The following is a 230686-nucleotide window of genomic DNA, read 5'->3' as shown; positions in this document are numbered from 1 at the left end:
CAAACGAGACTAAAGCTATAAGAAAGCATAGCTATAAGACGTTTTATTTTATTTTTTGAATTACTAGCATATATCCAAAGTCTATGAATAGTGATATTATTTTCTATAGAAGTGTGTTTAAACTGTCCTTTAAATGGTTTAAACACTTTGCCAGTAGGATAGTTAGGTAATGGTGTGATTACTGTAACATTATAACCTTGTTTTGTTAACCCATGAGCCATATGAGCCATACGGTTTGATGCTGCACCTGTTTCTGGTGGGAAATAACTGGTTATAATACAGATGGTTTTCATTATAAATCGAAGATTTCAACAAGATAATTACTAATACGTTTAGCTGCATGACCATCCCATAATTCGGGGATTTGTCCTTGTTTCCATGAGGCATTAAGCAGAAGGCTTAATGCCCTTTCAATTTTTTCCATATCGTTACCTACCAAAATATTTGTACCTATCTCACAAGTTTCTGGTCGTTCTGTATTTTCACGTAATGTAATGCAGGGTATGTTCATAACTGTAGTTTCTTCTGTGATACCCCCAGAATCTGTTAAAACACCCAAAGCATGTTTAACTAAAAAATTAAATTCTAAATATCCTAGTGGGCTAACATAGTGAAGGTTTGAGTACTTTAGATTAAGCCCTTCTAATATGTTTTTCGTTCTAGGGTGTACAGGGAAAATTATTGGATAATCTTTAGCTATTGTTGCTATTTTGTGAATTAATGATTTAAGCTGCTGCTCTTCATCGACATTGCTTGGCCTATGCAATGTCATAACTAAATATTTTCCTTTTTTAAGAGATAAATCTTGCCATATTTGAGGTTGTTTTAAGTGTACTTCGTGTTTTCTTAAGGTGTCTATCATAACATTACCTACATAGAAAATCTGATTTTCACGAACACCTTGTTTTAATAAGTTATTGTTGGCGTGTTGAGATGTCGTAAAAAAGTAATCGGTTAAACTATCGGTTACAATTCTATTAATTTCTTCGGGCATTTTCATATCACCAGAGCGAATTCCTGCTTCAACATGAGCAACTTTAATTCCTGCTTTTTTAGCCACAATAGTACAGGCCATGGTAGAGGTAACGTCGCCAACAACCATAACTAAATCGCAAGGATTGTCATGTAATTCATTTTCAAAGCCAATCATTATATTGGCAGTTTGTTCGGCCTGTGTCCCGCTTTTCACACCAAGATTTTTATCTGGAAAAGGAATGTTTAACTCTTCGAAAAATGTATCGCTAAGGTTTTTGTCATAATGTTGACCAGTATGTATTAAACGAAAGTTTATGTTAAAACCCTCAAGATGCTTTTGTTTTATAGCCTCGATAATAGGGGCAATTTTCATAAAATTTGGTCGTGCTCCAGCAACTATAGTAATGTTCATGATGTTTATAAATTAGATTCAATAATTTGAGGTTTCCCAGATTTGGTTGGAGCAATATAAGGGACTTTTTCAAAATAGATATTTAAACATTGTTGGGTTAATGTGTTTAGTTTTGTTTTAATCTCCTCTAAACAGGTGTCTTTAAAATTAGGCTCTGCGATATATTGAATTGTAATCGATTCTAAATTATTTTGAATAACCTTATACTGTTTAATCTCTTGATAATATTCTAAAACTCCTGTAAAACTATGCACATTAAGGGTAATGTTTTTGGTCGTTTTTATAATATCGGTTTCCCGTCCGACAACTTTTTGTAATAATGGATAGTTTAATTTTCGGTGTTTTGGATAATGTTCTTTAGGCAACTTAATGGCTAAATCCCCAAGCTTGTATCGTATTAATGGCATTGCTTTATTGGTTAGGCAAGTCACTAAAACATGTCCCATGTCACCATCTTTTACAGGATTTCCGTTATCATCAACAATTTCTAAAACTACATGAGGCGACATAATGTAATAATACTCCAAATCGTATTTACAGGCCATAAGTAAACCTTCGGCACAACCATATGTATCCACTATAGTTGTTGAGTTTCCAAAAGCTTGCTTAATATTGGTTGTATAATGATGAAATAATTTATCACCAAAACAGACAATCCCTAAAACATGAGGCTTCGATTTTAAATGATTTTTAGTCAATGCCAATTGATTAATAACAGAAGGATAACCCGCAATATAAACGCCCTTTTTTTTGCTAATGTTTTTTAGGATGTGTTTCAAATCTGTTTCAGAAACCCCAAAAGCTTTATTGTAATAACAGCGATAAAAAAAGTCTTTTAATTTCTTAAGCAATGAGCGTTTTTGTGAAATACCAAACTGCAGTAAATAATCTCCAAAATCATAACCACTCCATTGCCACCAATGCGTTTGTAAAGCTCGTAAATAAAAGGTATGTTCTTTTGTCATATAAGTAAACGATTGCACACCTGTACTTCCGCTACTATGATGTTTATCTAACGATGTAATATTAAAATCACTTGAAACCAAATCGTTTTTATGACTCCTTAAAATATCTTTTGTTAAAATAGGAAAGTCTGCAAGCGAGGAATACGATAATGATTTATAATAAGGCACCGTTTGCGTGGCGTGGTTTAAAATGTCGCGAAGATTTTTCTCTTGAATGCCTTTTAAATCCTCCTCAGACATACTGTCGTAAACACGCCATTGCTTTAAAAACTTAAGATAATGACCACCATAAAACACATTGCCAATAGGCAAAATCATGTGTTTAAGGAGCAATTTGTAAATAGTCATCGTATCTTTTTTCAAATCTAATTATTTTTTAAGCGTAAAAGCAATTATTTTTGCGGCAAACAACACAACTATGACAATTCTTATTTTAGGTTCTGGAGGAAGAGAACACACCTTTGCTTGGAAAACAGCCCAAAGCTCAAAATGTACTAAGCTTTATGTCGCACCAGGAAATTCGGGTACTGCTGCAATTGCAGAAAATGTAAACATTGGTGTAACCGATTTTCCAGCCATAAAGCAACTGGTTCTCGATAAGAACATCGACATGGTTGTTGTTGGCCCAGAAGATCCTTTGGTGCAAGGTATTCACGATATATTTTTAAATGATAATGCGCTAAAACACGTTGCTGTAATTGGGCCACAAAAAGCCGCTGCAGAATTAGAAGGAAGTAAGGAATTTGCAAAAGAATTTATGAGTCGTCATAATATACCAACGGCGGCATACCAAAGTTTTAATAAGGAGACTGTAGAAGAAGGCTATCAATTTTTAGAAACCTTAAACCCTCCTTACGTGTTAAAGGCTGATGGATTAGCCGCAGGGAAAGGTGTTTTAATTATAAACGACTTGGAAGACGCCAAAACCGAACTTAAAAATATGCTTGTTGATGCGAAGTTTGGAAACGCAAGTTCTAAAGTTGTTATAGAAGAGTTTTTGGATGGTATAGAGTTGAGCTGTTTTGTGCTAACCGATGGGAAAAACTATAAAATATTGCCCACAGCCAAAGATTACAAACGTATTGGAGAGGGCGACACAGGCCTAAATACTGGTGGAATGGGAGCCATTTCTCCAGTGCCATTTGCAACTAAAGACTTTCTTAATAAAATTGAAGAACGTATAGTAAAACCAACAGTTTTAGGGCTTCAGAAAGATAATTTACCGTATAAAGGGTTTATTTTTATTGGTTTGATAAAAGTTGGAGACGATCCAAAAGTTATTGAATATAATGTAAGAATGGGCGACCCTGAAACCGAAGTAGTTCTACCAAGACTAAAAAATGATATTCTAGACATTTTTCAAGCCATTGCAAATCAAACATTAAATACTATTGACATTGATATTGATGAGCGTGCTGCTACAACCGTTATGACAGTTTCTGGCGGATACCCAGAGGCTTACGAAAAAGGCAAAGAAATTACAGGATTGGAAAATGTTAAAGACTCCATACCATTTCACGCTGGAGCCATAGTAAAAGATGGCAAAATTATCACTTCAGGTGGGCGCGTTTTAGCAATGACAAGCTATGGGAAAACTTACGAAGAAGCACTAAAAAAATCTTATCAAAATATAGAAAAACTACATTTTGATAAGATGTATTATCGTAAAGATATTGGTTTCGACTTATAAGTATTTATGCGCTGTAATACTTTTATTTTCCTCGTTGTTGTCGTTGAACTTTTTCAACTGACCCATCCAATAAATAAAAGCTACAAAACCAATTAGCATAAAAAACCAGTTAAGGCCATTTGCTGCAAACCAATTGTCAAGTTCAAGTGCTCTTAAAGCGTCAAGTGGTGCAAATAATACATTTACAAAAAGGTCTTGAATGGCATAGAAAAAATCTTTCATTGTATATAATTTAAGGTGCTCTTTACGAGCGTAAAAGGTTTATCAATATATTTACAGAGCAAATATACGAACAATATCAATGATTTCAAGTTTTTTTAGCAAAGCAAAACCTATTCACTTTTTGGTTGTTAGTCTAATGCTATTAGCAGCTTTTGTATGGGCAAAAACAACGTTAGTTACGATTGAGCTAAATACCGTTTCAATTTTAAAACAAATTGGGTTGTTTGGGGTGTGTTTGTTTTCGGTATTTGTGTTCGATTTTGTAACTGGAAAAAACAACCTTACCAAGAAAAACAGCTATCGTATTCTGTTTTTTACGTTGTTTTTAATAATGATTCCACAATCATTTTTAAACTCTAAAATTCTTATAGCAAATCTTTTTGTGTTACTTGCCATGCGACGTATTATAAGCCTGCGATCTAAAAAAGAGTTAAAGAAAAAGCTCTTTGATGCCGCGTTTTGGATAGGATTGGCAACCTTACTTTATTTCTGGTCTTGCTTGTTTTTTGTGTTGATTTTTGCTGCACTGTTACTTTTTAAAATTGTAGATGTAAAAAACTGGATAATTCCTTTTTTAGGGATCTTAACTGTCGTCATTATTGCGGTGTGTATTCAAATTGTTTTAGGAAATGATTTAAACACCTATTTCAAACAGTTTAATTACAGCATAAGTCTTGACTTTACTAACCTAAACTCTAGGCAAATTATTATTTCAACAACCATTATTTTATCCTATTTTGTTTGGTCGTTATTCTATTACCTAAAAAATTTAAAAGCAAAATCTAAAAGCTACAAACCGTCTTATGTATTAGTGTTAATTGCTGTATTAATTGCTGCGGGAATTTTAGTGATTGCACCCGAAAAGTCTGGAGCTGAATTCATTTTTTTGTTTGCACCATTATCCATTATTTTAACAAATTACATTGAAATAGCTTCAGAAAAATGGTTTAAAGAAGTTCTTCTTTGGATATTAATTTTAACACCTTTTGCTAGTTTAGTGCTGTAATTTTTGCCCAAAAGCTAAATCGCCAGCATCACCTAAACCTGGAACGATATAGCCTTTTTCATTTAATGCTTCATCAACTGTGGCAATCCATAAATGAGTATTGGCATCAAAATGTTTTGAAACAAAATTAACTCCTTCTTGAGCGCCAATTACGCTAACCAAATGAATGTTTTTTGGTGTTCCAAAAGGTTTTAAAGCCTCGAAAGTAGAAACCATAGATTGTCCTGTTGCTAGCATGGGATCGGCTAGAATCAAGGTTTTGTTGTTCAAGTCTGGACATGCCAAATACTCGACAATAATTTCAAAACTTTCAGGGTTGTCTTTATGATGTCTGTAAGCCGAAATAAACGCATTTTCAGCACGATCAAAATAATTTAGTAATCCATTATGAAGGGGTACGCCAGCACGCAAAATGGAACACAACACAATATCATCACTAATAAGATGAGACTTTGCAGTGCCCAACGGTGTCGTGATTTTCTTTGGCGAAAAGTTAAGAGACTTGCTTAATTCATATCCCAAAATTTCTCCAGTACGTTCTATATTTCGGCGAAAACGCATCGCATCTTTTTGGATGTTTACATCGCGCATTTCAGTAATAAATGTGTTTAAAACGGAATTAGTATCAGCAAGGTTGTGTAGGTGCATATGTAATATGTTTATTTCGTAAACAGTTTTGTTAGATTCAAATCTCGATTATCGAGTAAAGTTAAGAAATACACCTATATTTGTACTTCAAAATTAAAAAGATATGTTTTCAGACAAAGCAAATCGCATCTTTCAAGAAGCGATAAATACGTACAAAATTAAAAATACTGTAGAGCAACCTTTTAATAACACTTACGATAAAAATGAGGATTTAATTGCTCATTTATTATACAGAAAATGTTGGATAGACACGGTACAGTGGGCTTACGAAGATATTATTAGAGATCCCAATATCGACCCAGTTGATGCCTTAGCACTAAAACGAAAAATTGATGCTTCTAATCAAGATAGAACAGATACAGTAGAGTTTATTGATAGTTATTTTTTAGATAAATATAAAGACGTTACCGTAAAGCCAGATGCTAAAATAAATTCCGAAAGCCCAGCTTGGGCCATAGATAGATTATCTATTTTAGCCTTGAAAATTTATCATATGAATGTAGAGGCAACTCGTGAAGATGCTTCTCAAGACCACCGAGACGCTTGCCAGAAAAAATTAGACGTGTTGCTTGAACAACGCGTAGATTTATCGACAGCTATCGACGATTTGCTTAACGATATTGCCAATGGCGATAAGTATATGAAAGTGTACAAACAAATGAAAATGTACAACGATGACGAGCTTAACCCTGTGCTTCGCGCTAGAAAGTAAAAACGTCCTGCGGAAGTAAGGACTCTCTTTAAGGAATAGATGTTAAAGCCCAGTCACATACTCGTCATCCGTCTCTCAGCAATGGGCGATGTAGCGATGACAGTTCCTGTGTTGAAGGCTTTTGCAAAACAATATCCCAATATAAAAGTAACCGTGCTTACGCGCGGTTTTTTTGCGCCTTTTTTTGAAGACATTCCTAATGTTACGGTTTATATTGCTGATTTAAAAGGGAAACATAAAGGTGTTTTAGGTCTTTGGAAACTATCCAAAGTACTTAAAACCCTACAAATTGACGCCATTGCAGATTTGCATAATGTCTTACGATCAAAAATCTTAAAAACGTTTCTATTCGGAATAAAAACCATTCAAATAGATAAAGGTCGCGCCGAGAAGAAAGCCTTGGTTTTAGGGGAAAATTTTCAGCAACTTAAAACAACCCATCAACGGTATGCCGATGTATTTAAAAACTTAGGGTTTCCTGTTAATTTATCAAATCCAGAATTTCCAGAGCGTGGGCAACTTTCTGAAGCTTCTAAGAAATTGCTCGGACAAGATCATTTACAATGGATTGGTGTGGCACCTTTTGCGGCTCATGAGAGTAAAATGTATCCGCTGGAAATGATGCAACAAGTGGTTAAAGCACTTTCAAAAACATATAAAGTCATTCTTTTTGGTAGCCAAGCCGAAGCCGAAATTTTAGAGTCTTGGTGCGATGATAAAAATATAGTTAATCTTGCCGGGCGATTGCTATTTAAAGAAGAATTAGATGTGATTTCTAATCTTGATGTCATGTTGTCTATGGATTCGGGTAACGCGCATTTAGCAGCTATGTTTGGTATAAAAACGGTTACCATTTGGGGTGTGACGCATCCGTATGCTGGTTTTGCACCATTTAACCAACCAAATGATTATTGTTTGCTAGCCGATAGAAAACAATACCCAAAAATACCAACCTCGGTTTATGGTAATAAATTCCCGGAGGGTTATGAAAATGCAGCAGGAAGTATTCCAGTTGAAAGGGTTGTAGATAAAATACAGTCCGTTATTACGGGTAGTAAAGCGACGACGTAATTCCAATAATAGAAGAAACACAGACTGTTACGTCATTTCATTCCTTGCTGTGTGATTAGTATGTCATTACGAGCGCAGCGAAGTAATCTCAATTAATTAATTTCAAAATGAGATTGCTTCACTCATACCTCGTTCGCAATGACGAGTAAAATACGTATTTTTAACTGTGCAAAAATCATATGTATATTTCTTAACGAACAAAAACAATACTGTTTTATACATTGGTGTAACATCCAATTTGTTAAAACGGGTTTATGAGCACAAAGCCAAAATAAGATATAAATACAATTGCGATAAGTTGGTTTATTATGAAGAGTTTAGTGATATTAACCAAGCTATAGCAAGAGAAAAACAATTGAAAGCGGGGAATAGAAATCGTAAAGAGGAATTAATAAAAAGCGAAAATCCAGAATGGAACGATTTGTCTGATGGCTGGTTGTTCTATTTTGATTAACGTCATTACGAGCGTAGCGAAGTAATCTTATTAATGTAATATACAGATTGCTTCAGCAATAATACCATTAAGAGCATAGTGACAAAGTCATCTCAACAATTTTTCGTTTTCGGTTTCAGTGTCTCTTTTTAAGAGATTCCTGCTTTTCAGGAATTCTATATATCATCATAATCTACGATAATCTTAGGTGTTTTTGGGTGTGATTGACAGGTTAGTACCAAGCCTTCGGCAACCTCATTATCGGTTAAAATATTGTTCTGGCGCATCTCGACTTCACCTTCTTTAAGTCGTGCCAAACAGCTACTACAAATGCCGCCTTGACAAGAATATGGTGCATCGAGATCTTCGGCTAATGCTGCTTCCAAAACCGATTTTTTGTTGTCCATTACAAAGGTGGTTTCTTCATCATCTAAAATAACGGTGACTTGAGTTTGTCCTTCAGGAATATCGGTTCCGTTAGAAGGCTCTGGAGTTGAGGCTTGGAACAGTTCAAATTTAATTTTGTCCTTGGCAACACCACTTTCTATTAGGACGTCGCTTACTGTGGTAATCATGCCTTCTGGACCACATAAATAGTAGGCGTCAACGTCGACGTCTTTTAAATGTTGTTTTATACTAAAATTGATAGAGCTTTTTTCAATACGTCCAAAAAGAGCGTTGTCTTCTTGCGTTTGACTAAACACTAATTGTAAAGAAAAACGCTCGCTATATTGCGATTGTAATGCGATTAATTCTTGCAAGAAAATAGCCTCTTCGGGGGTTTTGTTGCCATAAACCAGAACAGCTTTGCTATTAGGCTCTTCAGTTAAAAGGGTTTTTATAATACCAATAACAGGTGTAATGCCGCTACCAGCAGCAAATGTCATGATAGTTCTGTTAGCCGAAGCATTAGGCTCAAACGTAAAACGACCATTTGGTGGTGCAACATCTAGCGTATCGCCTTCTTGTAATTGTGTATTGGCATATTGCGAAAACGTCCCATTTTCAACGGCTTTTACAGCTACTTTAAGGTCGCCACTTTGCGGTGTTGAACAAATGGAATAATCACGACGGATTTCTTCCCCATTTAATATGGTTTTCAAGGTAATGTATTGTCCCGCTTTAAATTGAAATTCAGATTTTAAATGATCAGGAACTTCAAAAGCAATACTTACTGCTTTAGAAGTTTCTCTAATAATATGTTTTATAGTGAGTTTATGAAACGTTGCCATATAATTAATTTTTGGCAAAAATAAGGAAGCATTGACTTATACCGTTGAAATTAAGAAAAAAATAATACCTAAGTATTTTATACATAAGAATTTTAGGTATATTTGTGTTATGTCAAATTCAAAATTGTATAAAGGTAGTTTAACGACCATTATTTTAAGGCTTTTATCGGAGCACCCGAAAATGTATGGTTACGAAATCACCCAAAAAGTAAAGGAACTTACCGATGGTGAATTAAAAATTACTGAAGGCGCCCTATATCCAGCCTTGCATAAATTGGAAGCCGACGGTTTGCTAGACGTTGAGGTGCGACGTGTGGATAATAGATTGCGAAAATATTACAAACTCACTGAAAAAGGTACTAAGGAAACCGCAAGCAAGCTTAATGAATTGGAGCGTTATATCGAAACGATGCAAGTGTTGTTGAACCCAAAATGGACGACTTAAGAAGCCACATCATTTATTACAAAAACAAATACCAAAACGTATCGTGACCATTACCGAGCAACATATCGAACAGTTATACAAATTCACTAGGCAACACTATGTGGAATATTACGATTTACAAACCGAATTGGTAGACCATATGGCAAACGATATTGAAGCCATTTGGGATGAAAATCCGCATATAAGTTTTGAAGAAGCCCGGGATAAAGCCTTTAAGAAATTTGGCGTATTTGGTTTTATGGATGTGGTGGAAGCCCGAGAAAAAGCCATGCACAAAAAGTATTTTAAGCTGCTATTAAGCTATGCAAAAGATTGGTTTAGGTTACCGCAAGTTTTGTTGACCATCAGCTTGTTGCTTGGGTTTTATACGCTATTTAGAACAGAGCTAGGCGGGATTATTTTGGGAGTTTCCTTTATAGTATTCTTTGTTTTTTACCTTGTAGTTGGTGTTCATTTTGCTCTTAAGAGAAAACGCGATAAAAAAGAAAACAAAAAAGTATGGTTGTTTGAACAAATTATATTTTCGAATGTCATTTGGTGGGGAACTATTTATGCACCACAACTAATCAATATTTCAAAAGCTTTTGATACTTTAAGCTATTCTATGATTTGGTCGGCATTATATGCTATTTTAATCACTTTGGCTATTATTTACATTTATATTACAGCAATAATCATCCCTAAAAACGCACAAATACACTTAAAAGAAACTTATCCAGAGTACAATATGTAACAAATCATTACAAATGTGTACTAATGCAATAAACCATCCTTAAAAAATGACATTAAAGCACTTTCTCAACCTCGAATGGAAACAATATTTTAGGTCATCGTATTGGCAAAAAAGTATGGCGCTCAATATTCTTTTGGTATTTTTTGCTCTGTATTTTGTTGTGATGTTTTTGGCTTTGGGTGTGGCCTTATATCCTTTGTTGAAAGATCAGTTTCCAGATCAAGACCCACTAATTATTGTAAATAGCTATCTGTTTTACTGGATTATTGCCGATGTGTTGATGCGGTTTTTCTTTCAGAAGTTGCCCGTAATGAGTGTAAAACCTTTGCTAACCTTACCTGTAAAACGTAGCAAGGTGGTTAACTATGTCTTGGGGAAATCGGCGTTGTCATTTTTTAACTTCTTACCAATGTTTGCAATTATTCCGTTTGGTGTGATGTTGCTTATTAACGATTACCCAACGGTTTCGGTATTGGTTTGGATACTCACCTTATTGTGTATTACGCTTATTATTAATTTTCTGAATTTTATTCTGGAAAGCTTTTCGTCTGAAACCGAATTATCCTTTCTTCCCGTTATCGTATTGGCTGGCGGATTGTTTGCCTTGAATTACTTCAATATTATTTCGTTTACCGATTTAGTGTCAAGCGGGATAAATGGTATTTACAACAATCCCTTATTAATTGGCATTCCAATTTTGGTATTAATTGGGTTGTATATAATGAATTTTAAAATGCTTCGCCAAAAACTGTTCTTGGATAGTTCTTTAAAATCGAATGTAAAAGAAGTTAATTCTTCCAATCTGGAATGGACCAGAAAGTTTGGTGATTCAGCTCCGTTTATGCAATTGGATTTACGATTAATTTGGCGTAACAAACGCCCACGTTCATCAGTGTTTATTTTAGTTATTGGGTTGTTGTATGGCTTGTTTTTTTACCCCAATCCTATTTACGCCGATAAACCTTTTATGTATGGTTTTGTAGGCATTTTTGTCACGGGTATTTTCCTTATCAATTTTGGGCAATTTGTGCCCGCTTGGGATAGCGGATATTACAAAATGTTGATGAGCCAAAACATTCAGTACAAACAATATTTAAAGTCAAAATTCAACTTAATGGCCTTTAGTGTAGTCGTAATGTTTGTGTTGAGTATTCCTTATGTGTATTTTGGTTGGAATATTCTTTTAGCACATTTAGCAGCAGCTATTTACAACATTGGTATTAACACACACGTGATATTATGGGGCGGCTCTTTTAACAGAAAGAAAATAGACCTTAATCAACGTGCGGCATTTAATTATCAAGGAACAGGGGCTGTGCAATGGCTAATTGGTATTCCGCTTATGGTAGTTCCGTTAGCTATTTTTGGCGTGGTGTCTTGGTTGGCTAATTTTGAAATGGCATGTTTAGCTTTGGCTTTAATAGGGGTTGTAGGTATTGTATTTCACCAAAAATTAATGAAAACTATAGTCGGTAAATATCTGGCTTCAAAATATAAAATGATTGACGCTTTTAGTCAAGATTCTTAAAATGTAAACTTATGATTGCAACTTCTAATCTTTCAAAAACCTACGGTAGCAAAACCGTATTAAATATAGAACACTTAGATATTCCAAAAGGCCAAAGTTTTGGTTTGGTGGGCAACAATGGTGCTGGAAAAACCACGTATTTTAGCTTGTTGTTGGATTTAATAAAACCTACAACAGGTTACGTAAAAAACAGCAATATAAAAGTTAACGAAAGCGAAGACTGGAAACCGTTTACATCTGCTTTTATCGATGAAAGCTTTTTAATAGGGTATCTTACTCCAGAAGAGTATTTCTACTTTATTGGCGAGTTACGAGGACAAAACAAAGCCGATGTCGATACCTTTTTAACACAGTTTGAAGAACTCTTCAACGGTGAAATTTTAAATCAGAAAAAATATTTACGCGATTTAAGTAAAGGAAATCAAAAGAAAGCAGGTATTGTAGCGGCATTAATAGGAAATCCAGAAGTAGTGATTTTGGACGAACCCTTTGCCAATCTCGATCCTACAACGCAAATTCGTTTAAAAGGTCTTATAAAAGATTTGGCTGAAACTAAAGGTGTAACTGTGCTTGTTTCCAGTCACGATTTAATGCACGTTACCGAAGTTTGCGAACGTATTGTAGTCTTGGAAAAAGGCGAAGTTATTAAAGATATTACTACTAGTGAAGCTACTTTGAAAGAATTGGAAGCGCATTTCTCTGGTTCGGAAGTGGTTTAAAAACCGCCCTTTTTTTAGCTTAATCCAAAAAGATGCTTATTTTTACAGCTACACATAATATATGTAGCTGTTTTTAGTTATGTATGAACCAAATACAACCAACGTTGAAAACATCTTTTAGACTTATAGTAGTTCTGTTTAGCATCATGTTAGTCGTGAGTTCTTGTTCACGAAAAAAAGATCGTTTTTTAAGTCGAAATTATCATGCTGTCACAGCAGAATTTAACACCCTTTTTAATGGGTATAATGCGTTAGAGCAAGGTCGCCAATCGTTAAACGAGAGTTACGAAGACGACTATTGGGAAATTCTCCCTATAGAACGTATGCAGATTATGGAAGAAGTGATGCTTCCAGGTCAAAATAAAAACGAAAATTTCTCAAGAGCCGAAGAAAAAGCCATCAAAGCCGTACAAATGCACGGTATGAATATTAATGGAAAAGAAAAAAATCCGCAAATAGACGAAGCTTATTTATTATTAGGCAAAGCGCGATATTTCGATCAACGCTTTATTCCAGCATTAGAAGCGTTTAATTACATTCTTTACAGATACCCTTCAAGCGATAAAATTAACCAAGCCAAAGTATGGCGTGAAAAAACAAATATCCGTTTAGAAAATGAGGAGCTAGCCATAGAAAATTTAAAAGAACTTTTAGAAGAAGCAGACGCCATAGAAGGACAAGATTTAGCCGATGCAACATCTATGTTAGCACAAGCTTACATTAATACAAAATCTTTAGATAGCGCCATAACACAATTAGAAATAGCTGCTCAAAACACCAAAAGTCATGACGAGCGAGGTAGATACCGTTTTATACAAGGGCAATTATATAATGAATTAGGTAAAAAAGACAGCGCTAACTATACGTTTGATAAAATTATAGAGTTAAATAGACGAACACCACGTGTTTATCTTATTAATGCTCATATTCAAAAAGCAAAAAACTTTAATTATGACGATGGTAATAAATTAGAGTTTTTAGAACTACTAACAGACTTAGAAAAAAATAGAGAGAACAGACCATTTCTAGATAAAATTTATCATCAAATTGGCGAATACCATATGATTAATGGATCAGATTCGCTAGCATTAGCCAATTATAATAAATCGTTAAGAACCAACTCCAGAGATAAAAAGCTTAAAGCAAGAAATTATGAAATTTTAGGAGATTACGAGTTTGATCATGCCAATTATAAAATAGCAGGTGCTTATTATGATAGTACCATGCTAAACATGGAAAAAAATAAAAAGCCCTATCGAATTATAAAGCGTAAAAGAGATAACTTAGAAGATGTTATTTATTACGAAGATGTTGCAAAAGCTACAGATAGTGTTTTAACATTGGTTGCTATGAGCGACGATGAAAGGTTAGCATATTTTGAAGCCTATACAGCCAAGCTTAAAACACAAGCCGAAGAAGCAAAAGAAAAGCAAGAAAACGCTGAAAGACGACAAGGCTTAGCTACTGTAAATAATGATATTAAAGGAAAATCATCAAGAGGTATTACGCCTTCTGGTAAAGAATCCAGTTTTTATTTTTATAACTCAACTACTGTAGCTTACGGGAAAAATGAGTTTGTTAGAATTTGGGGCGATCGCCCTTTAGAAGACGATTGGCGTTGGTCCTCTAAAAGATCTACCAAAAACAATAATACAAATTTAGCCCAATTAGCAACAGCAGATACAGATTCGGAAACTTTCGATCCTAATTACTACATCGAGCAATTACCTCAAGATGATAAGGTAATAGACAGCATTGCTAAAGAACGAAACTTTGCATATTACCAACTAGGTGTTATTTATAAAGAGAAGTTTAAAGAATATCAATTATCAAAAGACAAATTTTTAAGCCTTTTAGATAATCATCCAGAGGAGAAGTTAATCTTACCTTCAAAATATAACCTATATAAAATATACGAGGTTTTAAACCAGCAAGACGAGGCATCTATAGCTAAAAACGATATCATTACTAATTACCCAGAATCGCGCTATGCTAAAATTCTTCTAAACCCTGAACAAGCAAATTTAAATGATGAAAATAGCCCAGAAAGTATTTATCAAAATTTGTATAAAGAATTAAGTAGTCAAAACTATCAATTTATAATTGATGAATGCGACGATAAAATTACCATGTTTCAAGGCGATCCTATGGTGCCAAAGTTCGAATTGCTAAAAGCTTTAGCTATAGGTAGGTTGAAAGGCTTTCAAGAATACTCAAAAGCAATTAACTATGTGGCATTAAATTATGCTAACACACCCGAAGGAATAGAAGCGCAAAATATTGTAGACCAAGTGTTGCCAGCACTTAAAGACGATACATTTACAGAAGCAGAAGACGAGAATAGTTTTAAAGTGGTTTATTATTTTAACAACCCTAAAGACGACGTTATTTCAAACTTTAAAACAGCTTTAGACGAACAAATAAAAGATGTTAAGGTGTTTAATTTAAAAACTTCGGCAGATCTTTATAATAGCAACACTAAATTTGTTGTTATTCATGGTCTAACTAGTTTTGATGGTGCCAATGGCTATGCCTTATCATTACAAGAGAAAAAAGAGAATAAAATTATACATCAATATTTTATTGTCTCTTCAACAAACTATAGAACGATTCAAATTCATAAAAATTTAGAAACCTATTTAGAGCTCCAAATAAATAATAATTAAAAAAACTTAACCATGTTTTCTGAAAAGCAAAAAGATAAAAACGGTCAATCAACAACATCAAGCCAAAACATTATAGCCAAAGGCACAAAACTGATAGGCGATTTTGTAAGTGAAGGCGATTTACGAATAGATGGTACTATTGAAGGAAATGTAAAAACCCCAGGAAAAGTTGTTGTGGGAAAAACAGGATTTGTAAAAGGAACACTTGAAGGAACCGATGCGCATTTTGAAGGAAAATTTTCAGGAAAACTATCGCTAGAAGGAACGTTAACGTTAAAAACATCGGCTTTTGTAGAAGGTGAAGTTGTCGTTGGTAAATTAGCTGTAGAACCTGGTGCCACGTTTAATGTAACATGCGCTATGAAAGGTGCTGTAAAGGAATTTAACCAAGGTGGGAAAAAAACCAAACAAGAACAATCAGCTTAAAAACTTAGCAACCTTATCTGGAATAGCTATTCAAATGGGTGTAACAATTTACCTATTTGTGTTATTAGGTAAATGGCTAGACACTAAATTTACACAAGGCAAGCTGTTCTTAATTATTTGCACATTACTTGGGGTAGCAGTATCATTATATGTTGTTTTAAAGCAAGTTAACAAGTTAAATGAATAACTTACAATTACTTAAATACATTTTTATAATTGCAATTACGGCTGTAATTGCTTTTTTTATACATACATACGTTTTAAAACAGTTGGAGTTGCCTGTTTATAATAACAAAATCGTGTTGTCATATATTATAAACACCATATTAGCTATAAGTATTTTACTCGCGCTATACTTTTTTAAACATAAATTTAAGCATCAATTAGGGTTTTTATTTATGGCGGGTAGCTTTTTAAAATTTACTTGTTTCTTCATTTTTTTTTACCCGTCGTTTAGAGCAGATGGCGATATTTCTAATTTAGAATTTACCTCATTTTTTGTGCCCTACGCAATATGTTTATTCACAGAAACTTTAGGCGGAATAAAACTCTTGAACAGTTTAGATTAGCCAAATTTTAAATAGGGGAAACAGCTTAAAAAAATAATGTGAATTTTTGTTTTTTGATTTTAAGAGAAAAGCATACCTTTGCACCGATTTTTAAGGATACAATTTTCATTTAACATGCAAAGAAAACCAGTTGTTAGTTTGCTATTCTTTTTTTTAATAGCTTTTTTACCGCTTAGTGTATTGGCTCAAGAAGATATGCATCTAAAAGAAATTGCCCCTGGTGTAGAGGGTGAACAAGGTGTTAAGGAAGAAATCAAGGAGTATATAGATCATCACCTTTTAGATTCTCACGATTTCAGTTTATTTTCTTATACAAAAGATAATGGAGAGCATGTTTATGTAGGTTTTCCATTGCCTGTAATTTTATGGGATGATGGCTTAAAAGTATTCTCTTCTTCAAAATTACATCATGGCGAAGCTGTTGCTGAAGCTGGTGGAAATTACTACAAAAGCTACCACAATAAGATTTACAGAACCAATGCCGAAGGCGATATTAATTTAGATGATCATCACCATCCAACAAATGTAAAGCCATTAGATTTTTCAATTACTAAAAACGTATTTACTATATTAATTGTAGGATTATTAATGCTTTGGATGTTTAGTTCTATGGCAAAATCTTACAAAAAAGGTGCGTTACCAAAAGGTATGGGTCGTTTCTTAGAGCCTATTGTGCTTTATATTCGTGACGATATTGCTATTCCAAATATAGGAAAGAAACATTACAAACGTTACATGAGTTTCTTGTTAACCATTTTCTTCTTTATTTGGATTATCAACTTATTAGGATTAACACCATTAGGTGTTAACGTAACAAACAACATAGCGGTAACATTTGCATTAGCTTTGTTAACGTTTTTAATTACAAATTTTACAGCCAACAAAAGTTATTGGGGGCATATTTTCTGGATGCCAGGTGTGCCAAAACTAATGCGTATTGTATTAGCGCCAATCGAGTTGTTGGGGATTTTTATTAAACCATTTTCATTATTAATACGTCTATACGCTAACATTACAGCAGGCCACATTGTATTAATGAGTATTATAGGTTTAATGTTCATATTTAAAAACTGGATAGGGAGTTCGCTATCCTTTGGTTTAGCCTTTGCGCTAGCCTTATTAGAATTGTTAGTAGCAGCGCTACAGGCTTATATCTTTACAATGCTATCGGCACTGTATTTTGGTCAAGCTGTAGAAGAGCACGACGATCACTAAAAAAGAATGTTTAATTTTTAATATATATATTATGACTATTCCAAACATTGTAGGAGCTGGTTTAATTGTAATCGGTGCTGGTTTAGGTATCGGTAGAATTGGTGGACAAGCTATGGAAGCTATCGCTCGCCAACCAGAAGCTTCTGGAAAAATCCAAACAGCTATGCTTATTGCAGCTGCACTTATTGAAGGTATTGGATTTGCTGCTTTATTTGCAGCGTAAAACAATTAACAACAGCTATAACGGTTGGTTGTAGCTGTTGTTTTAAAAAAGATTAATTAAGATTATAACTAGATATAAATGGACAAGTTAATTAATGAATTTTCGGTTGGATTGTTTTTTTGGCAATTACTCCTTTTTGTTGGGCTAGTATTATTGTTAAGAAAATTTGCTTGGAAACCTATTCTTGATTCTGTAGAGAAAAGAGAAAGCGGTATTGAAGATGCATTACAAGCAGCAGAAAATGCTAAGCTAGAAATGCAAAATCTTCAAGCAGACAACGAAAAGCTTTTAAACGAAGCACGTGCCGAGCGTGAAACAATGCTTAAAGAAGCTAGAGAGCTAAAAGCAAAAATGATTGCCGATGCAGAAGGCGATGCACAAGCTAAAGCCAACAAAATGATCGAGCAAGCACAAGCAGCTATCGAAAGTGAGAAAAAATCTGCTATGGCCGAGCTTAAAGGTCAAGTAGCAAGCCTATCTCTAGAAATTGCAGAAAAAGTTGTAAAAGACGAATTATCTAGCAAAGACAAGCAAATGGAGTTGGTAGAATCTATGTTAGGTGACGCTAAATTAAACTAATTATGGCAGGAGCAAGAGCAGCAATACGTTACGCAAAAGCAGTATTAGATTTGGCAAAAAGTCAAAACGCTGCTGAAGCTATTAATACAGATATGGTAACCATATCTCAAGCTATATCAGAGAGTCAAGAATTAAACGATTTTCTTCAAAACCCTGTAGTACGTTCTTCAGTAAAACAAGCTGCTTTAGCAGAAGTTTTTAAAGGCACTCAAGATCTTACAGGAAAGTTAGTAGAAACCTTAATGGAAAACAAGCGCATTGCCTTATTAGGCGATGTAGCTAAAAGTTATACCCAACTTTTTGCAGAATACCAAGGTAGTCAAACGGCTAAAGTAACGACTGCGGTTCCATTAACCAGCGACTTAGAAAGTAAAGTTCTAGAAAAAGTAAAAGAACTTACAGGTAAAGACGCTCAAATAGAAAATATTGTAGATGAAAGCATTTTAGGTGGTTTCATTTTACGTGTAGGCGACATTCAATATAACGCAAGTATCGCCAACAAATTAAACAGATTAAAAAGAGAATTTACATTAAATTAAAAACGGTTAGAATTAGATCTAACATCTAATATCTAACATCTAATATCTAAATAAAGATGGCAGAAGTTAAACCAGCTGAAATATCAGCAATCTTAAAACAACAACTATCAGGTTTTGAAGCAGGTGCTTCATTAGACGAAGTAGGAACAGTACTAACCGTAGGTGATGGTATTGCACGTGTTTACGGACTATCAAATGCACAATACGGCGAGTTGGTAGAGTTTGAAAGCGGCCTTGAAGGAATCGTTTTAAACCTAGAAGAAGATAACGTAGGTGTTGTATTATTAGGGCCTTCAAAAGAAATTAAAGAAGGCGCAACAGTAAAACGTACCACGCGTATTGCCTCTATTAATGTAGGTGAAGGTATTGTTGGACGTGTTGTTGATACATTAGGAAACCCAATAGATGGTAAAGGGCCTATTGAAGGTGAAACTTACGAAATGCCATTAGAGCGTAAAGCACCAGGTGTAATTTACCGTCAACCCGTAAACGAGCCATTACAAACAGGTATTAAATCTATCGATGCCATGATTCCTGTAGGTCGTGGACAACGTGAGTTGGTAATTGGCGACCGTCAAACTGGTAAAACAACAGTTTGTATCGATACCATCTTAAACCAAAAAGAATTTTACGATGCAGGTGAGCCTGTGTACTGTATATATGTTGCTGTAGGTCAAAAAGCATCTACGGTAGCCAACATTGCTAAAACCTTAGAAGATAAAGGGGCTTTAGCTTACACAACTATTGTTGCTGCAAACGCATCAGATCCAGCACCAATGCAAGTATATGCACCTTTCGCAGGAGCTGCAATTGGTGAGTATTTTAGAGATACTGGTCGTCCAGCATTAATTATTTACGATGATTTATCGAAACAAGCGGTAGCGTATCGTGAAGTATCGTTATTATTACGTCGTCCACCAGGACGTGAAGCGTATCCTGGAGACGTTTTCTACTTACACTCGCGTTTATTAGAGCGTTCGGCAAAAGTTATTGCTGATGATTCTATTGCAAAAGAAATGAACGATTTACCAGAATCGCTAAAACCTATTGTAAAAGGTGGTGGATCTTTAACGGCCTTACCTATTATTGAAACACAAGCGGGTGACGTATCTGCATATATTCCAACCAACGTAATTTCGATTACAGATGGTCAGATATTCTTAGAGTCGGATTTATTTAACTCTGGTGTGCGTCCAGCGATTAACGTAGGTATCTCGGTATCTCGTGTAGGTGGTTCGGCACAGATTAAATCAATGAAAAAAGTAGCAGGTACTTTAAAATTAGATCAAGCACAGTTCCGCGAATTAGAAGCGTTCGCTAAGTTTGGTTCAGATTTAGATGCTGCGACTCTTAACGTAATCGAAAAAGGAAAGCGTAACGTAGAGATCTTAAAGCAAGCGCAAAACGATCCGTTTACTGTAGAAGATCAGGTAGCTATTATCTATGTAGGTTCTAAAAACTTGTTAAGAGATGTTCCTGTAGATAAAGTAAAAGAATTTGAAAGAGATTTCTTAGAGTTCTTAAACGCTAAACACAGAGATGTTTTAGATACGCTTAAAGCAGGAAAATTAACCGATGAAGTTACAGATACATTAACCAATGTAGCTAAAGACTTATCGGCTAAATATAAAGCATAACAAAGATTTTAGTATTGAGTAGTGAGTGTTTTTGCTTACTACTGAATACTCAATACTAATTACTGAAATATGGCTAACTTAAAAGAAATACGTAACAGAATATCATCGGTATCTTCAACGATGCAGATTACTAGCGCTATGAAAATGGTGTCGGCTGCAAAGTTAAAGAAAGCCCAAGATGCTATTACTGCAATGCGTCCATATGCAGACAAATTAACCGAACTTTTACAGAGCTTGAGTGCCACTCTAGAAGGTGATTCTGGAAGTGATTTTGCTGAGCAACGCGAAGTAAACAAGGTTTTAATTGTAGCTATCACCTCCAATAGAGGACTTTGTGGTGCATTTAACGCAAACATTATTAAAGAAGTTACACGTTTAACCAACGAAACTTACGCTGGCAAAGATATATCGTTTGTAACCATAGGTAAAAAGGCAAACGATGCTTTAGCAAAAAAGCAAAATGTTATATCTAATGATAGTGATGTTTTTGACGACTTAACATTTGACAATGTTGCTAGTATAGCTCAAATGATCATGGATAAGTTTGTAACAGGCGAATTTGATAAAGTAGAAATAGTTTACAATAGCTTTAAAAATGCTGCAACGCAAATCGTAAAAACAGAGCAATTTTTACCAATTGTATCTGTTGAAAGCGATAAAAACGTAAACTTAGATTACATTTTTGAACCATCAAAAATTGAAATCGTAGAAACGTTGATTCCAAAATCGTTAAAAACACAATTGTTTAAAGCGATTAGAGATTCGTTTGCATCAGAACACGGTGCGCGTATGACGGCCATGCACAAAGCAACTGATAATGCAACGGAATTAAGAGATCAGTTAAAACTGACTTATAACAAAGCGCGTCAAGCTGCGATTACCAACGAAATACTTGAAATTGTTGGCGGAGCAGAAGCTTTAAATAACTAAAAAGTGTCATACTGACTTGTTTTCAGTATCTTATAATACAAAAGAAACCTCACCAAATCGGTGAGGTTTTTTTATGGCATTTATTTTGAATGATTACCTTTAAACTATAAATAAGTTTAAAATGAGAATAGCAGCATCAATATTCTACTTTATAGTAATTTTAGGATGTTCAAGTTCCAAACAACTTGAAACAAAACCGCCGTTTACTTTTGGCGATGTATATTACCAAGCTTGGGTAGCTGGAATACAAGAAGGCGGTTCGGGAGTAAATGTATATATACCCATTGAAGATAATCCTAAAAGCATAGTTTTAGATAGTATCTATTTTAGAAATCAAGCGGTTAAACTTAAAAAACAAATTGTAGATAAGACCATTTACATAGGTCGGTTTCAGTCGCAAAACAAGCAAGATTTGATAATGAGCAGCGACCTAAAGGACGAGTATGGAAACACCTTACCAAAACAGATAGTTAAACCACCTTTTCCATTAACTAAAAATGAATGTATTGTAAGTTATCAGGATAAAGGCAAAACGAAATACTACAAAATACAAGATCTTATTGAAAAACAGCCATTACATTATCCTGCTACACCACCAAATAAGGAATAATTCACATTGCAATTCCTTTTTTAAAGCCCTATATTTAGCGGAGTTAAAAACTAACGTTTGAGCGCATTTCAAAAACTTTTTAAACAAACATTTATTTATGGTTTAGCTACGGTTTTACCAAGAATGTTGAGTTTTTTATTGGTGCCACTGTACACAACAGACGGTGTTCTGTCATCAGTTGCGGAATATGGAAAAGTATCTGTTATTTTTTCCTATTTTGTCTTGTTTAATGTGATTTTAGCCTATGGTATGGAAACGGCTTTTTTTAGGTTCTTCAATAAGGAAGAAGACAAACAAAAGGTCATAAGCACTTCAGCCATATCATTGATAGTATCTTCTCTAGGCTTTTTTATTTTGGCGTTACTTTTTCAACATCAGATAGCATCTTTAACAGATATTGACGTTACGTACATTAAACTTGTTATTTGGATTTTATTACTCGATGCATTGGTGATTATTCCCTTTGCTTGGCTAAGAGCAACTCAGCAACCAATGCGATATGCTGTAATAAAAATATTAAATGTTGTAATAAGCTTGGGCTTGAACCTTTTCTTTTTATTAGCCTTAAAAAACTTAGCAAATGAAAAGCCTTTTTTTGAGAGTATTTACAAACCAAATTTTGAAATCAATTATATCTTTATTGCCAACCTTGTAGCAAGCGCTGTTACTTTGTTACTTATGTTATCGTTTTATACCAAAATAACATTTAAGTTTGACAAAGTACTTTGGAAGAAAATGATGCAATACGGAACACCTGTATTAATAGCTGGTATTGCATTTTCAGTAAATGAAACTTTTGATCGTATTTTATTGGATAAATTGTTACCAGAAAACATTGCCGAAACGGAAATAGGGATGTATTCTGCTTGCTATAAAATAGCAGTGTTTATGACGCTGTTTGCTACAGCTTATAGATTGGGTATAGAACCGTTCTTTTTTAGTCACGCCAAAACTACCAATCCACAAAAAAACTACGCGCGTATTTTAGAGTTTTTTGTTGCGATAGGAGCAGTTATTTTAATTGCTGTAGTAGTTTTTGCAGATTTCTTAAAGCCATTTATTGTAAGAAGCGAAGCTTATTGGGAGGCTATGTGGGTTGTACCAATCATTTTATTGGCTAATTTTTGCTTGGGTATTTACCATAATCTTTCCGTGTGGTATAAAATTACAGATAGAACTAAATTTGGAGCATATATTTCAGTTATTGGTGCAATAATAACACTAATAATAAATATATTGTTTATCAAGAGTTATGGTTACAAAGCATCGGCAATAGCAACGTTAATGGCTTATGCAACAATGATGCTTTTATCATTTTATTTTGGAAGAAAATACTATCCAATACCATACAATCTAAAAAAAATAGGGCTGTATTTGTTTCTGTCCATATTATTTTCTTTTATGAGTTTTTATCAATTTAGATATAATTACCTTATTGGTATTTCGCTCTTAATTGTATTTTTGGGTGTTGTTTTCTTATTGGAGAAAAACGATATCAAACAACTATTAAACAGAAAAAAATGACCATAAAAATCATCAATAGATCCAATCACGAATTACCACATTACGAAACCATAGCATCGGCAGGAATGGATTTGCGTGCAAGTCTGTCAGAACCTAGAACATTAAAACCCTTAGAACGTACGATTGTCGGAACAGGACTATTTATGGAGTTGCCGGTTGGTTACGAAGCTCAAGTACGACCACGTAGTGGTTTGGCTGCAAAAAAAGGCATTACCGTATTAAATGCTCCAGGAACTATCGATGCCGATTATCGTGGCGAAGTAGGTGTGATTTTAGTGAATTTATCCAATGAGGAATTCACTATTAATAATGGCGAACGCATTGCACAAATGGTCATAGCTAAACACGAACGCGCCGAATGGCAAGAAGTAACCGAGCTTACCGAAACTGATAGAGGCGAAGGCGGTTTTGGAAGTACAGGAACAAAATGATTAACGAGTTAAGATTTTTGATTTACGATATCAAGATTTTAAAAAATATTAAAGAAAAGTAAACCGTCTAACTTCTAATGTCTAGTAGCGAAGCGGTCTAACATCTAAAAAAACATGAAAATAATTGTACCAATGGCAGGTCGTGGTTCACGACTTCGCCCTCATACACTAACAGTTCCTAAACCATTAATTCCGGTGGCGGGCGAACCTATTGTACATCGTTTAGTAAAAGATATTGCCAAAATATTAAAACAACCCATTGAGGAAGTTGCTTTTGTACTTGGCGATCCCGCTTTTTTTGGAGACGATATCGTGAGTAGTCTGCAGGAATTAGGGAAAAGTCTGGGTGCAAAAACGTCAATTTATCGTCAAGATAAACCATTAGGAACAGGTCACGCCATTATGAGTGCCAAGCCCTCACTTTCGGGACCAGCTGTTGTAGCGTATGCCGATACACTAATTCGCGCCGATTTCGATTTAGATCCTCAAGCCGATGCTGTAATTTGGACCAAACGCGTTGAAAACCCTGAAGCATATGGTGTTGTTAATTTAAATAACAATAACGAAATTACCGAATTGGTTGAGAAACCAGAACAATTTATAAGCGATCAAGCGGTAATAGGAATTTATTATTTCAAGGATATAGGCGTTTTAAAAAACAAGCTTCAAGAGGTGTTAGATGAAAATATTATGCACGGTGGCGAATACCAAATTAATGATGGTATTAAACGTATGATGGCTGAAGGAAAAGTATTTAAAACAGGTACTGTTGATGAGTGGATGGATTGTGGTAATAAAACCGTAACGGTTGAAACCAACTCGAAAATGCTTCAGTTTTTAACTCAGGATGGAGAGAAACTAGTTAGCGATTCGGTGACGTTAAACAACTCTAAAATTATTCCACCTTGTTTTATTGGTGAAAATGTGGTGCTAAACAATACAACCGTAGGACCAAACGTTTCTATAGGAAACAACACTATTATCGAAAATTCAACCGTTAAAAATAGCTTAATTCAAAACCAAACTAGTATTAAAAATGCTAATTTAGATAACGCTATGATAGGTAATCATGTTACCTATAATGGCGAGTTTACATCAATAAGCATTGGCGATTATTCGGTTTTGGACTAAAATTCCTTCGTAGGCAGGAATCTCATTACAAGTTTGGAACAACTTTTGAAATCAATTTGTCATCCAGAGCGTTAGCGAAGACTCTAATATGAAATTAAAACAACACATAGTAAAACTCTTAATAGTACTATTCTTGGTGCCAGGTTTTACTATGGCGCAAGTCGATTTCAACAAAACACCAGACGACGATCTTGGCAATGTTGAAGACGAATTTCAGCAACATTTTTTCGAAGCCCTAAAACAAAAAGGTATCGAAAATTACGAGCGAGCGGTTGATGCTTTAAAAAAATGCCTAAATATAAAAAGTGATGTCGCTGTTGTCTATTATGAATTAGGTAAAAACTACAATAAGCTTAAAAATTTTGGTGCTGCAGAAGACGCTTTAAAAGAAGCAGTTTCCATGGATGAAGACAACGAATGGTACTTAGATGAGCTTTACGATGTTTACATTCAGCAAGAGGACTTTAAACGTGCTATTAAAACCGTAGAGCATTTGGTAGAATATCATCCAGATTACAAAGAAGATTTAGCAGCACTTTACGTGAGAACAGAAAATTATAAAGACGCTTTAAAACTGTTGGATGAGCTAGACGAAACCTATGGTGTTTCACCAAGTCGAGATATTTTGCGGAATCAGGTTTATAAGGCCACAGGGAAGAAAAAAGATCAAATTGAAAATCTGGAAGAACGTGTCGAGGATAATCCAGATGAAGAATCTAATTATTTGGCATTAATATTTCGTTACAGCGAAAACAATCAAAAAGAAGAAGCTTTCGAAACGGCCAAGAAACTCTTAGAAATTAAGCCTAATTCCGAGTTAGTTCATTTAGCACTATATAAATTTTATTTAGAGGATGGCGAGGCCGAAAAGGCTATAACATCGATGAAAGTCGTTTTAAAAAGCTTACAAATAAAACCGCAAGCAAAAGCTATGGTTTTAACCGATTTTGTAAAGTTTGTTAAAGACCACCCAGAATATGAAACCGATTTAGTAGAAGCAACTACTTTAGCACAAGAAGACGACCCAAAAAGCTATCAAGAAGTGGCGCAATATTTCTTACAAAAAGGAAATAAGGAAAAAGCCTTAGAATATTTTCAAAAGGCCTTAAATTTAGAAGGCAATAATTTTGGGGTATTACGTAATATTTTACTTCTGCAATTAGATTTAGAGCAATATGATGATGTCGTAAGCAAAAGTGAAAATGCATTAATAATGTACCCCTCACAACCTATTTTTTACCTAATAAATGGAGTGGCCTTAAATAAACAAGACAAATCGCACCAAGCCATAGATGTGTTAACTATGGGACTAGATTATATTATAGAAGACGATAAAATGTTGTCCGATTTTTACGTACAGTTAAGCATTGCACATACCAAATTAAATCATGCTTCAAAAGGAAAGATGTACCGTGAAAAGGCCCAAAAACTGAAACCTACAAATTAAATGAAGAAAACCCCTAACAAAATAATTACAGGTCTTTTACTGGTGTTGCTTATTACATGTTTTGGGTGTAAAACAAAACACGTTGTTACCGATGGGAATGTTAACCCAGACCTTTCGGAAAAATACGTTATTAAAGAGCATCTTAAAACAGCACCAAGTTTTAAAACATTACAAGCAAAAGTACGTATAAGTTATACCGAGGATAACAGTACGCAATCGCATACCGTAACATTTAGAATGTTAAAAGATGGCATTATTTGGTTAACAGCGCCATTAAATATCGTTAGAGCTAAAATAACACCAGAATCGGTTGGGTTTTATAACAAATTAGACAATACTTATTTTGAAGGCGACTTTAGCTATATTAGTGATATGTTGGGTACAGACGTTAATTTTGAAAAGGTACAAAACCTATTGCTTGGTCAGCCATTATTTGGGTTAGATAATGAGACACATAAGATGTCCATACATAATAATAATTATATGTTTCAGCCCAATGAACAATCTTCGCTTTTTGAGTTGTTCTATTTAATTAATGCCACTTTAAATATGGAATCGCAGCAGTTAGCACAAGCTAGTACACAGCGGTTTTTACAAATAGACTATTTGGAGTATCAAACCATAGAGAAGCAAACGTTTCCTAAAAACATAAAAGTAATTTCTTTAGAAGGAGATCAAGAAACTATAATAGAACTAGAGTTCAAATCGATATCTTTGAACCAAGATTTAAGATACCCTTTTAAAATTCCGAAAGGATATGATGAAATTGAGCTAGACTAATGACCGTTATCAACACAAAAACATACTTTATTTTTGCCTTGTTCCTACTTTTTAGCAGTACATTATCGTTCTCACAAAGTAAAAAGCAACAAGAGTTAGAAGCACGTCGTCAAGATTTACGAAGAGAAATACAACAAATAAACGACCTGCTATTTAAAAATAAAAACAAAAAGAAGTCGCAAACCACGTTAATAGAAGATGTTAATTACAAAATTAATGTTCGTAAAAACTTAATTAGTGTTACCAATCAGCAAGCTAATTTGTTAACTCGAGAAATTAATACCAATCAACAAAAAATAACCGAACTACGTGCCGAGCTTGAAACACTAAAAGACAATTATGCTAAAATGATTGTACATTCTTACAAAAGTAAAAGTGAACAAAGCAGAATTATGTTTTTATTGTCTTCTAACAACTTTAAACAAGCCTATAAACGCTTACAATATCTTAATCAATATACTAAATATCAACGCGAACAAGGGCAAGCCATAAAAACAAAAACAACCGAACTTCAAGAAATTAACAAGGATTTATTACGACAAAAGCAAGACAAACAAAAGTTAATTGAAGAAAATAGAGTTGCCCAACGCCAACTTGAACAAGAGCTATCGCAACATCAAGAGTTAATGGCTTCTATTAATCAAAATTTAAGCAAGTATAGCCAACAAATTAAGCAAAAAGAGCGTGAAGCAAGAGCTATAGATCGTGAGATTGAAAAGATTATCCGTGAGGCTATTGCAAAATCTAATAAAGCTGCTGGAAAGACTACTAAATCTACAAGTACGTTCTCGTTAACACCAGAGGACAAAGCTTTAGCTAGTAGTTTTGTGTCCAACAAAGGAAAACTACCTTGGCCAGTAGAAAAAGGTGTGGTTAAATTGCGTTATGGTAGGCAACCATCGCCTATTGTGCCAACCGTTATGATACAAAGTAATGGCGTACGTATAGCCACCGAAGAAAACGCCAAAGTACGTGCCGTTTACAAAGGGCGTGTTATGCGTGTACAAGCCATAAAACACGGTAATTTAACGGTTATGGTACAACACGGTAACTATATTACATCGTATACCAATTTATCTAAAGTTTTTGTAAAAACAGGCGATAACCTATCTACAAAGCAAGATATAGGCGAGGTATTTACCAACCCAGCCAATGGCGAAACCATTTTAAGGTTTAGTGTGTTTAAAGAAACCAAAACCCAAAACCCAGCCCATTGGATATATAGGATGTAAACGAAACCCTACTCAAACAAGGCTTTAAGCTCTGTAGCATCGTGAGCTTTCATTTTACCAGCAAGTACCAAGCTAAGTTGTTTACGGCGTAAAGCAGCGTCGTAACGGGCTTTTTCAAGTTCACTTTCAGGGGTAATTTCTGGAATAGCAACAGGACGCCCCGTTTCATCAACAGCAACAAAGGTATAAATAGCTTCGTTAGCTTTGGTACGTACACCAGACTCGCGATCTTCAATCCAAACATCTAAAAACACTTCCATAGAGGTTTTAAACGCGCGAGATACTTTAGCTTCAACAGTAACCACACTTCCTAAAGGCACAGCACGATTAAACGCCACATGGTTTACCGATGCGGTTACTACAATACGTCTGGAATGGCGTCTAGCAGCAATACTAGCGGCACGATCCATACGCGCTAATAATTCACCACCAAATAAGTTGTTTAAGGGGTTAGTTTCGCTTGGTAAAACCAAGTCGGTCATTGTGGTTTTAGATTGTTCCGGTGTTTTAGGTGCCATAACATTGTAACATTGAAAATGCAAAGGTAAGGCGAATTAAAAAGACACCGTATTAAATTTTAATTAAAATTAAAAAGGACGTTTAGTCTAAGGCTTTAACCAATAACCAAGCAGCAGTATTATGGTTGTTTTTAACCTCACGTAAAGCTTCTAAGGCTTCCAAACGATTCTCGTAGCTAGCATAAACTACTTCGTGTAAACCATAGCGGTTTTGACCAATTTTTCTTGCAGGATATCCAAGTGCTTTTAATTGCGATACTTTTTTATCGCTATTTTTTTCTACACGAAAAGCCCCAGCAATAATATGATAGTTACCCGTTTGCTTTTTTACGTTTAGCGTAACAGCAGGCAACGGATTATCGATAACAAATGTGGCTTCTTGGATTTTATTTTCTAACTGTTTGTTAGCTTCTTCTTGGGCTATTTGATTTTGAGTCTCTATTTGGTTAATGTAATAATTAGACCCTAAAAAACCACCCAAACCTAAAGCTATTACTGCAATAGCAGCATATTTTAAATAGGGTCTTGCTTGGCGTTTTTCGGGAGTAATTGTTAAAGGTACCGCTTGCTCAATAGCTTCAACCTCTTGTTTGTAAGCTTCGCGAGTAACGTTTTGAGATACAAATTGCGATAAGCCAAACGCATCGGTTAGATAATTAATATGATATGAAGGATCGAAAATAATATTACCTTCTTCATTTAATGTTAAATCGCCAATATTTTCAAAAGTGATAGTTTCACCTTCTACTAAATAAGCTTTAATAGCTTTAACATGCTTGTTAAGCTTTTTTACAGCAGACTCATAAGGAATTTTTTCAACTTCAGCAATATAACTGCTTAGCAAACCATCGTTATGTTGTAATTGCTCGTTAAATGATAACACTTTTTTGGGTGGATAAAAGGAGTTGGTAGTTTCGTGAACCTTAGCAGAAACACGAGTGGTTAAAAACGCCCCAAACCCAGGAATTGTCACGCAATCGTAACGGTATAATAAATCACTTATGTAAGAGTCTATGTGCATAAAACAAATGTATAAATTTTTGTTGTTGAATAAAAATCCGGCTTAACTATTTATTAACATCTTAAAATTTAGTTTCTTGTAGGTTGTAAATGAGAAAGATACTATGACAGAACAGCAGCTTATCTATACGTTAGCTTTACAACATATACCAAATATTGGTGATATTACGGCTAAAAAACTAATTCAACATTGTGGGTCTCCTGAAGCTGTTTTAACCGAAAAGAAGCAAAATCTATTAAAGATAGATGGTATTGGCACAAGTACGATTAGAGACGTTTTTGGCAAACATCATTTAAAAGCTGCCGAAGAGGAGCTAAAGTATATAAAGGATAATAACATTATGTGTCTTTATTTTTTAGACTCAGATTACCCCGAACGTTTAAAACACTGTATTGATGGTCCAATTTTACTCTTCCAAAGTGGCCACATAAACATTAAAAACCAACTGATATTAAGTGTTGTGGGCGCCAGAAAAATAACGGTTAATGGGATGGCTTTTTGTGAAAAACTAATTGAAGAGTTGGCGGTTTATAATCCTATTATTGTATCAGGGTTTGCTTATGGCACGGATATTACGGCGCAAAAAGCGGCTCTAAAACATAATTTGCAAACCATAGGATGTTTGGCACATGGACTTAATCAAATTTATCCTAAAACTCATAAAAAGTATGTGGCCGATGTTGAAAAACACGGAGGATTTTTTACCGATTTTTGGAGTACAGCTGTTTTTGACAGAAAGAACTTTTTAAAACGGAACCGAATTATAGCTGGATTAAGTGAGGCAACCGTTGTTATAGAATCGGCTGAAAAAGGTGGCAGCCTTGTTACAGCAGATATTGCCAATTCTTACAATCGTGACGTATTTGCTGCACCAGGACGAGTTACAGATAAAATGAGTGAAGGTTGTAATAACTTAATTAAATTTCAAAAAGCACATTTGTTATCTAATCCGTTGGATATTCCTTTAATGCTGAATTGGAAATTGGAAGACGACGCCAAACAACAACCTATACAAAAGCAATTGTTTGTTGAGTTGGGAGATGATGAAAAAAAGGTCTACAATTACCTAAAACAACACAATAAACAGCTTTTAGATGTGATCGCTCTCGAATGTAAAATTCCTATTTATAAAATGGCCAGCATTCTATTAAATATGGAGCTAAAAGGTGTTATTAGACCACTACCAGGAAAACAGTTTGAATTAATTTAATAGCCCACTTTTTCACGTACTCTTCCAATCACATTATTAGCAACAACTTTAGCTTTTTCGGCACCAACAGCAAGTGCTTTGTCAATTTCTTCAAGGTTGTTCATGTAATAATGAAACTTCTCACGAGGCTCGGCAAATTTTTCAATAATCAATTCAAAAAGAGCTTGTTTAGCATGCCCATAACCATAGCCGCCATTTTCGTAATTAGCTTTCATTTCTGCGGTTTGTTCTTTCGAAGCTAATAAACTGTAAATAGCAAAACAGTTACAGGTGTTCCAGTCTTTGGGATCTTCAAGAGGTGTACTATCAGTTTGAATAGACATAATTTGTTTACGTAGTTTTTTGTCATCCAAAAAGATATTGATAAAGTTGTTTCGGCTTTTACTCATTTTTTCACCATCGGTTCCAGGTACTAATTTGGTGTTTTCTTGAATTTTGGCTTCAGGCATAACAAAGGTGTCTCCCATTTTAGCATGAAAACGAGCGGCTACATCGCGTGTCATTTCAAGGTGTTGTAATTGGTCTTTTCCAACGGGAACAAACTTGGCATCGTAAGCTAAAATATCGGCAGCCATAAGCATTGGATACGTAAAAAGTCCGGTATTTACATCGGCTAATCTATCAGCTTTATCTTTAAAACTATGTGCCAAGGTTAAGCGTTGGTATGGAAAGAAGCAACTTAAGTACCAAGAGAGTTCGGTAACTTGAGGAATATCGCTTTGTCTGTAGAACACCGTTTTTTCAATATCTAATCCAAAAGCTAACCACGTTGCTGCAACAGCATAGGTGTTTTGCCTTAATTCTTCAGCATTTTTAATTTGGGTTAGAGTATGCATATTGGCAATAAATAAAAACGATTCGTTAGCGTCGTCGTTTGCTAATTCTATTGCTGGTAAAACAGCGCCTAAAATATTACCTAAATGTGGTATTCCTGTACTTTGTATTCCTGTAAGTATTCTTGCCATAGTACTTCCCGAGAAGCGGGAGTCTTGTTACGTTAAACTTGATTGTAAATAAGTAGCAAAAGTAGTTATATGTTATTAATAAAAAAAGCGATTCCTAAGAACCGCTTTATGTTTTAGTTTTAAAGAGTAAATTACTTTTTAAAGAGACCGGCAATGAATAAAATAATAATGGCACCAATGGCTCCAGTAATTACATCTCCAATGATACCATCGGAAATAGAAATTCCTAAAGCGCCAAAAGCCCAATTACCTACAATACCACCAATGATACCTAAAATGATATTCATTAAAACTCCAAAACCGCCACCTTTCATTAATTTTCCAGCTAACCAACCAGCAATGGCACCAATTGATAATGCATAAAGTAAACTCATAATAGTGTTTTTTAATGTTAGTATGTTTTAAATATAATCAATTTATAAATACTATTTTTGTTCGCGATGAAAGTATTTAAGTATCCTTTGTGGGTGTTATACCGTATCTGGTTTTATATTTTGGTAGCTTTACCAATTGTAGTGCTGTTTCCTGTTTTATTAATTTCTATATCTAAAGAAGCATGGTATCCGTTCTTTTTTAAGCTAGCTAGACTTTGGGCTAAATTTATTTTAATTGGCATGGGGTTTAGGTATAAAATTGACCGAGATCAAATACCAGAACATAAGAAAAGTTACATGTTCGTCGCTAACCACACATCAATGACAGATATTATGTTAATGTTGGTATCGGTTAAAAATCCGTTTGTTTTTGTAGGCAAACAAGAATTAGCAAAAATACCGTTGTTTGGTTTTTTTTATAAGCGTACTTGTATTTTAGTAGATAGAAGCTCTGAAAAAAGCAGAAAAGCTGTGTTTTTAAGAGCGCAAAGACGATTAAAACAGGGCTTGAGCATTTGTATTTTTCCTGAAGGCGGCGTTCCTGATGAAAATGTTGTGTTAGACGATTTTAAAGATGGTGCGTTTAGGTTGGCTATAAAACATCAAATTCCTGTTGTGCCTTTAACTTTTGCAGACAATAAAAAGCGGTTTTCCTACACATTTTTTAGTGGTAGTCCTGGAAAAATGCGCGTGAAAATTCACAAGTTTTTAAGCACAGAGGGATTAACCATTAAAGATACGAGAACTCTTAATCTGAAAGCAAGAAATATTATATTAAAACAACTAAAGGTATTTAATTAAAAAAAGCCACCTATGGCACTAAGTGACTTTTCTATATTATTGAAGGCACTTATAGTTACTTTCAATAATAATTTAGCTTAACCAACTAAAACCTAAAACTAAATCCTGAATACACGCCAATTATATATGGGTTAAAATTACCAGACGTGTTTTCGTATGCGTTGAATTGGTACTTAAATGTTGGCTCTAAATTAAATTTAAACGTATCGGTAAATTTATAATTAAAACCAAGTCCAAGATTACCACTAAAACTTAAGTCATTAATATTATTAGCTTTCCCAATTTGTGTTTTATAGCCATCAAATTCAGAGTAAATCTGATTGTCGTCTAAGAAAAACGTACTAACACCACCTATAACTTGTATTCCAAGCCTGCTTTCTAATAATTTGTATTCTACTTCTATAGGAATTTCAAAATAGCTCAATCGTTGACTAATAGCTGCATTGTAGTTTTGAGAGAATATTTCAGGAACATTAGAGGCCTGAATAGTATTAGAACTAATAGCAGCAATATTTTGGTTGTTAGATGATAAAGAAACATTTTTTAAGGGGGAAACTTGTTGGTTTCCTGCGCTTTCATACAAGATTACGCCATTGGTGTCGTAACTTAACTTTAATGAGTTTACACCTGTTCTAAGTGCCCATTTTTTATTCATGGCATAGCTAACATTAACACCGTAACTTGTATTAACTTCTCCTGTTTTAGAGTTTCCAACAAATTGTTCATCAATATGTGACCCATCGCCAAAAGAGTTGTAATAAACAGGGGCAATGTTAGCGCTAACTTGCCACCTGTTTGCTACGTTTTCTTCTTCATTATTTTGTTCGGCTTCTTTAGCCATGGCTATCGCTTTTTCTATAGCATTTCCTGTATGTATTATTAAGGTGTCTGTGGTTATTTTATTTTTAGGTATAGTTGTTTCTAAGTTAGGGCTTAAGTAACTTTCTATTTTTGTAATGCTATTTTTTGTTGTTGAAGAAGAAACGTTGCGCTCTTTCGAAGTTTTATAAGTGTTATTTTGTTTTAAAGAATTAGTATGGTTTCTTGTATTAACAGGTATTTGGTTTGTATTAGCTAATTGTGTTATCTTCTGAGTTTTATTAGTGTTCGTGCCTGTTTGACCCTCTGTGCTTTTAGTTATATTTTTTGTGTTAGAAACTGTATTGCCGGTTTTTGTTAATGCGTTATTAGAAGCTGTTTTTGAAGGCGTAGAAATAGAGTGCTCCGTTTTTATGTTTTGCTCTTGTGTTAACAGGTTTTCTTGCTTCCCATCTTTTTTAATTAATATATTTTTAGAAGTGTTGGAGTCAAGAGTTTCCTTATAGGAAGGCGAATTGCCTTCTCTTGTTTCTATATTAGTAGTACTCGTGTTAACAACAGCAGGTTTTTTTTCTTCCCTTTCGTTAAAATCCGATTGTAATAAACCACTAAGAGCAAGTATAAAAATTAAAATAGCTGCCACGCTAGAAAGTTTAAGCCAAAAAGGAATAGCTTTCGGCTTTTTATTATTTTCAGATTGATGAAGCTCATTTTGGATGTTTTCCCAAACATGTTTACCTGGTGAGGCTTCAAAATCTTTGAATTTTTCTTGAAAAATTCTGTCTATATGTTTTTTATCACTCATTTATTATAATGATTGTGAGTTTGTTTTTTCTAAATAATGCGTCACCTTTTCTTTTAAAATAGCTCTTGCTCTAGAAAGGTTAGATTTTGATGTTCCTGTTGAAATGGAAAGCATTTCAGAAATGTCTTTATGTGAAAACCCATCCAACACATAAAGGTTAAAAACCAGTCTATATCTATCGGGTAATTCTTGTACACATTCTAATAAGTAATCCAGTGGAATATCAATATCATCATTTATATCAACTTGATTACTTTCAATATTTTCTTCATCGATAATTTCAAAAACATCTTGTTTTCTATACCGTTGCAACGCTGTATTTATAGCAATGCGTTTTATCCAACCTTCAAAAGAGCCTTTACCTTTATATTGCGATATTTTTTTAAAAATAGTCACAAAGGTATCTTGCAGATTATCTTCTGCTTCAGCATAGTTTCTAGAATACTTTAAGCATATAGAAAACAGTGTTCTCGAAAAGAGATGGTAAAGTTCGCTTTGCGCTTTAGTATCATTATTACTACATTTTTGTATGAGTTTTTTTAAACCCAAATGAAAGAGTATTAATTTTTAAATTCATTCTACAACAGGTACTTCAACAATCATATATTCATCCTCGCCATTATCATCTTCACCTTGCCAAAACTTAAATATATACGAACCTGTTTCTGTTGGTTTAAAATTGAAAGAGGTTTCAAGTTCGGCATCAATAGTTTCGCAAGCATCGTTTTGAAATACTGTTGAAATTACAGCCACTGTTCTTTCGTTTTCAGATTTGGCGTAATAAATATCGTAAAACGCATGGCAATTTGTAGGACGAATGTAAGTTAGTTGAATGTCATAAACTTCGTTAAGTTCAAACTCATCCGGCACAACAGCCGATTCTACAGGCAAAATCTCATGATATGTTTCTGGAGAATCATCTTCTACAGAACATGAAAAAGCAAGTAAAATAAGTAATATTGCTAGGGTTTTCTTCATTATAAAAAATTAAATACAGTCTTTCCTTTAGTTTATAGATGTGAAAAGTGTAAAAAGGTTGCGTAGTAAAATAAAAAATCCCGAATTAACGGGATTTTTAAAGTTATTCTTTAGAAGCTTTTATTTCTTCTTTAATTTTTTCTTCAAGCTCTTCCATAAGTTCGGGGTTGTCTTTTATTAATGCTTTAACGGCATCTCGACCTTGCCCTAGTTTGGTGTCGCCGTAACTAAACCATGAGCCACTTTTTTTAACAACATTATAATCTACAGCAATGTCTAATATTTCACCAACTTTAGAAACACCTTCGCCATACATAATATCAAATTCGGCGGTTTTAAATGGTGGTGCTACTTTATTTTTAACAACCTTAACTCTAGTTTTATTACCGGAAACGTCACCATTACTGTCTTTTATTTGAGTGGAGCGTCTAATATCTAAACGTACCGAAGCATAAAATTTTAACGCGTTACCACCCGTGGTTGTTTCTGGGTTACCAAACATAACACCAATTTTTTCACGTAACTGATTAATGAAAACCATAGTACAATTGGTTTTGCTAATAGAAGCTGTAAGCTTTCTTAAAGCTTGAGACATTAGGCGGGCATGTAATCCCATTTTAGAGTCTCCCATTTCGCCTTCAATCTCGCTTTTTGGTGTTAAGGCTGCTACAGAGTCTACTACAATAATATCAATAGCGCCAGAGCGTACTAAATTATCAGCAATTTCAAGAGCTTGTTCACCATGGTCTGGTTGCGAAATAATTAAATTATCAATATCGACTCCTAATTTTTCGGCATAAAATCTATCAAAAGCATGTTCGGCATCAATAAAAGCAGCAATACCTCCAGCTTTTTGTGCTTCAGCAATAGCATGAAGCGTTAATGTGGTTTTACCAGAAGATTCTGGGCCATATATTTCTATAACACGACCTCTAGGGTAGCCACCTACACCTAAGGCTAAATCTAAACCTAAAGATCCTGTAGAAATTGCATCAACATCTACAATAGCTTGGTCGCTCATTTTCATTACGGTACCTTTTCCGTATGCTTTATCTAATTTATCTAAGGTAAGTTTTAAGGCTTTTAATTTGGCATCTTTTTCGTTACTCATTACTCGTCTTTTGCGTTAAATTATTCATGCTAAAATACGATAAGTTTTCATCTTTTCAATCTTACAACGCAACCTTTTTACACTTTCTGCATCTACTATATAAAATGGGGAAGATTTGCTATGAACACTGTATGGTGTGATTCCTTTTTTAAGGCTCGCACCATATTTTCCCTCTGATTAACGTTTAAAAATATTTTAATCGGATGCGATTTTTTAGAAAAATTATTAGAAATTCGATATTAGGCGTTTCAACGGTTATACTTATAAATAGCAGTTGTAAAGCCGATGGCGGTTAACTCGTTTGCTTTTTTGATTTAAGAAAAGAAATTAAAAAATTAATAACGAGTTAGTCTACTTAAAGCACTTTGTACTGTCTACAAAGTGCTTTTTGTTTGCAACAATAAAAAATACGTACCTTTGCCCCAAATAAAATAAAACCTTTAACCTTAAAACATTAGTATAGCATGCAACTGTACAATAACTTAAGCGCTAAAGAAAGAGCAAAACTTATTGAAGAAGCTGGTAAAGACCGCTTAACAATCTCTTTCTACAAGTACGCCAAAATTGGAAATCCAGAAATTTTTAGAAATCACATGTTCTTGGCTTGGGATGAACTTGAAGTCCTAGGAAGAATTTATGTTGCTAACGAAGGTATTAATGCACAATTATCTGTGCCAGCAGAAAACTTTAATGCCTTTAAAAACCACTTAGATACCATTACGTTTTTAGAAAACGTAAGATTAAATATTGCTGTAGAGCAAGATAATTTTTCATTTTTAAAATTAAAGGTAAAAGTGCGCTCAAAGATTTTAGCCGATGGTTTAAACGATGCTACTTTTGATGTAACCAATAAAGGCGAACACGTTAATGCAGAAAGATTTAACGAGCTAATTGAAGACCCGAACACGGTTTTAGTAGATATGCGTAATCACTATGAGACCGAAATAGGTCATTTTAAAAACGCTATAACACCAGATGTTGATACTTTTAGAGAATCTTTGCCCATTATAGAGGACGATTTAAAAGAGCATAAAGAAGATAAAAACTTAGTTATGTATTGTACTGGAGGAATCCGTTGTGAAAAAGCCAGTGCTTATTACAAACACCGTGGATTTAAAAATGTATTTCAATTAGAGGGTGGTATTATAAACTATGTACACCAAGTAAACGAGGAAGGTCTAGATAATAAGTTTATTGGTAAAAACTTTGTATTTGACGATCGTCGTGCCGAACGTATTTCAGACGATATTATTGCGCAATGTCACCAATGCGGAAAACCAGCCGACACCCATACAAACTGCGCTAACGAAGCCTGCCATTTATTATTCATTCAATGCGATGACTGTAAAGAAAAAATGGAAAATTGCTGCTCGTCAACCTGTCAAGAGATTATACAATTACCTTACGAAGAGCAAAAAGCCTTAAGAAGAGGGCAAGGTAATAGCAACGACATCTTTAAAAAAGGGCGCGCAGACTATTTACCGTATAAAAAAGACTTGAGGAATATTTTTGATACCTTGGGCAAAAATGCTTAAATGAATATATACAAGCTTTTACAGCTAAACAGAAAAATAAAAAGCCACAGAATTAAGTTTCTGGGGCTTTATCTGTTACATAAATTTAACAAACGCTATTTAGCGGTAAATTTAGACCCTGTAATGGCCTGTAACTTGCGTTGTAAAATGTGCTATTTTACCGATGCCGATTATGTGAAAACCCTAAAAGGCCAGTTTAAAGAAGAGGAACTGCAACGCGTAGCCAAGACTATTTTTAATCGGGCGCTAAAATTGCAAATAGGTTGCGGTACAGAACCCACATTATATAAAAAATTACCAGAATTGGTGGCTCTTGGAAAGCGTTACAACGTGCCATATATTTCGTTAACTACCAATGCTAATTTGTTAACCGAAGAAAAAATAGAAACCCTTTTAAAAGCTGGTTTAAACGAGTTTACTATTTCACTTCATGGTGTTACAAAAGCAAGCTATGAAGGGTTTATGAAAAAATCCAGTTACGAAAAATTTCATAATGCTTTTAAAGCGTTTGCCAAGCTAAAAGCACATTACAACTTTAAAGTGCGTATTAATTACACCTTTAACAAGGATAATTTTTACGAGCTCCAAGAGTTTTTTCAGCATTTTGATGGTAAGAGTTTCGATATCCTTCAAGTAAGACCTATACAAAAAATAGGAAATACTGAATATAACGACTTCGATTTGGAGTCTTTACGTACAGATTATCCAAAAATCATAAAACAAATACGACATAATTGTAAGAAGAATAATGTTACGTTATTAGCGTCAGATATTATTCCAAATAAAAACATATCCAACGATTCCAGCTTAATTTTCGACTATACATTTTGCTATGTATCACCTCAAAAATTTTGGAAAGAAGGCTTTAATTGGCAAACAGAGACGTTTAACCAATACTCTAAAAAAATAGGTTGGAGTAAAACCTTATTTTCAAACATTTTCAAATCAAAAACAGCATTAAAGTCGCGTAGCAACAGGCTTAATTACGAGGTTGAGTTTAATTAAAACAACAAAGTTTTATAGTCGCTGGAATAATCTTATCTTTACATATTAAATTAAACAGAATTATTAATTTTCTTCTGAAGGTGTTTTACTCACTTTTCAGAATCAATATATACACATTTTATGGGTTGTAACAGTTGTTCAACTGGAAAGGACGGTCAGCCGAAAGGATGCAAGAACAACGGAACTTGTGGAACGGATAGTTGTAATAAACTTACCGTTTTTGATTGGCTTTCTAACATGAACTTACCAAATGGAGAAGAGCCGTTTGATTGGGTAGAAGTTCGTTATAAGAACGGTAGAAAACACTACTATAAAAACACCGAAAACTTAACATTAAACATAGGCGATGTTGTTGCCACGCAAGCGCAATATGGCCATGATGTAGGTACAGTTACCTTAACAGGAGAGTTAGTTCGTGTTCAAATGAAACGAAAAAAAGTTCCTTTTAATGGCGATGAGGTACTTAAAATTTACAGAAAAGCCTCACAAAAAGATATTGATATTTGGGTGTCTGCAAGAGAAAAAGAAGAAAAAATGAAGGTTAAGGCGCGCCAATTTGCGATAGACTTAAACCTAAAAATGAAAATCTCAGATATTGAATATCAGGGCGACGCTAGCAAAGCTACGTTTTATTATACAGCCGAAGAACGTGTAGATTTTAGAGAGTTAATCAAGATTTTTGCCAGAGAGTTTAAAACAAGAATTGAAATGAAACAAGTAGGCTTCCGTCAAGAAGCCGCTCGTTTAGGAGGTATTGGATCTTGTGGTAGAGAGCTTTGTTGCTCAACTTGGTTAACCGATTTTCGTTCGGTAAGCACATCGGCAGCAAGATATCAGCAATTGTCCTTAAACCCACAAAAACTTGCTGGACAATGCGGAAAACTTAAATGTTGCTTAAATTATGAGCTAGATACTTACCTAGAAGCTATTAACGAGTTTCCTAAAACCGATATTAAACTAGAAACCCAAAAAGGACTTGCCGTTTGCCAGAAAACCGATATTTTTAAAGGTATTATGTGGTATGCTTACGAAGGTGAATGGGCAAACTGGTTTAAAATAACCAAGGATCAAGCAAAAGAGATTATAGCGCAAAACAAGAAAAATAAAAAAGTTGCAAGTTTAGAAGAATTTTCTGCCGATGTTGTTGAAGAAGAACATACTAAAACAAACTTTGAGAACGTTGTAGGGCAAGATAGTTTAACTAGGTTTGACAGTAAGAAACCCAAAAAACGCCGAAATAATAAACGCAGAAAAAGTAGAAACAAACGCCGAAAACCTCAAAACAAAAAAAACAATGAGAAATAGCCTTTTTCTATTTCTTATTTGCTGTACCATAATGTCTTGTAATAACGACATGGTTTATAGCGAATATAAGTCTTTGCAAAACCAAAAATGGCATAAAGACTCCATAGTTTCTTTTACAATACATCCACCAGACACCTTGCAACCGTATAACTTATATGTCAACTTAAGAAACACCCATAAGTACAGGTACAATAATCTATTTCTTATTGTTGAAATGAATTTTCCACATGGAAAAATAATAAAAGATACACTAGAGTATAAAATGGCAAAACCTAATGGTGAGTTGTTAGGAACAGGTTTTTCAAGTATTAAAGAAAATAAACTTTGGTATAAAGAACACGTTGTGTTTAAAGAAAATGGCGAATATCAAGTAAATATTCAACATGCTATGAGAGAAAACGGAAAAGTAAATGGTGTTGTAAATTTAGATGGCGTTACTGATGTCGGGTTTAGTGTTGAAAAACCAACAAGCAAATAAAAACAGGTATGGCAAAGAAAAAACAAGTTAAACAAGAGCAAGATTTTTCAAAATATGTAAGATGGTTTTGGATGCTTTTTTTAGGCGGACTTTTATTTGTTGCCTTATTATTTGTTTTGGCACGATTTGAAGTTTTTGGCGAAATGCCAGATCACACTGTTTTAGAAAACCCTAAAACAAACTTAGCTACCGAAATTATATCGGCAGATGGAAAAACACTAGGTAAATTTTACTTTAACGACAACAGAACACCTGTAGGTTACGACGATTTGCCACAGCATTTAGTAAATGCTTTAATCGCTACCGAAGACGCCCGTTACTACAGTCACTCAGGAATTGACGCTTGGGGAACTTTACGAGCAGTCGTAAAAATGGGAAGTGGCGGAGGTGCTAGTACTATCTCGCAACAATTAGCAAAACAATTATTTCATGGCGAAGGCTCAACCAATATAGCCGAAAGAATTACACAGAAAATTAAAGAGTGGATAATTGCTATTCGTTTAGAACGTCAATATACCAAAGAAGAAATTATTGCCATGTATTTTAATATTTATGATTTTGGTAATAATGCCGATGGTATTCGTTCGGCATCGCGTATTTATTTCAACAAAGAACCACGAGATTTAGATATTAAAGAATCGGCCATGTTGGTAGGGATGTTTAAAAATTCGTCGTTATATAATCCTAGACCACATAGAAATCCAGTTGGCACAAAAAACAGACGTAATGTGGTGTTAAGCCAAATGGAAAAATATGAGTTTATCGATGAAAAATTAAAAGATTCACTCCAAAAAACAGAATTAGATTTAAACTATTCACCAGAATCGCATCGTGAAGGCATTGCTACCTATTTTAGAGAATACTTACGCGATTTCATGAAGCAATGGATTGAAAATAACCGTAAGCCAGACGGCTCTAAATACGATCTTTATGGCGATGGACTAAAAGTCTATACCACAATAGACTCTCGTATGCAACAACACGCCGAAGAGGCCATACAAAAACACATGCCAAGGCTTCAAGCAGAGTTTGATCATCAAAACACACCTAAACGTAATGCAACAGCACCGTTTTTAGGACTTACAGAGTCTGAAATAAGTGGACTAATGAAGCGTTCTATGAAACAATCCGAGCGCTGGAGACACATGAAATACGATTTAGGTAAATCGGATAAAGAGATAGAAGCATCGTTCGATACACCAACACAAATGAATGTATTTTCTTGGAAGGGTGAAATAGATACTATTATGAAACCAATAGATTCTATGCGTTATTATAAATCGTTCTTACATCCAGGCATGATGAGTATGAACCCACAAACAGGACATGTTAAAGTTTGGGTTGGCGGTATGAATTATAAGCATTTTCAATACGACCATGTCAAGCAAGGAAGACGCCAAGTAGGATCTACATTTAAACCATTTGTTTACGCTACAGCCATAGACCAATTACATTTATCGCCTTGCGACGAATTGCCCAACACACAAATTACCATAGAAGCCGGTAAATATGGGAATACAAAACCATGGACACCAAAAAATGCGGGAGGTAAATATGGTGGTAACTTAACATTAAAAAACGCTCTGGCAAACTCGGTAAATACAATTACGGCTCGTTTAATGAACAAAGTAGGGCCACAACCTGTTATCGATCTTGTAAAAAAACTAGGTGTAGAAGCCGAAATACCTGTTGTACCATCTATAGCATTGGGTGCAGCAGACTTGAGTGTTTACGAAATGGTAGCAGCTTATGCCACATTTGCTAATGCAGGAGTATATAACGAACCTGTTATGGTAACACATATTGAAGATAAAAACGGTACCGTATTATACCAATTTAAACCAGAATCGCGCGATGTATTAAGTGCCGAAACCGCTTATGTAACTGTAAACCTAATGGAAGGTGTTACCCAAAGTGGTTCTGGACAACGATTAAGACACACTTGGGCTTCTAAAGTACCTGTTTACAAAGAAATCATTACAGGATACCCATACGAACTTTCCAATCCAATAGCAGGAAAAACAGGAACCACACAAAACCAAAGTGATGGTTGGTTTATGGGTATGGTGCCTAATCTGGTAACTGGTGTTTGGGTTGGTGCTGAAGACCGTGCAGCTCACTTTAGAACGATTACTTACGGGCAAGGAGCTTCTATGGCATTACCTATTTGGGGTATGTTTATGAAAAGCTGTTATGAAGACGACCAACTTAATGTCTCTAAAGCAGAATTTGAAAAACCAAAAGAGTTAACCATTAATGTTGATTGTGAGACTTACCAAGAAGCAGAAGAAAATACATTACCAGAAGAAAACATACCAGACGAGTTAGATTTTTAATTTGTAATTTTTTTGGTAGTTTAATTTGCGCTTATATAAGAAACAACTAATAATTTTAATAAAAGTCACAATCTTCATTTTTAAGACGTTTCTTACTTCTTTGCAAAGGTCCTTGTAAAAAGAACAAAAGTCATACAGATAAGTTTTCTTAGATCATATTAAATCTCCTCGTATTTTTGTATTTTACGAATTGAAAAAAATACGATTAAAAATGATAAATAAAACAGTATCCAACGTTGCAGAAGCTCTAGAAGGCGTCTCAAACGACATGACTTTTATGCTTGGTGGTTTTGGACTTTGTGGCATACCAGAAAACGCCATATCAGAGCTAGTAAAACGTAATATAACAGGACTTACCTGTATATCAAACAATGCAGGTGTAGACGATTTTGGCTTAGGGTTATTGCTTCAAAAACATCAAATTAAAAAAATGATTTCCTCTTATGTAGGTGAAAATGATGAATTTGAACGTCAAATGCTATCAGGCGAGTTAGATGTAGAGCTTGTTCCGCAAGGCACTTTAGCCGAAAGATGCAAAGCCGCTCAATCTGGTTTTCCGGCATTTTATACACCAGCAGGTTATGGTACCGAAGTAGCCGAAGGTAAAGAAACTCGTGAATTTAATGGCAAAATGTACGTTCTTGAAGAAGCTTTCAAAGCCGATTTTGCTTTTGTAAAAGCTTGGAAAGGAGATGAAGCAGGAAACCTTATTTTTAAAGGTACAGCACGAAATTTTAACCCTTGTATGTGTGGTGCTGCAACCATAACAGTTGCCGAGGTTGAAGAATTGGTTCCCGTAGGCGAACTTGACCCTAACCAAATCCATATCCCTGGAATTTTCGTGCAACGCATTTTCCAAGGAAACGATTATGAAAAACGTATAGAACAATTAACGGTAAGACAAAGACAATAATTATGGCACTAGATAAAAACGGAATAGCAAAACGTATTGCTAAAGAAGTAAAAGATGGCTTTTATGTCAATCTTGGAATAGGTATACCAACTTTGGTAGCCAATTTTGTGCGCGATGATATAGAAGTAGAGTTTCAAAGTGAAAATGGTGTTCTTGGTATGGGACCATTTCCTTTTGAAGGTGACGAAGATGCCGATTTAATAAACGCAGGAAAACAAACCATAACAGCATTACCAGGCGCTAGTTTTTTCGATTCGTCTATGAGTTTCTCTATGATTAGAGGAAAGCATGTAGATTTAACTATTCTTGGAGCTATGGAAGTAGCTGAAAATGGTGATATTGCTAATTGGAAAATTCCTGGAAAAATGGTGAAAGGTATGGGCGGCGCTATGGATCTTGTAGCTAGTGCAGAAAACATTATTGTTGCTATGATGCATACCAATAAACGTGGTGAATCCAAACTGCTTAAACGCTGTAGTTTACCTCTTACAGGGGTAGGCTGCGTCACTAAAATTGTAACTAATTTAGCGGTTATAGAAATAAAAGACAATGCATTCCATTTAATAGAACGAGCTCCAGGAGTTTCTGTAGAAGAGATACAAGCGGCTACCGAAGGCACACTTATTGTAAATGGCGATATCCCTGAAATGAAACTATAATAAGACCTATAATATATTAAAAAGCCACTTCATTGAAGCGGCTTTTTTGTAGGAAAAAGTTTATTTTTATATTTGAAATGTTAAAAAAATATGTATTTTGTCGATTTTTAATGCTTTTTAGCAGATTAAGTCGAAAAACTTTCACATATTAGTAATCCCAAATCAACCTAATTATACCAAATCTATCATAAACTTAAATTTATGATTTTTGCCCTAAATCTACCATGAATTTTTACTTATGAACCATGTTGCCCCAAATCTACCAAAACCTACTTTTTTTGAAAGCAAATTTTTTACGAGCATTCAAAATTCATTAAAATTTTTAAGAAACGTTTTTAAGTTAACTAGAAAAGTATTTATGCTATAATCCTTTTGGAATAGCATCAATTAGTTTTTTAGTATAATCTGTTTTAGGACTATTATAAATTGCATCGGCATCGCCAATGTCTTCTATCTTACCTTGATTCATAACAAGTAGTTGATTGGACATATATTTTACTACCGATAAATCGTGAGAAATAAAAATATAGGTGAAGTTATAATTTTCTTTTAGCTCATTTAATAAATTTAATACTTGTGCTTGAACAGAAATATCTAAAGCAGATACCGATTCGTCACAAATAATTAACTTAGGTTGTAGAGCAATTGTTCTTGCAATACCAACACGTTGGCGTTGTCCACCAGAAAATTCATGAGGATACTTATTAAAATCGCTTTTGGTAAGCCCAACACGGTCTAACAGCTCAATTACGCGTTGTTTTCTATCTTTGTAAGATGTTCCTATGTTATGTACTTCCATAGGCTCCATAATAGCTTTTCCTACAGGAATTCTTGGGTTTAAAGATGCAAATGGATCTTGAAAAATAATTTGTATATCCTTACGTAGTTTACGTTCTTCTTTTGGGGTTAAATTGGTAATATCTTGACCATTATATGTAATGCTTCCGCTGGTGGCTTTGTCAAGTAACAAAATGGCATTAGATAATGTAGATTTGCCACAACCAGACTCACCTACAAGCCCTAATGTTTCGCCTTCATAAACCTTAAAGCTTACATTGTTAACAGCCTTAAACCCTTCCTTTTTTGAAAACCAACCCGACTTTGAAAAATAGGTTTTTTCAAGATTAAATACTTCTAATAATGGTTGTTTACTATATAAAGAAGCCTGTTTTTTTTCGCGTTCTTCTTTGCTAATAATAGCTTTGTTTACGGTATTATTTAATACATCTTTAATGGTGGGTAACCGCTTAAACCGCACACGTAACGATGGTTTTGAAGCGATTAAAGCTTTAGTGTATTTGTGTTTAGGTGATTTAAAAATACTTGTTTTATCTCCTTGTTCTACAATGTTTCCTTTATACATAACCAAAACTCTATCGGCTATTTCAGAAACTAAAGACAAATCGTGAGAGATAAAAATAACACTCATTTTAGTGTCTTCTTGTAAACTTTTTAATAACTGAATAATGTCTTTCTGTACCGTAACATCTAGAGCTGTAGTAGGTTCGTCAGCAATTAATATCTTGGGTTTGCAGGCAATAGCCATAGCAATCATAACGCGTTGCTTTTGCCCACCAGAAATTTCATGTGGATACGCTGTATAAACCCGATTGGGCTTAGGTAATTTAACTTTACTAAATAACGATAAGGTTTCTTCTTTGGCTTCTTGCTGGGTTAAATTTGTGTGTTGTAGCAAGATTTCTTCAACCTGTTTACCACAGGTCATAGTTGGATTTAAAGAACTCATAGGTTCTTGAAAAATCATGGCAATATCATGCCCTCTTATATGTTGCAGCGCTTTATCAGATAATCCAATAAGCTCTTTATCTAAAAAGGTAATACGACCATTTGTGATTTTAGAAACTCTTTTTGGTAACAACCCCATTATAGCCAATGAAGAAATAGATTTACCAGACCCAGACTCTCCTACAATACCTAAAATTTCATTAGAAAAAAGTTGGTAAGATATACCATGAATAACTTCGTTCTCTTGTTTTTGCGAAGTAAACGAAATACTTACATTTTCTAAAGAGAGAATAGGGTTTAGGGTCATTTATTTTAAAAACTTAAATATGAATAATTTCGTTATCATGTAGTAGCTCATCACCCCGTAAACGCAATAAAATTTGTGCTACAGCTATGGTATCTTTTTCACAATATTGAACAATTCTATCAATATCTTGTTCTTCGTAATATACTTGATAGACTTCACTACCATCAATATCGTCTTTTGGTGATGGAATGCCTAAAACATTAGTTAATAATTTTAGCGATGTATAATTCTTATAGTCACCAAACTTCCAAAGTTCCAAGGTGTCGAGATGTGGAACTTCCCAGGGTTTCTTGCCAAATAAGTTCAATTTATAGGGCAATTCAATGTTATGGATAATCATGCGTCTGGCTATATAAGGAAAGTCGAATTCCTTTCCATTATGAGCACATAACAAATGTTTGGACTTGCTAAAATGAGATATTAAAAGGTTTTTAAAGTCCTTCAAAAGGTTAATCTCATCACCAAAAAACGACGTTACTCTAAAAGTTCTTACATCGTTTGTGATGTTGAAATATCCAACCGAAATACAAACTATTTTTCCAAACTCGGCCCAAATACCAGCACGTTCGTAAAACTCTTCGGCCGTATAATCGTCTTTACGTTGGTATTTCGATTTTGTTTCCCAAAGTTGTTGTTTAGTGTCATCTAAATCAGAAAATTGAGCCGTTTCAGGAACGGTTTCAATATCCAAAAATAATATGTTTTCTAAGTTGAGTTTAGAGAGCATCTCCTAACATTTTATAGGCTTCTTCAATATAGGTTGTAATATCTGGTGTAAATGTTGCTACAGCGTCGCCAGGGCCTTTGGAGTGACCTAAACGTACAATAATTACGTTGTCATTGGGTTCTACAATAACATATTGCCCAAGGTGACCACGCATCATAAAGAAGGATTTATCGCCCATATCACGTAACCACCAACCATAGCCATATTGTGGACTTTCTTTAAAACGTGGCGTAACAGATTTAGCTATAAATGCTGAATCCAATAATTGTTTACCGTTCCATTTGCCGTGATCTTTGTAGAGTTTGCCCATTCGTGCAAAATCCTTGGCATTACTAGCAATACAGCAATAAGCCTTTACCAAATCGTGCTCTTCGCTATCTAGCTGCCACAAAGCTTGGTTTTCGCTACCCATTGGTTTCCAGAAACTTTCGGAAAGGTATTTGTACAGGTTTTTCCCCGTGGCGCGCTCAATAACAATAGCTAGCATTTGTGTGTCGCCACTGGCATATTTAAAGGCTTGTCCTGGTTCGTTTACCACTTTTAACCCGGTCATTACTTTGGTTAAGTCATCATCAAAATAAGCTCTTGTGGTAATAGAAAATGGCGAATAGTAACGCTCGTCCCAATTGGTGCCTGAAGACATACTAGATAAATCGCCGACAGTTAATTTTGAAGCTTTTCCGTCGCAAAATTCAGGAATAAAATCGCAAACAGGTTGGTCAAGACTTTTAATATGACCTTCCATTATGGCTTTTCCTAACATGGCAGAGACATAACTCTTTGCCATAGAGAATGAATTGGATTTGGAATTTTCATTAAAACCATCATAATATTTTTCAAACCAAATACTATCATTTTTAATGATAACGTAGGCTATGGTGCCCAAATCGGTATTGGTTTGCTGTAATTTTTCGGTAGCTTTAGCTGAGTTGTAATCTTTATGATTTGGCCAAGGTTCTGGTGTGCCAACCTCAAGCGGTTTGTTGTCAAAATGCTTATAGTCTTCGAGGTAAGCTGTTGTATGACCATTTAAATAGATGGTTCTAACTGCTTTGATGAGATAATCGGTATCGGTTAGGTAAAGAATAACGATAAGTAATGCAAATAGGATAGCCACCCATTTTGCGAGTTTTTTAAGATATTTCATTCGGTTTTTAGTTTGAAAAAATTAAAGATAGTAAAAACTAAAATAATGTTTGTTGCTTGTATGGACTTTCGTGTTCTAGCAACCATTGTTTTCTGTAAAGTCCACCAGCGTAACCCGTTAAACTTCCATTGCTTCCAATAACACGATGGCAAGGAATTACAATCCAAATAGGGTTTTTACCATTGGCATTTGCAACAGCGCGAATGGCCTTTTCATCGCCTAATTGTCGCGATAATTCTAAATAAGAGGTCGTTTTTCCATAGGGAATTTCAGCTAAAGCCTTCCAAACTGTTTTTTGAAAATTGGTACCTTGTGGATTGAGTTTTAAAGTGAAGTTTTTCCGTTTGCCTTCAAAATATTCTTGTAGTTGGTATACACAATCCTGCAATATTTCTGGAATAATATCGGTTTCTTGTTCTTCGGAATTTAAAACAGTAATGGTGTTTATACCATAGTCATCACCAACAATTTTGGTATAACCTAATGGCGTATTGATGACGCAGGTTTCCATTAGTTTTCTGGCGTTTCGCCTTCATCGTCTATTAATCCCAGACGTTTGGCACGCGTTTCCCAACTGCGTCTAGCCAATAATTGTAAATCAGGAATGTTGTCACTTTCGTCCATGATTTCCATACCAAGAAGGGTTTCAATAACGTCTTCCATAGTTACCAAGCCACTAACCGAGCCATATTCATCAACAACCAATGCCATATGGTTTTTGCTTTCTACCAACTGCTCAAACAGTTTTGGAATAGGCATTGTACGGTTTATAATGATGATGTTTCGTTTAATTTCATTAAGTTTTTTATCGCCATTACCAAAGGCCATTTCCTTAAAAATTTCGTCTTTTAAAACGAGGCCAGAAATATTATCGGAATCATCTTTGTAAACAGGAATTCTAGAAAACCTAATGTTGGAGTTCTTCTTGAAAAACTCTTCGATGGTCATTAATTCATCTTCAATTTTCATAACCGTTCGTGGCGTCATGATATCCTTGGCCTGAACGTCCTTGAAAGTAAGCATATTCTTAATGACCTTACTTTCAGACTCTAAAAACACGCCTTTTTCTTCGGCTAAATCGGTCATTGCATGAAAATCTTCACGACTTAACACACTTCCGTGATGACCTTTACCGCCTATAAGTTTAGTGGTAAGCTGTAATAACCATAAAATCCCTGTGACACGAAGCGGCCAAATCATTATAGTTAAGGCTTTAGCCGTGAAATTAGATAATTGTTTCCAATAGGTCGCACCAATGGTTTTTGGGATAATTTCAGAAGCCACTAATATTAGGATTGTCATAATGGTAGAAACCACACCTACCATAATATCTTCGGTAAAAGTTACTCCAAAAACTTTGCGTGTAGCGGTTCCATAAAGTTCGGCGTAAGCTACTTTAGCTTGCACACCAACCAAAATAGCACCAACGGTGTGCGCAATGGTATTAAGTGTTAAAATGGCGATAAGTGGTTTGTCGACATCGGTTTTTAATTGCTTAAGCGTTTCTGCGTAAGCTTTGCCTTCTTTTTCCTTTAGGGAAATGAATGTTGGGGTAATGCTTAGTAAAACAGCTTCTAAAATGGAGCATAAAAACGAAAAGAAAATAGAAATAAGCGCGTAAAAAATGAGTAGACCCATTATTGTGTTTTAGTTTGATTAATGCGAAGTTACGAAATCAATTTTACAACGTCCTTAGCAAAATAACTTGCTATTATATCGGCTCCGGCACGTTTTATAGCGGTCATTTGCTCCATCATAACGGCATCGTGGTCTAACCACCCTTTTTCGGCAGCAGCCTTAAGCATTGCGTATTCGCCAGAGACTTGATATACAGCAACAGGAATATCGACAACGTTTTTAATATCGCGAACAATATCTAGATAGCACAAACCAGGTTTTACCATAACAATATCGGCACCTTCGGCAATATCGGTTTGGGTTTCTTTAATGGCTTCCAGACGGTTGGCAGGATCCATTTGATAGGTTTTTTTGTTTTTTGGAACGTCTTGAACGTCTACGGGCGCCGAATCCAAGGCATCTCGGAAAGGGCCATAGAAAGCCGAAGCATATTTAGCTGAATAACTCATAACACCTGTATTATGAAACCCTTCATCTTCTAGTAAGCTTCGCATTTCAAAAATGCGACCATCCATCATATCGCTTGGCGCTACAAAATCGGCACCAGCTTTGGCGTGACTTAAAGCCATTTCAGATAAAATAGCTGTTGTGTCGTCGTTTAAAATTTGACCATTAGCCACCACACCATCGTGACCAAAATTAGAGTAAGGATCCATGGCAACATCGGTCATTACCAACATTTCTGGACAAACATTTTTCACCGTTTTTATGGCGCGTTGCATTAATCCATTAGGGTTTAAGGCTTCGGTTCCAGAATTGTCTTTTAGGTTATCGGGCACTTTTACAAATAGTAACACCGATTTTATACCTAGTTTCCAGAGTTCTTTTACTTCATTTTCTAATAAATCTAAACTATATCTATAGTAATTGGGCATAGAAGCAATTTCTTCTTTTACGCCTTTACCATCAACAACAAAAAGTGGGACTAAAAAGTCGTTTGGTGTGATGATGGTTTCTCTTACCAGGCTTCTTATGGCACTGTTTTGTCTTAATCGTCTATGTCGTTGTAGTGGGTACATTTTCTATTTTTTTAAATGTCATTCTGAGTAAAACAAAGAATCTTTAACTTAAGAGATTCTTTACTACCTTCTGAATGACAAAGTTAAACCCAATTTTTAGGCTTTTTTAAAACTTTAATTAATTTTTCTTCGTCACTTCCCTGTTCAGGATGATGATCGTATTTCCATTGAACGTAAGGCGGTAAGCTCATTAGTATGCTTTCGATACGGCCATTGGTTTTTAGGCCAAACAAAGTGCCTTTGTCGTGCACCAAATTAAATTCTACATAGCGACCACGACGGATTTCTTGCCAATTTCTGTTGGCTTCAGTATATGGTAAATCTTTACGTTTTTCAACGATAGGTGTGTAGGCTTCTAAAAAGCTATCGCCTACTTCGGTAACAAAGTTGTACCAATCTTTCATTGAGAAATCGTCTTTGGCTTTACAGTAATCGAAAAATAATCCGCCGATACCTCGAGCTTCATTTCGGTGGGTGTTCCAAAAATACTCATCACAACGTTTTTTGTAAGTGGCGTGAAATTCTGGGTGATGTTTGTCACAAGCCATTTTGCAAATTTTATGAAAGTGTTTGGCGTCTTCTTCAAAAAGATAATAAGGTGTTAAATCTTGTCCACCACCAAACCACTGGTCGACAATCTCACCTTGTTGATTGTACATTTCAAAATAACGCCAATTGGCATGAACTGTTGGGACAAAAGGGTTTTTAGGATGAAGGACTAGGCTTAATCCGCAGGCAAAAAAATCGGCATCTTTTACACCAAAATAGGTTTGCATACTGTCGGGCAATTTTCCGTGAACGGCTGAAATATTTACACCGCCTTTTTCAAATACATTACCATTTTGAATAACACGTGTACGTCCGCCACCGCCTTCGGGACGTTCCCAAAGGTCTTCTTCAAAACGTGCCTTACCATCAATACTTTCTAATTTTGAAGTAATAGTGTCTTGTAAATCTTGTATGTATTGATAAAATGAATCTTTCATATCTATTTTTTGAATTTTAAAATAAGAAAACCAATAATAGCTGAAATTAACGATCCTATTAAGATGCCTATTTTAGCCGAATCGATATTTATGGGGTTGCCTACAAAGGCTAAACCTGCTATAAATATAGACATGGTGAATCCGATACCTGCTAAAAACGACACCCCAATAATGTGCCATATAGAAATATCATTGGGAATATTAATAAGTTTAATTTTTTGTGCTAAAACAACAAATAGAGTTATTCCAATACTTTTACCTAAAACCAAACTAACGACGATGGCTGTTACGAGATTAAATTCTAATGGAGCCGAGCTATTAATAATAACACCTGCGTTGGCAAAAGCAAAAACAGGAATTATAAAGTAGGCTACCCAATCGTGAAGGTTGTGTTCAATTTGTTGTAATGGCGATTGGTATTTGTAGGTCCAATCTTCTAAATCGTCTATTTGTTGAATTTGCTCTTTTGATAGAATGGGTTTATTTAAAATAGAAGCTTGTTTAATGTTATCGGTAATGCTTACTAAGGTGTTTATAAATTCTTGGGTGTTTATTTTTTGTCTAATAGGCACCGAAAAAGCTAATAATACTCCTGCTAATGTTGGGTGTATGCCAGACTTTAAAAACAGGATCCAAATGACAATGCCCAAAGAAATGGTGAAAAATTTTGAGTAAATGCCTTTATGAGATAAAAGGTATAAAAATACCAATAGTAATAAGGCAACACCTAAAAGAGTAAACTTTATTGAACTACTATAGAATATAGCAATAACCAAAACGGCTCCTAAATCATCTACAATAGCAAAAGCGGTTAAAAACACTTTTAAGCTTAACGGTATGCGTTTGCCTAATGCAGTAAGTATGGCAAGAGAGAAGGCAATATCGGTAGCCATAGGAATTCCCCATCCTTTTAAAGTTTCGGGGTTGTTGTTTATTAAAAAGAAGCAAAGTACTGGGATTACCATGCCGCCAAAAGCCCCAACTAAAGGAAACCCAATTTTTTTTGGCGAATTAAGTTCGCCAATGAGGAATTCACGTTTAATCTCTAAACCTATAAGGAAGAAAAAAATCGCCATTAATCCATCGTTTATCCATAAAATTAAAGGTTTGTTTAACTCAAACGCTTCGGTTGTAATCCCAACTTTGTAGTCCCAAAGTGCCGTGTAACTATCGGCAAAAGGCGAATTAGACCAAACTAGAGCTAAAACAGTAGCGGCGAGCAGTAAAAGTCCGCTAAAGCTTTCAATTTTTACGAATTTTTGAAATGGTGATAATAAAGATTTTTCTGTCATATATAAGGTAAATTAAACATCATTTTTTGCTTCATATAATTCCATATCCAACACGGCCTTTGCTGAAACATGTTCTTTTTTCAAGGTTTTAACCCATGTGAAACCAGAACGTTTGGCTACATTTATACTATCGGTATTGGTGTGGTGTATGATAACTTGAAGTTTTTCCAAGCCCAGTTTATTAAACGCATAATTTTTAGCTGCTTGTACGCTTTTACTCATCCAGCCATTCCCAGAGTATTTATTGCCAAGACAATAGGCAAATTCGCCTTGTTTGGTATTCCAATCCAGGTTTTTAAGAATAACCAAACCAGCAATATTATGGGTGCTTTTTTCTTTTATAGCAAAAGTGAATTCGGTTTTGTTTTTAAATGCTTCAGATTTATTTTTAATATAATTTTTTGAAGCATCTTCTGAAAGATTTTGTGCCAATGTTTTAGGTAAATACTGCTGAAAATGTCTTGCATTCCTAATCATTAACTGATTTAAGCTAAGCGCATCTTTTGATTTTAGGTTGTCTAAGTAAAAAGTTTCGTTGCTCAAATCCATTAGCGTTCAATGTTGTAATGGTTCTTTAATTGTAGTAAAGTAACTGTTTCTCTAGAAGCTGCAGTAACCGAAAGCGGTAACACTAAGATAAAACCTAGAATAGGAATTAATAAACACAACATAAAAACAATACCATTACCAATAGCACGACCACGGTTTTGTTTTACAAATTGAATACTTTCCTTATAATTAAAATGCCGCTCCAAGGTGTAATCCATATTACCAAAACCAGCATAATACGCTTGTACTAAAAACAATAATACAGACGACACAATACCAATAACTGGAATAAAACCAATAAGTAAAATAGGAATGGTCCAAAAGAGTTCTAAACCTAAGTTACGAAGGTTTATCTTAATACCACGCCAAAGTTGTTGACCAAAATTAGTATTACGACGTGTTTTATGTGTTGTTCCTAAAAAATGGGCTTCAATTTTTTCGGATACCGGGCTCATAAATGGTGCGGACAAAGCCATAACAATATGTTTATATAAGATGAGTCCAAGAGCAATAATCAATAACCCACCAATAACATTAGCAATTCTTGTAAATGTCTCTTTACCCCATTCCCAAATCCAGAGTTTTGAGATGAAAGAGCCAATATTATCAGATAACCCATAAGCAGAAACCCCAACAATAAGTGCTGTAACGATGCTTATTAAAATGGGCACGGCAAAGTATTTCCAGAGCTTCAACTTGGAGATTACCCCAAAAGCTCCTAAATATGCTTGTATGCCCCTTATAATGTTTTTAAGCATTGTATTCTTTAACAGCATCGATAAATGCTTGGGCGTTTTCCAATGGTATATTAGGTAAAATACCGTGACCTAAATTTACAATATATTTATCTTTCCCAAATGCGTCAATCATTTGATGAACCATTTTCTTGATTTCAGATGGTGGCGATAACAATCTAGAAGGATCAAAATTACCTTGTAACGTAATATTCCCGCCTGTTAAATATCGTGCATTCTTTGGTGAGCACGTCCAATCTATTCCCAATGCCGAAGCATTACTTTGTGCCATCTCGTTTAAGGCGAACCAACATCCTTTTCCAAAGGCAATTACAGGAGCCATATCTTTTAAAGCCTCTATAATTTGGTTGATATATTGCCACGAAAACTCTTGATAATCGGTTGGTGATAACATACCACCCCAAGAATCGAAAATTTGAACCACATCGCAACCTGCTTTTACTTTTTCTTTAAGATATGCAATAGTGGTATCGGTTATTTTTTGAAGCATTTGATGTGCTGCCACAGGATTGGTAAAACAAAATGCCTTGGCTTTATCAAACGTTTTGCTGCCTTGACCTTGAACACAATAACATAAAATAGTCCATGGCGAACCAGCAAAACCTATTAATGGAATGTCGTTATTAAGTAATTCCTTAGTGGCTTTAATGGCTTGGTATACATAATCCAATTCTACCGTTACATCGGGAACAATAACATTATCCACGTCTTTTTGTGTGCGAACAGGATTTGGCAAATACGGCCCAAAGTTAGGTTTCATTTCTACTTCAATATTCATAGCTTGTGGAATGACCAAAATGTCGCTAAACAAAATAGCAGCATCCATACCGTAACGTCTAATAGGTTGTACGGTAATTTCGCTAGCTAATTCTGGCGTGCGACAACGTGTAAAGAAGTCGTATTTGGCTTTTATTTCCATAAATTCTGGAAGGTAACGTCCTGCTTGGCGCATCATCCAAACAGGTGGGCGTTGCACGGTTTCACCTTTTAAAGCTCTTAAGAATAAATCGTTTTTTATCATAATGTCTTTGTATTTTACCTTGTTTATAAAGGCTTAAATGTAATGCGTTGTTATGTTATTTAGTAAGCTGTTTAACGACCGATTTCAAAACACTTTCAATAGTTGGTTTGTTTGCTATATGAATGTTTTCGGCAAACGGTTTTGCGGCTTTTGCTGTTGTTTTACCAATACAAAATATGGCTTTGTTTTTTAAAGAGTTATTTGCTGTAAAACTTTCAATACCACTTGGGCTAAAAAATAATACGGCGTCAAATGGTTTTGAAATAAGTTGTTTATTTAAAGCCGTTTTGTATACTTCAACTTCTTTAAAGCTAATGTTATTTTTGGTTAAAATATTTGGTAATTCGTCTCTTCTAATGTTGTTACAGAAAAACCAAAAATGCTCGTTTTTATGGTTTTTTACAATGAATTTAGCCAAATCTGTACCATAATTAGTCATTTTAGTTACATTTTGGCCATTTTCTTCTAAAAGAGCTTTTGTTTTTTCACCAACACAAAAGCAGTTTTTTATCACTACTTTTTTGTCTATTACCGCTTTTACAGCATTTTTACTAGTAATAATGGCGTTCTCAGCTATAATTTCATCATCAAAATCTAAAAAATCAATAGTAATAGCATTATAATCTATAACATTGATATTAGCTTTTGTGAGAACATTTTTTTGTTCTTGGGTTAATATTTTGGTTGAAAGTATGGTCATTTTACAATGCAGCTTTTATAGCTTTCATTAATTCATCCCCACCATTTTCCAAAATTTCTAGTGCGCAAGCTTCTCCAAAACCTTTGTATTTGGAGCGCGCCACGGATTTACTTACACTTAATTTTTTAGTTCCATCGAGAGCAAGTAACACGCCTTCAAATTGAATAGAGTCGCCATTAATTGTAGCCGACGCTCCAATTGGTGCTGTACAACCACCTTCTAAAACGCGTAAAAACTCACGTTCTATATGGGTGCAAATTTCGGTAGGTTGATGATTTAACTTTGAAATAGCTTTAGTTGAAAACGTATCATCCTGCAATGTTACAACAACCATAGCGCCTTGTGCTGGTGCTGGAATCATCCAATCCAGTTCGATGTGGTTTTCGGGGAGAATGGCGATGCGTTCTAATCCTGCTTTGGCAAAAATAGCAGCGTTCCAACTACTGTCTTCTAATTTTTGTAAACGTGTTATAACATTGCCTCGCAATCCTTCAACGGTATGATTAGGGTATTTGTTAAGCCATTGGGCTTTGCGTCTTAAACTTCCTGTTGCAATAGTTCCAACGGTGTTTAAAAAATCTACATCTTTATAAACTAAAATATCTTTGGTGTTTGCTCGCGGTAAAACGGCCGATTGCACAATGCCTTTAGGTAATGCTGTTGGGACATCTTTCATAGAATGTACAGCAATATCTACATCGCCATTAAGCATGGCGATGTCCAGAGTTTTGGTAAAAACACCTGTTATACCAAGCTCATAAAGTGGTTTGTCTAGAATAATGTCGCCTTGTGATTTTACAGGAACTAGTTTGGTGTTATATCCTAAATCTTCTAGTTTTCGTTGTACGGTTTTGGCTTGCCAAAGTGCTAATTTACTATCGCGTGTACCAATTCTTATGACTTTAGACATACTTAGTTTCTTCTAATTGAAACACTTTTTTTATGAGTTCTAGACTTTCATCAGTAGAGATGTCATCATCTTTTAAATGATGCGCAAAGTGATTAGTTATTTTTTGAATGATATTGTTGCTTATTAATTCAGCTTGTTCTTCGTTAAAATCAGAAAGTTTTTTCCGCTGAGTATCTAGTTCAGCAGTTTTAAAATCATTCAATTTAAGTTTTAAAGCTTTTATTGTTGGGGCAAACTTTCGGGTTTCTAGCCAACTGTTAAATTCTGCTTTAACCTCTTCAATAATGGCTTCGGCAACAGGAATATGCGTTTTACGGTCTTCTAGAGTTTTATCTGTAATTTGTGATAAATGGTCTAAATGAACCAACGTTACATTGTCTAGTTCAGAAACATTGTGGTCAACATTTTTAGGAATAGATAAATCCAAAACCAATAATGGTTTTTTGGATTGTATCAAGTATTTATCAACCGTAGGATTTTGCGCGCCTGTAGCAACAATTAAAATATCCGAACCATTAATTTCTTCCTGTAAATTGGCATAATCTTTAACCACAACATTAAATTTGCCAGCAACTTCTTCGGCTTTTGTTTTTGTGCGGTTTATTAAAGTAATATGTTCGTTTTTGGTGTGCTTTATTAGGTTTTCACAAGTGTTTCTGCCTATTTTCCCTGTACCAAATAGTAGGATGTTTTTATTAGTGATATCCGAAACATTGTTGAGAATATAATGAACAGAAGCAAACGAAACAGACGTGGCACCAGACGAAATATTTGTTTCGGTTTTTATACGCTTGCTAGCTTGAATTACAGCATTTACCAAACGCTCTAAGTAATTGTTAAGCAACCCTTCTTTTTTAGATTGTCTTGCCGCAGCCTTTAACTGACTTATAATTTCGAAATCACCTAAAATTTGACTATCTAAACCACCACCAACTTTAAAAATATGCGAAACTGCCTCGTTGCTTTTGTGAATATAAGCTACTTTTTGAAACTCCTCAACGGTGCCTTTGGTGTTGTCACAAAGTAATTTTATTAATTGAAAAGGGTGCTCTGCAAACCCATATAACTCAGTACGGTTACATGTTGAAGTTACAATAAGGCTAGAAATGTTATTGGCTTTGGCTTGAGTAAATAAAGCAGTTTTAGCATTTTCATCTAAGCTAAAATGACCGCGCGTTACGGCATCTGCTTTTTTGTAGCTTAATCCAATAGCATAAAATGTTTTGTGTTTTTTAGACTGCGGCATAAATAAATCAAAATACAAGTGACAAAAATATAAGGACGATGCAACAAAAAGTAACGCTAAAAGAACTTTTAATGTCGATAGTGGTTTTTTAGCGTTGTTTTTTTATAGAAACTGATAAATATCATATTTTTGCAGACATATCAAAGCTTTTGATGTTTCTAATTTAGAACAAGTCTAAATAATTATGTAGTGAAGTCTGATTTTAACCGTATGAAAAATGTCGCTAAAGGGTCGTTTTCCGAAGTGAAAATAGACGAAGATTTTATTGTGCTTACCTATCAAAATGAAAATGAGCTAGTTGAGGTTTTAGAGCGTGATATTGATAGTAGCTTTATACAGTTTCATTTTTGCTTAAAAGGGTCTTGTAAGTTTGTATTTAATCAAGGAAATTATGGTTTAAATATTGAAGATGAAAAATCGTTGTTATTGTATAATCCGCAACGGGATTTACCTATTCATATTAATAGCAACCCACATACTTGGCTAGTTTCAGTCTTAATTTCAATAAAAAAATTCCATAGCTTATTTTCGCAAGAAGCCGATTACATAACGTTTTTGAGCGATGATAATAAAGATAAAAAATATTATAAGGATGGGAAAATTACGCCATCAATGGCTATTGTGTTAACACAACTTATCCATTATAATCTTAATAGTTCTATAAAAAATCTTTATTTCAATGGCAAAGCATATGAGCTATTAAGTTTGTACTTTCACAGAAATGAAGAAGCCAATGTAGAACAATGCCCATTTTTGGTTGATGAAACCAATGTAATTAAAATACGAAAAGCCAAGGATATTATTATATCACGAATGGCTGAACCACCAACTTTGCAAGAATTGGCCGATGAAATCGGACTAAGTCTTAAAAAACTTAAAGAAGGGTTTAAAGAAATTTATGGTGACTCGGTATTTAGTTTTTTGTTTGACTATAAAATGGAGTATGCCAGAAAACTTTTGGAATCGGGAGATCACAATGTAAATGAAGTGGGCTTAAAAGTAGGTTACAGTACAGCAAGTCATTTTATTGCAGCATTTAAAAAGAAATATGGTACGACACCAAAAAAATATGTGATGTCGATATCTTAACTAAGAAAAATTAATGAAAAAAGGAATTTTACTCGTCAATCTGGGCTCGCCAGACAGTCCTAATCCAAAGGATGTAAAAACATATCTTGACGAATTTTTAATGGATCCGCGTGTTATTGATGTGCCATTTTGGTTACGTAGTTTTATTGTGCGCGGTATTGTTTTAAACACACGACCAAAAGCATCGGCCGCTGCTTATCAAAAGATTTGGTGGGAAGAAGGATCGCCGTTAATTGTTATTTCAGAGCGCTTACAGGAAAAAGTGCAACAACAAGTAGAAATGCCTGTTGGATTGGCTATGCGTTATGGAAGTATGACCATAAAAAAGGGCCTTCAAGATTTGGTTGATAAAGGTGTAGAAGAGGTGTTGCTTATTCCGTTGTATCCACAATTTGCTATGGCAACAACCGAAACAATTTTGGTATTGGCCAAAGACATAAGAAAAACAGATTTTCCTAATTTAAAAATCACCGATTTACCGGCGTTTTATAATAATCCAGATTATATAGAAGTCTTGTCAAATAGCATTTCAAGACATTTAAAAGGAAAAAACATAGATCACTTACTATTTTCTTATCATGGAGTTCCAGAGCGTCATATTAAAAAAAGCGATATTACGAAGTCGCATTGTAAAATAGATGGAAGCTGTTGTGTAACAGCATCAAAAGCACATCAATTTTGTTACCGTCATCAATGTTTTGAGGTAACGCGTTTGGTTGCTGAAAAACTTCAATTAGAAGAAGGAAAATATTCTACATCCTTTCAATCGCGCTTAGGGTTCGATCCGTGGTTACAACCATATACCGATAGAACCATCGAACGATTAGGAACTCAAAGCGTGAAAAATATGGCAGTTGTTACGCCAGCTTTTGTAAGTGATTGCCTGGAAACCTTAGAAGAAATTGCTATGGAAGGTGAAGAGATTTTTCACGAAGTTGGTGGCGAAAATTTCACGACAATACCTTGTTTAAACGACGATCAAGAGTGGGTAGATTTATTAGCCAAGTGGATTAACACGTGGGTAACCACAGAAACCGTGACCGTTTAATGGCGAAAGTAGCTTCGGAAGACTTAGGTACGAAACCCATAAGTAAATTATTGGTAAAACAAGCTGTTCCGGCGTCGATAGGTATTTTGGTAATGTCGCTGAATATCCTTGTCGATACTATTTTTGTTGGTAATTGGATTGGTTCTACAGCCATTGCAGCTATTAATGTCGTGCTGCCTGTGTCGTTTTTTATTGCTGCCCTTGGAATGAGTATTGGCGTTGGTGGATCGTCCATTATTTCTCGTGCTTTAGGAGCAGATAATAAAAGCAAAGCGTTAAAAACTTTTGGTAATCAAATTACTTTAACCCTTTTGTTTACGGTAACTTTAGTCGTTTTTGGGTTGTTGTACGTTGATGATATTATTCCTGCTTTTGGAGGTAAAGGAGCCATTTTCGAGCCTGCAAAAATTTACTACATCATTGTACTTTATGGTGTGCCTTTCTTGGCACTTTGTATGATGGGAAATACCGTTATACGTGCCGAAGGTAAACCAAAGTTTGCTATGTATGCCATGATGATTCCATCGGTTGGCAATCTTATTTTAGATTATGTGTTTATTAACGTTCTGGATTTGGGTATGTATGGTGCTGCTTGGGCAACCACAGGATCGTATATGTTGTGTTTGCTGTTTATTTTGTGGTTTTTCTTTTCGAAAAACTCCGAATTAAAACTAAGTTTTGCTCATTTAGGTTTAGATAAATTAATAGTTAAAGAAATAGGCTCATTAGGCTTTGTCACTTTAGCTAGACAAGCCGTTGTAAGTATCACCTATTTGTTTATGAACAACATTCTATTCAATTTAGGAGGCGAAACCTCGGTGACTGCTTATGCCATTGTTGGACGAATGTTAATGTTTGCTTTGTTTCCAGTTTTCGGAATCACCCAAGGCTTTTTGCCTATTGCAGGCTATAATTATGGTGCATCAAAATATAGTCGTGTGCGAGAAACCATTAATACAGCCATTAAATACGCGGTTATTTTGGCAACGGTCATTTTTATATTATTAATGCTATTTCCCGATGTCATTACACGTTTATTTACACACGATGCCGAAGTACTTAAAGAAACACCAAGTGCTATGCGTTGGGTGTTTGCAGCAACACCTATTATTGCTATTCAATTAATTGGCGCGGCGTATTTTCAGGCCATTGGTAAAGCGACGCCAGCTTTGCTGTTAACGTTAACACGGCAAGGGTTTTTCTTTATTCCGTTAATCTTGATTTTACCCAGTTTTTATGGTGAATTAGGCGTGTGGATGTCGTTCCCTATTGCCGATGTGTTGGCAACTATTGTTACGGCATATTTTTTAAACAGGGAAATACGAAAGACTTTAATTAAACCAATTTCAGAATAATTACCTTTAGCTTGTGGAATATTACAATTATATAAAAGCGTTACATTTAATTTTTGTTGTGACTTGGTTTGCAGGATTGTTCTACATTCCAAGACTTTTTGTATACCAAATAGAAGCTTTTCATAAGCCATCGCCAGAGAAAGACATTCTTGGCAAACAGCTAAAACTAATGGCAAAACGCTTGTGGAATATTATTACTTGGCCATCGGCTATTTTGGCAACTGTGTTTGCCGTATGGTTGTTAATTATACAACCAGTTTGGTTGCAACAACCTTGGATGCACGTTAAATTATTATTTGTTTTACTGCTTTTTGTGTATCACCTAAAAACGCATCAGTTTTATAAACAGTTACAACGTGATGAGGTAACAAAAACATCTAATTTCATGCGCTTGTGGAATGAAGGCGCCACGTTTATTCTATTTGCTGTGGTGTTTTTGGTCATTCTAAAAAATGCTATAAACTGGATTTTTGGCGTTGTTGGCATTGTGGTTTTAGGCGTATTATTAATGTTAGGGTTTAAAATCTATAAAAACATTAGGTCTAAAAATCCCAATGCATAAAATGAAGTGGCTTGATTATTGCTATATTTAGTTAACTAAATAAACGTATGCAGCTAAAAAAACTCTCTTTACGATTTAGGATTTTTATTGCGATGATTTTACTGGTGCTTGTCGCATCTATTTTGATTGCAGTAGTAACAATTCATCAATATAGAGAAGAAACAAAAGACTATCATCAAGAGCGATTAAATAGAAAAGAACGCGCCATAAAGCGTAATATAGATTTTGTTATACGTGAAACTACTTACGAAGTTACCACCGAAAAAATCCCCTTAATTTTTAAGGAAGAAATTTACGAAATTGCCGATGTTCACAATCTGCAGGTTAAATTATACGATTTAGATGGCGGACTTCTTATTTCTTCAAAAGCATCTATTTCACCAGATACTACAGCAACAAATTGCTTGGACGCCAATATTCTAAATCATTTATCGCAAACTTCAGAACGCCGCTATGTTGAAAAGAATTTTGAAGGAGGCCGGGTGTTTCAATCATCGTATTCATACATCACCGATCAAAAATTTAAACCGTTAGCGATTTTAAATTTACCATATTTAGAAGATGATGACTTTTTTACTAACGAGCTGAATGAGTTTTTAAAACGCTTAGCCTTAGCATATTTATTTATGTTATTTTTCGCCATAGTCTTGGCGTATTGGCTGTCCAAATACATAACCAAGTCTCTTAAGGCCATAAGTGAAAAAATGAAAGCCACACGCCTTGAAAAACGTAACGAGAAAATAGAAGTCGAATCCTCAAGTGAAGAAATTGAAAACTTGGTTAAGGCTTACAATAGTATGATAGACGAGCTTGAAGAAAGTGCTGTGAAATTAGCGACAAGTGAACGTGAACAAGCCTGGCGCGAAATGGCAAAACAAGTAGCTCACGAGATTAAAAATCCATTAACACCAATGCGATTAAGTGTGCAAAGTTTTCAACGTAAGTTTGATGTTAATGACCCTGATATTGATAAAAAAGTAGATGAATATTGTAAAACACTTATTCAACAAATAGATACCATGAGTTCGATAGCATCGGCATTTTCAAATTTTGCCAAAATGCCTGCGCAAAAAAATGAAATGCTAAATGTGGTCGAAATTACCAAGCTAGCCTTAGATATTTTTAGTGAAGATTATATCCATTTTACATCTGAAAAGGATGTTATTAATGCAAAATTAGATCGTACACAACTTATTCGCGTGGTTACAAACCTGGTAAAAAACGGCACGCAAGCTATTCCAGACGATAAAGAAAACAAGACCATTTTAGTAAATGTTTCCAAAGGAAACCAAGAGGTTATTATCACTATTTCGGATAATGGCGTAGGTATTTTAGAAGAAAACAAAGACAAAATATTCGAACCTAAGTTTACCACTAAGTCAAGTGGTATGGGGCTTGGTTTAGCAATGGTAAAGAACATTGTGGAAACTTATCAAGGAAGTATTACCTTTACCACAGAAAAAAATAAAGGAACCACGTTTAAGGTGGTTTTTCCAACCGAATAAATCAATAAAAATGAGTTATAACAACATTCTTTCAGAACAAAACAATGGTATTACAACCATAACCATTAATAGACCAAAAAAATTAAATGCGTTAAACAAAGCAACCATCCAAGAGCTTCACGAGGCTTTTAAAGCAGCCGATAATGATGCCAATACTAAGGTGATTATTATTACAGGAAGTGGCGAAAAAGCCTTCGTAGCAGGAGCAGACATTAGTGAGTTTGCCGACTTTAACGTGAATCAAGGTCAAGAATTGGCTGCTAAAGGTCAAGAATTGTTGTTTGATTTTGTGGCTAACCTAGGCACGCCAGTTATTGCAGCTTTAAATGGTTTTGCGCTTGGCGGTGGATTAGAACTGGCAATGGCCGCACATTTTAGAATTGCTAGTGACAATGCCAAAATGGGCTTGCCAGAAACCTCGCTTGGTGTAATTCCAGGCTATGGTGGTACACAACGTTTACCGCAACTTATTGGCAAGGGTCGCGCTATGGAATTGGTAATGACAGCTGGTATGATTGATGCCGATACGGCGCTAAATTACGGTTTAGTAAACCACGTGACAACTTTAGATGAGTTAATCCCTCTAGCTGAAAAACTAGCTGGAAAGATTATGCGAAACTCGTCTGTCGCTATTCGTTCGGCCATTAAAGCGGTTAATGCTAATTACGAAGATGGTGTGAATGGTTTTAATGTTGAGGTTGAAGAATTTGGAAACTGTTTTGGTACCGAAGATTTTAAGGAAGGTACCACAGCATTTTTAGAAAAACGTAAAGCCGATTTTCCAGGGAAATAACCTTATACTTGAAAATATAAGAGGCAGCCTAAAAAGCTGCCTTTTTTTGTTGAAAACTTGTTTCATTTTAACAATTTTTCGCGGGTTATTCTTTATAATTTTAAAGAAATATTCCCGTTTTATGTCTTCTTTAGAACAGCAAAAACCCATTATCAAAGGTCGTGGCGCACAAAAAAATGTGCGCAATCGTTTCTTTGAGTTAAGTCACGAGATGCGCGACGATTTTTTGGAGTTTTGTGCTAAGGAAGGTGAAGATGCCGATAAGAACAAAACAGTATATCTAGAAACCTTCCCTAAAACCATTGTCAACAAGGTGAAAAGCCCAGATGTTGGGATGACGTATTCTATGAATATGTATCAAGGTTGCGAACACGGTTGTATTTATTGTTACGCACGAAACTCTCACGAATATTGGGGTTATAGTGCTGGATTGGATTTTGAACGTCGCATTTTGGTCAAAAAAAATGCGCCAAAGTTACTGGAAGATCTTCTGAAAAAGAAAAGCTGGCAAGCCCAAACTATTGTTATGTCTGGTAACACCGATTGTTATCAACCGGCTGAGAAAACGTTTCAACTTACAAGACAATGTTTAAAAGTGTTTTTAAAGTATAAACACCCCGTAGCTATTATTACAAAAAATGCTTTGGTATTGCGTGATTTGGATCTTTTGAAAGCATTACATAAAGATGGTTTGGTGGCTGTTAATATTTCTATTACGTCATTATCAGAAGATACTAGGCGTATATTGGAGCCCAGAACGGCCACGATTAAAAAACGTTTGGAAACCGTTAGAACGCTTTCAGAAAATGGTATTCCCGTTAATGTAATGTTAGCACCCATTATCCCGTCGATTAATAGTCACGAAATATTGCCAATGGCAAATCAAGTATCAGAATCTGGTGCCTTATCCATTGCGCATACCATTGTGCGTCTGAATGGCGCTATTGGGGAGATTTTTTCCGATTGGATTAAAAAAACAATGCCAGATAGAGCCGAGAAAGTACTTCACCAAATTGAAAGTTGCCATGGCGGAACGCTTAACGATAGTCGTTACGGAACACGAATGCGTGGTGAAGGTAAAATTGCCGAGCAAATAAATATGCTAATACGATTGGCAAAACAAAAATACTTTAAAGACAAAATGATGCCTAGATTAAATACTCAGCTTCACGAGCAGTATAAAGAAGGCCAATTGAAATTATTTTAACTAACGTTCGCCATGCCATTCGCCATAAAACTGGTCCAAATAAGTTTCCATAAATTGATGACGTTGTTTGGCCAATTGCTTTCCAGTTTCAGTATTCATCAGGTCTTTTAAAAGCAGTAGTTTTTCGTAAAAATGATTTAGAGTTGGCGCTGTTGAAGCTTTGTATTCCTCTTTGTTCATATTAAGTTTGGGCGCAATATCTGGATCATAAAGTTTTCGGTTTTTATAACCACCATAATTAAAACACCTTGCAATACCAACAGCGCCAATAGCATCTAATCTATCGGCATCTTGAATAACGTTCAATTCAGGTGAGGTGAAGGTTTGTTCAAAATTACCACCTTTGTACGAAATGTTTTTAATGATATTCACAACGTGATCGATAACATCTAAATCTACATCCAATTTAAATAGAAACTCACGAGCAATTCTAGGACCAACATTTTCATCGCCATCGTGAAACTTGCTGTCAGCAATATCGTGCAGTAAGGCTCCTAAAGCCACCACAAAGACATCTGCATTTTCATTTTTTGCAATGCGTAAACTGTTGTTTAAAACCCGTTGCGTATGAAACCAATCGTGACCACCTTCGGCATTTTCAAGTTGTTGTTTTACAAAGATTTTTGTTTTATCTACGATTTCGTTTTGTGTCATACGATAACATCTTTTGTGATTTCAGTTTCCAAGTGTTTAATTAGTGTATTATAATCAAAATCACTCACTTTTACGGGTTGATGAACTTTAAACTTTAAATGCGCTCCCAATCCCATGGGGAGTTTTCCGTAGCGTAGCATTTTCCAAGAATTGTTAATGGTTATGGGAATTACCATAGCATTTGGAATACCTTCAAACAAAGTAATCAAACCTTTTTTCTGAAAAGGTTTTGGTAGGCCTGTTCGGCTTCGTGTGCCTTCAGGGAAAATGGTCGCCGCCCGGTTATTGGTTTTAATGTATTCGGCAAAGTTTTTAATGGTTTGAACGGCTTCTTTTGGTTTTTTTCTATCGATTAAAGCTGAGCCGCCATATTTTAAATTGAAAGATACACTTGGTATGCCTTTTCCTAATTCTTTTTTACTAATAAATTTGGGGTGGTGTTTGCGCATATACCAAATAATAGGGGGAATGTCGTACATACTTTGATGGTTAGCAACAATGATGATAGGTTGGTTTGCGTCTATCTTATAAGGGTTGTTAAAAGAATATCTAGTGCCTAAAATATTGGTACAGCGCATTAAAAAAAACTGTAGCCAATCGACACTTTTTTTATGGGCTTGATATCCAAACATGTTTAGACATAGCCATTGTATAGGGTGAAAAACAACAAGCGTTAGTCCAAAAAATATAAAGTAAATAACGGTTAGGGGGTAGGCCAAGAGTTTTGTCATTTTACAATTATTGTTTTGCACAAATTTAAAAATAAAAACAGCTTTGTTTTTGATAATCTTGTTAGGGAAAAATATTATTGAATTTGTATATTGTATCGATAAATAATCGACGTGCAGAAAAAAGAGCTATTATTCCTTTTATATTTATTTGTGTTTGTGTACACATCTGCACAAGAAATCCCGCCAATAAGCATCTTTCAACCCAAAACCTACAAAGCCGAAGCGCAAAATTGGGCGATAAGTCAAAGTCAAGATAAGTTTATTTATGTGGCTAACAATTCTGGGTTACTGGAGTTCAATGGTGCCAAATGGCAGTTATATCCCTCACCAAACGAGTCTATTGTTAGATCGGTTAAAGTTATTGGAGATAAAATATTTTCAGGATGTTATATGGAGTTTGGCTATTGGCAAAAAAACAATTTTGGCAATTTAGATTATACTTCATTATCAAACAAGATTGCTAGTAAACTTCTCGAAGATGAAGAGTTTTGGAACATTTTGAAAATCGACAAATGGGTGATTTTTCAATCACTTAGCAGGCTTTATGTTTATGATACTAAAGATAATAATATAGATATAATTGATTCAGAAACTAGACTCAATAAAGCCTTTAATGCCAATGAGACCATTTATTTTCAGGGTTTGGGTAAAGGGTTTTTTGAGGTTAACAATGGCAAGGCAAACTTGATTTCAGATCATGCTGTATTGAAAGAAAAAATAGTTGTTGACATCTTCTACATTGACTCAAAATTACTTTTTCTAACCCAGGACAATGGTTTTTATTGGCTTGACAACAACCAATTGAATAAATGGAATATTGCTGCTAACAAAGCTTTGGATTTAAAAAGTGTGTATAGTTGCAAGCGGTTAAAAGATGGTTCCTTTGTTTTAGGAACCATTTCCAATGGTGTTCTAATTGTTGATAAAAAAGGCGAAATACTATATGAAATCAACCAATTAAGCGGCTTAAGTAACAACACAGTATTAAGCGTTTTTGAAGATGATGAAAGTAATATTTGGTTAGGTTTGGATAACGGCCTAAACATGATTGACTTTGATTCTCCATTTAAAATCTATAATGATTATCAGGGTATTATAGGAACTACTTATGCTTCCATAGTTTTTAACGGCAACCTATATGTAGGGACTAACCAAGGACTATTTTATAAAAAGCAAAACACTAAAAGGTCTTTCAAGTTTATTGAAGGAACCAAAGGGCAAGTATGGAGTTTAAAAGAAATAGATAATACGCTTTTTTGTGGCCATCATAATGGCACTTATATTATAGAAGGGAGCACTTCAAAACTAATTTCACAAGAAAATGGTACTTGGGATTTCACTCCGTTAAATGATAATCTTATTTTGCAAGGTAACTATAGCGGTTTGTTTGTATTGGAAAAGCAGGATGATAATACCTGGTTTTTAAGAAATAAAATTAACGGTTTTAATATATCCTCCAAACATGTTCAATATGCTGGTGAGCGCTTGTTGTTTGTAAGCCACGAATACAAAGGCGTATTTAAAGTTGAGTTGGATGCGAATTTTATGAATGTCGTTCATTTTGGGAAAGCTCCTGGAGTAAGTAAAGGCGTAAATTCAAGCTTAGTAAAATTTAATGATACCATTTATTATGCTTATAAGTATGGGATTTTTAAGTACAACTCTAAACAAGATACCTTTGTTAAAGATGCCACTTTAAGTAGCATTTACAAAGATTTTGAGTATACATCTGGTAAGCTTATTGCAATTAAAGAGGATGATCAACTATGGGCTTTTGGTACAGATTATATTTATGCCATTTCCAAAGGCAGTTTTGATAACAACCCAAAAATTGAGAGTATTGTTTTTCCAAGCTCATTTGGAGACGAATTATCAGGTTACGAAAACATAAGCAAGATAAGTAAAAACAATTATTTAGTTGGTTCATCTTATGGTTATGTTGTGTTGGAAACCAATAAAATAGACGATTATCAGTATGCAATAAGCATAAATAAAATATCCAGTAAGGCAGCCAATGCCAACTATAGCTTATTAGATAAAATACAATCCCAAGACTTTAAGTATAAAAACAATTATTTTCATTTGGAATACAGCATTCCGTTGTTTAACACCTATTATCAACCCAAATACCAGTATAAACTAGAAGGCTTGCACAAAGATTGGTCCAATTGGTCAACAGAAACGTCACATAGCTTCGAAAATTTACCATCGGGAAATTATACTTTTAAAGTTAGGGCAAAAGTAGGGAATACGCTATCCTCCAACGAAGCTTCGTACAGCTTTAAGATAGAAAAGCCATTTTATAAAAGTAATGTGGCCATGTTTTTTTACCTGTTAGGGCTTCTGCTATTTAGTTTGCTAATGCACAACATATATAGATTTTATTATAGGAAAAAACAAAAAAAGCTACTAACAGAAGCAGCGCGTAAATTGGAATTAAAACAACTGGAAAACCAGCAACAAGCCATGCGCTTTAAGAACGAAAAGTTAGAGCAAGATATAGAGAACAAAAACCGTGAGTTGGCCATTTCTACTATGAGCTTAATTAAAAAGAACGAATTTCTTAATCTTATTAAAGGAGAATTAAACCAAGTCAAAGATGTAAAGGATGTAAAACCAGTTGTGCGTTTAGTAGACAAAAATTTGAACAACACAGACGACTGGAAGTTTTTTGAAGAAGCGTTTAACAATGCTGATAAGGATTTCTTAAAAAACCTAAAAGCAAAACACTCCAACTTAACTCCAAACGATTTAAAGTTGTGTGCCTACCTAAGACTTAACTTATCATCCAAAGAAATAGCTCCGCTACTAAACATTTCTGTAAAAAGCGTAGAGGTTAAACGCTACAGATTAAGAAAAAAAATGAATCTAGACCACGAATCTAGCTTAACCAATTACATTTTGGGCATATAATAAACCAAACAACATCCCACTTTACCTTAACATTACCTATACAATAGTCGCTTTTTTGATAAATCGTTAATCTAACGTAAACTTTTCATTATTCTTTCAAATACTCAATCTAAAGCATCATAAAGTGTGATATTCATAAATTTACCCCCTTTTTTTTGATATGTATGTTTTTTGTAAAGGTGTATTTTGAGAATTTAACATATATAAATGCTAGTTTTATAACTCATCAAAATATCTTCTTAACCAAAATACAAACCACTAATGAGAAAACACATATTCAAATACTTGCTTATAGCGTGTTCCTTTACAGTTTTTGCCCAATCTGATAACGTCTCGGTGCTCAACGATAACGATGGAGTAAAACTTATGGTAAATGGTGAAGCTTTTATGATTAATGGTATGAACTGGGACTATATTCCAATTGGCACTAATACAATAGATGCCAAGTTTTGGGAAAAATCTGACGATGTCATTAAAGCAGGTCTAGATACCGAAATGTCCTTGCTTAAAAACATGGGAGTAAATGTCATAAGACAGTATACGGGTGTGCCAGCAAGATGGATAAAATATATCTATGAGAAATATGGCATTTACACGATGCTTAACCACTCTTTTGGACGTTATGGCTTAACTATAGATGGCGTTTGGACGCCCATTACCATTTATGACGATCCCAAAACATCGCAACTTCTTTTAAGTGAAATAGAGATGTTGGTCAAAACGTATAAAGACACACCAGGCTTGTTAATGTATTTATTAGGAAACGAAAACAACTATGGTTTGTTTTGGCAAGGTGCCGAAACTGAGGACTTTCCAGATGATGAATCTCAAAAAGCATTTATAGGCGAGTCAAGAGGAAGACCAATGTACAAGTTAATGAACGATGCTGCCAAAAAAATGAAAGCCATGGATGCTAATCATCCAGTTGCTATCTGTAACGGAGATGTCTTGTTTATAGACATTATTGCAGAAGAATGCCCAGACATAGACATCTATGGGACCAATGTATATAGAGGTGTGTCGTTTACCGATATGTTTGATGTGGTCAAGGAAAAACTCAACAAACCATTAATGTTCACAGAATTTGGAGCCGATGCATTTAATGCCATAGAAAATCAAGAAGATCAAAAAGCACAAGCTTACTATATGCTTGGCAACTGGAAGGAAATTTATCAAAATGCCGCAGGTTTGGGCAGGGCAGAAAACTCCATTGGTGGCTTTACGTTTCAATTCAGCGATGGCTGGTGGAAGTATGGGTTTGATAAGCGTGAAAATGCCGATATTCACGATAACAATGCTTCTTGGGCAAATGGAGGCTACGACATAGACCTTGCTCCAGGCGAAAATAACATGAATGAAGAGTGGTTTGGTATTTGTGCAAAAGGGCCGACCAACGAAAGAGGCCTTTACGAATTATATCCAAGAGCAGCCTATTACGCCTTAAAGGAAGCACATAAGTTAAACCCTTATGATGACACTGTAACAGCCGGATTTGTGACCAACTATTTCAACAACATCCAAATTATGGATGCTGTATTAAGAGCGCGAGGTGATAAAGCAGCACTTGAAGCTAAAGAAACGGGCAAAATAAGGCTAAGTCAGTTGCAAGCTAAATTCACAACATTCAACACAGGTGGAAGTTTAATCACCACGCCCGAAAACGCCGACCCCAATGAAAATGTGTACCCAGACCAATTAGGGTTCGACCATATGCAATCGTATTTTGTGGGAGTGGAGGCCAACCCCACCCCAAACATGAGAGCCAATGTTGTGGTTAATTACATAGGTAGAGTGGCACAAAACCCAATAGATGAAATTTTTTATGAAAATAGAGCGCGAATAGTAACCCTTTCAACTAGCGAAGGTGAAGTTACCCTACAAGATAACAACAGGCTCAACATTTATCAAAGTGATTTTGAATGGAAATCCAAACATTTTGATTTAAGAGGATTTTACAGAACAGGGCACTACCACTGGCAGTACGAAGGCGATTTTTTCGGCCTTTATCCTGAAGCCAATTATGGCCCAAACCTAGATATTTATGGTGGTGAGATTTCAGGAGTAGAAGTAGATATGAAACGTGGCCTAGACGGCTTAAAAGCAGCTTTTGGACCTCAATTGTGGTGGGGTGCAAATCCAGCAATGCTTTTTAAGTACGGTCGAAAGTTTGGACATTTCAATGTTACAGGAATTTATCACAGAGACGTAGAAACAGACTTGAATTTTGATGATAACGGAAGACGAATCATTGATCAAAACCAAGCGCGAAGTGGTATAATACCACCTTGGCCAACCGAAAGAGCCACGCTTGCCATTGAAAGAGATTTTGGTAAAGTAGGCGTGACTGTTGGTGGTATTTGGGGAGGAAGTCCATTAAATGGTAGTGCTTTCCAAGATATTAAAAATGGAGTTGTTTATGAAGATAAAATAAAATCAAGCGATAATTGGGGAGGGAAAGCAAAAATCACTTATCAAGGAGGTCGATTCAATTGGTATGGTCAAGGTGCCATAATGGGATTGGTTGCCAATGGCGGTGCAGATGCTACACAAACCTTTACGGGATGGAGGCTTAAAGATACAGGAAGCGGTAACCAAACCAATATACTTTCTGGCTTTACCTATTCTTTTGGAGACATTCAAGTTGCACCCAACTTTTTATGGCAAAAACCATTGGTTGATCCAATGCCAAATGATGTTAATGCACCTGGTCGATTAAGAAATGTCATAGACGATCCGTTTGCGGTAAGATCAAACAGAGAAACTACAGCTGGAGAGCTTTTGCTAACCTACGATCCAACACCAGGAACTTGGATGTACCAATGGGACAATGACAGAGCTGAAGACGCAAAATTTGCCATGAACCTAGGGTTTGTTTACAGGCATCACCCAACAGCTATGGATGCTCACATAGGGTTTTTAGCTAACCGTACGTTTTTTGCGTTTACTAACTCTGTGCCAGCAGAAGACCTATGGGAAGTACATTCTAGAATGGTTTCCAAGGTCTCCCCAGATTTAGGGTTGATAGGAAATTTTTACTATGGAAATGGTCAAGGCAATGGTGATTCAGACAGAACAATTTACCGATTTGGTGGCGATGTAAGAGCCATATACAAGAAAATGAAGTTTCAAACACATTTAAAAATTAACGATTGGGGACCTTTTGACTATCATAGGGATTTCAACCTAACATTCCCAGTTCAATTTATGGCAGATATTTCTACTTCTCTTGGTAAACCAGATTGGTTTATATTACCAAATACCACTATAGGTTTGAGGTATACTTGGCGATCGTTAAATGAGTACTCTCCAAGATATGCGCCTTTGCAAGGCCCAGAATTTGGAGTGCCTCCACTAAGTCCAGTAGGGTTTCCTAATGGATCAGAATGGGAAATAAGAACCTACGTGCATATCAATATTGGAAAATAAAAAAATGGCAAAAATGAAAAATAGAACAGTAAATACACGAAACAGAGCACTTTTGCTTGGATTATTACTAGTCTTTGCGTTTGGTTGCGAAAGAGATCTTTCAGACGATGCGGTAGAAGCCAACTTTTCTACCTTAGGAGATGTGTTTCTGGATGCACCAGTTGGCTTAGGTACCGATTTTTATTTTCCCTACGGCGATTCAAATTTAGAAGTTATAAACTTTGAGGGCACAGAGGCTTACAGTGGCAACGCTTCACTTGAAATTAATGTTCCAAATGCCGACAATCCCGATGGAAATTACGCCGGCGGTATTTTTAGAATTGATGGTGCAGGCAGGGATCTCTCTGGCTATGATGCCTTAACCTTTTATGCCAAAGCTTCTCAAGGAATCATACTCGATCAAATTGGTTTTGGAGAAGATTTTATTGATAATGCTTATCAAGTAACACTTACTAATGTGAGTGTTGGAACAGCTTGGGAAAAATATGTAGTTCCAATTCCAGATCCTTCAAAATTGACAGAAGTAAGAGGCGTGTTTAGATATGCTACCGGAACGCAAAACACGGGAGGGTTTGGCTATACCATTTGGTTAGACGAAATAAAATTTGAAAAATTGGGAACGGTTGCACAACCAAGACCAAAAATATTGGAAGGTAATGATGTATCTGAGCAAACTTTTATCGGAGCATTGGCAAATGTTACAGGCTTATCCCAGACCTACAATCTAGGTACTGGAGAAGATGTAACGGTTGTTGCAGCACCTGCTTATTTTAATTTTCAATCTTCAAACCCAAGTACAGCCACAGTTTCAGAAGAGGGTACAGTCTCAGTAATTGGAAGTGGAATGACAACAATAACCGCTACTGTAGCAGGTGTTGATGCCGAAGGTTCATTAACCTTGGAGTCTTTGGGTAATTTCACAGCAGCTCCTGTTCCTACTGAAGACGAGTCGTTGGTAATATCCATATTTAGTGATGCTTATACCAATGTTCCAGTAGATTTTTATAATGGCTATTGGGAACCTTATCAAACTACAGAATCTGCCGATTTTACGGTAAATGGTGATAATGTACTCAACTATACAAACTTCAATTTTGTGGGAACTAGCTTTAGCAATCCTACTGTAAATGCTTCAGAAATGACTCACGTGCATTTCGATATTTTTGTTCCAGTTCTCGATGCTGGTGCACAACTAAAAATTACGCTAAGGGATTTTGGAGCTGATGGTGTAGATGGTGGTACAGATGATACCAATCAAGAATTCACACTTAACAGCAGCAATTTGGTTGATGGCGGTTGGGCAAGCATCGATATGCCCTTGTCTTTGGCAAACAAGGATAGCATGGGCCTTATTATTTATGAAAACTTAGGCACCAACTTAACCAATTTTTATGCAGACAATATCTATTTCTACCAAGTACCAACTTCGCCAACGGTTGCGGCACCAGATCCAACATTGGCAGCAGCAAATGTAATTTCGTTGTTTAGCGATGTGTATACAAATGTTACCGTAGATACTTGGCGTACCGATTGGTCTGCGGCAGCAACTATTTTGGATGATGTTGATGTTGATGGCAACCCAACAAAAAAATACACCAATTTAGGATTTGTAGGCGTAGAAACGGTAAGCACAACGGTTGATGCTTCTGCAATGACGCATTTTCATATGGATGTGTGGTCGCCAGACTTTACGTCTTTCAACATTAAGTTGGTAGATTTTGGAGCCGATAATGCCTTTGGTGGTGGCGATGATACTGAGCACGAAATCAGTATTAATGCTCTAGCTCAAGGCGAATGGGTAAGTTTAGATATACCATTGTCAGATTTCACCAATCTGACCTCAACTGCAAATATTGCCCAGTACATTTTTGTGGGACAACCTTATGAGGTTACAGATGTGTTTATCGATAACGTTTACTTTCACAATTAATACTTAAAACAACAACTTATGAAGTTTTTATCATACAAACATAATTTAGTATTGTTAAGCTTTTCAAGTCTAATAATTATGGGCTGCTCAACAGACGATACGCAAATAGTCACTACGATGGATAACTTGGTGATGGCTGATGAATTTGATGTCGATGGTGCTCCAGATGCCACACTGTGGAATTACGATATGGGGAACGGTTCAGAACAAGGCATACCAGGTTGGGGGAACAACGAGTTGCAGTATTACACAGATAGAACTGATAACATTGTAGTTGAAGATGGAATGCTGAAAATAACTGCACTAAGCGAATCTTACGAAGGTGCGTCTTACACTTCGGCAAGAATCAATACCAAAGATTTGTTTGAGCAAAAGTACGGTCGCTTCGAGGCTCGCATACAATTGCCTTGGGGTCAAGGTCTTTGGCCAGCATTTTGGCTGTTGGGAGCTAATTCTGATGAGGTCATCTGGCCTGCTTGTGGCGAGATAGACATTATGGAAAATCGTGGTAGCGAACCAACCATAGTTAATGGTACCATTCACGGCCCAGGCTATTCTGGAGGCGAATCTGTGACCAAGCTTTATGATTTGGTCAACGATAGGTTTGATACTGGATTTCACGTTTTTGGCATTGAATGGGACGAAAACTACATTAACTTTTATGTAGACGACGTGCTTTATAATCAATTAACACCAAATGATATTCCCGGCGACTGGATTTTTAACGACCAGCCTTTTTACATTATTATGAATGTGGCTGTTGGTGGCAATTATGGTGGCGTACCTAATGAAAACACGGTTTTTCCACAGCAAATGCTAGTAGATTACGTGCGAGTCTACAGTAAATAATACATTTAAAACACATAAAAACTATAATGAGGCAAAACAGAATTAAGCTGTTTTGCACAGAATTTTTCAACCATTAATCTAAAAGAGAATTACAGATTTTGATCGTAATGAAAGACATACAAGCCCTAAACAAAGAGATAAAACTCAAATCGGTTACCATAGGAAACGAGCAGTACTATAAAATTACCAACCATAATGAAATGCGACCTTTCTTTATGAGTATTGTGAGCGATTCCAACCATTGGATGTTCATTTCCAGTAATGGTGGTTTAACTGCTGGAAGAAAAGACTCTGAAAACGCACTATTTCCTTATTATACCGATGACAAGGTTACCGAGCTCAATGATGTTACGGGCAGTAAGTCCATATTTTGGGTAACCGTAGATAATCAAGCTCACCTATGGGAGCCTTTTTCTGACAGACAAGAAGGGCAGTACAACTATTCTAGAAACATTTACAAAAACAGATTTGGAAACAAACTCCTTTTTGAAGAAGTCAACCACGACTTGAACCTAACCTTTAGGTACCAATGGTGTTCTAGCAATCAATATGGTTTTGTACGTAAAAGCACACTTATTAACCATTCAGAGGCTGAGGTAAATGTGAAGTTGTTGGATGGTATTCAAAATATTATGCCCTATGGCGTAAACACCGATTTGCAAGCCATAAGAAGCAACTTGGTAGATGCCTATAAACGCAGCGAAATACAAAAGGAAACAGGCATCGGCATATACAGTTTAAGTGCCATAATTGTAGATAGAGCAGAACCTAGTGAAGCTTTAAAAGCAAACATGGTTTGGTCTTTGGGTATTAAAAACCCACAATATTTGGCCTCTTCATTGCAATTGGATGCGTTTAGAAACAATGCGTCGGTAAAAGAGGAAAATGACATCAAAGCCGAAAAAGGGGCTTACTTTTTGGTGAGTGAAATGAGTTTGCCTGCAGAATCCCAAAAACAATGGATGATTATCGCAAATGTTAACCAAACGATTTCAGCAATTTCGGCCATTGCACATAAAATAAAAAATAACGACAACTTAAAAACCCAAGTAAACAACGATATTCAATTAGGTACACAACGCCTTATGAATTTGGTTTCTGCATCTGACGGGTTTCAGCTATCAGCCGATAAACGTCGCAACACGCGTCATTACTCCAACACACTTTTCAACATTATGCGAGGTGGCATTTTTGATTTGAACTACCTAATTGAAAAGTGGGATTTTGATACCTATTTGGCAAAGGCCAATAAAAAAATACACAGAACTACCGAAAGCATTTTGGAAAAACTACCTGAGGTGTTCTCACTACAAAAACTCAAAGAGTTAGCTGTAAATAGTGATGACAAAAACTTTAGGCGTTTGGCAATGGAGTATATGCCACTCAAGTTTAGTCGTCGTCACGGCGATCCAAGCAGACCGTGGAACAAATTCTCAATTAACACTAGAAACGAAGATGATGGGTCGAAAATTTTGGACTATGAAGGCAACTGGCGTGATATTTTTCAAAACTGGGAAGCACTTGCGTATTCTTATCCCGAGTTTTTGGAGAGTATGATCCATAAGTTTTTAAACGCCACAACATTTGATGGGTACAATCCGTATCGGGTTACAAAGGATGGCTTTGATTGGGAGGTGATAGAAGAGCACGATCCTTGGTCGTACATTGGCTATTGGGGCGACCATCAAATTATTTATTTGCTCAAGTTTTTAGAAGCATTTCAAGACCATTATCCTAATATGTTGGACGATTATTTTACAAAAGATTTGTTTGTGTATGCCAACGTACCATATAAAATAAAGCCCTATCAAGAGATTGTTAAAGACCCAAAGGACACCATTGAGTTTGATTATGATTTAGATAAGCAAATACGTAAAAAACGTGACGAATTTGGTGCAGATGGTGCTTTGCTAAGAGACGAAAATTACTTTATCCATAAAGTAAATTTCCTTGAGAAAATATTGGCAACAACACTTGCTAAGTTATCCAATTTTATCCCAGAAGGTGGTATTTGGATGAATACCCAAAGACCAGAATGGAACGATGCCAACAACGCTCTTGTTGGTAACGGTGTATCAATGGTCACATTATACTATTTAAGACGTTTTTTTAAGTTTTTTGAACACATTTTGAAAACTTCAGAAACGCAGGATATTGAGCTGTCAAAAGAACTTTTGGAGTTTTTCAATCAAGTTAATTCGGTTTTAATAGCACATTCAAACGTGCTGTCGTCCAAAATTTCAGATGCCGATAGAAAGACAGTTACCGATGGTTTGGGCGAAGCTGGAAGCCAGTACAGAAGCAAAATTTACAATCATTCCTTTTCTGGCAGAAAAGAGACAATTTCGGTTTCCAAACTTACCGATTTTGTTGCGCTAACGCTGCAATACCTAGAACACTCCATCAAGGCCAATAAGCGAGCAGACAATATGTACCACGCCTATAACTTAATGACCATTGATAATAATGGCATTTCCATTTCTTATTTAGACGAAATGTTGGAAGGTCAAGTAGCAGCGTTAAGTTCAGGGTACCTTAAACCAAAAGAAAGTTTAGCTGTTTTGGACAGTATGAAAAACAGCAAATTATTTAGGCCAGATCAATACAGTTATTTGCTGTACCCAAACAAGGAATTGCCAAAATTCTTGGAGAAGAACACCATCCCAACCGAAAAAGTAGAAGCTTCAAAACTATTGACCAAACTCATTCACGATGGTAACACCAATGTGTTGGAACAGGATATTGATGGCAATTATCATTTTAACGGTAACTTCAACAATGCCAATAGCCTTAATAAAGCGCTAGATGCATTAGCCAACAAAGGATATCAAGATTTGGTGGCAGGAGAGCGTAAAGCTGTTTTGCAAACTTTTGAGGATGTTTTTAACCACAAGGCGTTTACAGGCAGGTCAGGAACATTCTACGGTTATGAAGGCTTGGGCTCTATTTACTGGCATATGGTTTCTAAGTTATTGCTCGCAGTACAAGAATGTTGTTTGCAAGCCATTAACTTAAAAGAGAGTGATGAAACCATTGGCAGATTATTGGAGCATTACTACGAAATTAACGAAGGCATAGGCGTGCATAAATCGCCAAAACTTTATGGTGCCTTTCCAACCGATCCGTATTCGCATACACCCTTGGGCAAAGGGGCACAACAACCTGGAATGACAGGTCAGGTAAAAGAAGATATCTTAAGCCGAATGGGAGAACTTGGAGTTGTTGTTGAAAATGGAAACATAACGTTCAATCCTGTTTTGTTAAGGGCTGATGAGTTTTTAAAAGACCCTAAAACCTTTGTGTTTGTGGATGTCAATCAAAACAAACAAGAACTTCAAGTGTATAGACACGAATTAGCATTTACCTATTGCCAAGTGCCAATTGTGTATGCAATAGCTTCCAAAAACAGTGTGGATATTACTTATAGCGATGGCAGGATGAGGTCACAAGACAATTTAACCTTGGGTTCAGAAATTAGCAAGGCACTATTCAACAGAACAGCCGAAGTTGCTCAAATAAAGGTTCACATTAAAAAGGACGTATTAAAATAACATAATGAAAACACTACGGTACATAACAGTAATAATGGCTTTTTTGCTAAGTGTTTTGTCCTGTAAAAAAGATAAAGAAACGCAATCACCAACCCAACCTACAAAACGTATGACTGCAAAAGAGATCCTAGGCAATCCAGACTATCAAGCTATTTCCTATGGAGGTTATCGTAAAACTTCTAGAGAATATCAGCCAACGGTAACACAGATAAAAGAAGATTTAAAAATTCTTAAAGCTTTAAACATTAAAGTGCTGAGAACTTACAACGTGCAATTGGCTCAGGCCTCAAACCTAATGAAAGCCATTACGCAGTTAAAAAAGGAAGATAAAACCTTTGAGATGTACGTAATGCTTGGTGCTTGGATAGATTGCAAAAATGCTTGGACCAATTTAGAGCCAGACCACTCTGTAGAGAGTGAAAAAAATGCTGACGAAATTAAGCGTGCAGTCGATTTGGCCAATCAATATCCAGATATCATAAAAATAATAGCCGTAGGTAACGAAGCTATGGTACGATGGGCAACCACTTATTATGTGCAACCCAACGTAATTTTAAAATGGGTTAACCATTTACAAAACCTAAAGAAAGAGGGTAAGCTGCCCAAAGATCTATGGGTTACCAGTTCAGACGATTTTGCGTCTTGGGGCGGAGGCGATAAGAGCTATCATAATAAAGATTTGGAACAACTCATTAAAGCTGTCGATTTTATATCGATGCATACCTACCCGTATCATAACACCCATTACAATCCACAATTTTGGGGAATTGACGACGAAGAAAAAACCCTTTCAAGCCAGCAAAAGATTGAAGCTGCGATGCAACGTGCCATTACGTTTGCCCAAAACCAATACCACAACGTTTCAAAGTATGTCCACAGTGTGGATTCTACAAAACAAATCCATATTGGCGAAACAGGATGGGCGTCGATTTCAAACGGCCATTATGGCTCAAATGGTTCAAAAGCAACAGACGAATACAAACAAGCGCTTTACTATCACAACATGCGAGATTGGACCAATAAGGAAGGGATTTCCTGTTTCTATTTTGAAGCTTTTGACGAGCCTTGGAAAGATGCCCAAAATGATAAAGGTTCGGAGAATCATTTTGGCTTGTTTACCGTAGATGGAAAAGCAAAATATGCGCTTTGGCAATCTGTTGATGATCATGTTTTTAAAGGCTTGTCTCGTGATGGAAAACCAATAGTAAAAACGTTTGATGGCAATACCGAAGAACTAATGAAAACGGTAGAAATGCCTGTTCAAAGAAAAAAATTAGCAACTCACTAAACCAATGTTTAAGAACGCTTACATACTAATTGCTGCAATAATTATGAGTGCTTGTTCAAAAGAAAAATCCCTCCAAATAGACGTTTTTGAAACAGCTTCAAACGGGAATAAATTAACGAGACTGACTACGTTTTCCGTTCAGGAAGACAAAAGCTCTATACAGCTAAATCCAGACAAAACGTTTCAAACCATTACAGGTTTTGGAGGTGCGTTTACTGAGTCTTCAGCGTATTTGTTGAACAAGCTGAGTAAAGACAATCGCAAAAAAATCATACAGGCTTATTTTGGTAAAGAAGGCGCCAATTATTCGTTATGCAGAACGCATATGAATTCTTGCGACTTTTCGCTAAGCCAATATTCTTATGCGCCAACCAAAGACAAGGCGCTTAAGGATTTTTCGGTCAAGGAAGATAAAGCAGATTTGATCCCAATGATAAAGGCGGCAATGCAAACTTCAGAAGACGGGTTTAAACTCTTTGCTTCGCCCTGGACCGCACCACCTTGGATGAAAGACAATAACCATTGGGTTGGCGGAAAGCTCTTGCCTGAATATTATGATACTTGGGCACTGTTTTTTTCAAAATATTTAGAGGCCTACAAAGCAGAAGGTATAGATATTTGGGGCTTTACGGTAGAAAACGAACCCCATGGTAATGGCAACAACTGGGAAAGTATGCATTTTACACCAGAGGAAATGACAGACTTTGTAGTTAACCATTTAGGGCCAAAACTGGAAACTGACGGTTATGGCGATAAGATTATTTTGGGTTACGACCAAAATAGAGCTGGCTTAAAAGAATGGGTAGATGTGATGTTTGCTACCGAGGAAAGCTCTAAATATTACGATGGGACAGCCATTCATTGGTACGAAAGCACTTTTGAAGTTTTTCCAGAAGATTTGCAATATGCACATAAAAAAGCACCCAACAAGTATCTTATTGAAACTGAAGGCTGCATCGATGCTGAAGTGCCACATTGGAAAGACGATGACTGGTATTGGAGCAAGGAAGCCACCGATTGGGGATGGGATTGGGCTGCTGAGGATGAAAAATATCTACACCCAAAATATGTTCCCGTACATCGCTATGCAAGAGATATTATTGGTTGCTTGAACAATTGGGTTGATGGTTGGGTAGATTGGAATATGGTTTTGGACAGGCAAGGTGGCCCCAACTGGTTCAAGAACTGGTGTGTAGCACCAGTGATTGTCGATCCCGAAAACGACGAGGTCTATTTTACGCCATTATATCATACTATGGTACATTTTAGTAAGTATATGAGACCAGGAGGCCAAGTTGTAGATGTCAAGCATACCGATGAAGAACTGCAAGTGGCAGCCGTTCAAAACCCAGATAATTCCATTGCCGTTGTGGTCTTTAACCCAACCGAACACCAAAAATCGTTCACGATCACTCTCGGCGAACTCTCAAAAGACATTTCAATTAACAAACAAGCCATACAAACACTAGTATTAACAAACTAAAAAAAATAATATGTCACATCAGAACACAGCCTCAAGAGATAAAGTGCCTATCGGACAAAAAGCGGCCTTTGGTGCTGGACATTTAATAAATAATCTAGTTCCTGGAATTTTAGGGGTTTTTGTGGTCATTCTTAAATCTGCCGATGGTTTTGGAATGGACACCGTGTTGGCAGGGCTTATTGTTGGAATTCCACGTTTGTTTGATGCTATAACCGATCCTGTTATGGGTTACGTTTCTGATAATACAAGTTCGAGATTTGGAAGACGTCGCCCCTATATTTTTATTGGCGCGATTTTTACTGGGATTATTTTTGTCATCCTGTGGCAAGTATATGACACTAATCCTGAAATGTATAATTTTTGGTATTTGTTAATTTTTTCAATCCTTTTGATTTTTGGAAACACCATTTTCTCCACACCACTCATTGCACTTGGCTATGAGATGACTTCCGATTATAACGAGCGTACCCGACTTATGAGCTTTGCTAACACCATTGGTCAAGTTGCTTGGATGTTGGTGCCATTTTTATATGTGCTTATACCAGATAAGAATATTTTTACCACTCAACCCGAAGGTGTGCGTACGGTAGCTTTAATTTCGGGTTTTGTGATTATTGCCCTAGGTATTTTGCCTGCCATATTTTGTAGAGGAATTGATGCTAGTAAAATGGAAGGTAGAGAGGATATTACCTTAAAAAGTGTTTTTAAAAGTATAGGTAAAATCTTTAAAGGCATAAAAATAGTTTTTAATAACAAGCCTTTTGTAAAACTATGCTTAGCTACTTTTTTGGTCTTTAATGGCTTTCAGATTGTTGCCGAATTTGGAGTGTTCATCATCAACTTTTATATGTTTGACGGCGATTGGGGAGCTTCAAAATGGTGGGTGGCACTTTTCCCTGCCGTTACTGCAGCTTACACTGCTTTTATTGCTATTCCTATTATCAATTGGATGGCCAATAAATTCGGAAAACGAAAGGCTTTCATCTACGCTACTGCCATTTCAATCGTAGGTTATATTTTAAAATGGTGGGGCTTCGATCCCGAAAATCACTATATGATTTTCTTGCCAATTCCACTAATGGCATTTGGTATGGGGTGCTTGTTTACCTTAATGATGAGTATGACAGCCGATGTTTGCGATTTAGATGAATTGGAAAACGGAATGCCACGTAAGGAAGGCACCTTTGGAGCCATTTACTGGTGGATGATAAAAGTGGGACAAGGTATTGCGCTTGTCTTTTCAGGAATAATATTAAAAGTCTTAGGCTACGACCCAACAGCTTCAACGCAAACGGCTGAAGCTCTGACGGGAATGCGAATTACAGATATTGCTTTACCTGCCTTAACAGCTGCCTTGGCCATTTGGGTTATGTGGAAATATACTTTAACCGAGGACCGCGCACGAGAAATTAAAGCTATCCTGGTCAAGAGAAGAGGAGAATTATAAACCATAAAAAGATTTACAAAGTAATGTCGTTACGAAACGAGAAATTTTTAGCACTAGCTTCTATGGATTATACCAATAAAAGCATAGAAGAACTAAGAGAGCTGTTTCATGGATTTTTGAATCAAGGTATGCACGGTTTGTGCTTTAGTCCTTATGAAGAAGGGCAAAAACCAGGAGACCAGCTATCAGAAAGCCAAATAAGAAGACGAATGGAAATTATTGCGCCTTATACCAAATGGGTGCGCTCATTCTCAACAACAGAAGGCAACGAACTCATACCGCAAATAGCAAAAGAATATGGCATTAAAACACTGGTTGGCGCTTGGCTTGGTGAGGATCCAAAAATCAATGAAAAGGAACTTTTGGGTTTAATCAATTTATGCAAAAGTGGTGCTGTAGATATTGCTGCTGTTGGTAATGAGGTAATGTATAGAGGCGATTTGACCGAAGATGAGCTATTGGATTTTATCTACAGAGCCAAAGCATCCATTAAAAACGTGCCAGTAGGTTATGTTGATGCTTATTACGAATTTACAGAGCGACCTGCTATTACCGAAGCCTGTGATGTGATTTTGGCCAATTGCTATCCATTTTGGGAAGGTTGTGACCAAGACTATTCGCTATTGTATATGAAAGATATGTACAACAGGGCTAAACGAGCCGCCAATGGTAAGAAAGTAATCATTTCTGAAACGGGCTGGCCTAATCAAGGTACTAATTTGGAAGGTGCCTTTCCATCAGAAGAGAACGCCATCAAGTATTTTATCAATGCTCAAAAATGGGCCAAGGAAGATGATATAGAAATGTTTTATTTCTCTTCTTTTGATGAGTCTTGGAAAGTGGGAACCGAAGGAGACGTTGGTGCGTTTTGGGGTATTTGGGACAAAAATGAGAATATGAAATTTAAAACACAAAAAGTCGATAATTCGGTACTGTAGAGCTATTAATTTTGTTAAAACCTTAAAAAATAAGGGTTTTTTATATGATTGTATAGTTTTTGTAGTGGTGTAAAATTGATTTTTTTGAGTTTCAATAAGTATTTTTACATGAACGGATTAGAATATAATAACTTTTTAAAACTAAATATTAATTTAAACCATATTAACAATGAAAAAAATTTTACTTATAGTGTTTACCCTTTCATCCGCAGTGATGTTTGGTCAATCTCTACCATTGGATTTTGAGGATGGTACTACATCTGCAAATTTTCAATTTGGAAGTCTGGGATATGCTAACATAGCAAACCCTGATATTTCAGGAATAAACACGTCATCACGGGTTTTGGAAGTCAATAAGCCAGATGCAGCAGACTGGTTTGCTGGTTTTGGATATGAAACCCCGGGCTCTGTTTTTATTGACTTAGCAAATGGAACAGCATTTACCATGAAGGTTTGGGCACCAATTGCCAATCAAAGTATTAGATTTCAAATACAAATAGGTCTTAATTCTGAACCAACTTATAATAGAGATGTTGTTATATCAACAGCAAATGTTTGGACAGAAGTAATCTTCGATTTTTCAAATCAGCCTGGGCTAACAGGAACTGAACAATACACAACTCTTGTGATACAGCCAAATTATGATCCAGCTTGCGAAGGTGCTAGTTGTACAACTGTTGGTGCAGGTAATGGTGGTATTTGGTACATTGATGATATTGTGCAAGTTGGTGCTCCAGAACCAACTTGTGACGATGGTGTACAAAATGGTGATGAAACGGGTGTAGATTGTGGTGGGCCAGATTGTGCACCTTGCCCAGAAAGTTGTGATGATGGCATCTTAAACAATGGAGAGGAGCAAGTCGATTGTGGGGGGCCTAATTGTGAGCCTTGCCCACCAGCCGATCCAACCGATGGTCCAGATAACAATGGTTCAACAGGTTCAGATTTTTACATTTATAGTGAACTTAGCGGTAACCCTAACTCATCAGACTTTTCAGGGTTTAATTTAGTGGATTTTGCAGGAAGTGTGACTATCTCACAGCCTGATTTAAATGGAGACATTGTACTTAAAGCAGAGAACTTAGACTACTTTGGTAGTGGATTTGGTGAAAGCTTTAACGCGACAGCTACTTACAGTTATGTACACTTAAATTATTATGCTACAACATCCACAGCTTGGAATTTTTCATTGGTAGACCAATCATTGAGCGCAACCATTTGTTGTGGAAACCCAGAAGAACCATTTTTCAGATTTGGCGTCGATGGACCTTTGGAAACGGGTCAGTGGGTTAGTGTGTTTATTCCGTTAGATCATTTTGCTAATTTTCCGGCTTTAGTTAGTGGGACTTGGGATGGTACGGATCTTATTCAGACTCTAGTAACTGGAAACGGAACTGTATTTATTGATAATATATTCTTCAGTACTACCAATGTGTTGAGTAATGATGAGTTTACTAGCATTGATTTTAAAGTATTCCCAAATCCAACCAAAGACAGTTGGAACGTGGTTTCAAACGCTATTGTGTCTGAGATACAAGTATTGGATGTCTTAGGCAAAAACATATTTACGTTAAAGCCCAATACTGCAATTAGCACGATAGATGCACAAGAACTGCCTAACGGTTTATATTTTGCAAAGATTACTACTGAAAAAGGTAGCGAAACTATTAGACTGGTAAAAAGCAATTAGAGATTTAGTCTAAAAAATATCCATAAAAAAAGGTCATTGATGAATTTCAATGACCTTTTTTAAATCGTTTTGTGTTTGCTTAACAATGATCGTTATAAGCATCAACAAGGTTTTCAGCAATCATTTCAGCTGGGCGCCCTTCAATATGATGACGCTCCAACATATGCACCAATTCACCGTTTTTAAACAACGCCATACTTGGCGAGCTTGGAGGGAATGGTATCATATACGCTCTTGCCTTATCTGTAGCATCTTTATCAACACCTGCAAAAACCGTTACTAAATGATCTGGTTTTTTAGCATTGTTTAAACTCATTTTAGCCCCTGGTCTAGCATTGGCAGCGGCACAACCACAAACCGAATTTACAACTACTAAAGTAGTTCCTTCTTTGGCTATGGCAGCATCTACAGCTTCTACTGTGTGTAATTCTTCAAAACCTACCTGAGTTAAGTCTTCACGCATTGGTTTTACTAATTCTGCTGGATACATATATTATGTGTTTTTAGAATTTTTATTTGTTTGTACAAAGATACCAATTGTGTAACAAACTCCATATCTGTTCTACAAACAAATAGTATATTTACCCATAAATAAAATTGATAGTTAATGAGTTTTACAAAATGGATTGGAGCTGCTTTAGGTTGGGCATTTGGTGGTCCTATTGGAGCCATTGTAGGTATGGCTTTAGGTGGTGTAATTGATGGAATGTCTAGTAGTGAAGCAAAAACGTTTAAAAGACAATACCAAACTAGAAGAACACAGTCGGGCGATTTTGAAGTGAGCCTTTTGGTGTTGGCATCTATTGTTATAAAAGCTGATGGCAAACCCGATCAACGTGAATTAGATTACGTGCGTCAACAATTTGCTGGAATGTACGGAAAAGAGCGTGCAAATCAAGCGTTTAAGTTGTTTAAAAGTATTAATAAGCAAGATATTTCGGCGAGACAAGTGTGTTTGCAAATCCGTCAAATGATGGATCACCCATCGCGCTTACAATTGCTTCATTTTTTATTTGGAATTGCCAAAGCCGATGGACATGTTAGTGATGCTGAGGTAAAACAAATTCAAACCATTTCAGGATATTTAGGTATAAGCCATAGAGATTTTGAAAGCATTAAAGCGATGTTTTATAACAGTAGCGACAATGCCTATAAAATTCTTGAAATCGATAAATCAGCTTCTGTTGATGAGATTAAAAAAGCTTACAGAAAAATGGCTAAGAAATATCATCCAGACAAGGTGATTCACCTTGGGAAAGAACATCAAGAAGGGGCTAAGGAAAAATTCCGTCAAGTACAAGAAGCTTACGAGCAACTTCAAAAAGAGCGAGGCTTTTAATTCACATTAAAACGTATTCCAAAAAACAAGCGTCGCCCTTGATTTGGCGCATACACATACGATGGGTCGAACGTTAATGCATAAGGGTTTTCGGGAGTAGCCATTACACTGCCATCTGCATTATATTGTACTTGTTCATCAAATGGGTCGTGAGCACGAGCAATAATAAACGGCTCGCCTTTATTTGGTGTCCAGTTTAATAAGTTTTTTATACCAGCGTAAAATTCAAGATTGCTTAACCCATCAAAAGTGAGTTGTATGTTCTGAATGCTCCACGTTGGTGACTTATCACTTCTTGGATCTAATTCGCCTAGTGTTGGCAATCGCATTGGGCCATAAATATTTCCTGTATAATCCAAAGTTAAATTGCTTTTGTAATGTTTGTAGGACAACGCCCAAGTTCCAGAGAATTTTTCGGTTAAAATTTGATCTATGGTTATATCGTTTTCGGTTTGTGATACGTCTTGATAAGTTACTCCTAAGAGCGCTTTTATACCACTTCCAAATACGGCATCTATATTTAAACTTGCACCTTTGGACGTGGCATAGCCATTCAGATTATTATAAATAATTTTATTGGGATCGGTATCATAATCAGGTAAAATGGCATTGGTGAAATGCGTGTGCCAAACTGAAGCATCAAAAGTGAACATCATACCATTTTTAGTATAGTGTTTTTTAAGATAATTGATGTTGATGTTGTATGATTTTTCAGGTTTTAGGGTTTCTTCTATCACCACATCTCTTGCACCTGTTAAGGCAGCGTGTTCTTCTGTGAATAGGTTAACTACCCGAAACCCCGTACCGGCATTTACCCTGATAATATCATCTTTACTAGGTTTAAAACGATAAGCAATTCGAGGTGTGAAAATAGAACCGTGGCGTTTATCATAATCGTATCGTGCACCCAATAATAGTTTTTGTTTTGATGATAGTGTGATTTCATCTTGGAGAAATAAAGAAGGAATGGTTACTTCGTCTGCTTTTGGGGTTGCAGTAGTATTGTCGTTGTAATAGTTATAGCGTGCCGCCATTCCAAGGAGTAAATCGTGATGTTTAAGTGGTTTGTCCCAAACTAATTGTCCAAACCCTATGCGTTGTTGCGCTATATAGGGCATATCGCCATACACTGAGTTTTGGTCGTGATTGGAATATGAAAACTGAAAATTAATGGTCTCTTTAAAAGGCAGTTGGTAATTGCCAATAAACTCAAATCGCGAGGTGTAAATACTCTCACCATACACGTCGTTTCCACCGCGATAATTTTTATTCCATTGCATTTCGCCGCCCCAACGGTCTTCGTAAAAATACCGTCCAGCTAGAGAAAACTTACGGTTTTTACGACGTTTAAAATCCCATTTTTGAAAGATTGAAATGCGGTCTTGCAGCGTGACATCGGTAAAGTTATCGTCGTTGTTATCTATGGGATTGGAATAGTTGTAGTAATTGGTTCCTAAAAGCATTGTTGCTTTTTTTCCTATTTTCGCTTTATAACCAAGATCCAAATTAGCTTCACCCCAACTGGTAACAAAACCATCAGCCGAAAGCTTAGCGGTATTTTCAGGACGTTTAGTAATAATATTGATCAACCCACCAACGGCTTCACTGCCATATAAAGACGACGCAGGACCTTTTACCACTTCAACTTGTTCAATTAATGAGTTGGGGATTCCTGAAAGTCCGTAAACAGTAGACAAGCCACTAACTATAGGCATTCCATCAATAAGAACAAGAGTATAAGGACCTTCTAATCCATTGATATGAATATCGCCTGTATTGCAAACATTACAATTAAGTTGTGGCCTAACACCATTTACGTTTTGTAGGGCTTCAAAAATATTAGGAGTTGGGTTTTTCTTTAAAAATGCAGGTGAATAGACTTCAACGGGAACAGGGCTTTCTAATCTGCTAACAGGTTTAAGCGTTCCTGTGATAACAACTTCATCTAGGCTTTCGTTGTTTTTTAAGGCAAAGTTTATGCTTAGGTTTTGGGTTGTAATTGTGATGCGTTTTATTTCCGTTTTAAACCCTGTAAACGACGCTATAATGGTGTATTCACCTGGGGTGACATTCATGATTTTAAAATGACCATTCTCGTTTGTTACAGCGCCTTTGGTAGTCCCTTTTAAATACACATTAACATAAGGTAGCGGCTCGTCTTCTGAGGTGACTTTACCCTGTATGGTAAAGCTTTGCGACATTACACTAACTGGAAATAAAACAATTGGTATTAGGATATATATAAATGAATACATTCTTTTGAAATTTATTTTTATGCAAATATAAAATTAAATTTAGACAAGGCTAAATATATATTTTATTGAAAGTAAATTGTATATTTGCGTAAACTAATTTTCTATGTTAACCTTATCTGAAGAGAATTATTTAAAAGCTATTTACCATTTGGGAAAGTTTGGTAGTCAATCGGTAAGTACCAATGCTATTGCAGAGCAAATACAAACCAAGGCGTCTTCGGTAACCGATATGATTAAAAAGTTGGCCGAAAAAGACTTGGTTAACTATAAAAAATATCAAGGAGCTACACTTACCGAAAGTGGCCGATTAACTGCTGCTTCGGTAGTGAGAAAACATCGTTTATGGGAAGTGTTTTTAGTAGAAAACTTGAATTTTAAATGGGATGAAGTTCATGAGGTGGCCGAACAGTTGGAGCATATCAAATCAGAAAAACTCATCAATCAACTCGATGCCTTTTTAGATTTCCCAACCCACGATCCACACGGCGATCCTATTCCAGACAAACACGGTAATATTAAGAAAACCGATAAGGAGTTATTGGCAAGTTTAAAACCAAGCGATGAATGTTTGTGTGTTGGCGTAAAAGACTCTTCAAAAGAATTTTTAAACTATTTAGATAAAAATGAAATTGCTTTAGGAACACACTTTAAGGTGATGTCTAAGGAAGATTTTGATGAATCGATGACTATTTTAATAAATAATGAAACAAAAAGCATCTCCAAAACAGTTTCTAATAACCTATTTGTAAAAGTAATTTAAACGTAAAATGACAGAAATTATTTCTTATTTTGAAAATATAGATCCTGTATTGGGTGCATTGTATGCCTCATTATTCACTTGGATTTTAACCGCAGCTGGTGCAGCATTAGTGTTCTTTTTTAAAGGTATGAATCGTGCCTTGTTAGATGGTATGTTGGGTTTTACAGGTGGTGTTATGGTGGCTGCCAGTTTTTGGAGTTTGTTAGCGCCAGGTATTGCAATGAGTCCTGGAGAAGGTTTTGTAAAAGTGATTCCCGCAGCAGTTGGTTTTGCTTTGGGTGCATTGTTTTTGTTTGGGTTGGACAAGGTATTACCACATTTACACATCAATTTTAAGGAAAGTGAAAAGGAAGGCGTAAAAACCCCTTGGCATAGAACTACATTATTAGTTTTGGCTATTGCCTTGCATAACATTCCTGAAGGTTTGGCTGTTGGCGTATTGTTTGGTGGCGTTGCAGCTGGAATTCCCGAAGCTACTATTGGTGGTGCTGTAGCCTTAGCATTGGGAATTGGTATTCAAAATTTTCCAGAAGGGTTAGCCGTGTCTATGCCATTACGTCGTCAAGGTGTGAGTAAATTTAAGAGTTTTTGGTATGGACAAATGAGTGCGATTGTCGAACCAATTTCGGCTGTTATTGGTGCTGTTGCGGTAACATTTTTTACACCTATACTACCTTACGCTTTAGCTTTTGCAGCAGGTGCTATGATTTTTGTTGTGGTAGAAGAGGTCGTCCCAGAAACCCAGCGTGACAATTATACCGATATTGCGACACTTGGCTTCATTGGTGGGTTTATTATAATGATGACTTTAGACGTTGCCTTAGGTTAATGGCAACCACAATCGGTGTCTCCACAAGTATTTTTAGATGTGGTTGTTTTAGGTTTCCAAATGAATTTCCTTATCAGGAACAGTAACGCTATTCCTAAAGTAGTAAATACTAATATGTTTTGAATAAGATCGTTCATTCTATTTTAAAATTTGATAAGCTACTAAAGCTACAAGATACGCAAAAGTACTCATAGTTACTAATTGAAGCATAGGCCATTTCCAGCTATTGGTTTCTCGTTTTACAATGGCCAACGTGCTCATACATTGCATGGCAAAGGCATAAAATAGCATTAACGAAATACCTGATGCTAGGTTAAATAAAGGTGTTCCTAAAACAGGATTTACTTCGCCAGCCATTCGGTTTTTTATGGTTTCTTCTTCGTCGCTACCTACACTATAAATGGTTGCTAATGTTCCTACAAATACTTCACGAGCAGCAAACGAGCTTACAATGGCTATACCTATTTTCCAATCGTAGCCTAAAGGTTGAATAACCGGTTCGATGGCGCGACCAGTTAAACCAATAAAACTGTGCTCTAATTTATAGGACGCAATGTGTTGTTGTAGTTCTTCATCCGAAAGATTTTCAGAAGCATATTGTTCGGTGACAATGCTTTCTGCTTTATTAAAATTGTCTCCAGGGCCGTAGGACGCCAAAAACCAAAGAATAATAGAAATGGCTAGAATAATTTTACCTGCTCCAAAAACAAAGGCTTTGGTTTTTTCAACTACCGTAATAGCAACATTTTTAAGTAACGGCATTTTGTAATTAGGCATTTCAACTACAAAAAACGAGCGACTTTTAATCTTCATGGTTTTATGCAACACATAGGCCGAACCAATAGCTGCACCAAAACCTATTAAATACAACAACATTAGCGTTAACGCTTGATAACTAATAAGTCCTAAAAAGCGTCCTTCGGGAATAACCAAGGCGATAATAATAAGATATACAGGTAGTCTTGCAGAACAGGTTGTAAATGGTGTGACTAAAATGGTAATTAGACGTTCTTTCCAGCTTTCAATATTACGCGTGGCCATAACAGCAGGAATAGCACAAGCAGTACCCGAAATAAGTGGCACCACACTTTTTCCACTAAGGCCAAAGCGACGCATAATTTTATCCATTAAAAACACCACGCGACTCATATAACCGCTTTCCTCTAAAACAGCTATAAATAGGAATAAGAAGGCAATTTGAGGAATAAAAATAACAATACCTCCTAGACCAGGAATGATGCCTTCGGCGATAAGGTTGGTAAATTGTCCAGCGGGTAGTGTGGTTTTAGTCCATTCGCTTAAAGAGGCAAAAGCGCTATCTATAAAGTCCATAGGAACGGCAGACCAATCGTAAATGGCTTGAAAAATAAGCATTAAAATAGCAAAGAATATAAGGTATCCCCAAACCTTGTGAGTTAAAATCCGATCGAATTTTATACGTAAATCTTTAGCTGTTTTTAGGTCTATAGTTTGTCCTTTTTTAAGGACATTGTTTATAAACTGATAGCGTTTTATCGTTTCTTTTTGTTGTAGTCTTTTTAAGTAAGATTTGCTTTTGGTTTTAAAGTTTTCAAGCGCATCAGACTCTTGGCGTTCTATATCGCCAAAGTTTACATCTTGTGTAATAACCAACCAAAGTTTATACAGTAATTGGTTTGGAAAGGCTTCTTTTAAATTACCAAAATATTCTGGGTCTATCTCGCTAGCGTTTAAACACGGCTCGGCAGATAATTTTCTGTAATCGGAAATAAGCTCTTTAAGCTGCGAGATGCCTTGGTTTTTTCGTGTACTTACTAACGCTATTTTTGTGTTAAGTTCTTTTTCAAGTAACTCAATATCTAAAGAAATGCCTTTGTATGCCATTCTATCGGCCATATTAATGACCAAAATGGTAGGGATTTCTAAATCTTTAATTTGTGTAAAGAGTAATAAATTACGTTTAAGATTTTCTACATCGCTAACCACAACAGCAACATCTGGAAAATCTTTATCGTTTTTATTTAATAGGAGTTCGATAACCACATTTTCATCTAACGACGACGCATTTAAACTGTAAGTTCCTGGCAAATCGATAATATGGGCTTTAACGCCACGTGGTAATTTGCAAATACCTTCTTTTTTCTCAACCGTTATTCCGGGGTAATTCCCAACCTTCTGGTTTAAGCCTGTTAGAGCATTAAAAACAGAGGTTTTTCCAGTGTTGGGGTTTCCTATTAGGGCAACGTTAATCTGCTTACTCATTGACAATATTGATTAAAATATGAGTAGCAGTTTCTTTACGAATGGCCAAATGCGAGCCATTAATGTTTAAATACATAGGATCGGCAAACGGTGCTACTTGGACAAGCTCGACATCGTTACCTGGGAGACATCCCATTTCTAAAAGTTTTAATGGAATATGAAACGACGAGACATCTTTTATAATGCCTTTTTGTCCTCGTTTTAGTTGTGCTAGTGTAACTTCCAAGCTTATTTAGATTGATTTTAAAAAGCAAAAATAAGTCAAAAAGTTAGGGTAAAAAAATGCTTAACAAAAAACTAAGGATTTTCCTGTTTTAAAACCTCTATATCATGAAGTAATCGGTCGATTTCTTCTGGCTTTGTGCCATCGTAAAACCCGCGAATTTGTTGCTTTTTATCGATAAGCATAAAATTTTCGGTATGAATCATATCAAACGGGCCACCATCGCCATTAGTTTTAACCGCCAAGTAGCTTTTACGTGCTAGTTCGTAAATTTGTTTTTTATTACCAGTAACTAAATTCCATTTACTATCGATAACGCCTTTTTCAAGCGCGTATTTTTTTAACTGAGCCACCGAATCAATATTTGGTGTAACAGTATGCGAGAGCAACATCACTTCATCGTCATTTTTAATGTTTTTTTGAATTTGATACATGTGGTCGGTCATGATTGGACAAATGGTTTGACAGGTGGTAAAAAAGAAATCGGCCACATAAATCTTGTCTTTGTACGTGTCTTGCGTTATGGTCTCTCCATTTTGATTGGTTAGAGAGAAATCGGCAATTTTATGGTATTTTTTTTGGTGTTGAATGGTGCTATCCACCATTTCATAATTCACCATAGCGGGTTGATAAATAGGTAAGACTTCAACGGGTTTTAAAATAAAATAAAATGTTGTAATAATAATTACCGAAAGTATGGCTAGCGTAATGCCTATATATTTGTAACCTTTAAAGAAGTTGAGCATTTTGTATGTTTTTCAATACAAATTTACAATGAAATTTTATGTTGGTTATTTAAAAGTCTCCTAAATGATTGTTAAACGATACCGAACACTTTACGTAATGTTTTTAGTACTGGTATAAAAACACTACTTTTGTGCGTTAATTTAAAATAAGACACCAATTTACATGGAATTTGTAATTAAGATATCCCAATTTTTACTTAGCCTTTCATTACTTATTGTACTTCATGAGTTAGGGCATTTTATACCAGCCAAGGCGTTTAAAACACGTGTAGAAAAGTTCTATCTATTTTTTGATGTTAAGTTTTCACTCTTTAAAAAGAAAATAGGCGACACCGTTTACGGTATAGGTTGGTTGCCTTTAGGCGGTTATGTGAAAATTTCCGGTATGATAGACGAAAGTATGGATAAGGAACAAATGGCACAAGAGCCAAAACCTTGGGAGTTTCGTTCTAAACCAGCATGGCAACGTTTAATTATAATGCTTGGTGGTGTTACGGTTAACTTTTTGTTGGCCATAATTATTTATATTGGGATGAGTTATGTTTACGGCGATAAATTTTTACCTGTAGATCATATAAAAGATGGGTTATTGGTAGAAAGTAGCGTCGCTAATAAAGCTGGTTTACAAACAGGTGATAATGTTGTTGCTGTAGATGGCGAGCCGATAGAAAACTTCTCTGAAGTTTCTGAAAAAGTTCTTTTTGGCACAAACATTACTGTAGATCGTCATGGCACCCAAGAAACGATTACACTACCTGAAGACTTTTTAGCCCAAATTATCGATGCTAACGAAAAAGCATTTTTAAACCTAAGAATGCCGTTTGTAGTCTCTAAGGTTCCCGATACGTCTCATAATAGTTCTAGCGGCTTACGTAAAGGCGATATTATTGCTGCTATAAATGGGAAAGACACCAAATATGCCGATCAAGTTGTTGCTGCTTTAGACGACTTTAAAGGCCAACAAGTTACTGCAGAAGTGTTGCGTGATAAGCAAACCGTAACGGTCCCTTTAAGTATTAATAACGCTGGTAAACTAGGCTTAGTTTATGCTACTGGTGCTACTCCAGAAACGTTACAAGAGTTAGGGTACTATACGTTTGAAACCAAGACATATGGCTTTTTTGAAGCCATTCCTGTAGGCTTTGTGAAAACCAAAGAAAAACTAGCTTCTTATGTAACACAAGTTAAAGCTATTTTTACACCAAGTACCGGTGCGTATAAAGGTGTTGGTGGTTTTAAAGCGATTTACGATATTTTTCCAACGGTTTGGAGTTGGCAATATTTTTGGGGTATCACCGCCTTTTTATCTATTATGTTAGGGTTTTTAAACCTGTTGCCTATTCCAGCCTTAGACGGCGGTCATGTGATGTTTTTATTGTATGAAATGATTTCTGGTAGAAAGCCAGGTGATAAGTTTATGGAGTATGCCCAATTAGTTGGTTTTATTATTCTTATTGCTTTGGTATTGTTTGCTAATGGTAACGACATCTTTAAAGCTATTTTTAAATAGAAATATTTTTCAAAATAGTTTGTTGAAAGTAAAAAATAATATATATTTGCGCTCGCAAAAGCGAAAAAGAATCTTCCTCAGTAGCTCAGTTGGTTAGAGCATCTGACTGTTAATCAGAGGGTCGTTGGTTCGAGCCCAACCTGAGGAGCAAATAACAAAAGCCTTTACAGCAATGTAGAGGCTTTTTTTGTACGCAATACTTAGGGTTTAACTGCACTTACTACATTAATTGCATTTTCTTCAACAAGTTAGATTATTCCTTATTTCTATTAAAAAAAGGCCTCTTTTAAGACTCCCATCTAATTTAAAAAGACACCCATAAAATTTAAAACCAAAAAAAATGAAAATCAATATATTATTTGTCATAAATAAACACAAAGCAAATGCTAAAGGATTCTGTAGTCTTATGTTTTTAATTTTCACAAAAAGCTTGCAAGAATAATAAATTCCCATGCTCAAAACTTTGTAGGAGACTTTTACCAGCTCTTGCGTAAGATTGAGCTTTACTTCTTCCTGTTATTTGAATGTTTTTTTCAGTTGTTTGATATGTTAAATAATTATCCATAGTTGCGTTTCTAAAACCTTTATTCCAAACAATTTGATCAATTTTGATTGTAACTTGAATAACGGAATCAGATGGAAATCCATGACTTTCTCTAAAAATGAATTTTGTATTATACTTTTTGTTTAGTTCTTCTAATGATTTTTTGAAGGTTTTTTTATAATCCAATTTTTTTCCTTTTGTAAACGAGGCGTAACCATTTTTATATGTTCCTATGGATTCTATTCGAATCAAATTACTAGATTCATCCCATACAATATGGATGGTTTTGTTACAATCTATTTGCGATTTGATTTTATTCATTTTTCTACTAGAAGAACATCCAATAAGTAAAATAACAATAATTAGTAGTCCTATTTTCTTCAAATTCTCGATGGGATTTAATGTTGCATAACGGTCTCGGCTTATGAGTAGTTGTGTGGTTTAGCAATTACTTATAGCTATTGTTGGCAATAGTTTTTTAAGTCAGTTTGTTTGTAGTGAGGAAATTTTGACATTAATAATCCTATTTTTCAACAACTTCAATTCCAAAATTCCTACATTGTATTCTTTCCTTGCTATACAAAGGCTCTTCCCATCTATTCTTACTAGGATACCAAAACAATTCAAAAAAATTTGAATTATTACTTATTTGTGTTTGACCAAAACCTGGTCTATCTGTAAATCCTTTTGATAAATAATAATCTTTATCATAAAGTGAAACGACAATAAATATACCTTCTTCTGGAAAATCTAAATTATATTCTGAAACATCAATTTTCAATATTTTTTGATTTTCTTTTTTACCCACTGGAAGATCTTTCTCAAATATATTTTTTTTAGGCAAAAAAGTAACTGTATCAACTGTCATCAGATTTAGTTTGAACGGAATATACTTCCCTTTTGGATTATCAAATCCCTTTCTTGACTGAAAAACTATATTACGTATTTTATAATTCTCACCTTTTAACTCGTTTGGAACATAAACGGCATTTTTTAAACTATAAGGAAATCTTACATCCAATCCCTTCATGAAAAGTTCTTTGTAAGATTTTTCAGGCAACAAAATATGTTTTTTTGGTTTTTTTTTAACTGAAATTACTACTTCTTCTAGTGAGTTGTTTTTCTCTTTCATGAAAATTACTTCCTGCTTTTTTAATTCGCTCTTTACTACTTTAAATGTTTCATAAGTCAGATGCTCAATTTTCAATATATTAAAATCATTTTTTAGTTGCACCTTAAAATAACCAGACTCATCTGAATATGTTATTAATTTTTCATCTAAAAAAATATGAGCAAAATCAATCGATGTTGAATCTTTTAAGCTTAACAACCTAATATTTTTTGAGTTTTGAGCAAAACCTATTTGATTAGCGATTACACTTAAAATAATTACAAATGTAACTTTTATATGTTCCATAACTTTTAAGTTTTTTAAGGCTGCCAAATTTGACAGCCTTAAATTTACTACAAACAACTAGCTTCAAGATAAGTAGGGCAAGCTCCCCTGTTCTTGTATGCCAACCAGTACCATCATACTTATTGTATTCCCATTGACATTCACATGCATAAACACCTCCATTGTAAGAAACTATCTGATGAGTAGCTGTCATGTTCCGGACAGCAAGCTTGCCTCCTGTAATTTCTTTTTGCTGCTTTTTGTAGAGAACAGCAACACCTTCTAATTTAAAAATGTTTTTTAACATACATGTGAGAAATTATAAAATTATATTTGCCGTGAACATTTAGAGACACTCACAGTTTGTGTCTATCCCTCGCGAGAGAATATTGTTTAAAACATAAAACCCGTTTTTTCAGTAGCTTTACTCAATCTCAATAGACCATTGCTTTTTCTTGTTGTTTCACTCACTTGCCTAATTTGCTGAATGGAAATGAGTTTAATATATTTCCTCTTATTTTAATAAGCTTTTAAAGTTCTCAACGTCAAAAGTATTAGGAACAGCATTAAATAGAACCTTGTTGTTTTTGTCTAGAATTACATATCTAGGGAGTTGTATGAAATTCCCATGGTTAACTTTAAAATATTTAAGCATTTCAGATGTCATTTTTTTATCCAAAACTTTATAATTGGACATTCCTTTCATGTGGTTTTTAAATAAAACTAGGTCTTGATGCCATTGTTTGGTTTTGGCTATTGAAATAAAAATCCATTCGGTATTATCTTTATTAATTTGTGATTGAAGGTTTTTAATTTTTAATAAATCGTCAATGCAGCGTTCACAATAATCGTATGATTTATGTTTATTTATCCAAAACGCCATAAACTTTGTTGATTTCTTATTTTTAATTAAATCTTTAAAAGCAATGGTATCGCCTTTAATCGTGAGCAATTTTTCCTGAAGAATTTTATGGGGTATTTTAAAATTAAACACCTTTAATTCTTCTTTTACATCTTTAACAGCAGCTGTGTAAGATGTATCTGTTTTTTGTTTTAAATAATTTTCAATCTCTGCTTTTAAACGCGAATGTGTAACCTTGTCTTGTCCGAAGCCTTTCTTAAAATAATCAACAATAACTTTAGCCTTAGCAAATCGTGCTATTTTTCCTTCTAGGTTGTTATTAATGTAATCTAACTCAATATCAAAATTTTCTTTATTATAAACGACACTTTGCTGTTTTGTAAAATAATATCTGATATATAGTGAAAGACTTCGCTTAAAATAATCATTGTTAATTAAGTCTGATCTTTTAAAATCTTCAATCCTGATATCATCAAAATAATTCTTCAAGTTTAAAATATCAGTGTCAAGGTTTTTGCTTTGATTTTTAAATAAAGAAGTAAATCCATCCCTATTATTAACATACGAATTTGGAATACTGTTAGTAATAGACCGTGGTGCAACTAAATTATACATATATTCAAATTTCATTTCTGCTTTAACCTGATTTACAAATTGCTTGGAAACCTGATGGGTTTTAATATAGTCTTCGAAAAATGCCTTTCTTTTTTTAAATATGCTGTTAACTTTTATCTTATAGTCTTCTGGATTATCTTTAAATCCAATAGTGCTATACGGGCTTTTTAAATTATCTAGTTCTTGATAGAAATTATAATGGTTGGCATTTAAACCTTTGAATGTAATTTTCTCATTTTTTATTACCAAATTAATACTGTCTCCTGGAGTGACAAACACTTTGGTATTGTGAAGTTTTTTTCCGAACATCATAAGCTCCAATATTTTTTCATTTTTCACGGAATCTAATGATATTACTGTGGTGTTACCATTCTTTTTTATATGCTGTCCTTTTGGTTTACCACCATTAAAATTGGCATAATCAAGTATATTTAAATACTCCAAAGCCATTGGATCATCAGTCTCTACAGATATATAAACGGGTTTAATATTTCCTTTTGAACTATGATCTCTAGAATTGGTATCCTTGTGTCTTTCGGTATTTTGTTTGCAAGCGAACAATCCTATAACAACTGTTATTAACAATAAACTTTTAATAGATAATAACTGTTTTTTTGTAGTAACCATTTTTTAGAAAGAAAATAAATATATTAGGCCTTCTTAAATGAGGGTGGTTTAATATACAATTTAATTTGTTCTTTTGCTGAAGAAGGATTTAATACTACGTTTTTATAGTTTTATCATGATTTGTCTTAAGTTTATTACCACGATACAATAGATACTTAGATAAAACTAGAAGCTATTTTGAAGAAAGTAAAGATACAACCATATTAAGCAATGATGCTACTAGGATTAAACAGATGAAGAGAAGGAGGGCGGATAGTATTAGAAGTACAATTTTTAAACATTAAATATTATGAAAAATTTATTAGCTATCATAGTTATTATTTTTACACTTTTAGTTTCCTGTAAAAAAAACAAGAAGGAGATAAAAAATATTGAAGAATCTCAAAAAGTGAAAGAAAGCTTTATTTCGTTAACCTTTCCTGATACAGTTGAAATTAATGAAGATGTTAAAGGCTATGTTGAATATTATAGTGCATTTGATACTATTACAAAAAAACTATATGAAGGAGAAGATACTCTTAGAATTATAACAATGTATATAAAACAAAATGAAATTTTTATACCTAATAATACTAAAGGATTACTTAATAGTAAAGTGAAGGACAGTTTTTATCCTAGAAAAGAAGATGTTAAAGAAAGAAATCCAATAATTCATTTTAGTAAAAAATTTGGCTCCGAAGGTAAGCACTATTTAGAGGTGTTATTAAGAGATGAAGTATTAATTGATACTGCTGACACAAAATCTTTAAGACTTTTAGAGAAGCACCTGTTCATTTCAAAGCCTATTTATGTTAAAAATAAATAGTTCAGAAATCAATGAAATGGATAAAAAATGCATAGAAAAGTAATTTTTATAATAATGCTCTTGACTAGCTTATTTTCTTGTAAAAAAGAAAGCAATGAAAAAGGAAACCCCCAAGTTTTAAAAAAGTCAAGTCAGGTTTTTTCATTTGAATTTTATGATAAAAATCAAGAAAGAGTCAATGAAATACTAAAAGACAGTGAATATATTGTTGTTATTAGATATAAGAGCAATTTTGACACTATTACCAAAAACTTATACACGGAAGGTTATCCTGAAAGAGCTCTGTTTTTTCATAAAATGAAAGACCAGTTTAGTGACAAATATCTAGAAGAAAAATCTATAGAGTTTATAATGAACAATTTTTCTTTAGATACAATATTGGCAAGGAATAATAGAGGGTTTATTTTTGAAACGGGTTTTAATAAAAGAGGGGAAAACTATATTAATGGGATTATAGAAGATTTTGTACACTTGAAAACTAGTGATACTGATAAAATAAGATTGATTTCCGAAAAGACATTAGTATCTCAAAAAGTTTTGGTTAAATAAAATATGGAAAAAATTAAAATACATTTTATAATAATGTTGTCTATTTACTTATTTGTTTCTTGTAAAAAGGAAGGCAATGAAGAAAAGAAAAACCTTAGTGAAAATATAACCTCAAAATACTCAATAGAGTTTATAAAAAAAGGGAGGAGAAACAGCAAGTTTTTTATATAAAGACAGCTTGTATCTAGCTGTTATTAACAATAAACTTTTAATAGATAATAACTGTTTTTTTGTAGTAACCATTTTTAGAAAGAAAATAAATATATTAAGCCTCCTTAAATGAGGATGGTTTAATATACAATTTAGTTCTTCAGCTGAAGAAGGATTTAATACTCTGTTCCCATACGATTGTATCATGTTGTTACTTCACTGATAAAAATCATAATTTAAAATAACTAATCACCTTATTTTTAAGCTTATATTAGTGTTATACTTTTTTAAAACATTGAAACACAAACAAACCGTTTAATATAAATAATAATATCATGAAAAAACTAGATAATAAAGTTGCTATAGTAACGGGAGCAGGTTCTGGTATAGGAAAAGCTGTAGCTATCGCTTATGCCACAGCAGGCGCAAAAGTTGTTGTTTCAGATATAGATGAAACAGGCGGCAAAGAAACCGTTGCTAGCATTACCAAAGCCGGTGGCGATGCTACATTTTTTAAAGCAGATGCTTCTACATCAGAAGGTAATGCAGCATTGGTTACATTTGCTGTTACTACCTATGGTAAGTTAGACATTGCGTGTAATAATGCAGGTATTGGTGGTGAGATGAACCTTGCGGGTGACTATTCGTTAGAAGGGTGGAAAAAAGTGATGGATATTAATTTAAATGGCGTGTTTTACGGTTGTAAGCATCAATTAACCGCTATGGAGAACAATGGCGGTGGCGTGATTGTTAACATGGCTTCTATACACGGTATGGTTGCGGCGCCGCAATCGGCAGCTTATACAACTAGTAAGCATGGTGTTGTTGGTCTTACCAAGAACATAGGTGTAGAGTATGGTCCCAAAAATATTCGTTGCAATGCCGTAGGTCCTGGTTATATTAACACCCCACTTTTAGAAAATAACTTGAGCCCTGAGATGCTAGCAATGTTGAAAGATAAGCATCCTATTGGACGTTTAGGTGAAGCCGATGAAGTTGCTAAGTTAGTCCTGTTTTTAAGTTCGGACGATTCTTCTTTTATGACGGGCGGTTACTACCTTATAGATGGTGGTTATACGGCGGTTTAAATTGGAAAAGAATGACGTTCTAAGATATTACTCATGTTGTGAATACTAAGTATCCTGATTAATTAATAAGGACTTTATAGTACAGTTGATTTTAATTATTAATGTGTTTTGTAGGAGTCAAACCATAAGTCGTCTTTTTTACAGCTATAAAAATCAATCTCATCAGCAATAAAAATCATCCATAAAGCCTTTGTTTTCGTGTAACTTTAGGTATTAATCTAACTAAAAATTTATTGGGATGACACTTTTAGTACAACACCCGGTTTTAATTCGCTTAGATGCTGTTGATTTAAAAGGCATTTTAACCATACCAGAGGATGCTAAGGGTTTGGTTATTTTTTCTCATGGTAGTGGAAGCAGTCGCTTAAGTCCAAGAAATACTTTTGTTTCCAACATGTTAAATAACCATGATTTTGCGACACTTCTTTTTGATTTATTAACGGCAGAAGAAGATACGGTTTACGATAATAGGTTTAATATACAGCTTTTAACCGACCGATTGATTGATGTTACCAACTGGACCCAGTCGCAACCTTATTTAGAGCATCTTCCTATAGGGTATTTTGGTGCTAGTACGGGTGCAGCATCGGCTTTAAATGCAGCTGGCAGCTTAAAAACAAAAATTAAAGCAGTCGTTTCCAGAGGTGGACGTCCCGATTTGGCAGATGAAACACGATTACAAAAAGTAGATGCTTCTGTGTTGCTTATTGTAGGAGGAAAAGATGAGGTTGTTATTCAATTAAACCAAAAAGCTTTTCAGTTGCTTCATGACAATGTAAAACTAGAAATCATACCCCAAGCCACTCATTTATTTTCTGAACCAGGCAAATTAGAGCAAGTTACCAGTTTGTCTATCAACTGGTTTGAGCACTACTTAACTTTATAACACATAAAATTATGTTTTCTAATAGAGAAGAAGCTGGACATTTATTAGCTAAGGCATTAACCGAGTATAAAAATACTGATGCTATTGTATTGGCTATACCTAGGGGTGCATTACCTATTGGCGCTCTTATTAGCAAAAATTTACATCTTCCTTTAGATATTGTATTGACAAAAAAAATTGGTCATCCTTCTAATAAAGAGTATGCCATAGGGGCGGTAAGCCTTGGTAGTAAAGTTTTAGATGAAAGCGCTAAACATATTTCCAAATCTTATTTAGACGATGAGATAAAACGCTTACAGGCTATTTTATTAGAAAAATCTAAAATGTATTATCAAGACAAGAAACCATTAGAGTTAGATGGAAAAACCCTTATTGTTGTTGACGATGGCATAGCAACTGGAAATACTATTTTAGCAACTGTAAAACTTTTAGCAGCAAAACATCCAAAACAAATAATCATAGCGACACCTGTATCGTCTGCATCTGCATTACTTAAACTCCAAAAATCTCCCGAGGTAACCAACATTATTTGCCTTTTACAACCGCATCACTTTCATGCTGTTGGCGCCTTTTATAAAGATTTTAATCCCGTTTCCGATGAAGAAGCCATTTCTTTATTTCACACCAATAATAAGGTTTCCTAAAAAAATGTTGTCCTTATAACAATAAGTATCCTGCACTTATTACCTTAATCTAATTTTGTGAACTAACAGGTTTTTAAATTAATTCTCCTTAACCCTAATTCAACAACATTTTGAACCTGACGATAGTCATTTTTTTTACGATTTATATCTGCTATATTTAGTCTATCTCTCCCCAAAAGGTCTATTAATTAGAATATTAAGTATTATGTGGAATAATGACAATTCGTTATTTAAAAGCGAACAGACAATGACGTTAAGAAATCAATTAGATCTTATTGAAAATAAGGATACTTTAATTTTCAAGAAAGGACAGATTATTTATTTTGAGGGAAGTTCGCCCCAAGGCATTTATCTTATAGAACAGGGAAAGGTTAAGGTAACTAAGACGAGTTGTAGTGGCAAGGATTTTATTACTCATATAGCATCGAAAGGTGATATTTTAAGTTATGGTGATTTATCGCTTGATACGAGACATTCGTGTTCTGGCATAGCTATGGAAGAAACCATTATTTATTTTATATACAAACGCGATTTTCAAGAAGCCTTGCATAATCATCCTGAGTTACTTGAAGGCTTTTTTCAGCAACTTGTTAATCATATTAGAGAATTAGAGTCTAAAGCTTGTAGTATTGCTTATAAACCCGTTAGAGGTCGACTGGCCGAAGCATTACTTTACTTGGCTAAAAAGTTTAATAATTCTAACAAAGTTACATTGAGTGTTACAATTACTAGAAAAGATTTGGCCGAATTAATTGGGACGGCTAGAGAAACAGTAAATAGGTTGTTGTCTGAGTTTCGCCATGATAGGTATATAAAAACTGAAGGACTTACAATTCATATTATAAATACAAAAGCTTTACAAAAAACATCAGAAATGTATGGTTAAAAACAGTAAACGGGAACCCGATGATTCCCGTTTTATTTAAAGTTTTCCTTTTCAAGAAAAGTTTAAACATCAAACTACAGTTATTCTGGCTTTATCTTTAATCCTAAGATTTTAGATTCTAACCCAACATTATTTTTCCTATTCCGCCTTATTCGTAAATAAGAATTTCAAGAAAACAATGGGTGTTCGGTTTAACTTTACAGTTTGCCTTTTATCTCTTATTCGACAGTGTAAATATAGGGCTATTATTCAATTTTAACCATGACTTGTATCATTTAACGCAGTGATTTTTATCGTAATAGGTTTAATGTTTTAGGGACTTATTTAAACCATAATAAGTAATAAACTTTGTTGTTAGTTTGGTTTTTTGTTAGAAGAGAGCTGAGAAATATCATAGTAAAAATCGTTCATCAAACATAACTTTAATCTTAATTAAGACTCACGATTTAAAATACCGCATTTAACTTAAGTGCTATTTATATGTTTACGTTTAAAAACTTTAATGTTGCCGATTGGTTTTCCTTTTATAGGATAGCTATTACACCATTGTTATTGGTTTTTATTTGGCTAGATTTAAGACTAGCTTTTGCTTGTTTTTTATTTGTAAGTTATAGTACAGACGCTATAGATGGTTATTTGGCGAGAACATTAAAGATAACGAGTCCTAGAGGGTCTCAGCTAGATTCACTTGGAGATCAAATAACACTCATTATAGGGTTAAGCGGACTGTTATTTTTTGAAACCGATTTTATAAAAGCAAACCTTACTATAATTGTATTGGCGTTTATACCTTTTATAGTGCAAATGGTAATAGCGTATTTAAAATATGGTAAAGCCACAGCATTTCATACATATTTAGCAAAATTATCTGCCATCGTACAGAGTGTATTTATTTTATGGTCTTTGTTTTTTTCTCCACATTATTTTCTTTTTTACGCCATGATAACTGTGGGTATTCTAGAAACTGTTGAAGAGATTACCCTTATTTTTATGTACGATAATTGGGCTTCAGATGTAAAAGGAATTTATTGGGCTTTAAGAGACAAAAGGCGTTTAAAAAAGCAATAATGGGTTATGAAAAGTTATTCCATGTTTTCCATATTGTTATTATGCCTTGTTATACTATTGGTTGATTATTTAGCTTTTTATTGGTTACAGTCTATTACCTCTTTAATACCGTCGTCTACTTTAAAGTTTCTAATAAACCTTTTGTTTTGGGTGTTTACTTTAGGCCTTTTATTAGGTATAATAACATTAAAAATAGTTTTAGATGATATTAACCCAAGACGAAAGCAGTTACTAATCTCATCCATGTATGGTCTTACAGTCTCTTCATTTATTCCAAAGATTGTATTTGTAATTATTATTTCTGTTTTATTTTTTGCAAACCAGATGTTTTCAGAAAAAGAGTCTATGGTTATTATTCCTCTTGTAGGGTTGTTATCTGGTTTTCTGCCTTTTTTTGTAATTGTATATGGCATTTTTAAAGCCGTTTATCGGTTTAAAGTTATTCGCCAAAAATTAAGGCTTTCTAACCTGCCACAACCTTTTAATGGTTTAAAAATAGTACACATTTCAGACTTACATTTAGGCGGGTTTAATTACAGATATAAAGTTCTAGAAAAAGCAGTAAATATAATTAATGATTTAGATGCCGATTTTATTTTTTTTACAGGAGATATTGTGAATAACTATGCTTGGGAGCTAAAAGGTTGGGATAATGTATTAAGTAAATTACATGCTATTAAAGGTAAATATGCTGTATTAGGAAATCATGACTACGGCGACTATTCTAAATGGGAAAACGAACAAGATAAAAAAGACAACTTTAATAATATTCAACACTTTTTTAAAGATATAGATTTTAAGCTTCTACTTGACACATCTGAAATTATTACAATTAATAATGAAAGCATAGCTATAATTGGTGTTCAGAACTGGGGGAATCCACCATTTAAACAATATGGCGATTTACAAAAAGCCATTAAAAATGCAGAAAATATTTCTTTTAAAATTTTACTCTCTCATGATCCTACCCACTGGGAAGAAGAAGTACTTTACAAAACAGATATTACACTTACCTTATCGGGTCATACACATGGCATGCAGTTAGGCGTTAATTATAAAAACAAACTCTGGAGTCCTATAAAATATAAATATAAGCATTGGGGCGGATTGTATATGTATCATAATCAATACTTATACGTTAATAAAGGTTTGGGGTGGATAGGCTTTCCTGGTAGATTAGGAATGCGTCCCGAAATAACATTATTCGAATTGTATAGCTAATGGTGGTAACTTATTTGGTAAAGCTGACTTCCGTCATTGTATAAGTCCTTTTTTGTTTGAAAATTTACAGTATAAAAAAATAGAAATCATGGAAAGTAAAGACAACACATTTATGGACAAAGTGATAGATTCCTTGAAAAACACTACTGTAAAACTGGAAGAGTTACAAGTAAAAGCTGCATTAGGTAAAGCCGAAGCCCAAGATCTTTTTGAGGATACTAAAAAGCAATTTAATCGTTTTATACACGATAGTGAGATTAAAACAAATAATGTTAAGAAGAATATAGACAACCTTCATGCTGATTTTGACGAACTACGCGTACAACTAGCTTTAGGAAAAGCAGAAACTAAGGATCTTTTTAAAGCGCAAAAAAAGCAAATACTTTCTAAACTGCATAACATTGAAGTAAAAATTAAAACCAACGAAAGTTTAAATAAAATGTATGCTTTAACGCTTATTGAGATAGAGCAATTTAAGATTGAACTTGATATTTTAGAAGAAAAATTTAATAAAAGCAAGTACGAGATTAAGGAAACTTTTCAGAGGGAAAAGCAAGATTTTAATGCGTTTATAAACAAGTTTAAGGAGAAATATTCTAAAAAAGAGGAGACTAAACTAGAACATTTTCAAAATGAAATTTCAGAGGCATTTACACATTTTAAAAAGGCTTTCTCTAAGGCATAGCACATTAATAATCGTAATCGCCTTTTCTTATATTAAGTAACATTCCTAGGCCTAGAAATATAGCAAAAGAGAAGCATAAAATTCCTAAAGCCGAAATTCCTTTCCAGAGCGGCTCTATTTTAAATATTACAAATAAAGAGGCGCCTGCAATAAGTGCTAGCATAACAAACACAGCTATTAATTGTTTAGTAACCCTTTGTAAGGTATGTACCAAGGGATCTATTCCTTTATGATTTATATCTACACTAATCTCTCCTGAATTTATCTTGCGTATCGCATTTTTTAAGTCTCTGGGGAAATCTCCCATAAAATCAATTACATCTGCTGTGCTATTAATAAGTTTTTCGCCTATTTTTAAAGGATTATAATCTTGAGCTATACTTTTTTGCAAATAGGGTTTTACAATATCCATTTGCTTCAAATTAGGATCTAATTTTTTAATAACTCCTTCTATAGTTACTAAAGATCGCGCAAATAAGAAAAAATAAACAGGCACTTTTAAGCGGTGTTTAACAATGATGTTTTTAAGTTCTAAAAGGATGGTGCTCATTTCGTTTTCATGGACCTTTTTTACATAGTAACTTTCTATAAACTCATTAACATCAAACTCTAAAGCTCTCATATCTGGAATTGGCATATCGTTGGATAACTGTATGAGCACCTTAATAATTTTCTTGACATTTTTACGTGTAATGGCTGTAAATAATTTTCTAAAAATTAAAATATCTCTAGGTAAAATGCTTCCCATCATACCAAAATCTAAATAGCAAATATGATTGTTTGGTAAGACTAATAAGTTGCCCGGATGAGGATCGGCATGAAAGAAGCCATATTCAAAAATTTGTTTGTAGTAGCTTATAGATAATCGTCGTGCAATAACTTTTGTATCAATTTGTTTTGCTTTTAATTGTGCTATTTTACTTATTTTAATTCCTGAAATAAACTCTAAGGCTAATACTTTTGATGTTGTAAATTCTTGATAAACTTTTGGCGCTAGTGCATATTGATCTAAAGAATGGTCTTTTGCTAAATTGTTATAAAACCGTTGGGCATTAATCGATTCATGAATAAAATCAAGTTCCTTAAGTATAGAGCTTTCAAAATGCTTAACCAACTCAATAGGGTTAAAGCTTTTTAAGGTAGGAATTCTTTTTTCTAAAACACGAGCCACGCGATACATGACTTTTATATCTTCTACAACAATATCAAAAATTCCAGAGCGTTGAACTTTTAATGCAACACGTTCTCCCGAATGTAAGGTAACTTTGTGTACTTGAGCTATAGATGCCGATGCAAAGGGTTTAGGTTCGAACCAAGCAAACAAATGCTCGGTGGTGTCTTTTAGTTCTGCTTCAACCAGTGATTTTACAACCTTTTCTGGCATTGGAGGGACATGATCTTGAAGTTTTTCTAATTCTAATGTTAATTCTAAGGGTACTAAATCGGGTCTATTGCTTAAAATTTGACCAAATTTGATGAATGTTGGGCCTAACTCTTCGCATACCAATCGCATTCTAGCCCATTTATTATATTGATTAATATGTTTTTTAGTGGCATCTGGCAATAGCCTTTGAAAAAAGGTATAATACCTATTATTCTCTAAATATTGTACCAAATCCTCAAAGCCATATTTTATTAAAACTCTTAGAATTTGATTGTACCTAGAGATAGATTTAATACGCTTTATTACATCTGTAGCTATACCCATTTTTATGTCACGATGTTTGTATTTTGTTAAGTCTGGCTTCTAGCAAGGCAACAGACTTATTTAGTTTTTCAATTTTTTGGTTAAGAGCTTTAATTTCATCTAAATGAGCGACATTTATTTTTTTATAGAATTTAATAACAGCATCTTCAATTTTATTCTCGAGTTCTTCTTTTAATGCTTGCGCTTTTAAAATGATTTTATCAATAGGTTCAAGTCTATCTCCATTTTCATTTAGTGATGACTCGTTGTGTTCTATATCGGCTAGTTTTTTTTCTGAAAGCTCATTTAGCTTATCCAAAAACTTTGTGTCTTGGGCTAAAACATAAATACTAGAACTTAGTGTTATTAACTCTAATAGTGTTTTAATTTTCATAACCTTAAAGAATTTAAATACGACTAAAGATAGTTGTAAGCAAAATGTTTTCATATGATTTTAATCATGTCTTAAAGGGCGCTATAACATTTAATTCTATTCTGTAAGCTTGGTTAAAAATTAGCCCTTTTGATGATATTACTCATTTTAGCTCATACAAATTAATCTTAAATTGATTTAATTAATTAAAAGAATATGCTATGTGTGTCAATATTAAATTATTTAAGGATATCCGACTCAATAGTATAGCAAGCGTTGGCGGAAAAAATGCATCCTTAGGAGAAATGTATAATAGCCTCACAAAAAAGGGAATAGCTGTTCCTTATGGTTTTGCTACAACAGCACAAGCTTATTGGAATTTTTTAGAAGAAAATGATATAAAAGCAGCATTAAAATCTACATTAAACGACTTAGAGACAACTAATTATTCCAACTTAGACCTTATTGGTGCTAAAGCGCGCGAATACATTTTGCAAGCAACTTTTTCTGAAAAGTTTAAAAACGATATCACTAATGCCTATAAGAAAATAAGCTCTAAAAACCAGCTTCTTGAAGTAGCTGTGCGAAGTAGTGCTACAGCCGAAGATTTACCCAACGCCAGTTTTGCAGGTCAGCATGATAGTTTTTTAAATGTAAAAGGAGAGTACCAATTATTAATGGCCATAAAAAAATGTTTTGCCTCCTTATATACAAATCGCGCTATTAAATATCGAGAAGATAAAGGATTTAAACACGAAGATGTTGCACTATCTGTAGGCATACAATATATGGTTCGGTCTGATCAAGGATGTTCAGGCGTTGGGTTTACATTAGATCCTGAATCAGGTTTTGATAACGTTATATTACTTTCTGGGGTTTGGGGTTTAGGGGAAAACATGGTTCAAGGCACTGTTAATCCCGACGAATATATCGTTTTTAAGCCTACATTACGTCAAGGGTTTAATGCCATTATACAAAAAACATTAGGAGATAAAAGAAAGACTATGATTTATAGTACTTCAGAAGATCAAGTTTCTACCATGAATATTGATACTCCTAAAAATAAACAAATACAGTACGTATTATCAGATGAAGAAATCCATAAGCTAGCTAAGTGGTGTGTAACAATTGAAACACATTTTAAAAAACCTATGGATATAGAATGGGCAAAAGATGGCATAAATGGCAAGTTATATATAATACAAGCGCGTCCCGAAACGATACACAAGAAAGAAGATAAAGTGTTACATATTCAGTATAGACTAATAGGTAAAGGAGAGGTTCTAGTAACGGGAAATGCCATAGGCCAAAAAATAACTCATGGGAAAGTACGCTTATTAGGCTCTCCTGCTGAGGCTGATAAATTAGGTGCAAATGACATTATTGTTACAGAAGCCATTACTCCCGATTGGGACCCTTTTTTAAAAAAAGTAAGCGCTATAATCACCAATAAAGGTGGTCGTACAAGCCATGCAGCCATAGTCTCTAGGGAGCTTGGTATACCTGCTATAGTTGGTTGTATTAACGCTACAACGATATTAAAAAACAACCAAGACATTACCGTTTCTTGTGCCTCTGGACATACAGGACAGGTTTATAGCGGATTGAAAGCATTTGAAAAGTTGGAGTTAGATTTTTCTTCAATAAAGAATCCTAAAACAGAAGCCAAACTTATTCTAGCCGACCCAGAAAAAGCTTTTGATTTATCGTTTTATCCTAATGATGGAGTAGGGCTTTTAAGAATGGAGTTTATTATTACCCATCTTATTAAAATTCACCCAATGGCTTTAGTTAATTTTAATACTTTAAAAGACAAGCAAGTTATATCACAAATCAAAACCATAACAAAAGGCTACAGCTTAAAAAAAGATTATTTTATAGATAAACTCTCTCAAGGTTTAGCTAAAATAGCTGCCGCTTTTTTTCCAAAAGAAGTGATTGTGCGTTTTAGCGATTTTAAGACTAATGAATATGCCAACCTTATAGGAGGGCGTCAATTTGAACCAATAGAAGATAACCCAATGTTAGGGTTTCGTGGCGCTTCAAGATATTATCATGAAGCCTATAAATTAGGGTTTGAATTGGAGTGTCAAGCTATAAAAAAACTACGAGACAATATGGGATTTACTAACGTAAAAGTTATGATTCCCTTTTGTAGAACCCTAGAAGAAGGAAACCAAGTTATAAAAATTATGAAACAATATGGCTTGGAGCAAGGTAAAAACAATTTGGAAATTTACTGTATGATAGAAGTTCCTAGTAATGTAATTCTTGCCGAAGAATTTGCTAAAATATTTGATGGTTTTTCAATAGGCTCTAACGACCTTACACAATTAACCTTGGGTGTTGACCGCGATTCGGGTTTAATATCTAACCTTTTTAATGAAAACAATCTAGCCGTAAAAACAACAATAGCATCAGTTATAGAAACGGCTAAAAAAACCTCTACAAAAATTGGGTTATGTGGTCAAGCTCCAAGCGATTTTCCCAATTTTACAGCGTTTTTAGTCAATTGTGGTATTGACAGTATTTCATTTAATCCAGATGCCTTAATACAAGGAATTGTAAATATTAATAAAGCAGAAAATTAAACTTGAATAAAAACAATCAATTTCTTTAGCAAGGCGTGTTAATGTCTTGCAAGTTTCACCTTACTTTTTGTCTAGTAATTGTTCTTGTTCTAATGCCTTTACAATACGTTTAACATAGTCGTTAACACTATATTCAATATCTTGTGGATTTACCATAGAAAAATTACCAACCCAAATTAACGACGATGTTTTTGAGTCCTCCTTTAAATTAAAAAGTGAAGATTCAATATAATACACGTTATATTTTTTGTAATACCCAGGATGATAGTAAATATCTTGATATAAAAAATAGTACCTTCTAAACCTTGGCCAATAAATGTTAGGCGAAGTATAGTAAGGTTTGTGGTAGGACTGCTTTACATCGGTTCCCGTTACTGTTGAAATAAAAATAGCATCAAATCCTAAACGTTTAATTTTATTTATTTCTTGTTGAATTTGTATTTCCGACTGTTTATTTTCTACAAATTTCTCAGGAAATATGACACTACTTGTGTTTGCTATTAGTCCTCTTGACTGAAATTCATTTACTATCTTTTCTTCAAATATTTTACGTGCTGTTAAATTAGGTGTAATTCCAATTATTAAAACTTTCTCCGGTTGGAAAGTAGCATACGATTCACTTCGCCAACTTCCAACCATTTTAATAGAAGAACATCCTAAGAAAACAGCTAAAACAACTATTAAAATAGTAAGCTTATACTTGAGTTCTTTATGCCTTGTATTACATCGTATCATTTTTATGAAAAATCATCTTCTAAGGTATTAAGATGCTAGACGTATAAAAGTGATATTCGTCATTAAGTAGAAGGATTTTGCATTATGGCAAGGAAAGACCAATGTCATTTACAGTGCGATTAAGGTCATTATTATAATATGCTTTCTTCCTTAATTTTAAGGCACATCATTTAAAATTAAATGTCATGAAAAATATTTGGATTTGGCTAGTTATAGCTGCAATTGAAAGTTCGACCTTAGGGTTCTCACAACCCATTATAGAGCTCTCCGAAGTAGAGCTTATTGTTTCTAATTACAAATACCTTAAAACCGTTGGAAATAAAGATGCTCCTATAGCAGTAAAATTTCTCGAAAGAAAAGTAGCCAATTATGATTTAAAAGGATCTGATTTATATAGCGATGAATATGATACTTATATTATATCATTTTATATTCCGCAAGGTTCCATTGTTGCCGAATATGATGAAGATGGACACATTACAAAAACTATAGAACGGTTTAAAAACATTGCGCTCCCCAAAGCTATTAGTAAGGCAGTATATGCCAGATTTCCAAATTGGGCAGTTACAGGAGATATTTATAAAGTAAGCTATAGAAGAGGTGATGAAAACTCTAAACAAGTGTATAAAATGAAATTAGAAAATGGCGATAAGACCATTAGAGTAAAAACTGATGAGAAAGGAAACTTTTTATAAATCCTTCTCAGATACAGATATGTTATTAATTTTTAGTGTGAAGAGGGGGTGCTTATGTTTTTTTTAATGTTTTTGCTATTAAGTAACAGGGTAATACTTTAGTTGTATTAATAAGCACAATTGAATTCACAATAAAACGCCTATCTAAAAAAATAGATAGGCGTTTTTTATAGGTTTAGTTAGTCGTTACGCTTCGCAACTTGTACATTCTTTTTTCTGCTTAAATTTTTGTGCCGCATTCATACTGTGTTGGTAATACAACGATTTTAACCCAAGTTTCCAAGCGGTCACATGAATGTTATTAATTTCTTTAACCGGCATTTCTGGGTGCACAATAATGTTTACCGATTGGCCTTGGTCTATAAACTCTTGTCTTCCTGCAGCATGGTAAATAACATCAAGCTGATCTATTTCGGAATAGGTTTTAAACACCGCTTTTTCATTTTCGGTTAAAAACTCTAAATGTTGCACAGAGCCGTCCATATCTCTTATGCTACGCCATACTTCGGTCGTATTTTGCCCCTTTTCTTCTAATAAAGCTTCTAAGAATGGATTTTTTATCGTGGTTTTTATTTTAGCAATATCCTTAACATAAATGTTAGACCAGATAGGCTCTATTCCTTGCGATACTTGCCCTAAAATAAATGCCGATGAGGTTGTAGGTGCAATAGCGTTTAAGGTGGCATTTCTACGGCCGTAACCTTTTAACACTTCGGGTTCTCCAAATTTTTGCGCTAGCTCTTCTGAAGCTTTGTAAGAGCGCTCTTTTATGGTTTTAAAGATTTCACGATTTAAATTATAGGCTTCTTGGCTATTAAAGGCATGCATTTTAGACTGTAATAAGGAGTGCCATCCTAAAACGCCTAACCCTAAGGCGCGGTTTTCTTTAGCAAAATTATAGGCGCGCTCCATAAATAAGAAGGTTTGACGATCGTCTCTATTTGATGAGTCACGATAGCTTTCTAATTTTTCTACAAATTCTGTAATTACTGCATCTAAGAAATACACCATGGTTTCTACAGCATCGGTATTTTTCCATTTATCGTAGTGTAACACGTTTACGCTAGATAGCACACATACAAACGACCAGTTATCGTTTGATGGTAACATAATTTCTGTACATAAGTTACTCGCATAAATGTCGTGTTTTTTGTCCTTATAAACCTCTGGCTTACCATTGTTGGCGTTATCGGTAAAGAACACATATGGATACCCCATTTCGCCACGACTTTGTAGTACTTTTGCCCAAGTGGTACGTTTTTCAACATCGCCATCAATCATCTCTTGCATCCACTTGCTGGTTACTGTTACGCCATGCGTTAATTGTTGTATAGGGTTACCTTCGGTACCAATTTCTAAAAATTCTTTAACATCTGGATGCTCTATAGGTAAGTATGGAGAAAAGCGTCCACGACGTACAGAACCTTGGCTAACCACATCGACCATAGATTCAAATAACTGCATAATATGAACCGCTCCAGAAGCTTGCCCATTGTTTTTTACTGGCGCACCACGATGACGAATTTTACCAAAAAACCCCGATGTACCACCACCAAGTTTAGACATCATGCCTACTTCGGATTGCGTGTAGAGAATGTTTCCCATATCATCGTCTATATGCGATCCAAAACAACTAATAGGTAATCCGCGTTCTTTTCCAAAGTTCGACCATACTGGCGATGCTAATGAGAAAAAGCCTTCGGACATATAGTTGTAAAACTTATCGGAATATCCTGGTATTTGAAGAATTTGCTCAGCTCTATCGGCAATTTCTCGGATACGTTGTTTAGGCGACACCCCTTCGGTAAGGTATCCTGATTCTAAAAATTTCTGGCTAAATTCATTTAACCATTCAAATCCACCTTCAGTATTGGTATTGGCTAAATACTCTTTTCTGGCATTTACTAGGGGATTGGTTGTACTGTTTTGTTCTTGTGATTGCGGCTGATGGTTGATAGTTTTGTTCTCCATAAGGTTGTGGTTGAGGGTTAATTTTTAGAATAAATCGTCGCTAGTTATACTTTGTGTTCTTTTACTATAGTTAATAGACCTTTTTACGAAAAAGTCGCCGTGTTTGGTGCCAATAATTTCGTCGTCAAACCATTCGGTTTGTGTTAATAGGTTTTCATCAATATCAAATACTTTATTTATACCAATGCTTTCCAGAGATTTGTTAAAACGGTTTTTAATAAACTCGTTTACGACATTTTTTGGTAAGAAATCTAGTTCACCATCTTCAAAAATCCAGTCTATAATTTTACTTTCGGCAATAAAAGCATCTTTACATAAATCTTGAATCATGGTGTTGTAGTTATCGTCGAACCATTCTGGGTGTTCGTCTTTTATAATGTTGATGATATCGATCCCGAAATCGCCATGAATTTGCTCTTCTTTAGAAGTCGCTTCCACTACATTGGAAATTCCTTTAAGCATATTTTTATGCTTGTTGAATGCCATAATGATTAAGAATTGCGAGAATAACGATACATGCTCGATAAACAATGAGAATAATAAAATAGACTCGGCGTATTCTTGGTTATTTTCGCTTTTGGCGTTTTTAAGAGCAGTTTCTAAATATTGTACCCGTTTCATGATAACAGGTTTTTTCTTTAACTCTTCAAACTCTTTATTTAATCCTAAAATTTCTAATAAATGTGAGTAAGCATCGTGGTGTCTTACTTCACTTTCGGCAAATGTAGCGCCAACCGATCCAATTTCTGGTTTTGGCATTCTGTGATAAATATCGCCCCAGAATGTTTTGACCGCTACTTCTATTTGAGAAATAGCTAACATGGTATTTTTAATAGCCGTTTTTTCTACATCGCTAAGATTAGATTTAAAATCTTGAATATCGCTGGTAAAGTTAAATTCGGTATGAATCCAATACGAGTGTCTTATTGCTGGCACATAATCGTATAATTGTGGGTACTCGTAAGGTTTTAAATTAACCCGTTTTTCAAAAATGTTACTCTTACGACTAAGGGCTTGTTTATTTCTGTAAAGAATGTATGCTTTGGCAACATCATGAAAGGCACTTTCCATGAGTTTTTCTTCTACAACATCTTGCACCTCTTCAACGGTTGGTACATAGTCGGTATCTTGTTTTTTACGTTCTAGTAAAACGTCGTGAACCTTGTTTGCGATAAGTTGAGCATCTGCTGCTTCACCGTTATCTACAGCCTTCATAGCTTTTAAAATAGCATTTGTTATTTTGCTTAACTCGAAGGGTTTACGGCTAAAATTTCTTTTAGTGATGTGTAAAATTTCCATGAAAAAATGGGTTAGGATTAATAGGATTAACTATGATATAAAAGTCATAAATTATTCTAAATGAAATGAGGTGTCTTGAAATTTCTTCTTAACAATTTATCAACATTGTCTCCTTTTTGTCACCTCAAATCATAAAAAAACCTTACAAACACTTGTAAGGCTTAGGGTTGAAAAAAATGTGGTGTTTATTTTCTTTTGTCGATGACTAAAATGGGTTTTCTACTCATTTTAGGAAACTGTAATTTTTGGATGGTTTTACTATCGTGAAATTCGATTTTCGGACTTACACGAAGCTTAGCTCTAAAATGATCTTTTATACGGTGTTGCACCTCTTCTGAAGTGTTTTTAGAAGCTATTTTAATACAAATTTCGTCGGTACCAATGTTGTTATGCGAGATTTCTATAACGTAGCTTTGCACGTCGTTAAAATCGTTTAAAATATTGTCCATGGCTGGCGGATACAAGGTCGTTCCTTTGTACTTAATCATTTGTTTTTTTCTGCCAATAACAGGACCTAATCGTAAGGTATTTCGTCCGCAAGTACATGCATTGGTATGTGCTTTTACCATATCGCCAGTTTTAAATCGTAACAGTGGCATACCTTCAACACCTAAAGTAGTTATGGTAAGTTCGCCAACATGATTTTTAGGAACTGGTTGGTTGTTGTCGTCTAAAATTTCAACAATAATTAATTCAGGATGATGGTGTCCACCTTGTTGCGCTTCACATTCGGTAAAAGCGGTATTCATTTCGGTGGAGGCGTAGGTAGAAAATAATTCAATATCCCATTGCGAAGTGATTTTTTGTGCTAAAGTGTTTAGTGTGAAATCTTGATTTCTCAACGATTCGCCAATACAAATAGCTCCTTTTATACCAGAAGTATTTACATCGATATTATGTTGTTTGGCGTATTCTATAAGTTTTAATAAAAATGACGGTACGACAATAAGGTAGCTAGGTTTAAATTTTAAGATGGAATCCCATTGTAATTCTGGAACACCTGCTCCAACACGAATAATTCCAGCGCCTAATTTTCTAACGCCTAAAAAATAGGCTAATCCAGCCATAAACCTTCTGTCTATAGTGGTTGTTAGCTGTAACACATCGTTAGCTGTAATGCCAGCGCAAGCAAAAGAAATGGCTTCGTTATAGGCTAAACGGTCTAAATCTTTATCGGTTAAGGCAAATGTTACGGGGTCGCCAAGCGTTCCCGAGGTGGTTACGTAATCAATGATTTTAGATTTAGGAACACATAAAAAATCGTCGTTGTATTGTTGTAAATCGTCTTTTGTAGTAACAGGAAGTTTGGCTAGGTCGTCCAGTGTTTTTATCGCGTTAAGATCAATATTTTTTTCATTAAAAACACGTTTGTAGTACTTAGAGTTTGTGTTAACATACGACAGTAGTTCCTGAAGTTTGCCTTCCTGAAACGTTTGTATTTCTTGTAACGATGCTTTTTCTATCTCTGGAATCATCTAGTTTACTTTCCTGTTTAATTTTTTAATATAGTCTTCAACCTCAAGACGATTTGGAACGGTTGTAATTTCTTTTGTTAAAGCTTCTTTAAAGCTGTTTAACGCAGCAGTATAGTATTTTTTTTCGTAATAATAGCGTCCTATTAAATAATGAACTTCCCAAAACTCTGGATTTGTGCGTTTAAATTCATTAATCGTATCTGGAGCTATATGATCATCATTTTTTATAGCTAAAGCTATGTCACGACTTAACACGCGATAACGTTCGTAATCTTGATAGGCTTTTGAGTAAAGAAACGGGTCTTCTTCAATATTTAGTTGTGCCTTTTGCAAGGACTTTGCGTTAGTGTTTTTAGGTGCATTTTTAAACACCTCGTTTAAATTATAGGCGACAAACTCTCCTAATTGATACGGATTTGATGATACCCAAACTAACCCTTGCTTAGGTTTAAACACAATGCCATGATGCGCTAAAAGTTGATTGAGAGCTTTTTCGTTACCATAACCTATAGTTTTATCGTTTAATCCTTTTTTATTACGAAGGATATCGACCGCCTTTCGAGGTGTTAATTTTTGAATATTGCTTAATAATTCTTCCATGCGTTGGTAACGATACATAGAATGACTCTCTGCCATGTGTTTTAGGTTTCTTTCATCATTTTTAAAAGCCTCACTTTGAAAGTGATTAGAACAAATTAACTGCGAGGTGTTTTCAACGTCGTAAATGCCTAAATTATGAGGTGCCATTTCTATGGTGATAGCACGATTATCTTGAGCACTTCCTATAAAAATCGACTCGGAGACAAACACTTGTCGCTTTTTAGCAATAGCAATGGCTTCGTCGATATTTGCCGCATACTGTAATATTTCCCGTGTCACAATAGATATTGGGGTTTTGGCTACTAACGGAATTTTAGATTTTCCCGCATTTATAGTAACAGTCAGTCCGGCATCGTTCATACCCGATACTACGCCAATCATTCCAGGCCAAGTTACCGACATAAATTTATGCCCTTTGGTTGGGGTTACAAAAGCAATTATTTTTTCTTTGGAGAAGGCATCGCCAGCATAAAAATCGAAGTTCCTTCCTATAATTAAGCTTCCACCCTCTGTTTTATCGCCCCAGGCAGCAAACGACGAACACCCTACTAAAGCCAAGTCCTGAAAGGCGTGACCAATATCGTGTGCGCCATGTAAATATAACACGCGAAGATAATCATCGGCAACATAGTCGTATTTGTCGCCAGCGTATTTAGAAAGGCCGTAAATTTCTGTTTTATATTCTTCGGGAACGTGTAAATACATTTTACGATTGTACCAAGCGAGCATTTTTCGTAGTAAATATTGCTTGGTTTTAGAAGGTACAATGTCATCAACTTTACTTAAAAAAGCGTCTTCTTGTTTTACAAACAGCTCTTTGGTTAAATAGCCTGTTTTTAGGCCTATTTGTAGTGGGTTACCATCTACAAATAATTCCCATTGGCCTTGCTTGTTTTTGGTAACGTAATTTGTTTTTAAAATATAAGAAGAATCGGATAATTGTGTTCTATTAGGGATATGATTATCATACTGACTAACATTAGGAACATCGTGAAGCGATTTTGAGACACCACAAGAAGATAGTACGAATAGCAAGAGTGCTACGACGATGTTGTAATGAGATAGTTTTTTGAATAGATTCATATTTTAGAACTCAAAAATCAATTTTTAAAATATAGGTGCAAGTTAACGATTACCGAATTTATATTTACAGTGAACTATGTTTTTTGATTGGCTGCTACAATTTTATCGACTAAATAGTCCATACCAAGTAACTGCGAACACGTAATAACAGCACCAATAGTAACGCCTAAAATACCATGCATGTTTAAGCTTTGTCCTGTAAACAATAAGTTATCTATTTTAGTTTTGGGAGAAACTATGGCTTGCATAGGTTTATTAACATCTTTAGCATATCCATACATGCCGCCATTATGCGAACCAATATAGTCGCGGTAAGAAAGAGGTGTTGAGGCATAAACCTCTTGAATGCACGATCTTATATTTGGAAATTTTTTTTCTATTTCATCAAGTACCTTTTCTGTTTTTTGCTGCTTGAAAGCTTCGTAGGTTTCACCACGATCATTTTTTTTAGCAACGGTATTTGTGGTATGTTCCCAAGGTTTTACTTCGTCGTATCGCATGTAGGTCATTACAGTCATGTTTTCGGCAAACTCTGAAGCATTTTTTTTAACGCCTAACGAAATCATATAGCCTTCTGGCCATGTTTCCTGAGTGTAGTTATGCGAATTCCAAACGCATTCTTTACTTTTAAAATGGTAATAATTTTTATTGAAATATTTAAATGTATGAGGTTTAAAAACAATATAAACGCTAAAAGCAGCAATGGTGTTTTCTATGGTGTTAATTCTATTTATATAAGCCTTTTTTAATGGGCTATCGCCTATCATTTTTAGCGTGAGTTTAGGCTCTATATTAGATATAAATGTGTTTCCCGAAAATTCACTCCCATTAGTACAAATAACATTATGTACTGATTTATTTTTAGTAGTAATTTTTAAAACTTCATGGTGTTTAAACACATCGCCACCAAAAGCTTTAATTTGTTTGATAAGAAGCTTTGTTATTTGGCTACCACCGTTAACACATCTGTAAGCACTTTTTATGTAGGAATTAATAGAAAGGGCGTGAACATAAAACGGCGTTTTATTGCCTTCTCCAGCATATAAATAGTTAGATCCTGCTAAAACAGCTTTTAAGGTCTCGTTTTTAGTTAACTTATCGATAACCTCTTTTGCCGATTCTTGGAATACTGATAAGTCATAGGGCGCTCCTTTTTTTAAGTTGTAAAGAGGAAATTTATCGCAAACCGAAGCCATTTTATCACAATAAGCCTCTATAGCTTGGGCTTCTTCGGGGAAATAGTTTAAAAGTTGTGCTTTAAAATTAGAATAGCTTTGCGCTTGTGGGTATTCATTAGGGTCGTCGTCAAAAGTTATAATATCAAAGCCATCTTCATCCATTTTTTTAAGGTTGAGGTCCTTCATGATACCTAAAAAATGAAAAAGCGAATGTAGATTTTGCCCTTTTTCCAAGCCGCCTATGTAATGTACACCAGTATCGAAAATGGTTTTGTTTCTAGAGAATGTTTGTAGGTTACCCCCAAATTGTTGATTTTTTTCTAAAACACAAACACGGTAACCTTCTTTGGCTAAAATAAGTGCAGAAACCAATCCGCCTAAACCGCTTCCTATTATAACAACATCGTATGTTTTCATTTTTTTAAGCTTATAATGTTGTTATCTTCGGTTTGTACATGATACTTAAATTTTTCAATTAAAGTACTGTTAAGTGCTTTACCATCTTTTAATAAAATACAAGAAACTGGCCATGGACTTTTTAGTAAGTTCTTTATAGTGTTAGAAAGTTGCGGTGTACTGATAATTAGCGTAAGTGGTTTGTTAATATTAGAAAGCGTAATATTATCTACAAACTGAATGTTATAATGTGTGTTAGCGATATAGCTGTTGTTTAAAATTTGCCTTGTTGACGAGCTTTTAATTATTGATGTTATGTTTCTTCCTGGACCATCTAAAGCTAAAAGCACATCTAGTTCTCCAGAGTCTTTTGTGGCATGAATAATAGTGGCTTTTTTATCCACAGTATCTAAAATACTTTTATATGTTTTGCTGTAAGATTTTAAGTCGTTTTTTACGGTGTGATATAACGCATCCCCTTTGTAGCGATATTCTTCTAAAACTAAGCTATGAAAATACGTGTCGTTTTCAAAAGTTTTTCTAAAATCGATAAAAGCTTGTTTAAAATAAGCGCTTATTTTTTTTGTACGTTCTCTAGGTGTTGTTCCAAAATTTATATTCTCTGGCGTTATTCTAGGCAATACATTTAGTGTTATGCTTCCATTTCTAATAGGGAAACTGCCTTTAGGAATAACTTCGGAATTACCATGAATAAAAACGGGTAAAATATCTAGATTAAATTTATCGGCTAAAAAGAAGGCGCCTTTATGAAAACGTTTCATTTTGTTGGTGTACGAACGTGTACCTTCTGGAAAGACAACTAAAGAATACCCTTGATCTATTTTAGTTTGAAGGTGATCCAAACCACCTTCAATGCCTTCGGAAACGGGATAGTATCCTACAAATTTCATTACTTGGCCAAATACAGGCGAGTTATATACCCAATCGTTAACCAGAAAAATGACTTTATGGTGTAGCATTTCAATGGCTAAAGTGTCTAAAAATGACGTGTGATTAGCAATAATAACAGCAGGTTTTTCAAATGTTTCTCCAGTAGTATTGATGATTTTTTTCTTCACAAATGGATTAGAATATAAAACCGATGTTAAGAATTTACCAGCAATTTTATGAAACCAAGGCATTTTTACTTTCTTGCTAATAGGTATAATTTTAAACAAGAGCATTCCTAAAAGCGGTAATAAAAACGTGCCTAAACCATAATATAGAAACGATATCATAGAGTGTATTAAAACCCTAAAACTTATTGGGCGTTTAGTTTTACTACCAATAAATAACTTGAATAATATAGGTTGTATTGTAAACGATATAAGCAATGCAGAAAGAATACCAATAATAGAAACTAAAGAAATGGTATATAAAGCAGGATGCTTGGCAAATATCATAATACCAACGCCTAAAATAGTTGTAATAACCGATAAAATTACCGAGGTTTTATGTGTTGGTAATTTGCGTTCACCAGTTCTGTGTTCATGAAGCAAACCATTCGTAATAAAAATACTATAATCCACGCCTAAGCCAAAAATAAAGGTGGAAATAATAATATTAAAAATATTAAACTCTATACCTAATAACCCCATTAAACCAATGGTTGTAAACCATGTTAATGCAATAGGGATACTTGTTACTAGAGTTAATGAAAAACTTCGGTAGAACACTAATAAAACAAGCAATACCACAATTAAAGAATAACCTACTAAGCGATTAAAGTCGTTTTTTAAATTGCCTAAAAAGGTTTCGTTCATTCCTTGCCTATCAATAACAAGTGTGTTGGGTAACGGTTGAAATGTATTGTTGAGTTGCTCTAACTGATTGTGATCTAATTTTACTAACGAAGTTACCGTTGTAAATTGCTGTTTTGTAGAAATATAATCTGATACATTTATAGTGCTTAACGTGTTGTAATCGTTACGACTTAATGTCGTGAAATCACGTTGTAATAAATTGTAAAAAGGTTGATATGTTTTAGGTTTAAACCCTAGTTTAGAACCACTTTCAATCAGTTGGGTTTTTGTAACCTTTTTAATAGAATCGTTCCAAAACGAATGCCACTCAATAAGTTTTTTTTCTTGCAAAGCATGAGACTGAACTAAAGCCCCAATAGAACTAAAATTAAGAATGTTACCGTTTTCTTTTAAGGTCGATAGTTTTTTATAAACAATATCATTAGCTACTAAAGCGTCTTCTAGAGTTGTTCCGTAAGCCGCTATATAAACCGATTTTGATGCGATGTTAGTGAGCGAGTCTAATCGTTTTTGAGCAGCCATAAGTTTAGGTGGCTCGTAATTTAATTTGGTAATATCGTTATTAAACGAGACGTTGTTATACGTAAAACACGATATAATTAATAAAATGCCCAAGCCTATAAAAACGCTTGTTTTTTTATGCAACGGAATGGCCGAAAACTTATCGATTATGGTTGTAGTTTGCCGTTTTTCTTGTTGTTGTCGATATACTTGAGGTATAAAAATAAGGGCAAATACTGAAGCGCCAATAACGCTAATAGCGGCAAAAATACCTAAATCTTGTAGTGCTTGAGAGTTTAAAAATAGTAAGCATAAAAAAGCTAAAGCAGTAGTTAAACTACTCATTAAAACAGGTTTCGAAATCTCTTCGTATAACGATTTAATATTATTGTTACTTCTTATGTGAGTAAGAATATGTAAGGCATAATCTAAAGTTACACCCAAAAGCACCGATCCAATTCCTAAAGATATGGCCGAAATTTTATCGCGTATAACATACAATACCGTAATCGCTAATAAAGCCCCAACTACTGTAGGAATAAATAAAATAATAGGGAGTAGCAATTTTTTGTAAAACACAATAAGAATAATAAGTAACACCGTCATAGCAATGCCTACAGTAAATTGTATGTCGTGTTTTATTTGTTTGGCGTTTTCAACTGCAATTAAAGCGCCTCCAAAATATTCGGCGGTTACTTTTTTGCCATAAACAGTATTAAGTTCATTGTTTAAACGATATAAAATGTTTGAAAGCTCAGCATTTTCGGCAGTTTCACTAGAGGCGTGTTTAGGTGAAATAAATAACAGTACATGTTTTTTGTCTTTACTAACAACAAATCCATTTTGAACACTAAATCCATCACCAATACTTAAGTTTTGAAGTTTTTTAAGTCCGATAAACGACAATCCTAATGGATCTTTCAAAATGGTTTTTTTAGCCACAATTCCAGAGGGCGATACTAAGGTTTTGTAATTACCTTTAGTAACCACATCTATACTGTCTTCATTTAGTTTTTGTGCAATGTTTTTATAATCTGAAGGATTAATAAAAAGGGGTAAGTTGTTGTAAACAAAGTCCATAGTATTACCAATAGCTTTGTCCTCAACCTTACCTTGAATAGATGTAATATAATTTGCTGCGTTTTGGTTTAAACTATCTATAAAAACCTCGGCATATTGGGTTAAGTCGTTAATATTGCCATTTGGTTTTGTAGAGATATGAACGATAATTTTATCGGCAAAATTTACCGTTTTTAAAACCTTTTGTGCTTCGGCATTTTTATCGTTAGTAGGAATAAGTTTTGTAATATCTTCTTCAAACGTAATTTTCGAACTAAAATAGCCAAGCCCTAATAAAAGAATAAGAAATCCAAGTATACCTAATAGCTTATTAGATTGGATTTTTTTAAAGAGATTATAAAAGAAATCAACCATGGTTTCTTGCTGTATTCTTTTTATTGAACATTAAAAAGAAAAGATAACTAATTATACCAAAAATACAAGCCGAAATAGTGGCCAAAGTAAAACTGCCAACAATGTACGTTTTTAAGTGTTTTACAAATTCAAAATTCTGCGTGATTTCGTCCAGTTTGTAGGTGTTTTGTACGCCTAAAATTTTCTCACCAATTTTTGTGCTCGTATAAATTATAAAAGGAATAAAAGGCGGGATACTTACATTGGAAAAGGCAAACGCAATGGCTTTATTAAGATTTAAAAAAATAGCCAAAAAAATAACCAACACACTATGCAACCCCCATAAAGGTGTTAAACCAATAAAGACTCCTAGAGCAATTGAAAGTGCTTTTTTCTTAGGGGAGTCGTAACTCCCTAAAACGTCTTCAATAAAAAATTGTTTAACGCCTTTTTTTTTAAAATTCTTAAAAAAGTTTCTTGGCTTAATATATACTAAGGTTAAAAACACAAGCCAGGTGTTTAAAATGCTTATACGGGTAAAGTCTTTAAAGGGTCTAAAATGTGATACGCGTTCGTTTTCATCGTAAAGGACTTGAATGGGAATGTTTTTTACATCGACATTTTTCCATGCCGATTTAACAATGACTTCAATTTCAAATTCGAATTTTGTTGTGAAAAAACGCAGGTTTTTAATGACTTGTAATGGATATAACCTAAACCCCGATTGTGTGTCTTGTAGTTTTATACCTGTTTCAAACCAAAACCAAAAATTAGAAAATTTATTGCCAAAACTGCTTTTCCCAGGAACACCTTCTTGTTCCATATTTCTAGCGCCAATAAACAGCACATTTTTTGTTTGATGTTGTTCCAGAGCGTTAATAAAAACAGGAATGTCGTTAGGGAAGTGCTGCCCATCAGAATCGATAGTTATTGCAAAATCGTACCCTAAATGTATGGCTTTTTTAAATCCTTCTCTCAAAGCAACACCTTTGCCTTTATTTTCTGTAAACGTAATGATGGTTAAGTTGTCGTACTTGGAGAGGATATTTTTTGTGTTATCTGTGGCACCATCGTTTACAATAATGATGTGATTTGTGTACTCTAAAACACCATCTATAACACGTTGTAATGTACGGTCGTTATTGTAAGTGGGAATGAGCACACAAACATTTAAGCTGTCTATTTTTTGGTTAGCAAGGCTTGGGTTCACGTTTTAGTGAGAGCTTAATGGTTATTGTGTCGAAATTACGTTTTTTTCTTCATCTGTAAAGACTTTAGATTGTAAAATATAGTCTTTAATATGATTTTTAAGGTTAGATGAACGTATGTGTTTAAATTGTTTTAAAAGAAAGGTTTTATCAGCGTCGAGGTCTTTGTTATACCCTAAAATCTTTGGAGAGTTTTCTTGAATACCAAGTCGTATAAAACGAGGTTCTATAGCATTGGGTTCTTTTTCTATGGTGTATTCTATTAAAGAAACACCTTCTACAAAGCCACTCTTTTTTTCTTTTATGGTTTTAGCATGTCTTGCTTTTAATGCAATAGAGGCTCCTTTATAGGCCACTAAAGCCACATGGTCCTTTTTTGAGACAGATTGTAGTGAGTTGTAAAAAGCCTCTACTTTGGTTGAGTCGTTAGCAGCTTCTTTATAGGTTTCTCTAATCTTGCTTAAATCCAGATTTTGAGTAGTTACTAGGCATAAAACAGAAAGCAATAACAATCTCATATTACATGATTTTGAATGTTGTGTTCAATTTTAAGGCCACAGTATCGTTAAACTTAGTAACGTTTTTTACTTTAATGTGTGTGTCCTCTTCTGTAATATTAAGCGTAAGAGTTAAGTCTGGTGTTTTTTCAGGGTTAATAATAGCCATGAATTTTACGTTGCTAGACGCTTCCATAAACAACGTTTTATTTACAACTTGTTGTGTAAGCTCTTTAATAATTTGCATCATACAAACGCCTGGTGTTACAGGGTTGTCTGGAAAATGTCCATTAAAAACCTCATGGTCTTTATTGATTGTAATATTAGCTGTTGCCACGTTATCGGCAACAGCTAAATGATTAAGTATATAAAAATCCTTTATTAGCATGGATTAAAAGTCAAATTTATAATAAACGCCAAATTGTATTGAACCATTAAGTACAGAGTCGCTACTCCAAAAATCATCATTATCTTCATCATAATTATCATAGAAGTCGTCTCTAATATCTAAGAGGCCTTGTTTGTATCGTGCTTCTATACCAAGCCCAAAAGGAAACTCGTAACCAACACCACCAAAAAGAGAGAAATCTACTGGTATAATGGAGTCATCATCTAGATTATCGGCTACTTTTACATCTATGGCAGGGCCAACAATTAAATGAACTCCAACATTTGGAACAATATAAAATTTATTAGCCAAAGCCACTCCAAGGTAATGGATGCTTAAATCTTCAGAATAGTAATAATACCCTGGATCAAAAGAGTTACCATAGTTATAATAACGAATAGCGTCTTTTGCCCCTTGATTACTATAAGTGGCTTCTGGTTGTAACGCATAAAAATTAGCAAAACGGATGTTTGCAAAGATTGCAGCATTGGGGCCAATTTTAGCATCGGCATGATCAATGTTTGAAACCGAAGATAAGTTTAACCCTAGCCTTACCCCAGGACGTACTTTTACTTGCGAAAATGCGGTTACACTTAATGCAACAAACAATAAAAATATAATTGATTTTTTCATAAGGTGTTAATTTATAGATTTTAAATTGATTTTTAGCGTTATGTTATGGTGTGTTATGGTTATTTTATTTGCAATATTATCATTTATTTTTGAAAAGCTAAATACTGTCTTCGCTTTTCCGTTTTTTACACTTACTATTTGACTAAGACTATTGTTTTTAGTGACATAATAATGTGGTTTATCTAAAATTTGAGTTTCAAAAAAAGAGGCATTGTCTTTTACAAAAACTCCTGAAATGTCTACGTTTTCTTTTACTAGTGTTGTAAAATCTTGTTTTAAAACGTTGAGTAATAGTTTTCGGTTTAAATCGTCTAAAATATAGTTAACACTAAAGGCATTGTCTGTAATGGTAAAGTCGAATATTTTATTGCCCATTTCGGTAGTAAATGCTACTCGATGTTGGTTTTTTTCTATCTTTTTTACAATAAATAACCCACTAAACGATTTGCCATATGCGCTAATATTAGCTTTATAAATATAGTCTTTACTGGTATTGGAAAAATAGGGATTTGAAAACACGTTTAATGCGCTTTCTATAGGTTTTAATTGTTGTTTCTTAGGATAAGATCCACAACTAAAAAGGAAGACAGCAAGAAAGCTAAGGGTTAAATACCGCATCGTTTAAAGGTGTGTTTAAGGTTCGGTTACTAAAGACAATTTTGGTATAATCTCCCGAAGGCTCTACCATTTTTACGTCTTCTACATCGCCTTTTTTATTAAATGTTATTTGAAAACTGGTAATATATTCTGAAAACTCAGGATTTTTAGGGCTAAAATGAACATTGCTTTTACCATCATTTTTAAAGTAGGAAATGTCAAATTCATTATCATCAAACATATCACCTTTAACACTTTTAATAATAAGCTTGTTTAGTTGTTTAAACATTTGACTGGAACCAATATCTATTTGACTTTTATTACCTTCATCATTAATGAAAAGGCTTTCATTTTTAAATATCACAGTATATTGAAAAGGCTTATTATAGGCCCATTTAACTAGATTTGGAGCTTTAAAATGTAACATGCCTTTGGTAATAATATCATTAGATAAAAAATCTAAATGTTTATACTGTGTAAAATCGCTTACAATTGTTTTTGTTGTTTTGGCTTGAGATTTTACAAGTGTTTTTAAGTTTTGGGCTTCACTTGTCGTCATTTTTGTTTGTGCTTGCATACCAAAACAAACAAAACACAGTATGTAAAGAAGTTTATGCATAAGGTTTTAAGTTACAAAGTTGGTCTACAGTTACCGACTTAAACTGTTTTTTTTCCAAAAATAACAATAACTGTTCCAAAACACGTAAAGATTTCTCGCTTGTGTCGTGTAATAAAATAATGTCGCCAGGTTGTAGGTTTGCTGTTATGCGGTTTAAAACAGTTTTTTCACTTAAAGATGTTGTGTCTAAAGAGCGTTTATTCCACCCAATAGATATTAGTTTTAAGTGGTTAATAGCACATTTTATATTAGGATTGGTTACGCCAAATGCTGGACGGTATAAGTTAGCTTTTAATCCAGATTGTTTAAAGATAATTTGATGGGTTTGTTGTAGTTCAGCTATAACTTTTTTAGTTGAAAAAAAACCAAATGTATTAGCATGACTGTAGGTATGGTTTCCAACAGTGTGCCCTTTATTAATAATTGTTTTGAAAATGTTAGGTGATGTTTCAATATGTTTTCCAATACAGAAAAATGTGGCTTTAGCGTTGTGTTTATCTAAAAGGTCTAAAACCTTTGGTGTTATATTTTGGTTTGGGCCGTCGTCAAACGTAATGGCTATGCGGTTTTCTTTTTCATTTGGATTTGATAACACCGATTTAAAATGATAGTTCCAACCTATAAGCCCAGAACCTAAGCCTGTTATTACTAACCATAACGCTATACTTATAAAAATAATCCAAAAAGGGATAATACCTAAGAAGAAAAAACATAAGCATATAACCAGAAAAGCTAGTGTAAAAAGAGTAACCGTTTTAAACCTTAACATTGACGAAGCAACGTGAAACTATGATTTTCTCCACGATACTGGTTATACAATAATACGGTTTTATATTGTGAAGTTTGTAAGCCGTTTAACCTAACAATCTCTGGAAGGCTTTGCGTTTTAATAACTTTTGAAGCCAACCAAAACCCAAAAGACGATGCCGTATTAAACTCACCACTTAAATGCTTATAGTAGGCTTGAGGTGTTTTAGAAAATGTTTCGCTTAATGTATGGTAATACGCATCAAAATTAACATCGCCATTATTTCCTAAAATTAATAAATCAAGGTCGTTTGTACTTAAATCATGCTCTTTTAAAAAGGCTATAGCCTGTTGTTTTAACGCTTCTTGTTTAAGAGTATTATATGTTTTTACCGAAACAATTTCGGCGTAACTTGTATTGGATTTCTCGTTGGATAGTACAAAAAAGTTAGCTCCTTCGCCAAAAACGGCACCTTCAGTTTTACTTTTAAGTAAGTTAGTAGGTGTTATGGCTTCAGGTTTTATATGATTTATAATTTTGTGAATCTTAGTTGTATGATCACCAAGTTCATCAACACCACCTACAAGAATATGTTTGGCTTCATCTAGCTGTAATTGCAATAAAGCATCCATTACAGCCGATTCAAAAGATATGCTTGAATGCACATACGTAAAATTATAGCCTTTACAGTTTAGTTCTAAAGCAATTTGCCCGCCAACGGTATTGTGTGTAGATTGTATAAAAGGTGTCGGCGTTAAGTATTGCTCGTCGTTATCTATAATAGCACTAACAAACTTTTCCGAATCGCGTACACAGCCCATACCTGTTCCTGTAATTATGGCATCAACTTGATTAATGTTGGCTTCTTTAAGGGCTATTTTAGAAGTGACAATGCCCATTTTTATACCCTTTGCCATACGTCTCGCTGCGGCAGGAGGAATGTAATCTTTATAAACAGGGTTTACAGCAAATATAACGTTGTCATTATATTCGGTAATCTCATTTAAAAACTCAGTATTATCAAAGGTTTTTTGAGCTGAAATAGAACCAACACTATTTATATAAACGTTTTTCATTTATTGTTCTTTTGAAAAAATTACCGTTGAACAATTTCCGCCAAATCCTAAAGAGTTTGAAAGCACCGTTTTTAATTCTTTCTCTTTTAGAGTGAGTTGCGGCGTTATATTAAATTCCTTCATTTGCGTTTTAAAATTCAAATTCGGGTAAATAATATTGTTTTGTAACGCTAAAACCGAATAAACTGCTTCAATAGCTCCAGCAGCCGCAAGTGTGTGTCCTGTATAGGCTTTTGTTGAGCTAAAATCGGGAACATGGTTGCCAAAAACGCGTATAATAGCGCGTCCTTCGGATAAATCGTTATTGCCTGTTGCAGTGCCGTGAGCGTTTATATAATCTATATCGCTAGGTGCATATCCAGCTACCTTTAAGGCCTGTTCCATAGCAAGTGTTGCGCCATCACCATGATCTGACGATGCTGTTTGGTGAAACGCATCGTTGGCATTGCCGTAACCTTTAACGTAAGCTAAAACAGGTTTGTTCTCAGCTTCAACAACCTTATCCGATTCTAATACTAAAAAGGCTGCTGCCTCGCCTAAGTTAAGACCTTTGCGGTTATCATCGAAAGGTGTACTGTAAGTATCGGACAAAATCATTAGGGTTTTAAAGCCGTTAATGGTAAATTTTGATAAACAGTCTGACCCACCTACAACAACACGATCTAACTTTCCTGCTTTTATTAATCGCGCTCCTAACATAATGGCATTTGCAGCCGATGAACAGGCAGTACTTATAGTTGTGACTAAACTTTCTTTTATGCCTAATTGTTCGGCTATTTTTTGTGTAGAGTCACCAGCATGATGCCCTTCAATATATTTTTGGGTCTCTGGGTTTTCAAGATAATCGTAAAAATACTTTTCGGTCATATCCATACCACCAACGCTTGTGGCCGAAATAAGTCCTGTTTTGTATTGATTGACATCTTTTATGCGTGCATTTTTAAAAGCTTCTTTGGCAGCTAAAGCACCTAATAATGCTGTTCTGGAATAATTATTGGTTTTTGGTAACTGCAGTTGCTGTTCCATTTCGGTATTAGTAAAAGCAATTTCACCAACCATAATATCGTTAACATGATTGGTGTTAATTTTTTTTACTCTAGAAATTCCTTTTTGGGCATTAATAAGTGATTGATAGTTTTCAGCCACATTGTTACCAATGGCCGAAATAATGCCCATACCTGTTATGGCAACGCCTTTACCCATGTATAATTACTTAGTTCTGTGCTCTGAAATATAAGCAGCCATGGTGTTGATAGATTCAAAAATAGCACGCCCTTCTTTAGGGTCGGTTAATTTTATACCATAGTTTTTGTCTAACATTACAATAAGCTCCAAGGCATCAATGGAATCTAATCCTAATCCATCACCAAAAAGCATATCATCATTTGCAATGTCTTCAGGAGACATGTCTTCTAAATTTAATTGCTCGATTAAATTCTCTTTTAATTCTTGTTTTAATGCGTCCATATTAACTGTTATATAGTGTGTTTATTTCTGTTGTATTATGTTCTGTTTTTCCTTTATTACCAACTAAATATAATAAAGCGTCGTAATTATTCCCATCATATTCTACCCAGCCACAAAGCACTTTGTCTGCTTTTTTTGTATCCAATAAATTATTGGCATAGGTAAGCAGGTGTTTTGCGTTAAAGTTGTCAAAGATAAAAAAACTATTTTCAGAATAAAGCTTATATTTTATACTTATCTCTCCAATACAAATGTTTGGTAATGTGTACACAAAAACGGCAGGACTTGGATAGTAGTTTTCTTTATTTTGAATAGAGGTTTGGTGTGTTCTATCGGAGTCTAAACTAGAGGCTTTATTTGAAAACACAATAGCTATGTTTTCTTCTTGTTCTGGAGTTACATTTTCATGGTTTAGTACAACGTTAGCCGCTATAAAGGCTAATTTACTTAAACGGTCCATTTTAAAGAACTTAGGGTATTTAATATCTAAGTTTTTGTAAGCCGATTTTATAAATTCTGAATAGGTTCCTTCTTTAGAAAAAACAGTATCGCCATTCAAGGTAACGTGATTGTTTTTTATTCTGCAAAATGACGATATGTAACTTTTATTGTCGTGCATGTTACTTTTTCTTACAAACTAGCATGGTGTGGTATTCTCCTAAAGCAATATCTTCATGAATGGTCATGCCGGCTTGGTCTATAAGTTCTATTAAATCGCTAGCGGCATACATTTTACTGTTACCGTTTGCTAAAGCTGTAAAGTATAACGAAGTGGCTTCTAGGATAAATTTAGCGTTATCAAAGCGTTGTCTGTCTGTATACGTTTCGGTAATAATGAGTTCGGTATTCTCATCCATAGCTTCAACGCAAGTAGATAGTATGCTTAGGATCTCTTCTTTAGAAAAACAATCTAAAAATTGGCATAACCATATAATATCTGCCCCTTTTGGGATACTGTTATTATCTTCAAGCCAATCGATTGGATAGCCCTTAATTTGATTTTCTAACCCTTGTTTTTTTACATTGCTTAAGGCTTTGTTAAGCTGTCCAGGTAAGTCAATCATGGTTATGTTAATGTCGCTATTTTTTCCACATAAAATAGAGAATTTCCCAGTATTGGCACCAATATCAAATAGTGTTTTTGGTTTTTTCTTGAATACAATTTTTAAGGCCTCTTCAAAAATGTCATCAGAATAATGGTGATCAAACTCAAACCATGATTTTTGAATGTTTTCTGGTAATTGCGATAACCCTTCGTAAATGGTTTTCCATTGGCCTAGTTCTTTTAATCCTTCTGGTTGTCCTGTTTTAATAGCATCGTTTAAATGAAAAAGCCCTTTGTAACAAACGTCTTGTGTGAAATTAATGTTGACATTTACTGTTTCGTTGTAATTTAAAAAATACCCCGTAGTTGTTAACTCGTAATTACCTAAATCGTTTTTTTGAACAATCTCAGAGCTTTCAGCTATTTCCAACAAAACACCTAAACCATATTCGCTGATAGAGAGTTCTTTTGCAAGTGTTTCCAAAGGCAATCCTTTTTGCTTTCTTTTTTCAAAAATTTTATCAAAAACCCCAAGTTTTCTTAGTGAAACAACGGCCTGAAATACAAAAGGAGCAAATGCAATTTTATGAGCTTCTTGTATGGCATCAATGGCTTTAATTGAGGTTTTTTGCATGGTAAATAATTTTTAGTGGATATGTTTTTTAAATATAACAGCGGTATTACATCCTCCAAAACCAGAAGCAGTTTTTAAAAAAGTATGTAAAGGCTGTGGTGTGGTTTTTGTTATTATATTAATAGGCTGTGTAACACCAATGTCTTCAAAGCCTAATGAAGGATACAAGGTATTATTGTATAAAGAATGCGCTCCTATAATAGTTTCAACTAGGCCAGAGGCTCCTAAAGTGTGTCCAAAATAGCCTTTTAAACTGTTGACAGGAACATTTTCTAAATGATGACGATTAAAGGCTATAGCTTCCATCTCGTCATTATACATAGTTGCCGTACCGTGAGCCGAAATATAATCGATATCTTGGTGCGATACATTTGCTTGCGTCATGGCCGACTGAATGCTTCTATACAATCCTTCGCCAGTTCTTGATGGGCCAGAAATATGATTAGCATCATTACAAGAGCCTTCGCCAAGTATTTCAACAGCTTCTGGGGCTAATTTAGCGTTGTTTTTTGTTATTAAAGTACTTGCCGCTATTTCGCCAATATTTATGCCTGTTCTGTTTTTATCGTATGGTTTACAGGGGGCTTCGCTTAATGCTTGAAACGAGTTGAATCCCGATAAAATAAATTCTGTCACTAAATCGCCTCCTACAACAAACACATGATCGTATATTTTTTGTTGAATATACCGTTTAGCAATGGCAATGGCTAAAATACCAGAAACACACGCGTTAGAAACAGTTATGGCCTTGTTTTTAAAACCAAAATGTGCTGTTATAGTGTGTGCTAATTCGTGTAAATAACTCCTGTTTTCAGGAAATGGATTGTTAGTATCTAAGGCATCAATATTTCCTTTTGTGGTAGATATAATTAGGCCAACTTTTTCATTATTTACCTCAATACCCGATTGGGTAATGGTATCGTGTAGCGAGGTAATCATCATCTTTTCTAGTTTGGTATAGTCTTTTTTTAAGGTAATTTTACTAAAAGCAGCTTCTAAATGGGGTGCGTTTATTAACGACGAATAAAACGGGTTTGGTAAAATAGATGTATCATGAATTTTTGTTAATCCAGAACCCCCTTCGTGGATTTTATTAACCACAGAGTTACTATTAAAACCTAACGATGAGATAATGTTGTTATATGATAAATATACCTTACTCATTTAGTAATCCAACTTGTTTTTTCCAATTGATAAAAAACTCTGGAGCTGTTAAGGCTAAATCACCTTCGCCAATATTATCTACAAAAACTTGTACCGTTTCTCCTGTACAAACTAAATCGCCATTTTGATTGTAAACCTCGTATCTAAAAACCATTTTAGCCGCAGGTGTATCTACATATATCGTTTTTATGGTTGCAATATCACCATAACGAAGTGGTAATTTATGGTCTGTACTAGATTTAACTATAGGTGTTGCAAAGCCATATTTTTTTTGATCTAAATATGAAATGCCATGATGTCTTCCAAAAGCTTCACGGCCATCTTCAAAATATTGAATATAGTTTCCGTGCCACACAATACCTAGCGGATCGGTTTCTACAAAGCGAATCCTAACCTTACTTGAATGCGATATTTCGTTATGTTTAGACTGCGTTTTTCTTTTCATTGTAAATTATGGCTATTCCTGTTGTAATAATAAAAAATAAAAGTAATAAAGCAATCTCTGGGAGTAAATCTAATAAGGTTCCATTTCTTAAAAACACATCGTAAAAGGCGTTTAAGCCCCAATTCATTGGTGAAATATGCGACAGTGTTTGCATAATTTTTGGCATAATAAAAACAGGCACCCAAACGCCTCCCATAGCCGCTAATATAACAACTAATGTAGCACCAAAAGGTGCCGACTGCTCTTGTGTTTTTGCAATAGTACCTAATAACAATCCTAAGCCAATGGCTGCTAAGCCTGCAAAAAAAGCTACTATAAAAAGTAATGGTAATCTTCCAGAAACATCTAAAGTTGGTAATCCTATTGCAGGAAAAAGATACACACCTACTAAAAGCATTAATATAAACTGAATTAAACAAACAATAAGATAAATAATGGTTTTGCCACCAAGAACTGTAGCATACGATACAGGATTGGTGCGTAATCTTACAAAGGTGCCTTGACTTTTTTCTTTAACAATATTTATTGATAGTGGTACGATAATAAAGAAGATGGCAAACAGCGTCCATGCAGGAACATTGTGTTGTACCGAATTTGGGATATAATCTTCTTGCTTATTTTCAGGTAGAACTTCTTTAAATGTAATAAAACTGTCGGTTTCGAAGATTTTTTCTGAAGGATCGTCCGATATCTGCTCTTGAAAGGCTTGGTAAATACTTTGCGTTTCAATTTTTGAAATCATTTTATCAATCCCATTTTTTACAGAACTTTTAAAAGATAACTGCGTTGCAGGATCGAAATATAAACGGACTTCTTTTTGTTCTATAACAGTGTTTTCTTTTTTAGTGTTTTCTTCTAAACTAAACTTTGCAAGAAGCTCTTCAACATTTTGGTCTATTTTAGATTGTAATCCCGTTGTAAGTCCATCTGGAATAACAATAGCTAATTGATATTTACCTTTAAAAACAAGGTCTTTAGCTTCTGTTTCATGACTTTTGGTAATAATTTCGAATGCATTGGAATCTTTTAAGCCATTTAAAATAGTTGTTGAAACATTGTCTTTATCATTATCAACCACTAAAATAGGAATGGTAACATCGGTAACCGTTTTAAAGGTGCTATCTTGAATTAAGGTTATGGTAACAATAAGCACTAAAGGCATAATGAAGAGTATAGCGATGCCACCAATATCTCTTGATAATAATAAAAACTCTTTATATGTAGAGGCTAATAATTTATGCATGATCACGTAAGGCTTTCCCTGTTAAACTTAAAAACACATCTTCTAGGTTATGAGCGCCATCACACTCTGTAATTAATTTATTTGGCTGCCCTTTGGTTATAATTTTACCGTGATCTATTATGGCAACGCGTGTACAAAAATTTTCAGCCTCGTTTAAATGATGTGACGTATAAATTATAGTGGTGCCTTTTTGGTTTAGGTCTTGTAAATATTGAATAATAACGTTTTTCGATTGCACATCAACACCAACAGTAGGTTCGTCTAAAAACAAAACTTTAGGATTATGTAAAATGCTAGCAATTAAATTTACACGGCGTTTCATGCCACCAGAAAATGTGCCTATTTTTTTATGGGCAAACTTTAAAAGACCTAAATGCTCTAAAGAATTGTTAATTTGCTCGTCTAGTTGTTTGCCTTTTAACCCATACATGCTTCCAAAGTATTTTAAGTTTTCAAAAGCAGTAAGCGTAGGGTATAAGGCGTATTCTTGAGGAACAATACCGATGAGTTGTTTTAATTGATTTTTATGTTGCTTATAGGTGAGACTATTTATAGAAAATGTACCCGATGTAGGTTTAATTAAAGAACATAAAATAGAGATTAGGGTTGTTTTTCCAGCACCATTTGGGCCTAAAAGCCCAAAAATTTCTTTGTCATGTATTTGCAAGCTTAAATTAGAAACCGAAAACATATCGGCTCCTTTATATTTTTTTGAAACTTGCTCAATGGTAATCATAGTCTATTTTATAGCTTTTTTAAGTTTTTTAAAGAACACTTCTTCTTTGTTTGCAATATGCTCTAATTGGTCGGCAATATTATTATAACCATCTGTTTTACCACTTCTATTTTTATATATTCTGGAAGCATCTAGGGCAAAATCGCGCCATAAGTCGCCAATTTGTGTCATCTCTTTAGAAAGCTCTTTTAATTTGGGATTATTTAAAATACCACTAGCTTCTTGTAAAAAAGCTGCAAAAATATATCTAAAACCACCACCGCCAGTACCAATTTCTTCTTGCATTCTCACAATTTGTCCCAAGTAATGATTGGCCACTTTAGCACCTTTTTTCTTTGGCCATTTTCTTATAAGCTTAGACACCATTTTAATGCCTTTTACTCCCACAATAGGAATGGGCGCTAACATATCGCGACAGGTATGTTTTATCCCTTTAATTATGGCTTTTTCTAGTGTGATTTCTTTAGGAATATAAATAGGGTAATACATGTGACCTTTAGGAGCAAAAGCCCCTTTTGCAAACCGTACTTTTTCTAATTGCTTATCGGTTAGGGTTGTTACATGTTCCATTACTGGATCGCTAATTAAGTAGTTATCTTGATCTTTTCCGTATACTACTAAATTATGAGCGTTAAAATGAAACCGATACTCATCTGGAAAGTAAACGAGGTTGTAAACGCCTACTTGTAGCCCAACAGGGTTGTCTTTTTTAAGGTTTTCATCTAAGCGTTTTTTAGCATTGGCTGGTTGCTTAAATTTTTCTCTTTTAATTTTTATACCTACACGATTAGCAAAGCGTTTAAAGATAAATCCAGGCATAGCACGATACGTAATGGCTGGTGCGTGATTTACCATTAAAAAAGGAATATAGCAGAACAACAATCCAGAACCAATACCAAATACCATAGGTTCGCTAACCTGAAAACCATGATGTTTCATGAGGTTTGACACTACGCCGTTTTCGCAATGCGCTGATTGATGGTGCGTAAAATCAATTTCCATGTAAGGTGATGTTTTTTAATTGTTCAATAGTAACATCAAAAACATCAGCGTATTTTTGAAGTTTTTTTTCTGATAATTTATAAAATACCTTAGGCTTAAAATGACGTTTTACACGCCATTTCCATAAGCCAACGTAGCTTGCTAAAATACCTAAATCCATTTTATGGTATTCCATGTAATATTCAACAGGGCTGGTTTCGTTATTTAACACACGTTTTTTGGCATTTTCAACACGTTCGTTTATATCTTCAATAGCGTTATCTAAGGCAATAGTTTTTGGAGTCCAACCCGAGCTGTTTACGGTGGTATATTCGCCGTTTTCATCGACTGCATAGCAGAGTTCTTTAAAATCGGCCGATTCTAAGCTGCCTTTATCTTGTGGTACATCATCTTTCTTCATACTAAGCGTTATTTAATTTCTTGAATAACTAAATTCAACTCACAAGATAATAATTCTTTATGGTCTTGCGAGATCTTACATTGCAAAGTACATAAACTGTAAGCATCGGTATCAAAACGAGAGATTAAATTCGCTTCTGTAATAATAGAGGATTCAACTTTAGGGCAGGTGGTTATTTGCACTTTTTTTATGGCACTAATAAACCCAATAAGTTTGGTTTTTTCGCCCTGCGTATCACTTTCTTCAAAGTAACTTTTTCCTACTATAGATGAACAGGTTTGCGCCGCATTTTCTACTAAGCCAGCTTCATTGAAATAGCCTTGATAGTTGAAAATATTTTCTTTAGGTATTGTAAATGAAGTGGATACATGGTCGTCGCTTATAGATAGGACTTTATCTACCATTAAAAATGGGGCGCGATGAGGTAAAAACTTGGTGATATCTAATGATGACAACTTACTCATTAGCAATAACAGTTTTCATTTCACCAGAAGCAATTTCTTTATTTTCTGAATTAAACGTAGAAACTCTTACCATGGTAACGCCCATAAATTCGTGTAAAATCTCTGCTCTTGTGGTAATGATTTCGTTAAGCTTAGGAAGGCTGTAAACGGCTATTTTTTTTATAGAGCCGATATAACCTGTTGGTGCTTCCTCTCCCTTTAAAAAATAGTCGTAACCTGTATGAAGCGCTACTGTTTGCGCCATGTGCTCTACCAAACCTGGTTCTGTGAAAACCCCATTTTTTGTAAAGATATTCTCGGGTGTTATTTTTAATGAGGCTACAACAAATTCTTTAGAAAAATCTACAAGCTTATCCACCATTACAAATGGTGCTTTTTGCGGAATGAGTTCAGAAATTTGATGTATTGGTAATTGCGAATTCATAATTACGACACGGTTAAAAGTGCATAAGCATAAGAGAATCGAGCACTTTCAGGAACAGATAATAGTATTTTATCGCCTTTTTTTAGGTTTCCAGAGTTTACAAGTTCTTCTAGCATAAGGTAGATAGATGCTGCTCCTACATTTCCTACTTTATATAAGTTCATAAACCAATTTTCCCATGGTATTTCTACGCCTTGGGTTTTCATTTCTTCGTAAAGATTTTCTTTAAAGTAATACGAGGAAATATGTGGTAAATAGTAGTCTATTTCGCTAGATGACATGTTATGTTTTTCTAGTGTTTTTTTCAAACTATCTACACCTTTTGTTAAAATATTGGCACCTAAAAGTTTAACATCTTGTTTTATAGCAAATAACGATTTTTTACTCCAATCGCTAGTTGGGTATTCGCTCCACGGTTTTAAAAAGCCATTGTCTAACTTATCGCCACCAGCATACATGCAAGCTTCTATTTCATGAGCGTACGAGTAACCTTCCATCCACTCTATTTTTAAAGGTAAGTGCCCTTTAGGTTCATTTTCTAATAAAAATGCACCAGCACCGTCGGAAAGCATCCAGCGTAAAAAGTCTTTATTAAATGCTAAAATAGGATGTTCTTCTAATTCCTCCAGGTGTTTTACTTCATCTTCGAATATATCAGATTTCATCCAAGATGAAATTCTTTCGGAACCTGTTACTACGGCATTGTTGGTTTGTCCAGATTTAACCGATAGGAAGCCAAATTTTAAAGCATTCATCCCAGAACAACAAGCACCAGATGGCGAGTTAATTTCTGTATTGCCATTTTTTAAAAACCCATGAACCATAGCAGCATGTGATGGTAAAATTTGATCGGGACTTCCAGTACCACAAGATAGCAATTCGATATCTTGAGATGAAAAGTCTTTATCGCACAGATTTTCTACGGCTTCTTTTGTTAATTGAGCATTGTTATGAGTAATGTTTCCATTATCATCTATGGCGTAATATCTGGTTTTAATTTGATTGTTTCTAAGTACAATACGTCTTCCCTTAGAGGTTTTTCCGTTAATTGCACCTAATTTATCTTCCATTTCGTCGTTTGAAATAGGACGATTTGGTAAAAATTTTGATATTCTAGTAATGTAAACTTCCTTCATTTTTTATTCCCAACTATTTGTAAGCTACAGATGCATAATACGCTTTATCTTTTTTAATCTTATTATACAAAGGTAAATAAGTCAACAAAAATAAGATAAAAACAATTGGTGCAATAACCCAAATGGCAAATAAAAGGTAATATTTAAACATTTTTACCAATCGTGAGCGTTTTGGGGTATTTTTTTCACTTTTTGAAATAATAAACTGTGACCATTTTGAGAAAATCACATTGGCTTTTCTATCGGTAGTAATTAAAAATGGCTTTATAGTTACAGCATCATGTTTTAATAGCTGGTCTTGTAATGTGTTTAGTGTATTGTTTAATAGGTGCTTAGATATTATTGGGCCGAATTTTTCAGACTCGTTAATATCTTTTTGAGACACACCTGGTTTTGGAAAAATACCTAAATAGTGCTTTTTTTCTCCAGTAAACATCCAAGGGCCAATGGTAATAACACTTACGTGGTTTATATGACGATCTACCAAAGCTATGTTACCTACTAAATTAGCTTGTAGGTCCAACAGCTTTTTTTTCATTTTTTCTTGCGCCATAATCCACATGTTTCTACAGCCTAGAACAGTAACAACGGGTGTGTTTTTAAATAGTTTTTTTGCATCGTTGGTTTCCAGAAAAGACGTTATAGGTAACGATGGTGTTAAGTACCATACTTGGTATCCAAATACAATTAAGTCGTAATTGTTATTTAAAATAGCCTGTGGAACGGGCTCTACTTGTACAGGTATTTGTTTGTAAGTTTCTGGAAATGCTTCGAAAAAGGCTTTTTTAGGCCAAGGAAATGGAAAAGGATTAGTTAATGTTATATTGTGAAAATCGACTGTTAGGTCTTCATTAGATTTAAATGAAGATGCGATGTTTTTAACAATTTCGGTAAGTTGCCCAGATTGGGAGTAGTGTAATACAAGAATTCTTTTCATGGTTTGGTTGGCGTTTTGTCCCAAAAATCAAAATAATTAAACCATTGTAATGGGTATTTTTTAAGCATCCAAGATACACTTTCTGTATATTCTTTCAATAACATATTGGCATCTCGTTTTTTTGCTTGAGATTTTCTAGCATACAAATGATAATGTTTATTGGTTTCTTTCATAACATAAACGAATAAAACAGGGACATTTAATCGTGATGCTAATAAAAATGGGCCAGCAGGGAATTTAGCATTTTTCCCTAATAAATCATGAGTTAAAAATTTGGTGCCAGGGATAAATCGGTCGCCAGTTATACAAACTAATTCGTTTCTTGCTAGGGCGGCGTTAATTTCAAAAATATGAGAAAGGTCTTCTTTTATTAAAATAAGATTAACTTTAGATTTCCCCGTGACGCTTTCTATGTATTCTTTTATTGCCGAATGTTCCACATCGGTTGTTAAGAGACTAATAGCAGCATGTTCTTCTAGTTCGCCAAAAAAGTGTTCGGCGATTTCAAAATTACCAACATGGGCACTGATTAAAACACCGCCTTTTTTAGCTTTTAGGGTGTCTCGTATTAAATTAATACCATCAAAGTCGTAAGTAAATCTGTCTCGTAACCCAGAGGATATGGCGACTTTATCTATAATGGTTTGGCCAAAAACATAGTAACTTTTATAGATGTTTATAAGACTTTTAAACCAGGTAAGGTGTAACCTTTTATTAAAATAATAAAAGATAGATTTAGAACTGGAGTAGGAGAATAGTGTGTAGTAAGTGGCTACAAAGTACAATACAAAATAAGCGGCACCTAGGCCAAGTTTTTTCATAAGAAACACAAAAATCTTGTACCCAAGAACGGTGCCTCTAGACTTGCCTTTCCACTCAGTAGCCATAAACCATAAACATGTTTAGCTTAATTTGTTTTCAATAAGATTATAAAAATCTTGAAGTGTTTTTACATTTACAAAGTCTTCACCAACTAATTTTACACCAAAGTTAGACTCGATAGCAACTACTAAGTCAACAAAATCTAAGCTGTCTAACTCTAAGGTTTCTTTTAGGTCAGCTTCAGGAGCAATGTCATCTTTCTCTACTTCAAACTCTTCTACAAGAAAGTTGTTTATTTTTTCAATAATAACTTCTTTATCCATTACCACACTAAATATTTTTTATTATTAATGCTGAATTTGTTCCTCCAAATCCAAAAGAATTGGACAAAAATACATCAAATTTTTTATCTAACGTTTTACTTACTAAATTTAATTTTGCGGCGTCTTCATCTGGTTGATTTAAGTTTATACTAGGCGCAATAAAACCAGATTTCATCATAATTAACGAGTAAATAACTTCGCTGGCTCCAGCCATCCAACATTCGTGTCCAGTCATAGATTTTGTGGAACTTACAAAAGGGCCTTTTTCGCCAAAGACTTCAAAGATAGCTTTAGCTTCATTAGCATCGCCAACAGGTGTTGAGGTAGCGTGAGCATTTACATAGTCTATGATATTGGCTGGAATGTTTGCCTGTTCTAGAGCCATTTTCATAGCTCTTGATGGGCCATTTACGTTAGGTGTAGAGATGTGCTCTCCATTTGAAGAAAAGCCATACCCTATAATTTCTCCTAAAATTGGGGCGCCTCTTTTTACAGCCGAATCGTAAGATTCTAGTATTAATGTTGCAGCTCCACCGCTAGGTACTAAGCCGTCTCTATCTACATCAAAAGGTCTTGAAGCTTCTTGTGGGTTGCTTGTGTTTGTTGAAAATACGCCTAAACCATCAAAGCTACCCATAGCGAGTTTGTTAATCTCTTGGGCGCCGCCACAAATAATGCAGTCTTGTAATCCGCTTTTTATTAGCTGATAGGCCATACCTATAGAATGCGAGCCACTTGCACAAGCTGCACTTACGGTAAAATTAATACCTGTAAGTTTAAAAATGGTAGATAAATTCATGGTGACGCTAGAATTCATACCTTTAAAAATAGCGCCACTACCCACTAAAGTGGTGTCTTTTTTCTCTCTAATTTTATCGTTAGATTCGGTAACCGATTTAGCCGTACTATCGTTACCATATAAGATACCAACTTCGTTATTGTCTATAAAATCTTGTGAAATTTTAGCATTTTCTAGAGCCTCTATGGTAGCCATGTAAGCATATTCGCTTTCTTCTCCCATGCTAATACGTTGTCTTCTAGAAAGCGCTTTTTTTAAGTTAGGTTTAGGCACCATACCTGTAAGTGGTGAGCGATACCCAAATGCAATACGTTCTTCATCGACAACAATTCCAGATGTACCGTTATATAGCGATTCTTTTACTTTATTTACGTTTTCTCCTATACAGGAATAAATACCCATTCCTGTAATCACAACACGTTTCGTCATACTCGAAATAAATTAAGAGTAAATTCCTCCATTAATATTAATCACCTCGCCTGTAATATACGATGCTTTATCCGAAACTAAAAAAGAAACTGTATGGGCAACTTCTTCTGGGGTGCCAAAGCGGTTCATAGGAATCATACCTTTAAGTTCTTTTTCATCTAACTCTGCAGTCATATCAGATTGAATAAATCCTGGAGCGACAGCATTTACCGTTATTTTTCGTTTAGCAACTTCCTGAGCTAATGCTTTTGTAGCACCTACTAAAGCGCCTTTTGCTGCAGAATAATTGGTTTGCCCAGCTGTACCTTTTACACCAGAAACGGAGGCTATATTTACAATTCTACCATAACGGTTTCTAAGTAATTTTTGAATAAAGAAATTAGTCACATTGTAAAACCCGTTAAGAGATGTGTTTATTACATTGTCCCAATCTTCTTTAGGCATCCACATAAATAAACCATCTTTGGTAATTCCGGCGTTGTTAACAATAACTTCTACTGTGGCGTCTGGATTGTTTTCTTGCCAAGTGTTTAGTTGTGAGGTTACATTTTCGTTATCAGAGACATTAAATTGAATAATTTCTCCTGTGTTTCCTTCAGCTTCCACAGCTTTGAGTGTTTCCAAAGCCGCAGTTTGATTGCTGTTATAATTAATTATAATATGGTAATTGGTGTCTTTTGCTAATTGTATGCAAATGGCGCTTCCAATACCTCTAGATCCACCTGTAATTAGGGCGCATTTCATGTATTGTTGGTTTAGTTGTTAGTTGGGTTAGTTTAGTTTTAGTAAAAAAGTTCTAGATTTTGAAACCAAGAACTATTTATAGGCTTATCTTCAGAATTGATAAAGATCCATTGTTTTTCATATTTTACTCTGGCTAGACCATTAATAAAGCCTTTTTCTTCTTTATTTCCAAAAATAGCACCAAAGCCAACAGAAGAAATTCCATATTTTTCTCCAATAACCATTTTGCCTTCTTTATTAATAAAGCCCCAAAGTTTTTTTGTTTTTACAGGAGCTAAACCATCTTTGCTAAAAATTTCGGCGTCTCTATACTCAAAAGGCACAACAACATCTCCTTGAGTATTAATATAACCCCATTTTTTACCTTTGCAAACAGGGGCTAAACCATTAGAGAATGCTCTTGCTTTATCGTAAGTAGGTTTAACAACCCATTCACCTTTATTGTTTATATAGCCAATATCACCATCTTTTTTAGCATAAGTTATATTACCGTTATTAGGGAAATCCCAAATTTTTTCAGCACCAGGAACAACTTTAAATTCGCCATTAACTATTAGGCCATGATCATCGCCTTTATTGGCTACAATGTTGCCATTGTAAACATTGCTTACACCATCGTAAACGGTTTTAACATGATAGTTTCCTTGGGTGTCTATTAATCCCCATTTGTCGTTTTCGCGAACTTTAGAGTACCCATTTTCAAAATCGAATGCTTTAGTGAATTTAGGTGCAATAACAACGTTACCTTTAGTGTTAATAAAGCCAACAAGATCACCTTGTCTTATTTGGGCAAACCCTTCTTGAAAGTCGTAAAGTTTATCGGTTTTAACATCAGTTAGGGTTTTTTCACCTTTGGTGTTAATGTAAAACCACTCTTTTTCATTTTCAACTACAGCTATTCCAGAGTTAAATTCTTTAACGCGATCAAATTGTGCTGGAATTGTCCATTCGCCAATGCGATTTATGTAACCCCATTTTCCATCGTCATTCATGGCTTCTGCTAAATCGCCAGAAAAGCTTTTTGCTTTTTCAAATTGTGGTTTTATATGCCACTCGCCAGCTGTGTTAATATAACCGTATTTTCCATCGTCAAGTCTAGCTAAGGCAAGTTCTTGTGCAAAACTGGTAAAAAAACCAATAATACTTAGAAATAAAAATACTTTAAGTTTCATGATTAATAGCTTTTATGATTTATGATAAATTCTTTAACGCTGTTAACGTACGGATACATAACAACGTCTTTGGTAAATATAGGAACTATCTCTCGAATTTCATCGTAAATTTTTCTTGTCTTTGCCGAAACTTTATCTTTTACGTCCATATATTCAATGGCTTGAACAATTGTGATAAGTTCTATAGCAGCAACCTCAAAAGCGTTTTCAATTACTTTTTTTGTAATAAGCGCTGCATTGGTTCCCATGCTTACAATATCTTGATTATCGTTGTTGTTTGGAATACTGTGAACATACATTGGGTTTGAAAGCATTTGGTTTTCGGCTGTAGTTGACGTTGCCGTAAATTGCACGCCTTGCATACCAAAGTTTAAACCTAACTCACCCAGATTAACAAATGGTGGGAGCATATCGTTCAATCTCGCATTAAGTAAGTAGTTTAATTGACGTTCTGAAAGCATACTAAGTTTAGTAACAGCAAGCTTCAATTTATCCATTTCTAACGATACATAATCTCCATGAAAGTTTCCACCGTGATATACATGTTGTTTTTCAACATCTACAATAGGGTTGTCGTTAGCAGAGTTAACTTCTTCTATTAAAATCTTTTCAACACTATTTAACGTGTCTAAAACAGGTCCTAAAATTTGTGGAACACAGCGTAACGAGTAATATTCTTGAACCTTTTCTTTAAAAACAGAAACGTCTTCGTTTTTAGAGTAAAGATGATGTTCTCTTTTTCTAGTTAGCTGACTATCTTTTAAATGCTCACGCATGTTTTGAGCAATTTGCTGTTGCCCTTTATGTTTTTTAGAGTTGTTTAATTCTAACGACAAATGATCATCGTAAGCCTTAACAATTTCATTTATAGCAGCCGAGCAGGCTGTCATCCAGTTAAGCAAACGGCGAGTATATAATGTGTTAACTAAGCCAATACCCGTCATAACCGAGGTTCCATTCATTAAGGCTAGTCCTTCTCTAAGTTCGACAGAAATAGGCGATAAGTTTTCAATGTCAAAAACGTCTTTAGTTTGGCGTCTTTCACCTTTATAAAACACTTCGCCTTCGCCTATAAGCACTAAGGCTAAATGGGCTAATTGTACCAAATCGCCACTAGCACCAACACCACCGTGTTCGTAAATTAAAGGAGTAATGTCTCTATTAATAAATTCGGCCATAAGTTTTACAACCGACTTATGCACCCCAGAGTTTCCTAACGAAAGAGTGTTCATTCTAGCAACCATAGCTGCTTTAACATACATAGGCGGGATAGGTTGTCCCGTTCCAGAGGCGTGACTGCGTATAAGGTTGTATTGTAGCTGAATACGTTCGGAATCTTTAATTTTATATTGAGCCATTGGCCCAAACCCCGTGTTTACACCGTATATAACTTTGTTTTCAGAGAATTTTTTTAAGAAATTGAAACTTTTATCTAAGGTTTCAATAACCGATTCATCTATAGTGATTTGTTGATTTTCAAAAATGATTTTATAGAAATCTGCTATTTCTAATGTCCCGTTGAATGTTAGCATTAATTTATTGGTTGGGTTATTTTTTTGTGTAAAACTTTAAAAACTAAAACTAAAATAGTTATTTTGGATTGCAAATTTAAAATAATATATGAATAATATACTATTATGACTATGAGCTCTATAAGCACAGATGTTTTAATTATAGGTGCAGGACCTTCTGGATGTGTTTCTGCAGCCTATTTACATCGCCAAGGAATTAATGTGAAAGTTGTCGAAAAAAGCCAGTTTCCAAGGTTTGTTATTGGCGAAAGTTTGTTGCCTAGATGTATGGATCATTTTCAAGAAGTGGGGCTTTTAGATTGTTTAAAAGCCGAAGGTTTTGAGGTTAAACCTGGTGCACGATTTTTAAGAGATGATATTGTGTGTCATTTCGATTTTAGTAAAAAACATACCGAAGGCTGGGATTGGACCTGGCAAGTGCCTAGAGCCGATTTTGATAATACTTTAGCGCAAGAACTTATAAAAAGAGGTGTTGATATTGCTTTTCAGCATGAGGTTGTTGATGTTATATTTAACGACGATGGAAGCTCGCAAACGACCATAAAAAATGCCGAAGGAGAAGCGTATCAAGTTAAGGCAAAGTTTATTGTAGACTCTAGTGGTTATGGTCGTGTTTTGCCAAGACTGTTAGGTTTAGACAAACCTTCTAGTATGCCAGAACATTCTTCTATTTTTACACATGTTAACGACCTAAAAAGACCAGAAGGTAAGGAAGGTACCATGATTACGTTTGATGTATTAGATAAAGATACGTGGTTTTGGGTAATTCCGTTTTCTAATGGTATAACCAGTTTAGGGTTTGTAGGTAAAAATGAATTTATAGATTCTTTTGAAGGAACAACTACAGAGCGTATGAAACAGATGATAGAAACCTCTGAGTATTATAAAAAACGTTTTTCTGGATTAGACTTTGAATTCGATCCTATTTGTATTCGAAATTATTCCAAAGCTGTTACTAAATTTTATGGAAACGGTTTTGTGTTAACAGGAAATAGTGCTGAGTTTTTAGATCCCGTATTTTCATCTGGAGTAACTTTTGCTACCGAATCGGCTTTGTGTTCGGCAAAGTTAATTGCAAAACAGCTACAAGGGGAAACTGTCGATTGGGAAAAGGAATACGCCGATTATATAACGTATGGCGTAGATGTTTTTAGAACTTATGTTGAAGAATGGTATACGGGAAATTTACAAACTTTATTTTTTCACCGACCAGAAAATCCAGACATTAAAAAACAAATATGTGCTGTTTTAGCTGGATATGTGTGGGATAAAACCAATCCATTTGTAAGAAAGCATAAACGAATTGTGGCTAATTTAGCTCATTTAATTAATATGGAAAAAGAACAAGCGAATAGGTAACTACTCGCTTGTTCTTTTTATAAGTTATTTTAGACCAATTTTTACAAGAACATCTTCTTTTCTCTTCTTGTAAAACTCAACAATAAACGATGTATCAGATGTTTTTATAACACGATTGGTATTAAATTTTTCTGCTACAAATTCATCGGTAAGATTTCGTGTATCAAAAACGCTACTTTTAGACATGTTTCCACTATCAAAATTAATTTTGTAAGACGTTAAATAGCCTCCTTTACCGTCGGTATGTTTATAAGGATACTTATCTTCAGGTAAATCCATATTTTTCACATTATCTAAGAATAACAAAAACAAATCGTTAGGTGTTGTAAGGTATGTGTACGACATACCTCCTTGACTATAGTTACCTTCTTGTTTTTTAGGTATTTTTTTAAACCATGCTAAAGAGCCATCAGCATTTACTTTAGCGGCTAATATGTTTTCGTAGTGGTAGGAGTAATAAGTACCTGTATATTGCGAGTGATGTCTTACAACATAAAATTGTTCGCCTATTAAAGTGACAGATCCATTATTATGAATAACAAAATCTCTTAAAACCATATTTTGAAGTTCGGCACCTTCATCGTTTTCCTTTTTATTATTTCTTTTTTTAGCCCTTTTACTAATGTATAGGTTTATAACATCTAGAGGAATTTCATGGGTGACTGATTTTAAAATTTCACCATCTTTAGATAGCTTAAAAATAACAACTCCATCGGCGCTATCTTTATTATGTTTTTTACTTATAAAACTTCCTTTTAAAAGCCCTTTATTATAGTATCCGGCACAATATATTTGGTTGTTACTCGTTTCAAATAGGCTAATACCGTTTATAAAAATTTTGTCTAGTTCTATTTTGGTTTTGGCTATATTGGTTTCGCCTTTTAATAACCTAAATAGCTCAATGTGATAGTTAGCATTTTCGTCTCTTTTTTTCTTTTTATCATCATTACTATCATCGCCAAAAACTTTTGTGAGAATGTAGCCTTTTCCTTCGTTATCTACAGCAAAATCGAGTAAATCCATACGCCTTTCGGTATAAGGCATTTTATATTCTTTACTCCAGTCTAAAGACATGTCGTTAGTATTAAAAACATTAACACCTATAATGTCGTAACTTTTAACATCTCGCTTTACTTCAGGTTTTTTTCTGTATTGGATTAAAAGTTTACCATCATCTTGAGAGGTTAAAAAGTCAAATTTCATGCCTTTAGAGATTTGTAATCCCATAATATGCATGGTTGTAAAAAAGGAGCCGCCTAATTCTCCTTCTATATCTAGAACTTTAACCGAGTTTTTGTCTATTTCACATGTGTTTATGTCGATAGTATTGTAGAATAAACGGTCGTGTTGTGTTTCATCTGACCAAGATGAGTAGAAAAAATAGATCTTATCATTAAATTGAAGCATTTTCTCTGGGTGATAATTTTTAGGCAGAAAATAATCTTCTTTATACTCTTTTCTTATCGTTTCTTCTAAAGAGTTGGTGTTAAACTGTTGTACATAAACAGAACTTCTACGCATTTTAATGGCAACCATTTTATCATTGTGAACAAAGAATTTTCTTTTTCCATCAATAACTTCGTAAGGCTTACCAACTTCATATGAATATTCTGAAGATGTATTGTTAGATTGTGAATAGGCCGTTAATCCTAAAAAAAGACTTAGAATTAAAAGAACAATGTTTTTTTTCATGTTTAAATTTACTTTGGTTAAATACGCGAAGCGGGCAAAGTAAGAAAATTAAACAAAAAAGAAAACCCAACCAATTTAAGATTTGGATAAATTATCTAGCATTTCCTTGGTAATGGCATCCAAATCAAAGGAGTGTTCCCAGTTCCAATCGTTTCTAGCGTGAGAATCATCAATGCTTTTTGGCCAAGTGTCTGCAATGTCCTGTCTGTAGTCTGTTTTGTAAGTAATTGTAAAGTCAGGAATATGTTTTTGTATGGCTTTAAACATCTCTTTAGGCGTAAAGCTTACGGCAGCTAAGTTATACGACGACCTTATTTTTATAGCACTATTGTTGGCATGCATAATATCTACGGTAGCTTTTATGGCATCGTCCATAAACATCATAGGAAGTTTGGTGTCTTCAGATAAGAAACACTCATAAGTGTTATTTTTTAAAGCTTCGTGATAAATTTCTACTGCATAGTCTGTAGTGCCACCACCAGGAAGCGTTTTCCAACTTATAATACCTGGATAACGAATGCTTCGTACATCAACTCCGTAGTTTTTATGATAATATTCGCACCAACGTTCGCCAACTTGTTTGGTTATACCATAAACAGTAGAAGGTTCTACAATGGTATGTTGGGGTGTATTATCTTTAGGTGTTGTGGGGCCAAAAACTGCAATACTAGATGGCCAAAACACTTTTTTTATAAAGCCTTCTTTGGCTAGGTTTAACACATGAAATAAGGAATTCATGTTTAAATCCCATGCTTTCATAGGGTATTTTTCTCCTGTAGCACTTAGCATGGCGGCCATTAAATAAATGGTATTAATATCATGCTTTTCAACACAATCTTTTACTGAAGCGTAATCTTGTGCATCAACTATTTCGAATGTGCCAGAATTTACAACACTTAAATTATTGTAATTAATATCGCTGGCAATTACATTGTCGTTGCCATGAAGTTCTCTGAGTTTAAACGTTAACTCAGAACCAATTTGCCCACAAGCGCCAATAATTAAAATCTTAGGAGTCATTTACCAAATTTTAGGGGCTCAAAAGTAAAAATATTTTGTCTTAAATGCCTTAAAAATATATTAAAATCGCTCATTATAGACGTATAAATCACGAAATCAATATATTTGTAATTCTAAGCGTTTTTAAATGAAAAAACTAGTTGTAATTTGTCTTTTAATGTTGTTTTTTTCTTGTGGTCAAGAGCAAAATAATACACCAGAAAGTACCCAAGAACCCACCTCTTACAAACTAACTAAAAATGAGATAAATAGCATTAATATAACAGAGTTTGAACTTGATGCTAAAGTAAAAAAGATAACCCAAGATTGGGGAAAATATAACGAACTTAGTAATATTATAGACAATGTAAAGAATGGCGATACGTCATTTTTTATGGGAAATCATGAAACTTTAGAGGCTTTATTAAATGATTTTAAAACCTCTCTACCAAAACAACTAAACTCTCCTTCGATTGAAGCTAGAATAGTATCTTTAGAAAATGCTTTTTATAAATTTGAAAGCTTGATAAACCTTTCCAATAGTAAACAAGATGCTATTACAGAGTCATTAAAAACACTACTTGAATCCTTTTCTAATTTAAAGTTTCAAATGAATAAGAAATTAGAAAGAGAATCTCAAAAAATTGAAAAACCTGTCTAATTCAGCAGATTAAATATCCTTAATTGTTTTTAAGGTTTTGTTAATAATTATCCTATTTTTGAGAAATTTTATAAAAAAAGCAACAGCATCTAATGTTGTTTTTTGTGAAAAACAAAAAAATGAAAAAGATACTATTTTTAGGCGCATTATTATGTGTCTTCATGGCTAATGCACAATTTAACCAAGATGCCCCTTGGATGCAAGAGCTAAACATTAATCAAAGAAGTACCACTAATAACCCAGTTACGTTTAACGAAATTGTTACTGCTTTTAATACGTATTGGGAAACCAGAAATCCAAATACTAAAGGAAGTGGATTTAAGCCGTTTAAACGTTGGCAAAATTACTGGCAAAATTTTGTAGACGAAGAAGGTGTTTTACCAACATCCTATGAGTTGTGGGCCACTTGGGAAAACGCACAGGCGCGTAACTCTAATAGAATAGATGAAAGTAATTGGTACCCAATAGGACCATTCGAGCATACAAATACAGGATCTTGGTCATCTGGTCAAGGTCGGGTAAATGCCATTACGGTAGACCCTAATAACCCAAATGTATATTATTCTGGAGCTCCCGCTGGTGGGTTGTGGAAGTCAACAGATGCAGGTAGCACTTGGACAACAACTACAGATAATTTACCACAAATAGGTGTTTCTGGAATTGCAATAGATTATAACGATTCAAATACCATTTATATTGCTACAGGTGATGATGACGCTGGGGATTCTTACAGTGTAGGCGTTTTAAAATCGACAGATGGTGGTTTAACATGGAATACAACAGGATTAAATACCAGTAATTCACCTTCATCGATGAACGATATATATATTCACCCTTCAAACTCCAATATTTTATGGGTAGCAACCAATAGTGGTGTGTATAAATCTATAGATGCAGGAACTACATGGACTAATACTCTTTCGGGCAATATTAAAGATATCAAACTAAAACCAGGAGACCCAAATACTATTTACGCGGTATCACCGAGTGTTTTTTATAAGTCGACCAATGAAGGTGATAGCTTTAGCTCTATTATAGGTCAAGGTCTACCTTTTACTTCTTCTAGGTTGGTTATCGATGTAACAGCAGCAAGTTCTAATGTTGTTTATGTGCTTTCAGCTGACGGGAATAACGCTTTTGGAGGGTTGTTTAAATCAACAAATTCTGGAACAAGTTTTACCGAAACAGCTTCGCAAGCTACAGTTGGCGATATTTTTGAAAGCACCCAAGCTTGGTACGATATGGCCATGGCAGTATCAGATGTAGATGAAAACGAAGTTTATGTTGGCGTCCTTAATATTTGGAAGACGACAAACAGCGGAACAAGTTTTACAAAATTAAATTACTGGAACGCACCGTTTAGCGCGAGTTACACGCATGCAGATATTCATTTATTACGATTTTTTAATGGGGAGTTGTATGCTGGAACAGATGGCGGCTTTTATAAATCGTCCGATTCTGGAGCAAATTTTACAGACCTAACCGAGGGCATGCAAATAAGCCAATTTTATAAAATTGCAGTCTCTAAACAAACATCAGATAAGATGGTTGGAGGCTTGCAAGATAACGGCGGACACGCTCTTAATAACAATCAATGGCAAAACTATTATGGCGCCGATGGTATGGATACAGCAATAGATCCGGCTAATCCAGATATGTATTATGGTTTTACACAATTTGGAGGAAGTTTAAATGTGTCTGATTCTGCAGGAGGAGGATTAAACGCTCAAATTAATAGTCCCGATAGTGAACAAGGAAATTGGGTAACGCCTTTAGTTATGAATAGCGAAAGCGAACTATATGCTGGATTTTCAAGCCTATATAAACTATGTGGTTCTTCGTGGCAAGTTGTGTCGCCAAGTTTTGGAGAGAATATAGATAAATTAGAAATAGACGATTTAAACCCAGATAATATTTACATCGCGATCAATTCATCTTTAAGAAAAAGTACTAACAGAGGAGTTAGTTTTGCTACTGTTCAAAATTTCCCTTCCAATATTACTTCTATAGAGGTTAATAATGGAAATAGCGATATTTTGTATGTGACAACTTCTGGACTAAATGGAGGTGTTTATAAATCGATTGATGGTGGTGTGAGTTTTTCAAATATTACAGGAAGCTTACCAGCAGTAACAAAAAATGTGATAAAACATCAAGATTTACACACCCAAAATCCCCTTTATTTAGGGACTTATTTAGGGGTTTATAGATATGATGATACCACACAAGACTGGGAACCTTTTAATATTGGTTTACCAACAGTCTCTATAACCGATTTAGAAATTAATACCAACGATAATAAAATTACCGCAGCAACCTATGGGCGAGGGATTTGGCAATCAAACTTGCAAACCGAAACCGTTGCTAATGAGATTGCACTTACAGCTATTTTAGGTTTAGAAGCTAGCTTTAATTGTGGAAATACCTTAGATGGTATTAATATTGAAGTAGAAAACCTAGGAACAACTTCAGTAACTTCTGTAGATGTCGACTATACTCTAGATGGCTCTTTAAACACCTTTACTTGGAGTGGAAATATTCCAGTAGGAGAAACAGCAACAATACCATTGCCAACACTAAATATAAATGCTATTGGTAATCATGAATTAGAAGTAATTTCATCATTTTTTAACGATTCTTATGGGTCAAACAACAAGCAGATTAAAAGTTTTTATACCAATTTATCTGGCGAAGTAAACCAAGTTAATACTTTCGAAACAGCATCGGATGATCTTTTAGTGAGCGATGGCGGGAACTGTGGTGGAGGTTATTGGGAACGTGGTGTTCCTACAGGACTTTTATTAAATTCAACAACTTCTGGAACCCAAGTTTATGGCACAAACTTATCAGGAGATTATGATAATAATATAAAAAGCCATTTAGTATCACGATGCTATGATTTAACCCAATTAAATAATCCTGAATTAAAGTTTAACATGGCTTATAATTTAGAAGAAGATTGGGATATTGTTTATATCGAATACTCGACAGATTCTGGAGCCTCTTGGGATGTGTTGGGAACAGCAAACGATCCCAATTGGTATAATAGCGATACTGCCGAAGGTGAAAATAATACGTGTTTTAACTGCCCAGGAGCACAATGGACAGGAACTAATCCTTTAATGATACAATACAGCTACGACCTATCTGGATTTGCATCAGAAAGTAATATCATGTTTCGTTTTGTGTTTCATTCAGATCAAGCCGTTGTGGAGGAAGGCGTTATTATAGATAATTTTGAAGTAGCAGGTGTTTTAAGTGTAAACGATACTCATGTTAACCATTTTCAAGTATATCCTAATCCTTCATCTTTGGGGTATGTAAATATCTCTATGAAGCAACCACAACCATTCGATGTTTCAATAGTCGATATCACAGGAAAAATAGTGCTACAAGAGCAAAATATTCAACCTACAACAAACAAATACACTTTAAATATAGGTCAATTATCCTCAGGTGTTTATCTACTTAATTTAAAGGAAGGCAACAGAAAAGTCACCAAAAAGTTAATAATAAATTAAACCTATTTTAAACATAAACTTAAAAAGCTCCTCATTTTAAAGAGGAGCTTTTTTATTAATATTATGTTAATCTCTACACCTAAAATCTTCAAAACAACCAAAATATTGGTAAATTGTAAGCTATAATTTAAACTACTAACAAATGAACACTAAAATGAATAAATTTTTAATTGTTCCCGTTATTGCCATGGCAGCTTTAACATCTTGTAAACAAGACGATAAAAAAGACGTTGCAGTAGTCGAGGAAGAAGCTGTTCCAGGAATTAATCTGGAATACATGGATAAATCGGTAACTCCAGGAGAAGATTTCTTTAGACATGTTAATGGAACATGGCTAGATAACAACGAGATACCATCAGATAGAACACGCTGGGGAAGTTTTGATGAGTTAAGAAAACAAACCGATGAAGACGCTTTAGGCATTTTAAAAGCAGCTATGGCCGATGATAAAGACCTTAATAAGATTGACGTTTTACCAGGATCAGATCAAGAAAAGGCCGTGCAGCTTTTTCAAACTATCATGGATACAACATCAAGAGACGAGCAAGGTGTTAAACCATTAGAGCCTTATTTAGCAAAAATAGATGCTATTGAAAATATAGATGACCTTGAAGATTTCTTAATTGAAATGGAGCCAGCAGGAGGTGCTGGATTTTTTGGTTTTGGCGTTGGGTCGCATCCTAAAAACAGCGATTTAAATGCTGCTTATTTAGGTAATGGATCGTTAGGGTTAAGTCGCGATTATTATGTTGACGAAGATGCCGATACGAAAGAAAAACTAGAAAAATACCGTAAGCACATTGCTAAAATGTTGCAATATATAGGTGAAGATGAAGCTACAGCTCAAGAAAAAGCAAACAGTATTTTAGCTTTTGAAACAAGCATGGCTAAACCAAGAATGACTAAAGAAGACCGTAGAGATGCACGTAAGCGTTTCAATCCAAAATCTTTAGAGCAATTAAACGCTATGACACCTACTGTAGATTGGGAAAAATATTTAACCGGCATAGGCGTAAAAGAAATCGATACGGTTATAGTAACCGATCCAGGCTATTTTAAAGCGCTCGATGAAATACTAAAAAAAGGACATGTACAAGACTGGAAAAATTACCTAGACTGGACATTATTACGTCGCTCAGCAGGATTGCTATCAACCGAAATAGACAAAGCAAACTGGGAGTTTTATGGTAGAGATTTAAGAGGGTCGAAAAAGCAACGCGATAGAGAAGAGCGTGCCTTAAATACTATTAACGGAACCATTGGCGAAGCTCTAGGGAAGCTTTATGTAGACCAAAAGTTTCCGCCAGAAGCTAAAACAAAAGCTAAAAATATGATTGACAATATTAAAATAGCTTTTGAAAACCGTATTAATAATCTAGACTGGATGGAACCTGAAACCAAAGAAAAAGCAATTGAAAAGCTTAAGAAAATGAAGGTTAAAATTGCCTATCCAGACCAATGGAAAGATTATTCTAGTTTAGAAATTTCTAGTGTTGAAGACGGTGGAAGTTATTTTGATAACATGAAAAATGTGTCAAAATGGAATTTCCAAGAAGATTTAGCCGATTTAGGACAACCAGTAGATAAAAGCGAGTGGCTTATGGCACCACAAATTGTGAATGCTTATTTTATGCCTCCGTATAACGAGATTGTATTTCCAGCGGCTATTTTACAGCCACCTTTTTATAACTATCAAGCCGATATGGCTGTTAATTACGGTGGAATAGGAGCTGTTATTGGTCATGAAATTTCTCACTGTTTTGACGATTCGGGATCACGATATGATGCCGATGGAAACTTAAACAACTGGTGGACAGATGAAGATTTAAAAGAATTCACCGCTTTAGGAAAACAATTATCAGATCAGTATAGTAATGTAAAAGCCTTGCCAGATGTTAATTTAAATGGCGAATATACTTTAGGAGAAAATATAGGTGATTTAGGTGGTGTTAATGCTGCTTACGACGGACTGCAATTGTACTTAAAAGAAAATGGGGATCCAGGAAAAATTGATGGGTATACACCAGAGCAACGCTTCTTCATGTCTTGGGCAACCGTTTGGAGAACTAAGTATACAGAAGATGCTTTAAGAAGCCAGATAAAAACAAATACCCATTCTCCAGGAATGTATAGAGCTACTATGCCGTTAATGAATGTTGATGGTTTTTATAAAGCCTTTAATGTAAAAGAAACAGATAGTATGTATTTAGCACCAGAAGATCGTGTGAAAATTTGGTAATAATAGTTTCTTTAAAAAATAAAAAGAGCGGCATTTTTGCCGCTCTTTTTATTTTAATTCATTTTAGTTGAATTAGTCTTCCGTTTTAGGCTTTTGCCCTATTAAAGCGTCTTTACTTAATTGTGCTAAATTAAAATTAGGTGCTAAAGCTAGTGCCTCATCCAAAAAAGTAATGGCTTTGTCTATATTGGTGCTTTTGTTTTTATTAAAAGTAACTAAAGCTTTTAAATATAAAAACCCAGCTTTTAAAGGCACACGATAAGGTTGTTGGGTTTCGTAGTAGGCTTTGTACATATCGTCTTTACTGTTTTCTAACCCATAGTCTACAAATGTTGTTGCCTGTATAAGATTTTGATTTTGCATATTAAGCTCTGCCAATTCGTATGCTACAGTTGTACTTGGATTTCTTTTAAACAAAACATCAAAATGTTCTATAGCCTTTTGCGATTGCCCAATAGCTTTTAACGACACCGCTTTAATTTCTACAGCTAAATCAGAATCGGTTGTGTTTTTTTCAACGCCAATAGTATTTAAGGCTTGCATATACATGCCTTCGCTCATATAAACATAAGCTAAGGTGTCTTGTCGTTTTGTCGATGGATCTAGGATGTTTAAATGTGTTAAACCATCTATAATTCCTCTGGCATCACCTTGGGCTTTCATTTGTTTGTAAAAAGCTTCGTAATGTGTTTTTAAATTGGTTTGGTTTTGTGCCATACTGTGTAACCCTAAAACCAATAAAACCAATGTCGTAATCTGTTTCATGTCTCAAATTTTAAGTGCCAAAACTACTAAAATTAATACGGATTTCCATTTAATCTAAAGTGACAGTTTTTTTAACAATTACAGCATCGTTTAATACAAACGGTTTGGGAATCATATTATCAAGGCGTTTAGGGATGTTAAACCTCTTGTTTTGTAATAAATTGAATGTTGCTTCAAAGAATTCCAACGATGTTTTTTGATTGGCTGGAATGGTTAAAACTATATCCAAAGGCTCATCATCAGCTATATAATAGCTAAATAAACGTTTGCTTTTTCGATTGCCAAAAACAGTGTTTGATGGTGTGTTTTTATGTGCTTCTACACCATTAATAATGGCGTTGTTAAATACTAAAGTAGTGTCTGCATAAACTTCAATGCGTTCGGCTTGACGTTGCGATTTAAAACATAATTCAACCGTTCTTTTTCCATTAATTATAGTATCCCAAGATATATCAACAATAGGTTTTGGTAGTTTTTTAACTTTAGCAGAATTCATATAAGTAAATCCCGTACTGTATTTGCTAGCAGCTGTATAATCTTTTAAAGGAAGCGCTTCTTTAGGTGAATTACCTAATTTACTTTTATTCCATTCATCTAACATGGTATCGTAAGTCGCCCAAGAAGCTGTATTGTTATTGTCATCAAGTATGTAAACTAAACTGTTAGGTTTTGGTGTTTCATTAGTAAAATCTGAATTTAAAAATGCTGAACCTAAAAACCATAATCCAATAACAGAAAATAGTAATGCCCATCGATTTTTATGTTTAAAAAACCCGAAAACAGGTATTAAAAATCCAAAAATTAAACTTACAAAAATACAGGATACAAAGAGGATTTTAAGTCCTAAGCCTACAGGAAACATTTTTACAAAAGGCGCCATGATTGTTATTACAGGAAAGGCTAATAAAGCTAACAGAATAAGGTTGGGTTTTTGTTGTCTAATAATTACAAATAAGCTTATAAGGGCAAAATATACCGGAATAATAAAAAAGCTAGCACCTTCTAACTTAAAAACAATAAAAGCGCATATAACTAGCCAAATAGTAATTGGAGCAACAAGTAAGTTAGCTGTGTTTTTTTCTGCATAAAACTTGTGATAAATATAAAAGCAAATAGTAAGCGATAACCCAACAAAGGCTACAATATAGGTATGCCCATTATAAGTAAAGCCATGAAGCATTTCTTGGTATTGCGGAAATATGGCCAAAATAGTTTTCCATAGTATAAACCCTAAACCTCCAGTTAGTCCTAACGATATTAAAAAAGAAAGAAATCCTTTTCCAATACTCGAAGAGTTTAAAACACGACGTTTAAATCCATAAATAAGTAGTAAAATAAAGATGACAAAACCAATAATAAGCATAGGAATATTCCATGCAAACGGATAAATAACGGTTTTAAATAAAGGCACATTAAAGTAAATATAATCTTCGTTGCTTTTTACTTGTGTTAAATCGGTTTTAGCAAAGTAACTCAACAAAGGCATGAGATAGCTTCCTTGATGCTCTAACGAGTTTCTATCGGTACGTTGGTAAGTGTCTAGTGCCGTGTGGTAATCAAAATGATCATCAATAAAAGCAAAATTAAAACCATCAATATCGGCATCTTCTCTAAAGCGAGTTAAATCGGTGTCATTTGGGAGCATTTTATAAATGCTATAAGCTAAAGAGTTTGCTACAGGAAACTCAGGGTTAGCCGCTACAAAGCCTTTCATTAAATTGGCGTTGCCTTGATTGGTTTCAATAAGCATATAACTAGGGCCGCCACTTCCTCGTGCTTCAAAATTTAGAACTAGCCCAACATCTTTTGCCCACGAATGTTGTTTTACAAAAATATCGGCGCCATTTAACCCTAATTCTTCACCGTCAGTAATTAATACAATAATATCATTTTTTGGGGTGTTGCTTTTAAGGTATGCGCGTAAGCCTTCTAAAATGGTAACTACGCCAGATCCGGCATCGCTAGCACCAAACGAAGAATGTGGGTTGCTATCGTAATGCGACATTAAAAGCAAGGCTTTTGTAGGGTTTGTACCAGGTATTCTAGCCACAATATTTTTAGGCTTAGATAAATTTCCCCATTGGCTTATAGAGTAACCTTCTTGAACTTCGGGTTGAAGTCCTAGTTTTTCTAATTCAGAAATAATATAGTTTCTAACTTTTGTGTGTGCTTGATTTCCTAAATAATGAGGTGATTTAGAAATTTCTTTAAGTTGAACTAAAGCACGTTGTGTAGAAAATGTATTGTCATTAGCATTTAAATCTGAAATAGTATTGGGAAGCAAGACATAGAAACTCCAATAAACAGCACCAATAAGTAAGGCAAAAGCGACAAGTTTTTTTAACATAAAACAAAATTTATGGTAAAAAGATACAACTTATTACGGATTATTATAGAAACATGAATTCAAAATTATGTTTAGGAAAAATCAATTAAAAAACTTATATTTAGATAACTCTAAACACTGAAAATCATGGGTATAAAAAGTTTTCAAGGGGCGAGGAAGCAACAGCAAAGTAATGTTGAGCATGAGCCCATAAAAGTAAGCGATTATATGACAAAGGACTTAATTACGTTTAAGCCTGAACAATCTGTTGAAGAAGTTATTCAAACACTAATTACAAAGAAAATTTCTGGTGGTCCTGTTGTTAATGATAACAATGAGTTGGTGGGTATAATTTCTGAAGGTGATTGCTTAAAACAAATTAGCGAAAGCCGTTACTACAATATGCCAATGGCACAAGATAATGTAGAAAGCCGTATGGTAAAACAAGTAGAAACTATAGACGGCAACATGGACGTTTTTGATGCAGCTAAAAAGTTTCTTAACTCAAAAATACGCCGATTTCCTATTCTTGAGAATGGTAAATTAGTTGGTCAAATAAGTCAAAAAGATATTCTTAAAGCGGCCTTACAATTAAAAGGACAAAAGTGGAAATAACCTATTAGTTTTCACGCTTAACCAAAGCAAAATAATCGTCTTCTAAAGGTAAATAGCCTTGGTCGTAAACAAAATAATACGTTTTTCCCACTTTTGTGGTATAAAGAGTTGTAATGTAATTAAAATCAAATCCTTTTTCAATAAGTTTGGAACGACTTACTTTTGTTTTTTGATTAGGGTTAAGCTGTTCTAAAATTCTGTAATTTTTTCTAAGTCGGTTATTAACGTTTCTTACAAGATTTTTAGAGTCTTTATTTAATCTATTATTGTAAGTATTGCGACAAGCATCGCTACAGAACTTTTTGTCTACACGTCCTATAAGTTTGTCGCCACATTCCAAACATTGCCTTTGCATAAGGGATTTAATAATCTGTTACATGCCCCCAATTTTCACCGGATTTAATGCGCCATAATTGCATTTCAGAAATACCAAATTGCTTGGCAATCATTTTTAAACGTGTTCTTCTATTGGGATCAAATATTTTACGTTTAATTAATTTTACTTTGGCTTCACTAAGTTTAGAGTAAGGAATATTTTTTTTGCGTTTTGCCTTACCTTCTATCACTTTTGGGTTGTTGTCGTGGTGTTTGCCTAATTCTCCATGTGTCATCCATTGTAAGTTTTCAACATGATTATTTTTCTTATTGAAATCTAAATGGGTTACAAACCGCTTATTTTCGCTGTTTTCAATAAATAACTCTGCAACTAATTTGTGCAAATACCGCGTTGTTTTCTTCCCATTTGGAAGCTTTAGGTTTATCACTTCGTAACCATTTACTGGTCTTGATTGATATAATTTGTCGTCTTTGTCTTCTTGTCCATGTTTTACACGAACAACACGACCATAATTGGAAATTTTAAAATATTCCAAAGGGTTGTTTTCTGGAAAGGAAAAATCTTTCCATACTTCATCATTAAAGGAAACTATCATAACTATTAATCTTAAAAGGGGTACTGCAATATACAAAAAATAATGTTGTGAAACGAGTTAACTATATAGCATAGAAAAGTTTAACGTTTTATAAAGATTATTTGATTTTTGATGCTTGAATTAAATAAAGAAGTAAAGGAAGAAAAAATAAAACTGGAAGTGCTGGAAACAGGAAATTATTAATGCTTAATGAGGGATATAATACCGTTGCAATGGTCGCAAAAGTTAATGCCAAACAACTTATAGCAACAATAAGGTTTATCCACCGTAGTAACCGTGTAGATAGTTTATAATGTTGTTTTGCATTGTCTTGAGTTAAAGTTGTGGGATAATTAAAAATCCAAGGGTACTGGTTTAATTTAAAAACAGCCAAACAAATAATGCTAGAAATAATAGGGCTAACCCAAAGTAAGTTTTTTGCTCCCATACCATTAGCGTCTTTACTTGGCCAATTAAAATATATAGGAACTTTGTTGGGTAATTGGACGTAATGATAGGCTATAATAATTGCAGAAAAGGCAAGCAAACAACATGTTGTTATTTCAATAGTAATATCAAAAGATGTTTTGGGTACTTTTATTTTCGGCCGTTGCATGACATATCTTTATTAATAGTATGATTTTGATGACAACTAAAACAGTAAAATTTACTGGAAAAAATAGGGATAGGAATACCGATTATTATCCAAAGAACTAAAGATACTTTTCCATTAAAACCAACCCCTTTAATGTTTCCAGAACCACAATTGGGGCATGTTATGCTGCTATGGGAGTATTCAGTTTGTAAATCGGGCTTATCATTTAAAATTTTTAAAGCGGCATCATAATCATGTTGTTTAACTTGAAGCTTAACACCGCCTAAAGCATTCGATAAAAAATTATGGGTTTGTATAGTAAACTCATCTTTTACGAAGCATTCTATACCAAACGATTCTAGTTTACTTCTATCTATTGCAAGTTCATGAGGAAACATATATGTTGAAACGGTTACAAAAGTCGTCATCTATTTTTTTTGTAGATTTTAATAGTCATGAAAGATACTTATTTAAACCGAATACTTTTTAAAACTTGTATCGTTTTAGAAGGATTTCTGCCTAACTTTGCATCCCAAAAATTTTACGGCTACATGGAAATTATTAATTATACCCTTAAAGAATATTTCGATCAAAAAAAGTCGCCTTGTCTTTCGTTTAATGTATTAGGTTTAGATGATAAAAGTATTCAAAATGAAAAAACACTTCACAGAAGTGATTATTTTCAGGTTTTACTTTTACAAGAAGGTGAGGTAAATCAAGGGATAGAGCATGAAAATTTTCAGCTGTCAAAGAATGAAATATCTGTTGTTTTTCCGCATCAAATAAACACTTTAAAAATACAGGACCAAGCTAAAGGAATTATAATACAGTTTGATGAGGTTTTATTTTGTTCCGATTTATTAAAAAACGAACTCATTTCTTATAACAACGATTTAATGAATAAGTTAAATCATGTAACATTAGATGACACTTCTTTTTTAAAAATTAATAATTATGGGATTCAAATTTTCGATTTATTCAAGAGTTTATCGCCTATTAAAAAAGAACAAATACGGTTTTATATAAAAATTATGCTACTTGAAATAATTGAAGCTGCTCACCAAAACTACCAAGGATTTCAAGCTCCAGGCGAGTTAGATTATTTTGCGCGTTTTAAAACATTAATAGAAGCTAATTTTAAATCAAAACGTACCGTAACGTATTATAAAGATCAACTACAAATAACCGCAAAAAAACTCAACGAAATTTGTAAAAGCAAAACAGGCCAAACAGCTTTAAATATTATTCACGAACGTATACTTACCGAGATAAAAAGACTTCTTATTTTCTCTGGAAAGAACCATAAAGAGATTGCTTACGAATTAGGGTTCGATTCGCCATCGGCACTTAACAAGTTTGTTTATGCTAAATTAAAAGAGACGCCAAGTGAATTAAAAGAAGAGCTTTCACAAATTTATAAGTATTAGGCAGTTTTTTATAATTAAAAACGGCCTTGTCTCCAATAGTTTTGCCTCATCAAAAAAATATAAACGATGAGTAAATTATTTATTGCAGGAGAAGTACTTCATAGTGCAGGAAGTCTCGAAGAATTAAAAAATGTAAAAGGGCAAAAAGCAGTTATAGTAACAGGTGGAAGCTCGATGAGAAAAAGCGGTTCTTTAGATAAAGCCGTATCCTACCTTAAAGAAGCTGGTATAGAAACAGAAATTTTTGAAGGTGTAGAAGAAGATCCATCTTCGGCTACATGTATGAAAGGTGCTGAGGTTATGGCAAACTTTCAACCAGATTGGATTATTGGTTTAGGAGGATGTTCAGCCATCGATGCCGCTAAAATGATGTGGGTATTTTACGAACACCCAGATGCTGATTTTGATGCCATGACAAAGCCTTTCTCTGTACCAACACTAAGAAACAAAGCAAAATTTATTGCTATTCCTTCTACAAGTGGAACAGGAACAGAAACTACGGGTCTTGCTGTGATTACAGACCGCGAAAAAGGCGTTAAATATCCTATTGTATCTTATGAGCTAACACCAGATATTGCTATTGTAGATGGAGAAATTTGTGCTACAATGCCAGCAAATGTAACTTCAAATACAGGATTAGATGCCCTAACACATTGTGTGGAAGCTTATGTATCTAATATTGATGATAACTATGCAGATGCGTTAGCAAAAGGTGGTTTAGAAATTGTATTTGATAATTTAAAGGAGGCTGTAAATAACCCAACAAATATTAAAGCGCGTCAAAATATGCACGATGCTTCTTTTATGGGAGGGTTAGCCTTTAATAATGCTTGGTTAGGTATTGTACACTCATTATCTCACCAAGTGGGAGCACTTTATGGTATTCCGCATGGCGCATCAAACGCTATTTTCTTACCTAATGTAATTCGTTATAACGCAAAAGTGTCTAATCGTTTTCCAGACTTAGCCAAAGTAATTGGTAAAGAAACTGCAGAAGACCTTGCTGTAGCTGTTGAAGGTTTACGTTCTGAAGTAAACAATATAGCAACTATTAAAGAGTTTGGAATTTCTCAAGAAGATTGGGAAAAGAACTTAGATTACATTGCAAATAACGCTTTTGTAGATCCATGTACAGGTTTTAACCCTAGAAAACCAACAGTTGAAGAGCTAAAAGATATTTATAACGCTTGTTTCCATGGCGACGTTGTAGATTTTTAATCAATCTTCTATTAAGATAAAGTTTGAAGTAATAAATCCAGTTTTTTTAAAGCTGGATTTATTGTTTTGGGAGGTACAATGTCATGTTTTTTATGTTTACATTATCTAAATGGCCCATTTTAAGCTCATCTTGGGTTATTAAATGCATATGTAAAAAGGAGTCATGATGCGTAAAAACACCTTGATGTTTTGTTGAGAAAAAACCTACTATTTCTACAGTTTCATTTTTCAATTCATAATTTGTTTGTCCTTGGTGTGCTTCATCTGGAGAAGATACTTTAGTGCCTTTTGGTAAATTTTGAATATGTATTGTGGCGTTAGAAACCATTCCAATTAATTTGAAAGCAAAAGGTCTTTTAAAGTTTACGGTTTTGTGGTCGATAAATTTTTCTAAATCATGAATGGTCTTAATGTTAGAAGGTAATTTAATTTTATGCCATTCTGTGACATTGCCATATACAAAAAATGGTGCCGAAACATCAAATTGCTTGTCAACTAGCATAGTCGAATCGGAAGTGACTCTCGACACATAACTTTTTCCATTATTAATTAGTAATTCTCCTGTCAAATAACTTACGGGGCCAAGTCCATAAAGTCCATTTTTGTTAGAAATAGTATCGAGAGTGATACTGCTACCTAATTCGCCTTTCCACATCACGTTTTTCATGGCACCAACAATGGTGATATCGGGATAGGTTTTTTCGGAAGTTATCTGTTTTTTTCTAGTGTTGTTACAGCTAAAAAACACAATACTTAATAGTAACAGAATCTTGAAATTTCTCACGTAATTAATCTATTTTTTTAAAAACTAATAGTTCTTCATTAGGATTGAATAAGTGCAACCTATTATTTTTTATAGAATAATTTGTGGCCGATTTTAGTGCTTTTATAACATCATTTTCTTTATTATTGGCACACATCATTTTCGTAGTGATTATATCTGTAAAACGCAATAGATTTTTTTCATAAAAAAGCGCTCCACGCATCGTATTACAACCAGCATATCCAGAAAACGTATTGGTTGTGGTATTAATTTCAATAGACGGCAGTTTCTTTTTAAAATCGGTAGTGGTAACAGTTTCATTATGTAGCGTTTCCAGAACCCAAATATCATGTAAACGATAATCGGTAATGTATGTTCCACAGCCGTTAAGTTTTGTAAACGTGGAATCTGCCCCTTTTTTATAATCTACAGTTACTGAATATGGAGACGATAAACCAGACATAGCGTTTATACATTCTTTATAACTTATTGTAATGGTCATTTCTGCCAGTTCGGTATGTAAATTATAACGTTTTACGTTAGCATCTTGGGCTTTTACGGGAGTAGTGTGAGGTGTTATAATAGAATCTTCTAAAATGTTTAATTTAATCATTTTATCAGATAGTGTTATTTGCCAAAAGGGTTCTGTCCCTTGCGCTTTAAAATACATATCTGGCGCTAATTTTTGTTTAGCTACAGGAGTTGTTATTTGAGAAGTTGAGTCGGCTAAAGTCGTGTTAGTTGTCGTCGTATCTTCTTTGTGTTTTTTCTTATTGCCACAGGACAATAAAATTAGGGAAATACCTAATAATAGTGTTATTCTTTTCATGGTTTTTGTGTTTTATGAAATCGCATCATGGTAATATCATCTATCATTAAATTCAATTTGCCATTGGCATCAAAACTATAACTGTTTATCTTTTTTATGGTGGTTAAAAAGACCTTTTCGCCTTGACCACAAAACATCATGGTGGTAGGCCCTGGTTCGCCAAAAGATATTGTGTTGCCATCTATTGTATATTCAGCTGAATACCCATTACAACTGTTATTGCCTTCTACTTTTTGGCTATCTTTATTAAAGGTGATTTGTGGTTTTTTGTTTGGGTATAAGCCATTAAAAGCTATGCGGGGTCCAGAAATATATTCTAATTCCCAAGTGCTACCGTAAAGAGTTTCCTTGTTGGAGTTACATGAAAAAACTAAGCAAAGTAATAATGTAACAATAACTGTTTTTAGTGCTTTCATAATAATGTGTTTAAGGTTAGTTAAGCTAAAGTTACACTTTTTATTACATAACTGTGTATTAAAATATCGGCTATTCTGTTGTTTGCTATTTTTTATATGTAAGTGAATTCCACATCAACTCAATTATTTTTTTTCCTTGTTTACTCATAGTTTTATCCATTATCATAGTCATAATAAGGATTCCTTCATCTTTTTCTCCTATAGTAGCAACTTCATAAATATTAGTCTCGTCTTTATAAGTTAGAATAGCTTTATCAACATCAATCTTTTGTCCAGATTTTAGGTTTCTGGAATAGTCTTCTCTTTGTAATGTGAAACCATAATTTAAACTTTCTTTTGTTACTTCAGCTATCATCATTTCATTTAGCATGGTCGGGTTTATTGTTGAGTACTTTTGAATTAATATTCCTGATCCCTCAGCTGTCATTATCATAAATTGTTTTATTCCTTCATCTATTATCGTCTGAGAAACTTTATAATCCTTAGAATAGTTGAAACTAAATAAATCGTCATTATAAATAAGTGTGTCTTTAGAAATAATTTTAAACTGTATTTCTTTTTTGTCTAGAGTGATGTTATACTGTTTGTCAAGTGAAATTTCTAGAATAGTATCATTGATCTGTATTTTATAGTCATTTTGAGAAAATGATTTGATACTTAAAAATAAGAATATAGTAGTTAATATTAGTCTCATGGATTACATTTTTATATTTCTGATTGAGGTTTTCTAGATTATAGCTAATTATTATTTTGAGTTACTAATTTAATTAAAAACACTAATTTTTTGGATTTTTTTCATTTGAAAAATCATAATTAATAGTAATTCCTAACGTGATACGATACCATGCTATTTTATTTTTTTAAACATTGTTCCCGTCCAAATATGGTGACTCACCTCGCAGTAAGCACAGACTTCAATTAAATTTGTTGTTGTGTTAATTGCGCCAACATTCTTGATGATCATTTTACTATCCTTTTTAAATTTTGAACCTAAGGATGTGTCAACCCCACTAAATATTTTTCCTGTTTTTCTGTCAACTAAAACACCACTTTGGCAAGTTGAACCGCAACCCCAAGTTACTAATGTATAATGCCCAGCAAAGTTTATTCCGTTAGCACATTCGTTTTTAATTCTGGTAATGAAACTTTTTACATCTGGGTTTGTTGAAAAATCTGGGTCGGCTAATTGGCCTTTAAAAACATCTGCAGGAAAATCTTTAAAAGAAATTTTTGGGTGGTACTTTCTATATATTTTAAAACTGTTATGGCTGGTGTTTTCTCCTATAATTATATCAGATTGATAATGCGCCAAAGTTTTATAAGAAGGGAAATTTTTAATGTCATTTTTGCTAATAACCTTTACTTTGGAAAGTTTATTTCCAAGGATTAAGTAGTCTTGAGTATTTAGTAACGTATCAAACTGATTTTTACCATGAGAGGTTCTTGTGGTATTTAATATCTCGTTATTTAAATTCTTCTTTTTCTGTTGACAAGAGAGCATTAAAAAACAGACAATGAAGGTTAGTGTTCGACTCATACGAAGTAAATAATAATGGCGTTTTACAGTTTTTTATTCAATTTGTTCTTTTACCCAATTAGTTATTAAATCCAAAACTTCTGGTGCTATTGTTTGTTCAATTTGGGAATATTCAGAAGACATTCCTGTATTGCATTTTTGGAATAGGTGATTTAAATTTTCAAATTCTACTGTCTTTACATTTTTGTTTCCACTTTTTTTAGTGGCCATTTTTATAGCATTTAGATTTTCTTTTGAAGGCACTTGAAAATCTTTATTTCCATTTATAGCTAAAACAGGACACGCAACTTTTTCTAAATACTCTGAAGGTTTTGATCTAATTAAGCTCAAGATTTCATTTTTTGTAATTTGGTTAACCAATCCTATTCTTTGGTTTTCAGGAAACATTTTACCGTACTTGTTTATGTAAAATGAATTTAGGCTGTCTTTTAGGACTTGATTATCAAGATTAGTGCTAACTACAATGTCATAGGCACCTTTCACTAATTCTTGTCCTTGTGCAATTTGAAGCTCATTCATTCCCATAGTTCTTTCCAAAGCTGCTTTTTGCGACAGCATTAACTTGTCGCCATTAACTCCAGGAGCAGCCATTAGAACAATGAAATTAATATCGTTAATTTCTGAGGCCACTTTTGGTGCAACAATACCTCCAATACTATGACCAATCAATCCTATTTTTTTAACATTTACATCTGTTCTTGTTTTTAGGTAATTAATAGCCGATTTGATATCGGAAGCTGATACAGCAATTGTGGTGGTATCGAAGTTTCCTTTTGATTTTCCAACACCGCGTTCATCAAACCTCAATACACCAATTCCGTTTTTTGTGAGTTGGTCGGCAATAACATAATACGGTTTATGATTAAACATTTCTCCGTCTCTATTTTGAGGACCAGTGCCACTTATTATGATAACTACAGGAAATTTCCCCTTCTCTTTAGGAAGAGTTAGGGTTCCTGCTAATTTTAAATTATCAGAAGTTTTAAAAGTAACATCTTCTGAATAATAATTGAATGGTGGTTTTGGTTCTTGCGGTCTGTTTAGAATAATTTCTCCACGCTTTAAGTTTAAGGGAGCAGGGTAGCCACCTTTAAACAAATTTCCAATTATTTCATCGTTGGCATTTAAACTCCCTTTGTATTCTAAATTAAAATTTGGGAAAGCTATTGTTAATATCGTGTCTTTTAGTATTGCAGATTCCGCTTTTGCTGCATTTAATCCCTGTTGTGGAATATCCATTGTAGCGTTATAATTGCCTCCATGTTTTGTGATTTTGAAGGCAAAATCTAATTTACCGTTTGGAATGGATATTTCGCCAATCCAATTTCCAACATAATTTTGAGAAAATGATGTAATTGAATAAAGAGAACATAACAAAAGAGTAAAAATAATCCTCATTTTTTCGTCTGTTTAATTTTATACTTGTTTGAATTAGCTTTAATAAGAAGATATGGTAGTCCAATTAAAATGGCAATAAACATAAAAATCATTTCAAGATTTGGTTTGTTTAACCAGTTTGAAACAAAGTATCCTAATAGTATTAAAAAAGCCATTGCAAACATTACATTTCTCATAAGTGTTGCAATTTCGCTAATGTTATATTTTGCTTTCTTTTCAGCTGTCATTGTGTTGTAACCAGCAATTAAAAAATACATTTTTCCGTGCTTAATTAAAATGCCAAGAATTATAAAAATAATCGCTACTAATATCATATTTTCAATTTTTAGATGGTTGTTTTTTCAAAATGTACCACGGTTTTGTGTAACGAGTGGTAGTAAAGTTAATTAAAAATATGACATTAAGCGTTTGCGAGGATTTTTGTAAGTAGGTTTTAACTAGCAATGAATTATATACATTATATAAAGTAGTGTTTGTTTTACTAAAAGTAAAGTTTGTTTGTCAAATAGGCTTGTTTGTTTTACATTTGTGTAAATTCAAATCTGTTTATTATGAAACTAAATTTTTTATTTCCGAATAAGTTTAAAAGAATTGGGTGGTTTATTCTCATTCCTTCTGCAATTATTGGTTTAATAACACTTATTTATGAATGTGAGCCAAGTTTTTTAGATTTTAATGTTCCTGCAGTTTTTGTAGGTGAAATACTTAGTGATAGTAAAAGAGCTTTCAGAATGGTTAATAATAATGTTTTAAATGAGATTCTAGGTGTTTTGATTATTATCAGTTCATTATTAGTTGCTTTTTCAGAAGAAAAATCGGAAGATGAGTATATTTCTAAAATTAGATTAGAGTCTTTGGTTTGGGCTGTTTATTTCAATTATGCCATTCTTTTATTATCATTTTTGTTCGTTTATGGTTTGTATTTTTTATGGGTTATGATATTTAATATGTTCACAGTCTTGCTGTTTTTTATAGTTAGATTTAATTGGCAAATTTACAAACTAAAAAAATCAGCTTATTATGAAGAATAGTATTAAAGTTGAAAGAGCGAAAAAGAATATTACACAAGCAGAATTAGCAAAACAGGCAAAAGTCAGCAGGCAAACAATAAATGCAATGGAATTAGGGAAATATGTTCCGTCAACGGTTTTAGCTTTGAGATTAGCTAAAATTTTTGAAATCGAAGTAAGCAAAATCTTCACTTTAGAAGACTCTGATTGGGATTAGTTCATATTACTACCAACGGTTTTGACTATGGTTTCGTTGCGGAAAATCAGCTATGATTTTCCGCCGTGACCGAAAGATAGTAAATTGCAATGAATTCCGATTAGGAATTCATTGCAATGAGCTATACACGTCTTAAGTTTACAATCCATTAAATTTAGAGTATAAATCAGAAAGAACAAAAGAGAGAAATAAGGTTAGTATACACGGTGAAGCCTTGACTTCGACAACAATGATAACCCTCTCTCTTTTTCTACTAAGATTTCGTTCAGTTCTGTGAGACCTAGATCTCGATTTTAAGTTGTTGAAATGTAAGTAGAATGTCCTTTCCAAATCAGTTCTTATGGATAAAGATAGAAAAATTTATGGTATAGACATTAGTAAGTCAGTGTTTGATGTTTACAGTGAATCTGGGGGTCATATTCAGTTTTCCAACATTGTAAAAGGCTTTAGGTTATTTGTAAAGTCTTTACCAAGAACCGCTTTAGTGGTTATGGAAGCGACGGGCTATTACCATTACCGATTAGCTCAATTTTTAGATAAAGAGGGCGTTTATGTCTCCGTAGTAAATCCCTTGTCTATAAAACGTTTTATTCAGATGAAATTAGCTAAGGTAAAGACCGATAAGAGTGATGCAAAAGCGATATGTGCGTATGGTAAACAGAATGAAGTTCCGTTGTACAATGCCTTGACCTCGGTACATGCCGAATGTTTACAGCTCTTTAGGTTGTTGGATAGTTACCAGAAAAAGCGTACTGCGACAAAGAACAAGATTCATGGAGAAAAGGCATTAGGAGTTCCCTCAGCAGTCGTTTACCAATCATTGCAGAGAGATTTAAATCATTTAAACAAAGAGATGGCTGTATTGGAAGCTCGCTTGCTAGAACTTGTAAAAGAGGATCAACAACATCAACTAACCTTGTTGCAAAGCATACCAGGAATAGGTATGAAGACAGCCTTATTTTTAATAGTGGTGACCGATGGTTTTAAGAAATTTGAAACAGCCTCACAACTATGTAGTTATGTTGGTATCACCCCGACCATTAGAGTGTCTGGGAGTAGTGTAAGAGGGCGCAGTAGGATTAGTAAAGTAGGCAACAAGAAATTGCGTAACCTTTTGTTTTTAGCAGCCTTTTCGGCTTGTAAATACAATAAGGCATGTAAGATGCTTTTTGATCGATTGGTAGCCAAGGGCAAGAGTAAAAAGCTAGCGCTTATTGCAGTAGCAAATAAGCTACTCAAACAAGCCTTTGCTGTTGCGAAAAGTGGATTACCCTATGATGAGAATTTTGTTTCTAAATTAAACTAAAATTGTTTGGTTTTTAACTCAGTTCTTTGTTGTGCATAGTATTTTATTCCTTGCATATTATTCCATCTTGCGAAATTTTTTGTCCATCATTTGTTGTCATAGTTGCTGTGTAATACAGACATTTATTTTCAATTTTGGTTTTCGAGACAACAATTCCGTTATTATCATTCACCCATTTTTTCCCTTCGTCCAATTCCGATTTTGAAGAGTCATAAGTCAGTCGGTATGTACAGTTGTCAATCCACTCAATTATTTCATATTCAGGATTTCCGTTTCCAATTCCGTTTTTCCATTCTATTTGAGTTCCTTTTTCTCGGATTACAATGTATTTTTTTACCGTTTTGTCTCTTTCTGGTGAAAATTCTGAAATACTGTCATTTTCAACGATTGTATATTTTGCCATTTCAGGTGTTTCAGGAATATAAAATTGTCCGATTTTAAAGTTTTCACAAGTCAATTCCTGCGCATTGATTTTAATTCCGATTAGCAGAAATATTCCAATTAAGAATATAGTTTTTTTCATTCAGCGTTTTGTTTGTCAATATTATGCACAACGGTTGGGCTATGAGCAGTTGGGAATTTTAAGCCCTAACTTTTCGGTTTAGCACCGACCTTTGTTATATGTTTATACTTTTGTTTTATCACTTTCGCCCCAATTGCTTATAGCCGTTGTTAGGGCACGTTATTTTTCGTTCAGTTTAATTAAACCTGCAAATGTTGCTCCCCAAATTGTTCCATTTTTATCTTTAGTCAATTGCATTACGTGAATACTCGGAATATTAGAGTTTTCATTCGTGTAGGTTTCCCATTTGTCATTGTTGATGTCATATTTTATTAGCCCAACACTATTTAGTGCAATCCATAGTATATTTTTATCTTCATCCAAAAGGAAGTCGTTAATACTATTTTTAGTGAAAAGTTCAGAGTTTTTTGGTTTTAAAGATTCCCATTCTCCATTTCTTCTTAAAACAAACATTCCTGCTTTTGACTTATCATCATCATTATAAAGGTCAAACCAAAGATTTCCATCTTTATCTTCGTACATTTTTGAAATTGAACCTTCTTTTAGTGGAGAATCGGAATTATTGTATTCAACTGTTTTGTCTGCGTCAATTCTTATGTTTCCATTAAAAGTACCAATCCAAACTCTCTCTTTACTATCTACAAATACTCCAAGAGTTTTATTTGATGGCAGTTTTGAATTAGATGTATCTATTGTTGTCCACTTATCGCCATCGTATTTTGAAACTCCTCGCCAAGAGGTGAAATACACGTTATTTGAATTATCCACAAATAATTTTCTCGCCCAATTTATTGGTGAATTAATTGAATCAAACACTGTCCAATTTTTACCGTCATATTTATAAGCATCCCAATTGGCTATTAACCATTTGTTATTTAGTTTGTCTACTGTTGCATCTCGAATACTTACTGTTTCGCTTTTATTATACATTTCTGATTTCAAGCCAGAGTTATGAGTATCGAAAACCTCCATTGTTCCATCAGTCATTTTTACCAAACCATTATCTGTGCCAATCCAAACTATTCCGTCTTTGTCTGTGAAAACAGCTCTCGACATGTCCCAAGGTAATTTTGAATTTCGTTGATTGAAAACTGTCCAACTTTCGGAAAGTTTTGAAGCTCTCGAACCCTTAACTTCTGGTGTTCCAACCGATTTCATATTTGATTGGTTTTTAGTGTTAAATTCTCGTCTTTGAATTGACTTTAGACCATTATCAAAAATTAAAAGCAAAGAAACTGAAGCTGATTCTGCCACATTTTCGCTTATTGCAGGTGACCATTTATCCGTACTGCTAATTCCATCTTGCAATCTCAACTTTTTAGAATTGATATTTGTCTCATTCTTAGCACTTAATAAACAGGGTTTTCCGATTGAGTCAACTAAAACTTGAACTTCAATTGAACCTTTAATTTTTTTCAGAGACTTTTCGTTAAGATTGGAAAGAAATTCCGCAACGAAATCTTTCGGTGGTTCCGCTTTAGTGTCGCCACAATCCAAGCAAAATCTACTCAATTTACAATCATCATATTTTTCAGGATATAAATGTTGTCCAAACGCAAAATTGATGATAAATAATCCTATGGTTAATGTTATGTACTTCATTTTTTCTAATGTGCCCTAACGGGTTTGTGTATGGCTTGTTGCGGGAAATCCGCAGAGGATTTTCCGCTGTAGAACCAAAGATAGCAAATTTGCGAGGACTTTCCGAGAGGAAAGTCAGAAGCAATGAACTATAGCTGTTGTTAGCAAACGTTTTTATTTGTCGGTTCAATAATTATTTTTTCCATTCCACTTATTAAATTCAGTTCCATTAGTTTGGTCGAAAGCCATAAAAAGGGGAACAAAACAAACCATAAGCAACCAAATCCAGTATAATAACCGAAATCTTTTCCGTCAAAGTTTTTATTCCAATACACTTTTGACTGATAGTGTTTTCCGAATAAGTAAAAATCCTTACTCGACCAACCTTTTTCAAATGCAGGTTTAAGAAATTCATTCAGTCGTTGCTTTTCCGTTTCGTTAAATTCCGCTTCCCAAAATTCTCCAGACCAACCTTTCGTTTTAGGATTATAGAATTGGACATCTCCGATTTTTTTCCAATCCTCGTCAGGATATATAAAGTCAAATCTTGTTTCGGTCAAATTGTGAGTTAAACTATAAATTCCAATTTCTTCAACTTGAGTTTTGTCCTCAATTTTGAAGTCAGAAATCGGGTTAAATGTTGATTCTATGTATTCTTTCCAATTTTTCACTCAAATGTTTGCTAACGGGTTTGTGTAACGAGTGTTGCGGTGTTAGGTAGTAAAGTTAGTTAAAAAATAAGACATTTTGCGTTTGCGAGGATTTTCCGAAAGGAAAATCAGAAGCAATACGTGTTACACGTTGTTAGGCACTGTTTTTATTTATTTCTCGATTTAGTTTGTCCGCTGTATTAAACACTAGATTTCCCAATCTTATTAATTCAGTATTCGCATAGTCCTCTTCATTTTTCATTATCCGATGTCCGTTTATTTGGCAGATTACTAAATCCGTAAAGCTTCCCATTCCTCCGCGCACATTTTTAAGAGAGTCAATTCCACGCTTGTCTCCGTTGTCAATCATTTTTTGAATTTTCGAAAAAGTCAGAGACCAATTTTTCACGTCATATTTGTCCAAAAGGTCAGTTAAATTTTGAAGTTCCTCAATTAATTTATCTTGTAATTCGGTCATTTTTCAAATTGTGCCTAACGGTCTCGTATAACCGTCAGTTACGGGATTAAAGTTAATAATTTTCGGTTAAGAACTGGCGTTAGCAATTCCGAGTGGATTCGGACGCAGTCGAATCTGCCGTAATTGCGGTTATACATTGTTATATAGTATTATCTCTCATTTTTATCAAATTGCTTTTAAACCCTTTATTTATAAGGGTTTTGTGTTTTTAGATAATGCAAATTAATGCAATAAAATGCTACTAAATGTTAGGTTTGTTGTACCCTTTGTTGTACCTTAGTAACACGTTGCACCCAATTGCACAGCTTAAAAACCAGAGTTTTATGTCTTCAATTAAAGTAGTTTTAAGAAAAAACAAGATAGATAAAGCAGGACTTGCACCGCTTTATTTACGAGTAATCAAAAACAGAAAAACTAAATTCATTTCATTAAGTGTAAAACTACAACCGAATGAATGGGATGAAGATAAGCAAAAAGTCAAGAAGAATCATAAAAGCTCTACAAGACTAAATGCGTACATCTCTAAAAAGATAGCAGATGCAGAAGGCGAGATTGCAGACCTTGAAAGAAGAAATCAATCTACATCAGCAAGAAGAATAAAAGAAGCTATTAAGGGTAAACCCTTAATTAACTTTTTTGAGTTTGCTTATGATAGATGCGAGAAGCTTAAAGATACTGTTACACTATCTACTTATAGAAGCTATAAAAACAACATAGAAAAGTTTGAAAGGTTTATAGGGCATCGTGAAATAATGTTTGATGATATCACAGCAACAACTCTAAAAAATTATGCTTCACATTGCAGTTCTAAATTAGGCAACAATAACACAACTATAAATTATGCGTTTAGAATCCTAAACTTAATGTTTAGAGAAGCCAAAAGCGAAGATTTAATATCTAATGAACTTGCACCTTTTACAAAGTTTAAAGTAAAGAAAAACAAGACTACAAAGCGTTATTTAAACGAAGAGCAGTTTGAAGCTTTTATGAATTTAGAAGTGCCACAAGAACATAAAGCACAAGTTATCAAAGATATGTTTATCTTTTCTGTTTTTTCTGGTGGGTTACGTTTTGGCGATGTTATCGAATTACAATGGAAAAACTATGATAGTAATAATCATAGAATCACAAAAACGATAAGAAAAACCAAAAGACAGCACAGTATAAAAATAGGTCAAAAAGCGGTTGGTATTTTAGAGAAATACAAAACCCAAGACCAAAAGCAAAATGATATAATTTTTCCATTTGCAAAAGTTGACGAGTTATATTTTAAAAATAGAGAACATAGAAGTTTAATAACCAATAGAGCAATTTCGTTAAGTAATATGTATTTAAGTAGAATAGGTAAAGAATTAGAATTACCGTTTAATTTATCTTTCCATATAAGCCGCCATACATTTGCTACCAGAGCATTAAACAATGGTATGCGTATAGAACACGTTTCTAAATTAATGGATCATTCCGATATTGGTATTACGCAAGTATATGCAAAAATAATAGGTAGTGAATTAGATAACGCAGTAGATAAATACATCAATTAGAATATGATTAATAAACCAATCAATACTATTTTAAAAGCTCAATTTGATACCATTCATTCTCAGGCAGTACAAAAAGCAGAAGAGGATTTTAAAACTAACGTTTTAAGTAAGATTAAGAATCTGGAACACTTTGAAAAATTTAAGTTTCTTATAGCCGAAGAGGAAAGAGTTAAGAATTTAATAGATGAAAATAAACACCCATACTATATAAAAAATCATAGTTCGGTGGATTGGTTACTTTCACAATTTTCAAGTAGACATTTTTTATTGAATGTAGATGAATTTGCAGAATTAAAAGAAGCTGTTTATTTAGGTAAGATAAACTACTTAACACATCAAAGAGTTAGTGATTTAAAAAAGCAAATACCAAAATTTACTTATAATGATTTTTTATCTGGTAAGGAATGTAAATATCTGATTACGTTTGATAACCAGTATAATATAGAAAAAGAGGACTATTATAAAATGGTTACTTGGCAATCTGATAAGCTTATAAAAGTAGTTTCTTATGAGGTTGAATTATTAGTGAAAAATCATCAAGAATATTGTTCTAACATAGATGAGCCTTTAGAGTTTCTTAATCAGCAGATTCAAATACTTGAAGAAGATTTAATAGAATCTTTAAATGATGCTAAAGAAATAAAACGAATACTATCTAAACTTTTTGCTTTTAAAGGTTTTGATATAGATAGTTTTAACGATGAATTGTTATTATATAATTACCCATCTTTTTTTAACGACAGAATAGAGTTTAGACGCTTAAATCCATCAACAATAGGCAAAGTATTAACTAAATTGTCAAGTGAGCCAAAAACACTATTTAGTAATGAGTATATCGTGTTTTACACGCTTGATGTCTTTTTGTCTTGGTTAAGAGATGTAGTTAAAGGTAAATCTATTCAAGCACCTTTTAAATATCCTGTTTGGGAAGATTTGTTAAATCAAAAAATTAAGGAAGCAGAAAATGAAATTCAACCTATAATTGATAAGATACAAGACTTTGTATTTAATTCGACAAAAAGTAAAAAAGAGATTCGTAACTATTTAAGGAATGAATTTGAAAAGCAGATAGATAAATATAATGCTATTGAAGAAAAGCAAATTTTTTATCTATTAAGGGATGAAAATAAAAATCCGCTAATATCAGATTTTAAGATTAATGCATTATTTAATAATGAAGAACAAGAATATTTAAAGAACTTAAAAGAAGCATACATTTTACAAAATATTAGTTGGCATATTTCATTGACTTTTAATGAATTTTTTGATTCTAAAACTATCTACTTCAAAAAGGATACTGGTTCACATTTAATGATTTTATCATTAACTAAGGATATGGTATTAGATAAAGAATTATCAATTGAATTAGATGAAGCAATGGATTCTTTTTTTAAAGAAATGTATACCACTTCATTGCCATTAGATATTCATTTTTATAATCATCGTGAGAAGTATAGTCGAATATTTGAGAAAAGTATAACACGATTACAGGGTGTTTTAGATAATGCAGAACCAAATAATAAGGTGTTATATATACAAAGCCGATTAAAAGAGTTAAGACATAGAGAGTTAAAGTTTAGAAGCTTTTTAGGCAGAAAAAAGGATTTTAAAGACAAAGAAGATAAATACCCAAATCTATTTAAAGAGTTTTTGTCTATTGAAGCCGAATTTATAAAAGAAACAGTTCAAATACTACCTGTCACTTTATTACCTAACAAAACAGAATCTTTAATATTAGAAAAAGAAACAGATAGTTTTAAAACATTTGTAACTCAAGAGAAGCAAGATTATATTTTAAAAATACTTGAAGATTTAGCAATTACAAAGGATGGTGTATATAATTTAGGTGACAGAAGCAAAGGAACAGTAAGAGGTGTAATTGAAGCGTTAAGAGAAGAGCATATCATTCCAAAATTGAGTTTAAAAAGATTATGTGATATAATTGCTAATCAAATTAATTTAGAATTAAAATCAAAATTAGATTGGTCAAATACATCAGACGACTATCATAAAAAGGCAAAACAATACATAAAAAACAATCCACTTCATTAAAATACAGCTAATAAAAGGTCTTATAAGGTCAGCCTTATAAGTACCTATCCAGAGCTTAATATTTGTTACAGAAATAATTAGTAACATTAAAAATTAAGTAAATGGAAGCAGTAATTTTAAGCACCCAACAGTACAATGATTTAGTTAGTCGTTTAGATGATTTAAACAGACAATTAGAGGAAAAACAAAAGAAACCTCAAGACACATTTTTAGACAATCAAGAGTTTTTATTATTAATGAATATTAGTAAAAGAACTGCTCAAACTTGGCGAGATGAAGGTGTGATATCATTCTCGCAGATAGGTTCTAAAATTTATTATCGAATGAGTGATGTTCAAAAGCTTTTAGATAATAATTATAGAAAAGCCTTTAAAAACAACAGACGATAAATGTGTTTTGACACATTACATCTTCATCATCAAGTAAAAAATATACCTATAGATTTTGTAAATCAAAAAAATGAAACATTAAGTTGGTTAAATTTAAAGTGGCATCCCATTATTAATAAGCATAATTATTTAAGTTGCTATTATACATATATAGGGAATTTAAGGTTGGTGTTTAAAGGAGATAAAATTTATATTAAAAACTCTTTGCAATGTTTTTATATGAATAATAATTATCAAACATTTTCTTATAGTCAAGTGTTAGATGCTTTTTCTAAGCTAAATCAATTAGTGCCTTTTAATATTTATGAAGCAGTAGTAACAAGATTAGCGGTTGGTGTAGTTATAGAAGAAGATGCGCAAAAAGCATATAACGAATGGAAGTTTTATATGGGGAAACCGCCAAAACCAATGTATGAGAAAAATAAAATTTATGGTTCTAAATTTCATTTAAACGATTATTACATAAAAGCATATGATAAAACCTTTCAAGCCCAATGTAAAGATAAAATCAATATAGGGAAACCTTATTTTAGATATGAAATTGAAGGAAAAACAAAATTCTTTAATAACAAAACCAATAATGTTGGTATTACTACAGTTGCTGATTTAATTGATAAAATTAAGTACAAAAAGCTTTGTGATATTTTAATAAACAGATATCAGAAGATTGAAAAAGAAGCTCAGGTAGATTTATCAAAATTAACAATAAAAGAAAAGCGTATAGTAGCTTCAATGAGCGATTTTAAGATTAAGGAAAGTATCAGAAAACAACATCCTCATACGTATAAAAAAGAGCGTAAAATCTATTTAAAACTAATGAGAGATTTAGATAACACAGACTTTCAAAACAAGGTTTTTTATAAGTTAAATACACAAATTCAAAGTAGTTTAAATAATTAACATTTTACAACTTGTAATATACCCTAAAACAGGGGTAAAAAGTATATCGGAAAATACTTGTATTTAACCATATTATATTTATATTTTTAACAATTCAAATTACTCTGTAAGTATTAATGACAAAAGAACAGCAAATAGAAGAAGAATTAATCGAAAGATTATCAGATTTAAAATATACCTATCGTCCTGATATAAGAACTAAAGAAGCTTTAGAGTTAAACTTTAGAGAAAAGTTTGAAGCGTTGAATAGAGTTAAGTTAACAGATACTGAATTTGATAAATTACTAACCGAAATAATAAATCCAGATGTATTTAAATCTTCTAATCATTTAAGAAAAAGAAATACATTTATTAGAGAGGATGATACACCTTTACATTACACATTAGTAAATATTAAAGATTGGTGTAAAAATGAATATGAAGTTATTAATCAGCTTCGTATGAATACAGAAAATAGCAATCATAGATATGATGTTATTTTATTAATTAACGGAGTGCCAGTAGTACAAATAGAATTAAAAACCTTGCAGATTAGTCCTAATCGTGCAATGCAACAAATAGTAGACTATAAAAATGATATAGGTAACGGATATACCAATTCGTTGATGTGCTTTATGCAATTATTTATTGTGAGTAATAAAACAAGAACCTTTTATTTTTCTAATAATAACAACAAGCATTTTGCTTTTAATGCAGACGAGCAATTTTTACCTGTTTATACTTTAGCTAAAGAAGACAATTCTAAAATAGATCACTTAGACGATTTTACAGATAAATTTTTAGCCAAATGTACTTTGGGTGAAATGATAAGTCGCTATATGGTTTTGGTAGAAACTGAGCAAAAAATATTAGTAATGCGACCTTATCAAATATATGCAGTAAAGGCTATTGTAGATTGTATAGAACAAGATAGGGGGAACGGATATATTTGGCATACTACAGGAAGTGGGAAAACACTAACATCTTTTAAGGCTTCTACACTTTTAAAAGATAATGATGATATTGAAAAATGTTTATTTGTAGTCGATAGAAAAGATTTAGATAGACAAACAAGAGAAGAATTTAATAAATTTCAAGAAGGTAGTGTAGAAGAAAACACCAATACGAAAACATTGGTCAAAAGAATGTTGTCTACAGATTATGCAGATAAAGTAATTGTAACAACAATTCAAAAATTAGGTTTAGCGTTAGATACTAAAAACGATAAAAATTATATAGAACATTTAGAACCTCTAAAAGATAAACGAGTAGTTTTTATTTTTGACGAGTGTCATCGTTCACAGTTTGGTGAAAACCATAAAGCTATTGTAGAGTTCTTTCCTAAAGCACAGCTATTCGGTTTTACAGGAACACCTATTTTTGAAGAAAATGCAACCTATAAAACTATTGAAGGAGAAACAGCATCTTACAAAACTACAGAAGATGTTTTTCAAAAAGAATTACACGCATATACTATTACCAATGCTATAGAAGATAAAAACGTACTACGTTTTCATATTGACTATTTTAAGCCAGAAGAAAAAGTAACGGTAGGTGATGATTTACATAAGTTAGCAGTTACTAAAGCAATTTTAGAGAAACACGATAAAGCAACACATTACAGGCGTTTCAATGCGGTATTGGCTACAGCTTCTATAAATGATGCTATTCAGTACTATGAAACGTTTAAAAAGCTACAATCAGAAAAGTTAAAGGAAGATGAAGATTATAAGCCTTTACAAATAGCTTGTGTATTTTCACCACCTGCAGAAGGCAATAAAGATGTTCAGCAATTACAAGAGGATTTACCACAAGAAAAAGCAGATAATACTGTAGAACCTAATAAAAAGAAAGAAGCTTTAAATACTATTATTGCAGATTACAATAAGCAATACAATACAAACCATAGAATAGCAGATTTCGATTTATACTATCAAGATGTTCAGCAACGTATAAAAGACCAAAAATATACAAATGCGGATTATGCTCACATAAATAAAATTGATGTGATGATTGTGGTTGATATGTTATTAACTGGTTTTGATTCTAAGTATTTAAACACCTTGTATGTAGATAAAAATTTAAAGTATCACGGTTTAATTCAAGCCTATTCTCGTACTAATAGAGTTATAAACGATACAAAACCTTATGGTAATATTTTAGTGTTTAGAGACCAGGAAGAAGACGTAAATAAAGCAATGATACGTTTCTCAGGTGCTAAAATAGAAAAGGCAAAAGAAATTTGGTTAGTAGATGCAGCACCTAAAGTAATAGAAAAATATAAAGAGGCAGTAGAACAATTAAACCAATTTATGGAGTCTAAAGGACTAGACTGTTCGCCTTCAGAAGTAAGTAATTTAAAAGGGGATGAAGCACGTGCAGGTTTTATAAATGTATTTAAAGAAGTTCAACGTTATAAAACACAATTAGACCAATATACAGACTTAGAGGAAGAACAAGCTGAAACTATTGAAGCCTTACTGCCAACAGACGATTTACGCTCGTTTAAATCGGTGTATATAGATACAGCAAAACGTCTACAAGTAGAACAACGTAAAAAAGGAGATGAAGCACCAGAAGATGTACAACAATTAGATTTTGAATTTGTATTATTTTCTTCTGCGGTGATAGATTATGATTATATCATTGGTTTAATAGCAAAATACACGCAAGACAAACCATCTAAGCATAAAATGACACGTGAGGAATTAATAAATTTATTAGGTTCTAGTGCAAATTTGATGGAGGAACGTGAAGATATTATTGCTTACATAAATACTTTAGAGGTTGGTAATGGTTTAGATGAAAAAGACATACGTCAGGGGTATCAAAAATTTAAAGATGAAAAATCAGCAAAAGAAATACAAACTATTGCAGACAAGCACAATCTCACAGAAGAAAGTCTAAATGAATTTATAAATGAAATTATGAACCGTATGATTTTTGATGGTGAAAAACTAACCGATTTATTAGAACCTTTAGAATTAGGTTGGAAAGACCGTAGAGTAAAAGAATTGGCTTTAATGGAAGACTTAGTACCATTATTAAATAAATTAGCCCAAGGGCGTGAAATAGTAGGGTTAAACGCTTATGAATAAAGAAAAACAAAAAATAGTGCCTCAGTTGCGTTTTCCTGAGTTTCAGAATGATGAAGTTTGGAAAGAGACTACTTTAAATGATGTAGCAGATTACGAAAATGGAAAAGCTCACGAACAAGAAATTTCTGAAATAGGTAAATATAAAGTAGTAAATTCTAAGTTTATATCTACAGATGGTGAAGTAGTTAAATATTCCGATTCGGCAAACTTAAAAGCTAATCTTGGTGATATTTTGATGGTGCTAAGTGATGTGCCAAATGGTAGAGCTATTGCAAAATGTTTTTATGTAGATGAAGAAGATACATATACAGTAAATCAACGTATTTGTAAAATTACACCAACTGATATTGATAATCTGTTTCTGTTTTATATTCAAAATAGAAATAAATATTTTTTAGCTTTTGATGATGGTGTTAAACAAACAAACCTAAGAAAAGATACTGTTTTATCTTTTCCATTCTTTAAGCCAGAAAACCATAAAGAACAACAAAAAATAGCCAATTGTCTATCTTCCTTAGACAATGTAATAACAGCAGAAACAGAAAAACTAGAATTATTACAAGATCACAAAAAAGGCTTATTACAACAACTATTTCCAGCTAAAGGAGAAACCAAGCCACAATATCGTTTTCCAGAATTTAAAAATGATGGAGATTGGGAAGAAACTACTTTAGAAAATTGTCTTGATTATTTACAGCCTACACCTTATTTAGTTAGTAGTACTGATTATGATGATAAGTTTGAAACACCTGTATTAACAGCAGGTAAAACTTTCGTTTTAGGTTATACAGATGAAAAAGAAGGGATATTTAATGAAAATCTTCCTGTCATTATTTTTGATGATTTTACTACTGCAACAAAGTTTGTGGATTTTCCTTTTAAAGCTAAGTCTTCAGCAATGAAAATTTTACTTTCTAAAGGAGATAATAATATTAAATTCTTATTTGAAACTATTCAAAACTTAAAATTTGAAGTAAGCACACATAAAAGGCATTGGATTTCTGTCTACTCTAAACTTAATATTTTAAAGCCAAAAGACCCTAAAGAGCAACAAAAAATAGCCGATTGCTTTTCTAGTGCTGATGACTTAATACAAGCGCAAAAAATTAAAATTCAAAACTTGAAAAACCACAAAAAAGGCTTGTTGCAACAATTATTTCCAAATAGTTTATAAGAGATGAATCATAAAGAAATTGCGGAAGAAATATATGGGTTAAATGAAAACATTATTTTAATGTATGCATTTAATGGTACAGGGAAAACAAGACTTTCTGTAGCGTATAAAGATGTTTCTAAAGAAAAAAATGATGGTAATCATTCTGGTGTCTATTATAATGCTTTTAGTGAAGATTTGTTTGTTTGGGATAATGATGAACCTAATGATAATGAAGATATAAAACTTACAATAAATAGTAGTAGTTTAAATAAGTTTCATTCTTTTCTTGATGTACCTAACATAGAAGAAAAACTAGCATTATATAAACCGAAGTATAAATTTAAGTTTAATGCTTATGATGATTTAGAAAAAGGTATTGAATCCATAACATTCTTTATAGATGACGATACTGAAATGCCAATAAAAATATCAAGAGGTGAAGAACGAATTTTTGTTTGGTGTTTCTTTTTAGCGCTATTTGAAGTAGATGGTTTTGCTGATGTTCAAAATGCACATTTTTTTATTGATGACCCTGTATCTAGTTTAGACGAGCATAATATTTATGTTACTTCTGAGTCCATTTTCAATTTAGTAGAAGATAATTATCTCGATAAGAATATAGTTATTACTACACATCATATCGGTTTATTTTCAATTCTTGCAGATAGATTAACTAGAGGTGAAAAAAGCGGTAAGTTTAAAAAACTAACAAAAACAGTTATTTTAAAAAATACCAATGATACATTCGAGTTAAAAAGTGTTAGAAACGATGTTTTTCTATTTCATCTTCATTTAATGCAAATTATAGATGAAGCAATTAAATCAGAATTATTTGCATATCACTTTGTTCTATTAAGACAATTATTAGAGAATATATCTTCTTTTCTTGGTACAGGTAGAATAAGTTTTACATTAAAGCAAATAGGTGTTGAGGAAGAAATGATAGAGGAAACTATGAGTATCATAAATCATTTATCTCATAAAAACGCATATAAACTTCAGTTCAATAAAATGGCTGAAGATGAAGAAGATATTTTAAAAGATATTTTTCAAAAAATACAAATTAAATATAAGTTTAAGTACTAATAGTAATGACAGCAAAACAAAAACAAGAACAATTAGGTAAAGCACTTTGGGATATAGCTAATGATTTAAGAGGAGCAATGAATGCAGATGATTTTCGAGATTATATGCTATCATTTCTCTTTTTACGTTACTTATCAGATAATTATGAAGGTTCAGTAAAAAAAGAATTAGGTTCAGATTATCCAAATTTAGATAAAGATGATAAGCGCACACCTCTTTCAGTTTGGTATGAAGCTAATCCAAATGATATAGAGCCTTTTGAAAAACAAATGCGTAGAAAAGTGCATTATGTTATAGAACCAAAATATTTATGGAATAGTATTTCTGAATTAGCTCGTACACAAGATGAAGCTTTATTACGTGACCTTCAAAAAGGCTTTAAACATATCGAAAATGATTCGTTCGAAAGTTCATTTAAAGGCTTATTCTCAGAAATCAATTTAGATTCAGAAAAACTAGGTAAAACCTATACAGATAGAAATAAGAAACTGTGTAAAATCATTCAAAAAATATCAGAAGGTATTGCAGAGTTTTCTACAGATACTGACACTCTTGGTGATGCTTATGAGTATTTAATTGGTGAGTTTGCAGCTGGTTCAGGTAAAAAAGCAGGTGAGTTTTATACACCGCAACAAATCTCTACAATCTTATCAGAAATAGTAACATTAGATAGTCAAAATCCAAAAGCAGGTAAAAAGAAAAAACTGAATAGAGTATTAGATTTTGCTTGTGGTTCAGGTTCTTTACTATTAAACGTAAAAGACAAAATAGAAAAAGGAGGAGGTACAATTAGTAGAATTTACGGTCAAGAAAAAAACATAACAACATACAACTTAGCACGTATGAATATGTTGTTGCACGGTGTAAAGGATTCAGAATTTGAAATATTTCACGGTGATACATTAAAAAACGAATGGGATTTATTGAATGAAATGAATCCAGCTAAAAAAACAACCTTTGATGCTATTGTTGCAAATCCACCATTTAGTTTACGTTGGGATGCATCCGAAGCAATGGGTGAAAATTTCCGTTTTAAAAATTATGGTTTAGCACCTAAATCAGCAGCAGATTTTGCTTTCTTATTACACGGTTTTCATTTTTTAAGTGATGAAGGTACAATGGCTATTATTTTACCTCACGGTGTTTTATTTAGAGGTGGAGCAGAACAACGTATTAGAGAAAAATTATTGAAAGATGGTAATATAGACACGGTAATTGGCTTACCTTCAAATCTATTTTTTTCAACAGGTATTCCAGTATGTATATTGGTATTAAAAAAATGCAAAAAAGAAGATGATGTACTGTTTATAAATGCAAGTGAGCGTTATAAAAAAGAAAAGCGTCAAAATATATTACGTGATGGTACAGTAGATGGAACAATAGACCCAAAAGAACCTAATGATATTCAAGAAATAGTAGATACCTATAAAAACAGACCAGAAAAAATAGAAAGATACGCACGTAGAGTTTCTATGGATGAAATTGAAAAAAATGATTTCAACCTAAATATATCTCGTTACGTTAGTACAGCAAAACCTGAGCCTATTATTAACTTAAAAGAGGTTAATACTAAAATTGTAGATGTTGATAAAAAAATTAAAGCAAGTAGGGATGAACATAATACCTATTTAAAAGAGTTAGGTTTAGATACTATTTAAAAACGAAATACGTAAAATGGCGTCAAAAAAAGTTAAACGTACGATAAACTATTTTAATATAGTTCCATTATTTAATGATGGTCAAGAATTATCAGATTTTATAGATATATTTTCTACAATCAATAATTTATCTAATACGAAAGACAAAGACAGATTTGTTATCAATAAAGAAAAGCGTTTATATATAACGAATTTAAGTTTCAATGAGAATCAGAAAAGAATATCAGGTAAGTTGTTAAATATAAGGATGGATAGTTTTCCAGAATTAATGAATACATCAGATGATAAAATTCGTGATATTGAAGCGGCTGATGATGAAGGGATTATTGAAACAGCACATTTCATATTATCGTATTTAAATGATTCTTTAGTTCTTTCTTTTGAATTTAATCAGTTTGGTCCACGTATTTCGGATTTTATATATTATTTAGAGAATATTTCTTATCGTTTTGATGTATTAACTAAAATTGAATACCAACCTTTTGTAAGAGATGAGCTGGATTCTTATAAAAAAAGAATTAAAAGAGTTTCTTCAGTTATTGCAAAAGTTCATAAAGATGATGTCAGAAGAATAAATGAGTTTGATTCAGAGCTATTCGATGCATTCGAAACTGCAGAGCGTATTTCTGATGCAGAATACGTAACTTTACAATTAAACTACGACTATAGACAATTGTCTGATACACCAAAAATTAAAGATAAAATTTTCAATATTATTGATTCAGTTAGAAGAGATAAGTCATTGTTGAATGTTTTTTCTTCTTTAAAAGTAAAAGCGGAAGATGAACAGACAGCAAATCGTATTAAAGATTTTGATTTATTAAATATATGGGTTAAATCAAGAATAAACGTCGAGAAAAAAGAGAAGTCAAGAGTGATTATATCATCTGATATTTTGCTAAAAATGAATCAAGAATTAACAAAAGAGTTTAAATAACCAAAGTGAAAAATATTTTAAACATATACATAAAGCGTCCACTATTATGGGATCTTGTTATCGCTGCTATTGTATGCTTTGTATATAACTTTTTATTAAATAAGGTTTGTTTAAATATTAGCATTAATCAAGATTTAATAACTTCTATTTTTTCTGATTTAATTAGTACTTCGATTTCTTTAGCAGGATTTGTATTAGCTTCTTTAACAATAATAGTAACATTTAAAGATAATATTACTCAAAAGAATAATGCAAACGCATCTAACGCTACAGTACCTGTAGTTAATAAAAGTCAATCTGGTATTGAGTTGCTGTTTTCAAGTAAGCATTATGGTAGAATAGTTGGTGTTTTTACTTGGGCAGTTTTTATTTACTTATTTCTATTTTTAGTTTTATCTTTTTTAAAATTATTTATTGGTAAAATAGATGAAACATTTTATGCTTATTTATGTATTGTACCAATAGTATTAATTACGCTAACAATATACAGAAGTGTTTTAGTATTATACAGGATAATAAAACTTCAATTAGCCCGATAGATTATATTTCCCCACAAAATAAAACCCAGTTTTTTCGTACCTCAAAATCCTCTGTCTTTTATTTTGTTCCGCTCGCCAACGCGCTTTTAGTTTTTGGTTGCCAACCCTCACACAGCACATTACTTGTTTTATTTAAACTTATGTATTTTAATAAATAGGTACAATAAAAAAGTAAAAAGCTGTTGCCAACGCTCACACCAAACACTACCCAAAGCTATGTTTACATAATACAAGTTATAGTAGCAAACGGCACTTTTCAAAGGTTTGCTATCGCAGTAATAATGCATTTTGTAGCTATAACTGGTATTATGTAAAATATCCGCTATTCCAACGCTCAATTCCGAACATTAAACCATATTTTGAACAATAATTAATATTACAAACTATTTAAGTTTTAGCTTAATAATCAATAATTATTTTTTATAGTAAAAGTATTATAGTGGTATGATAATTGATTTTTGTATATTTGCAAATAATTATGTATAAGGCAAGTCAAATATCTGATTGGATTTTAAGTAAAATAGACACTGAAGCTGGTGATACAATTTCACCTTTGAAACTTCAAAAACTATTATATTACTGTCAAGCTTGGCATCTCACTGTTTTTGGTAAACGTTTAATTGACGAAGATGTAGAAGCTTGGGCACACGGTCCTGTTTTTTCTTCTCAATACACTAGATTTGCTTACATACCTCGTAATGAGCAAATTAAGCCAAAATCTATCAATCTTTCAATTCCTAAACTTGATGATGATTCCAATGAATTATTGGCGGAGGTTTTAAGTGTTTATGGTGAGCATTCTGCTAGTTATCTAGAAAACTTAACTCATAAGGAGAATCCTTGGCTAAATGCAAGAGGTGATTTACAACCTTATGAGCGTTCGAATAATGTCATTACAGATAAAGCTATGATAGACTTCTACTCGAAGTATAAAAAATAATGAGTAAGAAGAAAAAGAAAAAAGGTGGCTTTATTTCTTCACAAGCCACTCAAAACACAAGTAATAATAAGTACATTAATAAAGATGCGTTAAAACTCGAAGATTTCGAACAAGTAGGTAATAATGCTTATGTGTTTTTGTCTTTGAAATATATTCAACATAAGACACAATGTTTTTCTGAATGGTCTAATCAAGAAATGGCAAGCTTTTGGAATTTTAACGAGTTAATTCACAATACTACTTGGCAACTTGTTTATGCATCTGCAAGAAAGAGAAATAAATCTGGTTTAGCTTACACTGTTATTGATAAAAAGAATTATCCTAAAACACAGTTTTCCAATAAATTATCTGACGATGTGACATTATTTGAATTGAGGTTGAATCAAAAAATACGTGTTCACGGTTTTAGGCATAAATCTATTTTCTATCTCTGCTGGTTGGATAGGTCTCATAATTTAATTAATTAGTTTTTAATTTTTATGTTATTTTAGTTATCTCATTCAAGCTGCACAAAACCATCGTTAAGTCCAAGTATTCCTTACCTCAAGTCTTTGTTTGTTTCATTTCGTTAACAAATATCATTGTCCACTTTTCCCCACCACCCAAGTTAGCGGTTATAAAAAAATAGGTTTATAAAGTGTAGTACTACGCCATAGCACATTACTTTTTATCGTACCTCAAAAAAGCAATAAGCTATTGTCTAAAAGTCCTGTATAAGTATTAATTTAAATGCTGCTTTATCAAACAACTATTTAAACCAATACCCATACAAACGCTTCATCCCACGCTTAATAAGGTACTAAAACCTATTTTTTTAAGTGTCAATTCCCCAGAAAAGTTATATTTAGAGTATGAAACAAATGTTTGAAGATTTATTTGATTTATTCTTTCCTCACGATTTAGATGAAAACGGTAATAAAATCGAAAATCCAGAAGGTGATAATTCTTTTGGTACTAAACTTTTCGTAATCATTGTGCTTGTTATAATAGTAATATTGGCAGGTATAACATTAAATTAATAAAAGATAGCAAATATATGTGGCTTTCTACAGCCCACGCTTTAAGGCTATAAAGCTCAAGCCTACGGTTTTTTAAAAAACTTTTTATTACTACTTCAAAGCAACTTTTCGTTTTGCTTGTAGCTTTTTCTATTTCATTAAAAATTCCTAAAAAACTTTTTTAAAAAAAGCTTGACAGCCTTACCCACGCCACAAAGCGAATGGCTTTCTTTTTTTAATTTTTTTTCTTTTTCATTTTCAAAAAAATATGTGTGAGCGTAGCGAACTTTTAATTGGATAGCTATGTCTTATTTTGAAATGAAAACACACCAAATCGGAAGAACCTACTCAAACCCTCATTTTTTTATCCTAAACAAAGGACTTAACAGCGGAAAACCGCTATCAAATCCTTGTCCTAACTGTTTTGTAGTAATCACAAAAACCGAAACAGATAAAAACACACTTTTTCACTTATCTATGATGTTACAAATAGGCGGTTTTTACGCTTATTATTTAAAAGGTAGTGTTATTCCGTTTATTTCTGTAGATGATTGCAGAAACACGCTTAAAAAAGGTTTAAAATCTACTTCTAACATAAACGACCAGATGCAAAAACACATAAAAGCGGTTGAGGTTATTAGTAAAAAAGAAAAAGAACTTCAAAATGTCATTGATAAAATGGCAGTTTTAAAAGTTGCATACATTCGTAATTGTTTCAAATTAATGCAAAGTAAAGAAGCCTGATGCAAAGGCATTGTAATGCCCTAAAACAGTAACAAAATGGCATTATTTTCGTTATATTTATAATGAAATAAAGTTTTTAAAGCAATATAAAGTCCGTACCAAATCCAAAGGAGTTTAATTTTAAATTGTTTTATATTATGGGAAAGATTTCTCAAGGAATTTTAGGCGGATTATCTGGTAAAGTAGGTAACGTAATTGGTGGTAGTTGGAAAGGTATTGACTACATCAGAATTAAGCCATCAAGCGTGGCGAATCCTCGAACAGAGGGACAAGTAAACCAACGTAATAAATTTACGGTTACATTGGAATATTTACAACCAAACAAAGAGTTTTTAAAAGTCGGTTACAAGTCTTTTGCGACAAAGAAAACTGAATTTAATGCTGCAATGTCTTATGTGTTAAATAATGCAGTAGGAGGGATTGCACCTAACTTCACAATCGATTATTCTTTAGCTTTATTGAGTAGAGGTTCTTTATCTGGAGTGTTAAACGGAACTACTGACTTAACAACACCAGGACAAGTGGATTTTGGTTGGGGTGATAACTCGGCAGAGGGTAACGCAAATGCAACAGATAAAGCAATGTTGTTAGTTTACAATCCAAGTAAAAAAGAATCTGTTTATATTTTAGATGGTGCAGACAGAACAGCAGGTTCTCAATCGGTAACAATTCCAAACACCTATGCAGGAGACACAGTAGAGCTATTTATGGCGTTTGTTTCTGCTGATGATAGTCAAGTATCAAATAGTGTGTATTTAGGCTCTGGTACGGCTGCTTAATAACTTTAAGTTTAAATACATTTTAAAAACCGTTTCTATTAATTTAGAAGCGGTTTTTTTATGCCTTTAGATTACTTCTAATTATTGGTTAAAATGTTATACCTATGTTGTACCCTTTTTTAATTAATCTTTTAAAACCCTTTATTTATAGGGGTTAATTTAGTTAATTAATATAATACATTGTTGTAAGCAGTTTTTTATTGTCCATATATTGCTGCTAAAATCAAAGGAATCGTTATTAATACGGAAATAATAGCTGGTTTTATCCAACTTCTTTTTCTGTGCTGAAATTCTTTTCCGATAAATTTATTCCAGAAATATTCTGTCAAAATTCCTCCACCTGCAATATTAAAAATCAAAGCAATATTGCCTCCAATGTTTAATAAGTTCACAACGACAAGTGTAATAATCGTATATAAAATTCCAAAAATAAAAACTTGAATTCTTCCACTTTGATTGTCGGTTTGCTTCATATTATACATTAGTAATACTGCTCCGAAAATTGTCGAAAATAATCCAGAAAACACCATAATTACTTTTTTTGAATGTAGTTCAGGTGCATTTGGGTCGTCAGTAATATTGTTTTTCTTTTTTTGTTCCTCAATAGTTTTTTCACAAGCAATTTCTTTTCTCTCTTTTTCTAATTTGATTTCGCTTTCAACAGATTCCAATTCAGGTGTTTTTCCGTTTCTTTCTTTCAGAATGTGAATAGAAGCTGCAATTGCTTGTTCGTTGTAACTTTTTTTGTTTTCTAAAATATATTCTAATTCCGAGTCAGTTTTATTTTGGAATTTTTCAATAAATCTATTTTCGCTCATTATTTAATTTGGTTCATTTTTGTTTGGTCAAATTGCTTACAACGGTTTGGCTATGATTTCGGCGTGGATAAATCCGCAGGATTTGTCCGCAGAGAAATCAGCTTAAATATAGGTTTTTACTTTGGTTTTTGCACTGTCGCCACGCTGAATTATAGCCGGTGTTGTAGCCAGTTTTTATTTTTTATTATTCAGCTCGTTAAAAAATTCAGTCGGATTTCTTAAAAATCGGTCGGCGTCTGAACCTTTTATTAATCGTCCTAAATCCGAAAGATTTGGGTTACACAAATTTCCGTTTCTGGCCATTAAAATCCAATCATTTTCTTTACAGAGTTTAAGCATTGAATTAAGGAAAGTCAGAGTGGTGTCGGTCAAGTCAGTCCGAAACATAAATTCCTCAATAAACTCATTAGTTTTGTTTAAGCCGATACTGACATCGTGGTCAAATTCGGCTTTTTCACTTTTCCAGATTCTGTCGTCAGTCCAACTTGCACGAGTGATTATTTTGTCAATTTCTCTTTCTAATTCCGTTATGTCAATTTTTGTTTCTTTCCACCAATTTATGGTTCTTGCGTCTTCAAAATCAGGCTCCAAATCTTCATTTTCGGATGCGGTGTATTTTTCCCAAAACTTTTCCCATTCGGAATGTTTTATTTCCAACTGTTTTGGCATTTCTCCAAACTTTGCTAAAATCGCCTTTTTTGGAAGTATGTAAGTTATGAACTGGTTAATTGCCATTGGATTTTTTAAATTGGCTACAACGGTTTTGGCTATGATTTGTTGCGGAAAAATCCGCAGGATTCTTTCCGCCGTAGCCGAAAGATAGTAAATTGCAATGAAATTCCGATAGGAAATTCATTATCTTTCCTTTGTTTGTTATGTATCTATTAATCATTAGTTTATGTAAATTTTCACATTCTTTTTTGTTGCCAAACTGCCTTTATTTGCTTATATTTGTTGCCGTATTGTTGCCCATACAACACTCATAAAACGCACAGTCTAACACAGTAAATATAAGGAAAATGAAAGTTACTTTACGCCAACGTAGAAAAGGGAAACGAATTAGTTTATATCTTGATTATTACGAAAACGGAAATCGTAAGTACGAGTACTTGAAATTATATTTAACGCCAGAACCCGACAAAGGGTCCTTAACTAAAGCACAGAAATTAGAAAACAAGAAAATCTTACAACTTGCTGAAAGCATCAGAGCCAAAAGACATTTAGAGGTACAGAATAATATTTATGGTTTTGAAAATAAAGAAAAGAAACAAGGAAATTTTTTCGTGTATTTAGAACAATGGATTGAAAGACGTTCAGAAAGTAAAGGCAATTTAGGTGTATGGAATAGCACACTAAAACATTTAAAAGATTATCACCCAATAGGTATTTCTTTTGAAAGAATAGATGAAGAATGGGTAGAAGGTTTTAAAGAGTATTTAGACAAAAAAGCACTTTCCAGAAGTAAAAGACCATTAAGCCAAAACACAAAATCAGCATATTTTAAAAAACTTTTAGCGGTATTACGACAAGCTGTTAAAGAAAAGGTAATACAATACAATCCTGCTATTTCAGTTGAAAACTTTAAAGAAGAAGATACACATATGGAATTTTTAACTTTAGAAGAAGTTAGAAAGCTTTTTAACACAGATAGCCGACATCCACAATTAAAAAATGCGTTTCTTTTTTCCTGCCTTACAGGTTTGCGTTGGTCAGATATTACAAAACTTCAATGGTCTGAAATCCAATATTCAGAAACCTATGGAAATTTTATTAGATTTAAGCAAAAGAAAACTAAAGGAGCTGAAACCTTACCAATTTCCGAACAAGCATTTGAATTGTTAGGAGAAAAAGGCGAATCGACTAAAAAAGTTTTCGAGAATATTAATAACGTTCAGAGAAATTATGACCTACTAAAAGAATGGGTTGGTGAGGCAGAAATTAAGAAGAATATCACGTTCCATTGTGCGCGTCATTCTTTTGCAACATTACAACTGACTTTGGGTACTGATATTTATACAGTATCAAAAATGTTAGGTCATAAGAATTTGAAAACAACTCAAATTTACGCTAAAGTAATTGATGACAAAAAGAAACAAGCAGCTTACAGAATAAACCTTAACCCAAATGGCTAAAGACTTATTTATCGACTTACTGTATGTGGAAAAGGTTACTGATGATAAAAGAACCGAAAACCAATTTAAAGAGCTTTTAAAAGGCTTTAAAAAGCAATACCTCAATACAACGCCTAGATATGAAATCGACTTCAAAAAGGCGTATTCTAACAAGCGTAAATACTATTTAAAATTAATAGAAAACGAGTACATCAAAAATTTTAATCAAATTAATGATGCACTTGATGCAAACTCAACAGCTGATCATTTGTCTTTTCTATACGATAATGCTCACCGTAAATTTTTAAATTATTTAACCCAGATTAAAAATTACATTTCAGATAATGTTATTGATGAAAGTTTGTCTTTAAAGCCAATTCAAAATGATAAATCTGATGAAGCCTATATCATTTCATTTTTAAAAGCAAATGCGATGATGCTTTTTATGGAACTTCAAGAACGATTTTCAGAATTAAGTGATGCTGAAATTTATACAATAGAAGAACTGCACGAAGTATTTTTTAATGAAGAACCACCTCAAGAGTTAATTGTAAAATCCTATTCCGGTGCAGAAATAAAAACGGTCAGGAAACAAGTAAAACAAAGTTCAATTTTCAACGCTATACAAGGTGATTTTAGAGAGGAAAACAATGATGTCTTATCCTATAACGAACTTATTAATAAGATTAAACAAAGAGAATTTGCAAAATTAGAGGAGCTATTAAATGAAAAAGGCATTATAGATGATGAATATAACTTCATAAAGAATAGAGGTAATAAAATATTACTTGCAGCTTTTATGGTTAAGTTAACAGAAACTAAATATTTTAATGAAAGAATATTTTTTGACAGTAAACCATCTAAAAAAATAGAGCCTAAACACATTTATAAATTCTTTGCTTATCGGTATGGACCAAGTAGTAATGCAGGTAAAGAATACCGTAGATTTTTAGGTACTGAAAAAAGAGCCTATCAAAAATTAGTTGAAGCCAATTTTTGGCTTGACCAAATCAAATAAAACTTCACTTTTTAAAAGTGGTATTTTCTCTACTTAATACCAAATAGATAATACCAAAAACGGTGTAAATCATTGTTTTACAATGGTTTAATAATACCATTTTTTCTCTTTTCTGTTATACCAAACACCTTTTTCAATATTTGTTATGTCCTTGACAATCAAGGATGACTTTTGCGCAGAAGTCCATTTTTTAATTAAAATTTATAATAAGATGGACGTTAAAATAATTGAACGTTTAGAACGCATCGAAAAGTTGTTAGTAGAACAACAAACGTTGCAAAAGCAAGTATTGAATTTCAATGAAACTTGTCAGTATTTAGAACTATCACAATCGCACTTGTATAAACTTACAAGTACGGGAGCCATTCCACACTATAAACCGAATGGTAAAAAAATCTATTTCCAACGTCAGGAATTAGACCAATGGTTATTGCGTAACCGTATGGATTCCCAAGACGAAATCGAGCAACAGGCAGCTAATTACTTAATCAAAAAAGGAAGGATTTAGTTATGACTGAAATTATCGATTTAATCTTGGCACTCTCACAAGAGATTAAGGATTTAAAAGCACGTATCGAATTAATAAGAGCTACGAGAGCAGAACGCTTAAAAGATACGTGGATTGACAATCAGGACGTAATGCAAACGCTACATATTAGCCAACGGACATTGCAAACATTCCGTTCAAATGGTACGATTCCATATAGCAAGATACAAGGTAAATTTTATTACAAAGTATCTGATATAGAGGAACTATTACAAAGCAATTATTATAACCCAAATTTTAAATGCGATGGAAATAAGTAAAGAAAGCATCTTAAAGAAAACGCATTACGGGTTAAATATTTATGCTTATGTATTAAGGCAGTATTATCCTAAATCAACAGTCCTTTCCTTAAAAGGAAGGGACTGCGGGATAACCCGAAATCCTTTTAATGGTGGTAAATCAACATTACAAATTAATGTTGTTGAAAATAAGGCAATGCATTACGACATAGAATTAACCGATTTTAAAGGTGATGTATTCGATTTTGCATCCTATCATTTTAAAATCATTAATGAAGAAGAATTGTTACTAAAAATCAATGAGGTACTGCATCTAAATTTTGAAGTTAAAAAAGAAGATGAATTATCCTGGTTAGATGCACCTGATGATACTTGGTATGCTTACAGCAGTTTTTACAAAGCACCAATTAGAAATGTTTTTCCAACTGAAAAAGTAAGATTATATCAAATATTTGAGCGTATTACAAGTAATAAGTATAAAAGTATCACAGAGCAATTTAGAGCGATTAAAGACCCTAAAGAAGCACGGAAATTTAAAGCAAATCATTTTGATTATGTAACATTTTCAGGCGTGTTTTCTAAACGAAATGATAATAGCTTAATTGAGCATTCATCACTATTAACAATCGATTTTGACCATTTGCAGAATCTTGAAGAACTAAAACAACAATTATTAAACGATGAATATTTTGAAACCGAATTGTTGTTTACATCACCTTCAGGAGAAGGCTTAAAATGGATAATTAGAATCGATATATCTAAAGTGTCACACAACGAATATTTTATTGCGGTGGCCAATTACATAAAACATACATATAACATAGAGGTTGACCAATCGGGTAAAGACATTTCCAGAGCGTGTTTTTTATCCCACGATCCATTGGCATACCTACATAAAAGACATCAAAAGCTATGACAAAAATATTCAACCCAAAAGATTGGTTAGCTGTTCCAGAGCAAAAAGAAGTACCTAAAAAACCAATCAACAACAAACCGACAACGGTTGTTGCAAATGATATTGAAACATATATCAACGCTTTAGAACAATCAGGTATCGACATTACAGATACTTATGATAAATGGCGTGATATCGGATTTGCAGTTTCAGAGGAATACGGTGAAGCTGGACGTGATTACTACCATAGAATTAGCAGAAATTATTCAGGTTACGACTATAAAGAATGCGACGAACAGTATAATAAATGCTTACAAGCAAAAGGACACGGTATAAGTATAGCAACTTTATACCACCATTTGCATCAAGTTGGTATTAAACCAAAACAGCAACAACAAGTTGTTGAAGTATCGCAACATCCAGAGGAAGAAAAACAACCATTGCCAACAATACCAACAACAGTTTACAACAACATCCCAACATTTTTGCAACAAGTAGTAAAACCATCAAGCAGTAATGAAGAACGTGATATTTTGTTGTTGGGTGCATTAACTGCATTTAGTGCTTGTTTCCCTAAATTGTTTGGCGTGTACGACCAACGTAAAGTGTTTAGCAACTTGTATTTATTTGTTACTGCACCTGCTTCAGCAGGTAAAGGAAGGTTAAACCAAATTAAAAATTTGGTAAATCCTGTTCACAAAGAAAAGCGCGAACAATCCAAAACCCTAAAACAACAGCATCAAGTTGAAATGGCTACTTATAATATGAATAAGGGCAAAAGTGAAACTATGGAAAAACCGAGTAAACCACCTGAAAGAATGCTGTTTATTCCGGCTAACAATAGTGTAACAGGTGTTTATCAATTAATATCGGATAATGAAGGTAGAGGGTTAATTTTTGAAACCGAAGGAGATACTTTAGCACAAGCTTTTAAAAGTGATTACGGTAATTATTCCGATGGTTTTCGTAAAGCATTCCACCACGAAACCATTAGTTACTATCGTAGAACGGACAGAGAGTATGTAGATATTGAAAGACCTTGTTTGTCAACGGTGTTGTCTGGTACACCAAAGCAGATTCAGGCATTGGTTCCAAGTGCTGAAAATGGCTTGTTTAGTCGTTTTATGTTTTATTATATGAATATCAAACCTACTTGGAAGAACGTTTTTCAAACTGATACAACCAATGGTTTAGATGAATATTACGACCAATTAGGAAAAGAATTTTTTGGGTTATACAAAACCCTAAAAAACAATCCTGATATTGAAGTAAGGCTAACAACCGAGCAACAACAAAAGTTTAATGTGTTTTTTGAGAAGCTTCAAACCAAATACCTCAATCTTCAACCCGATGACTATATAGCAACTGTTAGACGTTTGGGGTTAATAGCATTTAGAATTATAATGTTGTTTTCTGTATTTCGCATTATGGAAGATGGTGATGTAAACCAAGTAAGATATTGTGAGGATATAGATTTTGAAAATACATTGGAAATGATAAGCGTATTAGTAAAGCACAGTAGTAAGGTGTTTAACGATTTACCTATCGAACAAAAAGAAGTAAAAAGAGCCAATCGTAAAGAACGTTTTTTAGAAGCACTACCTTATCAATTTTCAAGACAAGATTACCTAAATATAGCCGACAAAAACAAGATTCCTCATAAAACAGCAGAAGGCTATATTACTAAATTTGTTGATGCTGGTCTAATACATAGGGAAGCACATAACAATTATACAAATCCCACAAAAGCACAATAAGGATTTTGAGGATTTTAAGGAAACGAGGATTTATAAAAATACTTTATATCCTCAAATCCTTAACTTCCTCATTTCCTGTTTATAATTGTTAATATCTTTTTGTTAGTTCTTATTTTCTTTTTCTTACATTAGACAAATATTGACAAGTCAAAATATCCCCAAAATGACGTTTGGAGAATACATCAGAGAAATACGAGAAGAAAAGCAATTATTATTAAGAGAAGTTGCTTCTCAAATGAATATTGATACGGCACTTTTAAGTAAAATTGAACGTGGTACTCGTATGGCTCGTAAAGAACAAGCTGAAGCATTAGCCAAAGTATTAAAACAAAATAAAAATGAATTGCTTCAATTCTGGATGGCAGATAAAATTGTCTTTATGTTAAAAGAAGAAAAAAACATTACGGAAATCCTCAAAATTGTAGAACAAAAAATTAATAGATTGAGCAAGAAGTAGAATTAATAAACCCAAGTCTTATGAGTCAGGAACTTTATTTTAATATCATAACATTTGATTTACCAGACAAACCAATAACTTTTTATTTAAGTAAAGAGAAAATTGGAAATGCGCAAAAGTTGTATAAAACAAAGTTTCCAACCAATATAGAAGATTTGTTTCCTGGTATAAAAAGAAGAAAATCATGATTTTATCTACACATCATTTATTTATGAAAAGGAAGGTTATTTGCCTTTAAAACTCAATCTAAAAGAACAACCAACCGACTTAATAAAGCATTACTATAATTGGCGAATCAAAAAATTCTTTAAAAGCATAAAAAAACTTGTTGGTCAAAACTTTGTGAATGATAATCAAATTTGGATAGGTAATAGATCATATCAAAATAAAAGTTTTGCACAGTATTATAAGTTTACTGTCAAAGTACAAATTAAAGAAGTTAGTGAATATGGTGAGTTAGTTATTTCTTATGATGGTATGGCCAAAGTGTTTAAAAAACCTATTTCTGAAATTATAAAACATACCTCAACAACAAATCTTAATAAAGTTGTATATAAAATGAGGTTATTAAAATATCATAAGGAAAAGGAATTTATTGATGATAACACAAAGGCTTTTGCCATTTTGAATAACGATTTACGAACAGCTTTTAATATTCAACCAGAACCAAAAGATGAGTCCAATAAATATATTGGTTATAAACACAAAATAGATAAGTTTATTCAGCATTTCATTTTAAGTGAGGAATTTAAGAAAGTTATCCCTGTTAATAATGACGATTACTTACCTGTAGAAATAAATCGAATTGGTGAAGTTGCTGATGAAAGCAATGATTTAGTGTTTCAAAATGGTGTTGGTAGAAATCCCAAAATTGATTTTAAGAATTTAAAGCCTTTAAATCCTTGTCAGTTAGATAATGTGCATTTCTTCTTTATATATCATACAAGTTATGCTAAAGAAGTAGAAGCATTGCAAAAATTATTGGAAGATGGTACAAGTTGGTATAAAGGTTTAAACATTTATGCAGGTGTTTTAGCACATTTCGATAATGATGTCAATATAGTATTTGATGATTTAGAAAATCCATTACCTCAAATTGCAAAGGGTATAAAAGATTTTAAATCTGACCCTAATATTAATTATGTTGCTATTTATTTAAGCCCTTTTAACAAGCACGAACCTAATCTTGAAAAAAAGTTAGTGTATTACAAGGTTAAAGAACAGCTATTATATAAAAGAATAATATCTCAAGTAATAGAGTTTGATAGATTTAGAAGAAACCAACATAAATTTATTTACGATTTAACCAATATATCATTAGCCTTATTAGCAAAATTAGATGGTACACCTTGGCAACTAAATGTCAAACCTAAAAATGAATTAGTTATTGGTGTGGGTGCATTTAAAAATACCGAAGAAAACATTCGATATGTAGCAAGTGCATTCAGTTTTAAAAATAATGGAAGGTTTAATGAATTTCATTATTTCAGTAAATCTGATGTTAAACAGTTAGGGGGTGCATTAAGTGATGCTATCTATCAATACGTACCAACAAACCAAATACCTGAAAAAATAGTGATTCACTTTTATAAGGATATGAAGGATGAAGAAATACAACCTGTTTTAGAAATGATGGATAAACTTCAATTGCCTTGTCCTCTTTTTGTTCTTAATATTAATAAAACAAAATCACAAGATATTATTGCTTTTGACCAAAATTGGAATGGTGAGTTAATTCCAATGAGTGGCACATATATAAATATTGGCCCTAAAGGAGAATATAAATATTTACTCTTTAATAATTTGAGGTATAACAATACTGTAAAATACCCAAGTCATTCAAGTTATTCATTTCCAATAAAACTTAAAATATCAAGTCCTACACCAGAGGCTTTAAATGATAGTAAAATGATTAGAAAGCTAATAGAGCAAGTGTATCAATTTAGTAGGCTATATTGGAAATCCTTACGTCAACAAAACGTACCAATAACAATTAAATATCCTGAAATGGTTGCAGAAATAGCACCTCGTTTTGAAAGCAAGGAAATACCACCTTTTGGTCAAGAAACCTTATGGTTTTTATAATCTGAAGCCTTTTTTCTTTGCACAACCATTGCATTAAAAAATTCTTATATTTGCCTTAATGAAATTTTTAGCATTCATATTGTCAATCTATATCTTCACACTAAATTTAGTGCCTTGTGAAGATACAGGTACTTTTGACAATGAAGTTAAAACAGAAATTTCTCAAGATTTAGGTGATAACCACCAACATCAAGATGCAGATTTATGTTCCCCATTTTGTATTTGCCAATGTTGCCATATAAACGTAACTTATTTCAAATTCGCAGAAATAAAATTTGAGTTTAAATACATTTCTTCTCAAGATTTTCTCTACTTAAACGGTATAAAAAAAGATTTTACCACTTCCATTTTACAGCCACCACAGGCATAATTCAGTTTTTTTAAAGGATAATTATATCCTTTTTTGACCAAATCCTGGTTCTCATACTAGATCCTTGGTCCTATTGATAGATTTTGTTAGGCACAAAATTATTATCAAGAATTTTAACTGAATTAAATTTTTATTTATATGATTAATAAGATAATCGCATTTTCCATTAATAATAAATTTATTATTGGACTACTTACCTTAGCGCTGATAGGGACGGGTATTTGGTCCATGATGACCGTCAACCTGGGATCGGTGCCAGATATTACTAACAATCAGGTTCAGGTGATCACCCAGTCGCCAAATCTTGCCACAGAAGATATTGAACAATTTGTAACCTATCCCGTAGAACTTTCGATGGGTAATTTACCTGGAGTTACAGAGATTCGCTCTATCTCACGCTTTGGCCTTTCCGTAGTTACTATCGTTTTTGAAGACGATATGGGAACCTATCTTCCTCGACAGCTGGTACAGGAAAAACTAAACGAACTGGGCGAATCTATCCCTGAAAAATTTGGAAGTCCATCTATGGGTCCCATCTCTACTGGTTTAGGTCAAATCTATGAATACACTATAAAGCCAGAGGAGGGTTTTGAAAACAAGTATTCGCCTATGGAACTGCGCACCGTGCAAGATTGGGTTATCAAACGACAACTCACATTACTGGAAGGCGTGGTAGAGGTCAACTCTTATGGAGGCAGTATTAAACAGTACGAGGTCACTGTCAACCCAGATAAGTTGAATAGTTTGGGTATTAGTATTTCACAAGTGTATGAGGCTCTCGCTCGGAACAATGTGAATACAGGCGGTGCTTACATAGAAAAAAATAAAATGTCAAATTTCATAAGAGGTGAAGGTCTTATTCGCTCTTTGGAAGACATTAAAGATATTTCGATTATTAACGAGGGCAACATTCCCGTAACTATTGGAGATGTTGCAACACGCGTCCATTTTGGGAATCAGGTACGTTATGGTGCTTTTACGCAAGACGGTAAGGAAGCCGTGGGAGGAATAATAATGATGCTAAAAGGTTCAAACCCTAATGCGGTTATTCAAAATGTTAAGAATCGTATGGCAGAAATTGAAAAATCCCTGCCAGAAGGTCTCACTATCGCCCCTATCATTGATCGTAGTGAGCTAATTGCCAGAACGACCGATACCGTTAAAACCAATTTACTGGAAGGCGCCCTAATCGTGATATTTGCCCTTGTTTTATTGTTGGGTAGTTTAAGAGGTGGCATCATAACGGCCACGACCATACCGTTGTCCTTGCTTTTTGCCTTTATATTAATGAAGCAATTTAATGTATGGGCAAACTTAATGAGCTTGGGAGCTATAGACTTTGGGATTATTATAGATGGTGCCGTGATTATTATAGAAGGAACGGTGTATGAGATCCAAAAACGGATTAGGTCTGGAAAGCTAAAATTCAATCAAGGCGTAATGGATAAAGTAGCCTATGATGCCGGAACCACGATGATGGGTTCTGCTTTTTTCGGGCAGATCATTATCCTTATAGTTTTTACACCTATACTTTTCCTTACAGGTGTAGAAGGTAAAATGTTCAAACCGATGGCATACACCTTTGGTTTTGCTATGATAGGTGCAATTATTCTGTGTCTTACCTATGTCCCAATGATGTCTGCGCTTTTTATGAAACCAGTTCAAAACACCAAAAGCTGGTTTGGAAGGTTTGAACGCTGGCTGGAAAGGATAAGTGATAAGATAATTGGTGGAATACAAAGGGTATATATGCCTTTACTGAAAGGGGCATTAAAACTGAAGCTCATTGTTGTAGGTGCTGCTGCTGTTCTACTTGTATTAGCCGGTTTCCTTTTTTCCAGAATGGGAGGAGAATTTGTGCCTCAACTGGATGAAGGGGATATTGCAATGCAGGCTTTAATCAGACCAGGAAGTTCATTAACAGAGTCTATTGAAGTTTCCAAAAAAATAGAAAATATCCTTCTAGAAAATTTTCCTGAAATTAAAACAGCAACAGCAAGAATTGGAGTAGCGGACATCCCAACAGATCCAATGCCGATGGATATAGCAGATATGTACCTGATTCTTGAAAAAGATAAGGATAATTGGACAACCGCTGAAACTAAAGAAGGACTTATAGCGCAAATCAAGGAAAAACTCAATAAAGAACTTACTGGGGTAAACCTTGTGTTTACGCAACCTGTAGAATTAAGGTTCAACGAATTATTAGAGGGGGTTAGAGAAGATATTGCGGTTAAACTATATGGAGAGGACCTGGGGGTGTTGTCGGAAAAGGTACAGGAAATGGCCAGTATTATCCAAACCGTGCCTGGTGCAGGAGACGTAAACGCGGAGCGAACATCAGGCCTCCCACAAATGACCGTTAAATTTAACCGTGATAAAATTGCGCAATATGGACTGGATATCCAAAAAGCCAATGATTACATAAGTACAGCTTTTGCAGGAGGAACAGCCGGAGTCATTTTTGAAGGAGAAAAACGATTTGATCTGGTAGTAAGATTTGATGAAGATCATAGAAAGAATATTGATGATTTGCGTGGTATGTATATCGATCTTCCAGACGGAACTCAGGTGCCTATAAAAGAAATAGCAGATATTGAGTATGTTCCGGGGCCTATGCAAATTTCAAGAGATGATACCTACAGAAGAACCTATGTGGGTGTAAACGCCCGGGGAAGAGATGTAGAGTCTGTGGTGAACGACATTCAGCAAAAATTAGATGAGGAATTAGAATTGCCACCAGGTTATTATATTACTTATGGAGGGGAGTTCGAAAACCTTCAGAGTGCCAAAGACCGATTAGTGATTGTGGTACCGATAGCCTTATTCCTGATTTTCGTGCTTCTATATTTTGCCTTAAAATCTTTTTCCCAATCTATCATGATCTATATGGCGATACCATTGGCTGCTATCGGAGGTGTTTTTGCCCTTTGGTTAAGAGGTATGCCATTTAGCATTTCCGCAGGTGTAGGCTTCATTGTTCTGTTTGGTGTTGCAGTTTTAAACGGACTGGTACTAATAAATAGATTCAATTCTTTAAAAGAAGAAGGAGTAACCAGTATAAGAGATAGAATTTTTACAGGAACCAAAGAACGAATACGACCTATTATGTTAACAGCAACAACAGATATTTTCGGTTTTTTACCAATGGCATTTTCCACATCTGCCGGTGCAGAAGTTCAACAACCACTTGCTACAGTTGTTATAGGTGGTATGCTTACGGCTACCTTGCTTACGCTGGTGGTTCTTCCTGTCCTTTATACATTTGTAGAGAAGAGACGGGAGAAAAAGGAACAGAACAAGCTTGGTTCTTCCAATTCACGATCTTTAGCTACGATTTTGATAATTGGCTTTGTTTTAGGCGGAACCTTTTCTGTAAATGCACAATCTGATGCAATGTCATCTGAATATTCACAACAGGATTCTTTACAAACTATTAGTTTGCAAGAGGCTAAAGAAATGGCAATCCAAAACTTTCCGCAATTAAAAGCTGCTCAACTTGAAATTGAAAGTGAGGAAGTATTGCGTAAAACCGCCTATGATTTTGGAAATACCCAAATCTTTACAGGAAAAGAAGAAGTAGGAAATGGCTCTGATGGGGTCTATACTCAAATTGGCGTCCAACAGCAAGGCATTGATATTTTTGGAATTGCCCCCCGGTTAAAATTGCAGAAAGAAAGGGTTGCCCTTGCTGAAAGTGCCTTAGAGTTATCTACTATTGAAATTGAACGTGAAGTAAGCAGGGCCTGGGCCTCGGTTTATACAACTAAAAGGACATTCCAGGTTTATAGAAAAATGGATTCAATTTTTGAAGATATTGAAAGGGCTGCAAGAATCAGGTATGAAACAGAGGCCACCTCCAAATTGGAATATCTTGCTACCTCCAACCAGGCGAACGAGGTTAAAATACAGCTGGAACAATCGTACCGAGATTACCTGAAATCAATACAGCGTTTAAACCTATGGTTCGTTAGTGACACAATCTATGATGTACCAGATTTGCCTGTTGAAACTTTAGACGAACCTTTAAACTTTCTGGTAGAGTCGCTTGAAAATCATCCGTTGCTACAGGTTTCGGAACAAAGGATAGATGTTGCCAAAGCGGTTACCAGAGAACGAAAATCTGAATTTTTGCCCAAATTTCAGGGTCAGTACGGTAGGCAGGAAATAGCCGGGCAATCGGGTTTCTTCCAATATCAAATAGGAATTCAAATTCCGCTGTTTTTTGGGCCGGAATTAGGCCGTACACAGGAAGCACAAGTAAATAGACAGATTGCAGAGCAAAACTTTTATCAGGATAAAATCGAACTGCAAACCGCCTATAAAAATATGCGTGAAGACTATATCAAATGGAGAAACTCATGGAATTATTATAGGGATGAAGCACTTCCTTTAGCACAGGAACAACAGGAAGGGTCAGTATTAGCATTTAAAGAGGGAGCTATAGATTATATAACTTTCCTTCAAAATATAAGGGATGCCATTAGAATTGAGGTAAATGCCTGGAGTGCTTTTAATGATTATCTCGACAGCCGTTACCAACTGGAATATTACCTTAAGAATTCAAATTAAAAACTAAGAAAGAAAACGATATGAACATAAGATCAATAAATATTTTAATGCTTGCCTTATCACTTACATTGTTTTTGGGGTGTGAAGAAAATTCTAATTCGGAAAAAGATACTCAGGAGACTAAAGCATCGGATTCTAAAGAAACAAAAGGTCACAATGAAGAAGAAGGCGGGATGCGCTCGGTACATCTTTCAGAGATGAAATTTAATAGTTTGGGAATCAAATTAGATACCTTACCTAAGAAAGCATTATCAGGAATAGTGGAAGCCAATGGACAACTAGAAGTGCTGCCTCAATACGAAGCTACAGTTACGGCCGTCTTAGGGGGCAATATAAATTCAATAAAAGTTATTGAAGGGGATAAAGTTAATAAGGGTCAGATACTGGCGTACCTTTCCCATCCTACTTTGACGAAAATCCAAACGGACTATATTAACGCCTATAACCGGATGCAGTTTTTGGAAAAGGAATTTGCAAGGCAAAAACGATTATATGAAGCCGAAGTAGGGTCGGGGAAATCTTTTCAACAAACACAGGCAGATTATCAGTCTGTACAAGGTGAAGTACGTGGATATGAATCACAATTACGTCAGTTAAACCTTAGTGTTTCCAGGGTTAGAAATGGGGAACTTTACGAATATATCCCGGTAGTTAGTCCTATTGAAGGTTATATAGAAAAAGTAAAGGTGCAAATTGGCCAATATGTAGAACCACAAACCAGTATGTTTATGGTAGTTGATAATGAACATGTTCATGCCGATCTAATGGTTTTTGAAAAAGATATTTATAAGGTTAAAGAAGGTCAAAAAATTTCTTTTACGCTGGAATCGGTTCCTGGAAGTAATTTAACGGGAGAGATTTATTCCGTGGGAAAACAATTTGAACAAAACCCCAAAGCGGTACACGTACATGCAGAAATAGATAATAAGAAAGATTATCTTATTCCTGGTATGTATATCAAAGGAAAAATTAGAACAGGAGAAGATGCGGTAACTGCATTACCGGAAGAGGCAGTGATTGAAGAAGAGGGAAATCCTTACATCTTTACGGCCCAAAAGCATCAGAAAGATAGTAAAACCGAGTGGGAACTAAAACCAGTACAGGTGAGAACGGGGATTAATGAAGATGGTTGGGTTGAAATTAAACTGCTGGAGCCACTTTCGGAAGGTACTTTAGTTGCATATAATAATGCCTATTACCTTATGGGAGAGATGAAAAAAGGGGAACTTGGTGACGATGATTAAAATGGAATGAAAGAAAAAAGAAAGAAAAACTTAAAAGTAGCAAGAACCTTACAGATTTGGAACGTCATCTACGATGTTATTGAAGTTGCGGTCTCGCTTATTGCTGGATTTACGGCAAATAGTTCGGCTCTGATAGGTTGGGGATTGGACAGCACGATTGAAGTGGTTAGTGCGGGAACATTAGGCTGGCGACTACACGGCGAGATTAAAGGTATCGATGAAGAAAAAGTAAAACGAAGACAAAAAATCACGTTAAACGTAATTGCAGTTTCCTTTACGCTCATCTGTATTTTCATTTCCTACGATTCCATTACAAAGCTTATAAATAAAGAAACCGCAAACTGGAGCACGATGGGACTGATTATATTATTGGTTTCCCTCGCTGTAAATCCAATTCTAATATATTTCAAAAGAAAATATGGAAAGAAACTGGACAGTCCAGCCTTGCTGGCTGATGCTAAAGACACCTTTATTTGCTTATACCAAACCGTGGTCGTACTTATAGGATTGCTATTGGTCAACTGGTTAGGCTGGTGGTGGGCAGATCCTGTGGCGGCATTACTTATCGTGCCCTATGCGGCAAAAGAAGGCTATGAAGCCTACAATAAAGCTAAAAATATCAATTATAACACCGCACAAAATGACTGAAATTGAAAAAACATTAAATGACCATAACGTGCGTCCCACCGCAATGCGCATCTTGATTTATAAGTATATGGCCGATAGGGATGCCGCCATCGCCCTGACAGATATTCAGAATGCTTTCGCAAAAGCGGATAGAACCACATTGTACCGAACCCTAAAAACGTTTGAAGAAAAAAACGTGGTGCATCACATAGATGACGGAACTGGAATCTCTAAATACGCACTTTGTGAAGAAGGCTGTAATTGTGAAATAGAACAGGATTTGCATTTACATTTTCATTGCACTAACTGTGACGAAACAGTTTGTTTAACGGAACAAAAAATCCCGCATATCAATTTGCCAGATGGATATTTGGCAGAGGATGTTAATCTCGTGGTTACGGGAATATGCGAAAAATGCAGCAGTAATTTACTTTAATAAACAAACGAACAAATTAGATTGATTTTGAAAAAAAGCACTTTTATAATAACTAAAATGGACTGCCCTTCAGAAGAGCAGATGATTCGGATGAAGTTAGAGTCTTATGCTCAAGTAAAACACTTGGATTTTGATATTCCAAACAGAAAATTGGAAGTATATCACGTGGACGACGTCAAGGCGATAAAAACGTCTATAGCCAGCTTAAAACTTGGGGATTCCTTAGAAGGAACCACAGAAGCCGAACCACCCGTAATGGAAGACCAATCCAAACAAAAAAGAATCCTATGGTGGGTCTTGGGCATCAACTTTGGCTTTTTCGTTATCGAAATGACCACCGGTTGGATTTCTTCTTCGATGGGTCTTGTGGCAGACTCATTAGATATGCTGGCAGATTCCATCGTATATGCATTAAGCCTATTTGCGGTAGGCGGTGCCATTTCAAGAAAAAAGAAGGTTGCGAAATACAGCGGATACTTTCAGATGGCATTGGCAACACTTGGGTTTGCAGAGGTCTTGAGAAGGTTTTTTAGCAATACCGAAACACCCTTGTTTCAATGGATGATTATCGTTTCAATTTTCGCATTGGCAGGTAATTTGATATCGCTCTGGCTCATCAACAAGGCAAAGAGTCAAGAGGCTCATATGCAGGCAAGTGCCATTTTTACATCCAATGATATTATTGTTAATGGTGGTGTTATAGTAGCTGGGGTGCTGGTTTATTTTCTGAATAGTAAATGGCCCGATTTAGTGATTGGCGGCATCGTTTTCACTTTTGTAATGCGCGGTGCATTGAGAATATTGAAATTATCGAAGTAGTTTTTAAAATGATATCAAACTTGATTAGAACATATGAAAAAGAAAAAAATAAACTTACGTGACTTAGAACCAAAAAAACAACAAGGCGAGCACAGTCACGACGATGGCCATAACCATAGCAGCCCTGAAGAAATTTCAAATTTTAGAACCTATCTACCGGCTATTTTCAGCTTTGTGATGTTGATAGCCGGAATCGCTATTGATTACTTTGATGCGTTTCCTTTCTTCAAAGGATGGATTCGCGTAGTATGGTACACGGTAGCCTATATCCCTGTAGGTTTTCCGGTGATAAGAGAAGGCTGGAAAAGTATTAAAAATGGTGATTTTTTTACGGAATTCTTCTTAATGTCCATAGCCACTTTAGGTGCATTTGCCCTTGGCGAATATCCCGAAGGTGTTGCCGTAATGCTGTTTTATGCTGTGGGCGAACTCTTCCAAAATGCGGCCGTTAACCGTGCGAAAGGAAATATAAAAGCCTTACTCGATGTAAGACCCAATGAAGCTTTGGTTTATCGTGATGGCGACTTTGTTTCAGTAAATCCCGAGACTGTTGAAATTGGCGAAAAGATACAGGTACGTGTAGGCGAAAAAGTTCCGCTTGATGGTATTCTGCTTTCTGAAAAGGGTTCTTTTAATACTGCTGCCTTGACAGGCGAAAGCAAACCTGATACTATTGCTAAGGGCGATACCGTTTTTGCCGGAAGTATCAACCTTGATGGCGTAATCGAAATCGAGACTACTAAGGAATTTAAAGATAGTTCCATTGCACGAATTCTGGATATGGTACAGAATGCAACCGCCAGAAAATCAAAGACCGAATTGTTCATCAGAAAATTTGCTCGGATTTATACACCTATCGTTGTATTCCTTGCCATCGGACTTACGTTTTTACCTTACTTTTTTGTAGATGATTATGTGTTTAGGGATTGGTTGTACCGAGCGTTGATATTCCTCGTGATTTCGTGTCCTTGTGCGTTGGTCATCTCTATTCCTCTCGGCTATTTTGGCGGTTTGGGTGCGGCATCGCGCAATGGTATTCTTTTTAAAGGTGCATCCTTTTTAGATGCAATGACCCAAGTAAACACGGTCGTAATGGACAAAACAGGAACCGTTACCAAAGGGGTTTTTAAAATCAAAGAAATCAATTCCATCACATTTGAGGAAGCCGAATTTATGAAATACCTGATGGCAATGGAAGAGCAATCTACCCATCCTATTGCAAAAGCGATTCTCGAATACAAAGCAGACGGTTCGGATTACGAGGCGACCGATGTTTCAGAAGTTGCAGGAAAAGGTTTAAAAGGAACGGTCAATGGTAAAACGGTATTGGTAGGTAATAAAGCTTTGATGACCTCAAATGGCATAGAAGTCCCCTCGGAAACAGATGGTATTGTAGAATCCATCGTAATGGTATCCATTGATGGAAATTTTGCAGGTTATGTAACCATTGCAGATGAACTAAAGGATGATGCGCACCAAGCCATTAAACAAATTCGAGATTCCGGAATTTCAAAAATTATAATGCTATCAGGCGACAAGGACTCTATTACACGGCAAGTTGCAAAAGAGTTAAATATTGATTGGGCGAAAGGTGGATTGTTGCCTGAAGATAAACTCAATGAAGTTGAAGAGCTCAAAAAACAACCCGAAACCAAAGTAGCATTTATTGGCGATGGTATTAACGATGCACCCGTTTTGGCAGCAAGTGGTGTAGGTATTGCGATGGGTGGTTTGGGAAGTGATGTTGCCATCGAAACAGCCGATGTTATCATACAGACCGACCAACCCAGTAAGATTGCAAGAGCGATTAAAATTGGTCGTTCAACGCGAAGAATTGTCTGGCAGAATATTGGGCTGGCATTTGGTGTAAAGGTTATTGTCCTCATTCTCGGTGCAGGTGGATTAGCCACGATGTGGGAAGCAGTTTTTGCAGATGTAGGAGTAGCATTATTAGCAATTTTAAATGCAGTTAGATTACAACGAATGAGTTGGTAATTGTCCCCACAACCCAAAACCCAGTTTTTTCGTACCTCAAAATCCTCTGTCTTTTGTTTTGTTCCGCTATCCACCGCACTTGTAGTTTTTGGTTGCCAACCCTCACACAGCACATTGCTTATTTTATTTGCTATTATATTTTAAAAGTAGTACAATAAAAAAGCAAAGAGCTGTTGCCATCCCTCACACCAAAAACTACCCCAAGCTATGTTTACATAACGGGTAGTTATAATAGCAGCCGCTACACCCACCGCATCACCAAAGCTGTAGTTATAACGCCATTATGTAAAATAGCCGCTTTTCCCACGCTCACATCCGAACTTTTAATAAAAATCCGAACTAAATTGAAACAATAACCATTTGAAATTTTAGATTAAAATGAAGCATATTCGTTATCTCATTCAAGCTGCACAAAACCATCGTTAAGTCCAATTATTCCTTACCTCAAGTCTTTGTTTGTTTCATTTCGTTAACAAATATAAAAGACCACTTTTCCCCACCACCCAAGTCAGCGGTTATAAAAAAATAGGTTCATAAAATGTAGTAATAAGCCATAGCATATTGCTTTTTCTCGTACCTCAAAAAAACAAAAAGCTATTGCCTATAAATCCTGTATAAGTAGCTTGTTTAAATGCTGTTTTATCAAACAACTATTTAAAACGCTACCCATACAACCGCTTCATCCAATGCTCAAATACGTATTGTAACCTATTTTTTTAAGAGTTTATGCCCCAAAAAGTGGAAATCAATTAACTAAAAAGAAAACAAGATGATTACAAAAACAATCCAAATCACAGAGGTTACAATAGATGAGTTAGCAGATGCGGTAGCAGATAAACTAATGTTTAAAATTGAAAACTACCTTAAAGAATTATCTAAAAAACAAAATGATGAAATCCTAACAAGACAAGAAGTAGCTGATTATTTAAGGATAAGTTTAGTAACAATACATTCCTGGAATAAACACGGCATTTTAAATCCAATTCGTATGGGCAACAGAATTTTTTACAAAAAACAAGACATATTAGATGTTTTAGAACAACAAAAAATAAATAAAAAAAGGTAGCAAATATATGTGGCTACCACAGCCAACGCGCAAGGCTATAAAGGTCACGCCCTACGGGTTTTGAAAAAAATCTCCACCCCAATATTATTAAAAAAAGAGGGTAGTATTTTTTCCAAAAACCTTGACAGCCATATCCACGCCACAAGAACATACGGCTTTCTTTTTTTATTGTTTTTCTTTTAAAAAATTAATGGTGCGAAGCGTAGCGAAGCAATTTTAAATTGGATAGCTATGTCAACTTTTGAACTGAAAACACACCAAATCGGAAGAACCTACTCGCAACCTCATTTTTTTATTCTGAACAAAGGGCAAAACTGCGGAAAGCCTTTAATAAATCCTTGTCCTAATTGTTTTGTTGTATCTACATCAACCGAAGAAGAAAAACAAACCCTTTACCATTTATCAATGATGTTGCAAATAGGCGGTTTTTATGCTTATTATTTAAAAGGGAGTGTTATTCCATTTATCTCAATAGATGATTGCAGAAACACCTTAAAAAATAGTTACACCTCGTTGTTAAGTGATGAATTTGAGTTACAAAAGCATATTAATATAGTGTCAGCAATTTGTAAAAAAGAAGCTGAACTTCAAAAAGTAATTTCAAAAATGGCAGATTTAAAAGTGTCATACATACAAAATCTATTTTCTAAAAAGCAAAATCGGGCAACAAAGGGCAACAAAAACCAAATCAATCTATTAGCATAGTATTTGCCATATATTACTTGTGTTGGTTAAAGACCGTACCAAGTCCGTACCAACTTCGAACAAGTATTAATTTTAAATTTTATATACAATGGGTGTTATTTCACAAGGAATCCTGGGCGGTGTATCAGGTAAAGTAGGAAACGTAGTTGGTGCTTCTTGGAAAGGTATTGACTATTTGAGAATTAAGCCTTCAAATGTGGCAAATCCACGAACAGAAGGACAAGTTAACCAAAGAAACAAGTTTACTGTTACTTTGGAGTATCTTCAACCGAATTTAGGTTTTATCAAGAAAGGGTATAAATCTTATGCGGTGCAAAAAACAGAGTTTAATGCAGCAATGTCTTATGTATTGAATAATGCGATTACAGGAGCTGCACCAAACTTTACTGTAGATTATTCTTTAGCTTTATTAAGTAGAGGTAATCTATCTGGAGCATTGAACCCTGCAACAGATTTAGCAACTGCGGGACAAGTAGAATTTACTTGGGATGATAACTCTGCTGAAGGTAATGCAAATGCAACTGATAAAGCAATGATTTTAGTTTACAATCCAAGTAAAAAAGAATCAATGTATATTCTTGATGGTGCTGATAGAACTGTAGGATCTCAAATCATTACAATTCCAAGTACCTATGCAGGTGATACTGTTGAGCTTTTTATGGCATTTATTACTGCTGATGGTAGTATCGTCTCAAACAGCGTTTATTTAGGCTCTGGAACAGCTAATTAACGGTTGATGTTTAAATTATAAAACCGTTCTACACGAACGGTTTTATTTTTATCGTTTAATAAGTTCTTAATTTTATCTATTATTTCTTTCCTTTGATTAGTTCTTATAATCAAATATTTGTTGCCTTATTGTTGCCTTTTTAACTAAAACCCCTTATAAATAAGGGTTTTTTAATTTCCGAAAGGAATTTCAGTCGCAATGAATTATAGCCATTGTTGGCTACAGTATTTTTATTTAGTATACTTTTTGTCAATCAGATAATTTTTTAAATCAGACATATAAGATTCAAAGTCAAATTTTTTGAGTTTTGATAATCGAGTTAGGCTATCAGATTCAGTCAGTATTTCATTACACACTTTTTCAATTAGCTCGTCCTTTTTTAAATTCGAAACTTGGCTAAACTCAATTTTACAATCAATTTCCACGCAATTATTTGACTTTATTTCAATTCCGTCCACATATGAAGTTCTTTCACCTGGTCGATATCTAGGTCTTTTCTTTTTGAAAAACTGGTCAAATTCAGGTTTCACAGTTATTAGTCCGAAATAGAGTTGGTTTAGGTCTTCACCATAATTCCGATTTTCAAAAAACGTTTTTAACTCAACAGATAAGTCATTAATCCAATTATTTTGTTCTTGAGTTAAGTTAGTATATTGTGCTATTCCGAAAGTCAATTTGCGCTCTGTTTTTATATTGTAGCCAACGGTTTGGCTATGATTCCGTTGCGAGAAAAATCCGCAGGATTTTCCGAGTTGGAATCATAGTTTTTAAAGTTAGTGAATTTTCTGTTTCTGCCATAATTAGCAATGGATTATAGCCGGTGTTGTACACTGGCTTTTTTTTAAATCAGATTATATGCGGTTTCTTTCATTCCTAAATAATCTTGCTTGGAAACTCTCTTTTCTATTATTCCTTGAGTATTTAAGTCCGCTAAAATCCGTTTTATTTTTATCCGTTTTGCTTTATTTTTTAAAACTTCCGTTTGGTCGGCGATAGGAAATCCGCTTTCTCCCATAATGTTTAGAGGAGTTATTACAAATTTCCTTTTTTCAGAAATGGATTTAATAATTCCCAAAATCAGAGTTTCATTTATTTCCTCAAGAGTAACATCATAAAGTTTAGGAATATTTTTCATTTTTCAGCTTGTGTACAACGGTCTCGTATAACCGTCAGTTACGGGATTAAAGTTAATGATTTTCGGTTAAGCACTGACGTTAGCAATTCCGAGTGGATTCGGACGTAGTCGAATCCGCCGTAATTGCGGTTATACATTGTTGGCTACAGTTTTTTTCTTCTAAATATTTTTCTTAGTCCAAAGATTAAGGCTATAAATCCAATTATGTACATTAGATAGTTTTCCTCACTTTTCTCTTTTTCAGTTCTTATGTTTTCTTGATTTATTACAGACCTAACTTCAAGGTCATTTAGAATTATATCTTTTAATTCATTTGGACTGATTTTTCTATCTACTTTCTTTAAGTCGATTTCCAAGCAGTTTAAATTATCTCTTTGAATTTTTTCTAATTTTTCATTTCCAATGAAACTCGTAACAGCCAATTCAATTAACCATTTTTGATTTAATTCAATATTTTCAATTATTACATCAGGATTGTAGTCAGTTAGTGAAACTTCAATTTCAGATTTGGAATAGTTGAAAAATGTATTGTCAAACAGTCTAATTGAATTGTTTTCTGCAACTATTTGTTTTGCTAAAAGATGGAGAGCCGTTTCAATTCCGCCTTTACAATCAGATTCAATTTCGTGTCTGAAGTGAATTTCTCTTTTGTTATTTTTATTATTAACAGCGATTAATTTTTCTCCACATTCGACACATTCACAATTGCATTTCAATCCGTTTTTAACTATTGAAATATGAGCGATTTTTTCAGTTCCGATTATTTTCCCTAATGTAATTTTAGCACTCATTTTTTAGATTGTAGCCAACGGTCTTGTATAATTACCCAGCTAAGGGAATTTGGAAACTAAAGATAGTAAAAAGAACTGACTTTGACGCGTGAGCGTCTGTGTCCGCAGGACACAAAACCTTAGTTGGAATTATACGGTGTTACCACACGTTTTTATTTTCAATTTCGTAATCATAAGGGTTTTCAGAATCCATATCTCTATTATGATAAATTAAAAATTCAGCTCGTTTTTCGTCAAACTCAACAGTTTCTATTTTATAAATTCCTCGCAAACATTGGTTACTGTCATAAATCAGTTCTTTGTCAAATATCAAAAATTTTGGCGTTGTCAATCTTATTATTTCTCCACACGCTAAAAATCCTTCACGACTTATAATTATATTAAGGTTTTTGGTCACTTTGTAGCGACCTAAGTTTTCGTTAAAAACTTGAAAATAGGCACTCAATAAAATCAATGGGATTAAAGCCACAATAGTAACTATTTTCCGAGTTGTGTTTTTCGTAATTGCAAAATATAAAAGGCTTGTCAGAATAAAAATCAGTCCAATTATTAAGTTTGAGTAAATTCCTTTGAGTTTTAGACCGCTAAATGACAATATTATCAGAATTACAAACGTAACCGTTACATAAATCAATATTCGTTTGATTAGTTTTTCCGTTTTAGGGAATCCTTTTTTTGTCAGCTCTGGAATTAAGTTGAATCCAATAATTATCAATATAAATACTATAATCGCTGTCATTTTTCAAATGTGTGGTAACGAGTCGCAGATATGCTTCGTTGCGGAAAACGTGCCACGTAAAGTTTACTTTAAAGTGGTAGAAGTTTTAAGAGCAACGAACAAAAGAAAAACCAATTGCGTAGCAATGAAACATATCTGATGTTATCAGCTGTTATTATTATTTATAACCTCATTATGGGTTATGTAAATATAAAGTAATTGTCTAAAACATAGGCAAGCCTATTAAAGTTTTAATTTTTTAAAGTTTTAAAAATTCAATAATAAATTAATTTTAAAAATAAGTAATTATGAGAAACGATTTAGATAAAATAAAATCACTTAATCAGAAGACATTAGTGATACTATCCATTCTGCTAATTGTAAAAATGCTAGAAGTATTGCGACTATGTATGCAACTTTAGCTCTTTTTTTAGTTTTTGGGAATTCTTCAAGTGTTTCTTTAGCAAGTTTAAGGTCAACTTTAGTTTTTTCCAATTCAAGGTTTTCTTTTTCAAGTGCTTTTTGTTGTTCTAACAACAATTCGTGTTTGATTTTAGAAAAACCACCTTGTTTCAAAAACTTTTTTGTTAGACCATTAGCTTGTATTGGTCTGGTCATTCCTCTATTAAGTGTTTTGAAAACTTTTGGTTTAATGATTTCCATTTGGTCAATCAGCTCCACTATTTCATCAACGTGTAGGTCTGGGAATACTTTTTCTTGTAATAAATGTTTGTTGCATAGAATGTTTAAATTTTCGTCCCTAGATATAAATTCAAGTATTTGGTCATATTTAGTCGAATCCATTTATAAAATATTAAGACAAGGCGCAGCCTTGCAAGGTTTTTCTTTTGGTATCTGCGACTCGTTATCAGCAATTAGAAAATCGGGTAGCCTTTTTGTTGGCAAAAATGCGGATTTTCGTATCAATTCCGAAACACGCACCGAAATAAGCGTAGCGCAGTTGAGGTGCTGTGTTGAGGTTTGTTATTGCTGATAACGGTTGGGCTATGAGTAGTTGCGTGGTTTAGCACTTAACTTTGCAAGTACACACCAAGTTGGAAATTCCTGCGGAATTTCCAAAGTAGGCAAGAACAAGCAATTACTTATAGCCATTGTTGTGCTTTCGTTATTTTTTTCTGTTTTCATTCAGCCATTCAATTCCATTCCAACTTGGACTTGTTCCACCGAGTTCAGGAAAGTCCAAATCAGGATTGTCCGATTGTATAAGTCCGATTAATTTTTGTCCAGTCAAAAGCCAAACACGTGATTCTTTTGCTATGATGTCGAGAATCGCTTCTGCAAATTTTCCGTCTTCTTCTACGAAATTGTCATATCGTCTAAAAACTAAAATCAGCCCCTTGTATCTTTTGTTGTACATATCAGTTAAACAATCCGCAAACGCATTCAGATTTTCTCCATAATAGTCTGGAAAATTCAGAGCAATTTTTAGATTCTGATGAGCATTTCTCCGATTCCAATTCCGGCAATTCATTTCAATAATCTCGAAATTGTTGTTATTAAACCAATTCAAATCTTCGTCAAGAATTCCGTTTTTGAAATACTTGCAAATTGGTCCGTCTTTCAGAATCTCAATGTCCTTTTCTATTCTATCTTCGTTTATTTCCATATATTAATTCAATTCCGAGCGTTTTGTCATAATGAAGCACAACGGTTTTGTATATGAAAAGTAGCGGATTTGTAGCACTAACTTTTCGGATTTTAATAGACCTTTAATTTATTCATTTTCTTTCGATTAAGCGATTAAACCGCTATTTTTTATATACGTTGTTGTACACTGGCTTTTTTCCTTTCCGATTGTCATCCAGCGTTGGTAAAGACATACTCTTTTGCAATTTTTGGCTTGTGTTTTGGCTGTAGCGAATTGCAAATGTGTATGACTTCAAGCGGTGGCTATTAGTATCTCGATAAAAATCTTCTTTGTCTTTCTCTATCACCACTTTTTAAACACCATTCAATTCGGTCATTTAAATATTTTTTTATTGGAATTAGTTTAATGCCTAAGTCTGATTTTTCGACAATCGAAAGTATTCGTCTCCAATCAGCAGCCTCAATATCCGAAAGTATTACATCACCTGAGCCACTCGTTCCATTTCCTCTCCACGCAAGAAGTCTAAAGTCTTCTACATTTTGATTTAGAGATATATAAAGTAAAAGAACTTTTTCAAACATATCTTGACAAGAGTGCCTAATAATATCAACAATAATTTCTATTTTCTTAGTGTCTTTGTTATTGTCAATTACATACTTTTCAATAAAATTGTTAGCTCTTGATTTATGAGGCTCTACTAAATTCCAGAAGAATGCATTACAAAAATGTTCTAGTATTCCATAGTAAGTATCTTTTTCAATTATTAAATCAAATATCTTAACTAATAGCTCTTCAGCATCTTTTAATTCCCAAATAACCTGTAGATTTTTTCTATCTGAAGAAATTCTATTACTAGATTCAGTAAAGAGGCTATCAATATATTCGACAAGGAAGTTTGAATCTAGTTTGAGAATTTTTAAGAGACTTTTTTGTTCATAATCAAATGAAGTTTGAAGTTTATCTTGCTGTATATAGCTTTTCTTAACTAAATCTAAATCGTCACCCAGATTATCGAAATGAGTGTCATACAAATCCATCCATAACAATATATCGAACTCCTCGTCCTCATTTTTTTTAAGTACTAACTTTAATATTGATTGGAATAAGTTAGGCTCTTTTTCCAAATATTTTTGAAGCATATCAAAATGAATTGTATAGCGCTCATCAATGTTTTCAACCGTCTCTAATAAGTTCTTTACTTTTTCATCATCAATTAAAGAAGTTGATAAATAATTGAAATATGACATTTGCCATTGGAATTTTGATTTGAAACTATAGTCCGAAATTAATTTCCATATTTTTGATGCCTTCTCAGAATCATTTAATTGATTACGAAAAACAGCCCACGGTAAATAACCAATCTCATTATCTTTTTTTACAGTTTCAATTAGCATTTCTAAACCTAATTCAAAATTTTTATTAAGGTTTTCGTCAATAATACAGTCATATGATTTATTATAGTTCCAATTATTATCGCTGACATTACTTAGATAAATGAAGCTTTTATAGAATCCTTTAAACTCGTCAATAGAGCTGAAAATGAAAGATTTCCTAATTTCATTTTCTTTCAACCTATCGTATTCTCTGAAATCATCAAACTCAAACATCTCTTTATCTCTAATTCTGTTCCAATCTATTAAGAGAAATGTTTTATACATATCATTTATAAACTGCTCTTTTAGAGATGAGAATATTGGTAAGTCAATTGAATTACTTTGTAAATCTTTGATTTGTCTTTGCACATATCTACAATGCTCAAACGATTCATTATTTAATTTTTTTTGAATTATTTCAACAATAAAATTAACATCAAACTCTAATAAATCCTTGGTTATGTCTCTTCTGCCACTTGGGTGACTTAATAAAACATTAAATGATTCTTTTGGATAATCATCAAAATTGCTCAACAAAGAATTCCATATTTTTTCTCTAAAATTTTTAACGGAATGAGATGCTGGAATTGGATAATCATACCAAGTAATAGAATTATTTCTCCCTCCCTTAATTTGATGATATTTAAAAGCTATAAAGCTTTTTGAAAGCTCGAAAAAAGCAATTGAATACAATTTATCGTTTGAGTTTAGACCTTCAATTAGACAGTCAAATAGTACATTCTGTCTTTCAAATCGATATTTTTCGTCTTCAACATCAAAAGTTAATTTCTCTCTAACTTTATGAATTAATTCAGGTAGATGTTTTGGTTGTTTTCTGACATATTCGAAAGAGAGTTGTATCGCATCTTTTAAATTTGACGGAAATCTAAAAAACTCACCTAAAAGTTCAATTATATCGTTCTTGTCGTATGCAAATTGATTATTCTTATAAGTTACAGTGTAATCTTCAGTCTCTTCTTTCTCGAGGCCTTTAATAAATTCATAGACATATGCTAGAGATTCGTCCTGAAGATAGTACCAGAAAGTTGCTAGTAGTTTTAAAGCCTTTTTATGCTCTCCTTTAATCGTTTTCCAATAATCCTGAAGTTTTGGTTTTAATTTTTCCATTACATTCTCAGGGCCAAATGTGTTATTGGCAGGAATTACACAATCATTAAAACGATAATTATTGGACTCAAAATAATTACTTAGTAGAACCTCGAAAGAAAGTAAATCATCTTTTATGAATGCTTTGTAGAAAAAGTAAGTTGAAAGATTCTGTTCAGGTATTTTAATGTGTTCAAACTGAATTTCAACAAGTTCTAGTTTATCAAGTATATCAATAGCATCAATGAATTCATCGTATTCTATATTGAAATTTGCTAAAATAGATTCTGTTACAGCCCTGTCCTTGTAAGGTATAGTATAGAAAAATGCAATAATACCGAGAATCTTAATGTTTAAATCGTTAGCAAATTCTCCTTCATCTTTTATAAATGTGGAAAAATACTTTTCAAATAAATCGGAAACATCAGAAAGCACGTAAATATTTTGTTCGGCTTTAGCTAATAAGGAAGTCATAATAGCCAACCTTGGATTACCATCTGAAATTTGAATAATTACTCTTTGATATTCAGGGTTTAATATCTCAAAAGGTTTAGCTTCAATAATATCTTTTATTTGCTCATCATTTAATTTGTATACATCAACCCTTTGAGGTGAAAATTCTTGACATAATAATCCAATCTCTTGGAATGCATAATCACGAACAGTTATTATGATTTTTAGTTTACCTTTTCTTGGTGTTTTGTAAAAACCGATTATTTGATTGAATGCATCTATCCTGTTTGCGTCATCAACAAATAAAATATAGTTTTCGTCTTCTTTGAAGTATTGATAAAGGTCATTTAGTAATGTGTGATTTTTATAAGAAATGCAGTAAGCATTATAATCTAGGTTCTCTTTAAGAAAATTATCAATAGATTCTAATGCTAATTTTGTTTTTCCTACTCCAGGTGCACCAGTAAGAATTATAATATCTGATTCATTCAAGGAATTACATAGTTCAGTAAGTTCTTTTTCTCTATGTAAAAACGTATTGTCTAATGGTGTTGAAATACCTTTTGAGGCACTATTGTATTCTTTTATGAATTGTTTAATGGATACAATCTGTCCTGTGTCTAAAGGTAAGCCTAGATATTGATGAGTTAAATCTCGATGGTGAAGATGAAGTTCTACAGCTAATGAGTCTAGAGTATAAACAGTAAGTTGGATATAAGTACCAGATAGAAGATTTTTTAATTCCTCAACTTCATCTGCCTTTAGACTAAAGTTAATACATAAAATTATTTCAGAAATTTTATTTAACTCAATACCAGTCTTAGTTACATCAATACATTTATTTATATCGTCTTTTAATTTTGAAAGTCCAGAAGTTATATTTGTTGAGTGCTCAACAAATATATATTGTCCATTTGGTAAAAGTAAAAAAGAATCTGGTGTTCCTACTGTAGTTTTTTGTTTTCCACTTTGACTTCCAGTCCTTGAAAAGGCAGAGTAGTTTTTATTTCTAATGCTTAAAAAGCTGTCACATAATTCTTGGAAAACGGCATCGTTTATTGAAGTTAATTCCTTCTCGATTTCTTGTAGTCTGCTCATCTCATTCGGTGTTGGCTAAAAACAGCTCTTTTGGTTTTTAAACGTTGGCTTTAGTAGTGGAAAAACCAAATGTGCTGTTTGTGCGGCTGGTTTCCATAGCTTGTGTACAACGGTTTTGTGTATGGCTCGTTGCGGGAAATCCGCGAGGATTTTCCGCTGTAGAACCAAAGATAGCAAATTGCAATGAATTCCGATTAGGAATTCAGCCGCAATGAGCTATACACGTTGTTCTACGCAGTTTTTATTTTAAATATTCTATTAATAAATTCAATTCATTCTCCGAGTATTTGAAATTATGACTGTTCGCTTGGTTTCCCCATTCTTCTTTAATTGCTAAAGCGTACTTGTCTTTATTTTCGGTTAACGAATCTTGTTTTGTTATGTATAATTTTAAATAATCAACTCCAACTTTATCTACAATTCCATCTAAATAATTATGAAGTCGTCCTTTTGTAACGTGACACTTTCGACAGTCATTTAGGAATATTTCTAAACCTTTTTCAAATTCAGGTGTTCGCTCATCGTCTTTGGAAACTAAAGGCTCGTATTTTGGTTTGTCAGAATCAAATTCAGTAATTCCGTTAACTTTTAGGATGTAAATAATTCCGAAAATCAAGACACTCGCAAGGATAGAAAATCCGAGAATGATTTTCCATAATTTCTTGATTAGTTTATTCATTCTGATGCTCAAGTATTAATTCAATTTTGTTTTCCGCAATCAGTTTTTGAATATCGCTGAAATTCATTCTTTTTATTTTTTCTATCTCTGTTTTTGGTCGATATACTTTTATGTTTGAATAGTAACTTGCCTTACTCGAAAAGGTGTATAAATCGGTCGAATCTTTTTCTTTAGTCCGAACGTTTAACCTTTTCCAATTCTTTCCAACAATTCCGAATTCAGATGTTTCTTCATTTACGATTATATCCGAATTTTTCGACTTGTAATAAATGGTTTGATAATCTCCATAATGGTCTTCAATTTCCATTGAGTAAAGTCCAAATCCAATAAATCCGACAACTGTAATTATTACAATTCCGAAAATCAGAAGTCCATATTTTAATCCTTTGTTCATTGGTTGGTCAAATTGCGTAGAACGGTCTCGTATAACCGTCAGTTACGGGTTAATATGCGTTAATTTTCGGTTTGACACAGACTTTAGCAATTCCGAGTGGATTCGGACGTAGTCGAATCCGCCGTAATTGCGGTTATACATTGTTGGCAACTGGCTTTTATTCATTGATGGCTTGTTCTTTATATCTTTCCACAAACTCTTTTGCTTCTTTCATTGTTTCTGGATATTTGGCGTAATTCTGATATCCATATATTTTTCTACTTTCATCTCTCAATGTTTGTTCCCAAATATGATAATATCTAAATCCATTTTCTACCAAAAACTTTACAACGTTCCATTTTTTTATATCAGTTTGTTTTGGTGGTTGAAACAAATGATATAATTCAGTCATTGGTTTTTCGCATTGAGGACAAATCGAGGTATGAGCCTTTTCTAAATCGGCTGGTCTGTTATAAGCTTTTCGACAATCTAAACATACTTTTTTATATCCCATTTTTCAAGATTAAGATTAGATTTTTAAAATCCGTTTGCGATAAATTAAAAGTCCAATAAAAGTCAGTCCGCAAAGAATTGCCAAAGTGTGAAATGTTTTAATTGCTCGACATAAATTAATTCCTGAAACGAGAGAAATACAATCAGTCAATTCACGGGTTTCGTATTTTAAACTAACCATTGAATTAAAAGCCATAAATTCAAAAAATGGAATTCCGATTATTAATAAAATCAAAGCTATTATGTAAATCGTTTTTCTCAATAATTTTCGGTTTTCAGCTTGTTGCCAACGGTTTTGTATATGGCTCGTAGCATCTAAATTAGCGATTATTTTCGGATTAAGAACAAGCCAAATTTTAAATTTACTACTTATTTTTTAATGGAAAGTTGTCAAATTTAAAAATTTGGCGACTTTCCAAATACGCCCAAACTTTGAGTTAATCAACTGCCAAGCTATGAGCTATATACAGTGTTATGGGGTGTTTTTTATCTCAACTATTTTATTTGCCCAATCAACAAACATTTTTATTTCTAATATACCACGTTTAGATGAGACTTTTAATTCTTTAATTTTCGTTGATTTAGTATTTAGTTTTATTTGATTCGGAATATTTAATTTTACATTAGATTTGTTTTTAGATACTGATATCCTTTAAATAATTTCATCGTCTCTATTTTCAATCTCTGTTATTTGTAATATGTCATTGGACAATAGACCGCAATTTTCGACATTATATTTTGATCCAACTTTTTTATAAAAGTCAAATAAAATATATCTTTTATTGTTCAGTTTTGGTTTAAAGTAAACGATATTATTGTCAAAAATGAGATTTCCAATCTTATCAGGATTACCTATCGAAAATATTAAAGAATTATTTTTATCTACAATATCAAAATGAAATTCGAAATTCTTTTCTGGACATTTTGAAATAATCTCATCATTAATATTATTCCACTCAGTCGGAGGATGTGAGCAATTTGGAAGTGTTTTTGATTGGTGAATTGACTTAAAATCTTGAAATATTCTATCCTTTTCACACGAAGAAAGGAAAAAAGTTAGAAATAAAAATGTCAAAAATATATTTTCTCTCAATTATCTGTTTTCGTTTTTAAATACCCCATAACGGTTTGTGTATGATTTCGTTGCGTGTTTCAGCAACTAATTTAGTAAAAAATAACAGGCAATAATTCAGCGCGAGGATTTTCCGAAAGGAAAATCAGAAGCAATGAATTATACACGTTGTTGGCACAAGTATTTTTTATAAATATTTATTTTCAGCTATTTTCCATTCCAACATTTCTCTAAATTCTGAAAGTGATTTTGGCTTGATGTTGAATTTTATGATTTCAGTTTTTACTTTTTCTTGTGATATATTTCCAGTCTCTGAAATTATTTCTCCTTTTTTAAATTCATATTTATCATTTTCAAAATTTCCGCTTGCCGAATGAACTCCATTACTTTCTGCTTTTATAATTATCATTTGGTTTTTATCAAATTCAAAAGTGTAGGATTGATTTGAGCGAGTAAATTGATAATAGATAGTTAACAATCCATCTTCGATTGATAATTCAGGTTCTAAATATGGTAACATTCCGCCTTCATCTCCAAGAGCGATGAAATCATTATTTTGAATGATTGTCTTTTCTGTACCATTTTGATTTAGAAGAACGACAATAATTCTTGGTTTGTTTTTTAATAATTTACAATCAGGACACCTTTTCAATAAAACACTATCCTTTGATTCAAGTATTAAAGCAAAATCATTAAATCCATCTTTGTTCAAATCTCCAGAAGATTTTTTTAAAACTTTCCAGTCAGAGTTGTTCTGAATTGAATTTAAATTTTGTCCGATAAAATTCGGATAAATTGATTCCTTGTTTTGAGAACATCCCAAAATACAAAAACCTAAAAAGAATAATATCAGGATTCGTTTTTTCATATTTGTGCCAACGGGTTTGTGTATGATTTCGTTGCGTGTTTAGATTACTAATTTATTAAAAAAGAAAGACAATAATTCAGCGCGAGGATTTTCCGAAAGGAAAATCAGAAGCAATGAATTATACACATTGTTGGCA

At 33.9% G+C, this 230686-nt stretch carries 221 protein-coding genes and 1 tRNA gene (1 of these 222 cut by a window edge); 112 read left to right on the top strand and 110 right to left on the bottom strand.

Features of this window, described 5'->3' with window-relative positions:
* The 3 genes in view from EJA19_RS01100 to EJA19_RS01090 are tightly spaced (at most 5 nt apart) and all read right to left on the bottom strand, a layout consistent with a single transcriptional unit that may run on beyond the window.
* Window positions 1–293, bottom strand: the start of a protein-coding gene (locus EJA19_RS01100; RefSeq protein WP_125466496.1) for a glycosyltransferase family 4 protein. It extends 871 nt beyond the left edge of the window; only the first 293 of its 1164 coding nucleotides appear in the window; its start codon is at window positions 291–293; its stop codon lies beyond the left edge, outside the window.
* Window positions 293–1387 (bottom strand): non-hydrolyzing UDP-N-acetylglucosamine 2-epimerase, encoded by a 1095-nt coding sequence (gene wecB / locus EJA19_RS01095; RefSeq protein WP_125466495.1) that lies wholly within the window; start codon window positions 1385–1387, stop codon window positions 293–295. Before wecB ends, EJA19_RS01100 begins: the two co-directional genes overlap by 1 nt.
* A 5-nt stretch (window positions 1388–1392) precedes the next feature.
* Window positions 1393–2715, bottom strand: a complete 1323-nt coding sequence (locus EJA19_RS01090; RefSeq protein WP_125466494.1) for an AMP-binding protein — start codon at window positions 2713–2715, stop codon at window positions 1393–1395.
* A gap of 55 nt (window positions 2716–2770) precedes the next feature.
* Here EJA19_RS01090 and purD point away from each other — a divergent pair, with 55 nt between their 5' ends.
* Window positions 2771–4042, top strand: coding sequence for a phosphoribosylamine--glycine ligase (purD, locus tag EJA19_RS01085; RefSeq protein ID WP_125466493.1), 1272 nt, complete (start codon window positions 2771–2773; stop codon window positions 4040–4042).
* Here purD and EJA19_RS01080 read toward each other — a convergent pair.
* Complete coding sequence (locus EJA19_RS01080; protein WP_125466492.1) at window positions 4037–4264, bottom strand: DUF6341 family protein; 228 nt, start codon at window positions 4262–4264, stop codon at window positions 4037–4039. The two genes, purD and EJA19_RS01080, sit on opposite strands and share 6 nt — an antisense overlap.
* Before the next feature lie 79 nt (window positions 4265–4343).
* On the opposite strand from EJA19_RS01080, the gene EJA19_RS01075 reads away from it, so the two are divergent.
* On the top strand, window positions 4344–5270 hold the full coding sequence (locus EJA19_RS01075; RefSeq protein WP_125466491.1) for a DUF6427 family protein: 927 nt from the start codon (window positions 4344–4346) through the stop codon (window positions 5268–5270).
* On the opposite strand, the gene upp is transcribed toward EJA19_RS01075, so the two are convergent.
* A complete protein-coding gene (gene upp / locus EJA19_RS01070) occupies window positions 5259–5918 on the bottom strand; it encodes a uracil phosphoribosyltransferase (protein WP_125466490.1) in 660 nt (219 codons plus the stop codon). The genes EJA19_RS01075 and upp overlap by 12 nt on opposite strands.
* 103 nt (window positions 5919–6021) lie before the next feature.
* Between upp and EJA19_RS01065 the strand changes: the two genes are divergently transcribed.
* The 3 genes from EJA19_RS01065 (at window position 6022) to EJA19_RS01055 (ending at window position 8155) form a co-directional block, all read left to right on the top strand.
* The gene (locus EJA19_RS01065; protein ID WP_125466489.1) at window positions 6022–6630 is read left to right on the top strand and encodes a DUF4254 domain-containing protein; all 609 of its coding nucleotides are present in this window, start codon (window positions 6022–6024) and stop codon (window positions 6628–6630) included.
* A gap of 81 nt (window positions 6631–6711) precedes the next feature.
* Window positions 6712–7701 carry a glycosyltransferase family 9 protein gene (locus EJA19_RS01060; RefSeq protein WP_125466488.1) on the top strand — a complete coding sequence of 330 codons (990 nt, stop codon included), beginning with the start codon at window positions 6712–6714 and terminating at the stop codon, window positions 7699–7701.
* A 166-nt stretch (window positions 7702–7867) separates the two neighbouring features.
* Window positions 7868–8155, top strand: a complete 288-nt coding sequence (locus EJA19_RS01055; protein WP_125466487.1) for a GIY-YIG nuclease family protein — start codon at window positions 7868–7870, stop codon at window positions 8153–8155.
* A gap of 155 nt (window positions 8156–8310) precedes the next feature.
* Here EJA19_RS01055 and EJA19_RS01050 read toward each other — a convergent pair whose 3' ends face one another.
* Window positions 8311–9366, bottom strand: coding sequence for a ferredoxin--NADP reductase (locus tag EJA19_RS01050; RefSeq protein WP_125466486.1), 1056 nt, complete (start codon window positions 9364–9366; stop codon window positions 8311–8313).
* Window positions 9367–9475: 109 nt separating this feature from the next.
* On the opposite strand from EJA19_RS01050, the gene EJA19_RS01045 reads away from it, so the two are divergent.
* From EJA19_RS01045 to EJA19_RS00950, 21 genes are all read left to right on the top strand, one after another.
* Window positions 9476–9811 (top strand): PadR family transcriptional regulator, encoded by a 336-nt coding sequence (locus EJA19_RS01045; RefSeq protein ID WP_125466485.1) that lies wholly within the window; start codon window positions 9476–9478, stop codon window positions 9809–9811.
* A 43-nt stretch (window positions 9812–9854) separates the two neighbouring features.
* Entirely contained in the window at window positions 9855–10544 is a 690-nt protein-coding gene (locus EJA19_RS01040) for a hypothetical protein (RefSeq protein ID WP_125466484.1), read from the top strand.
* 46 nt (window positions 10545–10590) lie between these two features.
* On the top strand, window positions 10591–12072 hold the full coding sequence (locus tag EJA19_RS01035) for a DUF5687 family protein (protein ID WP_125466483.1): 1482 nt from the start codon (window positions 10591–10593) through the stop codon (window positions 12070–12072).
* Between the two features lie 11 nt (window positions 12073–12083).
* The gene (locus tag EJA19_RS01030) at window positions 12084–12791 is read left to right on the top strand and encodes an ABC transporter ATP-binding protein (RefSeq protein ID WP_125466482.1); all 708 of its coding nucleotides are present in this window, start codon (window positions 12084–12086) and stop codon (window positions 12789–12791) included.
* Window positions 12792–12874: 83 nt separating this feature from the next.
* Complete coding sequence (gene porW / locus EJA19_RS01025; RefSeq protein ID WP_240640181.1) at window positions 12875–15457, top strand: type IX secretion system periplasmic lipoprotein PorW/SprE; 2583 nt, start codon at window positions 12875–12877, stop codon at window positions 15455–15457.
* A gap of 12 nt (window positions 15458–15469) precedes the next feature.
* Window positions 15470–15883 (top strand): bactofilin family protein, encoded by a 414-nt coding sequence (locus tag EJA19_RS01020; RefSeq protein ID WP_125466481.1) that lies wholly within the window; start codon window positions 15470–15472, stop codon window positions 15881–15883.
* Window positions 15849–16070 carry an AtpZ/AtpI family protein gene (locus EJA19_RS01015; RefSeq protein WP_262706685.1) on the top strand — a complete coding sequence of 74 codons (222 nt, stop codon included), beginning with the start codon at window positions 15849–15851 and terminating at the stop codon, window positions 16068–16070. Before EJA19_RS01020 ends, EJA19_RS01015 begins: the two co-directional genes overlap by 35 nt.
* Window positions 16063–16452, top strand: a complete 390-nt coding sequence (locus EJA19_RS12800; protein ID WP_394342038.1) for a DUF6168 family protein — start codon at window positions 16063–16065, stop codon at window positions 16450–16452. Before EJA19_RS01015 ends, EJA19_RS12800 begins: the two co-directional genes overlap by 8 nt.
* 114 nt (window positions 16453–16566) lie before the next feature.
* A complete protein-coding gene (gene atpB, locus EJA19_RS01010) occupies window positions 16567–17667 on the top strand; it encodes a F0F1 ATP synthase subunit A (RefSeq protein ID WP_125466480.1) in 1101 nt (366 codons plus the stop codon).
* A 31-nt stretch (window positions 17668–17698) separates the two neighbouring features.
* Window positions 17699–17890, top strand: coding sequence for an ATP synthase F0 subunit C (gene atpE / locus EJA19_RS01005; RefSeq protein ID WP_053970734.1), 192 nt, complete (start codon window positions 17699–17701; stop codon window positions 17888–17890).
* A gap of 78 nt (window positions 17891–17968) precedes the next feature.
* Window positions 17969–18469 (top strand): F0F1 ATP synthase subunit B, encoded by a 501-nt coding sequence (locus EJA19_RS01000; RefSeq protein ID WP_125466479.1) that lies wholly within the window; start codon window positions 17969–17971, stop codon window positions 18467–18469.
* 2 nt (window positions 18470–18471) lie between these two features.
* Complete coding sequence (gene atpH / locus EJA19_RS00995; RefSeq protein WP_125466478.1) at window positions 18472–19008, top strand: ATP synthase F1 subunit delta; 537 nt, start codon at window positions 18472–18474, stop codon at window positions 19006–19008.
* A 56-nt stretch (window positions 19009–19064) separates the two neighbouring features.
* Window positions 19065–20645 carry a F0F1 ATP synthase subunit alpha gene (gene atpA / locus EJA19_RS00990; RefSeq protein WP_125466477.1) on the top strand — a complete coding sequence of 527 codons (1581 nt, stop codon included), beginning with the start codon at window positions 19065–19067 and terminating at the stop codon, window positions 20643–20645.
* Window positions 20646–20714: 69 nt separating this feature from the next.
* Window positions 20715–21575, top strand: a complete 861-nt coding sequence (gene atpG / locus EJA19_RS00985; protein ID WP_125466476.1) for an ATP synthase F1 subunit gamma — start codon at window positions 20715–20717, stop codon at window positions 21573–21575.
* A 121-nt stretch (window positions 21576–21696) separates the two neighbouring features.
* Window positions 21697–22185 carry a hypothetical protein gene (locus tag EJA19_RS00980; RefSeq protein WP_125466475.1) on the top strand — a complete coding sequence of 163 codons (489 nt, stop codon included), beginning with the start codon at window positions 21697–21699 and terminating at the stop codon, window positions 22183–22185.
* A gap of 57 nt (window positions 22186–22242) precedes the next feature.
* Entirely contained in the window at window positions 22243–23709 is a 1467-nt protein-coding gene (locus tag EJA19_RS00975) for an oligosaccharide flippase family protein (protein ID WP_125466474.1), read from the top strand.
* Window positions 23706–24140 carry a dUTP diphosphatase gene (gene dut, locus EJA19_RS00970; protein ID WP_125466473.1) on the top strand — a complete coding sequence of 145 codons (435 nt, stop codon included), beginning with the start codon at window positions 23706–23708 and terminating at the stop codon, window positions 24138–24140. The genes EJA19_RS00975 and dut overlap by 4 nt, the downstream gene beginning before the upstream one ends.
* Window positions 24141–24254: 114 nt before the next feature.
* A complete protein-coding gene (locus EJA19_RS00965; RefSeq protein ID WP_125466472.1) occupies window positions 24255–25271 on the top strand; it encodes a sugar phosphate nucleotidyltransferase in 1017 nt (338 codons plus the stop codon).
* An 88-nt stretch (window positions 25272–25359) separates the two neighbouring features.
* Window positions 25360–26718, top strand: a complete 1359-nt coding sequence (locus tag EJA19_RS00960; protein ID WP_125466471.1) for a tetratricopeptide repeat protein — start codon at window positions 25360–25362, stop codon at window positions 26716–26718.
* Window positions 26719–27498, top strand: a complete 780-nt coding sequence (locus EJA19_RS00955; protein ID WP_125466470.1) for a DUF4292 domain-containing protein — start codon at window positions 26719–26721, stop codon at window positions 27496–27498.
* A complete protein-coding gene (locus tag EJA19_RS00950) occupies window positions 27498–28730 on the top strand; it encodes a murein hydrolase activator EnvC family protein (RefSeq protein ID WP_125466469.1) in 1233 nt (410 codons plus the stop codon). Before EJA19_RS00955 ends, EJA19_RS00950 begins: the two co-directional genes overlap by 1 nt.
* Before the next feature lie 8 nt (window positions 28731–28738).
* Here EJA19_RS00950 and EJA19_RS00945 read toward each other — a convergent pair whose 3' ends face one another.
* Together EJA19_RS00945 and EJA19_RS00940 are read right to left on the bottom strand one after the other, a co-directional pair.
* Window positions 28739–29248 (bottom strand): acyl-CoA thioesterase, encoded by a 510-nt coding sequence (locus tag EJA19_RS00945; protein ID WP_125466468.1) that lies wholly within the window; start codon window positions 29246–29248, stop codon window positions 28739–28741.
* 82 nt (window positions 29249–29330) lie between these two features.
* On the bottom strand, window positions 29331–30269 hold the full coding sequence (locus tag EJA19_RS00940; protein ID WP_125466467.1) for an HU domain-containing protein: 939 nt from the start codon (window positions 30267–30269) through the stop codon (window positions 29331–29333).
* A gap of 103 nt (window positions 30270–30372) precedes the next feature.
* On the opposite strand from EJA19_RS00940, the gene dprA reads away from it, so the two are divergent.
* The gene (dprA, locus tag EJA19_RS00935; RefSeq protein ID WP_125466466.1) at window positions 30373–31479 is read left to right on the top strand and encodes a DNA-processing protein DprA; all 1107 of its coding nucleotides are present in this window, start codon (window positions 30373–30375) and stop codon (window positions 31477–31479) included.
* Here dprA and trpS read toward each other — a convergent pair.
* Both trpS and EJA19_RS00925 read right to left on the bottom strand, forming a co-directional pair.
* Window positions 31476–32444, bottom strand: a complete 969-nt coding sequence (gene trpS / locus EJA19_RS00930) for a tryptophan--tRNA ligase (protein ID WP_125466465.1) — start codon at window positions 32442–32444, stop codon at window positions 31476–31478. The genes dprA and trpS overlap by 4 nt on opposite strands.
* A 131-nt stretch (window positions 32445–32575) precedes the next feature.
* Complete coding sequence (locus tag EJA19_RS00925; protein WP_125466464.1) at window positions 32576–32818, bottom strand: GlsB/YeaQ/YmgE family stress response membrane protein; 243 nt, start codon at window positions 32816–32818, stop codon at window positions 32576–32578.
* 66 nt (window positions 32819–32884) lie between these two features.
* Between EJA19_RS00925 and EJA19_RS00920 the strand changes: the two genes are divergently transcribed.
* The gene (locus EJA19_RS00920; protein WP_125466463.1) at window positions 32885–33619 is read left to right on the top strand and encodes a lysophospholipid acyltransferase family protein; all 735 of its coding nucleotides are present in this window, start codon (window positions 32885–32887) and stop codon (window positions 33617–33619) included.
* An 85-nt stretch (window positions 33620–33704) separates the two neighbouring features.
* Here EJA19_RS00920 and EJA19_RS00915 read toward each other — a convergent pair whose 3' ends face one another.
* The 4 genes from EJA19_RS00915 to recA form a co-directional block, all read right to left on the bottom strand.
* A complete protein-coding gene (locus EJA19_RS00915; protein ID WP_125466462.1) occupies window positions 33705–35243 on the bottom strand; it encodes an outer membrane beta-barrel protein in 1539 nt (512 codons plus the stop codon).
* Window positions 35244–35246: 3 nt separating this feature from the next.
* A complete protein-coding gene (locus EJA19_RS00910; RefSeq protein WP_125466461.1) occupies window positions 35247–35792 on the bottom strand; it encodes an RNA polymerase sigma factor in 546 nt (181 codons plus the stop codon).
* Between the two features lie 24 nt (window positions 35793–35816).
* Window positions 35817–36221, bottom strand: a complete 405-nt coding sequence (locus tag EJA19_RS00905; RefSeq protein ID WP_125466460.1) for a hypothetical protein — start codon at window positions 36219–36221, stop codon at window positions 35817–35819.
* A 103-nt stretch (window positions 36222–36324) separates the two neighbouring features.
* Window positions 36325–37332, bottom strand: coding sequence for a recombinase RecA (gene recA / locus EJA19_RS00900; RefSeq protein WP_125466459.1), 1008 nt, complete (start codon window positions 37330–37332; stop codon window positions 36325–36327).
* Between the two features lie 464 nt (window positions 37333–37796).
* Between recA and trhO the strand changes: the two genes are divergently transcribed.
* The 7 genes from trhO (at window position 37797) to EJA19_RS00865 (ending at window position 45563) form a co-directional block, all read left to right on the top strand.
* Window positions 37797–38867 carry an oxygen-dependent tRNA uridine(34) hydroxylase TrhO gene (gene trhO, locus EJA19_RS00895; RefSeq protein WP_125466458.1) on the top strand — a complete coding sequence of 357 codons (1071 nt, stop codon included), beginning with the start codon at window positions 37797–37799 and terminating at the stop codon, window positions 38865–38867.
* A complete protein-coding gene (locus tag EJA19_RS00890; protein ID WP_125466457.1) occupies window positions 38868–39872 on the top strand; it encodes a radical SAM protein in 1005 nt (334 codons plus the stop codon).
* A gap of 120 nt (window positions 39873–39992) precedes the next feature.
* Complete coding sequence (locus EJA19_RS00885) at window positions 39993–41177, top strand: PSP1 domain-containing protein (RefSeq protein ID WP_125466456.1); 1185 nt, start codon at window positions 39993–39995, stop codon at window positions 41175–41177.
* Window positions 41167–41655 carry a gliding motility lipoprotein GldH gene (locus tag EJA19_RS00880; protein WP_125466455.1) on the top strand — a complete coding sequence of 163 codons (489 nt, stop codon included), beginning with the start codon at window positions 41167–41169 and terminating at the stop codon, window positions 41653–41655. Before EJA19_RS00885 ends, EJA19_RS00880 begins: the two co-directional genes overlap by 11 nt.
* Window positions 41656–41663: 8 nt before the next feature.
* Window positions 41664–43991 (top strand): penicillin-binding protein 1A, encoded by a 2328-nt coding sequence (locus tag EJA19_RS00875; protein ID WP_125466454.1) that lies wholly within the window; start codon window positions 41664–41666, stop codon window positions 43989–43991.
* Between the two features lie 211 nt (window positions 43992–44202).
* Window positions 44203–44904 (top strand): CoA transferase subunit A, encoded by a 702-nt coding sequence (locus EJA19_RS00870; RefSeq protein WP_125466453.1) that lies wholly within the window; start codon window positions 44203–44205, stop codon window positions 44902–44904.
* A gap of 2 nt (window positions 44905–44906) precedes the next feature.
* Window positions 44907–45563 (top strand): 3-oxoacid CoA-transferase subunit B, encoded by a 657-nt coding sequence (locus tag EJA19_RS00865; protein ID WP_125466452.1) that lies wholly within the window; start codon window positions 44907–44909, stop codon window positions 45561–45563.
* A 361-nt stretch (window positions 45564–45924) separates the two neighbouring features.
* Here the strand turns inward: EJA19_RS00865 and EJA19_RS00860 are convergent, their stop codons facing one another.
* The 14 genes from EJA19_RS00860 to hemA all read right to left on the bottom strand — a co-directional run bounded on the left by EJA19_RS00860 (window position 45925) and on the right by hemA (window position 59606).
* Window positions 45925–47616, bottom strand: coding sequence for an ABC transporter ATP-binding protein (locus EJA19_RS00860; protein WP_125466451.1), 1692 nt, complete (start codon window positions 47614–47616; stop codon window positions 45925–45927).
* Between the two features lie 13 nt (window positions 47617–47629).
* Window positions 47630–48343, bottom strand: coding sequence for a 3'-5' exonuclease (locus EJA19_RS00855; RefSeq protein ID WP_125466450.1), 714 nt, complete (start codon window positions 48341–48343; stop codon window positions 47630–47632).
* On the bottom strand, window positions 48333–49490 hold the full coding sequence (locus EJA19_RS00850; protein WP_125466449.1) for a serine hydrolase domain-containing protein: 1158 nt from the start codon (window positions 49488–49490) through the stop codon (window positions 48333–48335). The genes EJA19_RS00855 and EJA19_RS00850 overlap by 11 nt, the downstream gene beginning before the upstream one ends.
* Window positions 49491–49527: 37 nt before the next feature.
* The gene (locus EJA19_RS00845) at window positions 49528–50001 is read right to left on the bottom strand and encodes a methylated-DNA--[protein]-cysteine S-methyltransferase (RefSeq protein WP_125466448.1); all 474 of its coding nucleotides are present in this window, start codon (window positions 49999–50001) and stop codon (window positions 49528–49530) included.
* Entirely contained in the window at window positions 50001–51128 is a 1128-nt protein-coding gene (locus EJA19_RS00840; RefSeq protein WP_125466447.1) for a CNNM domain-containing protein, read from the bottom strand. The genes EJA19_RS00845 and EJA19_RS00840 overlap by 1 nt, the downstream gene beginning before the upstream one ends.
* 29 nt (window positions 51129–51157) lie before the next feature.
* A complete protein-coding gene (gene hemB / locus EJA19_RS00835; RefSeq protein WP_125466446.1) occupies window positions 51158–52147 on the bottom strand; it encodes a porphobilinogen synthase in 990 nt (329 codons plus the stop codon).
* A gap of 83 nt (window positions 52148–52230) precedes the next feature.
* Complete coding sequence (gene hemF / locus EJA19_RS00830; protein ID WP_125466445.1) at window positions 52231–53133, bottom strand: oxygen-dependent coproporphyrinogen oxidase; 903 nt, start codon at window positions 53131–53133, stop codon at window positions 52231–52233.
* 2 nt (window positions 53134–53135) lie between these two features.
* Window positions 53136–54425, bottom strand: a complete 1290-nt coding sequence (nhaA, locus tag EJA19_RS00825; protein ID WP_125466444.1) for a Na+/H+ antiporter NhaA — start codon at window positions 54423–54425, stop codon at window positions 53136–53138.
* Window positions 54426–54437: 12 nt separating this feature from the next.
* Window positions 54438–54974, bottom strand: a complete 537-nt coding sequence (locus tag EJA19_RS00820) for a GNAT family N-acetyltransferase (RefSeq protein ID WP_125466443.1) — start codon at window positions 54972–54974, stop codon at window positions 54438–54440.
* On the bottom strand, window positions 54974–55732 hold the full coding sequence (locus EJA19_RS00815) for an EI24 domain-containing protein (protein WP_125466442.1): 759 nt from the start codon (window positions 55730–55732) through the stop codon (window positions 54974–54976). The genes EJA19_RS00820 and EJA19_RS00815 overlap by 1 nt, the downstream gene beginning before the upstream one ends.
* Window positions 55725–56750 carry a uroporphyrinogen decarboxylase gene (gene hemE / locus EJA19_RS00810; protein ID WP_125466441.1) on the bottom strand — a complete coding sequence of 342 codons (1026 nt, stop codon included), beginning with the start codon at window positions 56748–56750 and terminating at the stop codon, window positions 55725–55727. The genes EJA19_RS00815 and hemE overlap by 8 nt, the downstream gene beginning before the upstream one ends.
* Window positions 56751–56805: 55 nt before the next feature.
* Window positions 56806–57450 (bottom strand): uroporphyrinogen-III synthase, encoded by a 645-nt coding sequence (locus tag EJA19_RS00805; RefSeq protein WP_125466440.1) that lies wholly within the window; start codon window positions 57448–57450, stop codon window positions 56806–56808.
* A gap of 1 nt (window position 57451) precedes the next feature.
* A complete protein-coding gene (gene hemC / locus EJA19_RS00800; RefSeq protein ID WP_125466439.1) occupies window positions 57452–58360 on the bottom strand; it encodes a hydroxymethylbilane synthase in 909 nt (302 codons plus the stop codon).
* The gene (gene hemA / locus EJA19_RS00795) at window positions 58353–59606 is read right to left on the bottom strand and encodes a glutamyl-tRNA reductase (protein WP_125466438.1); all 1254 of its coding nucleotides are present in this window, start codon (window positions 59604–59606) and stop codon (window positions 58353–58355) included. The genes hemC and hemA overlap by 8 nt, the downstream gene beginning before the upstream one ends.
* A 210-nt stretch (window positions 59607–59816) precedes the next feature.
* Here hemA and EJA19_RS00790 point away from each other — a divergent pair, with 210 nt between their 5' ends.
* The 7 genes from EJA19_RS00790 to EJA19_RS00760 all read left to right on the top strand — a co-directional run bounded on the left by EJA19_RS00790 (window position 59817) and on the right by EJA19_RS00760 (window position 67165).
* Window positions 59817–60695 carry a helix-turn-helix transcriptional regulator gene (locus EJA19_RS00790; protein WP_125467116.1) on the top strand — a complete coding sequence of 293 codons (879 nt, stop codon included), beginning with the start codon at window positions 59817–59819 and terminating at the stop codon, window positions 60693–60695.
* Between the two features lie 13 nt (window positions 60696–60708).
* Window positions 60709–61743 (top strand): ferrochelatase, encoded by a 1035-nt coding sequence (hemH, locus tag EJA19_RS00785; protein WP_125466437.1) that lies wholly within the window; start codon window positions 60709–60711, stop codon window positions 61741–61743.
* Complete coding sequence (locus EJA19_RS00780; RefSeq protein ID WP_125466436.1) at window positions 61743–63098, top strand: MATE family efflux transporter; 1356 nt, start codon at window positions 61743–61745, stop codon at window positions 63096–63098. Before hemH ends, EJA19_RS00780 begins: the two co-directional genes overlap by 1 nt.
* Window positions 63099–63111: 13 nt before the next feature.
* Entirely contained in the window at window positions 63112–63660 is a 549-nt protein-coding gene (locus EJA19_RS00775; protein ID WP_125466435.1) for a CopD family protein, read from the top strand.
* Window positions 63661–63707: 47 nt separating this feature from the next.
* Window positions 63708–65165 carry a sensor histidine kinase gene (locus tag EJA19_RS00770; RefSeq protein WP_125466434.1) on the top strand — a complete coding sequence of 486 codons (1458 nt, stop codon included), beginning with the start codon at window positions 63708–63710 and terminating at the stop codon, window positions 65163–65165.
* 10 nt (window positions 65166–65175) lie between these two features.
* Entirely contained in the window at window positions 65176–65958 is a 783-nt protein-coding gene (locus EJA19_RS00765; protein WP_125466433.1) for an enoyl-CoA hydratase/isomerase family protein, read from the top strand.
* 121 nt (window positions 65959–66079) lie between these two features.
* The gene (locus tag EJA19_RS00760; RefSeq protein WP_125466432.1) at window positions 66080–67165 is read left to right on the top strand and encodes a PA0069 family radical SAM protein; all 1086 of its coding nucleotides are present in this window, start codon (window positions 66080–66082) and stop codon (window positions 67163–67165) included.
* On the opposite strand, the gene EJA19_RS00755 is transcribed toward EJA19_RS00760, so the two are convergent.
* A complete protein-coding gene (locus EJA19_RS00755; protein ID WP_125466431.1) occupies window positions 67166–67819 on the bottom strand; it encodes an HD domain-containing protein in 654 nt (217 codons plus the stop codon).
* Window positions 67816–68550 (bottom strand): lysophospholipid acyltransferase family protein, encoded by a 735-nt coding sequence (locus tag EJA19_RS00750; RefSeq protein WP_125466430.1) that lies wholly within the window; start codon window positions 68548–68550, stop codon window positions 67816–67818. The genes EJA19_RS00755 and EJA19_RS00750 overlap by 4 nt, the downstream gene beginning before the upstream one ends.
* Before the next feature lie 111 nt (window positions 68551–68661).
* On the opposite strand from EJA19_RS00750, the gene EJA19_RS00745 reads away from it, so the two are divergent.
* The 10 genes from EJA19_RS00745 (at window position 68662) to EJA19_RS00700 (ending at window position 88065) form a co-directional block, all read left to right on the top strand.
* Window positions 68662–71463: a triple tyrosine motif-containing protein gene (locus tag EJA19_RS00745; RefSeq protein WP_240640178.1), complete on the top strand. Its 2802-nt coding sequence runs from the start codon at window positions 68662–68664 to the stop codon at window positions 71461–71463.
* Between the two features lie 261 nt (window positions 71464–71724).
* Window positions 71725–74889, top strand: a complete 3165-nt coding sequence (locus tag EJA19_RS00740) for a glycoside hydrolase family 2 TIM barrel-domain containing protein (protein ID WP_125466429.1) — start codon at window positions 71725–71727, stop codon at window positions 74887–74889.
* A 13-nt stretch (window positions 74890–74902) separates the two neighbouring features.
* Window positions 74903–76819, top strand: coding sequence for a glycosyl hydrolase family 16 (locus EJA19_RS00735; protein ID WP_206075149.1), 1917 nt, complete (start codon window positions 74903–74905; stop codon window positions 76817–76819).
* A gap of 18 nt (window positions 76820–76837) precedes the next feature.
* Window positions 76838–77668 (top strand): glycoside hydrolase family 16 protein, encoded by an 831-nt coding sequence (locus EJA19_RS00730; RefSeq protein WP_125466428.1) that lies wholly within the window; start codon window positions 76838–76840, stop codon window positions 77666–77668.
* Window positions 77669–77775: 107 nt separating this feature from the next.
* Complete coding sequence (locus EJA19_RS00725; RefSeq protein ID WP_125466427.1) at window positions 77776–81219, top strand: hypothetical protein; 3444 nt, start codon at window positions 77776–77778, stop codon at window positions 81217–81219.
* A gap of 4 nt (window positions 81220–81223) precedes the next feature.
* Window positions 81224–82507: a glycoside hydrolase family 17 protein gene (locus tag EJA19_RS00720; RefSeq protein WP_125466426.1), complete on the top strand. Its 1284-nt coding sequence runs from the start codon at window positions 81224–81226 to the stop codon at window positions 82505–82507.
* A 4-nt stretch (window positions 82508–82511) separates the two neighbouring features.
* On the top strand, window positions 82512–83990 hold the full coding sequence (locus EJA19_RS00715) for a glycoside hydrolase family 30 protein (protein ID WP_125466425.1): 1479 nt from the start codon (window positions 82512–82514) through the stop codon (window positions 83988–83990).
* A gap of 10 nt (window positions 83991–84000) precedes the next feature.
* Window positions 84001–85437: an MFS transporter gene (locus EJA19_RS00710; protein WP_125466424.1), complete on the top strand. Its 1437-nt coding sequence runs from the start codon at window positions 84001–84003 to the stop codon at window positions 85435–85437.
* A gap of 23 nt (window positions 85438–85460) precedes the next feature.
* Window positions 85461–86375, top strand: coding sequence for a glycoside hydrolase family 17 protein (locus EJA19_RS00705; protein WP_125466423.1), 915 nt, complete (start codon window positions 85461–85463; stop codon window positions 86373–86375).
* A gap of 169 nt (window positions 86376–86544) precedes the next feature.
* Window positions 86545–88065 carry a T9SS type A sorting domain-containing protein gene (locus EJA19_RS00700; RefSeq protein ID WP_125466422.1) on the top strand — a complete coding sequence of 507 codons (1521 nt, stop codon included), beginning with the start codon at window positions 86545–86547 and terminating at the stop codon, window positions 88063–88065.
* 79 nt (window positions 88066–88144) lie between these two features.
* Here EJA19_RS00700 and EJA19_RS00695 read toward each other — a convergent pair whose 3' ends face one another.
* Complete coding sequence (locus tag EJA19_RS00695; protein ID WP_125466421.1) at window positions 88145–88555, bottom strand: BrxA/BrxB family bacilliredoxin; 411 nt, start codon at window positions 88553–88555, stop codon at window positions 88145–88147.
* A gap of 117 nt (window positions 88556–88672) precedes the next feature.
* On the opposite strand from EJA19_RS00695, the gene EJA19_RS00690 reads away from it, so the two are divergent.
* The gene (locus EJA19_RS00690; protein WP_125466420.1) at window positions 88673–89404 is read left to right on the top strand and encodes a TerB family tellurite resistance protein; all 732 of its coding nucleotides are present in this window, start codon (window positions 88673–88675) and stop codon (window positions 89402–89404) included.
* Here the strand turns inward: EJA19_RS00690 and EJA19_RS00685 are convergent.
* Window positions 89401–91659, bottom strand: coding sequence for a TonB-dependent receptor (locus EJA19_RS00685; protein ID WP_125466419.1), 2259 nt, complete (start codon window positions 91657–91659; stop codon window positions 89401–89403). The two genes, EJA19_RS00690 and EJA19_RS00685, sit on opposite strands and share 4 nt — an antisense overlap.
* 103 nt (window positions 91660–91762) lie before the next feature.
* Between EJA19_RS00685 and EJA19_RS00680 the strand changes: the two genes are divergently transcribed.
* Together EJA19_RS00680 and EJA19_RS00675 are read left to right on the top strand one after the other, a co-directional pair.
* Window positions 91763–92419 (top strand): metal-dependent transcriptional regulator, encoded by a 657-nt coding sequence (locus EJA19_RS00680; RefSeq protein WP_125466418.1) that lies wholly within the window; start codon window positions 91763–91765, stop codon window positions 92417–92419.
* A gap of 7 nt (window positions 92420–92426) precedes the next feature.
* Window positions 92427–93248 (top strand): ZIP family metal transporter, encoded by an 822-nt coding sequence (locus EJA19_RS00675; RefSeq protein ID WP_125466417.1) that lies wholly within the window; start codon window positions 92427–92429, stop codon window positions 93246–93248.
* Here EJA19_RS00675 and EJA19_RS00670 read toward each other — a convergent pair.
* The 4 genes from EJA19_RS00670 to EJA19_RS00655 all read right to left on the bottom strand — a co-directional run bounded on the left by EJA19_RS00670 (window position 93245) and on the right by EJA19_RS00655 (window position 96458).
* Window positions 93245–93385 (bottom strand): FeoB-associated Cys-rich membrane protein, encoded by a 141-nt coding sequence (locus EJA19_RS00670; protein WP_125466416.1) that lies wholly within the window; start codon window positions 93383–93385, stop codon window positions 93245–93247. The two genes, EJA19_RS00675 and EJA19_RS00670, sit on opposite strands and share 4 nt — an antisense overlap.
* A gap of 1 nt (window position 93386) precedes the next feature.
* The gene (gene feoB / locus EJA19_RS00665; RefSeq protein WP_125466415.1) at window positions 93387–95489 is read right to left on the bottom strand and encodes a ferrous iron transport protein B; all 2103 of its coding nucleotides are present in this window, start codon (window positions 95487–95489) and stop codon (window positions 93387–93389) included.
* Window positions 95482–95715 carry a FeoA family protein gene (locus EJA19_RS00660; protein ID WP_125466414.1) on the bottom strand — a complete coding sequence of 78 codons (234 nt, stop codon included), beginning with the start codon at window positions 95713–95715 and terminating at the stop codon, window positions 95482–95484. The genes feoB and EJA19_RS00660 overlap by 8 nt, the downstream gene beginning before the upstream one ends.
* Before the next feature lie 71 nt (window positions 95716–95786).
* The gene (locus EJA19_RS00655; RefSeq protein ID WP_125466413.1) at window positions 95787–96458 is read right to left on the bottom strand and encodes an SCO family protein; all 672 of its coding nucleotides are present in this window, start codon (window positions 96456–96458) and stop codon (window positions 95787–95789) included.
* 163 nt (window positions 96459–96621) lie between these two features.
* Between EJA19_RS00655 and rseP the strand changes: the two genes are divergently transcribed.
* Together rseP and EJA19_RS00645 are read left to right on the top strand one after the other, a co-directional pair.
* Entirely contained in the window at window positions 96622–97968 is a 1347-nt protein-coding gene (rseP, locus tag EJA19_RS00650; protein ID WP_125466412.1) for an RIP metalloprotease RseP, read from the top strand.
* 74 nt (window positions 97969–98042) lie between these two features.
* Window positions 98043–98116 (top strand) — tRNA-Asn (locus EJA19_RS00645).
* A 264-nt stretch (window positions 98117–98380) separates the two neighbouring features.
* On the opposite strand, the gene EJA19_RS00640 is transcribed toward EJA19_RS00645, so the two are convergent.
* From EJA19_RS00640 to EJA19_RS00625, 4 genes are all read right to left on the bottom strand, one after another.
* On the bottom strand, window positions 98381–98896 hold the full coding sequence (locus EJA19_RS00640) for a hypothetical protein (protein ID WP_125466411.1): 516 nt from the start codon (window positions 98894–98896) through the stop codon (window positions 98381–98383).
* A gap of 139 nt (window positions 98897–99035) precedes the next feature.
* Complete coding sequence (locus EJA19_RS00635; protein WP_125466410.1) at window positions 99036–99929, bottom strand: peptidase associated/transthyretin-like domain-containing protein; 894 nt, start codon at window positions 99927–99929, stop codon at window positions 99036–99038.
* Window positions 99880–100215, bottom strand: coding sequence for a hypothetical protein (locus tag EJA19_RS00630; RefSeq protein WP_125466409.1), 336 nt, complete (start codon window positions 100213–100215; stop codon window positions 99880–99882). Before EJA19_RS00630 ends, EJA19_RS00635 begins: the two co-directional genes overlap by 50 nt.
* Window positions 100216–100422: 207 nt before the next feature.
* Entirely contained in the window at window positions 100423–102012 is a 1590-nt protein-coding gene (locus tag EJA19_RS00625; RefSeq protein WP_125466408.1) for a hypothetical protein, read from the bottom strand.
* A gap of 289 nt (window positions 102013–102301) precedes the next feature.
* Here EJA19_RS00625 and EJA19_RS00620 point away from each other — a divergent pair, with 289 nt between their 5' ends.
* The 9 genes from EJA19_RS00620 (at window position 102302) to EJA19_RS00580 (ending at window position 109994) form a co-directional block, all read left to right on the top strand.
* A complete protein-coding gene (locus tag EJA19_RS00620) occupies window positions 102302–102817 on the top strand; it encodes a hypothetical protein (protein WP_125466407.1) in 516 nt (171 codons plus the stop codon).
* Between the two features lie 27 nt (window positions 102818–102844).
* Complete coding sequence (locus EJA19_RS00615) at window positions 102845–103366, top strand: hypothetical protein (protein ID WP_125466406.1); 522 nt, start codon at window positions 102845–102847, stop codon at window positions 103364–103366.
* Window positions 103367–103851: 485 nt separating this feature from the next.
* Complete coding sequence (locus EJA19_RS00610; RefSeq protein ID WP_125466405.1) at window positions 103852–104604, top strand: SDR family NAD(P)-dependent oxidoreductase; 753 nt, start codon at window positions 103852–103854, stop codon at window positions 104602–104604.
* A 238-nt stretch (window positions 104605–104842) separates the two neighbouring features.
* Window positions 104843–105490 carry a dienelactone hydrolase family protein gene (locus tag EJA19_RS00605; protein ID WP_125466404.1) on the top strand — a complete coding sequence of 216 codons (648 nt, stop codon included), beginning with the start codon at window positions 104843–104845 and terminating at the stop codon, window positions 105488–105490.
* Window positions 105491–105501: 11 nt separating this feature from the next.
* Window positions 105502–106134 carry a phosphoribosyltransferase gene (locus EJA19_RS00600; RefSeq protein WP_125466403.1) on the top strand — a complete coding sequence of 211 codons (633 nt, stop codon included), beginning with the start codon at window positions 105502–105504 and terminating at the stop codon, window positions 106132–106134.
* A gap of 247 nt (window positions 106135–106381) precedes the next feature.
* On the top strand, window positions 106382–107020 hold the full coding sequence (locus EJA19_RS00595) for a Crp/Fnr family transcriptional regulator (protein WP_158611340.1): 639 nt from the start codon (window positions 106382–106384) through the stop codon (window positions 107018–107020).
* 480 nt (window positions 107021–107500) lie between these two features.
* A complete protein-coding gene (locus tag EJA19_RS00590; protein WP_125466401.1) occupies window positions 107501–108088 on the top strand; it encodes a CDP-alcohol phosphatidyltransferase family protein in 588 nt (195 codons plus the stop codon).
* Between the two features lie 6 nt (window positions 108089–108094).
* Window positions 108095–109309, top strand: coding sequence for a metallophosphoesterase (locus EJA19_RS00585; protein WP_125466400.1), 1215 nt, complete (start codon window positions 108095–108097; stop codon window positions 109307–109309).
* An 88-nt stretch (window positions 109310–109397) separates the two neighbouring features.
* Entirely contained in the window at window positions 109398–109994 is a 597-nt protein-coding gene (locus tag EJA19_RS00580; RefSeq protein ID WP_125466399.1) for a hypothetical protein, read from the top strand.
* Window positions 109995–109998: 4 nt separating this feature from the next.
* Here EJA19_RS00580 and EJA19_RS00575 read toward each other — a convergent pair whose 3' ends face one another.
* The gene (locus EJA19_RS00575) at window positions 109999–111702 is read right to left on the bottom strand and encodes an ABC1 kinase family protein (RefSeq protein ID WP_125466398.1); all 1704 of its coding nucleotides are present in this window, start codon (window positions 111700–111702) and stop codon (window positions 109999–110001) included.
* Window positions 111703–111709: 7 nt separating this feature from the next.
* Window positions 111710–112129: a hypothetical protein gene (locus EJA19_RS00570; RefSeq protein ID WP_125466397.1), complete on the bottom strand. Its 420-nt coding sequence runs from the start codon at window positions 112127–112129 to the stop codon at window positions 111710–111712.
* A 146-nt stretch (window positions 112130–112275) separates the two neighbouring features.
* On the opposite strand from EJA19_RS00570, the gene ppsA reads away from it, so the two are divergent.
* Window positions 112276–114645, top strand: a complete 2370-nt coding sequence (gene ppsA / locus EJA19_RS00565; RefSeq protein ID WP_125466396.1) for a phosphoenolpyruvate synthase — start codon at window positions 112276–112278, stop codon at window positions 114643–114645.
* Window positions 114646–114705: 60 nt separating this feature from the next.
* Here the strand turns inward: ppsA and EJA19_RS00560 are convergent, their stop codons facing one another.
* Window positions 114706–115380 carry a hypothetical protein gene (locus EJA19_RS00560; protein ID WP_125466395.1) on the bottom strand — a complete coding sequence of 225 codons (675 nt, stop codon included), beginning with the start codon at window positions 115378–115380 and terminating at the stop codon, window positions 114706–114708.
* A 185-nt stretch (window positions 115381–115565) separates the two neighbouring features.
* Between EJA19_RS00560 and EJA19_RS00555 the strand changes: the two genes are divergently transcribed.
* Window positions 115566–116075, top strand: a complete 510-nt coding sequence (locus tag EJA19_RS00555) for a nicotinate-nucleotide adenylyltransferase (protein ID WP_240640176.1) — start codon at window positions 115566–115568, stop codon at window positions 116073–116075.
* Window positions 116076–116261: 186 nt separating this feature from the next.
* On the opposite strand, the gene EJA19_RS00550 is transcribed toward EJA19_RS00555, so the two are convergent.
* The 34 genes from EJA19_RS00550 to EJA19_RS00385 form a co-directional block, all read right to left on the bottom strand.
* Window positions 116262–118046, bottom strand: coding sequence for a ribonucleoside-diphosphate reductase subunit alpha (locus EJA19_RS00550; RefSeq protein ID WP_125466394.1), 1785 nt, complete (start codon window positions 118044–118046; stop codon window positions 116262–116264).
* 24 nt (window positions 118047–118070) lie between these two features.
* Window positions 118071–119345 (bottom strand): ribonucleotide-diphosphate reductase subunit beta, encoded by a 1275-nt coding sequence (locus tag EJA19_RS00545; RefSeq protein WP_125466393.1) that lies wholly within the window; start codon window positions 119343–119345, stop codon window positions 118071–118073.
* A 185-nt stretch (window positions 119346–119530) separates the two neighbouring features.
* Window positions 119531–120820 (bottom strand): phenylacetate--CoA ligase family protein, encoded by a 1290-nt coding sequence (locus EJA19_RS00540; protein ID WP_125466392.1) that lies wholly within the window; start codon window positions 120818–120820, stop codon window positions 119531–119533.
* Entirely contained in the window at window positions 120821–122503 is a 1683-nt protein-coding gene (locus tag EJA19_RS00535) for a C45 family autoproteolytic acyltransferase/hydolase (protein ID WP_125466391.1), read from the bottom strand.
* Between the two features lie 74 nt (window positions 122504–122577).
* Window positions 122578–124098 (bottom strand): phytoene desaturase family protein, encoded by a 1521-nt coding sequence (locus tag EJA19_RS00530; RefSeq protein WP_125466390.1) that lies wholly within the window; start codon window positions 124096–124098, stop codon window positions 122578–122580.
* Window positions 124095–127775 (bottom strand): MMPL family transporter, encoded by a 3681-nt coding sequence (locus tag EJA19_RS00525; RefSeq protein ID WP_125466389.1) that lies wholly within the window; start codon window positions 127773–127775, stop codon window positions 124095–124097. The genes EJA19_RS00530 and EJA19_RS00525 overlap by 4 nt, the downstream gene beginning before the upstream one ends.
* Entirely contained in the window at window positions 127768–128964 is a 1197-nt protein-coding gene (locus EJA19_RS00520) for a DUF2062 domain-containing protein (protein WP_125466388.1), read from the bottom strand. Before EJA19_RS00520 ends, EJA19_RS00525 begins: the two co-directional genes overlap by 8 nt.
* A gap of 21 nt (window positions 128965–128985) precedes the next feature.
* Complete coding sequence (locus tag EJA19_RS00515; RefSeq protein WP_125466387.1) at window positions 128986–129480, bottom strand: hypothetical protein; 495 nt, start codon at window positions 129478–129480, stop codon at window positions 128986–128988.
* A 1-nt stretch (window position 129481) separates the two neighbouring features.
* Entirely contained in the window at window positions 129482–129847 is a 366-nt protein-coding gene (locus tag EJA19_RS00510) for a hotdog family protein (protein WP_125466386.1), read from the bottom strand.
* A gap of 3 nt (window positions 129848–129850) precedes the next feature.
* Window positions 129851–130480, bottom strand: coding sequence for a porin family protein (locus EJA19_RS00505; protein ID WP_125466385.1), 630 nt, complete (start codon window positions 130478–130480; stop codon window positions 129851–129853).
* 6 nt (window positions 130481–130486) lie between these two features.
* Window positions 130487–131098 (bottom strand): hypothetical protein, encoded by a 612-nt coding sequence (locus EJA19_RS00500; protein ID WP_125466384.1) that lies wholly within the window; start codon window positions 131096–131098, stop codon window positions 130487–130489.
* The gene (locus tag EJA19_RS00495; protein ID WP_240640175.1) at window positions 131079–131696 is read right to left on the bottom strand and encodes a LolA family protein; all 618 of its coding nucleotides are present in this window, start codon (window positions 131694–131696) and stop codon (window positions 131079–131081) included. Before EJA19_RS00495 ends, EJA19_RS00500 begins: the two co-directional genes overlap by 20 nt.
* A complete protein-coding gene (locus EJA19_RS00490; RefSeq protein WP_125466383.1) occupies window positions 131689–132465 on the bottom strand; it encodes a polysaccharide deacetylase family protein in 777 nt (258 codons plus the stop codon). Before EJA19_RS00490 ends, EJA19_RS00495 begins: the two co-directional genes overlap by 8 nt.
* Window positions 132459–133520, bottom strand: coding sequence for a beta-ketoacyl synthase N-terminal-like domain-containing protein (locus tag EJA19_RS00485; RefSeq protein WP_125466382.1), 1062 nt, complete (start codon window positions 133518–133520; stop codon window positions 132459–132461). Before EJA19_RS00485 ends, EJA19_RS00490 begins: the two co-directional genes overlap by 7 nt.
* Window positions 133521–134723 carry a beta-ketoacyl-[acyl-carrier-protein] synthase family protein gene (locus EJA19_RS00480; RefSeq protein WP_125466381.1) on the bottom strand — a complete coding sequence of 401 codons (1203 nt, stop codon included), beginning with the start codon at window positions 134721–134723 and terminating at the stop codon, window positions 133521–133523.
* Window positions 134724–134729: 6 nt separating this feature from the next.
* A complete protein-coding gene (locus EJA19_RS00475) occupies window positions 134730–134987 on the bottom strand; it encodes a phosphopantetheine-binding protein (RefSeq protein WP_125466380.1) in 258 nt (85 codons plus the stop codon).
* A gap of 1 nt (window position 134988) precedes the next feature.
* A complete protein-coding gene (locus tag EJA19_RS00470) occupies window positions 134989–135606 on the bottom strand; it encodes a 3-oxoacyl-ACP synthase (RefSeq protein WP_125466379.1) in 618 nt (205 codons plus the stop codon).
* A gap of 1 nt (window position 135607) precedes the next feature.
* Complete coding sequence (locus tag EJA19_RS00465) at window positions 135608–136666, bottom strand: class I SAM-dependent methyltransferase (protein WP_125466378.1); 1059 nt, start codon at window positions 136664–136666, stop codon at window positions 135608–135610.
* A gap of 12 nt (window positions 136667–136678) precedes the next feature.
* Window positions 136679–137830 (bottom strand): beta-ketoacyl-[acyl-carrier-protein] synthase family protein, encoded by a 1152-nt coding sequence (locus EJA19_RS00460; protein ID WP_125466377.1) that lies wholly within the window; start codon window positions 137828–137830, stop codon window positions 136679–136681.
* Window positions 137823–138275, bottom strand: coding sequence for an acyl-CoA thioesterase (locus EJA19_RS00455; RefSeq protein ID WP_125466376.1), 453 nt, complete (start codon window positions 138273–138275; stop codon window positions 137823–137825). Before EJA19_RS00455 ends, EJA19_RS00460 begins: the two co-directional genes overlap by 8 nt.
* The gene (locus EJA19_RS00450; RefSeq protein ID WP_125466375.1) at window positions 138253–139518 is read right to left on the bottom strand and encodes an ABC transporter permease; all 1266 of its coding nucleotides are present in this window, start codon (window positions 139516–139518) and stop codon (window positions 138253–138255) included. Before EJA19_RS00450 ends, EJA19_RS00455 begins: the two co-directional genes overlap by 23 nt.
* Window positions 139511–140254, bottom strand: coding sequence for an ABC transporter ATP-binding protein (locus EJA19_RS00445; protein WP_125466374.1), 744 nt, complete (start codon window positions 140252–140254; stop codon window positions 139511–139513). The genes EJA19_RS00450 and EJA19_RS00445 overlap by 8 nt, the downstream gene beginning before the upstream one ends.
* A 3-nt stretch (window positions 140255–140257) precedes the next feature.
* Window positions 140258–141256, bottom strand: a complete 999-nt coding sequence (locus tag EJA19_RS00440) for a BtrH N-terminal domain-containing protein (protein WP_125466373.1) — start codon at window positions 141254–141256, stop codon at window positions 140258–140260.
* Window positions 141246–141656: a hypothetical protein gene (locus EJA19_RS00435; RefSeq protein ID WP_125466372.1), complete on the bottom strand. Its 411-nt coding sequence runs from the start codon at window positions 141654–141656 to the stop codon at window positions 141246–141248. The genes EJA19_RS00440 and EJA19_RS00435 overlap by 11 nt, the downstream gene beginning before the upstream one ends.
* Window positions 141657–141664: 8 nt before the next feature.
* Complete coding sequence (locus tag EJA19_RS00430; RefSeq protein WP_125466371.1) at window positions 141665–142120, bottom strand: ABC transporter permease; 456 nt, start codon at window positions 142118–142120, stop codon at window positions 141665–141667.
* Window positions 142113–142544, bottom strand: a complete 432-nt coding sequence (locus EJA19_RS00425; protein ID WP_125466370.1) for a hypothetical protein — start codon at window positions 142542–142544, stop codon at window positions 142113–142115. The genes EJA19_RS00430 and EJA19_RS00425 overlap by 8 nt, the downstream gene beginning before the upstream one ends.
* Before the next feature lie 2 nt (window positions 142545–142546).
* The gene (locus EJA19_RS00420; protein ID WP_125466369.1) at window positions 142547–143680 is read right to left on the bottom strand and encodes a beta-ketoacyl-ACP synthase III; all 1134 of its coding nucleotides are present in this window, start codon (window positions 143678–143680) and stop codon (window positions 142547–142549) included.
* 13 nt (window positions 143681–143693) lie between these two features.
* Entirely contained in the window at window positions 143694–144617 is a 924-nt protein-coding gene (locus EJA19_RS00415; protein WP_125466368.1) for a dialkylrecorsinol condensing enzyme DarA, read from the bottom strand.
* On the bottom strand, window positions 144614–145504 hold the full coding sequence (locus EJA19_RS00410; protein WP_125466367.1) for an LpxL/LpxP family acyltransferase: 891 nt from the start codon (window positions 145502–145504) through the stop codon (window positions 144614–144616). The genes EJA19_RS00415 and EJA19_RS00410 overlap by 4 nt, the downstream gene beginning before the upstream one ends.
* 15 nt (window positions 145505–145519) lie before the next feature.
* The gene (locus tag EJA19_RS00405) at window positions 145520–145762 is read right to left on the bottom strand and encodes an acyl carrier protein (protein ID WP_125466366.1); all 243 of its coding nucleotides are present in this window, start codon (window positions 145760–145762) and stop codon (window positions 145520–145522) included.
* Window positions 145763–145769: 7 nt separating this feature from the next.
* Window positions 145770–146990: a beta-ketoacyl-[acyl-carrier-protein] synthase family protein gene (locus tag EJA19_RS00400; protein ID WP_125466365.1), complete on the bottom strand. Its 1221-nt coding sequence runs from the start codon at window positions 146988–146990 to the stop codon at window positions 145770–145772.
* A 12-nt stretch (window positions 146991–147002) separates the two neighbouring features.
* Complete coding sequence (gene fabG / locus EJA19_RS00395; protein ID WP_125466364.1) at window positions 147003–147734, bottom strand: 3-oxoacyl-ACP reductase FabG; 732 nt, start codon at window positions 147732–147734, stop codon at window positions 147003–147005.
* A 38-nt stretch (window positions 147735–147772) separates the two neighbouring features.
* A complete protein-coding gene (locus EJA19_RS00390; protein ID WP_125466363.1) occupies window positions 147773–148906 on the bottom strand; it encodes a WG repeat-containing protein in 1134 nt (377 codons plus the stop codon).
* Window positions 148907–148908: 2 nt separating this feature from the next.
* Window positions 148909–150438: an HAL/PAL/TAL family ammonia-lyase gene (locus EJA19_RS00385; RefSeq protein ID WP_125466362.1), complete on the bottom strand. Its 1530-nt coding sequence runs from the start codon at window positions 150436–150438 to the stop codon at window positions 148909–148911.
* 111 nt (window positions 150439–150549) lie between these two features.
* On the opposite strand from EJA19_RS00385, the gene EJA19_RS00380 reads away from it, so the two are divergent.
* Complete coding sequence (locus EJA19_RS00380) at window positions 150550–151797, top strand: NAD(P)/FAD-dependent oxidoreductase (protein ID WP_125466361.1); 1248 nt, start codon at window positions 150550–150552, stop codon at window positions 151795–151797.
* 24 nt (window positions 151798–151821) lie between these two features.
* On the opposite strand, the gene EJA19_RS00375 is transcribed toward EJA19_RS00380, so the two are convergent.
* Window positions 151822–153489, bottom strand: a complete 1668-nt coding sequence (locus tag EJA19_RS00375) for a hypothetical protein (protein WP_125466360.1) — start codon at window positions 153487–153489, stop codon at window positions 151822–151824.
* Window positions 153490–153564: 75 nt separating this feature from the next.
* Window positions 153565–154509, bottom strand: a complete 945-nt coding sequence (locus EJA19_RS00370; protein WP_125466359.1) for an NAD-dependent epimerase/dehydratase family protein — start codon at window positions 154507–154509, stop codon at window positions 153565–153567.
* A 127-nt stretch (window positions 154510–154636) separates the two neighbouring features.
* Here EJA19_RS00370 and EJA19_RS00365 point away from each other — a divergent pair, with 127 nt between their 5' ends.
* The 3 genes from EJA19_RS00365 to EJA19_RS00355 all read left to right on the top strand — a co-directional run bounded on the left by EJA19_RS00365 (window position 154637) and on the right by EJA19_RS00355 (window position 160909).
* Window positions 154637–155149: a hypothetical protein gene (locus EJA19_RS00365; protein WP_125466358.1), complete on the top strand. Its 513-nt coding sequence runs from the start codon at window positions 154637–154639 to the stop codon at window positions 155147–155149.
* 119 nt (window positions 155150–155268) lie between these two features.
* Complete coding sequence (locus EJA19_RS00360; RefSeq protein WP_125466357.1) at window positions 155269–158670, top strand: T9SS type A sorting domain-containing protein; 3402 nt, start codon at window positions 155269–155271, stop codon at window positions 158668–158670.
* Window positions 158671–158824: 154 nt separating this feature from the next.
* Window positions 158825–160909: a M13 family metallopeptidase gene (locus EJA19_RS00355; protein WP_240640172.1), complete on the top strand. Its 2085-nt coding sequence runs from the start codon at window positions 158825–158827 to the stop codon at window positions 160907–160909.
* A 72-nt stretch (window positions 160910–160981) separates the two neighbouring features.
* Here the strand turns inward: EJA19_RS00355 and EJA19_RS00350 are convergent, their stop codons facing one another.
* Window positions 160982–161674 (bottom strand): tetratricopeptide repeat protein, encoded by a 693-nt coding sequence (locus tag EJA19_RS00350; RefSeq protein WP_125466355.1) that lies wholly within the window; start codon window positions 161672–161674, stop codon window positions 160982–160984.
* A 49-nt stretch (window positions 161675–161723) separates the two neighbouring features.
* Window positions 161724–164021 carry a M28 family peptidase gene (locus EJA19_RS00345; protein ID WP_125466354.1) on the bottom strand — a complete coding sequence of 766 codons (2298 nt, stop codon included), beginning with the start codon at window positions 164019–164021 and terminating at the stop codon, window positions 161724–161726.
* Window positions 164022–164147: 126 nt separating this feature from the next.
* Between EJA19_RS00345 and EJA19_RS00340 the strand changes: the two genes are divergently transcribed.
* Window positions 164148–164615: a CBS domain-containing protein gene (locus EJA19_RS00340; RefSeq protein ID WP_125466353.1), complete on the top strand. Its 468-nt coding sequence runs from the start codon at window positions 164148–164150 to the stop codon at window positions 164613–164615.
* Between the two features lie 4 nt (window positions 164616–164619).
* Here EJA19_RS00340 and EJA19_RS00335 read toward each other — a convergent pair whose 3' ends face one another.
* The 4 genes from EJA19_RS00335 to EJA19_RS00320 form a co-directional block, all read right to left on the bottom strand.
* Complete coding sequence (locus EJA19_RS00335; protein ID WP_125466352.1) at window positions 164620–164970, bottom strand: hypothetical protein; 351 nt, start codon at window positions 164968–164970, stop codon at window positions 164620–164622.
* A 7-nt stretch (window positions 164971–164977) separates the two neighbouring features.
* On the bottom strand, window positions 164978–165547 hold the full coding sequence (locus EJA19_RS00330) for an HNH endonuclease (protein WP_125466351.1): 570 nt from the start codon (window positions 165545–165547) through the stop codon (window positions 164978–164980).
* 97 nt (window positions 165548–165644) lie between these two features.
* Entirely contained in the window at window positions 165645–166142 is a 498-nt protein-coding gene (locus EJA19_RS00325) for a DUF1648 domain-containing protein (protein ID WP_125466350.1), read from the bottom strand.
* On the bottom strand, window positions 166124–166549 hold the full coding sequence (locus tag EJA19_RS00320) for a putative signal transducing protein (protein ID WP_125466349.1): 426 nt from the start codon (window positions 166547–166549) through the stop codon (window positions 166124–166126). The genes EJA19_RS00325 and EJA19_RS00320 overlap by 19 nt, the downstream gene beginning before the upstream one ends.
* Before the next feature lie 27 nt (window positions 166550–166576).
* Here EJA19_RS00320 and EJA19_RS00315 point away from each other — a divergent pair, with 27 nt between their 5' ends.
* Window positions 166577–167548, top strand: coding sequence for a helix-turn-helix domain-containing protein (locus EJA19_RS00315; protein ID WP_125466348.1), 972 nt, complete (start codon window positions 166577–166579; stop codon window positions 167546–167548).
* Between the two features lie 66 nt (window positions 167549–167614).
* The gene (locus EJA19_RS00310) at window positions 167615–168766 is read left to right on the top strand and encodes an iron-containing alcohol dehydrogenase (protein ID WP_125466347.1); all 1152 of its coding nucleotides are present in this window, start codon (window positions 167615–167617) and stop codon (window positions 168764–168766) included.
* Between the two features lie 58 nt (window positions 168767–168824).
* Here the strand turns inward: EJA19_RS00310 and EJA19_RS00305 are convergent, their stop codons facing one another.
* From EJA19_RS00305 to EJA19_RS00275, 7 genes are all read right to left on the bottom strand, one after another.
* On the bottom strand, window positions 168825–169550 hold the full coding sequence (locus EJA19_RS00305) for an acetolactate decarboxylase (RefSeq protein WP_125466346.1): 726 nt from the start codon (window positions 169548–169550) through the stop codon (window positions 168825–168827).
* Window positions 169551–169554: 4 nt separating this feature from the next.
* A complete protein-coding gene (locus tag EJA19_RS00300; protein WP_125466345.1) occupies window positions 169555–170358 on the bottom strand; it encodes an META domain-containing protein in 804 nt (267 codons plus the stop codon).
* Window positions 170355–170774 (bottom strand): META domain-containing protein, encoded by a 420-nt coding sequence (locus EJA19_RS00295; protein WP_125466344.1) that lies wholly within the window; start codon window positions 170772–170774, stop codon window positions 170355–170357. The genes EJA19_RS00300 and EJA19_RS00295 overlap by 4 nt, the downstream gene beginning before the upstream one ends.
* Before the next feature lie 85 nt (window positions 170775–170859).
* Complete coding sequence (locus tag EJA19_RS12695) at window positions 170860–171468, bottom strand: hypothetical protein (protein ID WP_125466343.1); 609 nt, start codon at window positions 171466–171468, stop codon at window positions 170860–170862.
* A 153-nt stretch (window positions 171469–171621) separates the two neighbouring features.
* Window positions 171622–172275 carry a hypothetical protein gene (locus tag EJA19_RS00285; RefSeq protein WP_158611338.1) on the bottom strand — a complete coding sequence of 218 codons (654 nt, stop codon included), beginning with the start codon at window positions 172273–172275 and terminating at the stop codon, window positions 171622–171624.
* A gap of 69 nt (window positions 172276–172344) precedes the next feature.
* On the bottom strand, window positions 172345–173709 hold the full coding sequence (locus EJA19_RS00280; protein ID WP_125466341.1) for an alpha/beta hydrolase family protein: 1365 nt from the start codon (window positions 173707–173709) through the stop codon (window positions 172345–172347).
* Window positions 173706–174023, bottom strand: a complete 318-nt coding sequence (locus EJA19_RS00275; RefSeq protein ID WP_125466340.1) for a DUF3784 domain-containing protein — start codon at window positions 174021–174023, stop codon at window positions 173706–173708. Before EJA19_RS00275 ends, EJA19_RS00280 begins: the two co-directional genes overlap by 4 nt.
* Window positions 174024–174260: 237 nt before the next feature.
* Here EJA19_RS00275 and EJA19_RS00270 point away from each other — a divergent pair, with 237 nt between their 5' ends.
* The 3 genes from EJA19_RS00270 to EJA19_RS00260 all read left to right on the top strand — a co-directional run bounded on the left by EJA19_RS00270 (window position 174261) and on the right by EJA19_RS00260 (window position 176242).
* A complete protein-coding gene (locus EJA19_RS00270; RefSeq protein WP_125466339.1) occupies window positions 174261–174740 on the top strand; it encodes a hypothetical protein in 480 nt (159 codons plus the stop codon).
* The gene (locus EJA19_RS00265; protein ID WP_125466338.1) at window positions 174730–174936 is read left to right on the top strand and encodes a helix-turn-helix transcriptional regulator; all 207 of its coding nucleotides are present in this window, start codon (window positions 174730–174732) and stop codon (window positions 174934–174936) included. Before EJA19_RS00270 ends, EJA19_RS00265 begins: the two co-directional genes overlap by 11 nt.
* 340 nt (window positions 174937–175276) lie before the next feature.
* Window positions 175277–176242, top strand: coding sequence for an IS110 family RNA-guided transposase (locus EJA19_RS00260; protein WP_125466337.1), 966 nt, complete (start codon window positions 175277–175279; stop codon window positions 176240–176242).
* A gap of 43 nt (window positions 176243–176285) precedes the next feature.
* Here EJA19_RS00260 and EJA19_RS00255 read toward each other — a convergent pair whose 3' ends face one another.
* The 4 genes from EJA19_RS00255 to EJA19_RS00240 form a co-directional block, all read right to left on the bottom strand.
* On the bottom strand, window positions 176286–176645 hold the full coding sequence (locus EJA19_RS00255) for a hypothetical protein (RefSeq protein WP_125466336.1): 360 nt from the start codon (window positions 176643–176645) through the stop codon (window positions 176286–176288).
* A gap of 279 nt (window positions 176646–176924) precedes the next feature.
* A complete protein-coding gene (locus EJA19_RS00250) occupies window positions 176925–178367 on the bottom strand; it encodes a ligand-binding sensor domain-containing protein (protein ID WP_125466335.1) in 1443 nt (480 codons plus the stop codon).
* Between the two features lie 140 nt (window positions 178368–178507).
* Window positions 178508–179017 (bottom strand): hypothetical protein, encoded by a 510-nt coding sequence (locus EJA19_RS00245; protein WP_125466334.1) that lies wholly within the window; start codon window positions 179015–179017, stop codon window positions 178508–178510.
* Between the two features lie 133 nt (window positions 179018–179150).
* The gene (locus EJA19_RS00240) at window positions 179151–179474 is read right to left on the bottom strand and encodes a DUF6966 domain-containing protein (RefSeq protein WP_125466333.1); all 324 of its coding nucleotides are present in this window, start codon (window positions 179472–179474) and stop codon (window positions 179151–179153) included.
* A gap of 323 nt (window positions 179475–179797) precedes the next feature.
* Between EJA19_RS00240 and EJA19_RS00235 the strand changes: the two genes are divergently transcribed.
* The 15 genes from EJA19_RS00235 to EJA19_RS00170 all read left to right on the top strand — a co-directional run bounded on the left by EJA19_RS00235 (window position 179798) and on the right by EJA19_RS00170 (window position 196270).
* Window positions 179798–181015 (top strand): site-specific integrase, encoded by a 1218-nt coding sequence (locus EJA19_RS00235; protein ID WP_125466332.1) that lies wholly within the window; start codon window positions 179798–179800, stop codon window positions 181013–181015.
* A 3-nt stretch (window positions 181016–181018) separates the two neighbouring features.
* Window positions 181019–183067, top strand: a complete 2049-nt coding sequence (locus tag EJA19_RS00230; RefSeq protein WP_125466331.1) for a hypothetical protein — start codon at window positions 181019–181021, stop codon at window positions 183065–183067.
* Window positions 183068–183168: 101 nt separating this feature from the next.
* The gene (locus tag EJA19_RS00225) at window positions 183169–183456 is read left to right on the top strand and encodes a helix-turn-helix domain-containing protein (protein WP_125466330.1); all 288 of its coding nucleotides are present in this window, start codon (window positions 183169–183171) and stop codon (window positions 183454–183456) included.
* 219 nt (window positions 183457–183675) lie between these two features.
* Window positions 183676–184356 carry a hypothetical protein gene (locus EJA19_RS00220; RefSeq protein ID WP_125466329.1) on the top strand — a complete coding sequence of 227 codons (681 nt, stop codon included), beginning with the start codon at window positions 183676–183678 and terminating at the stop codon, window positions 184354–184356.
* Window positions 184357–184472: 116 nt separating this feature from the next.
* Window positions 184473–187433, top strand: coding sequence for a type I restriction endonuclease subunit R (locus tag EJA19_RS00215; RefSeq protein WP_125466328.1), 2961 nt, complete (start codon window positions 184473–184475; stop codon window positions 187431–187433).
* Window positions 187426–188607 carry a restriction endonuclease subunit S gene (locus EJA19_RS00210; protein ID WP_125466327.1) on the top strand — a complete coding sequence of 394 codons (1182 nt, stop codon included), beginning with the start codon at window positions 187426–187428 and terminating at the stop codon, window positions 188605–188607. The genes EJA19_RS00215 and EJA19_RS00210 overlap by 8 nt, the downstream gene beginning before the upstream one ends.
* A gap of 3 nt (window positions 188608–188610) precedes the next feature.
* Window positions 188611–189675: an AAA family ATPase gene (locus EJA19_RS00205; RefSeq protein ID WP_125466326.1), complete on the top strand. Its 1065-nt coding sequence runs from the start codon at window positions 188611–188613 to the stop codon at window positions 189673–189675.
* A 5-nt stretch (window positions 189676–189680) separates the two neighbouring features.
* The gene (locus tag EJA19_RS00200; RefSeq protein ID WP_125466325.1) at window positions 189681–191333 is read left to right on the top strand and encodes a type I restriction-modification system subunit M; all 1653 of its coding nucleotides are present in this window, start codon (window positions 189681–189683) and stop codon (window positions 191331–191333) included.
* Between the two features lie 16 nt (window positions 191334–191349).
* Window positions 191350–192270, top strand: coding sequence for a hypothetical protein (locus tag EJA19_RS00195; protein ID WP_125466324.1), 921 nt, complete (start codon window positions 191350–191352; stop codon window positions 192268–192270).
* Window positions 192271–192275: 5 nt separating this feature from the next.
* Entirely contained in the window at window positions 192276–192809 is a 534-nt protein-coding gene (locus tag EJA19_RS00190) for a hypothetical protein (RefSeq protein ID WP_125466323.1), read from the top strand.
* A 478-nt stretch (window positions 192810–193287) separates the two neighbouring features.
* Window positions 193288–193749 (top strand): Panacea domain-containing protein, encoded by a 462-nt coding sequence (locus tag EJA19_RS00185; protein WP_125466322.1) that lies wholly within the window; start codon window positions 193288–193290, stop codon window positions 193747–193749.
* A complete protein-coding gene (locus tag EJA19_RS00180) occupies window positions 193749–194216 on the top strand; it encodes a hypothetical protein (protein ID WP_125466321.1) in 468 nt (155 codons plus the stop codon). Before EJA19_RS00185 ends, EJA19_RS00180 begins: the two co-directional genes overlap by 1 nt.
* A 384-nt stretch (window positions 194217–194600) precedes the next feature.
* Window positions 194601–194768 carry a hypothetical protein gene (locus tag EJA19_RS12690; protein WP_158611336.1) on the top strand — a complete coding sequence of 56 codons (168 nt, stop codon included), beginning with the start codon at window positions 194601–194603 and terminating at the stop codon, window positions 194766–194768.
* Window positions 194769–195050: 282 nt separating this feature from the next.
* Window positions 195051–195491 (top strand): DUF6943 family protein, encoded by a 441-nt coding sequence (locus EJA19_RS00175; protein WP_125466320.1) that lies wholly within the window; start codon window positions 195051–195053, stop codon window positions 195489–195491.
* Between the two features lie 137 nt (window positions 195492–195628).
* Window positions 195629–196270: a DUF6266 family protein gene (locus tag EJA19_RS00170; RefSeq protein ID WP_125466319.1), complete on the top strand. Its 642-nt coding sequence runs from the start codon at window positions 195629–195631 to the stop codon at window positions 196268–196270.
* Window positions 196271–196467: 197 nt separating this feature from the next.
* On the opposite strand, the gene EJA19_RS00165 is transcribed toward EJA19_RS00170, so the two are convergent.
* Together EJA19_RS00165 and EJA19_RS00160 are read right to left on the bottom strand one after the other, a co-directional pair.
* On the bottom strand, window positions 196468–197088 hold the full coding sequence (locus EJA19_RS00165) for a hypothetical protein (protein WP_125466318.1): 621 nt from the start codon (window positions 197086–197088) through the stop codon (window positions 196468–196470).
* Between the two features lie 174 nt (window positions 197089–197262).
* Window positions 197263–197823 (bottom strand): hypothetical protein, encoded by a 561-nt coding sequence (locus tag EJA19_RS00160; RefSeq protein ID WP_125466317.1) that lies wholly within the window; start codon window positions 197821–197823, stop codon window positions 197263–197265.
* A 284-nt stretch (window positions 197824–198107) separates the two neighbouring features.
* Between EJA19_RS00160 and EJA19_RS00155 the strand changes: the two genes are divergently transcribed.
* The 19 genes from EJA19_RS00155 (at window position 198108) to EJA19_RS00070 (ending at window position 218761) form a co-directional block, all read left to right on the top strand.
* A complete protein-coding gene (locus EJA19_RS00155; protein ID WP_125466316.1) occupies window positions 198108–199220 on the top strand; it encodes a site-specific integrase in 1113 nt (370 codons plus the stop codon).
* Window positions 199213–200217: a DUF6617 family protein gene (locus tag EJA19_RS00150; RefSeq protein WP_125466315.1), complete on the top strand. Its 1005-nt coding sequence runs from the start codon at window positions 199213–199215 to the stop codon at window positions 200215–200217. Before EJA19_RS00155 ends, EJA19_RS00150 begins: the two co-directional genes overlap by 8 nt.
* Window positions 200218–200428: 211 nt before the next feature.
* On the top strand, window positions 200429–200725 hold the full coding sequence (locus EJA19_RS00145) for a helix-turn-helix domain-containing protein (RefSeq protein ID WP_093026613.1): 297 nt from the start codon (window positions 200429–200431) through the stop codon (window positions 200723–200725).
* 26 nt (window positions 200726–200751) lie between these two features.
* Window positions 200752–201024: a helix-turn-helix domain-containing protein gene (locus EJA19_RS00140; RefSeq protein WP_240640170.1), complete on the top strand. Its 273-nt coding sequence runs from the start codon at window positions 200752–200754 to the stop codon at window positions 201022–201024.
* A complete protein-coding gene (locus EJA19_RS00135) occupies window positions 201011–201919 on the top strand; it encodes a BT4734/BF3469 family protein (protein WP_125466313.1) in 909 nt (302 codons plus the stop codon). The genes EJA19_RS00140 and EJA19_RS00135 overlap by 14 nt, the downstream gene beginning before the upstream one ends.
* Window positions 201916–203655, top strand: coding sequence for a DUF3987 domain-containing protein (locus EJA19_RS00130; protein ID WP_125466312.1), 1740 nt, complete (start codon window positions 201916–201918; stop codon window positions 203653–203655). The genes EJA19_RS00135 and EJA19_RS00130 overlap by 4 nt, the downstream gene beginning before the upstream one ends.
* Window positions 203656–203818: 163 nt before the next feature.
* A complete protein-coding gene (locus tag EJA19_RS00125; RefSeq protein WP_125466311.1) occupies window positions 203819–204112 on the top strand; it encodes a helix-turn-helix domain-containing protein in 294 nt (97 codons plus the stop codon).
* Window positions 204113–204132: 20 nt separating this feature from the next.
* Window positions 204133–204300, top strand: coding sequence for a hypothetical protein (locus EJA19_RS12685; RefSeq protein ID WP_158611334.1), 168 nt, complete (start codon window positions 204133–204135; stop codon window positions 204298–204300).
* Window positions 204301–204340: 40 nt separating this feature from the next.
* On the top strand, window positions 204341–206197 hold the full coding sequence (locus tag EJA19_RS00120) for a Piwi domain-containing protein (RefSeq protein ID WP_158611332.1): 1857 nt from the start codon (window positions 204341–204343) through the stop codon (window positions 206195–206197).
* 58 nt (window positions 206198–206255) lie between these two features.
* Window positions 206256–206567, top strand: a complete 312-nt coding sequence (locus EJA19_RS00115; protein WP_125466309.1) for a DUF6660 family protein — start codon at window positions 206256–206258, stop codon at window positions 206565–206567.
* Between the two features lie 138 nt (window positions 206568–206705).
* Complete coding sequence (locus tag EJA19_RS00110; protein ID WP_125466308.1) at window positions 206706–211139, top strand: CusA/CzcA family heavy metal efflux RND transporter; 4434 nt, start codon at window positions 206706–206708, stop codon at window positions 211137–211139.
* 20 nt (window positions 211140–211159) lie between these two features.
* Window positions 211160–212383, top strand: a complete 1224-nt coding sequence (locus EJA19_RS00105; RefSeq protein WP_240640169.1) for an efflux RND transporter periplasmic adaptor subunit — start codon at window positions 211160–211162, stop codon at window positions 212381–212383.
* A gap of 6 nt (window positions 212384–212389) precedes the next feature.
* Window positions 212390–213031 carry a cation diffusion facilitator family transporter gene (locus tag EJA19_RS00100; protein ID WP_125466307.1) on the top strand — a complete coding sequence of 214 codons (642 nt, stop codon included), beginning with the start codon at window positions 212390–212392 and terminating at the stop codon, window positions 213029–213031.
* Window positions 213024–213446, top strand: coding sequence for a Fur family transcriptional regulator (locus EJA19_RS00095; protein WP_125466306.1), 423 nt, complete (start codon window positions 213024–213026; stop codon window positions 213444–213446). The genes EJA19_RS00100 and EJA19_RS00095 overlap by 8 nt, the downstream gene beginning before the upstream one ends.
* A gap of 27 nt (window positions 213447–213473) precedes the next feature.
* The gene (locus EJA19_RS00090) at window positions 213474–214265 is read left to right on the top strand and encodes a cation transporter (RefSeq protein WP_181898143.1); all 792 of its coding nucleotides are present in this window, start codon (window positions 213474–213476) and stop codon (window positions 214263–214265) included.
* Between the two features lie 33 nt (window positions 214266–214298).
* The gene (locus tag EJA19_RS00085) at window positions 214299–216260 is read left to right on the top strand and encodes a heavy metal translocating P-type ATPase (RefSeq protein ID WP_125466305.1); all 1962 of its coding nucleotides are present in this window, start codon (window positions 214299–214301) and stop codon (window positions 216258–216260) included.
* A gap of 769 nt (window positions 216261–217029) precedes the next feature.
* On the top strand, window positions 217030–217326 hold the full coding sequence (locus EJA19_RS00080) for a helix-turn-helix domain-containing protein (RefSeq protein ID WP_125466304.1): 297 nt from the start codon (window positions 217030–217032) through the stop codon (window positions 217324–217326).
* Window positions 217327–217557: 231 nt separating this feature from the next.
* On the top strand, window positions 217558–218031 hold the full coding sequence (locus EJA19_RS00075) for a DUF6943 family protein (RefSeq protein WP_106676381.1): 474 nt from the start codon (window positions 217558–217560) through the stop codon (window positions 218029–218031).
* An 88-nt stretch (window positions 218032–218119) separates the two neighbouring features.
* The gene (locus EJA19_RS00070; RefSeq protein ID WP_027885438.1) at window positions 218120–218761 is read left to right on the top strand and encodes a DUF6266 family protein; all 642 of its coding nucleotides are present in this window, start codon (window positions 218120–218122) and stop codon (window positions 218759–218761) included.
* Window positions 218762–218991: 230 nt separating this feature from the next.
* On the opposite strand, the gene EJA19_RS00065 is transcribed toward EJA19_RS00070, so the two are convergent.
* The 12 genes from EJA19_RS00065 to EJA19_RS00005 all read right to left on the bottom strand — a co-directional run bounded on the left by EJA19_RS00065 (window position 218992) and on the right by EJA19_RS00005 (window position 230550).
* Window positions 218992–219435, bottom strand: coding sequence for a hypothetical protein (locus EJA19_RS00065; RefSeq protein ID WP_125466303.1), 444 nt, complete (start codon window positions 219433–219435; stop codon window positions 218992–218994).
* A 167-nt stretch (window positions 219436–219602) separates the two neighbouring features.
* On the bottom strand, window positions 219603–219896 hold the full coding sequence (locus EJA19_RS00060; RefSeq protein ID WP_125466302.1) for a hypothetical protein: 294 nt from the start codon (window positions 219894–219896) through the stop codon (window positions 219603–219605).
* Window positions 219897–220039: 143 nt separating this feature from the next.
* On the bottom strand, window positions 220040–220687 hold the full coding sequence (locus EJA19_RS12760; protein WP_240640168.1) for a hypothetical protein: 648 nt from the start codon (window positions 220685–220687) through the stop codon (window positions 220040–220042).
* A 139-nt stretch (window positions 220688–220826) separates the two neighbouring features.
* Complete coding sequence (locus EJA19_RS00050) at window positions 220827–221426, bottom strand: hypothetical protein (protein WP_125466301.1); 600 nt, start codon at window positions 221424–221426, stop codon at window positions 220827–220829.
* A 318-nt stretch (window positions 221427–221744) separates the two neighbouring features.
* Entirely contained in the window at window positions 221745–222209 is a 465-nt protein-coding gene (locus tag EJA19_RS00045) for a hypothetical protein (protein ID WP_125466300.1), read from the bottom strand.
* Between the two features lie 322 nt (window positions 222210–222531).
* Window positions 222532–223032 carry a barstar family protein gene (locus EJA19_RS00035; protein ID WP_125466298.1) on the bottom strand — a complete coding sequence of 167 codons (501 nt, stop codon included), beginning with the start codon at window positions 223030–223032 and terminating at the stop codon, window positions 222532–222534.
* Window positions 223033–223319: 287 nt separating this feature from the next.
* Window positions 223320–227045 (bottom strand): nSTAND3 domain-containing NTPase, encoded by a 3726-nt coding sequence (locus EJA19_RS00030; protein WP_125466297.1) that lies wholly within the window; start codon window positions 227043–227045, stop codon window positions 223320–223322.
* A 241-nt stretch (window positions 227046–227286) separates the two neighbouring features.
* Window positions 227287–227724, bottom strand: a complete 438-nt coding sequence (locus tag EJA19_RS00025) for a c-type cytochrome (protein WP_125466296.1) — start codon at window positions 227722–227724, stop codon at window positions 227287–227289.
* On the bottom strand, window positions 227717–228118 hold the full coding sequence (locus EJA19_RS00020; RefSeq protein ID WP_125466295.1) for a hypothetical protein: 402 nt from the start codon (window positions 228116–228118) through the stop codon (window positions 227717–227719). Before EJA19_RS00020 ends, EJA19_RS00025 begins: the two co-directional genes overlap by 8 nt.
* A 157-nt stretch (window positions 228119–228275) precedes the next feature.
* Complete coding sequence (locus tag EJA19_RS00015; RefSeq protein ID WP_125466294.1) at window positions 228276–228611, bottom strand: hypothetical protein; 336 nt, start codon at window positions 228609–228611, stop codon at window positions 228276–228278.
* A 651-nt stretch (window positions 228612–229262) separates the two neighbouring features.
* On the bottom strand, window positions 229263–229703 hold the full coding sequence (locus tag EJA19_RS00010) for a hypothetical protein (RefSeq protein WP_125466293.1): 441 nt from the start codon (window positions 229701–229703) through the stop codon (window positions 229263–229265).
* A gap of 166 nt (window positions 229704–229869) precedes the next feature.
* On the bottom strand, window positions 229870–230550 hold the full coding sequence (locus EJA19_RS00005; RefSeq protein WP_125466292.1) for a hypothetical protein: 681 nt from the start codon (window positions 230548–230550) through the stop codon (window positions 229870–229872).
* Between the last annotated feature and the right edge of the window lie 136 nt (window positions 230551–230686).

Origin of the sequence: Mangrovimonas spongiae, from assembly GCF_003944795.1 — a bacterium.
Classification (GTDB): Bacteria; Bacteroidota; Bacteroidia; order Flavobacteriales; family Flavobacteriaceae; genus Mangrovimonas; species Mangrovimonas spongiae.
Note: the sequence above shows the minus strand (reverse complement) of the source record. Positions and strands in the feature narration are given on the sequence as shown.

What these genes read in the sequence shown, in the direction of transcription:
- EJA19_RS00890 (WP_125466457.1), top strand. Translation starts at nt 38,868, where the DNA reads ATGAATATATACAAGCTTTTACAGCTAAACAGAAAAATAAAAAGCCAC.
- EJA19_RS00280 (WP_125466341.1), bottom strand. Translation starts at nt 173,709, where the DNA reads ATGAGGATTATTTTTACTCTTTTGTTATGTTCTCTTTATTCAATTACA.
- EJA19_RS00045 (WP_125466300.1), bottom strand. Translation starts at nt 222,209, where the DNA reads ATGGATTCGACTAAATATGACCAAATACTTGAATTTATATCTAGGGAC.
- EJA19_RS00605 (WP_125466404.1), top strand. Translation starts at nt 104,843, where the DNA reads ATGACACTTTTAGTACAACACCCGGTTTTAATTCGCTTAGATGCTGTT.
- EJA19_RS00940 (WP_125466467.1), bottom strand. Translation starts at nt 30,269, where the DNA reads ATGCACATAGACTCTTACATAAGTGATTTATTATACCGTTACGATTGC.
- EJA19_RS01030 (WP_125466482.1), top strand. Translation starts at nt 12,084, where the DNA reads ATGATTGCAACTTCTAATCTTTCAAAAACCTACGGTAGCAAAACCGTA.
- EJA19_RS00475 (WP_125466380.1), bottom strand. Translation starts at nt 134,987, where the DNA reads ATGGACGCATTAAAACAAGAATTAAAAGAGAATTTAATCGAGCAATTA.
- EJA19_RS01050 (WP_125466486.1), bottom strand. Translation starts at nt 9,366, where the DNA reads ATGGCAACGTTTCATAAACTCACTATAAAACATATTATTAGAGAAACT.
- EJA19_RS12685 (WP_158611334.1), top strand. Translation starts at nt 204,133, where the DNA reads ATGAGTCAGGAACTTTATTTTAATATCATAACATTTGATTTACCAGAC.
- EJA19_RS00095 (WP_125466306.1), top strand. Translation starts at nt 213,024, where the DNA reads ATGACTGAAATTGAAAAAACATTAAATGACCATAACGTGCGTCCCACC.
- EJA19_RS00755 (WP_125466431.1), bottom strand. Translation starts at nt 67,819, where the DNA reads ATGACACAAAACGAAATCGTAGATAAAACAAAAATCTTTGTAAAACAA.
- EJA19_RS00860 (WP_125466451.1), bottom strand. Translation starts at nt 47,616, where the DNA reads ATGACCCTAAACCCTATTCTCTCTTTAGAAAATGTAAGTATTTCGTTT.
- EJA19_RS00915 (WP_125466462.1), bottom strand. Translation starts at nt 35,243, where the DNA reads ATGAGTGATAAAAAACATATAGACAGAATTTTTCAAGAAAAATTCAAA.
- EJA19_RS00680 (WP_125466418.1), top strand. Translation starts at nt 91,763, where the DNA reads ATGTTAACCTTATCTGAAGAGAATTATTTAAAAGCTATTTACCATTTG.
- EJA19_RS00460 (WP_125466377.1), bottom strand. Translation starts at nt 137,830, where the DNA reads ATGAGTAAGGTATATTTATCATATAACAACATTATCTCATCGTTAGGT.
- EJA19_RS12800 (WP_394342038.1), top strand. Translation starts at nt 16,063, where the DNA reads ATGAATAACTTACAATTACTTAAATACATTTTTATAATTGCAATTACG.
- EJA19_RS00110 (WP_125466308.1), top strand. Translation starts at nt 206,706, where the DNA reads ATGATTAATAAGATAATCGCATTTTCCATTAATAATAAATTTATTATT.
- EJA19_RS01080 (WP_125466492.1), bottom strand. Translation starts at nt 4,264, where the DNA reads ATGAAAGATTTTTTCTATGCCATTCAAGACCTTTTTGTAAATGTATTA.
- EJA19_RS01020 (WP_125466481.1), top strand. Translation starts at nt 15,470, where the DNA reads ATGTTTTCTGAAAAGCAAAAAGATAAAAACGGTCAATCAACAACATCA.
- EJA19_RS00620 (WP_125466407.1), top strand. Translation starts at nt 102,302, where the DNA reads ATGAAAAATTTATTAGCTATCATAGTTATTATTTTTACACTTTTAGTT.
- hemC (WP_125466439.1), bottom strand. Translation starts at nt 58,360, where the DNA reads ATGTCTAAAGTCATAAGAATTGGTACACGCGATAGTAAATTAGCACTT.
- EJA19_RS00495 (WP_240640175.1), bottom strand. Translation starts at nt 131,696, where the DNA reads ATGCATAAACTTCTTTACATACTGTGTTTTGTTTGTTTTGGTATGCAA.
- rseP (WP_125466412.1), top strand. Translation starts at nt 96,622, where the DNA reads ATGGAATTTGTAATTAAGATATCCCAATTTTTACTTAGCCTTTCATTA.
- EJA19_RS00485 (WP_125466382.1), bottom strand. Translation starts at nt 133,520, where the DNA reads ATGAAAAACGTTTATATAAATAGTGTTGGTTCTATTTCAGCTCAAAAA.
- EJA19_RS00615 (WP_125466406.1), top strand. Translation starts at nt 102,845, where the DNA reads ATGCATAGAAAAGTAATTTTTATAATAATGCTCTTGACTAGCTTATTT.
- EJA19_RS00870 (WP_125466453.1), top strand. Translation starts at nt 44,203, where the DNA reads ATGATAAATAAAACAGTATCCAACGTTGCAGAAGCTCTAGAAGGCGTC.
- EJA19_RS00720 (WP_125466426.1), top strand. Translation starts at nt 81,224, where the DNA reads ATGAAAACACTACGGTACATAACAGTAATAATGGCTTTTTTGCTAAGT.
- EJA19_RS00125 (WP_125466311.1), top strand. Translation starts at nt 203,819, where the DNA reads ATGACGTTTGGAGAATACATCAGAGAAATACGAGAAGAAAAGCAATTA.
- EJA19_RS01075 (WP_125466491.1), top strand. Translation starts at nt 4,344, where the DNA reads ATGATTTCAAGTTTTTTTAGCAAAGCAAAACCTATTCACTTTTTGGTT.
- EJA19_RS00600 (WP_125466403.1), top strand. Translation starts at nt 105,502, where the DNA reads ATGTTTTCTAATAGAGAAGAAGCTGGACATTTATTAGCTAAGGCATTA.
- EJA19_RS00405 (WP_125466366.1), bottom strand. Translation starts at nt 145,762, where the DNA reads ATGGATAAAGAAGTTATTATTGAAAAAATAAACAACTTTCTTGTAGAA.
- EJA19_RS00200 (WP_125466325.1), top strand. Translation starts at nt 189,681, where the DNA reads ATGACAGCAAAACAAAAACAAGAACAATTAGGTAAAGCACTTTGGGAT.
- EJA19_RS00730 (WP_125466428.1), top strand. Translation starts at nt 76,838, where the DNA reads ATGAAGTTTTTATCATACAAACATAATTTAGTATTGTTAAGCTTTTCA.
- EJA19_RS00260 (WP_125466337.1), top strand. Translation starts at nt 175,277, where the DNA reads ATGGATAAAGATAGAAAAATTTATGGTATAGACATTAGTAAGTCAGTG.
- EJA19_RS00235 (WP_125466332.1), top strand. Translation starts at nt 179,798, where the DNA reads ATGTCTTCAATTAAAGTAGTTTTAAGAAAAAACAAGATAGATAAAGCA.
- EJA19_RS00375 (WP_125466360.1), bottom strand. Translation starts at nt 153,489, where the DNA reads ATGAAAAAAAACATTGTTCTTTTAATTCTAAGTCTTTTTTTAGGATTA.
- EJA19_RS00415 (WP_125466368.1), bottom strand. Translation starts at nt 144,617, where the DNA reads ATGAAAAGAATTCTTGTATTACACTACTCCCAATCTGGGCAACTTACC.
- EJA19_RS00715 (WP_125466425.1), top strand. Translation starts at nt 82,512, where the DNA reads ATGTTTAAGAACGCTTACATACTAATTGCTGCAATAATTATGAGTGCT.
- EJA19_RS00950 (WP_125466469.1), top strand. Translation starts at nt 27,498, where the DNA reads ATGACCGTTATCAACACAAAAACATACTTTATTTTTGCCTTGTTCCTA.
- EJA19_RS00015 (WP_125466294.1), bottom strand. Translation starts at nt 228,611, where the DNA reads ATGGGATATAAAAAAGTATGTTTAGATTGTCGAAAAGCTTATAACAGA.
- EJA19_RS00330 (WP_125466351.1), bottom strand. Translation starts at nt 165,547, where the DNA reads ATGATAGTTTCCTTTAATGATGAAGTATGGAAAGATTTTTCCTTTCCA.
- EJA19_RS00820 (WP_125466443.1), bottom strand. Translation starts at nt 54,974, where the DNA reads ATGGATTTGAGCAACGAAACTTTTTACTTAGACAACCTAAAATCAAAA.
- EJA19_RS00965 (WP_125466472.1), top strand. Translation starts at nt 24,255, where the DNA reads ATGAAAATAATTGTACCAATGGCAGGTCGTGGTTCACGACTTCGCCCT.
- porW (WP_240640181.1), top strand. Translation starts at nt 12,875, where the DNA reads ATGAACCAAATACAACCAACGTTGAAAACATCTTTTAGACTTATAGTA.
- EJA19_RS00840 (WP_125466447.1), bottom strand. Translation starts at nt 51,128, where the DNA reads ATGGGTCTACTCATTTTTTACGCGCTTATTTCTATTTTCTTTTCGTTT.
- trhO (WP_125466458.1), top strand. Translation starts at nt 37,797, where the DNA reads ATGCAACTGTACAATAACTTAAGCGCTAAAGAAAGAGCAAAACTTATT.
- EJA19_RS00725 (WP_125466427.1), top strand. Translation starts at nt 77,776, where the DNA reads ATGAAAGACATACAAGCCCTAAACAAAGAGATAAAACTCAAATCGGTT.
- EJA19_RS00425 (WP_125466370.1), bottom strand. Translation starts at nt 142,544, where the DNA reads ATGAATTCGCAATTACCAATACATCAAATTTCTGAACTCATTCCGCAA.
- fabG (WP_125466364.1), bottom strand. Translation starts at nt 147,734, where the DNA reads ATGAAATGCGCCCTAATTACAGGTGGATCTAGAGGTATTGGAAGCGCC.
- EJA19_RS00265 (WP_125466338.1), top strand. Translation starts at nt 174,730, where the DNA reads ATGAAGAATAGTATTAAAGTTGAAAGAGCGAAAAAGAATATTACACAA.
- EJA19_RS00030 (WP_125466297.1), bottom strand. Translation starts at nt 227,045, where the DNA reads ATGAGCAGACTACAAGAAATCGAGAAGGAATTAACTTCAATAAACGAT.
- EJA19_RS00790 (WP_125467116.1), top strand. Translation starts at nt 59,817, where the DNA reads ATGAAAAATGTCGCTAAAGGGTCGTTTTCCGAAGTGAAAATAGACGAA.
- hemA (WP_125466438.1), bottom strand. Translation starts at nt 59,606, where the DNA reads ATGCCGCAGTCTAAAAAACACAAAACATTTTATGCTATTGGATTAAGC.
- EJA19_RS00035 (WP_125466298.1), bottom strand. Translation starts at nt 223,032, where the DNA reads ATGGAAATAAACGAAGATAGAATAGAAAAGGACATTGAGATTCTGAAA.
- EJA19_RS00760 (WP_125466432.1), top strand. Translation starts at nt 66,080, where the DNA reads ATGTCTTCTTTAGAACAGCAAAAACCCATTATCAAAGGTCGTGGCGCA.
- EJA19_RS00535 (WP_125466391.1), bottom strand. Translation starts at nt 122,503, where the DNA reads ATGAATCTATTCAAAAAACTATCTCATTACAACATCGTCGTAGCACTC.
- wecB (WP_125466495.1), bottom strand. Translation starts at nt 1,387, where the DNA reads ATGAACATTACTATAGTTGCTGGAGCACGACCAAATTTTATGAAAATT.
- EJA19_RS00455 (WP_125466376.1), bottom strand. Translation starts at nt 138,275, where the DNA reads ATGAAAAGAAAAACGCAGTCTAAACATAACGAAATATCGCATTCAAGT.
- EJA19_RS00420 (WP_125466369.1), bottom strand. Translation starts at nt 143,680, where the DNA reads ATGAAGGAAGTTTACATTACTAGAATATCAAAATTTTTACCAAATCGT.
- atpB (WP_125466480.1), top strand. Translation starts at nt 16,567, where the DNA reads ATGCAAAGAAAACCAGTTGTTAGTTTGCTATTCTTTTTTTTAATAGCT.
- EJA19_RS00160 (WP_125466317.1), bottom strand. Translation starts at nt 197,823, where the DNA reads ATGGCAATTAACCAGTTCATAACTTACATACTTCCAAAAAAGGCGATT.
- EJA19_RS00525 (WP_125466389.1), bottom strand. Translation starts at nt 127,775, where the DNA reads ATGGTTGATTTCTTTTATAATCTCTTTAAAAAAATCCAATCTAATAAG.
- EJA19_RS00980 (WP_125466475.1), top strand. Translation starts at nt 21,697, where the DNA reads ATGAGAATAGCAGCATCAATATTCTACTTTATAGTAATTTTAGGATGT.
- EJA19_RS00670 (WP_125466416.1), bottom strand. Translation starts at nt 93,385, where the DNA reads ATGAACGATCTTATTCAAAACATATTAGTATTTACTACTTTAGGAATA.
- EJA19_RS00815 (WP_125466442.1), bottom strand. Translation starts at nt 55,732, where the DNA reads ATGCTTAAAAACATTATAAGGGGCATACAAGCATATTTAGGAGCTTTT.
- EJA19_RS01045 (WP_125466485.1), top strand. Translation starts at nt 9,476, where the DNA reads ATGTCAAATTCAAAATTGTATAAAGGTAGTTTAACGACCATTATTTTA.
- EJA19_RS00595 (WP_158611340.1), top strand. Translation starts at nt 106,382, where the DNA reads ATGACGTTAAGAAATCAATTAGATCTTATTGAAAATAAGGATACTTTA.
- EJA19_RS00155 (WP_125466316.1), top strand. Translation starts at nt 198,108, where the DNA reads ATGAAAGTTACTTTACGCCAACGTAGAAAAGGGAAACGAATTAGTTTA.
- EJA19_RS00925 (WP_125466464.1), bottom strand. Translation starts at nt 32,818, where the DNA reads ATGAGTTTACTTTATGCATTATCAATTGGTGCCATTGCTGGTTGGTTA.
- EJA19_RS00885 (WP_125466456.1), top strand. Translation starts at nt 39,993, where the DNA reads ATGGGTTGTAACAGTTGTTCAACTGGAAAGGACGGTCAGCCGAAAGGA.
- EJA19_RS00285 (WP_158611338.1), bottom strand. Translation starts at nt 172,275, where the DNA reads ATGCTCTCTTGTCAACAGAAAAAGAAGAATTTAAATAACGAGATATTA.
- EJA19_RS00220 (WP_125466329.1), top strand. Translation starts at nt 183,676, where the DNA reads ATGAATAATAATTATCAAACATTTTCTTATAGTCAAGTGTTAGATGCT.
- EJA19_RS00675 (WP_125466417.1), top strand. Translation starts at nt 92,427, where the DNA reads ATGACAGAAATTATTTCTTATTTTGAAAATATAGATCCTGTATTGGGT.
- EJA19_RS00180 (WP_125466321.1), top strand. Translation starts at nt 193,749, where the DNA reads ATGAGTAAGAAGAAAAAGAAAAAAGGTGGCTTTATTTCTTCACAAGCC.
- EJA19_RS00880 (WP_125466455.1), top strand. Translation starts at nt 41,167, where the DNA reads ATGAGAAATAGCCTTTTTCTATTTCTTATTTGCTGTACCATAATGTCT.
- EJA19_RS00690 (WP_125466420.1), top strand. Translation starts at nt 88,673, where the DNA reads ATGAGTTTTACAAAATGGATTGGAGCTGCTTTAGGTTGGGCATTTGGT.
- EJA19_RS00905 (WP_125466460.1), bottom strand. Translation starts at nt 36,221, where the DNA reads ATGAAGAAAACCCTAGCAATATTACTTATTTTACTTGCTTTTTCATGT.
- EJA19_RS00570 (WP_125466397.1), bottom strand. Translation starts at nt 112,129, where the DNA reads ATGAAAACATTTTGCTTACAACTATCTTTAGTCGTATTTAAATTCTTT.
- purD (WP_125466493.1), top strand. Translation starts at nt 2,771, where the DNA reads ATGACAATTCTTATTTTAGGTTCTGGAGGAAGAGAACACACCTTTGCT.
- EJA19_RS00700 (WP_125466422.1), top strand. Translation starts at nt 86,545, where the DNA reads ATGAAAAAAATTTTACTTATAGTGTTTACCCTTTCATCCGCAGTGATG.
- EJA19_RS00470 (WP_125466379.1), bottom strand. Translation starts at nt 135,606, where the DNA reads ATGCACGACAATAAAAGTTACATATCGTCATTTTGCAGAATAAAAAAC.
- EJA19_RS00115 (WP_125466309.1), top strand. Translation starts at nt 206,256, where the DNA reads ATGAAATTTTTAGCATTCATATTGTCAATCTATATCTTCACACTAAAT.
- EJA19_RS00590 (WP_125466401.1), top strand. Translation starts at nt 107,501, where the DNA reads ATGTTTACGTTTAAAAACTTTAATGTTGCCGATTGGTTTTCCTTTTAT.
- EJA19_RS00630 (WP_125466409.1), bottom strand. Translation starts at nt 100,215, where the DNA reads ATGTTAAAAAACATTTTTAAATTAGAAGGTGTTGCTGTTCTCTACAAA.
- nhaA (WP_125466444.1), bottom strand. Translation starts at nt 54,425, where the DNA reads ATGACAGAAAAATCTTTATTATCACCATTTCAAAAATTCGTAAAAATT.
- EJA19_RS00430 (WP_125466371.1), bottom strand. Translation starts at nt 142,120, where the DNA reads ATGAGTAAGTTGTCATCATTAGATATCACCAAGTTTTTACCTCATCGC.
- EJA19_RS00130 (WP_125466312.1), top strand. Translation starts at nt 201,916, where the DNA reads ATGACAAAAATATTCAACCCAAAAGATTGGTTAGCTGTTCCAGAGCAA.
- EJA19_RS00550 (WP_125466394.1), bottom strand. Translation starts at nt 118,046, where the DNA reads ATGGAGAACAAAACTATCAACCATCAGCCGCAATCACAAGAACAAAAC.
- EJA19_RS00230 (WP_125466331.1), top strand. Translation starts at nt 181,019, where the DNA reads ATGATTAATAAACCAATCAATACTATTTTAAAAGCTCAATTTGATACC.
- EJA19_RS12760 (WP_240640168.1), bottom strand. Translation starts at nt 220,687, where the DNA reads ATGAGTGCTAAAATTACATTAGGGAAAATAATCGGAACTGAAAAAATC.
- EJA19_RS00320 (WP_125466349.1), bottom strand. Translation starts at nt 166,549, where the DNA reads ATGACGACTTTTGTAACCGTTTCAACATATATGTTTCCTCATGAACTT.
- EJA19_RS00100 (WP_125466307.1), top strand. Translation starts at nt 212,390, where the DNA reads ATGAAAGAAAAAAGAAAGAAAAACTTAAAAGTAGCAAGAACCTTACAG.
- EJA19_RS00750 (WP_125466430.1), bottom strand. Translation starts at nt 68,550, where the DNA reads ATGACAAAACTCTTGGCCTACCCCCTAACCGTTATTTACTTTATATTT.
- EJA19_RS00855 (WP_125466450.1), bottom strand. Translation starts at nt 48,343, where the DNA reads ATGCTCTCTAAACTCAACTTAGAAAACATATTATTTTTGGATATTGAA.
- EJA19_RS00465 (WP_125466378.1), bottom strand. Translation starts at nt 136,666, where the DNA reads ATGCAAAAAACCTCAATTAAAGCCATTGATGCCATACAAGAAGCTCAT.
- EJA19_RS00610 (WP_125466405.1), top strand. Translation starts at nt 103,852, where the DNA reads ATGAAAAAACTAGATAATAAAGTTGCTATAGTAACGGGAGCAGGTTCT.
- EJA19_RS00710 (WP_125466424.1), top strand. Translation starts at nt 84,001, where the DNA reads ATGTCACATCAGAACACAGCCTCAAGAGATAAAGTGCCTATCGGACAA.
- EJA19_RS00105 (WP_240640169.1), top strand. Translation starts at nt 211,160, where the DNA reads ATGAACATAAGATCAATAAATATTTTAATGCTTGCCTTATCACTTACA.
- EJA19_RS00205 (WP_125466326.1), top strand. Translation starts at nt 188,611, where the DNA reads ATGAATCATAAAGAAATTGCGGAAGAAATATATGGGTTAAATGAAAAC.
- atpG (WP_125466476.1), top strand. Translation starts at nt 20,715, where the DNA reads ATGGCTAACTTAAAAGAAATACGTAACAGAATATCATCGGTATCTTCA.
- hemF (WP_125466445.1), bottom strand. Translation starts at nt 53,133, where the DNA reads ATGAAAGATTCATTTTATCAATACATACAAGATTTACAAGACACTATT.
- EJA19_RS00170 (WP_125466319.1), top strand. Translation starts at nt 195,629, where the DNA reads ATGGGAAAGATTTCTCAAGGAATTTTAGGCGGATTATCTGGTAAAGTA.
- EJA19_RS00440 (WP_125466373.1), bottom strand. Translation starts at nt 141,256, where the DNA reads ATGGAAATTGATTTTACGCACCATCAATCAGCGCATTGCGAAAACGGC.
- EJA19_RS00540 (WP_125466392.1), bottom strand. Translation starts at nt 120,820, where the DNA reads ATGATTCCAGAGATAGAAAAAGCATCGTTACAAGAAATACAAACGTTT.
- EJA19_RS00635 (WP_125466410.1), bottom strand. Translation starts at nt 99,929, where the DNA reads ATGGAACATATAAAAGTTACATTTGTAATTATTTTAAGTGTAATCGCT.
- EJA19_RS00625 (WP_125466408.1), bottom strand. Translation starts at nt 102,012, where the DNA reads ATGGTTACTACAAAAAAACAGTTATTATCTATTAAAAGTTTATTGTTA.
- EJA19_RS00250 (WP_125466335.1), bottom strand. Translation starts at nt 178,367, where the DNA reads ATGAAGTACATAACATTAACCATAGGATTATTTATCATCAATTTTGCG.
- EJA19_RS00505 (WP_125466385.1), bottom strand. Translation starts at nt 130,480, where the DNA reads ATGAAAAAATCAATTATATTTTTATTGTTTGTTGCATTAAGTGTAACC.
- EJA19_RS00225 (WP_125466330.1), top strand. Translation starts at nt 183,169, where the DNA reads ATGGAAGCAGTAATTTTAAGCACCCAACAGTACAATGATTTAGTTAGT.
- EJA19_RS00365 (WP_125466358.1), top strand. Translation starts at nt 154,637, where the DNA reads ATGAAAAAACTAGTTGTAATTTGTCTTTTAATGTTGTTTTTTTCTTGT.
- EJA19_RS00310 (WP_125466347.1), top strand. Translation starts at nt 167,615, where the DNA reads ATGAGTAAATTATTTATTGCAGGAGAAGTACTTCATAGTGCAGGAAGT.
- EJA19_RS01000 (WP_125466479.1), top strand. Translation starts at nt 17,969, where the DNA reads ATGGACAAGTTAATTAATGAATTTTCGGTTGGATTGTTTTTTTGGCAA.
- EJA19_RS00255 (WP_125466336.1), bottom strand. Translation starts at nt 176,645, where the DNA reads ATGGCAAAATATACAATCGTTGAAAATGACAGTATTTCAGAATTTTCA.
- EJA19_RS00705 (WP_125466423.1), top strand. Translation starts at nt 85,461, where the DNA reads ATGTCGTTACGAAACGAGAAATTTTTAGCACTAGCTTCTATGGATTAT.
- EJA19_RS00865 (WP_125466452.1), top strand. Translation starts at nt 44,907, where the DNA reads ATGGCACTAGATAAAAACGGAATAGCAAAACGTATTGCTAAAGAAGTA.
- EJA19_RS00195 (WP_125466324.1), top strand. Translation starts at nt 191,350, where the DNA reads ATGGCGTCAAAAAAAGTTAAACGTACGATAAACTATTTTAATATAGTT.
- atpE (WP_053970734.1), top strand. Translation starts at nt 17,699, where the DNA reads ATGACTATTCCAAACATTGTAGGAGCTGGTTTAATTGTAATCGGTGCT.
- recA (WP_125466459.1), bottom strand. Translation starts at nt 37,332, where the DNA reads ATGAGTAACGAAAAAGATGCCAAATTAAAAGCCTTAAAACTTACCTTA.
- EJA19_RS00490 (WP_125466383.1), bottom strand. Translation starts at nt 132,465, where the DNA reads ATGTTAAGGTTTAAAACGGTTACTCTTTTTACACTAGCTTTTCTGGTT.
- EJA19_RS00450 (WP_125466375.1), bottom strand. Translation starts at nt 139,518, where the DNA reads ATGCATAAATTATTAGCCTCTACATATAAAGAGTTTTTATTATTATCA.
- EJA19_RS00480 (WP_125466381.1), bottom strand. Translation starts at nt 134,723, where the DNA reads ATGGGTAAAGGCGTTGCCATAACAGGTATGGGCATTATTTCGGCCATT.
- EJA19_RS00075 (WP_106676381.1), top strand. Translation starts at nt 217,558, where the DNA reads ATGTCAACTTTTGAACTGAAAACACACCAAATCGGAAGAACCTACTCG.
- EJA19_RS00945 (WP_125466468.1), bottom strand. Translation starts at nt 29,248, where the DNA reads ATGGCACCTAAAACACCGGAACAATCTAAAACCACAATGACCGACTTG.
- EJA19_RS00735 (WP_206075149.1), top strand. Translation starts at nt 74,903, where the DNA reads ATGAAAAATAGAACAGTAAATACACGAAACAGAGCACTTTTGCTTGGA.
- EJA19_RS01060 (WP_125466488.1), top strand. Translation starts at nt 6,712, where the DNA reads ATGGGCGATGTAGCGATGACAGTTCCTGTGTTGAAGGCTTTTGCAAAA.
- EJA19_RS00025 (WP_125466296.1), bottom strand. Translation starts at nt 227,724, where the DNA reads ATGAATAAACTAATCAAGAAATTATGGAAAATCATTCTCGGATTTTCT.
- EJA19_RS00050 (WP_125466301.1), bottom strand. Translation starts at nt 221,426, where the DNA reads ATGACAGCGATTATAGTATTTATATTGATAATTATTGGATTCAACTTA.
- EJA19_RS00875 (WP_125466454.1), top strand. Translation starts at nt 41,664, where the DNA reads ATGGCAAAGAAAAAACAAGTTAAACAAGAGCAAGATTTTTCAAAATAT.
- EJA19_RS00295 (WP_125466344.1), bottom strand. Translation starts at nt 170,774, where the DNA reads ATGAAAGCACTAAAAACAGTTATTGTTACATTATTACTTTGCTTAGTT.
- EJA19_RS00390 (WP_125466363.1), bottom strand. Translation starts at nt 148,906, where the DNA reads ATGAAACTTAAAGTATTTTTATTTCTAAGTATTATTGGTTTTTTTACC.
- EJA19_RS00060 (WP_125466302.1), bottom strand. Translation starts at nt 219,896, where the DNA reads ATGAAAAATATTCCTAAACTTTATGATGTTACTCTTGAGGAAATAAAT.
- EJA19_RS00185 (WP_125466322.1), top strand. Translation starts at nt 193,288, where the DNA reads ATGTATAAGGCAAGTCAAATATCTGATTGGATTTTAAGTAAAATAGAC.
- EJA19_RS00410 (WP_125466367.1), bottom strand. Translation starts at nt 145,504, where the DNA reads ATGGCTACTGAGTGGAAAGGCAAGTCTAGAGGCACCGTTCTTGGGTAC.
- EJA19_RS00210 (WP_125466327.1), top strand. Translation starts at nt 187,426, where the DNA reads ATGAATAAAGAAAAACAAAAAATAGTGCCTCAGTTGCGTTTTCCTGAG.
- EJA19_RS00145 (WP_093026613.1), top strand. Translation starts at nt 200,429, where the DNA reads ATGGACGTTAAAATAATTGAACGTTTAGAACGCATCGAAAAGTTGTTA.
- EJA19_RS00080 (WP_125466304.1), top strand. Translation starts at nt 217,030, where the DNA reads ATGATTACAAAAACAATCCAAATCACAGAGGTTACAATAGATGAGTTA.
- hemE (WP_125466441.1), bottom strand. Translation starts at nt 56,750, where the DNA reads ATGATAAAAAACGATTTATTCTTAAGAGCTTTAAAAGGTGAAACCGTG.
- EJA19_RS00070 (WP_027885438.1), top strand. Translation starts at nt 218,120, where the DNA reads ATGGGTGTTATTTCACAAGGAATCCTGGGCGGTGTATCAGGTAAAGTA.
- EJA19_RS00215 (WP_125466328.1), top strand. Translation starts at nt 184,473, where the DNA reads ATGACAAAAGAACAGCAAATAGAAGAAGAATTAATCGAAAGATTATCA.
- EJA19_RS00510 (WP_125466386.1), bottom strand. Translation starts at nt 129,847, where the DNA reads ATGCTAATAAAGGATTTTTATATACTTAATCATTTAGCTGTTGCCGAT.
- EJA19_RS00240 (WP_125466333.1), bottom strand. Translation starts at nt 179,474, where the DNA reads ATGACCGAATTACAAGATAAATTAATTGAGGAACTTCAAAATTTAACT.
- EJA19_RS00445 (WP_125466374.1), bottom strand. Translation starts at nt 140,254, where the DNA reads ATGATTACCATTGAGCAAGTTTCAAAAAAATATAAAGGAGCCGATATG.
- EJA19_RS00355 (WP_240640172.1), top strand. Translation starts at nt 158,825, where the DNA reads ATGAATAAATTTTTAATTGTTCCCGTTATTGCCATGGCAGCTTTAACA.
- EJA19_RS00770 (WP_125466434.1), top strand. Translation starts at nt 63,708, where the DNA reads ATGCAGCTAAAAAAACTCTCTTTACGATTTAGGATTTTTATTGCGATG.
- EJA19_RS00920 (WP_125466463.1), top strand. Translation starts at nt 32,885, where the DNA reads ATGAAAGTATTTAAGTATCCTTTGTGGGTGTTATACCGTATCTGGTTT.
- dprA (WP_125466466.1), top strand. Translation starts at nt 30,373, where the DNA reads ATGACAGAACAGCAGCTTATCTATACGTTAGCTTTACAACATATACCA.
- EJA19_RS00960 (WP_125466471.1), top strand. Translation starts at nt 25,360, where the DNA reads ATGAAATTAAAACAACACATAGTAAAACTCTTAATAGTACTATTCTTG.
- EJA19_RS00370 (WP_125466359.1), bottom strand. Translation starts at nt 154,509, where the DNA reads ATGACTCCTAAGATTTTAATTATTGGCGCTTGTGGGCAAATTGGTTCT.
- atpH (WP_125466478.1), top strand. Translation starts at nt 18,472, where the DNA reads ATGGCAGGAGCAAGAGCAGCAATACGTTACGCAAAAGCAGTATTAGAT.
- EJA19_RS00685 (WP_125466419.1), bottom strand. Translation starts at nt 91,659, where the DNA reads ATGTATTCATTTATATATATCCTAATACCAATTGTTTTATTTCCAGTT.
- EJA19_RS00765 (WP_125466433.1), top strand. Translation starts at nt 65,176, where the DNA reads ATGAGTTATAACAACATTCTTTCAGAACAAAACAATGGTATTACAACC.
- EJA19_RS00345 (WP_125466354.1), bottom strand. Translation starts at nt 164,021, where the DNA reads ATGTTAAAAAAACTTGTCGCTTTTGCCTTACTTATTGGTGCTGTTTAT.
- EJA19_RS00165 (WP_125466318.1), bottom strand. Translation starts at nt 197,088, where the DNA reads ATGAGCGAAAATAGATTTATTGAAAAATTCCAAAATAAAACTGACTCG.
- EJA19_RS00655 (WP_125466413.1), bottom strand. Translation starts at nt 96,458, where the DNA reads ATGCTCAACTTCTTTAAAGGTTACAAATATATAGGCATTACGCTAGCC.
- EJA19_RS00275 (WP_125466340.1), bottom strand. Translation starts at nt 174,023, where the DNA reads ATGATATTAGTAGCGATTATTTTTATAATTCTTGGCATTTTAATTAAG.
- EJA19_RS00740 (WP_125466429.1), top strand. Translation starts at nt 71,725, where the DNA reads ATGAGAAAACACATATTCAAATACTTGCTTATAGCGTGTTCCTTTACA.
- trpS (WP_125466465.1), bottom strand. Translation starts at nt 32,444, where the DNA reads ATGGCAAGAATACTTACAGGAATACAAAGTACAGGAATACCACATTTA.
- EJA19_RS00435 (WP_125466372.1), bottom strand. Translation starts at nt 141,656, where the DNA reads ATGAAGAAAGATGATGTACCACAAGATAAAGGCAGCTTAGAATCGGCC.
- atpA (WP_125466477.1), top strand. Translation starts at nt 19,065, where the DNA reads ATGGCAGAAGTTAAACCAGCTGAAATATCAGCAATCTTAAAACAACAA.
- EJA19_RS00545 (WP_125466393.1), bottom strand. Translation starts at nt 119,345, where the DNA reads ATGGAAATTTTACACATCACTAAAAGAAATTTTAGCCGTAAACCCTTC.
- feoB (WP_125466415.1), bottom strand. Translation starts at nt 95,489, where the DNA reads ATGAGTAAGCAGATTAACGTTGCCCTAATAGGAAACCCCAACACTGGA.
- EJA19_RS00955 (WP_125466470.1), top strand. Translation starts at nt 26,719, where the DNA reads ATGAAGAAAACCCCTAACAAAATAATTACAGGTCTTTTACTGGTGTTG.
- EJA19_RS01065 (WP_125466489.1), top strand. Translation starts at nt 6,022, where the DNA reads ATGTTTTCAGACAAAGCAAATCGCATCTTTCAAGAAGCGATAAATACG.
- EJA19_RS00805 (WP_125466440.1), bottom strand. Translation starts at nt 57,450, where the DNA reads ATGACCATACTTTCAACCAAAATATTAACCCAAGAACAAAAAAATGTT.
- EJA19_RS00780 (WP_125466436.1), top strand. Translation starts at nt 61,743, where the DNA reads ATGGCGAAAGTAGCTTCGGAAGACTTAGGTACGAAACCCATAAGTAAA.
- EJA19_RS00530 (WP_125466390.1), bottom strand. Translation starts at nt 124,098, where the DNA reads ATGAAAACATACGATGTTGTTATAATAGGAAGCGGTTTAGGCGGATTG.
- EJA19_RS00580 (WP_125466399.1), top strand. Translation starts at nt 109,398, where the DNA reads ATGGAAAGTAAAGACAACACATTTATGGACAAAGTGATAGATTCCTTG.
- EJA19_RS01035 (WP_125466483.1), top strand. Translation starts at nt 10,591, where the DNA reads ATGACATTAAAGCACTTTCTCAACCTCGAATGGAAACAATATTTTAGG.
- EJA19_RS00150 (WP_125466315.1), top strand. Translation starts at nt 199,213, where the DNA reads ATGGCTAAAGACTTATTTATCGACTTACTGTATGTGGAAAAGGTTACT.
- EJA19_RS00175 (WP_125466320.1), top strand. Translation starts at nt 195,051, where the DNA reads ATGTCTTATTTTGAAATGAAAACACACCAAATCGGAAGAACCTACTCA.
- EJA19_RS00350 (WP_125466355.1), bottom strand. Translation starts at nt 161,674, where the DNA reads ATGAAACAGATTACGACATTGGTTTTATTGGTTTTAGGGTTACACAGT.
- dut (WP_125466473.1), top strand. Translation starts at nt 23,706, where the DNA reads ATGACCATAAAAATCATCAATAGATCCAATCACGAATTACCACATTAC.
- EJA19_RS12690 (WP_158611336.1), top strand. Translation starts at nt 194,601, where the DNA reads ATGAAACAAATGTTTGAAGATTTATTTGATTTATTCTTTCCTCACGAT.
- EJA19_RS00845 (WP_125466448.1), bottom strand. Translation starts at nt 50,001, where the DNA reads ATGGAAACCTGCGTCATCAATACGCCATTAGGTTATACCAAAATTGTT.
- EJA19_RS00085 (WP_125466305.1), top strand. Translation starts at nt 214,299, where the DNA reads ATGAAAAAGAAAAAAATAAACTTACGTGACTTAGAACCAAAAAAACAA.
- ppsA (WP_125466396.1), top strand. Translation starts at nt 112,276, where the DNA reads ATGTGTGTCAATATTAAATTATTTAAGGATATCCGACTCAATAGTATA.
- EJA19_RS00560 (WP_125466395.1), bottom strand. Translation starts at nt 115,380, where the DNA reads ATGATACGATGTAATACAAGGCATAAAGAACTCAAGTATAAGCTTACT.
- EJA19_RS00325 (WP_125466350.1), bottom strand. Translation starts at nt 166,142, where the DNA reads ATGCAACGGCCGAAAATAAAAGTACCCAAAACATCTTTTGATATTACT.
- EJA19_RS00500 (WP_125466384.1), bottom strand. Translation starts at nt 131,098, where the DNA reads ATGCGGTATTTAACCCTTAGCTTTCTTGCTGTCTTCCTTTTTAGTTGT.
- hemB (WP_125466446.1), bottom strand. Translation starts at nt 52,147, where the DNA reads ATGTACCCACTACAACGACATAGACGATTAAGACAAAACAGTGCCATA.
- EJA19_RS00515 (WP_125466387.1), bottom strand. Translation starts at nt 129,480, where the DNA reads ATGAGATTGTTATTGCTTTCTGTTTTATGCCTAGTAACTACTCAAAAT.
- upp (WP_125466490.1), bottom strand. Translation starts at nt 5,918, where the DNA reads ATGCACCTACACAACCTTGCTGATACTAATTCCGTTTTAAACACATTT.
- hemH (WP_125466437.1), top strand. Translation starts at nt 60,709, where the DNA reads ATGAAAAAAGGAATTTTACTCGTCAATCTGGGCTCGCCAGACAGTCCT.
- EJA19_RS12695 (WP_125466343.1), bottom strand. Translation starts at nt 171,468, where the DNA reads ATGAGACTAATATTAACTACTATATTCTTATTTTTAAGTATCAAATCA.
- EJA19_RS00850 (WP_125466449.1), bottom strand. Translation starts at nt 49,490, where the DNA reads ATGAAATATCTTAAAAAACTCGCAAAATGGGTGGCTATCCTATTTGCA.
- EJA19_RS00005 (WP_125466292.1), bottom strand. Translation starts at nt 230,550, where the DNA reads ATGAAAAAACGAATCCTGATATTATTCTTTTTAGGTTTTTGTATTTTG.
- EJA19_RS00270 (WP_125466339.1), top strand. Translation starts at nt 174,261, where the DNA reads ATGAAACTAAATTTTTTATTTCCGAATAAGTTTAAAAGAATTGGGTGG.
- EJA19_RS00335 (WP_125466352.1), bottom strand. Translation starts at nt 164,970, where the DNA reads ATGCAAAGGCAATGTTTGGAATGTGGCGACAAACTTATAGGACGTGTA.
- EJA19_RS00575 (WP_125466398.1), bottom strand. Translation starts at nt 111,702, where the DNA reads ATGGGTATAGCTACAGATGTAATAAAGCGTATTAAATCTATCTCTAGG.
- EJA19_RS00315 (WP_125466348.1), top strand. Translation starts at nt 166,577, where the DNA reads ATGAAAGATACTTATTTAAACCGAATACTTTTTAAAACTTGTATCGTT.
- EJA19_RS00300 (WP_125466345.1), bottom strand. Translation starts at nt 170,358, where the DNA reads ATGAAAAGAATAACACTATTATTAGGTATTTCCCTAATTTTATTGTCC.
- EJA19_RS00400 (WP_125466365.1), bottom strand. Translation starts at nt 146,990, where the DNA reads ATGACGAAACGTGTTGTGATTACAGGAATGGGTATTTATTCCTGTATA.
- EJA19_RS00020 (WP_125466295.1), bottom strand. Translation starts at nt 228,118, where the DNA reads ATGAACAAAGGATTAAAATATGGACTTCTGATTTTCGGAATTGTAATA.
- EJA19_RS00555 (WP_240640176.1), top strand. Translation starts at nt 115,566, where the DNA reads ATGAAAAATATTTGGATTTGGCTAGTTATAGCTGCAATTGAAAGTTCG.
- EJA19_RS00380 (WP_125466361.1), top strand. Translation starts at nt 150,550, where the DNA reads ATGAGCTCTATAAGCACAGATGTTTTAATTATAGGTGCAGGACCTTCT.
- EJA19_RS00360 (WP_125466357.1), top strand. Translation starts at nt 155,269, where the DNA reads ATGAAAAAGATACTATTTTTAGGCGCATTATTATGTGTCTTCATGGCT.
- EJA19_RS00585 (WP_125466400.1), top strand. Translation starts at nt 108,095, where the DNA reads ATGAAAAGTTATTCCATGTTTTCCATATTGTTATTATGCCTTGTTATA.
- EJA19_RS00340 (WP_125466353.1), top strand. Translation starts at nt 164,148, where the DNA reads ATGGGTATAAAAAGTTTTCAAGGGGCGAGGAAGCAACAGCAAAGTAAT.
- EJA19_RS00135 (WP_125466313.1), top strand. Translation starts at nt 201,011, where the DNA reads ATGGAAATAAGTAAAGAAAGCATCTTAAAGAAAACGCATTACGGGTTA.
- EJA19_RS00695 (WP_125466421.1), bottom strand. Translation starts at nt 88,555, where the DNA reads ATGTATCCAGCAGAATTAGTAAAACCAATGCGTGAAGACTTAACTCAG.
- EJA19_RS00385 (WP_125466362.1), bottom strand. Translation starts at nt 150,438, where the DNA reads ATGCTAACATTCAACGGGACATTAGAAATAGCAGATTTCTATAAAATC.